Consider the following 214062-nt stretch of genomic DNA (forward strand, 5'->3'; position numbering starts at 1 on the left):
CTGCGGTCAGCGTCGTTTTACCATGGTCAACGTGGCCAATCGTGCCGATGTTGACGTGCGGTTTTGTACGCTCAAACTTTTCCTTTGCCATTCCTCAGGCGCCCTTTTGCGATTTGGGGGACCCTTGGTCCCGTGGTTACATCTGCGCGCGCGAGATATTTGGTTCACGGGGGAAAATCAAGCACATCCTTGGGGAAATGCGCCGATCACGCCGGATTTTGCGTAACCTCGGTGGATTCGAGCGGTTGGATCAGGTCTGGGCGCTTGTCGAACCAGCCATTGTCCTTGTGTTCTTCTGCCAGCCATTCCTCGACCCGGTCGGCCACTTTCAGGGCCAGACCGCTCATTTGTTCTTCTTTGGTCCGCTCATTGCCGGACCCTTTCAGCGCGCTGCCTCCGGTCGTGTCTTCCAGAACCTGGAACTGCTTGGCCTTGGCCAGAAATTCTTTCTTGTTCACATCGTAGACATTGACCAGCACAATCGCCGTGCTTTTGGGGTTGTAGATGACCGGAATGCCCGGAGGGGCCAGCATGTAGCCTTCGAGGCTGATACCGATGTCGTAATCCTGCGCGCCCTCATAGCGACCCAGCCGGATATCCACGGCGTTCTGAATCGCAGCTTCCCATTCCTGCGGCGTCGCATCGCGCGAGACTGGGCCTTGTTTGGCTTTCTCGGCAAACGCGTAATTCACCCGCAGCTTGAACTCGCCCAGCGACTCGGGTTCTTCATAGACCTGCGTCTGGGTGCACGCGCCCATCAGGGCCAGTCCGGTGATCAGGGTCAGAATGCGCAACATGATTGTGTCTCGATAGGCCTGTTTTCTTTGATCTAGCGCACCGATGCGGGTTGTGCCAAGCCGTATCGGCAGAAATCCACCCGAGACCTGTTCAGATCACGAGAACTTATAGTCGCGCGGGAACCCGTAAGGCGGCTTTTTCCCGACGCTGGCGCGTTTTGCCAGCCATTGGGACATATCGGCCTCGTGCCGTGTCTTGTCGCCGCCCATGGACCATTTCAGGCCCTCTTCCCAGTTGAAGGTGGTGATGTCCGACAGGCCGCCATCTAGTTCCAGCGTTCCCTGCCGGCCACGCGCCATATTGTATCTCTGCAGGCGCACGCCCTTGCCGCGGGTCATCTCAGGCAGTTCCTCTGCCGGGAAGACCAGGAACTTGCCGTTCTGAGATACCACGGCCACGTGGTCGCCCGCGACCGGCTTGCAGATCATCGCTGTTTCGTCACCTTTGACGTTCAGCACCTGTTTGCCGTTCCGTGTCTGCGCCAGCACCTCATCCTCGGACACCATAAAGCCGTTGCCCGCATCCGAGGCCACCAGCAGCTTGCGCCCCGGCTTGTGGATCAGAATGTCGATGATCTGCGCCTCGTTCGGCAGATCAACCATCAGGCGCAGCGGTTCGCCCATGCCCCGCCCGCCGGGCAGGTTGGCCGCGCTGACCGTATAGAACCGTCCGTTTGAGGCAAAGACCAGCAGGCGGTCGGTTGTTTCCGCATGGAAGATGAAACGCGGGCCGTCGCCGTCTTTGAACTTCAACTCGCGCTTCAGGTCGATATGGCCGGTCATGGCGCGAATCCAGCCCATCTGAGAGCAGACGACCGTGATCGGTTCGCGGTCGATCATCGCCTCAAGCGGCACTTCCTCGACCTGTCCGGCCTCAGCAAACTGAGTGCGCCGCGCGCCGCCTTCGTAGTCTTTACCGAAGGTCTTTTTGGTCTCTTTCAACTGCTCGGCGATTTTGGCCCATTGCAGGGCGGGATCGGCCAGCAGGTCTTCGAGGTTGGCGCGCTCCAGCATCAATTCGTCACGCTCACGCACCAGCTCCATCTCTTCCAGACGGCGCAAACTGCGCAGACGCATGTTGAGGATCGCGTCGACCTGAACCTCGGACAGTTCCCCCTCGCCCGGTTTGGGCGTGACGTAATCAGACTCGTCGGTGGCGCGAACATGATCAATGCCCCAATCCTCGCGCATCAGCGCGGCCTTGGGGTCATCGTCATAGCGGATGATGTCGATCACACGATCAAGGTTCAGGAAGGCGACGATAAAGCCCTCCAACACCTCTAACCGATGGTCGATCTTGCCCAGACGGTGACGCGAGCGGCGGATCAGCACCTCTTGCCGGTGATCGAGGAAGGCCCGCAGCACTTCCTTCATCGAGCAGACCTTGGGCGTTACCCCGTCGATCAGCACGTTCATGTTCAGGCTGAACCGCACCTCGAGGTCCGAGTTGCGGTAGAGCATCCCCATCAGCACCTCGGGGTCCACGTTTTTCGAACGCGGCTCAAGGATCAGGCGGATGTCGTCGGCGGATTCGTCGCGCACATCGGCGAGGATCGGGATTTTCTTGGTCTGGATCAGTTCCGCGATCTTTTCGATCAGCTTGGATTTCTGAACTTGATAGGGAATCTCGGTGACAACGATCTGCCATTGACCGCGGCCGAGGTCTTCGACCTCGAACTTACAACGCAGGCGGAAAGATCCACGCCCGGTGCGATAGGCCTGCGCGATATTCTCGGGCGGTTCGACAATAACGCCGCCGGTCGGGAAATCCGGGCCGGGCACGTAGTTCAACAGCGTGTCGTCACGGGCATCCGGCGTCTTGATCAGATGCAGACAGGCATCGCAGAGTTCCGAGATATTATGCGGCGGAATATTCGTTGCCATACCCACCGCGATACCGCTGGCCCCGTTGGCCAGCAGGTTCGGGAACTGCGCAGGCAACACAACCGGCTCGGTCAGCGTCCCATCATAGTTGTCGCGGAAATCAACAGCGTCCTCGTTCAGACCCTCAAGCAGCGCCTCGGCCACGATGGTCATCCGTGCCTCGGTGTAGCGCGAGGCCGCCGGGTTGTCGCCGTCGATATTGCCGAAGTTCCCCTGCCCGTCGACCAGCGGGTAACGCACGTTGAAATCCTGCGCCAGACGCGCCATCGCATCATAGATCGCAGCGTCCCCATGCGGGTGGTAGTTACCCATCACATCGCCGGAAATCTTGGCCGACTTCCTGAAACCTCCGGTTGCACTGAGTCGCAGCTCTCTCATCGCATAGAGGATTCGCCGGTGGACCGGCTTCAACCCGTCCCGCGCATCCGGCAAGGCGCGGTGCATGATGGTGGACAGCGCATAGGTCAGATAGCGCTCACCAATCGCGCGGCGCAGGGGTTCGGCTACCTCACCCCCGTTATCGGGGGCCTCCATATTGGGGTCGTCGATCGTGTCATTCATACATGATGTGATACGACGCTAGGCCGTCTGGGTAAAGCAAGCTGAGTGCATTTTGCTGGGGACAAGTCGCGCTTTTTGCAACAGGGGGAGACAAGCTGGTGTTTTCCCCGAATTTTCGACTCGGCCACTCAATTATGGTACCATCCCAACAATTGAATGATTGCTGCCAAATTTTTGTTCTGTTGTTGTAACGATTGACCTTGGGGGATGCGCCATGACGCGCCTGATACTGATTACTTTTGCCGCACTCGGCTGGGCCTTTTACGTGATGAGCGACGGTCCTGATTTCGAACCGCGTGGATTGCGGGCCGATAATCCGCAACGCATGGCGGCGGCCTTCCAGCCAACCCCCGAACCCGAGGCCCCGGCCCCGGTTGAAGATCTGGTAACGCAGGTCAGCTTTGCCGCTGAACCGGCAGTGGAACCCGCGCCTGCGCTTGATGCGCTGGCTCAGCCTGAACCGGCCCTGACCGAGGATGAGACCAAAGCCCTGTTGGCGCAGGTTGCTGCGGGGCTGCAGGCCAATCCGTCGCTGTTTGAAGACCAGACCGTGACGCTGGCACTGGCGTCTTTGGAAGACGGCATAACCTCGTTGCAACAAGTCGCAACTGACGCCGACCCCGAGGTCGTAGAGGTGCCGGCGCTGCCTGAACCCGAGAAGGACATCCGGGAAATCTCGGGTACGCGCGTCAACATGCGAGACGGGCCCGGAACGATCTATCCGATCATTGGCAAGGCCCGGATCGGCCAAAAGGTCGAAGTGATGAGCGAGTCCGGAACCGGCTGGTTGCGTCTGCGCGTGTTGCCCGGGCAACAGATCGGATGGATTTCCGCATCTCTTGTCCAAAAATCCCAAGACTAAGGTTGCCCGTCATTGTCCTGCCCCAATGCCCGCCATAGCTATTGGTGACATTCTGGGGCGGGATTCTCATGCAGAAATCGATTCTCATTACCGGGTGCTCATCCGGCATCGGCCTTGACGCGGCACACGGTATGCGTGCACGCGGATGGCGGGTTTTTGCCTCGTGCCGTCAGCAACGCGATTGCGACCGGCTGCGCGCCCAGGGATTCGAAAGCCCCAGAATTGACTATCAGGACGCCGACAGCATCAAGGCCGGTCTGGCCGAGGTTCTTGCGGCCACCGGCGGCACGCTGGATGCGCTGTTCAACAACGGCGCGCACGGGCTGCCCGGCGCCGTCGAAGACGTCCCGACAGATGGTTTGCGCCATATCTTTGAAGCGAATGTATTTGGTTGGCACGAGCTGACACGCCAGGTGATTCCCGTCATGCGGGAACAGGGGCATGGCCGGATAGTGCAGTGTTCGTCGGTTCTGGGACTGGTCGCGTTTCCGTGGCGCGGGGCTTATGTCGCGACCAAATACGCGATTGAAGGCCTCAGCGATACGCTGCGCCTTGAATTGCGGGGCACCGGTATTCGGGTGATCCTGATTGAACCAGGCCCGATCACCTCGAAGCTGCGGGAAAAAGCTATCCCTGTCTTTGAACGGTTCATCGACTGGGAAACCTCGGCGCTGCGCGAGAAATATGAAGAAACGCTGCTCAAACGGCTGTACGAAAACTCGGGTCCAGATAGGTTCGAACTTCCGGCATCAGCCGTAACGGCCAAACTCGCGCACGCGGTTGAAGCGCGCAGACCAAAGCCCCGATACTATGTGACCACACCCACCTATATCGCCGGATACTTGCGTCGGATTCTGCCGACCGCGGCGATTGACCGGATTCTGTCCCGCATCTGAGACGAAATTACTGGTTCGCTTTTTGATCTTGTGGGGCTAGATCAGGTCCAACGAAACTAAAACGCAGACGGTGATACCTGATGGACCTATTGATGGTCGTTTTGCTTCTGGCCATGGCGGCGGTGGTCGTCGTGCTGACCCTTGGCATCGCGAATTTCGGCAAAGGCGGCATGGCGGCTGCAAAGAAAAGCAACAAGATGATGCGGCTGCGTATCCTGTTTCAGTTCATTGCCGTCGTTTTGATCCTTCTCTACGTCTATCTCAGCGGACAGGGAGCGCAGTAAATGGTCGTACTCAACAAAATCTACACCCGCACAGGCGATGACGGTAAGACTGCGCTGGGGAACGGAGAACGTGTCGCCAAATACTCTGGGCGTGTGGCGGCCTATGGCACCGTGGACGAGTTGAATTCCTTTGTCGGCGTGGCGCGGACCGAGGCTGATGGTCCAACCGATGCCGCACTGGCCCGAATCCAGAACGATCTGTTCGATCTGGGCGCGGATTTCTGTCGCCCCGATATGGAAAAGGATGCCGAGGCCGATTACCCGCCCTTGCGCATCGCCCCGGCCCAGATCGACCGGCTGGAGGCCGAGATCGACGCGATGAATGCCGATCTGGAACCCTTGCGCAGCTTCATTCTGCCGGGCGGATCGCGTCTGGCGGCCCAATTGCATGTGTGCCGCACCGTGTCACGCCGGGCCGAGCGGCTTGCCGTTGAACTGACAAACATGGAGCCGGTGAACGCGGTGGCCGTCAAATACCTCAATCGCCTGAGCGACTGGTTCTTTGTCGCCGCACGGTGCGCCAACAACAACGGCAAAGACGACGTCTTGTGGGTTCCGGGCGCGAACCGCTGAAAGCGGCGAAACGTCCAGTGGACGTTCTGGCGGCCGGAAGGGCAAAGCCTAGGGCTCAATCCCCGCAGGCACGAACGAGCGTTGCCCCGTAACAGGCTGAGACCCAGTTGTTTGACGCCACGACATGCCTGATCCCGCATGCTCAAAAATCGGCCCCACCCCGCACTGTTATTTTCCGCCGTGGCGTCAAAAATTACGAAACGCGACGTCCCGAGCCCCTGACGTGACGATTTTGCCCTGTTGCACCGTGAATTGAGACGCTATTCAGTCGTCCGAGAGCATTGGTGGAGTCGCGTTGCGACTTACCGTTTTTGTGAGGAGAAAGCGCAAAATGAAGGTACTCGTGCCTGTCAAGCGCGTGATTGACTATAATGTGAAGGTCCGCGTGAAAGCGGACGGTAGCGGTGTTGATCTCGCCAATGTCAAAATGTCGATGAACCCGTTCGACGAGATCGCGGTGGAAGAAGCGATCCGCCTGAAAGAAGCGGGCAAAGCTGACGAAGTGGTTGCCGTTTCGATCGGCGTCAAGCAGGCGCAGGAAACCCTGCGGACCGCGCTGGCCATGGGTGCAGACCGCGCCATTCTGGTTGTTGCCGCCGATGACGTCCATCAGGACATCGAGCCGCTGGCCGTCGCAAAGATCCTGGCCAAAGTGGTCGAGGAAGAGCAGCCCGGCATCGTTCTGGCGGGCAAGCAGGCGATCGACAACGACATGAACGCCACCGGCCAGATGCTGTCGGCCCTGCTGGGCTGGTCGCAAGGCACCTTCGCGTCCGAACTGGATATCGAAGGCGACACCGCCAAGATCACCCGCGAGGTTGACGGCGGTCTGCAGACCATCAGCGTCAAGATGCCGACCATCGTGACCGTTGACCTGCGTCTGAACGAGCCGCGCTATGCGTCGCTGCCCAACATCATGAAGGCGAAGAAAAAGCCGCTGGACGAGAAAACCGCCGCCGATTACGGCGTCGACGTCACGCCGCGTCTGGAAATCGTCAAGACCGAAGAGCCGCCGGCACGTGCCGCAGGCATCATCGTAGGCTCGGTTGACGAGCTGGTCGGGAAACTCAAAGAAGCGGGGGCTGTGTAATGGCTGTTCTTCTTCTGGCTGAAGTCAACAATGGCGAGTTGTCGCTGGACGCCACCGCCAAGGCCGTAGCCGCCGTCAAGTCGCTGGGCGACATCACCGTTCTGGCCGCTGGCGGTTCCGCTGCCGCAGCTGGTGAGGCTGCTGCAAAGATCGACGGTGTCTCGAAGGTTCTGGTTGCCGAAGACGCATCGCTGGGCCACCGCCTGGCGGAATCGACCGCAGCCCTGATCGTGTCGCTGGCCGACGGTTACGAGCACATCGTTGCCCCTGCGACCACCGACGCCAAAAACGTGATGCCGCGCGTTGCTGCGCTGCTGGACGTGATGGTGATCTCGGATGCGTCCGGCGTGGTTGACAGCTCGACCTTCGAGCGTCCGATCTATGCGGGCAACGCGATCCAGACCGTCAAATCGAACGACGCCAAGAAAGTCGTCACCATCCGCACCGCGTCCTTCGACGCAGCGGGCGAAGGCGGCGCGGCATCGGTCGAAACCGTCGCGGTTCCCGGCTCCGAAGGACTGTCGTCCTGGGTTGAGGACAAGGTCGCCGAGAGCGACCGTCCGGAACTGACCTCGGCTGGCGTTGTTGTTTCGGGCGGCCGTGGTGTCGGCTCGGAAGAGGACTTCAAACTGATCGAAACGCTGGCCGACAAGCTGGGCGCGGCGGTTGGTGCCTCGCGCGCGGCGGTGGACTCGGGCTATGCGCCGAACGACTGGCAGGTGGGTCAGACCGGTAAGGTTGTTGCTCCCGATCTGTATGTTGCCGTCGGCATCTCGGGCGCGATCCAGCACCTTGCTGGTATGAAAGACTCGAAGGTCATCGTTGCGATCAACAAGGACGAAGAAGCGCCGATCTTCCAGGTCGCCGACTTCGGACTAGTCGCTGACCTGTTCCAGGCCGTGCCGGAACTGACCGAGAAGCTCGGCTGAGCAAAGACCCCAGGTCTTTGAAAGTGACGTTAGCAAAGGCCCGCCATTGGCGGGCCTTATGCGTTCAGGTCCCTCAGGACCGGCACAACCGCCTCGGCAATCTGCCTGTGCGCGGCCGGGCCAAGCATATGTTCTGCCATCGGCTGTTGTAGCGTCCCGAACAACATATCCTCAAGCGTGTCCGACGCGCCGGACACGGCGACAGAGCACGTGACTACCCGCGCGGCCTGCGGCCTCAACGCCTCGACCATGCCGGCGTTCACCGGGATGGGGTCGTCCTCGATCGTATGAACCCGCTGAATCTGCAGATGCAGCAGCACCGTCTGCGGGTCCAGCTGCTCCAGAAACGTGCCAAGGGACCGCAACCAACCCTGACGCAGTTCATGTGCGATCACTTCGAACCGCGCATCATGTCTTGCCTGCAGACGCTTTAGTAAGTGGCGCACAAAATGCACCTCGGTAAAGTCGATATCGGGATACAAATCCAGCAGGTCCTGCGTTGGTTCTAGAAACCGGTCATTGCGGCGGGGATGCACGCGGTAAAACCGGTTCGACTGGCCATGAACCTGAGGCAGTTGGATCACGCATCTCTGCGCCCGGTTTGCCAACCTCAGCAGACCTTGATCGCGCGTCAGCGCCTCGACACCCGCGAACAGGCTGCCAAAATTGGCGCAGGTTTTGCCCAGTTGCTTCTGTACTGCATCCGGAAACGGAGAATCGACAAAGCGCCCGAAGGTTTCATCCCCGCCGATGCAGGCGATAAACGGAAGGTCCAGCGTGCAGGGCGGCCCCCTAAACCACAATCTGGTTCCGTCATACTGGCATACGTCATCCTCGGCCATGCCCGAGCCTGTCTGATGATAGCTCATCTCACTCACCCAATTTTCACCCGGTTGCCATCTTGCCGCCCCGGATGTTGAGATTCCCCTAATGTGCGCATTTGAAGCGAATTCGAGCGACCTCAGCCCCTTGCCGCAAGCCCCGAACTGCCGATACTGTCGCCGTAACGCGCAAGGCAAAGGCAGCTGAATATGGATGTGAAATCGGTCGGAGTGATTGGCGCAGGTCAGATGGGCAACGGGATCGCCCATGTGCTGGCATTGGCGGACTATGACGTTTTGCTGAATGATGTCAGTCAGGAGGCCCTGGATCGCGCCTTGACGACGATTGAGGGCAACATGGCCCGGCAGGCGTCACGCGGGAAGATCAGCGATGACGCGATGCAGGCCGCCTTGAAACGGATCACAACGACGCTGGAGCTGCCGCAACTGGGGCAAACCGATCTGGTGATCGAAGCCGCGACCGAACGCGAGACCATCAAACAGGCGATTTTCGAGGATTTGCAGCCGCATCTTCAGCCGCATACGATTCTGACTTCGAACACCTCGTCCATATCCATCACCCGGCTGGCCAGCCGCACGGACAGGCCCGAACGGTTCATGGGGTTCCACTTCATGAACCCGGTGCCGGTCATGCAGCTTGTCGAGTTGATCCGGGGGATTGCCACGGATGAACCAACGTTCAAAGCCTGCAAGGCAGTGGTGGACCGTCTGGGCAAGACAGCCGCAAGCGCCGAGGATTTCCCGGCCTTCATCGTCAACCGCATTCTGATGCCGATGATCAATGAGGCGGTCTATACCCTGTATGAAGGCGTTGGGAATGTGCAATCCATCGACCAGTCCATGAAGCTGGGCGCGAACCATCCGATGGGGCCCCTGGAACTGGCCGATTTCATCGGGCTGGACACCTGCCTGGCGATCATGAACGTGCTGCATGATGGCTTGGCGGACACCAAATATCGCCCCTGCCCGCTGCTGACGAAATATGTCGAGGCCGGTTGGCTGGGCCGCAAGACCGAACGCGGGTTTTACGATTATCGGGGCGAAGTACCTGTTCCGACGCGGTAAGAGGGGGCCAGCCCCTCGCCCGGATTTCATCCGGGCTCACCCCCGGGATATTTCTGGCCAGATGAAGGGCGGATCAGGGTTTGTCTGATGTTCCCAGAGACATGGTACGGTTTCTGAGCCATGCCATGAAGCCGCGCGGATCGCGTTCGAGCAACTGCATGTCGTCGTCATTGATCGGTTCGCCGATAACCGGAGATTGCGGTTTTTTGCAGGACCGGACGATTTCGTGCAGCAGCAGACCCTGCCGCAGGATCGGCGACAGTTTGTTGGCGATCTGATACCAACGCGAGTTGCTGCCGGGGAAGAAGATCGGCAGCACTTGCGCACCCGAGCGTCGGATCATCTTGGCGGTGAAGACGTTCCATTCCCGCTCGATCGCCGGGCCGAACCAGTCGTCCGAGGACATAACAACGCCCGAGGGGAACAGGGCCACAACGCCGCCGTTTTTCAGATGCTCCATGGCCTTGCCGCGCATTTCAAGCATCTTGGCCTGTGCTTCGGGGTCGTGCGGAAAGGGAACCGGAATCATGAATGAGGTCGCAGCCTCGTCCAGCCCGGTCAGCACGGACCGGGTCAGGATGCGATAATCGCTGCGCACGCGCCCGATCAGTTCGGCCAGGATCATGCCGTCCACCATGCCGTGCGGATGGTTGGCCACGACAACAACCGGGCCTGTCTTGGGGATGCGGGCGATCTGTTCCTCGGGTGTGGTCAGGTCGATGCCCATGGTTGCCAGAGCACCGCCCCAAAACCTTTGACCTCGATAGTATTCGTTCTTTTTCTCGAACTTGTTGACCATCCGCAAAATGGTCAGTTTGCCGGTACACCATTCGATGGCGCGAATGGCGGTCGAGGTCCAGGCATCGTCGAACGAGTTCGCGTAGGTCAGGGTTCTACGGTCGTAGATTTCGCCCTGGTCTTCGGTCCCATCAACCACCGGGCCTGTCTTGGTCTCGTGCGTTGTTTCCGCCAATTCCTGGTCTTCCCGTTCTTTCTGTCCCGCGGGGCAGCCTTAGAACCCCTCTCCGAACTTGTCATTCACAAGCGTTTCCAGAGCTTCTGCCAATGCCTCAGCATCCGGCCCGGACGTCTCGACGTCAATAGTCGTTCCGCGCGAGGCTGCCAACATCAAAAGGCCCATAATGCTGTCTCCGGATGCAGAAAGGCCGTCTTTGGACACTTCGGCGCTTGCGTCAAAGCCTTCCACAACCTCGACCAGCTTGGCGGACGCGCGGGCGTGCAGGCCCTTTTCGTTAATGATTTTCAAGCTTCGGTTGGTCATTTCAATGAGTCCGGTCTTAATCCAATGTCACATTTTGCGCATTGATGTACTTGCGTCCAGCCTCCATCGCCTGCCGCACGGCATCAGGGACCGGCAGGTGGCGGCTTTTGGCCAATTTGATCAGCATGGGCAGGTTGGCCCCATAAAGGATTCGGCGATCCTGAGGGGCGCAGGCCCGCAGGCTGAGATTCGAGGGGCTGCCGCCGAACAGATCCGTAACGATCACAACGCCGTCGCCCAAGTCCACTTCATCCGCGGCACGACAGATTTCAGCCTGTTTTTTGTCGCGGTCATGATCGGCCTCGATCGCAATGGCTTTCAGGCCGGGCTGCGGCCCGACCACATGCTGCATGGCGGCCAGATATTCCTGAGCCAAACCCCCATGCGCTACGATCACAATCCCGATCAATCCGGCCTCACATTCAACGATCGACGTTCCATCTCGCGGTGCCTAATTGCCACCTGCTGCCCCCCTTCCGCAAGGGCCTTTGCAACCGCTTCCGCCATCGCCACCGATCTGTGCTGCCCGCCGGTGCAACCGAAGGCCACAGACAGATGCGCTTTGCCTTCGGCGCGGAAGGCTGGCAGCAGCAGGTTCAGCAGATCTATGACGCGGTCAAAGAACGGCGCGTAATTTGCATCTGACTGGACATAGCGCGCCACATCCGGGTTTCGACCATCCTCGGACCGCAATTCAGGTCGCCAATAGGGGTTGGCGAGAAATCGGCAGTCAAAAACCATATCCAACCCGCGTGGCAGGCCGCGTTTATACGAGAAGGATTCGATGGAAACCGCCAAATGCCGCCCGCCCTGGGGTGCAAACCAGCGCTCGACCTCTTCGCGCAATTGATGCACGTTCAGGGTGCTGGTGTCGATCAGGGTGTCGGCAATCTCGCGGATGGGGGCCAGCAGCTCTTTCTCGCGCCGCACACCGGTTTCCGGCCCTGCATCCTGGGCGACGGGGTGACGCCTGCGGGTTTCCGAAAAGCGGCGCAGCAGGACTTCGTCGCTGCAATCAAGGTACAGAACGGTCAGATCCACCTGCGTCATCCGACCCAGTTTTGCGGCCAGTTCGATAAACCCGATAGTCGAGAAATCGCGGTTGCGCGCGTCGATACCCAGCGCCATGGGCCGGTCAGGCTCGGCACCTTCAAGCAGTCGCGCCAGCAGGCCCATGGGCAGGTTGTCAATCGCTTCGAACCCCAGATCTTCCAGCACGTGAATGGCGGTCGAGCGGCCCGCGCCCGACGGTCCGGTCACCAGAACGATTCGCTTTTGCGATGTCATTTGTTCGGCCATTCCGGGTCCACGCGTCCCATTCTTAGAAGTTGCATCAGGGCTGGTGCCAAATTGGGCACGCCTGCGCCGCGAAGCAAGGGAACAGTTTGCCTCAGCAACGGGGTCGTGGCGGGTTCCGGCAGGCGTGCGGGTTCGGGTTGGTCAAGGTCGAGGACAAAGCGCAGCGGCACAGGCTCCGTAGGTTGCGCACGAAGCAGGCCAATCCCGCGCGCCTCGACCAGACCCGCGATTTCGGGGACTGCGGAGGCAATGATCTGATCGTCGCGCATCGCCAGATCAATGCGATCATCGCCGACCAGCACCGCGCCCAGAGCCATCATCTGCAGCGCCAGCGACGACTTTCCGGCCCCAGATGCGCCCACAATCAGCAGCCCGTGGTCACCGGCGGCGACGCAACTGGCGTGAACGCGGGCGCTGTCCCGGTTCACCGCATCTGTCAGGGACGGAATGGTCATGACCTCAGACAGGCAGCCCCACGACAAAACGGGCACCCAGCGGGTCCGAGGTGACGTCCGCTTCGGTCGGGCGGATGTTTTCGGCCCAAATCACACCGCCATGCGCCTCGACAATCTGTTTCGAGATCGCCAGCCCAAGGCCCGAGTTGTTGCCGAAATGCTCAGCCGGGCGTTGCGAATAGAACCGTTTGAAGATTTTGGTCAGGGCCTGTTCCGGGATGCCGGGGCCGGTATCTTCGACCACCACAAGCACGCGATTGTCGCGCTGGCGCACCCAGACCCGGATGGCGTCGCTTTCTTCGCAGAAGGAAATCGCATTGGTGATCAGGTTGACGAAAACCTGTGCCAATCGCGCCTCGAGCCCGTTGATCACAATCGGATCCGACGGCAGGTCAGTGATATAGTCGATGCCCTGCGAGCGGGCATCTTCACCCAAAAACTGCCCGATATTGCCCAGCAGCTTGAGCAGGTCAAAGGGTTGTTCTTCTTCCTTGACCAGTTCCGCATCCAGACGCGAGGCATTCGAGATGTCGCTGACCAGCCGATCCAGCCGCTTCACATCATGCTCGATCACACCAAGCAGTTTTTCGCGCTGATCATCGCGTTTGACCATGCGTAGTGTGCCGACAGCAGATTGCAGACTGGCCAGAGGGTTTTTGATCTCATGCGCAACGTCAGCGGCAAATTGTTCGTTCGCATCGATCCGGTTGTAGAGCGCAGTGACCATGCCGCGCAATGCACGGCTGAGCCGACCGATTTCATCCGGGCGCGCGCTGAGGTCCGGGATGCGGATGCGCCCCGGGTTGACGCCCGTACCCCGATCCTTGCCCATTTCCGCCGCCGAGGCGAGGTCGGCCAGCGGGTTGGCAATGGTCGAAGCCAGAACAAGGCTCAGACCGACTGAGACCAGCAGGGCAACGACAAACATCTGCAAAATGCGCTCCTGCTCGCGCCTAGCCAGCGCGTCAATCTCACCGGCAGGGCCGGATATTGCGACAGCACCGGCCGGGATGCCTTCGTAGAGAATAGGTGCCGCGGCCACGATCACAGTGTCGCCCGCGTCATCCTGTACTGCCTTTACCTGATTTTGACCCGCCAAAGCTTGTGGGACTATGGCCTGAACCTGCTGCGCCAGCGTCGGTGCTTCGGAGTCGGACGACCAGTTGAAAACCCGCGACAGACCCGTCCAGACCGCGTTGAGTGCATCGCTGATGACGGTGCCTCCGGTCTGCATATCCGCGTCCGATCGCAACAGGATGGGCATGTCAGATGCCTGTGGCGCGCCGCGGGTCCAGCCGATCAGGGTACCGCGGGAGTCGTAGACAAACACCTCTCCCCCTTCGGGCAGGCGAAGGCCGGACAGCGTGTCTTTCACATCAAGCTGGGCCGCATCGCGTGATGATTTCACCGCGCCCTGCCGCAGCTGCGTCTCAAACACGTTGCTGACAAGATGCGCGTCTCCGATCAGGTTGCGCGCGGTCTGCTGCACCTGCTCGGATCGCGAGTCATCCAAGTAAAGCAGCCCCGTGACAAGGATCACAAGGGCAATCAGATTGAACGTGATGATCTTGCGGGCCAGAGGCGAGCCGCGCAGTGAAAACAGGTTTCTGCGGGATCGTTTTGCGCTTAGCTCTGCAGACTCGGGGTCTTGCGGGATGACCCAGTCATCCCCAAGAACGACATCACCGTCGCGCAATTCATTGGCTTGTTCGGTGTCGCGCACGGGACCCCATTACCCCTTGTAGATGGCCGCGCCTATTCTTCGTTGTATCTGTACCCGATACCATAAAGGGTTTCGATAGCCGAAAACTCGGGATCAGCAGCACGCATCTTCTTGCGCAGCCGCTTGATGTGGCTGTCGATGGTGCGGTCATCCACATAGACCTGATCGTCATAGGCCACATCCATCAACTGATCCCGGCTTTTGACAAAACCCGGACGTTGCGCCAGCGCCTGCAGCAACAGGAACTCGGTCACGGTCAGGGACACATCCGTCCCCTTCCAGGTGACCGCATGGCGCAGCGGATCCATCCGCAGGTCGCCGCGTTCCATCACTTTGGTATCGCCGGTGTTGGCGGCCGAAGCGTCACCGCTGGTGGCCTCTTGGCGCCGCAGCAACGCGCGAATGCGCTCGACCAGCAAACGCTGCGAGAACGGCTTTTTCACGTAGTCGTCAGCACCCATGCGCAGGCCCAGAACCTCGTCAATCTCGTCGTCTTTCGAGGTCAGGAAGATCACCGGCATCTGCGTCTTTTGGCGCAGGCGCTGCAGCAGATCCATGCCATCCATGCGCGGCATCTTGATATCCAGAACGGCCATGTCCGGCAGCTTTTTGTTAAACGCGTCCAGCGCGGCCTGACCGTCATTGTAAGTTTCAACCTCGAACCCTTCGGCCTCGAGCGTCATGGATACGGACGTCAGAATGTTTCTATCGTCATCCACCAGTGCAATCTTTGACATCGGGCTTACCCCTATTCCTGCTCACTTACGCAATAATACGCTTTTTTGTAAGGCATTGTTGGCGTTTTTGATGCGCCGAATCAATGCGTAACTGCGAATCGTGCCATTGTTGCGGCAGCTATGAGGCAAAAATGCCTTGCTGCCCGCAAAATGCTGCCCGGTTTTCCGACAGGAAATCTTTGGTGGCGCTAAACTTTAACTTGGTTGCGCTAACTGCGCCAAACCGTCCTGTTCATGCCCCAAACGACCGTGATAAGACCCGCCCATCGGCCGGTATGTCCCGGCAAAATGCCCCAAGAGCGCACCCGGCCAACCGCCGCCGCGCCGCACAGGAGAAGATACGCATGACATCTGGACGGGTTAACCCGCAATTCCGCCTCGAAGATCAGGGCATCGAGGGTCTGGGCAATGTCTATTACAACTTCATGGAACCGGCGCTGATCGAAGAGGCCCTCAAGCGGGGCGAAGGCACCCTTGGCAATGGCGGGGCCTTTCTGGTCACTACCGGTAAATTCACCGGCCGTTCGCCCAAGGACAAACACGTCGTCAAGACCGACAGTGTGGCCGACAGCATCTGGTGGGAAAACAACGCGGCGATGAGCCCGGAAGGTTTCGACGCCCTTTATGACGACATGGTCGAGCATATGAAGGGTCGTGACTATTTCGTGCAGGATCTCGTCGGCGGGGCCGATCCGGCCTATTCGATCAATGTGCGCATGGTGACCGAACTGGCCTGGCACAACCTGTTCATCCGCCACCTGCTGCGTCGCCCGGATCGTGAGGATCTGGATGAGTTCATCGCAGATTTCACTGTCATCAACTGCCCCAGCTTCCAGGCCGACCCGGCCAAGCACGGCTGCCGCAGCGAGACCGTGATTGCAATGAACTTCGACCGCAAGCTGATCCTGATCGGCGGCACCGAATATGCTGGCGAGAACAAGAAATCCGTCTTCACCCTGCTGAACTACATGCTGCCGGAAAAAGGCGTGATGCCGATGCACTGCTCGGCCAACCACGCGGTTGGCAACCCGGTGGATACCGCCGTGTTCTTCGGCCTTTCGGGAACCGGCAAGACCACTCTGTCGGCAGACCCGTCGCGGATCCTGATCGGGGATGACGAACACGGCTGGTCGGATCGCGGCACCTTCAACTTCGAAGGCGGCTGCTACGCCAAGACCATCAACCTGAGCGCTGAAGCCGAGCCGGAAATCTACGCGACGACCAGCAAATTCGGCACCGTCATCGAGAATATGGTCTTCGATCCCGAAACCAAGGAGCTGGATTTCGACGACGATTCGCTGACCGCAAACATGCGCTGCGCCTATCCGCTGGAATATATCTCGAACGCGTCGAAAACCGCGTTGGGCGGGCATCCGAAGAACATCATCATGCTGACATGCGATGCCTTCGGCGTGCTGCCTCCGATCGCGCGGCTGACACCGGCGCAGGCGATGTATCACTTCCTGTCGGGCTTCACCTCGAAGGTGGCGGGCACCGAACGGGGCGTGACCGAGCCGCAGCCGACCTTCTCGACCTGCTTTGGCGCGCCCTTCATGCCGCGCCGCCCCGAGGCCTACGGCAACCTGCTGCGCGACAAGATCGCCCAGCATGGCGCGACCTGCTGGCTGGTGAATACCGGCTGGACCGGTGGGGCCTATGGCGTTGGCAGCCGGATGCCGATCCGCGCGACCCGCGCGCTGTTGACGGCGGCTCTGGAAGGCTCGCTGCGCGACGCTGAATTCCGCAAGGATGCCAACTTTGGCTTTGACGTCCCGGTCACAGTGCCCGGCGTCGCCGAGGTTCTGCTGGATCCGCGCCGCACCTGGGATGATCAGGAAGCGTTCGACAAACAGGCCGCAAAGCTGGTTCAGATGTTTGCCGAAAACTTCGAACAATATGTCCCCTTCATCGATGAGGACATCAAAGCCGTCGCAATCGGCTGATCCGGATAAAGGGGCGTCCGCGCCCCTTTTTTCTGCGTTTGCGAATCCACCAATGATCAACCCAAAGTTGCATCTGACGCACCTCACGAACAAATTTATTGTTCTGAATGCCTGGTTGGGATAGGGATTTGGGTCATTAAACCGAAAAGACCCGGCGCATTTGCACCGGGCCGAAACTTAAAAGACCTTTGGGTTGCCTAAGCCAGCACACTCACCTCGGCAAATTGGGCAACCTAATCAGACTGGTAGTCTACTGGCATGGGGATGAGTGTCAATATGGGACTTGCTGACATATCTCGCGATCAGCGTGTTCTGAACCGTCGTGACTGGACGGCGTTTGGCACGGACAAAGACAGGTAAGAATTATGACCGAAATCTCGAAACTGACCGAACTGCGCAAGCTGATGCAAAGCATGGAGCGAACGCTGGGGCTGGAAAAGCTATCCCCGGTTGAGCGTGACATCTACTACGCCGCCGAGGAACTTTCCAAGGCCGATCAGGAGGTTCGCACCTTTGGTCTGATCGAACACACACTGGTTCAGAGCGTCTCGCGCCCGACATTTTTCCGCGCGCTGAAATCTCTGGTCGAAAAAGGCTATCTGTCGCAAAGCGGCAATGCCAACCGGGGACGTTATATCGTACATGCGCCCAGATAAGCTGGGCCTTGGGCGCATCGGTGGCTAGTTCCGGTGCGCAAGTGGGCCTCTGAAACCTTCTTTGCCTCTTTGGCCTATGTGGTCGCATCGTTCCTCACCTTCGAGGTTCTGATGCCGCTTCAGAACATGTTCTTTCCGGAATACCCAAGCCGGGCCAGCCTGCTGTTCCTGCCCCATGGCGTGCGCGTGCTTTCAGCCTGGCTGTTAGGCTGGCGCGCGATCTTTGCGCTGCTGCCGGGCGTCTTTCTGGTCTTCGCTTTTCTGGGGGGAACGGATGTTTTCCTGCCCAGCCGCCTGATGGCGATGGCAATCGCTGTCACGACCGTTCCGGTGGTCTTCTACCTGCTGAAATGGGCCGGATGGGACCTGTTCCCACGCCCCGACAAAAAGCCCTGTTGGATTTGCGTGATGGGCGTTGGGATCATCACATCTTTTCTGGTCTCGGGCCTGACCAATTTGGCCTTTGGCAGCGCGACGGTCGAATATATCGCCTTTTTGATCGGCGACATCTCGGGTCTTTTCTTCCTGATGCTCGGGCTCTATTTCGCCTTTCGCTTTGCCGACAAACGGCGCTGAGGAGCTGTCATCGACAGACGGTTGACGCCCCCGGGCCTGCGACAAATACCCCCAATTTGACCCCGGCCCGGCCCGGTGGAAATCAACGGATTTGCCGCTAATTCTCCCAATGAACCCTTTCTGCACTGCAAAACGATCGGGAAATTTTCGAACTTTATCGCCACGTAATACGTATTTTTGTTGCGCTGCATGTGCAAAATGATATGACCAGACGACCCAGAAAAGGACACGATTCATGGCCCATGACGGACAGGATATGACCCAGATGACCACACACGCGATTTTGCCCGATCTTCTGACCTTGACCCGGCAGGCCGTCCCGGCTGTCGAAGCCGTTTTCGAGAAGGCGCGCAATTCGGTTCGCGAGATGGTGACATCCGACGGTCGCGTGTCCGGCGCCCTGATCGAAGCCAACCAAACGGCCGCACACGGGCTGGCCTGGCTGGCCACCTACTACCAGTCGTTGAAGCAGATGCAGCGCTGGGCCGAAGCGTTGGACGCAGACGGCAAATTTGGCGAAATCGAGCAATTGCTGCACCAGATCGCCTTTGGGGAATACCTGCATCAGGTCGCGGGCGGCATCCCAATGAACCAGGGCGAGCTTGTGCGCCTGCAGGATCTGGGCCTTGGCTGGGACGCGCTGTCCAACTTCCAAAGTTCGGAAATTCAAACTCTGATGGCGCAGGCCAACTCGCAGGCCGCTCGGACGCGGCTGGTCGAGCTGATGGAGGCGCAAGTCGGTTCTGCCATGTTCGGAGCTTCGGGCCTTGATGAAGAGCTTGAAATGATCCGCGACCAGTTCCGCCGCTATGCGGTCGAAAAGGTCGAGCCCAATGCGCATGACTGGCACCTCAAGGACGAATTGATCCCGATGGAAATCATCGAGGAACTGGCCGAAATGGGCGTGTTCGGTCTGACCATCCCTGAAGAGTTCGGCGGTTTCGGTCTGTCCAAAGCGTCGATGTGCGTCGTGTCCGAGGAACTGTCGCGCGGCTATATCGGCGTCGGCTCGTTGGGTACCCGGTCCGAGATCGCGGCCGAGTTGATCCTGGCGGGCGGTACGGATGAGCAAAAGGCCAACTGGCTGCCTAAACTGGCCAGCGCCGAGATTCTGCCCACCGCTGTCTTCACGGAACCAAACACCGGCTCGGATCTGGGCAGCCTGCGCACCCGCGCGGTCAAGAATGCCGACGGTGACTACGAGATCACCGGCAACAAGACCTGGATCACCCATGCGGCCCGTACCCATGTCATGACCCTGCTGGCCCGCACCGATCCGGACACCACGGATCACCGTGGCTTGTCGATGTTCCTGGCCGAGAAAACCCCCGGCACGGATGACGCCCCCTTCCCCACCCCCGGCATGACCGGCGGCGAGATCGAGGTGCTGGGCTATCGCGGCATGAAGGAATACGAGCTGGGCTTTGACGGCTTCAAGGTCAAGGGTGAAAACCTGCTGGGCGGCGAAGAGGGCAAAGGCTTCAAACAGCTGATGGAGACGTTTGAATCCGCCCGCATCCAGACCGCTGCCCGCGCCATTGGCGTCGCCCAAAGCGCGCTGGATATCGCCATGCAATACGCACAGGACCGCAAGCAGTTTGGCAAGTCGCTGATCAATTTCCCGCGCGTGTCGGGCAAGCTGGCGATGATGGCGGTCGAGATCATGATCGCGCGCCAGTTGACCTATTTCTCGGCATGGGAAAAGGATCATGGTCACCGCTGCGATCTTGAGGCGGGCATGGCCAAGCTGCTGGGCGCGCGTGTCGCCTGGGCTGCTGCCGACAATGGGTTGCAAATCCACGGCGGCAACGGCTTTGCACTGGAATACAAGATCAGCCGCGTCCTATGCGACGCACGCATTCTGAATATTTTCGAGGGAGCTGCCGAAATTCAGGCACAGGTCATCGCACGACGTCTGCTCGGCTGACCGAATTCGGCACTCCTGTTTCCCCAACTGACCCGGCCTTTGCGCCGGGTCTTTTTCTTTCGTTGACCGTTTTGCCTGGATCCAGGGTGCCGCGCCGATGGGAATTGGATGTGATCCGCCGAGGTCGGAACTTCCCCTTTGAAATTGACCCGAAACCCGGTTAGAGCGCCCCGACGACCCTCAAGACGGTTTACAGGCACCCGAAATGACCAGACGACTTTTTTTGCTTTTGGCGACCTTGGTATCCTTTGCCTTGGCGGGGTGCGCAAAGACCGTGCCAATCGCCAGCCAGACCGATGTCGATGCGCTGGCACAGGCCATTCAGTCCCTTGGACCAAATGTTGATCCGGTCGAGGCGCGTACGGCGGCGCAGATTTCCTACAGCTACTCTCGGCAACTGGCGCAAGAGTGGAACGTCACCGACCCTGCGATCATTCACAACGCAAAGATCATTAACGGCCTTCGCGAAAAGGGCCTGTGCAATGACTGGGCACAGGCCATGACCACACGGTTGCGGCAGGAGAATTTCCGGACGCTGGACTTGCACTGGGCCACATCCCCACCGACAGAGTTTCGGATCATCCACCATTCGGCCCTGATCAGCGCCAAGGGGGATTCGATGTATGACGGCCTGATCCTGGACCCCTGGCGCCAAAGCGGCGCATTGTTCTGGGCGCCCGTCCGAGAGGACACAAGATACAACTGGCGTCCACGGCTGGAGGTGCGAGAGCAATTGCTGAGCGGCGAACTGGCGTTCTAGCATCGCCCTTCTCGCCTGTCGCACAAGCGCTCGCAACGGCTTGACCAGCCGAAACGAAGCGGCCTAAACGCGTATTGCAAAGGCTCGTGACCGAAGGAGGTTGCAATGATCCGCTATGCCTTGATCCTGCCGCTGATGGGGCTGTTTCAATGCCAACAGGACGAAACGGTGGCTGCCTATGGCGCAGACGGTCAGACCTGGAAGTTGCAAGAGATCGATGGTCAGCCCTATTCCGCCAACGCTCTGCTACAGTTCCCGGAAGAGGGGCGGATCGCAGGACAGGCCCCCTGCAACAGCTATCAGGGCAGCCTGAACGCGCCATACCCGTGGTTCGAGGTTCAGGACCTGAGCGCCACACGCGCCGCCTGCCCCGAGCTTGAGCAGGAAGGCATGTACTTTGCCGCCCTGCTGACCATGACCCAATCCGAAGTGTCCGGCGATGTTCTGATCCTGCGCAACGACGACGGGCACGAGATGGTGTTCACAGCCGCCGAGTAAGCTGATCCACAAACCTTGCCCGCGCTTCGGGCAATGGTGTGTGCCCCAAGGCCGGGGCCACGCGGTGGTGCAAGAAATACCCTGTCGTTTTCAAGGCATCGACAATCTCGGTATCCGGTGCGGCCCCCTCGCCGCGCAGGCAAGGCGGCAGCGGCAACAACCGGTCCGCCCAGTCACCCGCCCCTGCCGCGCTAACCGCCCGCCCGGTCTTGGGCGAGACAAAGACCAACTCCTCGGAGGATCCGGTCACAGCACAGGTGGTCAGGTCCAGCCCAAACCCCAACTCCTCAAGCAATGCCACCTCCCACCGCAGATAAGCAAGCGGCCAGATGTCGTCCTGCCCCAGAAGGTCCATAAGCTGTTCTGTCTGCTTGTAGATAGCGGGATGCGGCTCGCGTTCAGGCAGGCAGAAGGAAAGCAGCGCGACCACCGCATTCAGACCCGCTAATGCCAGCCGCCCCGAAAACGCCGCCGCCGCGCGGGATCGCAGCGGTTCGACCTGAAATGTGCCGATATGCTCTTCCAGCCGGGCCCGCCACAGCACGTCCAACTGCGCGCCCGGCTGAAGGATCGGGGCGATCTTGCGGCTGGTGCCGCCGCGTACCACCCCTGCGTGGCGTCCGTGGGCTTCGGTAAAGACCTCAATAATTGCGGCGGTTTCACCGTGGCGGCGAGAGGTCAGAAGTATGCCGTGATCGCGCCAGTCCACGTTTGGCCTCGTTAGGTTATCAGATATGTGTGCAGGAAATCTCAACGCTGTTACAGGTTCAAGATAGAAACGGATCAGGGTGGTTTTACAGGCCTCCAAAAACACGTTGCGTGAAACCTGTTAACGCAGTAATGTTCCCTTATTATTCCCTTTATGTTCTCAACGTAAGGATTCAGCAGATGTCCCTTAACTACGTCATGATCGGCTCAAACGATGTCGAAAAAGCCCGTAGCTATTACGACGCGGTTGTGCCCAAAATCGGCGGCAAGGTCATCGCTGAATATATGCCGCACGCGGTCTGCTATGAACTGCGGGGCGGTGGGTCCATGTGGGTCGCGACGCCATTTGACAAAGAGGCGGCGACAGTCGGAAACGGAAACATGGTTGGTCTGCTGTGCGAAAGCAAAGCGGAAGTGGGCGAGGCGCATGCGGCGGCGCTTGCCAATGGGGGATCGAACGAAGGTGATCCGGGCGACCGGCCTCAGTATGGCCCTAACTTCTATGCCGGTTACGCGCGCGACCCGGACGGGAACAAAATGAGCTTTGTCTATTTTGGCGATGCAGGCTGAACGCCCGCCTCAGAAGGTCATACCCGCGTGGATCAGAATGCCGATCACCATCAGAAGGTTCAGCACCATCGAAATCCCGTTGCCCACATAGATGGGCAGTTTGCCGACGACCAACCCATAGGCAAACCACAGAAACGACAGCGCAGCATAAAGGGACCAGGACAACAGGGACTGGCCGGTCGCGTGCTGCGAGTGGGTGAAATAGAGTTTGATTAACTGGGGAAGCGTGGCAAAAGGACCAACGACCCCGATGAAAACCATGAACCCCTCGAACCGCTGCATCCAGTGACCGAGCTCGGATTTTTCCAGTTTCTCCGCAAGCGTTTCAGCCAAGCAAACACCTCATTGTCTTGCGCTATTCCAAAATCAGGCCAGTTTTCCCAACCACATCCTGCATCAAAATAGTCGCTTTGAGCGGCGCGTAAAAGACCCAACTGCCAAGCTTATTCCAACCCCTCTTCCCCTAGCAAATGCCGACCCTGCCGATCTTCGACCTCGATCACCCAGAGGTCCGGATCAAAGCGGCGTTGGCGTTGGATGGCCTCGTCCACGTCGCTTTCGGGGCCAGAGGAGAGTTCAATCCACTTCCGCTCACCGCTCATCAGGTCAAAGCTGCGCTGGAACGCGACGGCCTGACCGTCCAGCGTGTTCAGTTTGACCAGTACTGCCCCGGCGGTGTTGTCTCCATGGGCGACGACAAAGGCCGGGATTTCCTGAAAGCGCAGCCGTGCCAAATAGGCGTGGACCCAGAACTCGGCTGTCAGGCGGGTCATGCGTTGCCGTCTTTGAAATCCAGACCCATTTCCGAATAGCGCTCGGATTCCTCAAGCCAATTGGGTCGGACTTTGACCTGCAGGAACAGGTGGATTTTGCGGTCGAGGAACTCTTCCAGTTCCGCCCGTGCGGCCTGACTGACGGCCTTGATGGTCTCGCCACGTTTGCCCAGAACAATCCCTTTGTGACCGTCGCGCATGACGTAGATGACCTGATCAATCTTGGCCGAGCCATCCTTGCGCTCTTCCCAGTTCTCGGTCTCGACGGTCAACTGATATGGCAACTCCTGATGCAGGCGCAGGGTCAGCTTCTCGCGCGTCATCTCGGCAGCGATCATGCGCAGGGGCAGATCGGCGATCTGATCTTCAGGATACAGCCACGGGCCTTCCGGCAGTTCCGAGGCCAGCCATTTGCGCAGGTCGTCGACCCCGTGACCCTTTTCGGCGGAAATCATGAAGGTTTCGGCAAACGGATAACGCCCGTTCAGATCGCTGGTTAGCGCCAGCAGCTTCTCGGATGGCACCTTGTCGATCTTGTTGATCGCCAGCGCAACAGTGCGTCCCTGCCCGATCTCCTCCAGCCCCTCAAGGATACGCTCGACCCCTTCGGTGATCCCACGATGGGCTTCGACCATCAGCACAACGACATCGGCATCCGCGGCCCCGCCCCACGCAGCGGCGACCATGGCGCGGTCCAGACGGCGGCGGGGTTTGAACAGGCCCGGCGTGTCGACAAAGACCAACTGCGCGTCGCCCTCCATCGCCACGCCGCGAATGCGCGCGCGGGTGGTCTGCACCTTATGCGTCACGATCGAAACCTTGGCCCCGACCATACGGTTCAGGAGGGTGGATTTGCCTGCGTTGGGCTCTCCGATCAGGGCGATAAATCCGGCGCGTGTGGTCATGTCTCTGGCGATCCTGTTTGCAAGTGCGCACCCCTATAGCAGAATGGCGACGCGGGCCAGAGGGATTTGTCGCATTGCGGCCATGCGTTTGCGGTGACACCTTCGGATCACGCCGCGCCAGATCCAGCCAGGCATCCCCATTTTCAAAGAGGCAAGACATGAAACGTCGTGAGTTTCTAATCGGCAGCGCAGCCGCTGCAGGGGCGGCGGGACTGGGTGGTTTCGGGCGCGCGTCAGGTACTGAGGAATTGGTTATTCAACCGGCCAGTTTTACCCTGCGCGATCAGACCACAACCGGCATGGTCAGCGTGTCACCCGATGCGCCGCCCCCGGTGCTATATGGCAAACAGGGTGAGGTGATGCGGCTGTCTGTACGCAACACGCTGCCCGATTACACCGCGATGCACTGGCACGGGTTGCGTATCCCGAACGGGATGGACGGGGTGCCTTATCTGACCCAGATGCCGATTGGGCCGAATGAGGTTTTTGAGTATGAATTCACCCCGCCGGATGCGGGCACATACTGGTACCACCCGCATTGCATGACGATGGAGCAGATGGCCCATGGTCTGACCGGCGTCATGGTGATTGCCGAGGCGGACGATCCGGGTTTTGACAGCGAACAGGTGATCAATCTGCGGGATTTTCGGCTGGATGATGACGATCAGTTTCTGCCGGCTTATCCCGCGCGCGGGGCGGCCCGCGCCGGGACGTTCGGAAATGTGCCGACGGCGAACTGGCTGACGGAACCTGTCTACGATCACGTGGCGGGCGGGCTGGTGCGGTTGCGGGTCCTAAATTCCGATACCACCCGTATCTACAAGCTGCACCTGACCGGGGCCGAAGCGCGGATCATTGCCTGGGACGGACATCCGGTTGAGGTCGACCTGCCGATGCCCAGTGCCGAGGAACCCTTGTTGGTTGGTCCGGGTCAGAGGGTCGATTTTGCCGTTTCGATGCCGGATGGTGAGGGGCAGATTGTTGATCTGATGGCAAAACTGCCGGGAAACCCGCCACGCCCCATGGCCAGACTGCGCGCCATCGGCAGATCGGTTGCGCGGGATTTGCGGGACTTGCGCCCCCTGCCCGCCAATCCGCTTGCCAAACCAGATCTGACGCGGGCTGAAGTGCATGAGTTCGTCTTTGGCTGGACGCCCGAGGGTGGGACGCCGAATAACGGGTTCTGCGGATCACTGGGTTACAATTTCTGGTCGATCAACCGAACGCCGTGGTCGGGCGACGCGGCGCAGGATGTGGGGCCTCTGGCCACTTTGGAATTGGGCAAAAGCTATGTACTGCGGCTGCGCAATGAATCGCCCAATCTGCATCCGATCCACCTGCACGGGCTGGCCTTTGTGCCCCTCACGTCGAACCAGCGCAAATTACCGCCTCTGATGACGGACACGATGTTGTTGCTGAAGGATGAGGTGGTCGAGATTGCGCTGGTTGCGGACAATCCCGGCGACTGGGCGTTTCATTGCCATGTGATCGAGCATCAGAAAACCGGGCTGACCGGGTTTATCCGGGTTGTTTGAGGGTCGAATTGGCTGCGCCAATCCGACCGGAAGGGGGCCAGCCCCCTCGCCCGGATTTCATCCGGGCTCACCCCCGAGATATTTTTGGCCAGATGAAGAGCGGATCCGGGTTAGGCCGTTATTTCGGCAGGTCGTTGAGCAGAGCTTTGGCGGCGGCTTGTTCGGCTTGACGTTTTGACCCGGCGGTGGCTTGTGCCTCGGTCCCGTCCTGCAGGCGGGCGGCGATGGTGAAGACCGGCGCGTGATCCGGGCCGCTGCGTTTGATTTCGACATAGGATGGGGGCTTTTGCCCACGTGCCTGAGCCCATTCCTGAAGCGAGGTTTTGGCGTCGCGGGCGTCGGCCTCGACCGTGTGGATACGATCCCCCCAAAGCGCGAGGATCACATCGCGTGCGGCTTCGAAACCGGCGTCGCGGTAGATGGCAGCGATCACCGCCTCCATCGCGTCGCCCAGAAGGGCCTGTTTGCGACGACCACCTGACAGCATTTCGGATCGACCCAGTTTCAGGACCGCGCCCAAATCGATCTGACGGGCGACATCGGCACAGGCCTCTTTGCGGACCAGCGCGTTGAAGCGGGGGGCTAGTTGGCCTTCGGTGGCCTTCTTGTCGGCCTCAAGCAGCGCCGTTGCCATCACAAGACCCAAAACCCGGTCACCGAGGAATTCGAGCCGTTGGTTATCCGGTCGCGTGGCCGAGGAGACCGAGCCATGGGTCAGCGCGCGCAACAGCAGTTCGGGGTTGGTGAATTCGTACCCCAAACGCTGCTGGAACGCCTTTATCTCGGCCGATAGCTTCAATTGACCGCCTTGAAGAAGCGATCGCCGCGCCATGTCCAGAAGAACAGCATGGACCGCCCTGCGGACGAGAACATGATCCGGTCGGCGCGACCGATCAGGTTTTCGTAAGGCACATAACCGACACCACCAGCGGATTGCGGAAGGCGGCTGTCGCTGGAATTGTCGCGGTTGTCACCCATGAAGAAATAGTGACCCTCGGGCACCGTATAGATGCCGGTGTTGTCAGACCCCTGATTGCCGATATTCAGAACGTCGTAGGATACGCCGTTGGGCAGGGTTTCAATCAACCGGGTTTTTTCACAGATGCCGCCGATCCCAACAGGGCCGTTTTCGCAGCGCGGGCGCAGGCGTTGCGGGCCCTGCGGTTCGGCGATTTCGGTGAACACGCCATCGGGCTGCTGCGGAACCGGGGTACCGTTCAGGATGATCTGCCCCTGACGCATCTGGATACGGTCGCCGGGCAGGCCGATCAGACGTTTTATATAGTCACGACCCGTGACCGGGTGGCGGAAGACGATGACATCGCCACGGTCTGGCTCGCCCGCCCAGATGCGGCTGTTGTCGTCGCCTTGCATCCAGCCACAGAGATCCTCGGCATCGATGTTCAGGCCAACGCTTGGGATGATCAGGCTGGGGCAGGACGCATAGGAATAGCCATAGGCCATCTTGTTGACGAACAGGAAATCCCCGATCAGAAGGGTCTGCTTCATCGAGCCGGACGGAATCCAGAAGGGCTGAAAGAACAGGGTGCGGAAGACGCCCGCGATCAGCAGGGCGTAGACGATGGTTTTGATCGTTTCCCACACGGCGTTACCTGATTTGGCTTCCTCGGCCATACTGCTCTCCGGTCTTTTGGATTGTTGGGTGCTACATGCGGGTCGGTTGGGGGTGAGTCAAGGCTGCGTCCGGGTCTGTGACGACACGTGCCTCGATCACCACAAAGGCTTGGGCCCAAGGATGATCATCCGTCAGGGTGACATGGATGATGGCCTCGTGCCCTTCGGGGGTCATTTCCTTGAGGCGCTCGGCCGCCCAGCCGGTCACGTGCATCACGGGCTGGCCGGTTTTCAGATTGGTAACGGCCATATCCTTCCACGCGATCCCCATGCGCAATCCGGTGCCCAACGCTTTGGAACACGCCTCTTTCGCGGCCCAGCGTTTGGCGTAGGTTCCGGCGGTGTCATGGCGGCGCTCGGCCTTACGCTGTTCGATCTCGGTGAAGACGCGGTTGCGGAACCGGTCGCCGAAGCGGTCGAGCGTGCCCTGGATGCGGTCGATATTCGCGAGGTCTGTGCCGATGCCGAGGATCATTAGGTTGTCTTTTCCTTTTTCAGAAAGGCCGAATATCCTCGCTTAACTCCGAAAACGAAAGCATAGCGGCACAACACAAATGAAACGATCATACAAAGCGCCAACTCGGCACCTGCTATCAGGGCCTTGTTGTTCAGAACGTGGATATCTGAGGGGCCATCGAAAACGAGTGCGAAAGTTATCAGCGCCGCCACCGCCGCCAATGTTGTGAGAACCATCTGACGTGCGATAATCCAACTTTTGTAGCTATCGCCAAGAGGCTTGCCGCGAATACCTTTGTCCATTCCGTAGGACATGGCAGCCAAAAACATCGCCAGTCCCAGTGGAAGGGTTGCGAATGGCCATTCGAATTCGAACCACCACTTTATTAGATACAGTCCAATCAGATCGACGAAGACGAAGCACAAAAAGCCGAGACGGTTCAAGCCAACATCTTCGTGAGATTTGAAGAGCGTTTTCAATGGGCTTGCTGTCTCGTGTAGTTTCATCACGACAGTCTCACCGTCAATATCTTGTAACTCGCCACCCCGAAGAACCCGGCAAAGGCCAGATCGAACCAGCGGCGGGCGCGGCGGTAGGTGCGGACCATACGCTCGGACGAGAACAGGAAGGCGTAGCCGATGAAGATCAGCAGTGAGCCTGCGTAGAGCATAGCGAAATAACCCAACAGCATCGCAAGGCTGGCGTCGTTCGGGGCGACGATGGCGTAGATCGACCCCCAGCTGAGGATCGCCTTCGGGTTCGTCAGGTGAATGGCCGCGCCTTTTGCAAAGATCGTCGGCAGAGAGCCTGTGACCGGATTGCCCAGCGCCACCTCGTCGGAAGTCATCGCCCGGCGCAGGGCCTTTAGGGCTAGCCAGCCCAGATAGGCAACGCCGATATAACGGATCACTTCAAACGCCCAGACATTGGCCAGCATGATCGCCGACAGGCCCAGCGCGGCGGCAATGCCCCAGGCGGCAGAGCCCGCGCAAATGCCCAATGCAAAGACCAAACCGGCACGGCGGCCTTCGTTCATAGCGGTTCCGGCGATGCCCATGGTGGCGGGACCCGGAGAGCCTCCGGCCATCAGCCAGGCCAACCAGATGGCTATGAAGCCAGGCGTGATCACGCCCGCGCCTCGTCCATCAGGCGGCGCATTTCGGTAATGGCAGGGGACAGGCCCAGAAAGATCGACTCGCCGATCAGGAAATGGCCGATATTCAACTCGCGCACCTCGGGGAAGGCCGCGACCGGTTGTACTGTGTCGTAGGTCAGGCCATGACCCGCGTGAACCTCAAGGCCCAGCGAATAGGCGAAGGTGGACATCTGGCGCAGGGCCTCCAGCTCGCGGGCGGCGTCTTCCATGCGACCTTCGGCATGGGCGTCGCAATAGGCACCGGTGTGCAGTTCGATCACCTCGGCCCCGATGCGGTGGGCAGCCTCGATCTGGCGCTGGTCGGCGGCGATGAAGATCGACACACGGCAGCCGACATCGCGCAGAGGGGCGATGAAATGGGCCAGCTTGTTTTCCTCGCGCGCGACTTCAAGCCCGCCTTCGGTGGTGCGTTCCTCGCGCTTTTCGGGAACGATGCAAACGGCATGAGGTTTGTGACGCAGGGCGATTTTCTGCATTTCGTCCGTCGCGGCCATTTCGAAATTCAAAGGCACCGACAGAACTTCCATCAGCCCGTCGATATCAGCATCCGAGATATGACGGCGGTCTTCGCGCAAATGGGCGGTGATACCATCGGCCCCGGCCTCTTCGGCCAGTTTGGCGGCGCGCAGCGGGTCGGGATAGGCCCCGCCACGCGCGTTGCGTACGGTGGCCACGTGGTCGATATTTACGCCCAGACGCAAGTGGTTGTCAGACATCACGCGATTCCTTTTTCACGGTTTGACCCGAACCTAGAGCCTTTTGCACGGAAACGTCAGGCTTTGCTTCGGCCAGACGTTTGATTTCTTCAAACTTCGCCTTGATTTTGGCGCGTCGGCGATTCTGATAGCTGCGGATCAGGGGCAGGCTCAGATAGCCACAGATCAGCCCAGCCAGAATGCCGGGCAGGACACCACCGATCATGTAGGGATAGAAAACCTCGCGGTAGAAAACGCTCAGACCGTGCCAGTCGGCAATGCGGTCGGTGAACATCGCGAGGAAATTGTTCTTGAGGTCCCCCATCGCGTCGGCAAATTTGCCCATCAGGCCGCGGGTTTCGCTTTTTTCGAATTCGGTGCCCAGCAGGAAATGCCCCGTCTGCAGGCAGATCACACCGATTGGAACATAGGTTAGCGGGTTGCCGAAGAAGGTGCCGCTTAGGGCGGCCAGTATGTTGCCGTTGATCAGCCGGGCACCGATGGCGGCTACGACGAAATGCAGGCCGTAAAACGGGGTGAAGGCCGCAAAAACGCCTGCTGCGATGCCTCGTGCAATACGTTCAGGCGAGTCCGGCAGGCGACGGACGCGGTGTTTGACATAGTGAAACGCGCGTGTCCAGCCGCCACGCGGATAGACAAATTCCGATGCGATCTGGACAGGCGAGCGTCGATCTCGGCGCTTGAAAACCACTCCTGATCACCCCTTCTCAGCCGGCCGAAACGGGTGTTTTGGCCCGGTCCCGGTATCGCTCGACAGCGGCAACGTCGCTTTCAGCCTCAAGCGTCAGCATCAGGGAATGCAACTGTTCCAGATCGCGCAGTTCCACATTGATCAGCAGGCGGTAAAAATCCGGTTTCCGGTCAACGAATTCCAGGTTCGAGATATTGGCCTTTTTCTCGCCGATCAATGTGCAAATGCGCCCCAACACACCGGCGTCATTGCCAATGGTCAGATCCAGCGTCGCGCCATAAACGGCGGGGTGTGTGCCGGAATGCCAGTGCAGATCGACCCAGCGTTCGGGTTCATTTTCAAACTCGCCCAGACGGTCGCAATCAATGGCATGCACGACCACGCCCTTGCCGCGATAGGTAATGCCGACGATGCGTTCACCGGGCAAGGGCTGGCAGCAGGGCGCGCGGTCGAACTTCTGCCCCGGTTCCAGGCCGATCACCGCGCGGCGCAGCGGGATGGCGTCACCTTCGTCCTTGGTCAGTTCGGGGTAAACCGCCTCGACCACGTCATGGGCGGTCAGTTCGGCGCTGCCCAGACGGGCCAGCAATTCGTGGCGATCCTTCAGGCGCAGGTGTTTGGCGGCGGTGTCCAACGCTTTGTCGGTTGCCTTGCGCCCCACATGCTCAAAGCCCGAACGCGCCAGTTCCTTGCCCAGCTTGATAAATCGCTCGCGGTCGACTTCGCGCAGGGCACGCCGGATGGCCGTGCGGGCCTTGCCGGTGACCGCGATCTCAAGCCATGTGACCTGCGGCGTCTGACCGTCAGCCGTGATGATGTCCACCGACTGACCGTTCTTGAGACGGGTCCACAACGGCACGCGGATGCCATCGACCTTGGCCCCCACGCAGGCATGGCCGATGCGGGTGTGGATCGCATAGGCAAAATCGATCGGCGTCGCCCCACGCGGCAGCTTCACCACGTCGCCCTTGGGCGTAAAGCAGAACACCTGATCGGAATACATCTCAAGCTTCACAGCCTCGAGGAAATCTTCGTGATCTTCCTCGTTGTCGAACTGCTCGGTCAGGTTGGAAATCCACTTGGCCGGGTCAACGGCAAAGGGGTTTTCCGTGCGCACACCATCGCGATAGGACCAATGCGCCGCAACACCCGTTTCGGCGACGTCATGCATCTGGCGGGTGCGGATCTGCACCTCGACCCGTTTGCCATCACGGCCCGACACCGTGGTGTGGATCGAGCGGTAGCCGTTCGATTTCGGCTGACTGATGTAATCCTTGAACCGCCCCGGCACCGCGCGCCAGCGCTGGTGAATTGCGCCGAGGGTGCGATAGCAATCCTCTTCGCTGGGCGTGATGATGCGGAACCCGTAGATGTCGGACAGGCGGGAAAAGCCTTGATCCTTTTCCTGCATCTTGCGCCAGATCGAATAGGGTTTCTTGGCGCGGCCAAACACCTCGGCCTCGATCCCGGCCTTGTCCAGCTCGTGCCGCATGTCGCCGGTGATGCGGTGGATCACATCTCCGGTTTCCCGTTGCAGCGTGATGAAGCGGCGGATGATCGATTGACGGCCTTCAGGGTTCAGGACACGAAAGGCGAGGTCTTCCAACTCCTCACGCATCCATTGCATCCCCATCCGGCCCGCAAGGGGTGCGTAGATATCCATTGTCTCGCGCGCCTTGATCACCTGCTTTTCCGGGCGCATCGCCTTGATCGTGCGCATGTTGTGCAGACGGTCGGCCAGCTTGACCAGAATGACCCGCAGGTCCTTGGACATGGCCATAAACAGTTTGCGGAAGTTTTCCGCCTGCTTGGTTTCCCGGCTGGACAGTTGCAGGTTGGTCAGCTTGGTGACACCATCGACAAGCTCGGCAACCTCATTCCCGAACAGATCGGCCACCTTGCCATAGCTGGCCTTTGTGTCCTCGATCGTGTCGTGCAGCAGGGCCGTGATGATGGTCGCATCATCCAAACGCTGTTCGGTCAGAATAGCGGCAACGGCAACGGGATGGGTGAAATAGGGCTCGCCCGAGTGGCGGAACTGCCCCTCGTGCATCTGCATACCGAACTCATAGGCCCGGGCGATGCGATCAGCATTAGTCTTGGGGTTGTAGTTGCGGACCAGCGCAATCAGGTCGTCAGCAGAGATCATCCGGTCCGCACCTTCGTGTAGCTTGGGGCTTAGCCCTGGCCTTGAGCCTCCATCAGAGCGCGCAGAAGCTTCTCTTCGGACATATCGTCATCCGCAGGCTTGTCGGATTCCGCACCCATCAGCAGCGCCATCTGATCTTCTTCCGGCTCGTCCACCTCGATCTGGGTTTGGTTGGCCTCGATCAGACGCTCGCGCAGTTCGTCCGCGCTTTGGGTTTCATCGGCGATCTCGCGCAGGGAAACGACGGGGTTTTTGTCGTTGTCACGGTCCACAGTGATCGGACCGCCGGCAGAAATCTCGCGCGCCCGGTGGGCCGCCAGCATCACCAGTTCGAACCGGTTTGGAACCTTGTCAACGCAATCTTCAACCGTCACGCGGGCCATGGGGCGCTCTCCATTACTGAATCCATGTCAGGAAGAGGCTTATCTAAGACCGATTGCCCGCCTTGACAAGCACGAAATGCCGCAAAAGCAGGGATCACAGGGGCGTGACGGCCTGAACATCCCCGGCAGGCAAAGCTGCAACCATCTGTGTGACTGTCTGCTGCAACACCGGGTGGCACCAATCCGGCGCAATATCCGCCATTGGAACCAGCACAAATGCCCTGTCCTGTAGGCGGGGATGGGGCAGAATCAACTGATCCGGCGCCGCCTTCCGTTGTTCATCCGGGGCCAGATCCAGCCAGTGCGCATAGGTGGCCTTGTCAGGCAGAACCGTATCCGCATAGCACACCAGATCCAGATCAAGCGTCCGCATTCCCCAACGCTGTATCCGCTCGCGCCCAAACTCATGCTCGACCGCATGCAGCACGTCCAACAGCTCTGGCGGCGAAAGGTCACTGTCGATCGCCGCCGCCGCATTCACGTAATCCGGCCCCGCCCCCGCGGGGAAACAGGGGGTCGCAAAAAACCGGCTGACAGCGCGAATCACCACCCCATGACGTGAAAGCGCGTCAAGGGCGCGTCGAAGTGTCACTTCAGGTCCAAATCCTCTCAAATTGAGATTTGCCCCTAGGGCAACTATGGCATTTCGCGCGGAATCGCTCATGTATCTTCCTATATTCGGCGCACTGCATACTTGCGATGGCCAACAAAAGCCCTAATTATAGGGTCACTACAGCGCGACATTTTTACACTCACACACCCATCACTCAACGCGCTGCATTGTACCGGAAGGAAATATTTATGTTTTATAAAGACGAACGGCTAGCGCTGTTCATCGACGGCTCAAATCTTTATGCCGCCGCCAAAGCACTCGGGTTCGACATCGACTACAAACTTCTGCGGCAGGAATTCATGCGCCGTGGCAAGTTGCTTCGGGCCTTCTACTACACAGCGCTGCTTGAAAATGACGAGTATTCACCGATCCGCCCATTGGTGGACTGGCTGCATTACAATGGCTTCACCATGGTCACGAAACCGGCCAAGGAATACACCGACAGCATGGGGCGTCGGAAAGTCAAAGGGAACATGGATATCGAACTGACCGTCGATGCCATGGAGCTTGCACCACGGGTCGATCATATCGTGCTGTTTTCGGGCGATGGGGATTTCCGCCCGCTGATCGCCAGCCTGCAGCGTCAGGGCGTGCGCGTTTCGGTTGTCTCGACCATCCGCAGCCAGCCGCCGATGATCTCGGACGAGCTGCGCCGCCAGGCGGACAACTTCATCGAACTGGAAGATCTGCGGGACGTCATCGGCCGCCCTCCGCGCGAGATGCCCGCTGAACCGCGCAGCGTCGCGGTTGCCTCGGGCGGCTGATCTTTCGGCCCGACATCGTTGGAAAAATTTGCGCGGTCAGGATTCACCACCCTGGCCGCGCTTCCTTAACTATGGATTGGTTCTGAAACATCGTCTGGCTAGCACCGATTCATGTCAGATCAATGACGCTGTCCTGTCTGGACCAAGGCCGGGAAAAGACTTACCTGTGCAGTAAGGAGACAGCGACATGACCAAGCCGCCACTGACACTGTATCTGGCCGCCCCGCGCGGCTTTTGCGCAGGCGTAGACCGTGCCATCAAAATCGTCGAGATGGCGCTGCAGAAATGGGGCCCACCCGTCTATGTGCGCCATGAGATCGTGCACAACAAATTCGTTGTCGACGGGCTGCGCGAAAAAGGCGCTGTTTTTGTCAGCGAACTGGATGAATGCCCCGATGACCGCCCGGTGATCTTTTCCGCGCATGGCGTGCCGAAATCGGTACCAGCCGAGGCGTCTCAGCGCGAAATGATCTATGTCGACGCGACCTGCCCGCTGGTATCGAAAGTGCATATCGAGGCGCAGCGCCATTATGAGGCCGGGTTGCAGATGATCATGATCGGGCACAAGGGGCACCCCGAAACTGTCGGCACCATGGGGCAACTGCCTGAAGGCGAGGTGCTGCTTGTCGAAACGGTCGAGGACGTGGCCGAGGTTCAGGTACGCACACCGGACAAGCTGGCCTTTGTCACCCAAACCACCCTGTCGGTTGACGACACCAAGGACATCATCGCCGCGCTTCAGGCAAGGTTCCCTTCTATCGTCGGCCCCCACAAGGAAGACATCTGTTACGCCACCACCAATCGGCAAGAGGCCGTCAAGGCCGTCGCCCCAAAAGCAGACGCTTTGCTGGTGGTCGGCGCGCCGAACTCGTCAAACTCACGCCGATTGGTCGAGGTCGCATCGCGCGCCGGATGCACCTATGCGCAGCTGGTGCAACGCGCGCCAGACATTGATTGGCGCGCGCTAGAGGGGATCAAAAGCGTCGCGATCACAGCCGGGGCCTCGGCCCCCGAAGTGCTGGTGAACGAGGTTATCGATGCGTTTCGCGAGCACTACGATGTGACAGTTGAACTGGCCGAAACCGCCAAGGAAAACGTCGAGTTCAAAGTCCCCCGTGTTCTGAGGCAACCCGCGTGAACGGCGTACCCAAGTCGGCATTATATCTGGGTCTGGCGGGTCTAATCCCGTTTGTCTGGGGCGCATTGACCTATCTGAACGCGGACCTGCAAGCCTGGGGTACGCGCGAAATCGGGCCACGTTTTGTCGGCCCCTACGTTCAGTTGTTCTATGGCTCAGTGATCCTCAGCTTTATGTCGGGCGTGTTGTGGGGCTTTGCCACCAAGACCTCGGGCAGCAAGGCAACTGTGGGCTATACCCTGTCCGTCCTACCGGCGCTCTGGGCGTTTTTCATGACTGGAGGAGGCCCGGTAACCGCCGGCACCAACCTGATGACCGGCTTTGCCGGACTTTTGGTGCTGGACGCGCTGTTCTGGTACTGGGGTCTGGCCCCGAACTGGTGGATGCGGCTGCGTATCCTGCTGACCGCCATCGTGCTTTTGTGCCTTGCCGTTGGAGTATACCTATGAGCGATCGCGACACCATTTCCGTCTATGACGCGCAGGCCGCGCGTTATGCCGAACTGACAGATGGCGACAATACGGACGATCCGCAACTGGCGCGATTTATTCAGGCCATGCCTAAAGGCGGCAGAGTTCTGGATTTGGGCTGCGGGCCCGGAACATCAGCCGCGATCATGGCGCAAGCCGGGTTGCAGGTCGACGCGACGGATGCGTCAGCAGAGATGGTCAAGCTGGCCACGGCCCATCCCGGTGTCTCGGCCCGTCAGGCCAGCTTTGACGCGCTGGAAGCCGAAGGGGTCTACGATGGCATCTGGGCCAACTTCAGTCTGTTGCATGCTACGCGCGCCGCCTTCCCCACACATCTCAACGCCATTCACCGCGCCTTGAAATCCGGCGGTGCGTTCTTCATCGCCGTGAAACTGGGCGAAGGCGAAGGCACCGACCGGTTGGGACGCTATTACAGTTACTACTCCGAGGACGAATTGAAGACTTATCTGGAAGACGCAGGGTTCACCGTCACCGATCAAAGGCTTGGCAGCGGCACCGGGCTGGACGGCTCGGTCTCTGACTTTATCGCTCTGGCCGCTCATGCCTGATCTGTTTGCCTATACGGACGGCGCCTGTTCCGGCAATCCCGGACCGGGCGGCTGGGGCGTGCTGCTGCGCGCGATGGACGGGGAAACCGTTCTGAAAGAACGCGAATTGAAAGGTGGCGAGGCCGAGACCACCAACAACCGGATGGAATTGCTGGCCGCAATCAGCGCGCTTGAAACGCTCGAGCGGCCCTCGACCATCACCATCGTCACCGACAGCGCCTATGTGAAAAACGGCGTGACCGGGTGGATTTTCGGGTGGAAGCGGAACGGGTGGAAAACCTCGAACAAAAAGCCCGTCAAGAATGTGGACCTGTGGCAACGTCTGGATACCGCGCAGGACCGCCATGACGTGACCTGGGAATGGGTCAAAGGTCATGCGGGCCACCCGGAAAACGAAAAAGCCGATGAGCTTGCCCGCGCAGGCATGGCCCCGTTCAAACCCAAAAAGGCACAGGCGTGAGCGGTCTTGCGCTGCTCGACTATGCCTCGGTTCTGATCTTTGCCCTGACCGGGGCGTTGGTGGCCAGTCGCGCCCAGCTTGATCTGGTGGGTTTTGCCTTCATCGCCTGTCTGACTGCCGTGGGCGGCGGCACCGTGCGCGACTTGCTGCTGGACCGGCATCCGGTCTTTTGGGTCGGCCAGCCAGATTACATCCTGATCGCGGTTGCAGCGGCGGTGCTGGTGTTTTTCACGGCGCATCTGGTTGAAAGCAGATATAACTGGCTGGTCTGGCTGGACAGTTTCGCCCTGTCCATTGCCGTTGCGGCGGGCACCGGAGCGGCCCTGTCGCTGGGCCAGTCCGGTACCATTGTTGTATTGATGGGCGTTACCACGGGATGTCTGGGCGGATTGATGCGGGATGTGGTCTGCAATGAGGTGCCGTTGGTCCTGAAACAGGGGCAACTCTATGTGTCCTGCGCCTTTGCGGGGGCTTTGATTGCCGTATTGGCGACAAAGCTGGGATTGGACGGCCTTCTGACATTGGGCCTGTGCGCATTGGTCTGCTGGGCGCTACGGGCCGGTTCGCTGCTGTTTGGCTGGCAATTGCCCGTCTATAAGGCCCGCCCACCCCGCCAATAGCGCCAAGATAGACGGCTCGCCCCTGCGCTGCTACCAAGTGCAAAACCATTCGGAGCGCGGATTCAGATGAAAGCATTGTCGGTTCTGGCGGGATTGTCCCTGTTGGCGGCCTGCGGCGAGTCCTACACGCCAGTAAGCTTCGTCGCCCAAGGCGATCAGATCATCGCCACGGGCACGATTGATCACACCACATTGGATGCGTTCGAAGATGCAATCGAACAAAACCCGCAGGCCTCGACCCTTGTTCTGCAGTACATCGAAGGTTCGGTGGACGATGACGCCAATGTCGTCTTCAGCCGCGTTGTCCATGACGAAGGATTCGACACGGTTGTCCCCTCGGGTGGTCTGGTCGCATCAGGCGGCACCGATCTGTTTCTGGCTGGCCATAACCGCACCTTGCACCCCGGCGCCTGCGTCGGCGTTCACAGTTGGAGCGGGTCGGGGATCGTCGCAACCGAGTTGCCCGAGGATGACCCGGAACACGACCGCTATCTGGACTATTTTCAGGACATTGGCGTGGATGACGAGTTTTACTGGTTCACGCTCGAAGCCGCCCCTGCGGCCCAGATGCACTGGATGACTGCCGCCGAGGCGGACCGGTTCGACATGACCACCCGCGCCGCACCTCAACTGGGCTCATCCGCCGTCTGCGACGAGCGTTAGGTTCAGCGCGTCAACAGCCGCGCGCCGATTTCCTTGACGAATTTGGCAGCCACCATCGCGGTCATGCCATAGGGATCGCGATGCGGGTTCAGCTCGACAATATCCGCGCCGATCAATTGGCCTTCAAAGCGATGGATCAGGTCGATCACCTCGCGTGTGCTCAGCCCGCCGGGTTCGTGGTGGGACACACCGGGCGCAAAGGCCGGGTCCAGCGCGTCCAGATCCAGCGACAGGTAAACCGGCCCATTGAATGACAATTGCAAGTCCGCGCGCCAGTTGCGCATGTCGATCACTTCAACCCCGAACTTGTCGGCCTGCGCGCGTTGATGTGCGTTCATGGTGCGAATGCCGACCTGTACCAGACGGTTGATCTGACAGTTTTCCATCACCCGCGCAAACGGGCAGCCGTGACTCAGCGGGCCGATATCCTGCGTGTCGTAAAGGTCGGGATGCGCGTCGATATGCAGGATGTTCAACCCCTCGTACCGGTCAGCATGGGCCTTGATCAGCGGGAACGCGACCGAGTGATCACCCCCCAGCGACAACAGCCGCGCCCCGGTTGAAATGCGCTGCGCGGCCCCCGCTTCGATCCGGTCGATGGGTTCCTGCCCGCGCATCTCGAACACGTCCAGATCGCCGGCATCCCTGAAACGTTCGGACGCGCCAAGATCGGTGCCATCCTCGGCCGTCAGATTGGCGGCACCCGAATGCAGCGCCTCGCGAATGCGTCCGGGGGCGAAGGCCGGACCTTGCAGAAAGGAAGAGTGCAGGTCCAGCGGAACGCCCATCAAAGCGACGTCACCGGGGTTCAGATCATAGGACATGGGCCACCTGTCAGCAGATTTTCCGTGATCTGGCGGGTGATGCCAAGAAAGGTCAAGACTTAACAGCGGCGGATGACCTGCCAAAGCCAGATCACCAGCAAAGCCCCCAGCACCGCGCCGACAAAACCTGACAACCACCCCATCACCGTCGCCAAAGCGCGCAGCAGAAAACCCCCAACCAGCGCACCGACAATGCCGATCAGCATTGTCGTGGGAATATCAGCCTCGATCCGCATCAGGCGGGTGGCCAGAAAACCCGCAGCCGCGCCGATGACGATCAGAGCGATAACGGGCATGTCATTTCCTCCAATGGGTCGGCACGATGATCAGCGCGCCGATTGAGGACAAAACCGCATTCAGCCCCGGTGGGCCAAAGCTGATGCCGAACATGATGCGCACGAAATAGAACAGGAACGCCCCACCGACGCAGATGATGATCGATTGCAGATAGCCGTTATGGGTAAAGCCGGTTTTCTCGGACAGGTATCCGACGATCCCGGCGATCACGACTGTACCCATTAGGACCATGAACATTCAGTGTTACTCCGATGTCAGCCGTGTGCCGATCGGGATCGGCCAGCCGCGCAGAAAGGTTTCCCGATCCTGCGCACCTTTACCAGCCCTTTGCAAGCGCAGCAGCTCGACCGCACCCTGCCCGCAGGCCACATGCAGATCACCGTTCAGCACCTGCCCCGGCTGGCCCTGCCCGTCTGCCCGGCGCGAGGCCAGCAGTTTGATGCGCTCGCCGTCCATTTCGGTCCAGGCCCCCGGAAATGGCGACAGGCCACGAATCTGACGGTCGATCTCTTCGGCCGAGCGCGACCAGTCGATCCGCGCCTCGGCCTTGTCGATCTTCGAGGCATAGGTCACACCATCCTCTGGCTGCGGCTCGGGCGTCAGTTCGGACAGGCGGTTCAACGCCTCGACAATCAGTTCAGCCCCCATAACTGACAGGCGGTCGTGCAGCTGGGCCGTCGTTTCCTCAGGCTGAATCGGGGTCGCTTGCCGCAGCAGGACCGGGCCGGTGTCCAGCCCGGCCTCCATCTGCATGATACAGGCACCGGTTTCCGCATCCCCCGCCATGATCGCCCGGTGGATCGGGGCCGCGCCGCGCCAACGCGGCAACAGGCTCGCGTGGATATTCAGGCAGCCCTGCACGGGCGCATCCAGAATGGCTTGCGGCAGGATCAGCCCATAAGCGACGACAACCGCCACATCGGCGTTCAATGCAGCAAAGGCGGTCTGTTCCTCGGATGATTTCAGCGACACCGGATGGCGGACCGTCAGGCCCAGCGCCTCGGCCCGGGCGTGAACCGGTGTCGGGCGATCCTTCTTACCGCGACCCGCCGGGCGCGGCGGCTGGCAGTAGACAGCGGCGATCTCATGCCCGGCATCGACCAGCGCATCCAGAACCGGGACCGAGAAATCGGGCGTACCCATGAAAATGACGCGCATGATCGGCTCCAGACTATGCAGGTGCCGGGCTGAAGCCCGGCCTAGGTTGATTTTCGCGCCTTGCGCAGCAGCATGTCGCGTTTAACCTTGCTCAGCCGGTCGAAATACATCCGCCCGTTCAGATGGTCGATCTGATGCTGAACGCTGGTGGCTTCGATGCCCACAAAATCGCGGCGATCGATCATTCCTTTTTCGTTCAGAAACTTGACCGTCACAGCGCGCGGGCGCTTCACCTTGGCCGACACGCCGGGCAGGTTCGGGCTGGCCTCTTCATGTTCGCGCAATTCAATCGAACTGTGCAGGATTTCCGGGTTCGCAAGCCGCACGGCCCGGCCCCGCTCGGTTGAGCCATCTACCACGGCCAACCGCAGCATCACCCCGATCTGGGTGGCGGCAAGGCCAACGCCCGGCATCGCCTCCATCGTGTCGATCATATCGTCCCAGATCGCGCGGATTTCGTCGGTGATTTCGGCGACATCCTCAGCTTTGGTGCGCAGGCGTTTGTCAGGCCACGGCAGGCAGGTGCGAACCGTCATGTGCGCGCCTTTTCGCGTTTCAGCTTCTGCATCTTGCGCGTGATCATCTGCCGTTTCAGCGGCTTGAGGTAATCGATGAACAACTTGCCGTTCAGATGGTCGATCTCATGCTGTACGCAGGTGGCCCAAAGACCGTCGAACGTCTCGTGCTGGACATTTCCGTTCTGATCCATCCAGGCCACATCCACGACCTTGGGGCGCGTCACCTCGGCATATTGTTCGGGGATCGACAGGCAGCCTTCCTCATACACATTGGTCTCGTCCGAAGAAGCAATGATCTCGGGGTTGAACATGACCAGCGGGCGCGGGGCCTCGCCCTCTTCCTTGACGCAATCCAGCACGATCAGCCGGTCCAGCACGCCGATCTGCGGTGCGGCCAGACCGATACCGGGCGCGTCATACATCGTCTCCAGCATGTCATCGGCCAGCTTGCGCAGCTCGTCCGTCAGGTCAGCCACGGGCGCGCAGACCTTTTTCAGGCGGGGGTCGGGATGGATCAGGATATTGCGTTTCATGGGGCTGATTTAGGCCATCGCGCCCGCCGCCGCAACGCCCCCCTTGCACATGCCCGATTTGCCGTTAGCTTTCGGCCAGAGAAACGGAGCTGACATGACCTTCAACACCCTGATCGACCGCCGCGGCACACACAGTTCAAAATGGGACAAGATGGAGCAACTCTATGGCGTTTCGCCCGAGGGCGGGTTGGCCATGTGGACCGCCGACTCCGATTACCAGACAGCCCCCTGCGTGATCGATGCGGTCCGGCGCGCTGCGGATCATGGGGTGTTTGGCTATTCGTGGAAGCACCCCGAGTATCTGGGTGCGGTCCAGTGGTGGATGCAGAACCGGCATGACTGGCAGATCGACACCGATTGGATTCTGACCACGCAAGGGCTGGGCAATGCAATCGCCCTGTGCCTGGACGTCTGGAGCGAACCGGGCGACGGCGTGGTGATCTTCACCCCCGTCTACCATGAATTCGCGCACAAGGTGAACAAATCCGGCCGCCGCGTGGTCGAATGTCCGCTGGTCCGAGATGGCAACAGCTATGGGATCGATTTTGAGGACGCGCAGTCGCGGCTGGACGGGTCGGAAAAACTGTTGCTGTGGTGCTCACCCCAGAACCCGTCGGGACGTGTCTGGACGCCCGAGGAATTGCAGGCCGTCGCGGCGTTCGCGGATCGCAACGGGCTGATTCTGGTCTCGGATGAGATTCATCACGATCTTGTCTATCCCGGAGCAAAGTTTGTCCCGATGGATGTTGCAGCACCCGAGGCGCGCCCCTGGACCGTGACCCTGACGGCAGCGTCAAAGACCTTCAACATCGCCGGACAGCGCACCGGCAATATGATCATCCCCGACCCAAAGCTGCGCGCGGCGATGAATCACCGGTTGGTTACGCTGGACTATGACCCTGGCGCACTGGGCGTCGCCATGATTACCGCCGCCTATTCGCCGGAAGGGGCCGAATGGGTCGATGCCCAGGTCGCGCATCTGGACGGCAACCGCCGCCTGTTTGACGCCGCCATCGCGGATATCCCCGGCCTATGGTCGATGCCCCTGCAGGCGACCTATCTGGCGTGGGTAGATTTCTCGGGCACCGGTATGGATCATGCCGAGTTTGTCCGACGCCTGCGCGAGGATGCCCGTATCGCCACCTCATCCGGCCCCGGATTCGGATCGGGCGGAGAAACCTTCGAACGGTTCAATCTGGCCACCCAACGCGCGCGGGTCGAAGAGGCCTGCGCCCGGTTGAAACAGGCGTTTGGGGACCTGCAATAAGCCTGCTCTCGCCGGGCCGGATTGCCGTAGCGGGACCGACCGACAAAACCCGGCCCGAGAGGTTTCGCCCTACTCCTCGTGCCCCAGCAACGCGATTGGGGCATCCGGGGCGCGGTAGAAATCCAGCGGTGCTTTGTCATGGGCGGCAGTGCTGCGCTTGAACTCGTATCGCATTTCGCCACCCTCTTCCTCATCCGCGATGATCAGGCACTGATACAGGTGGTTGGCCCCGTCGTAGATATCGACCAGCCCGCGCAGGCGCGGCGTGGTCTCGGCCTCGACCGTAAAACCGTCTTTCCACAGTTTGAGGATTTTGTAGCGATTGTCGCCAATCTCTACCCGCAAACGGCTGGATTTCTTCAGGGATGCGATTCGCGCAGCGTCCAATTCGGCGCGAATCTCCTTGGAAACATAGGTACTCATCAAAAATATCCCCCTTGAATGCATAATATTGTGAACACCGATACGTAAAAATCCAGTGAACTGCGTCACATAGGCTGAACCGAGCGGCAAAATGTTGCGCGGACATCTCAGGCCTGTCTGTGCGCAAACGCAGGTTGGTTGCGCAAAAGCTGGGATAGGAAGGGCAGCCTCTGCGCCCTATCTTTGCCCTGACACTTGGGATGCGGAGGACGCGCGATGGGCCTGCTGGTCGACGGGAAATGGCACGACACATGGTATGACACCAAATCCACTGGCGGAGCATTCAAACGCAGCGCCGCGCAGTTTCGCAACTGGCTGACCGCCGATGGCAGCGCGGGCCCGTCGGGCAAGGCGGGCTTCAAGGCGGAGCCGGGACGCTATCACCTCTATGTCTCGCACGCCTGCCCCTGGGCGCATCGCACGCTGATCTTCCGCGAGCTAAAAGGCTTAAGCGATCTGATCCCGGTCTCGGTCGTGCATCCTGACATGATGGACAAGGGCTGGACGTTTGAGACGGACGATCACGGCGCAACAGGCGACGCCCTCTACGGTCTGGATTTCGCCCATCAGATCTATACCAAGGCCGATCCCGGCTATTCCGGTCGCGTTACGGTCCCGATCCTGTGGGACAAGCAGCAACAGACCATCGTGTCGAACGAAAGCTCGGAAATCATCCGCATGTTCAATTCCGCCTTCGACGGGATCACAGGAAACACCGATGATTACTGGCCCGAGGCGATGCGCGACGACATTGAAAAGGTCAACGCCCGCATTTATTCCGACGTCAATAACGGCGTCTACAAATCCGGCTTTGCCACCACGCAAGAAGCTTATGATACCGCCGTTCATCCGCTGTTCGACACGCTGGACTGGCTGGAGGACCGGCTGGGCCACAACCGCTATCTGATGGGGGATCGCGTGACCGAGGCGGACTGGCGCCTGTTCACCACCCTGATCCGCTTTGATCCGGTCTATCACCTGCATTTCAAATGCAACAAAAGGCGGCTGGTCGATTATCCGAACCTCTGGGCTTATACCCGCGAGCTATACCAATGGCCGGGCGTTGCGCAGACGGTGAACATGAACCATATCGTGCGGCACTATCACTACAGCCATGACAGCATCAATCCGCACCGGATCATCCCGGTGAACCCGGCGCTGGACTACATGGAACCGCATGGTCGTGGTCAGCGACCCGCCGCGTAATGTTCAACCATCGCCGCCAGATCCTCTGGCGGCGTTGCACTTTGCACATAGGCACAGGCATTGGGGCTGTGGGCAAAGATGGACCCGTCCGAAAAAAACGTGGTGTTGGTGACAAAGATCACCCGCGCCTCGGGGCGGCGATAACTGGCGAAATCGGCCACGGCCAGCGCACTGCCGCTTTCCAGCACCAGATCCAGCACGATGATGTCAAAGGCCGTGCCATACAGCGCGAGGATCGCAGCCTCTTGCCCGGCGACCAGTTCAACCTCGGCACCTTGTCGTTCCAGATGCCTTTTCCAGACCCGACCAAGGTCGGGGTTACTCTCAACAATCAGAACTTTCATTTGCAACAACCTCGGCACTTGGTATGGTGAGTGGTGCCGACCCCCGTGGTCTGTGATCCCGTGATTTCCTTAACAAAGTGTTAACGATGGTGCCGACACGCGCTGTTCACGCGGATTTGCTTGTCAAAACGGCAAAAATCCGCTTGAAGCAGGTCGAATCCGGCGTTTGGGACTTATGGCGCGATGACTGACACCAATTTGAACCCGCGCACCAAACGCGACCACGGCGGCGGGCTGGACGATGCGATCAAGCGGTATGGCGGCACGCGGGACGGATGGATTGATCTGTCCACCGGAATCAACCCGCACCCCTATCAGGTCTCAGACCTGATCGCGTCAGACTGGACGCAACTACCCGATCATGGCGCGTTCGAACGGCTCAGCGAGGCCGCGCGCCGCTTTTGGTCCGTCCCGGACGCCGCCGCGATTCTGCCCGCGCCCGGAGCGTCAGCCGTAATCGCGCGCCTGCCCGCACTTGCCGCGCCCGGTCGGGTTCAGATCACGACGCCAACCTATAACGAACACGCCGCCGCCTTTTCCGCACAAGGCTGGCAGGTGCATGCGGATGCCCCGGCTGAGGCCCGCGTCATCGTGCACCCCAACAACCCGGACGGGCGGCTTTGGCAGGAGGCCGACGCCAACGCCCCCCTGACAGTGATCGACGAAAGCTTTTGCGACGTAATCCCCGAAGCTTCCTTGATCCATTTGGCATCTCGTCCCGGTATCATTGTTCTGAAGAGCTTTGGCAAATTCTGGGGGCTGGCCGGGCTGCGCCTGGGTTTTGCCATTGGTCAACCTGACACAATTGCCAGGTTGAACGATCTGACCGGGCCATGGGCGGTATCCGGCCCCGCCCTGCGCATCGGCACACGCGCCTTGCAGGACGAGGCTTGGGCCGCGCAAACCCGAACCAGACTGGCGCAGGAGGCAGCCCGTCTGGACACAATGCTGACAAGCAAAGGGGCCAAGCTGGTGAGCGGAACGTCCCTGTTCCGTCTCTATAATGTTGATGATGCGCACGTCTGGCAGGACCGTCTGGCTCAGGCTCATATCTGGAGCCGCATCTTCCCCTATTCCAAAACCTATCTGCGCCTCGGCCTGCCCCCCTCGGACGGCTGGTCCCGGCTGGACGCCGCGTTATGAGCGCAGCGCTGCTGCTGGCCTGCGCCCTGTGTCTGGACGCAGCGTTGGGTGAGCCTGATTGGCTGTGGTCGCGCCTGCGTCATCCTGCGGTGCTTATGGGCAATGGGGTCGGCCAACTCGACAAACGCCTGAACCAGGGCGGAAACAAACGCCTCAAGGGCGTGATCGCGCTGGTTCTGCTGGTCGGTATCGCCGGGGCGTTGGGCTGGCTTCTGGCCTTGCTGGGACCGGTGGTCGAGGTCGTGATTTGTGCGATCCTTCTGGCCCAGAACTCGCTGGTTGCCCATGTCCGCGCCGTGGGCGACGGGTTGCTTGACTCGATCACCGAAGGGCGCGCCACAGTCGCCATGATCGTCTCGCGCGATATCTCCGACATGACCGAGGCTCAGGTCGCGCGGTCAGCCATCGAAAGCGCCGCCGAGAACCTGAGCGACGGCGTCATTGCGCCTGCTTTCTGGTTCCTGATCGGGGGGCTGCCGGGGCTGCTGATCTACAAGGCCGTCAACACCGCAGACAGCATGATCGGGTACCGAAACGAAACCTATCGCGACTTCGGCTGGGCCTCGGCCCGGTTTGACGATCTGCTGAATCTGATCCCGGCGCGACTGACCTGCCTGATGATCGTCGCACTTTCGGGCCAATGGTCCCGCTGGACCGAGATCATCGCGGACGCGCGCCGCCATATCTCACCCAATGCCGGATGGCCCGAAGCGGCAATGGCACGCGCGCTGGACATCGCCTTGGCCGGACCCCGCAGCTATCACGGGCAATTGCGCGATCTGGCCTGGGTGAACGGGAATGCAAGGCGCGAGATCGGCGCGGCAGAGGTTTTCCGCGCATGCCGTATGCTGTGGTCCGTCTGGGGGCTTGCACTCGGCCTCGTGTCAGTGTGGGTTGGGGTCACGCTGATTTTCTAAAGGACACCTTATGCGCTTGTTGCCTTCCCTGTTCGCCGCCGCCTTTTTTTCGGCACCCGCTTTTGCCCAATGCGGTGGCGGGTTCAGCCAGTTCGTGGGCGGCCTGAAAACCGAAGCGGTGCAGAAGGGTTTTGATCAGGGCACCGTCGATGCGTTCTTTCAGGGCGTTCAGCAGGACGGCGCTGTGCTGCGGGCTGACCGGGCGCAGGGCGTGTTCCAGATGCCTTTCATTGATTTCTCGCGCCGCCTGATCTCGCAAAACCGGATTGACCGCGGCCAGTCCATGTCGCGCAAATACGAGGCCGTGTTTGACCGGATCGAGCGGGAATACGGTGTCTCGCGCGGCGTGTTGCTGGCCTTCTGGGCGTTCGAAACCGATTACGGCGCGGTGCAGGGCGATTTCAACACCCGTAACGCGCTGGTGACCCTGGCCCATGACTGCCGCCGCCCCGATCTGTTCCGCCCACAGATCTTCGCGGCGATCGAGCTGTTCCGCCAGGGCAATTTCGACCCGCAGCGCACCACCGGAGCCTGGGCCGGCGAGATCGGTATGGTTCAGATGCTGCCGCAGGACATTCTGGACAATGGTGTAGACGGGGATGGGGACGGTCAGGTTTCGCTCAAGACCTCGGCCCCCGATGCGCTGATGTCCGGGGGCAAGATGCTGTCCCATCTGGGCTGGCAACCCGGCCAGCCCTGGTTGCAGGAAGTCACCGTGCCCGCGCAGATGGACTGGTCCCTGTCAGGCCCCGGCAAACCGCGTTCGGTGGCCGAGTGGCAGGCGATGGGCATCGAGGCACGCGGCGGATCTTTGGCCGACCTGCCCGCCTCACTGATCCTGCCGCAGGGCCACAAGGGGCCTGCCTTTCTGGCCTATCCGAATTTCGACGTCTATTTCGAATGGAACCAAAGCTTCGTCTACGTCCTGACCGCCGCCTATTTCGGCACCCGTCTGGAAGGCGGCCAGATATACAACGCGGGCAACCCGACACCGGGCCTGTCGGATGCTCAGATGAAACAGCTACAGACCAAGCTACAGGCGCGCGGGCATGACGTCGGCAAGATCGACGGCATTCTGGGCGCAGGAACGCGGTCAGCCGTTCAGGCGGAACAGGTGCGGCTGGGATTGCCCGCGGATGCTTGGCCGACGGCGGAGTTGTTGGGGAAGTTGTAGCCCATTAATCGCCGTGATCGCTTTCAAAGACAGGTCGCGGTGCACCTGTATCGTCCAAAGCAACAAATACGAAATCCGCGTCGGTTACCTTTTGACCATTGTGGGATTGTCTCGGGCGTGCCCAGACATCCACATGCACACGCATGGATGTGCGACCAATTTTAACCAGCGTTGCGTAAAGCGTCACTTCATCCCCAACCTTGACCGGTTGCAGGAACTGCATTGCTTCGACCGATACCGTCGCTGTTCGTCCCTGTGCCACGCGCGCCGCCATATTGCCCGCAGCCAGATCCATTTGCGACATCAACCACCCACCGAAAATGTCACCCGCCGGGTTGGTGTCAGCGGGCATCGCAATGGTGCGAATGACAAGAACGCCGTCATCCTGCTGGCGACCATGCGATCCTCGTTTTTTTCCAAGTGCGAGCCGTGTGTCGGTGTCTTCAGTCACAGATCAAGTCCTTCGATGGGCAGATGTCAGGCAAGTATCTCGTCAGTCTGACAAGTTTAGCGTTCAAACTAAAGAGACGACCTATTTGCATGGTGGTTAAAGGCTGACCACATTGCCGACTATCACTCCGGCCGCACCGGATACCGATCCCCCTTCTCATCTATCAGAATTAATCGATCTCCACTGCGCACGTACAAATCACACCGGCTGAATCCATTACGATAGGCAATGCAGACGCTGCCATCCTCGGCGATGCTGTAGGTGCCGAAGGCCGATTCTCCGCTGGCATAGGTGTAGGAATACGCCCCGCCCGCCGAAAACTTGGATTGACCGTCGTCGTAAAAGGTCAGCGTGCGGCCCGCCAATGCGTCCAGTTCCTCGGGGCTGAGGGGGACGTCGCCGGGTTTGGTTGGCCATTCAGCCGCCGCAAGCGGGCTGGCCAATAGCAGGGCAAGGATCAGAATACGTCTCATGCGCCCAAGTTAGCCCGATACCTTCGCAACGTTCATAACGTTGCGGTGAGCGGTCAGGCGACCATCTGCTCGGCCTTCTTCAGATCGACCGAGACCAGTTGGCTGACGCCCTGTTCCTGCATGGTCACACCGAACAGCCGGTCCATCCGCGCCATCGTTACCGCGTGGTGGGTGATGATCAGGAACCGCGTGTCGGTCTGGCGGCACATCTCGTCCAGCAGGTCGCAGAAGCGGGTGACGTTGGCGTCGTCAAGCGGCGCGTCGACCTCGTCCAGAACGCAGATCGGGGCGGGGTTGGCCAGAAAGACGCCAAAGATCAGCGCCGTCGCGGTCAGGGTCTGTTCGCCACCCGACAGCAGGCTGAGGGTCGAGAGCTTTTTACCCGGCGGCTGGCACATGATCTCAAGCCCCGCATCCAGCGGATCGTCGCTTTCGACCATGACCAGATTGGCCTCGCCACCGCCAAACAGGTGCTTGAACAGCATGGCGAAGTTCGAGTTCACCTGCTCAAACGCGGTCAGCAGCCGTTCGCGGCCTTCGCGGTTGAGGCTGGCGATGCCGCTGCGCAGGGCCTTGATGGCCTCTTCCAGATCGGCCTTTTCGCCGTTCAGGGTGTCGAATTCTTCCTGAACTTCCTTGGCATCCTCTTCGGCGCGCAGGTTCACCGCGCCCATCGCGTCGCGCTGGCGCTTGTGGCGGTTTACCTCGGCCTCAAGTGCGTCGGCGGCGGGCATCTGGTCCGGGTTCACGTCCAACTGGTTCAACAGTTGGTTTGGCGTCAGTTGCTGATCCTCGGCAATCCGCTCTGCTGCGGCGACAACGCTTTCCTTGGCCGCATCGCAACGCGCCTCGGCTGCAGCGCGAGTTTCCCGCGCCTCTGAGGCCAGTCGCTCGGCCTCACGCTCGGCCAGCACAACTTCGCGCTGCTGGGTCTCGGCCTCGGCCAGCTTGTCGGCGGCCTCGGCGCGGCGGGCCTCGGCGGTTTCGATCAGCTCGTTCAGTTCCTCACGCGCCTCGGCGATCTCGCCGGGGGCGGCCATGGCCTCGGTCAGTTCCTCTTCCGAACTTTCCTTGCGTTCGGCCAATTCCGAGATACGCTTTTCGGCGGTCTCCAACCGGTGCTTCCACCCGCTGAGGTCTTTCGTCACCTCCTGACTGCGACGCGTTCGCGCCTCACCCTCACGGCGCAACTCGTCATGGGAGGACCGGTGGGTCAGCATGGTGATCCGCGCCGCTTCGACCGTCTGCTTGATATCTTCAACCTGCGCACGGGCGCTATCGAGGTCACCCAGACCAGTCAGCGCGCCCTCAGCTTCGCGCAGCTGTGCGCGGGCCGACATGGCGTCTTCTTTGTGGCGGTCCACGGCCAGCGTCAGTGTTTCCAGCTTGCCCTGTGCCAGATTGCGGTCGGCCTCGGCCCGGCTGAGCAAGCGGGCGGTTTCGGCCATGCGCTGGTCGGCGGCACGACGGGCTTCGCGTGCGCGGCGGTCGGCCTCTGTCACATCAGCCAGTTGCTGCGACAGCGCCTCATGCGCAGCGCGGGCACCATCGGCCTGCGCCTCGGTCCGGGCCAGTTCCTGTTTCAGCGCCTCCAGCTTGTTGAGCTGTTCCAGCCGCAGGGCCGCCGCACTTGGCGCATCCTCGGCCCAGGCACGGAATCCGTCCCAGCGCCACAGATCGCCCGAGCGCGATACCAGCCGTTGACCCGGCTGCAATGATGCCTGCAACCGCGCACCCTGATCCGCATCAACCAGCCCGATCTGAGCAATCCGGCGGCTGAGACGATCGGGGCCGGATACATGCAGCGCCAGCGGCTCAGCACCTTCCGGCAGTGGTTGGTCTGCGTCATATCCCGCAACCTGCACCCAGCCCGACGGGCCATCTCCATCCACCAACGGAGCACGCAAATCATCGGCCAATGCCGCGCCCAGAGCTTTTTCATAGCCCGGCTCAACACGCAGCAGGTCCAGCACTTGCCCGCCCTCGGCTGTATCTCGTTCGACCAGTTTGGCCAGCGCCGACGTCTCGGCGCGAATTGCGCCCAGCTCGCCCTCAGCCTCGGACCGTTGCGCACGGGCCTCGGCCTCACGCGCCTGGGTGTCGTTGCGCAACTCATCTGCGGCGGCCAAGGCCTCTTCGGCGGCTTCAGCCGCTTCGCGGGCCTCTTCTTCGCCCTCTTGCGCAGACTCGAACGCCTCGCTGGCCCGAGTCAGGGCCGATTTGGCGTCAGCAACTGCCGAGCGGGCCTTGTCCTCTTCGGCTTCCGACCGGGCCAATGTCTTGCGGCTGTCCTCGACCAGACGCTGCGCGGACTGGTGACGCGCGACAAGGCGGGCCATATCCTCGGTCTGCTGTGACAGGTGATCCTCGCGGTCCTGCAGCACCGATGCGGCCTCGCGCGCAATCTCAGCGGCCTCAGAGACCTTGTCGTCATGCCCCTCGGCGGCCTTGGCCAGTTCGCGGGCTTCCCATTCCAAACGCTCGATCATCTCACCCGCGTCGCGGTTCAGACCGGCCTCGCGCTCGATATCGTTGCCCAGTTGCCTGATCCGGTTGGTCAGCGTCTCGATGGTCTGGCGCGCGCGGGTCTCCTGATCCGAAAGCTGATCGCGCTGCACCTGCTGGCGTTGCAGGACGGCGGCGGCGATGGCTTCTTCCTCGCGCAGGGGTGGCAAGGTCTCTTCGATCTCGGCGCGTTTGGCGGCTGCGGCGCGGGCTTCGGCCTCGGCCCGGGACGCTTCGGTCAGGCGCTCGCGTAGCTTTTCCTCGGCCTGCTGGCGGGCCATGTCGGCCTCTTTCCAGCGGCGATACAGCAACATCCCCTCGGCCTGCCGCAATTGCTCGCCAATTTCACGATACCGCGCGGCCTGACGGGCCTGACGCGCCAGCTGCGCCAGTTGCGCGCCCAACTGTTCCAGCACGTCATCGACACGGGTCAGGTTGGTCTCGGTCCCTTTCAGCTTCAACTCGGCCTCGTGCCGGCGCTGATAAAGGCCGGAGATTCCCGCAGCCTCCTCAAGAATGCGGCGGCGGGCGCGGGGCTTGGCGTTGATCAGTTCGGCAATGCGGTTCTGCCCCACCAGCGCCGGGGAATGCGCCCCGGTCGAGGCGTCGGCGAACAGCATCTGCACGTCACGCGCCCGCACGTCCTTGCCGTTTGTCTTGTAGGCACTGCCCACATCGCGGGTGATGCGGCGCACGATCTCAAGCTGATCGCTGTCGTTGAACCCCGAGGGCGCGAGGCGTTCTGAGTTGTCCATGGTCAGGACCACTTCGGCGAAATTGCGCGCCGGACGCGTGGCGGCACCGGCAAAGATCACATCCTCCATCGCGCCGCCGCGCATGGATTTGGGGCGGTTTTCGCCCATGACCCAGCGCAGAGCCTCAAGCAGGTTGGACTTGCCGCAGCCGTTCGGCCCCACCACACCGGTCAGCCCGTCCGCGATGATCAGATCGGTCGGATCAACAAAGCTTTTGAAGCCGGTCAGTTTGAGTTTGCTAAAGCGCAAAAGCGACGAGTCCCTTGATTCCTGTTGTCAGGAAGTCTGCGCAACGGAGGGGCGAGGTGTCAACGTGATTGCGCAGGATATGGGATATTGGCCCGACTTATCCACAATATCTTGCCGAAATACGCAAATAAGCGCAGTTCTCAATATGGCGTACACTCGAACACTTCGTAGGCATAGCCGCTGGACGCGCCATAGTTGATACATTCGTAATTGGGTCGCGAGATGGCGGTCAGCAGCAACCGCTCCCCCGCCTCGCGGTCGCAACCCAAAACGCCGACCGTCACCGCCGCATCGCCCAGCACATCCAGGATCGGGCAACCCGACACCTGCGCCATGGCCAGCGCTGCACGATCCCGGATTGGGCCAAGGCGTGGGGCGTATTGCGCGTTGACGCGGACCGCCTCGGCCAGTTCGCCGCGCACGCGCACGTCAAACACACTGCCGTTTACGGCAACGCGCGTGGCAGGGACGTTGCGAAAATGGGGCGTGCCAGCCGAACAGGCCGCAAGCAGAAAGAGGGCGAGATACCGGATCATGCCGCAGGGTTGCAGTAAATTGGTTAACAGACCCTTTCCGCGTCAGGCCCGCAGCACGTTGCCCAACCTGCGAATACCTTCGCGGATCGTTGCCTCATCCGAATTGGAAAAGCTCAGCCGGATGGTATTGGCCCCGCTGCCGTCCGGAAAGAACGCCTGACCGGGCACAAACGCCACTTTCTCGGTCGCCAATGCACGCGCCAGCAGGTCGGACCCGTCTGTGCCCACCGGAAGCGTGACCCAGATGAACATGCCGCCCTCGGGCCGGGTCCAGACCACGCCATCTGGCATGTGCTGCTGCAAGGCGGCCAGCATCGCATCGCGCCGCGCCTGATAGGTTGCGCGGACCTTGGGGATATGGGTGTCGAAACACGCCTCGGCCACCTGATGCACGGCCATCTGGTTGATGGTGGCCGAGTGCAGATCAGCGGCCTGTTTCATCAGCACCATCTGCGAGATGACCGGCTTGGCAGCGACCACCCAGCCCATCCGCAATCCCGGCGACAGTGTTTTCGAAAAGCTGCCGCAATAGATCGTGCGGCAGTTTTCAATCGTTCCTTTCTGCGCAAGTTCCAGCGCCAGAACCGGTGGAATAGCCTCGCCATCATAACGCAGGGCCTGATAAGCCCCATCCTCGATCACCGCGCATTCCAGTTCTTCGGCCAGGTCCAGCAGCGCCTCGCGCCCGTGCAAATCAACCGTCTCTCCGGTCGGGTTCGAGAAATCCGGTGACAGATAGGCGAACTTGACCGCCCCGTCCCCGGCCGCCTCACGATATTCCCCAGCACCGCGATTGCCGTTGATGCTGAGCCGGTCAAACCGCGGCTCATAGGCGTTGAAAGCTGCCAAAGCCCCAAGATAGGTCGGCCATCCGACCAGGGCCGTATCGCCCGGCGACAGGAACAGCTTACCAAGATAGTCCAGCGCCTGTTGCGAGCCCGAGGTGATCAGGATGTTGTCGACCTCGCACTCGACCCCGATCTCCCGCATATGGCGGACCAGCCACTCGCGCAGCGGCGCATAGCCTTCGCTGACCGAGTATTGCAGCGCCTGCGCCTGAGTGTCCGGCCCAAGCGCTGCCTGGAACGCCTGCGAAAACGCATCTGCCGGGAACAGGGCCGGATCGGGGATTCCACCAGCGAATGAGATGATGCCGGGCTGGTCCAGCAGTTTCAGCAATTCCCGTATCTCGGACGCTTTCATTCTGGATGTACGGGTGGCGAACAGGGTCTGCGCGGTCATGAGGCTCCTCCGATCTCAATTCGGGCAGCCTATGCAGAACAGTATTAAAGTCAACAATACTGACCTAATGTTTCAATCAAAGTGAAACCGCCCTTCTTGAACCCGAACCCCCACTGTGGTCATATGTTTTGACCAATTTTGGACGTGTATATGCCCTTTCAAAAAGTTCGGACCGAAAAGCTGTCGAGTGCAGTTGTCCGGCAGATCGAATTGCTCATCCTACGCGGCATCCTGCGCCCCGGCGAGCGTCTGCCGTCGGAGCGGGAATTGGCCGAGCGCATGGGCGTGTCACGCCCATCTTTGCGGGATGCCATTTCCGATCTGCAGGACCAAGGGTTGCTGACCGCAAAGGCCGGATCCGGTATCTATGTGGCCGAAGTTCTGGGCTCGGCCTTTTCCCCTGCCCTGATCCGGTTGTTCAGCAGCCATGACGAGGCAGTGTTCGACTATCTGTCCTTCCGCCGGGATATGGAGGGGCTGGCCGCCGAGCGCGCTGCGCGGCTTGGGTCCACCAGCGATCTTAAGGTGGTTCAGGCCATTTTCGACCGGATGGAGACGGCACATGAGCGCAACGCCGCCGAAGAAGAAGCCGGGTTGGACGCCGAGTTTCACATGGCCATTATTGAGGCCAGCCATAACGTTGTCATGCTGCACATGATGCGGTCGATGTACGATCTGCTCCGGCAGGGTGTGTTTTACAACCGCCAGATGATGTTTCAGCAACGCGCCACGCGTGAGGCCATTCTGGACCAGCACCGCGCGATCAACACAGCCCTGCAAGCTCGGGATCCCGAGGCCACCCGTTTGGCGGTCGAACAGCATCTGGATTTCGTCGAGCGCTGCATGAAGGATCAGCAAAAGGCCGAACGCAACGAGGCGATTGCACAGCAACGCCTGGCGCATGAGACGGGGCAAGCCTAGGCGCCGAAACCGCTTTGGGCACCTGAAACAAAAAAACCCGGCGACTGCGCCGGGTTTTCTTAATTCGGGATAGGCAATTGTCAGTGCAGCTTTTCGCCCACGTCAGCAATGGCCGCATCGATCAGCTTGTTCGCCTGAGCAGCGGTCATCTGCTTGGCCAGCACAGCGTTAGCTGCCGAGACAGCAACGGTGATGGCCTGATCGCGCACTTCCTTCACAGCCGAAGCCTCAGCCGACGCGATCTGGTCCTGTGCGGCCGCCAGACGGCGCGCGATGGATTTCTCCAGATCGACCTTGGCTTGCTCTGCTGCCAGCGCCGCGTCATCCTTGGCCGCAGCCACGATGGCATCCGCCTGCGTCTGCACTTCGCGCTGCTTACGCTCGTACGAGGCCAGCAGGCTGCGCGCTTCTTCATGCAGGGCGCGGGCTTCGTCCAGTTCGGACTTGATGCCCTCGGCCCGGTTGTCCAACGCGCCACCGATCATGCCGGGGACCTTGAAGTAGAACAGGACCGCGATGAAGACGATGAAGCCCAGAGTGACGACAAAGTCCGTATTGCCAAGCGAGAAGAACGGGCCGCTTGCGGCCAGCGCCGGGCTTGCGGCACCGAAGGTCAGGATAAGGGCAAGAGTGTTCCGCATGTCACTTATCCTTTCATCTGCGCATCTACGGCACCGTCGATGGCTTTGGCATCCGCCTCGCCGCCCAGTGCTGTGACCAGTTCAGCCGCCGTATCCTTGGCAACCACTTGAATGCTTTCCAGCGCACCGGCACGGATGTCGGCAATTGCCTTTTCCGATTCAGCCGCCTTTGCAGCGATTTCCGCGTCCGCCTTGGCAATCGCGTCATCCAGACCAGCCTGGATTTCGGCGCGGGCTTCCGCTGCGATACGCTGTGCCTCAGAACGGGCATCGGCCAGCGCCTTGTTATAGGCCTCTTCAGCCTCGACCGCCTTGGCCTTCAGATCTTCGGCCGCAGCCAGGTCATTTGTAATGGTCCCCTGACGTTCAGCCAGGATTGCCGCGATGCGCGGCAAGGCCACGCGGGACAGGACCAGAAAGATGACGACCAGCGTAATGACCAGCCAGAAAATCTGGTTGGGGAACCAATCGAAGCAGAGCTGTGGCATCCCGATGGCAGAGCCATAGGAGTCGACGCACGAGCCGGCTACCTCTTTAGTAATGGGTTCAGTCGCCATGATATCCTCCGTCGGAAACTTGTCTTTACAACAGGTGGGCCGCTATGGCTTGGGCCCACCTGCGCGTAAGGATCAGGTTCCGCAGATTATACGGCGAACATCAGCAGCAGCGAGACCAGGAATGCGAAGATCCCCAGGGCTTCTGCGAACGCGATACCGATGAACAGGGTTGCGGTCTGCGAAGCAGCCGCCGAAGGGTTGCGCAGGGCGCCGGCCAGGAAGTTGCCTGCAACGTTGCCCACCCCGATTGCGGCTGCGCCGGAACCGATTGCTGCCAGGCCTGCGCCGATGTGTGCGAGATCGCCTTCCATGATGTATCTCCTTACGAATTGGAAGTTTCGATGTTGGGTTATCGTTCCTGCGTAGGATGGGTGATTTCACCCATCTTTAGTGATGCGGATGCAGAGCGTCCTTCAGGTAAACACAGGTCAGAATGGTGAAAACGTAGGCCTGAATGAAGGACACGAGGACCTCAAGGCCATACATTGCGGTGATCGCCAGAACGGACACGGGCGAAATCGCGGCAATCGCGGCAAAGCCTGCGAACACCTTGATAACAGCGTGGCCTGCCATGACGTTACCAGCAAGACGAATGGAGTGGCTGACCGGGCGCACGAAGTACGAGATCAGCTCGATGATCGCCAGAATGGGACGCAGCGCCAGCGGGGCGCTGGACACCCAGAACAGGCTCAGGAAGCCTGCGCCGTTCTTGACAAAGCCCAGCACGGTCACGGTCAGGAAGACCGACAGCGCCAGCGGGATGGTCACGGCGAAATGCGACGTTGTGGTGAAGGACATGGGGATCATGCCCAGGAAGTTCGCGCAGACGATGAACATGAACAGAGTCATCACATAGGGGAAGTACTTGACGCCTTCCTTGCCGCAGATGTCTTCCAGCATCTTGTAGATGAAGCCATAGGCCAGTTCTGCGACCGACTGCATCCGGGTCGGAACAATCGCGCGCTTCGAGGTCGGCACGATCAGCAGCAGAATGATGGCCACGATCGCAAGGAACAGCCACAGCGTCACGTTGGTGATCGTGAACATGCCCACCGCACCGTCACCGAACAACGGCTTAACGATGAACTGATCCATCGGGTGGAAAACCAGGCTGCTGCCTTCTGCTGCGGTGGTCTCAGTTGCCACGTTCAGTCCCTCTCGTCCTTCTCGGCCGCCTCAGCCGCCGCTTGTTTCTCTTGAACCTCTTTCGCGCTGCGGAGCATAACCTTCACGCCCGCGACAAGGCCCAGCAATGTGAACAGCACCAGAAAGATCGGGATCGTCCCGAACAGGCTGTCCAGCCCGTATCCGATGCCAAATCCGATCCCCAGACCGGATACCATTTCGATGACCATCCTCCAGGCAAGCTCGCCCCCGGACACGTCAGCATCCGCACGAGGTTTTGGCGCTTTCGCCTTTTTCGCCGCGTCGATCTTGGCCTCCAGCTGCGCCATACGCTGCTTTTGGTCGTCATCGGTCACGGGCGTTTTCCTCGCACAGTCTTGGGGCTAGGTGCTAAGGGGCGCAGGGCACAGAGTCAACGGTGTTGAGCGCCCGAATTGCCGCAGGATAAACGCCTGTTTTCAATCGGTATTTTCGCTGCGAAGGTGCAGGTAAATCGCAGGTCGAAGGGTGGGCAATCCGAAATCACCCTGAATCCACATATTCAACCAAATGGTTGACCAAACTCCGGCGCTGTGGTTCAGCGGGATCATGTCCGACGACCTTGACACCGTATTCGCCGCCCTGGCCGACCCGACCCGGCGCACCATCCTTGCGATGTTGCTTGAGGATGATATGGCCGTCACAGACGTGGCCGAACCGTTCGAGATGTCGTTGGCCGCGATTTCGAAACACCTGGTCATTCTGACCAAGGCCGGGCTGATCTCTCAGGAAAAACGCGGGCGGGTGAAGTGGTGCAAGCTGGAGCCCGACGCCCTGCGGACGGCCTCGGTCTGGATGCAGGGCTTCGGACAGTTCGAGCCGGTGAACCTGGACGCGTTCGAGCGGTTTCTTGAGGTCGAACTGCCCGCGACGGATGGCGCGGATGACTCGCCTACCTGACGACAAACACGGACACTTTGGCGTGTTTCGCCAGATACCCGGCATGGCTTGAGAAGATATAGTCCGTGATCCGAGGCGCGTGTGTTCCCACGACGATCAGATCGGCGCCAATCTCTTCGGCTGCACGCGTCAAATCCCCATCAACTTCGACCGCAACATCGACTGAATGGATGTTCTTAGTGCCGACCTCTGCACCGCTTTTGGCCGAAAGGTCATCGGCCAAAGCCGCAAGGTCCTTGGCGATAGAGGCGTCCGATGCGGTGACATCACCGGGTTGGGTACCAGTCACGCTGACCAGGGTCACACGTGCGTTTTGCCATTTGGCCATCTCACCCGCCACAGCAACGGCTTTTTGCACTTCGGGCGGCAAGTGAAGATCGACGGGGATCATGATGTGACTGAACATTTCGTCCTCCTCTTCCTTGTGGAAAGTATAGAAGACATGCCCGGTTTCAGCCTTGATCTGCCTCAACGGAGGGGCTGTTCGCCCCCTTGGCGAACAACACAGCCGAACCGCAATCAGCCGGGTATGACGCTGTAAATGACGCCTGTTGGGTCCGCCGAACACGTCCATGGGCGGCTTTGCCCGGCAACAGTAACCGCTGTGACGGAGCCCCGTGGGTCGGGCTGCGTTTCCAGCGCCTTGACGTCTTCAATACGCGTGCCGCTTTCGGCAGAGACCAGCGCCTCGCAACTGGCTTGCAGCGATGTCTCGTCGCCGGAGCCCTGCAAGTTGCCTTGCGTACAAGCGCCCAGTGCGATCAAAACTGCGCCCGTTAGAAATGGCTTCATTCCCCTGCCCTCGTTTTCGTTTTGGCCGATAGGATGCTGCCAGAAGCTGATGGGAACACAAGCGTCAATCTGCACTGCGGCGAAGGGATGCCGGCTCGGGGACTTCCTCTTTCAGCAGCAAGAGAAGGGCCAGAACTGTCAAGGCAATGCCCACCACGATCAGCCCGGTCGGCACACCGTTGCCCAACGCAATCTCCCACAGGATGACCCAACTGGGCACCAAATAGGTATACGCCATGACTTTGGCCGAGGGCAGCCTCAGCGCCGCAAACTGGACCAGAACAAAGCTGGCTGCCGTTGCAAAGAAGGACAGGTACAGCAGCCCGATCCAGACGATGCTCGGCAGGTTGGACCAATTGGTGCTGATTATATCCGACCAGCCGAAGGCCGTCAGCAGGACGCACCCGGCCAGCAGAGTGCCGAAGGTGAACACAACCGCCGGTTCGCCCCGGTTCAGCTTGCGGACCATGGGTGTATAGATTGCGTGGGCGACGCAGCCCACGAAATAGATGACCTCACCCACCCCGATCTGGAAAGCCCGGAACAACTGCCAGTCGGCGCGAAAAATCACCCACAATGCGCCGACCGCCCCGACGGACAGGGCCAAAGCCATCCGCGGGGTTGTGACCTGCCGCAGCAACACCCACCCAGCAATGGCCGAGACGACCGGCGTCAGCGTGAACACGGCGGCAGCACTAACCGGCGGAGCGGTCTGCAGACCGTAGAACATCAGGACAAAATAGGTGGCGAACAGACCGCCCAGAACCAAATAGCGCCACGGGGCCTGCGTGGCGGAACGTGGCACACCGGTCGTGGCATAGGCAGCAATCCCAATTACTACCGCCGCAATCGCAAAGCGCACCGCGTTCAACGCAGCTGGGGCGATCTCATTCGCGATCATCGACCCCAGCGAGAAGCTGCCTGCTACCAGCGCCGAAAAGCACAACATGGCCAGATGGCCACGGGCTTGCGGCGTCATGGCAGCCAGGTCCGCGACTGTTCCTTCAGGAAGGACAGGAACGCCTGCACCTTGGTCGTGCGGTGCAGATCGACATGGGTGACCAGCCACAGTTTGCCCGACCATTCGGGCAGGCTGTCCATCACTTCCTCAAGATCCGGGTATCTGGCAGCCTCCCATCGGGCCATGAACCCGATCCCGGCCCCGGCCCGAACGGCCTCGGCCACGGTGAAGTTGTTCGAGCACCTGAATGTCAGCGCCTCGGCCGGGGCGTTGGCCCGCAGCCATTGCGAAAACGGCGCGCGGCTGTTTTCGTCATCATTTCCAACAAAGGCGTGTTTGGGGAAATCCTCGACACTTTGCGGCTTGCCCCGGCGGGCGACGTAATCCTTGCTGGCAAACAAGCCCACGTCCTGTGTCACGAAGGGCTGCACAACATTGTCCGGCTGATCCGGCGCTGACCCGGCGCGAATGGCAACATGCGCCTCGCCATATTCAAGGCGAAACAGGCGGTCCCCGGTCAGATAGCGCACGATCAACCCCGGGTGGGCCTTTTGGAACTCGCTGAGAGTGGGCACAACCAACGGCACCAGCGACGCCAGCGAGGTCACCACCAACTCGCCCGAGACATCGTCGCCCCGGCCCTTCATTCGACCCACAAGCTGGTTGAACTGATCCTCGGTCGCCTGCGCCACGCGCAACAGGTCTTCACCCGCCTCGGTTGGCGTATATCCCCGCGCGTGACGCTGGAACAGTTTCACACCCAACCGCGCCTCGATCGCGTCGATATGGCGGATCACTGTTGCATGGTGCACGCCCAAAACCTCGGCCGCGCCGCTGACTGTCCCCATCCGCGCGACCTGATATGCGGTTCTCACTTCATCCCAATTATCCATGGCAAAGCTATCTTTGTGCAATTTCTAACAGACGCTGTTGATGTATCCGACTTTTGTTCGCCAGCGCAACAATCATATTGAGCCCAGACCACATCACCCCTGATCGAAGGACTGCAGAAATGACCAAAACCATTCTCCACATCGACGCCTCGGCCCGCCGCACCGGATCGGCAACACGTGATCTGTCAGACCGTGTCGTCAAACATCTGGGCGCCGGGCGCATCATTCGCCGTGATCTGGCCTCGCCCCTGCCGCTGCTGACCGAAGACTGGATTGCCGCGAACTTTACCCCGGCAGATCAGCGCGACGCGGTTCAACGGGATCAACTGGCCCTTTCGGACGAGCTTGTGAACGAGCTTCAGCAGGCCGACACAATCGTCATTGGTCTGCCGATCTACAACTTTTCGGTACCCGCCGCGTTCAAGGCGTGGATCGACCTGGTTGCCCGCGTGGGTCTGACCTTTTCCTATACCGAAAACGGCCCCAAGGGGCTGCTGGAAGGCAAACGCGCCGTTCTGGCCATCGCCTCGGGCGGCACCGCCGTGGGGTCCGAGATCGACTACGCGTCTGGCTACGCAAAGCATGTTCTGGGCTTTATCGGAATTCACGATGTGGACGTCGTCGCCGCGGACCAATTGGCCATCGACCCTGACGCATCAGTGCAGAATGCGCATAAGGCCGTATCCGAACTGGCCGCCTAAACCGGCACTGGCCTTCGCGACCAGAAATGTCCAATCTGCAAAACAGGTATTTTGCGGGTTGGACATTCAATCATGAAAAAGATCGGAATTCTGGGCGGAGTCGGCTGGGCCTCGACCGTCGACTACTACAGAGCCATCGCCGAAGGGGCGGGCCGATATTTTGCCGCGCGCGGCCATGGCTCGCCCCTGCCCGTACCGCCGATGACGATCGAGTCGGTGACGCAAGCCAGAACACGGGCGCTGCGCGGTGTGGCCGGAAACGAAGAAAGCTGGGCAGAGTTCGACGCGGTCTTCCGCGACGCGCTGCTGACCCTTGAAAACGCAGGGTGTGATTTCGGCATCATTGCGTCGAACACGCCCCATGCCCGCCTGCACGCGATCCGTCAGGGTGTTTCGATGCCCATCCTCAGCATCTTCGATGCCACTGCCGAAGCCACCGCAAAAACCGGCGCATCACATGCGCTGGTGCTGGGAACAACCGTGACCATGCAAGCGACCAACTATGCCGAAAGGCTGGCGGTCGAAGGCGTCACCGCAAACGTCCGACTGCCGGATCCGGACGTCGACGAGATGCAGGCCATGATCGACAGCGATTTTTATGGCGGCGCGTCCGGGACCGCGCACGCCCGTTTGCTGGCCTTCTGCAACCGCCACGCAACACCCGGCACCGCTATTCTGCTGGCCTGCACCGAACTGCCGCTGGCCTTCCCCAACCATCTGGACGACCCGGTATTCGAGGCAGACGGGCATCTGTTCATCAACCCCTCAGCCGCCCATGTGGCCGCCGCCCTGAAACAGGCGCTGCCCGCGGACTAAAGCGCCCGCCCCTTCTTCTGTTCAAAAATACCTCCGCCGGAGGCACGTGCGCCTGAAAGGCGCACGTCCAGTCAGGGCAGCCACGTCACCTGACAGCCGATCTTTTCGAAAAACGCCATCAGATCACCCCGCGACATCGCAACCGTCCGGTCATTGACCAGCGGATGCATATAGATCACATCGGCCTGCTGTGCGGCTGCATCCATGAAAAAGCGCAGATCATTCTGCACCCCGTTGATCATGGCCAGCGGGCTGACCGCGCCGGGCCGGATACCAAGGTTCTGCAACAACCGATCCGCCGAGCCGAACGACAGGTTGCCCACACCCAGCTCTGCCCCCAGTGCTTTCAGATCGATCTCGCGGCTTTGTTCCAGCGTCACCAGATAGTTCCGCTTTTTCTTGTCGCGCAGGTACAGGTTCTTAAGGCGCAGCGCGTTCTCTCCGGGCACCATGAACTGATCCTCGACGGCCTTCGACTCTTCGACCGTGCGCAGCGGAGGATGAGTGTGCAGCCGGTAAACCAGCCCCCAATCGTCCAGTTGCGCCAACAAGGCGTCAGAACTGAGGGGCAATGTGTCCTGAAAAGCGGATGATGCGTCCATCGTGACCTCCTGTCTGATGCGCTCATCGCGCAACAAAGGTGGAAATTCAAGCCACGACAGTGCCGGAATTCAGTGTTAGCGTGCCGCCATGAAAGTGTCGCGCAATACCCCGGACCAATTGATCCTGACATACACGCCCTGGTTCATCGGCATCACGCTGGTCTTCTTCATCCTCGCGTTTGTCGGCGCAGGTCTGTTCATGGTCAGCGAAGGCGGCGAAGGCATTCTGTTCGGTCTTTTCTTTGCACTCTTTGGAGGAGGATTGGGGTTCGGCGCGTTCTGCACCTTCGTCCGGCGCGTTCAGGTCATACTGGACCGCAATAAGGGCAGCCTCGTGATCCGCAGGCAGTCGGTCTTTGGCTATGACGCGGTCGAACATGCGCTGTCAGACCTGTCCCATGCCGAGATCGAAAGCTCGGTGTCGCGCAGCACCAAAGGATCGTCGACCCTCTACCGCCCGGTCCTGATACTCGACAAGGGTATGAGCGCGGGCCGACATCCCATCGTCGAGGCATTCTCAAGCGGACGCGGGGCGCACGGATTGGTGGATGCGATCAACTATTGGCTGCCCGCTGGCGATCAGAAACCAGATCGGGAACAGGCCTGAGGGTTACACGGCCCGACCATGTTCCAGCCACATCCGCTCAGCCGGGGTGACCATGCCGGCCATCCGGGCGTCATATCGCGCCATCTCGGCCTCGGTCAGCTTACCTTCCCACTTGTTGCTGGTGCCTGACGAGAAAAACTGCGCGAAATCGCGAAAAACGCTGGTAAACCCCGGCGTCTGCGACAGGCGTCTGGCATTGTCTTTCATCGACCCGAAGCTTCCCGCTTGCGAAATCCCGGCCACCATGCGGTCGTCGATGTTCATTCCCATGATCCCGGCCAATCGCCTGACCTGTCCCGGCAAGTCGCGGCTTAGCTCGGCATAGTGCAGGAAATGAATATTGGGCAGGTCGCGATAATCCCAGAAAGACCGGAAGTGATGCACGAACGAGGCCAGCGTCAGATCATCGGTCCCTTTGGTCGAGGCCGGGCGGTCCAGAAACATCGCAAACGCTTCGGACAGGTCGTCGGGAAACAGATAGTCCAGCCAGTCTTCGGTCATGTTCTCGACATGGCTACGCAGCGAAAAATGCACATCGACCGGATGACGATGAACCACCAGATACTGGGCATCCGGCGAATAGGTGATGCCATCCAGCGGTGTATGCGTTTTGATGCAGCGCCTGTGGTCCTGAACTTCCAGTGAATTGGCCTGCGCGACCCGGTCGCGAAAAGCGCAATCCAGCCAGGGCGAGACCTTGTTGTCATAGATCGACGGATCGGCCTGTTCGGTAATCAGCATTCGCACCAGTGTCTGCGTCCAGGTGGTTCCGCATTTGGGCGGCGTGCAGACAAACAGATCGTCAGGGCGTATCCGGAAATCGGGCCAGATATCCGTATTTGTCACCGGGCCCACGTAGTCGGTGGTCCGCTGTGGAAATGTACCGCTCACCTTCACCCTCCGACCCTTGCATCCTGCTTGCCGACGCTACACCACAGGGGGTTCCATACAAAGCGCCTGTCTTGACTCGGTGCCTTCAGGCGCGTAGACGACGCGCAAACATCCGGAAGAAACCATCCTTCCGGTCCCTTGAGTCGTTCAGGGATCGCCCCCCACCAGCGAGTTTCGCCCGTGGGGGCAATGCCATTTGGCATTACCCCCACGTATAATTCTGTGGGAGGGGGCGTTTGTGCATTTAACCGGCGCATCCTATTTAGGACACGCCAAGAGACAACCGGCGAAGGAGGCCGAAGGCATGTTTGAAAATCTATCCGAACGCCTCTCTGGCGTCTTTGACCGGCTGACCAAACAGGGCGCCCTGTCCGAGGAAGACGTCAAGACCGCCCTGCGCGAGGTGCGCGTTGCGCTGCTTGAGGCTGACGTCTCGCTGCCGGTGGCCCGCGCCTTCGTCAAGAAGGTGCAGGAACAGGCGACCGGTCAGGCGGTGACTAAGTCGATCACCCCCGGCCAGCAGGTCGTCAAGATCGTGCATGACGCGCTGGTCGATACCCTGCGCGGCGAGGAAGACCCCGGCAAGCTCAAGATCGACAACCCGCCCGCCCCGATCCTGATGGTTGGTCTGCAGGGCTCGGGCAAGACCACCACCACCGGCAAGCTGGCAAAGCGCCTGAAAGAGAAAGAGGGCAAGAAGGTCCTGATGGCCTCGCTCGACGTCTATCGCCCGGCGGCGATGGATCAGCTGGCGGTGCTGGGCACGCAGGTTGGTGTGGATACGCTGCCGATCGTTCCCGGCCAGAAACCCGTCGATATCGCCAAACGGGCAAAGCAGCAGGCGACGCTTGGTGGGTATGACGTCTACATGCTCGACACCGCGGGCCGTCTGCATATCGACGAAGTCCTGATGGACGAGGTCGAGCAGGTGCGCAATGTGGTCGACCCGCGTGAGACTCTGCTGGTGGTCGACGGCCTGACCGGTCAGGTCGCCGTCGAGGTTGCCGAGGAGTTCGACGCCAAGGTCGGTATCTCGGGCGTGGTCCTGACCCGGATGGACGGTGACGGGCGCGGTGGTGCGGCGCTGTCGATGCGCGCGGTCACTGGCAAGCCGATCCGCTTTGTCGGTCTGGGCGAGAAGATGGACGCGCTGGAGACCTTCGAGCCGGACCGGATCGCCGGACGTATTCTGGGCATGGGCGACATCGTGGCCCTGGTCGAAAAGGCCCAGGAAACGATGGAGATGGAACAGACCGAGCGCATGATGAAGCGCATGGTCAAGGGTCAGTTCAACATGAACGACCTGAAGATGCAGCTGGAACAGATGATCCAGATGGGCGGCATGCAGGGCATGATGGGCATGATGCCGGGCATGGGCAAAATGGCGAAACAGATGGATCAGGCCGGTCTGGACGACAAGATCCTGCGCCAGCAGATCGCGATGATCCAGTCGATGACCAAACGCGAACGCGCCAACCCTCAGCTGCTGCAAGCCAGCCGTAAGAAACGGATTGCAGCGGGTTCGGGGATGGAGGTCAGCGACCTCAACAAACTGCTCAAGATGCACCGGCAGATGTCGGACATGATGAAGAAAATGGGCAAGATGGGCAAAGGCAAGATGCTGAAACAGGCCATGAAGGGCATGTTCGGCAAAGGCGGCCCCTCGCCCGAGGATATGGCCGCAGGTATGGACCCCAAGGCGCTGGAACAAGCGGCCAAGGCGATGGGCGGCAAGATGCCCGGGGGCCTGCCCGGCATGGGCGGCGGCATGGGCCTGCCTTCGGGTCTGAGTGGGTTCGGGAAGAAAAAGTAAGTGACCCTCGCGCCCACCATATCCACTGCGCGCCTGACATTGCGCCACCACCGGCTTGAGGATTTCGAGCCGATGGCCGCGCTGTTTGCGACGGATTGGGCGAAGTACATGGATGGCCCGTACTCGGCCCAGAACCTGTGGTCGATGCTGGGCTCGGACGTGGCCAGTTGGCAGTTTCTCGGGTTTGGCGCGTGGGCGGTCGATCTGACGGAAACCGGTGAATTCATTGGGCAGGTCGGGATCAACAAACCTCCGAAATTCCCGGAAACCGAAATCGGCTGGTGTATCTTCCCCGAATTTGAAGGCAAGGGCTATGCATTCGAAGCAGCCTGTGCCGCGCGTGACTGGGCGTTTCAGAATACCGGACTGACGTCTTTGGTCAGCTATATCGATGCGCCGAACACCCGTTCAATTGCGCTGGCCAAACGGCTTGGGGCACGTGAAGACCCAAGCGCAGCGCGCCCGGACCCCGAGGATGTCGTCTATCGTCACCCTCACCCGGATGAGCGGCAAATCGGATCGGAGGCCTACGCATGACCTTCCGGTTCGAAGTTGCGCCAAATGTTCAAGGGGCTGAACTGGCGGCTCGCGTGGCGGGCGCGATTCCGACGCTCGAAACCGAGCGTCTGGTTCTGCGCGCGCCACAATTGTCGGATTTCGACACCTATGCCCGGATCGTGGCCAGCCCGCGCGCGCGGTACCTGACAGTCATGTCGCGCGAGGATGCGTGGTATGATTTCGCTCAGATGGTCGCCATCTGGTCGCTGCGTGGCCATGGCCTTTGGTCGGTTGAAGCGAAGGCAGGCGGTCAACTGCTGGGCTTTGTCGTTCTCGGCTTCGAGCCGGAAGACCCAGAGCCAGAGCTTGGTTTCATCTTCACCGAGGAAGGCGAGGGCCACGGCTATGCGTTTGAGGCTGCAAGCGCCGCGCGTGGCTTTGCGTTTGAGCAACTCGGCTGGGACACTTTGGCAAGCTTTATCGTCAAAGGGAATGAACGCTCTCAACGTCTGGCAGACCGGCTTGGCGCTTTTGTGGAACGCGAGATCGTTGAAGCGGACGGTGTGACCTTGGTGTATCGCCACCTCGCCACCGATGGCGACGGCGGGATGGAGGCCTACGCATGACCTCATTCACCATCCCGACCGTTGAAACAGACCGCCTGATCCTGCGCGCGCCGCACATGGACGATCTGCCGGCGATGACCGCGTTCTTCGCGACCCAGCGCAGCCATATGGTCGGCGGGCCAATGGACGAGTTTGGCTGTTGGGGGTCGCTGGCCAAGCGGCTGGGGCATTGGGCACTGAACGGGTTCGGTTTTTGGCATCTGACCGAGAAATCCGGCGGACGCTTTGTCGGGTGGGCCGGTATGATCTTTGCCCCCGGCTGGGCCGAGCCTGAACTTGGCTGGACCCTGATGGCCGAGGCCGAAGGCAAAGGGCTGGGCTTCGAGGCAGCACAAGCAGCACGCGACTATGCCGCCCGTCATCAGGGCCTCAACGGCGTGATCAGCTATATCGCCCATGCCAATGACCGCTCGCGCGCGCTGGCCGAACGGCTTGGTGCGACGCTGGAGATTGAAAACGCCGAGCTATTGGGCAAACGCGCCCAGATCTGGCGCCACCCGCAGATTGACTTGACCACCGAAAGGACCGGCCAATGACCAACCCCGTGACACAGGCTGCCACGCTGTTGAAAGAGCATCGCGAAAGCATCGACCGGCTGGACGCGATCCTTGTCTACACGCTGGGCGAGCGGTTCAAGCACACGCAGGCCGTTGGCAAGCTCAAGGCCGAACACGACCTTCCCCCGTCCGATCCCTCGCGCGAGGCAGCGCAGATCGCACGGCTCGAAGACCTGGCGAAAGAGGCCGATCTGGACCCCGACTTCGCCAAAGCTTTTCTGAATTTCATCATTCAGGAAGTCATCCGACACCATAAGAAACATCAAAACTAACCGGCATCTGCGCCGGCTCAACAAAAGACACGCCTTTGGCGTGATGCCATTCAAAGGAGATACCACCATGGCAATGAAAATTCGTCTCGCCCGCGGCGGCTCGAAAAAGCGTCCCTTCTACCGCATCGTGGCTGCCGACAGCCGCATGCCCCGCGATGGCCGTTACATCGAGAAACTGGGCACCTACAACCCGCTGCTGCCGAAAGACAGCGAAGAGCGCGTGAAAATGAACATGGAGCGCATCCAGTACTGGCTGGATCAGGGCGCACAGCCCACCGACCGTATCGCACGTATGCTGGAAGCAGCCGGCACCCGCGACAAGGCCGAGCGCAACAACCCCAACAAGGGTACCCCTGGCAAGAAAGCTCAGGAACGCGCGGAAGAAAAAGCGGCCAAGGCTGCTGAAGCTGCCGAAGCGGCTGCTGCACCGGCTGAAGAAGCGGTAGCAGAAGAATAAGCAGGCGGGCTCGTGCGGGATCAGACTTTCACCGATGATTTTCGCACGCAGTTCGATCTGTTGATGCGGCTCCGGCGCGATGTGCGCCGGTTCCGCACCGACGCGGTTGACGAGGCAGTGCTGACGCGCTGCCTCGACGCGTTTCGTCTGGCCCCCTCGGTGGGGCTGAGCGAACCCTGGCGCGTGATCCGCGTCGAAAGCCAGGCCGCGCGCAATGCGGCGCTTGAGAATTTCCAAACCGCCAACGCGCAGGCGCTGGGTGGATATTCGGGCGAAAAAGCCCAACTTTATAGCCAGTTGAAACTGTCGGGGATGCAAGAGGCCCCAGTTCAGCTGGCCGTTTTCTGCGACGATTCAACGGACAAAGGGCTTGGGCTGGGTGCCGGTTCGATGCCCGAGATGCGGCGTTATTCCGTCGTGTCCGCCGTCACTTTGTTCTGGCTGGCCTTGCGGGCCGAGGGGCTGGGGCTGGGCTGGGTTTCGATCCTCGACCCCGACCGGATGGCGCGCGATCTGGACGTGCCCGAAGATTGGCGCCTGATCGGCTATTTCTGTGTCGGCTGGCCGAAAGAATTGTCCGACACGCCAGAGCTGGAACGTGTGGGTTGGGAAAGTCGCAACGACGCGCTTCCCATCGAGGTGCGATAAGCGATGTTCGGTCTGTTACGCCTTCCCATCCTGCTGCTGATCGCCTTTATTGTCGGCGTGTTCTTTGAACGCAGCAATCAACGCGAGGCCTGCGACGGGCTTGGGCAGTGGAAAAACGGGCTATGTGTAACGACGGGTGTGACCAATGAGTGACCTGATCTGCGTCGGCAGCATTGCAGGATCATACGGCGTGCGCGGCGAAGTGCGGCTGAAAAGCTATTGCGCCGAGCCTTCGGATATCGAGGCTTACGCGCCCCTGACCGACGAATCCGGCAAGGAACGTTATCCGCTGGTCCTGACCCGCACGATCAAGAACGGCTTTGCTGCCCGTTTGGGTGGCGTCGAGACCAAGGAACAGGCTGACGAGTTGAAGGGCCTGCGCCTGTTTGCGCGGCGCGATCAGTTGCCCTCGCTTCCGGATGACGAGTTTTACCACGCCGACCTGATCGGGCTTGAGGTTTATGACACTGGCGGCACATTGTTGGGGCGGGTGAAATCCGTTCAGAACCATGGTGCTGCGGATTTGCTGGAACTGCATGGTCCGGGGCTGAAATCCACCGTCCTGCTGCCGTTCACGCTTGAAGCCGTGCCCACGGTTGATCTGGACAAAGGCCGCATCGTCGCGGACCCGCCCGAAGGTCTGATCTGATGCGGCGCGTCCTGCTGCATCTTGGCTTGCACAAGACCGGCACCACCGCCGCGCAATCCTTCCTTTATGAAAACCGCTCGCTGATCTGGCCGCACTATTCGCTGCTGCTGCCCTACAAGACGCGCAAATCGGGTTTGGCGGCGGCGGCCACGCGCCATTCAGTCTATCGGCTGGACGATACGCTGGCCACGTTCGGCAACCAGTTGAACGCATTTCTGGGCGACATCGATTTCGGGACGCGACGCGGCCTTGTGCTGAGCGACGAGAACTTTGCCGGTCTGCGTCCCAGCAGAAACAGCGCCGAAGGATATGCGGCCACGCCCGAACTTGCGGCCACGCTGGTCAGCGCAATTCGCCGCCGGTTGGTGGGGGACAAGGTGGACATCACCGTTTACCTGTCGCTTCGTGAAAAAACCGGATGGCTGCGCAGTCTTTGGGCGCATGACCTGCAACGCAGGCGGCTTGTTCAGGATTTCGATGAGTTTTGCAGGTCCCTCGATCACCTTCCCGGGTTGCCAACCGTCGCAGACAGAATTCACGAGCGACTGCCAGAGGTGACCGTTCAGACGCGGTGGCTGGAAGACCTGCAGGACACCCGGTTCGGTCCCGGCACGCCCTTTGCAGACTTTCTGAACCTGCCTCATGACAAGACGTCAAAGCTGGTGCCGCCCACAAAATCCAACGCGGGCCTGCCCCATGACGTGTTGTCCGAATTGCTGACGCTAAACCGATCCCCGCTGGACGACACCGCGCTGATCGCGCAGAAGAAGGCCCTTATTCGCAGCGCACGGACCGCATTGGCTGGCCAGACATGACCGACACACCCAAGAAATCCCACGGCCGCAAGGCCATCCGCCCGACATTGAAACCGCGAGAGCTGATGACGCCCACGCCGGATCTGCACGGCGTATGGAAAGCCAAGATCATCACGCTGTTTCCCTCGGTCTTTCCCGGCGTTCTTGGCGAAAGCCTGACCGGCAAAGCCCTGCAAGAAGGGTTGTGGCAGCTGGAAACCGTGGATTTGCGCCAGTTCGGCATTGGCAAGCATCGCAACGTTGATGACACACCTGCGGGCGGTGGCGCGGGCATGGTCCTGCGCGCCGACGTGCTGGGCCCGGCAATCGAGCACACGATGTCAGGCATTCGCGGCAACTGGCCGCTGATCTATCTCAGCCCACGCGGGCGTCGAATGGATCAGCGCATGATGCAGACCTTTGCGCGCTGCGACGGAATGACCCTGCTGTGTGGTCGGTTCGAAGGTGTGGATGAGCGTGTGCTAGAGCATTACGGCGTTCAGGAAGTGTCTCTGGGCGATTTCGTGATGACCGGTGGTGAGATTGCCGCGCAGGCCCTGATCGACGCCACCGTGCGCCTGATCCCCGGCGTTCTGGGCAATCAGGCCTCGACGGAAGAGGAAAGCTTTTCCTCCGGCCTGTTGGAGCATCCGCAATACACCCGTCCGTCGGACTGGAATGGCCGTCCGATTCCGGATGTCCTGATGTCCGGCCACCATGGTCGCATCGCGGACTGGCGGCATCAGATGGCGGAACAGATCACCCGCGAAAGACGCCCGGATATCTGGCAGGAATATCTGGACTCGCAGGACAAAGATCGCAGCTAATTTATTAAGGCGTCGCGGCTTTCCACAGCGCCCAGGTCTCGGGCGTTCCGTGAAAGACGTTGATGTCGACCCGGCCCTGAACGCCGGGCACCAGACCCGTGCCCGTATACTGCCAGAAACGCCAGACCGAGCGCGGATAGACCTTGCTGGGATGACCGGCGACGGATCTTAACCAGAACTCGGTCTTTGGCAGGCGGCCGATATTGGTGTCGTCGTAGAAATCCACCGTCGTATAAAGGATGGGTCTGCGGCCATAGTGTCGTTCGAGGATATCCAGAAAGCGCTGCGCCTCGGCCCGAACGGTCGCGCCATCGGGGCGCAGGGTGCAGGTTCTGGAATGTGGCGTCCATTCCATGTCCAGCACATGTGGCAGGTCCGCGCCTTTGGGTACGTTCTTGATGAACCACCGCGCCTGTTCCCGCGCAGAACGGCAGAAGTAGTAATAATGATACGCCCCCCAAGGCACACCCGCCGCCTGCGCGCCACGCCGGTGGTCGTCGAACATTGGGTCGAAGACATCGCCACCCTCGGTTGCCTTCATGAAAACAAAGCTGACACCCGACGCCTTGGCCTGCCTCCAGTCGATAGGGCCTTGCCAGCGCGAGACGTCAAGCCCGTGCACCGGGTACAGCCCGGGATGCCGACCTTCCCAGTCATGGGGATCGGCGTCTCCGAAATCCGGGTAGATCACCGATGGGGCCGTTCGATCCACGCCCGGCGTTGGCTCGACCACCTGCGGGGGCGGCCCTTGCCGCCCGCATGACATCAACGCAACGCCCAATAGTGCCAATAAGACGGAAACCCGCATTACCCTGTCCTGATTTTGTTAAATCTGCTCTTTCAATTGACCTCAGAATGCCCGAACCGTGGGCCAAGGCAACGGCGCAGTTGCAAAGTGGCGAATTCTCACCGGTGACGCCTGCAATTTAGGCTTGATCCCTGCCCCCAAACCCCCTAAAGCAGCGCAATCCGGTGCCGCGAACAGCGACTCCGGTGTTTTGGTTTGCATCCTGACGTGACGCCCGGCTTTCTTCAGCCACGGCGCGACAGGGCGGACCGGACCAAAGGAACATTCGATCTGACCTCTGGCGGGCTGCACAGCAGGACCCGGTGAAGACCAAGAGCTCTCAGGCCGTGCCCAAACTTCGTGGACCAACCACGAGCAGATAGGAGTAACTGCGATGGACCTGATCGCACAGCTTGAGGCGGAACAGATTGCCGCCCTGGGGAAAGACATCCCCGATTTCAAAGCCGGAGACACCATCCGTGTCGGCTTTAAAGTGACCGAAGGGTCGCGTACCCGTGTGCAGAACTACGAAGGCGTCTGCATCGCGCGCAAAGGTGGCAGCGGCATCGCCGGTTCGTTCACCGTTCGCAAAATCTCGTTTGGCGAAGGCGTGGAGCGTGTGTTCCCGCTGCACTCGACCAACATCGACAGCATCACCGTTGTCCGCCGTGGCCGCGTCCGTCGCGCCAAACTGTACTACCTGCGCTCGCGCCGTGGTAAATCCGCGCGTATCGCAGAGGTTACCAACTACAAGCCCAAGGCTGGCGCCGAGGCGTAAGGAGCGGAAAGATGAAAAAAGACATCCATCCCGATTATCACGTCATCAACGTCAAAATGACCGATGGCACCGTGGTTCAGATGAAATCCACCTGGGGCGCCGAAGGCGACCAGCTGGCTCTGGAAATCGACCCTTCTTCGCACCCCGCATGGACCGGCGGTTCGTCGCGCCTGATGGACACCGGTGGCCGCGTGTCGAAGTTCAAGAAGAAATACGAAGGCCTGGGCTTCTAAGCTATACCTTTACCGAATGCGAAAGGCCGCCCGTTTGGGGCGGCCTTTTTTTGTTTGCGGTGCTTCAAGTCTTTACCCAAAGACATAGAAACATAGTTTGTTGCCATCAGGATCACGCACATAGGCCCCATAGAAGCGATCCGGCACGCGCTGGCCCGGTTCACCCTCATCCGTTGCACCCAGGCTGACTGCCTTTTCATACATGGTTGAGACTGCCTCTTTGTTGTCCGCCGGAAAGGATACCATGTTGCCATTACCCGAGGCGCACTCATTACCATCATAAGGCTCGCACACGGCAAGCATCGGTGCAGTGGGATCGTTGCCGATAAAAGCGATGCGGCCCGCATCGATCAGGACTTGCGCGTCTTTGTCTGCAAACAGCGACGTGTAGAACTGCTTGGCGTTGTCCAGGTTGGAAACACCGATGGTGACGTATCCGATCATATGCGGAACCCTTTTGTGTTTGATGGGGAATCTCCGGGCCATCGTCTGCCAGGTGACCGGGGTATACAAGTCACGAAACCGACAACAGCCGGAGCTTACAGCCAATAGGACAAGGCAAGCGGCAGAACAAAAATAGTCGCCAAGGTCGACACCAGAATGAATCCCGCCACATCCGGTCCGTATTCAGGCACATGCTGGTCAATGAACAGATAGGTCGCCACGGATGACGGCATCAGGCAGCACAGGATCAACGCTCCGCGTTCGGCTCCGGTGAAGCCGAACAGCCAGACCAACGCGCTGGCGATGCCCACGGCCATCACAAGATGCAGACCGGTCAGCAGAACCGCGCGCCCAAGGCTGGTGATCCGCAGGGTTGCCAGCGTGTGACCCAATGTCAGCAGCATCAGCGGGATCGACAGGCCGCCCAGAATATCAAAGGACTTTGCAACCGGCTGCGGCAGGCTGATCCCTGTTGCCATCAGTATCAGCGATGCCGCAACGGCGTAGATAATCGGCAACGTCGCGAGTTTCCTGGGCGAGAATTCTCCGGCAGGGATCCACATGCCGAAGGTGAAGATGCTGATCAGCACCACAACGACGAAAGCCATCGTGTAGGCCATGCCTGCATCCCCCAGCGCCAGCAGAGTGATCGGCAGACCGATATTGCCCACATTCCCGTGCATCAACGGCGTCAGGAATGCCCGCACCGGCAGGCGCAACGCCCTGAGCGCGACAAACCCCAGAACACCAAACCCCGCTACGGCCAGCGCGGCGGCGCTCATCATGTCCAGAAACGTCCCCACATCCAGCTTGGTGCCCGTCACGTGCGAGATGATCAGCGTCGGGTACCCAACCTTCGAGACGATCCCGCCGATCACCTTGTTGTCAAACGGGGCCTTCGTCAGTGCCAGCCCATAGCCGATCCCGGCGCAAATCAGCACAGGCAAAACCACGTTGAAAACGTTCAGAAACAGGTGCTCCAACCCGCGCTCCTCTTGCCCGGCCTCTAAACAGACAGTGAATCGGGCCGGCGTGTTTGGCAAGCAATCCGATCTAACCCGCGAACAGATCAGAGTTTTCCAAATTAGAGCCTGATAAAGGCCCAAACCACGGCCTGAGGTTCTTTTCTTCCCAGCAGACACAACATATAGTGGCTCTAAACAACGTGTGGACAAACACGGCAAGACTTGGGACGACAAGCATGGCACATATAATCGTTGTCGGAAACGAAAAGGGCGGCGCAGGCAAATCGACCGTGTCGATGCATGTTGCAACGGCGCTGGCACGGCTGGGGCACAAGGTCAGCACATTGGACCTGGACCTTCGCCAGCGCAGCCTTGGCCGCTATTTCGAGAACCGCGGAAACTTTTTGAACGGTGCCGAATTCGCGCTGCCCAGCCCGCGCCATCACGACCTGCCCGAGATTGACGCCAGCACGCTGAAGCCCGGTGAGAATATCTATGACCACCGCCTGTCTGCCGCCGTTGCTGAACTGGAAAGCGACAGCGATTTCATCCTGATCGACTGCCCCGGCTCTCACACCCGCCTCAGCCAGGTGGCGCATTCGCTGGCCGATACGCTGATCACACCGCTGAACGACAGTTTCATCGACTTCGACCTGCTGGCGCGGATCGATTCAAAGGGTGAGAAAATCCTTGGCCCATCGGTCTATTCCGAGATGGTCTGGAACGCGCGACAGTTGCGGGCGCAGGCCGGGTTGAAGCCCATCGACTGGGTGGTCGTGCGCAACCGGGTCGGCACCCAGCGCATGGTCAACAAGGAAAAGATGCAGCGCGCGATCGAGATGCTATCGCAGCGCATCGGCTTTCGCGTCGCCTCGGGCTTTTCCGAACGGGTTATCTTTCGCGAGTTGTTTCCGCGCGGCCTGACGCTGCTGGACCTCAAGGATATCGGGGTGAAACAGCTGAACATCTCGAACATCGCGGCCCGGCAGGAATTGCGCGACATGATGCGCGAATTGAACCTGCCCGGCGTTGAGATCGATTTCTAGGATCGGCGCTTTTTTGGCTGCTTGTGTCCTTCTAGAAGCTGCTGCACTTCGTGTTTCCGGTCAATGGATGATCGACCATTCCTTAGTCCAAAGGTTGTATTGGAAGATTCAATATCTACTCTGCTGTCATGGAAAAACTTCGTTTCTTTTGACCGCGGCCTTAATGCTCCAATGAGACCCCCACTTCGATTGAGTGCGCTGTCTCAGCTTCAGCAAGCTCGGTCAGCACTTTCCAACTGAGGCTGAATCCAAAAGCCCCGCAGTATCGCTTTAACCCATCCATTTCGGCAGCCTTTATAGCGTAGTATCCAATAGACGGACCGAAGAACTCTTTTCCGACCTCATGTTCATCAAGAAATATGGAGGCTTCGGCTATCTTTTCACAGAATTCATCGAAGCAGTCTCGCACGAAATAGTCTATCCTTGTCAGGTTGACGTTCTGGCCATCCGTTCCTTTCAAAAGCGCGTCTTCAATTTCCTTCCGCGTTATCAACGCATCGTGACCACCATCCATCAAGCCATACTTAGCCTTAGAGTAATCAATCATTTTGAGGGCGGCCTGTACCTTCTCTGATCGGCGAAATTCATCGACATACTTCTTGGCTTCTAACAAGTGTTTCCAACGTCTTTCCGCCTGCAGGTTTTTACTTTCTTTCTCGTGAAGTTTATTTTTCTCTCTTTGATCCGCAAAGTATTTGACGACCGCTCCAATGCTTGCGCAGACGGCTAGAAGAAATGTCAGGGCTTGAACGTAGTCGATAAAGTTACATGCGTATTCACCGCACTCAGTATAAAATTCAGCCGAAACCAAAATGTCTTTAAATGAATTGCTCAAGAACACCTCCACGTTGAATTACAAGTTAGATCAGGGTAAATGTCATAAGAAGCTGAAGCTTGCAGCTATGGAGTACAATTGAAGTAACTCTCATACCAAATTCACATAGCTTTTAATTCACCCAACGCTCACTCGACCGGACCGTACACCGTGAACAGCTCTTTCGGTTCGTTCACGCCCCGCAGCATGTAGCGCCCGACCGAGATCAGTTCCTGCTGGCAGGACCCGGCCGCGCGGGCGACATCGTCCGAGATCAGGATCCGCTGCCCCAGCGACCTGTGCATTCCGGCGATACGCGCCGCCTGATTGACGGCCGGGCCGATCACCGTAAAATCCAAACGGGATTCCGAGCCGATATTGCCATAGAGAATCTCTCCGGAATGCAACGCCAGTGTGTAATTCGCCACGGGCAACCCTTCCTCGGCACGGCGCGCCTTCAAATCATCCATCCGCTTTTGCAACAAAGGCACGGCTGACAGCGCCGCACGGGCGTCTTCGTCAATCTCGCCGACATCGAACATCGCCATCAGCCCGTCGCCCATGAACTTCAGAATATTGCCGCCGCAGTCATGCACAACACTGACCGCCACGGCCAGATAGTCGTTCAGCATGTCGATAATCTCGGTTCCCGGCAGGTCCTCGGACAAGGTGGTGAAGCCTTCAAGGTCAAAGTTCCAGATTACCGCATCGATCTGCTGCAGGGACCCGCGCCGGATTTCGCCCGACAAGACCCGCTGACCCGCGTCGCGTCCCAGATAAACACGCAGCAGGTCCCGCGACATCATTTGATTTCTGGCGGATTTCAGCGCCAGCCCTAGATGCGGCAATATCGCGTGAAGATGTTCGATATCCCTGTCTTCGAACCCGGTTGGCGCGTCACTGGTCCAGGACATCAACACGCCATCACTGACCTTCTGCGCCCCGGTGTTCCGCATCTCGGTCTTTTCAAAGGGAATGCCGGTTGCGTAGTAGTCCGTCGCCCCCTCTTCCCGCAGGTCATTCAGCAACGGGAAGCGGCTGGGTTCGTTTTGATCGACCAGCCGAACGCGAATGTCCTCGATATCCTCTTCCAGCAGGGCGTATAAGGGGCTGCGCAGCCATTCTTCGCTGGGGGTGTCCGAGTTCTCGAACTTCTCGGATGTGCCGCCCTTGGCGCGATACCAGCTATACCCCATCCCGCCATAGACGGGGTGCAGTGTCGACTGGGCCGCATGAAAGCGCATAAGGGGCAGGCCCTGATCGATCAACCCATTGCAAAACCCTTCAAGCAGTTCTTCCTGTCCGGCCCCTTCAAGGCCCTTTGTGACAAGCCAGTCGATCAATTCGTATGTCGCTGGCGACAGGCGTTCAGAAATGGTCATATGAAAATCCGTGTTAGCTCTGTGCCACAGATGGGGTCGGTCATGCGATAGTACCAGAGGTCAATCCATTCCGGCCAGACGCCTGAGCATTTTACGCAACAGGGCGGTCTCGGCCGCATCGAAGGGGCCGGCCAGCCTGACATCGTATTCCCGGGCAACACCGCTGAGTTCGCGATATACCGTTTCGCCCATCGGCGTCAGCGTCAGCCATTCCACACGCCTGTCCTGTTCATCCCGCGTCCGTTTCAGATAACGCCGTGCTTCCAGTTTCCCAACGGCGCGGCTGATCTTGGTTTTATGCAGCTTGGCGCGATCCCCGATGTCCTTGGCGGTCAAAGTGCCAAACATTCCCAAGTGAAACAGAACCCGCCATTCGGTGCGCAGCATCCCATACCGACCCTTGTAGATCTTCTGAAAATCCAACGAGGCCTCCTCAGCCGCCTGATTCAACAGGAAGGGCAGGAAATTCTGCAGATCAAAGGCATCTTTTTTGCTGAAATCATCGTTTGTCATTCTTGTTAGTTACAAAATCAACTATTATCCGACAAGCAGCAAACGGAGGAACACGCGATGAATCGTCCGACTGATCCACACCGCCTGACCCAGGCCAGCACGCCGGTTGGCACCCATTCGGGCTATATGCCCGGCTTTGGAAACGACTTTGAGACCGAGGCACTGCCCGACGCGCTGCCCCAGGGCATGAACAGCCCGCAGCGCTGCAATTATGGCCTTTATGGCGAGCAGCTCAGCGGCACCGCCTTCACCGCCAACCCGCCCGAGCGGACGTGGTGCTACCGCATTCGGCCATCGGTCAAACACTCGCACCGGTACGAGAAGATTGACCTGCCGTACTGGAAATCGGCCCCCTGCATCGATCCTGATGTGATCAGCCTGGGCCAGTACCGCTGGGACCCGGTTCCGCATTCTGAACAGGGCCTGACCTGGTTGACCGGGATGCACACGATGACCACCGCCGGGGACGTGAACACTCAGGTCGGCATGGCCAGCCATATCTATCTGGTGACCGAGTCGATGGTGGATGAATATTTCTTCTCGGCTGATTCCGAGCTTTTGGTGGTGCCGCAGGAAGGCCGCCTGCGCTTTGCGACCGAATTGGGGATCATCGATCTGGAGCCCAAGGAAATCGCCATCCTGCCGCGCGGCCTGCTGTACCGGGTCGAGGTTCTGGAGGGCCCGGCACGCGGCTTTGTGTGCGAAAACTATGGGCAAAAGTTCGAACTACCGGGGCGCGGGCCAATCGGGGCCAACTGCATGGCCAATCCGCGCGACTTCAAAGCTCCGGTCGCTGCGTTTGAGGATCGTGAAACACCCTCGACCGTGACCATCAAATGGTGCGGGCAGTTCCATACAACTAAGATCGGCCACAGCCCGCTGGACGTGGTCGCGTGGCATGGCAATTACGCGCCCTACAAATACGATCTGCGTACCTACTGCCCGGTTGGTGCCATCCTGTTTGACCACCCGGACCCTTCGATCTTTACCATCCTGACTGCGCCATCAGGCCAGCCCGGTACGGCCAATATCGACTTTGTCCTGTTCCGCGAACGCTGGATGGTGGCCGAAGATACGTTTCGCCCGCCCTGGTACCACAAGAACATCATGTCAGAGCTTATGGGCAACATCTACGGCCAGTACGACGCCAAACCACAGGGCTTCGTCCCCGGCGGGATGAGCCTGCACAACATGATGATCCCGCACGGACCGGATCGCGAGGCATTCGACAAAGCCTCGAACGCCAATCTGGGGCCGGACAAGCTGGATCACACCATGTCCTTCATGTTCGAAACACGCTTCCCGCAGCATCTGACCGAGTTTGCAGCCAAAGAGGCCCCATTGCAGGATGATTACATCGACTGCTGGACCTCGCTGGAAAAGAAATTCGACGGAACGCCGGGCAAGAAGTAACCCGGTTTCGGGTCAGATATTTGGAGACAACATGCCATTGATGAAATCCTGGGTGACTTCGGCCAACGATCCGTCCCACCCGTTTCCGCTGAACAACCTGCCCTATGGGGTGTTTTCCGCCAGCGATGAGGAGCCCCGCTGCGGTGTTGCTATCGGCGATATGATCTTCGACATCACAACGGCCGAACACGAAGGGCTGATCGCGTTGAGCGATGAACCTCTGTTCGACCTGCCCTTTTGGAACCCTTTGATGGAACAAGGCCCCGCTGTCTGGACCGCGCTGCGCAACCGTCTGGTGGATTTGTTGTCCGAGGGTTCACAGGAACAGGGCGCCGTCGAACCGCTGCTGGTCGCGCAGGCCGACGCCGTACTGCATATGCCCTTCGCAGTCAGCGAATACACCGATTTCTACGCGGGCCGCCACCACGCCTTCAACGTCGGCACCATGTTCCGGGGGCCGGAAAACGCGCTGCCGCCCAACTGGCTGCACCTGCCCATCGGGTATAACGGCCGTGCTTCATCCGTGGTGGTCTCGGGCACAGACATACGTCGCCCGTGGGGCCAGTTGAAATCCCCCGATCAGGAGTTGCCCGCTTTTCTGCCCAGCCGCCGCTTTGATATCGAGCTCGAGATGGGCGCCATCGTCGGCACCCCGTCCGACGGCCCGATCTCGGTCCAGCAGGCGGATGACCATATCTTCGGCTACGTCCTGCTGAATGACTGGTCAGCCCGCGATATTCAGGCGTGGGAGTATCAGCCCCTCGGTCCCTTTCAGGCCAAGGCCACGGCCACCTCGATCAGCCCATGGATTGTCACCAAAGCCGCGCTGGAACCATTTCGATGCGACACGCCGGAGCGCGAGTTTGACCTGCTGGACCACCTGAAGGACTGCGGCCCGATGCTGTACGATCTGGATCTTGAGGTCACGCTTGCGCCCGAAGGTCAGACCGCAACCACCATCGCGCGGACCAATTACAAGGAAATGTACTATTCCGCCGCGCAACAACTGGCGCATCACACGACCTCGGGCTGCCCAATGAACACGGGCGATCTGCTGGGATCCGGCACGATCTCGGGCCCCGAAAAGGAAAATCGCGGCTCGCTGCTGGAGCTAAGCTGGGGCGGAAAAGAACCCATGACGCTGGACACCGGAGAAACCCGAACCTTTATCGAGGACGGTGACACGCTGACCCTGAAAGGCAGCGCCAAAGGGGACGGGTTCACAATCGGCTTCGGGGATTGCACCGGCACCGTCCTGCCCGCCCTGGAAACCCCGTATAAAACATGACGCTGCAGGCTTCATCTTTTCAAAAATACTCCCGCCGGAGGCGTCCGACATGCGCCACCGGCACCTCGGCGCGGGCCTTTGCGACACGACCCGGGGCATTCCGCCGCATTTGATCCAGATCGTTTTGCGCCACCAGAATCGATGAGACGATGCCCCCAATACCCGCCAGCAACAGTCACGGCGCGGGTCATCGACAGATCAGGATTGGGGGTTGCCCATGAACAAGATATTCGACTTTCCGCTTTATGCCTATGAGCGCAGTTCGGACCAGGATTTCGCTGTTCCGACCCGTCACAAGGTTATCGTGATCGGGGCGGGTCCGGTCGGGTTGGCCGCCGCCATCGATCTGGCGCAACATGGCGTCGAAGTTGTGGTTCTGGACGAAAACGACAAGGTCAGTTTCGGCAGCCGCGCCATCTGTTTCTCGCAGCGCACCCTGGATATCGCCAACCGGCTGGGATGTGCGCGCCCGATTTTGGACAAGGGCGTGCAATGGGATCAGGGCAAGGTCTTCTTTGACACGCGCGAGGTTTATACCTTCGACGTCCAACCCGAAAAAGGCGCGGCCAACCCCGCCTTTATCAACCTGCAGCAATATTATCTGGAAGAGTTCCTTGTGGCGCGCGTGCGCGACCTGCAGGCCAGCGGCGCGCCGATCGACCTGCGGGGCGGCAACAAGGTCGAGGCCATTGGCACCCATGACGATCACGTCCGGCTGGAAGTCGCAACGCCCGAAGGCCCCTATGTTGTCGAGGCCGACTGGCTGATTGCCTGCGACGGGGCCAAATCTCCGACCCGGCAGATGCTGGGCATCGATTTCGACGGGCGCGTGTTCGAGGATAACTTCCTGATCGCCGATGTGATCATGGAGGCTGATTTCCCGTCCGAGCGTTGGTTCTGGTTTGACCCACCGTTCAACCGGGGCCAATCCGCACTGTTGCACAAGCAGCCAGACAATGTCTGGCGGATCGATCTGCAATTGGGCAACGACATTGATCCCGAAACAGAAAAACGCCCCGAAAACGTGATCCCACGCCTGAAGGCGATGTTGGGGGATGACGTTGAATTTCAGCTTGAATGGGTCTCGATCTACACGTTCCAGTGCCGCCGGATGGAGAGTTTCCGCAAAGATCGGGTTCTGTTTGCCGGTGACAGCGCGCATCAAGTCAGCCCGTTTGGCGCGATGGGCGCCAATTCCGGCATTCAGGATATCGACAACCTGTGCTGGAAACTGAAACTTGTGATGGACGGCAAGGCCCCCGAAACCCTGCTGGACAGCTATGTTGGTGAACGGGCGCAGGGCGCTGATGAAAACCTGCGCAAATCCAGCCAGTCCACGGAATTCATCACGCCCAAGTCCGACATGTCCCGCCTGTTGCGCGATGCCGTGCTGGACCTGAGCGAGGTCTATGACTTCGCACGCCCGCTGGTGAATTCAGGCCGATTGAGCCAGCCGTGCACTTATGACGGGTCCGCGTTGAACTCGGCCGATGCGTTGGATGGGCCAGCGCTTACCCGTCCGGGCTCGGCCTGCCCGGATGTGCCGTTGGGCGATGAGTTCTTGCTGCCAAAACTAACCGACGGATTCACCCTGCTGACGATTGATGCCGAAGCGCCCGAGACACTCGAAGTAGACGGGATCGAGGTCACGCGTCTGGCACTGTCGGTCAAAGACGATCCGTCGCTGGCGCTGAAACGCGCCTTTCTGGGCAATGCGACCGGCGCGGTTTATCTGATCCGCCCCGATCAGCACATCGCTGCGCGCCGCGACAGTTTCGAAGAAAACGCATTCCGGCAGGCCATTCGCCGCGCCTGTGGTAAGGAGTAAGCAAGATGACGGATGTAACCCTGACCCCAAACCTTGACGACCCGGATGCCTTCTATGCGGACCTTCTGGCCGCCCATGAGGGTCTGGACAAGGCAGATAGCGACGCGCTGAATGCGCGGCTGGTGTTGGTCTTGGCCAATCATATCGGTGATGGCACAGTGTTGTCGCAGGCAATCCGGGCGGCAACGCTCAAAGGGTCCTGACAAGCCGCTTATTGGGGGATCCGCGTGACTGGCACTGTTCTTTATGACTACTGGCGGTCCTCGGCCAGCTACCGCGTGCGGATCGCCCTGAACCTCGCCGGGATAGCCTACCGCGCCGTTTCGGTTGATCTGACCAGCGCCGAGCAGCGCTCGGACACCCATCTGGCCCGCAACCCGCAAGGGCTTGTACCTGTGCTCGAGATTGATGGCGCACGTCTGACCCAGTCACTGGCCATTATCGAGTATCTGGATCAGACCCGTGGGCTGCGCCTCTTGCCTGACGACCCGGCCGAGCGTGCCAAGGCGCAAGCATTGGCGCACAGCATTGCCATCGATATTCATCCGGTCTGCAACCTGTCCGTGGCACAGTATGCCACGCAACTCAGCGGCGGCATCGAGGGTATGCCGGGCGATTGGATGAAACGATTTATCCGGCCTGGTCTGCTGGCGTTTGAGGCTCTGCTGGGCGGGTTCCAGCAAGCCCCTTATTGCACCGGATCCCGGCCCGGGCTGGCCGATCTGTGCCTGATCCCACAGCTATACAACGCGCGCCGCTGGCAGGTGGATCTGTCGGATATGCCACGCCTACTGGATGTCGAGGCCGCCTGCGCAACCCTTCCGGCTTTTCAGGCCGCGCACCCGGACCATCACCAGCCCGAAACCTAGCGCACATATTCTGTGTGCGCGTAAGGGTATCAATCCTCTCGGCGCGCTCATACCTTGACGCAATCCGTCAAGAACGAGGTCCCAATGTCCGAGATCACCGGCTATCACGCGCATGTCTATTTCGACGCGCAGACGCAAGACACCGCCCAGCGTATCTGCGAAGAGGCCGCGCGCCTGTTCCCCGTGCAGATGGGCCGAATGCACGCCCGCAATGTCGGCCCGCACCCCCGCTGGAGTTGCCAGTTGGGCTTTGCCGCCGACGCGTTCGATAAGGTCATCCCGTGGCTGATGCTCAACCGGCAGGGCCTGACCGTATTCACCCATCCCGAAACCGGAGATCACCTGGCCGATCACCGCGACCATGCGTTGTGGATGGGAGAGCTATTGGAACTGGATCTGTCGATTTTCGACAAAGCCTAGCCCAACGCGCGCGCCTGATCCCGCAATACGAATTTCTGGATCTTGCCGGTGGATGTCTTGGGCAATGCGCCGAACACGACCGTTTTGGGCGCTTTGAAATGGGCCATGTTGTCCCGGCAGAACGCAATCAACTCGGCCTCGGTCGCGGATGTGTCGGGTTTGAGTTCCACAAAGGCACACGGCGTTTCGCCCCATTTGTCATCGGGGCGGGCCACCACGGCGGCCTCCATCACCGCCGGATGCTTGTACAGGATGCCTTCCACTTCGACGGACGAGATATTTTCGCCCCCCGAAATGATGATATCCTTGGACCGGTCCTTGATCGCGATATAGCCATCCGGATGCATCACACCCAAATCGCCTGAGGCAAACCATCCGCCGTTGAAGGCCGCGTCGGTGGCGTCGGGATTTTTCAGATATCCCTTCATCACCACATTGCCCTGCATGAATATCTCACCCATCGTCTCGCCATCAGAAGGCACCGGCTGCAAGGTATCGGGGTCAGCAACCATCAGCCCGGACAGCGCGGTATAGCGCACCCCCTGCCGCACTTTCAGGACCGCGCGACCCTCGGGGCTTTTGTCATTCCATTCCTCTTTCCACGCACAGACGACCGAGGGGCCGTAGGTTTCAGTCAGACCGTAGACATGAGTCACCTCGACGCCCATCGCCTCCATCGCTTCGATCACGGCGGCGGGCGGCGGGGCACCTGCGGTCATCACCTTGATCTGGTGGTCGAAGTCTTTCAGATGATCCGGCGCGTGGGCCAGCATGTTCAGCACAATCGGCGCGCCGCAGAAATGGGTTACTTTCTCGTCGCGGAATGCGGCATAAATCGGCTCGGCCCGGACCGCGCGCAAGCAGACCGAAACACCTGCATTGGCGGCCATCGCCCAGGGGAAGCACCAGCCGTTGCAGTGAAACATTGGCAAGGTCCAAAGATAGACCGAATGCTTGGGCATATCCCAGTCCAGCAGGTCCGACTGCGCGTTCAGCGCCGCCCCCCGGTGATGGTAGACGACGCCTTTCGGGTTGCCCGTCGTGCCCGAGGTGTAGTTCAGCGTTATCGCGTCCCATTCATCGGCTGGCAGAGACCAGTCGAATTCCGGGTCACCCTCGGATAGCAGAGTGTCATAGGTCAGATCGCCCAGACGCTCACCGCCCTCGAAACTCGGGTCTTCGATGTCCACGACCAGTAGATCGTGATCGACCCGCTGCAACGCCTCTTTGACCACGGCCGAGAATTCAGGATCGACCAGCAGCACCTTCGCCTCGGCATGGTTTAGGATGAAGGCGATGATGGCCGCATCCAGCCGCGTATTGATCGCGTTCAGAACCGCGCCAGCCATGGGGATTGCAAAATGCGCCTCGTAAAGCTCGGGGATATTGGCCGCGATGATCGACACGGTATCCCCGCGTCCGATCCCCCGCGCGGACAGCGCACCCGCCAGCCGGCGGCAGCGTGAATAGGTTTCGGCCCATGTATAGCGACGTTCGCCATACACGACCGAGGGGTAATCGGGGTAAACCTGAGCGGTGCGTTCGATAAAGCTCAGCGGTGACAAGGGTGTGTAATTCGCTCGGCACTTGTCCAGATGATCGTCATATATGCTGGCTGACATCGGCTATCTCCCCATAAACCGTTTGGGCGACTTGATCACAAAGTCGCCATCCTGACAAATCCGTAAAACTACGACACCGATCCCGTCTGGCAATAAGGTATGATATGATCTGGCCCTATCTCAAACTGGCCATTCGCGGTGTTCTGGATTATCTCAAACACCCGACCGGGCGTGGCAGGTCCATGACCCGCGCGAAGCACTTCATTGAAAGGACTTGTCATGGACGGCACGTTCAACGAAAACGATCTTTCCCACGTGGTCGAAGCCGACCGCGCCCACGTCTGGCACCACCTGATCCAGCACAAACCCTTTGAAACCAACGATCCGCGTATCATTGTCGAAGGCAAAGGCATGCGCGTCTGGGACCAGAAGGGCAAAGAGCATCTGGACGCCGTGTCCGGCGGTGTCTGGACCGTCAATGTTGGCTATGGCCGCGAATCGATCTGCAAGGCCGTGTACGAGCAGATGATGAAGCTGTGCTATTTCGCCAATACCGCAGGTTCGATCCCCGGCGCGACCTTCGCCGAGATGCTGATTGACAAGATGCCAGGCATGAGCCGCGTCTACTACACCAACTCGGGCGCGGAAGCGAACGAGAAGGCGTTCAAGATCATCCGTCAGATCGCGCACAAGCGTTATGGCGGCAAGAAAACCAAGATCCTGTACCGCGAGCGTGACTATCACGGCTCGACCCTGGCGACCATGTCGGCGGGCGGTCAGATCGAGCGTAACGCACAATACGGCCCCTTCGCGCCCGATTTCGTGCAGGTTCCGCATTGCATGGAATACCGCAAGCACGAGCTGGACGGCGCGCCGGTTGAGAACTTCGGCGAATGGGCCGCAAACCAGATCGAAGAGGTCATCCTGCGCGAAGGCCCCGACACCGTGGGCGCCCTGTGCCTTGAGCCTGTGACAGCAGGCGGCGGCGTGATCGAAGCGCCCGAGGGCTACTGGCCGCGCGTGCAGGAAATCTGCGAGAAGTACAACGTGCTGCTGCACATCGACGAAGTTGTCTGCGGCCTGGGCCGGACCGGCACCTGGTTCGGGTATCAGCAATACGGCATCAAGCCGGATCTGGTAACCATGGCCAAAGGTGTGGCTTCGGGCTATGCGGCAATTGCCTGCATGGTGACCACCGAAGAGATCTTCAACATGTTCAAAGAAGATCCGTCCGATCACATGGGCTACTTCCGCGACATCTCGACCTTTGGTGGCTGCACCGCCGGTCCGACCGCCGCGATCGAGAACATGCGGATCATTCAGGATGAAAACCTGCTGCAGAACTGCGCCGATATGGGCGACCGTATGCTGGGCAACCTGCAGGCGCTGATGGAAAAGCACAAAGTCATCGGCGACGTGCGCGGCAAGGGCCTGTTCCTGGGTGCCGAACTGGTGTCCGACCGGGCAAGCAAAGACCCCGTGGACGAGAAACTGGTTCAGGCCGTCGTGGCCGACTGTATGAACCAGGGCGTGATCATCGGCGCAACCAACCGCTCGCTGCCGGGCAAGAACAACACCCTGTGCTTCTCGCCCGCACTGATCGCGACGCCGGACGACATCGACCAGATCACCGACGCGGTTGATGGTGCACTGGGACGTGTGTTCGGGTAAGATACCGCTGCAAAGCAACTATGAAAACCGGCGCCTACTGCGCCGGTTTTTTTGTTTTGATGGCCGATATGCGGACAAAGTGAGCTTTCGCTGTGGCTACGCCAATGTTTACTATACGCTTTTTAAGCGCTTAAGCCTCAGCTCGGATGGATCAACCGCGCACCGTCAACATAGACCTGTTTCCATTTTATGATCGAATACGATTTCCTGAGACCAGTCGGCCAGAACGGGTCATCATGCACCAGTTGATCGACTTCGTCCTCTGTGCCTGCTTCCACAATCCATAAACCGTCGCGCCCTTGACCTTCGGCGTCGGACAAAGGGCCAGCAGCCTCGATCTTGTCTGCGTTCTGCTCAAGGAAATCGAGGTGCTTAACCATGTGCGTTTTGCGGATATCAGGATCAGCGTCTGGTGCGTCTTCAAACAGGATGATGAACTTCAATTGTTTTCTCCTACAGATTTGTGAAATCATAGTTGCCACATCGAAATCGAAGATTGAGTCAGTAATACTGGAGATTTACTCTGCAAAAATGCAGAGTCATGATTGGAATGATCTAAAGTATCTTTTGGCGCTTCATCGCGAAGGAAAACTGACCGAAGCAGGGCGGACGGTTGGCGTCAGCGATACAACGGTAGCACGCCGAATAAAAACGCTTGAAGAGGCTTTGGCTACGACCCTTTTCTTGCGTAGCGCAAATGGGCGGTTCGAACCGACGGACGCTGCGTTGCGCATTCTGTCACACGCCGAGAAAATCGAGACGAGTCACGCTGCGATAAGCGCAATTTCAGGCGAAAGCACAAACAAGGTTACCGGTTCCGTACGTCTGAGCGCGGTGCCTGTTATCGTGAACCGTTTTCTGGTACCTCATCTTCCTCTTTTGACCCGCCTCCATCCAGACCTCAGCGTCGAGCTTGTTCCGCGTGCGGACAATCTGAACTTGTCCAAGCGTGAGGCCGATCTATCAGTTCGCTTTGCACGTCCATCTGATGGGGGTCTACGCACCAAAGCGCAAAAGCTGGGCGAGATTTCATTCGTTGCCTGTGCTGCAAGTTTTGTCTCACCGGAGCAATGTGCGAAATTGGGTTGGATCACCTACGACGAGGCACATTCTCGCCTGCCGCAGGCGCGTTGGCTTGAAAGGACCGCGAGGTCAGAACACCTGCGTGCGGGTTTGCGAGTAATGGACGTTGAGACGGCGATTCAGGCCGTAGCGGCGGGAATTGGAAAAACGCTACTTCCAAGAGCAATCGTATTGTCCGATTCAAGATTTCGAGTAATCGAGCCAAAAAACTGCGCCAAGCTTCCGAGAAGGGAAGTTTGGATGTTGTCGCATGCGGATCAGACATCAAGAGCGTCGTTTACAGCAGCCAAAGAGTGGTTGATTGGTCTGAACTGGCAATGACGCACGGTTCAAAAGCGGCCATTCATGCAAGGCGAAGCATGTGTCACGTTGGGCTCGAAACCGACATCCCTCCTACCTAAAACAAAAAAGCCGCCCCAAATGGGACGGCCCTTTTTTCACTGTCTCTTTTCAGAGGATCAGGCAGCCAGAGCGGCCTGTGCTTTGGCAACGATCGCGCCGAACGCTTCCGGTTCGTGCACGGCCAGGTCGGCCAGAACTTTGCGGTCCACTTCGATACCGGCCAGGTTCAGGCCGTTGATGAAGCGGGAATAGGTCAGAGCCTCGTCATGCGAACGCACAGCAGCGTTGATACGCTGGATCCACAGCGCGCGGAAGTTGCGCTTGCGGTTCTTGCGGTCGCGGGTTGCGTACTGGTTGGCCTTGTCGACGGCCTGACGGGCAACCTTGAAGGTGCTCTTGCGGCGGCCATAGTAACCTTTGGCGGCCTTGATGACCTTCTTGTGACGGGCGTGGGTTACGGTTCCACCTTTAACGCGGGACATCTCTTAATCTCCTCTTAGCGGTCGTAGGGCATGTAGCCCTTGACGATCTTGGCGTCGGGGGCGGACAGGGTGGTGTTGCCACGGGCGTCGCGGATGAATTTCTTGGTCCGCTTGATCATGCCGTGCCGTTTGCCGGCCTGGCCAGCAAGGACCTTACCGGTCGCAGTCACCTTGAAGCGCTTCTTGGCGCTCGATTTGGTCTTCATCTTAGGCATTTCCGTCTCCTTTTTCGGGTTCGGTTTCAGACGCGACTCGGCATGCCATCTCGGCCGGTCACGCGATCAGAAGCGCCGTTTACGCAAGTTCGGTCATACTGGCAAGGGGGTTCGGCCCAGAATCTGCGATTTTCGCAGGCTGGCGACGTACCGGGGCGACAAAGGCCGCCCCGGTCTTTGGGTCAGTGTTCGAATTTGCGGATCTCGCCGCTTTTCAAACGTTCCGCGTAGGACGCCAGTTCCTGACGCACCACTTTCATCAGGAAGTACAGCGCAAAGACGTTCACAACCGCCATGGCAAAGATCGCCGCATCCGAGAAGTCGATGACCGGGCCAAGATTGGCCGCCGCACCGATCACCACGAAGATGCAGAAGATGATCTTGAACACCAGTTCCTTGGTGTGGCCTTCGCCGAACAGATAGGTCCAGGCCTTGAGGCCGTAATAGGACCAGCTGATCATGGTCGAGAAGGCAAACAGCACCACAGCAATCGCCAGGATGAACGGGAACCAGCTGAACGCGCTGCCGAAGGCCGCCGAAGTCAGGCTGACGCCCGAGTTGCCGTCGACGGTTGCGATGGCATTGCCTGCCTCGTTCAGCATGTAGTTTCCGGTTGCCGGATCAACGATCAGCTGCTGGGTGATGATGATCACCAGCGCCGTCATGGTACAGATCACAACGGTATCGATGAAAGGCTCAAGCAGCGACACGAAGCCTTCGGTGATCGGTTCCTTGGTCCGCACAGCCGAGTGTGCAATCGCAGCCGAACCAACGCCCGCTTCGTTCGAGAACGCCGCACGGCGGAAGCCCTGAATCAGCGCGCCAACCATGCCGCCGGCAACACCGAGGCCGGTAAAGGCGCCAGCAAAGATCTGGCCAAAGGCCCAGCCGATCTGATCCGCGTGCATGATGATGATGACCAGTGCGGCCAGCACATACATGACACCCATGAAGGGAACGACCTTTTCGGTCACGCGCGCGATGGATTTCAGGCCGCCCACGATCACCGCAAAAACGATGGCCGCAAAGACCAAACCGGTGATCCAGCCCGGATAGTCCCCGACGATGCCTGCAATCTGCTGATGCGCCTGATTGGCCTGGAACATGTTGCCCCCGCCCAGCGCGCCAAGGATACAGAAGATCGAGAACAAAACCGCCAGAATCTTACCACCCGGCAGGCCCAGTTCGGCAAAGCCCTTGGACATATAGTACATCGGGCCACCCGAAACGGTGCCGTCTTCGTATTCGTTGCGGTATTTTACACCCAGCGTACATTCGGTGAATTTCGACGCCATGCCCAAAAGGCCCGCGACGATCATCCAGAAGGTCGCGCCCGGTCCGCCGATCCCAATGGCAACGGCCACACCGGCAATGTTGCCCAGACCGACCGTGCCCGACAGGGCTGTGGCCAGAGCCTGAAAGTGGCTGACCTCACCCGCATCGTTTGGGTCGGAATAGTCGCCTTTGACCAGGCTGATTGAGTGTCCGAAGAACCGAAACTGAACAAAGGCAAAATAAAGCGTGAACACGGTCGCCGCGACCACCAGCCAGCCGACGATCCACGGGAACCCGGTTCCCGGGAACGGCGCGAAGATAAAGCTGACAAACGGCCCGGTCGCATCGGCGAAGGCCTGATTGATCTTGTCGTCCAGGCCCGGAGCCTCTTGGGCCGTTGCCGCACCTGCCACCAGCATCGATACGACAAGAAGACTGAGATATTTGAAGGTTTTCATTTTCTACCCCCTTAGTTCACAACGGTGACTGGCACGTCGGCATGCATCACCAGATTCTGCGTGGCGCTGCCAAACAGCCGCTTCTTGATGCCGTCAGCCGAAGCGCGGCCAACCACAATCTGCGATCCGCCGTTTTCGACAGTGATCTTGTTCAGCGTCTCGGCCACGTCTCCGTGCCGCACGACGCCATGCGCCTGGAATCCGGCCGCATTCAACGCGTCCACAGCAGGGGTCACGATGCGGGTTGTTGCCAGCTCGACCTCTTCCTCGCGCCGTTTGTGGCGTTGTGCGTTTTCTTCAGGGGTTTGGAATGTGTACGGGGACCATTCGATCACATAAGCGACCAAAAGCTCGCACGTATTCAGCCGTTCCGCCAGGTCTTTGGCGAAGGCCAATGCGCGCTCTCCGGTTTCTGTCCCGTCCAGTCCTATGACAATTTTCGCTGTCATCTCGTTCCTCCGTTTTCGTTGTTATCCGGGGCCCGTGCCCCCGGCAGAGCAGCCGGAACTTGGAACTTGTGAATTTGACTGCCCTCAGGGTCTTTATCCGAAATTTCCATCAGAAAATGAATTCTATTCTGCAAAATTCGCCCCAAGCGGTCAAATTTCGCTTAAAAATCAGCGATATTCGCGTGGTGAAACAAGCCCGCCCGGCATGATGCGGGGCGGGTTGAGGGGCTGATTTGTATCGGGCTTATTCGGGATCGGTGCTGTAGATCAGCCGTTCGTCACATGGTGCAACCCGCAGAATGTTTGTCGTTCCGGGGACGTTAAAGGGCACACCGGCGGTTACGACGATCTGGTCGCTTTCCGTTGCAAACCCGCCGGCCCGTGCGGCGCGTGCGGCGTTGACCACGGCCCCCTTGAACCGTTGCAACTCGGGCGTCATCACGCAGTTGCAGCCCCAGCTCAGGCACAGCCTGCGCGCCGTGCCCATTTGGGATGTCATGGCAATGATCGGCACACCGGGTCGCTCGCGCGCGGTCAATGAGGCTGTGGTGCCACTTTGGGTAAAGCAGCAGATCGCCTTGATGTCCGTTTTCTCGGCGATTTCGCGGGCAGCTGCGACAATGCCATCCGCAACGGTCGTGCCCTTGGCCGTGCGCGAGGCGGCAATGATCTGCACATAGGTCGGGTCGGCCTCGACCTCGATGGCGACCTTGTTCATGGTCTGAACCGCTTCGATCGGATACGAGCCTGCGGCGGATTCCGCGCTCAGCATGATTGCGTCCGTCCCCTCATAGATCGCGGTCGCCACATCCGAAACCTCGGCGCGGGTGGGCATCGGGCTTTCGATCATGCTTTCCAGCATCTGAGTGGCGACGATGACCGGCTTGGCAGCGCCGCGGCACTTGCGCACCAGACGTTTCTGGATCGGAGGCACCGCCGAGACCGGCAGTTCCACGCCCAGATCGCCACGCGCGACCATGATCCCGTCCGAGGCATCCAGAATATCGTCAAAGGCCTGCACGGCGGCGGGCTTTTCGATCTTCGACAGGATCGCGGCGCGGCCATCCGCCAGCGCGCGCGCCTCGAACACATCCTTGGCGCGCTGAACAAAGCTCAGCGCCAGCCAATCGACGCCCAGCTGGCAGACAAATTCCAGATCGTCGCGATCCTTGGCCGACAAAGCGGCCAGCGGCAACACAACGTCAGGCACGTTCACACCTTTGCGGTTCGAGATGTTGCCACCAATCTCAACCGTGCAATTGGCATAGTCCTGCCCACAATCATTGACGATCAGGCGAATCTTTCCGTCATTGACCAGCAGCCGCGCACCGGGTTCGAGGGCGGCAAAAATTTCGGGGTGCGGCAGGCAGACACGGGCCGCATCCCCGGCCTGTGGGTCAAGGTCCAGTCGGAACGCGGCACCCTCTTCCAGTTCCTCAGCGTCGTTGGCAAATACGCCGACGCGCAGTTTGGGGCCCTGCAAGTCGGCCAGAATCGCAATCGGGCTGTCCAGATCCTTTTCCACCTGACGGATAATGCGATGCCGTTCGCGGATCTCGTCATGGCTGCCGTGGCTCATGTTCAGGCGAAACACATCCGCCCCGGCCTCGTGCAGGGCACGAATGGTATCATAGTCGTTGGACGCCGGTCCCAGCGTCGCCACAATTTTCACATTTCTAAGGCGTCGCATTGGTCTTGCTCTCCTCAATCCCACGGTGTTAGGGCAATGTTACCGCAAACATTGCCTTGGCTGCTTATTGCGCAATTCCCTTTCCGAAGCAACTGCCATACACCTGCGGCAAACTTGATGACAGGCTTATGACGTACACTCCGTTCTTTATCCACGGCGAGGATCGCCCGTCCCGCTGGCTGATCACCTGCGACCACGCAACCAATACCGTTCCGCCCGATGTGGGTGACGGCGACCTCGGCCTGCCGCGTGAAGATATGGAGCGTCACATCGCCTATGATGTCGGTGCCTATGAGGTATCGAAACATCTGGGCGAAATCCTGAATGCGCCGGTGATCGCCGCCAATTTCTCGCGCCTGGTGATCGATCCGAACCGGGGTGAGGATGACCCGACCCTGCTGATGAAGCTGTACGACGGCACGATCATTCCCGGCAACCGCCACGCCGATGCGGCCGAGCGCGAGCGTCGCCTGAACATGTGTTACCGCCCATATCACGAGGCACTTGGGAGGTTGGCCGCCCTGCCCCATGCGGTTGTCGTGTCGATGCATTCCTTCACCCGCCAACTGCGTGGCCGCGACCCACGGCCCTGGCATATTGGCGTGCTGCACACCCCGGACGAGCGATTCGCGGGTCCTTTGATTGACCGGTTAAGGGCCGAGGACGACCTGTGCGTCGGCGTGAACGAGCCCTATACCGGGGTCCTGCCCGGTGACGCGATAGACAAGCATTGCACAACCCATGGCCGCCCCAACGCCCTGATCGAGCTGCGCAATGATCTGATCGCAGATCACGCCGGGCAACGGGAATGGGCCGAGCGGCTGGCAGTTGTCCTGACGGACGCGCTGGAGGAAAGCGACCTTTAGCCTCAGATCCTCAACGGGTATTCCACTCCTGATCCTGCCTCCCCATATAATGAAGGAAAGGAGGCAGGCATGACTCAAGAGTTCCTGACAAGCTTCTTTGGCTGGATGGCGGTGCTGAATATCGCCATTCTGTTGTTCACCACCATGATGATCGTCCTGATGCAGGACTGGATCGCCTGTATTCACGGTCGGATGTTCCAGATGGACCGCGCGGATGTGAAACAGGCGTATTTCCGGTATCTCGCCAATTACAAGATCCTCACCCTGATCTTCTGCATCATCCCGTGGCTGGCCCTGAAACTGGTCTGACATCCTGTTTATTGAAACATCCCCACCGGACCGCTAGGTCAGGTGTGACACGCACCAGAACCACCCGGAGCCAGACTTATGGACAAGCAAACCGAAATCGAACTTCAGGCCGCCGCCTTCCGCCGGTTGCAGCAGCACCTGATGGAAGACCGCACGGACGTACAAAACATCGACATGATGAACCTGGCCGGGTTCTGCCGAAATTGCCTGTCGCGCTGGTATCAGGAAGCGGCCAATGAAAAGGGCATCGAGATGAGCAAGGACGAAGCGCGCCAGATTTTCTATGGCATGACCATGGATGAGTGGAAGGCCAACTACCAGACCGAGGCCAGCCCCGAAAAACAGGCCGCCTTCAAGGTCGCCTTTGAGGAAAACGTCACCAAGAAAGGCTGACGCCCCCGAAACGAATAAGGCCCGCCGGATTGGCGGGCCTTTTCTTTAGATCGCCGCTTTACGGCTTTCGTCCAGATAAATCTCGCGCAGACGCTTGGCGACCGGGCCGGGCGTCCCGTCGCCCAGAGTGACGCCGTCAATCTCGATCACCGGCATGACAAAGGCGCTGGCCGAGGTGGTGAAGGCTTCGTCCGCCTCTTTGGCCTCGTCGATGGTGAACAGACGCTCTTCGATTTCCATCTGCGCCTCAGCCGCCATACGCAGCACGGCCTTGCGGGTGATGCCGTGCAGGATGTCGTTCGACAGCGGGCGGGTGACAATCTTGCCGTTCTTGACGAAAAAGGCGTTGTTGCTGGTGCCTTCGGTCACATAGCCATCCTCGATCAGCCATGCATCGTCGCAGCCCGCTTTCTTGGCCATCATCTTGCCCATCGACGGGTAGAGCAGCTGCACGGTCTTGATGTCACGACGACCCCAGCGCAGGTCATCAATCGAGATGATCTTGGCACCTTTCTTGGCCGCCGGGCTATCCGCCAGACCCGGCTTGTTCTGCGTGAACAGAACGAGGCTGGGTTTGGTATCCGCCGACGGGAACACAAAATCACGGTCGCCATCCGAACCCCGGCTGACCTGCAGGTAAACCAGACCTTCCTCGATGCCGTTCAATTCAACCAGCTTGCGGTGAATTTCCAGCAGCTCTTCCTTGGAGCACGGCTCGGCCATCTCCAGCTCATCCAAGGACCGCTTGAGGCGCACGGCGTGGCCCTCGAAATCGATCAGCTTGCCGTCCAGAATGCTGGTCACTTCGTAAACGGCGTCCGCAAACAGATAACCACGGTCAAAGATCGAAACCTTGGCTTCGGTCTCGGGCAGGTATTCGCCATTCACGTAAACGGTGCGAGTCATGTATCTCTCCTTAGCCCCAAAGTGCCGCCATGGGCGGGTGCACTCCGGCATCATCAAATGTCAGCGGTGTCGCGCGGTCTTCGGCCAACAACAGCGGGCCGTCAAGGTCCGTTACCATCGCGCCCTGCGCCAACAAGGTCGCAGGGGCCATCGCCAGTGAACTGCCAACCATGCAGCCAACCATCGCGCGATAACCCTCGGCCAGCGCCGCTTCCCGCAGGGCCAGCGCCTCGGTCAGACCGCCGGTCTTGTCGAGCTTGATGTTGACCACATCATACTTGCCCTTCAGCTTGGGCAGGCTGGTCCGGTCATGGCAGGATTCATCGGCACAGACAGGCACCGGGCGCTCCATGCCGATCAGCGCGTCGTCGTCACCGGCGGGCAGAGGCTGCTCGACCAGCGCCACACCCAGACGCACCAGATGCGGTGCCAGATCGGCGTAAACCTCGGCAGACCAGCCTTCATTCGCATCCACGATGATCTTGGCATCCGGCGCGCCCGCGCGCACGGCTTCCAGCCGGGGCATGTCGTCCGGGGTGCCCAGCTTGATCTTCAACAACGGGCGATGCGCATTCTCGGCCGCCTGCTTCTGCATCGCCTCGGGCGTGTCCAGCGACAGGGTATAAGCGGTGATTTCAGCCCCCGGCACCGGCAATCCGGCCAGATCCCAGGCGCGTTTGCCCGCTCGCTTGGCCTCAAGATCCCACAGCGCGCAATCCACCGCGTTCCGGGCCGCACCCGCAGGCAGCAGATCCATCAGCGCCTGACGCGTGAACTCCGCAGGCAACCCGGCGATCTCGGCCTCAACGGACTCGAGCGTCTCGTCATAGCGCGCATAGGGCACACATTCGCCCCAGCCTTCATGCGCCCCATCCGACAGCCGTACCGTCAGCACCTTTGCCTCGGTCCGCGACCCGCGCGAGATGGTGAACACCTGCGCCAGCCGGAAAACATCACGAGAGACGTCAATCTGCACGCGCACGCTCCTTCTTCTCGTTCAAAATACGGCCGCCGGAGGCGGATCAACACCCGCCTCCGGCGCGCCGTTCAGATCACAGCGCGGCCAGCGCGTCCACCAGTTTACCGGCACCAAAACGGTACGGGTCGGTCGCGGGCAGGCCCATCTCGGCCTCAACCTTGGCGATATAGGCCTTCGCTTCATCCTCGCTCAGGTGCTGGGTGTTGATCGACACGCCGACCACCTGACAGTCCGGGTTTGCAACCCGTGCCAGCGGCAATGCGGTATCGCGCAGCTGCGGCAGCGTCGGCAAGGAATACTCGGGCAGACCACGCATATGCGTCCGGGTGGGTTCATGGCACAGGATCAGGGCATCCGGCTGACCACCGTGGATCAGCGCCATGGTGACGCCGGAATACGAGACATGGAACAAGGACCCCTGCCCTTCGATGTGATCCCAGTGATCCTCATCATTCTCGGGCGTCAGATATTCCACCGAGCCTGCCATGAAGTCTGCAACGACGGCGTCCAGAGGCACGCCCTGACCAGTGATCAGAATACCGGTCTGACCAGTGGCGCGGAATGTCGACTTCATGCCACGGTTGCGCATTTCGGCGTCCATGGACATGGCGGTGTACATCTTACCGGCGGAACAGTCGGTTCCGACGGCAAGGCAACGCTTGCCGCTGCGCTTTTTGCCATTTGCGATCGGGTATCCAACGGTCGGTACACGAACGTCGTGCAATGTGCCGCCGTGGGTCTGCGCCGCCGCGACCAGATCGCCCTCGTCCCGCAGCAGGTTGTGCAGACCCGACGCCAGATCGTAACCCATTTCCAGCGCAGCGATCAGAACCTCTTTCCAGGCCTGGCTGATCACGCCGCCACGGTTCGCAACACCAATAACCAGGGTCTTGGCACCGGCGGCCTTGCCTTCTTCCAGCGTCATGTCGGTCATGCCCAGGTCGGCCTTGCAGCCGTCCATCCGCAATTGGCCAACGGCGTTCTCGGGACGCCAGTCCCGGATTCCGATTGCAACTTTGGCGGCCAGTTGGTCGGGCGCATCGCCCAAAAACAGCAGGTACGGTGTCTCGATCATTGCGGTCACTCCTTTGATTCCGACGCAAAGTAGACAAGCGCCAATACGAGCGCTTCGCGTTTTCACCGACTAACCCCGCACAGCACGCGAGGTTTATGCGCAATGTTTGCTAGGCACGCAAAAATATTCGAAGTTTTCAAACTGATTAAACTTTAATCACCCTTACTTCGCAGTCGAAACTGCGATTTCTGCACGCGCATTGCCGCAGGCGCACAATCCCGCTTGCGCTGATCTACGTAATTTAATACCTCAATCGAGAGAAAAATCGCAATTTCCTTACCCACAAGAGGCCCCGATGAGTTTCCGCATTCAACCCGCCGCCCCGGCCCGCCCCAATCGCTGCCAATTGTTCGGCCCCGGATCGAACACCAAGCTGTTCCCCAAGATGGCAGCATCGGCCGCAGACGTGATCAATCTGGACCTCGAGGACTCGGTTGCCCCATCTGACAAGGACGCCGCCCGCGCAAATGTCATCGAAGCGTTGAACACCATCGACTGGGGTGGTAAGTATATGTCGGTGCGGATCAACGGGCTGGACACACCCTATTGGTACCGCGATGTCGTTGACGTTCTGGAACAGGCGGGCGACCGGCTGGACCAGATCATGATCCCCAAGGTCGGTTGCGCGGCAGATGTCTACGCCGTGGACGCGCTGGTTACTGCTATCGAGCGCGCCAAGGGCCGGACCAAGCCGATCTCGTTCGAAGTGATTATCGAATCCGCTGCAGGTATCGCCCATGTCGAAGAAATCGCCGCGTCCTCGCCCCGTATGCAAGCCATGAGCCTTGGTGCTGCGGATTTTGCAGCCTCGATGGGGATGCAGACCACTGGCATCGGCGGAACGCAGGAAAACTATTACATGCTGCGCGAGGGTGAAAAGCACTGGTCCGATCCGTGGCACTGGGCGCAGGCCGCCATCGTCGCCGCCTGCCGCACGCACGGCGTTCTGCCGGTAGACGGGCCGTTCGGCGATTTCTCGGATGACGAAGGCTATATCGCGCAGGCCAAACGCTCGGCCACGCTGGGTATGGTTGGCAAATGGGCGATCCACCCCAAACAGATCGCTTTGGCCAATCAGGTCTTCACCCCGTCGGATGAAGCCGTCTCGGAAGCGCGCGAGATTCTGGCCGCGATGGAACAGGCCAAGGCCAATGGCGAAGGGGCCACAGTTTACAAAGGCCGTCTTGTCGACATCGCTTCAATCAAACAGGCCGAAGTCATCGTGGCACAGGCCGAGCTGATCGCGGCCAACGGCTGACCAGACTGAAAAAGGCGCCAGATCTGGCGCCTTTTTTTACCGGCCAAACACGTTGTTTGGCGTCCAGGTGAACCGATCACCCTGCTTGCCCCACTTCATCATCAGGCAGGATGTGCCGTATTTCTGGAAATACTTGATCTTCAGCGGATACCACCCGGCTTGTGGGACCTCGACCGCTGTTCTTTGGTTGGCCTCACAGCCCTGACGCCCGTTGACGTAACCGATCTGTTGCCCGCCAACCCAGGCGTCGATGCCGTCATTCGACCAGGTTTCCAGTTCATACACACCCGGTGAGTCGAACCGGATGTAGCCCGATACTTCAGCCGCCACGTTATAGGCTTCGTTGAACGTCAGAACCGGATCGCCTTCGGAGGTATCGCGATAGTCCAATCCCCGCAAAGGTTGACCGGGCTTTGCCTTCTTCAGCAAAAAGTCCACTTTGGACAGGTTCTGGATTTTGCGCGGCGGGTTCCCCTCCCACGCGTATTTGACGTCCAGCCCTGCCTTTGGACTGGGCTGAGGGCTTGCAGGCTGCAGTTTCAGCGGCGCCGCCAGAGCAGCCCCGGCGATCAAAACGGCGGCTGCCGCAATCGCACCTGTACGAAAGAGTTTCATCATCATCTCCCTGTGTGCGCCGCGTTTGTTTGGTATTTTGGTCTACGGCATCATTAACGTCACACTAGGATGTGAATTTTTACCCTGCAAGAGCGTGAATCTTCACAATGTGGCCGCTCAGGCCCGCAAATCCTTGGGCGACCCCATAACCACATAGGACGTGATCGAGGTGACATGGGGCAGCGTTCCCAGCACATCGGTATGGAAGGTCTTATAGGATGGAAGGTCGGCGCATTCGACGCGCAGCAGGTATTCGATCGTGCCGGTGATGTTGTGGCATTCGACCACTTCGGGCGCGCGCTGCAAGGCCCGTTCAAACCCTTCCTGCGCGGCCTTGGTATGTTCGCCCAGCCCAACGCCGATATAGGCCACAAACCCCTTGCCCAGCGCGACGGGGTCCAAAACGGCGCGGTAACCGGTGATCACTCCTGCCCTTTCCAATTCCTGCACCCGGCGCAGACAGGCAGAGGGGGACAGGCCCACGCGATCCGCCAGTTCCAGATTGCTGATCCGCCCATCTGCGGTCAGCTCACGCAATATATCGCGGTTTATCTGATCCATCTTCGTCATTAATTGTGAAAATAAACAAGAAGCGCACCAAAACGCAATTTCATTTGCCACTTTTGGCGCAAATATTCGGGCCATGACTTACGACATCCTTCTGGCCCTGATTGTGTTTGCCTTCGTGTCCTCGATCACTCCGGGGCCGAATAACCTGATGCTGATGGCGTCAGGGGCCAATTTCGGCTTTCGCCGCTCGATCCCGCATATGTTGGGAATCGGGCTTGGCTTTACCTTCATGGTCCTGCTTGTCGGCGCGGGGCTGGTGCAGTTGTTCAACCAATACCCGGCCAGCTACACGGTGCTGAAAGTCGCCTCGGTGGCGTATCTGCTGTATCTGGCCTGGAAAATCGCACACGCCGCGCCCGCCGGTGGAAAGGCCGAAGTGGGCACTCCAATGACGTTCCTGCAGGCCGCCGCGTTTCAGTGGGTCAACCCGAAAGCCTGGGCCATGGCACTGACCGCGACCACAGCCTATGCGCCGGATCAGACACTGAACGTGATCGTTGTCGTCGCGCTGGTGTTCGGCGCGGTCAATTTACCGTCGGTCAGCACCTGGACCCTGCTGGGCCAGCAAATGGCGCGGTTCCTGACGAATCCGCGCCGGTTGCTGGTTTTCAATTGGACCATGGCAGCACTGCTGGTCGCCTCGCTGTATCCGGTCCTGTGGCCAAGCTGATCACTTTAAGGGAAGACAGATCTCGGTCAGCAACTCTTCGGGCGGGGTTTCGCGCGGATCGTTGAGGTAGATTTCATAGCATGGCTGATCCGCAGGCTCTTCGCCGGATTCGGGCAACCAGTTGCCGAACAGGCTGTGATAGGCGGCCTCGATACCTGAATAGGGGCCTTTGTAGGTTAGCACCGCAGTCTTCCCGCCAGCGATTTGCATGTCCTCCATGCCTTGGGGCGTCTCATCGCCCCGGAATTCAGCCCCGGCATAGCTGCGCAACTGATCCTCGGGCACGTCCTCGGGGCTGTCGAGATACAGCGCCAGAACCGGGCCGATCTGCGGCCAGAGCTGGCGGGATTCGCACAAGGCACCAAAGGCCTCGAAACTCTTGCCGATTTCGGAATAGGCCCCCTTGTGGGGCAGCGCGATCACACGGCGGGCGGGTTCGGTACGGGTTGTCACGGGATGCATCGGGTATCCTCCGGTTCTAAAGTTGGGATGAGCCGGCAGAAACTGCCCCGCCTTGCGAAAGGCACCGGGGCTGCTGCCATAGGCCTCGGAAAAGGCCCGCGCAAATGAGCTTGGGTTGGGATAGCCAACGGTTGCCGCGACCTGGGCCACCGGTGTGTCGGTTCGCACCAACAGCGTCGCCGCGCGGTGCAGCCGCAGGCGGCGTACAGCCTGCGCGCAGGTCTCGCCGGTCAGGGCGCGAAACACGCGGTGCCAGTGAAACCGGGACATGGCGGCGACATCGGCCAGCGCGTCCAGTGACAGATCTCCGGCAGGGTTGTCGTGGATATAGCTCAGCACGCGCAGAACCCGGTCTTCGTAGCTGGTTGCCATCGGCATCTTTCTTCTCATTGCTTTCCTCAGCTTGCATATTCACGGCCCACAAATCTTGCTGAGTTGCATCCGGGGCGACGTCAGGTCATATAGCAGGGAACTTCCGCGTTGAGAGGCGTCATGACCCAGTATCTGGATTTCGAAAAACCACTGGCCGAGATCGAAGGCAAAGCTGAAGAGCTGCGCGCATTGGCCCGTGCCAATGAAGAAATGGACGTGAGCGAAGAAGCCGCCGCGCTGGACGCCAAGGCCGCCAAGCTGCTGGATGAACTGTATGCCGATCTGACCCCGTGGCGGAAATGTCAGGTGGCGCGCCACCCCGAACGGCCCCATTGCCAGGACTATGTCAAAGAGCTGTTCACCGAATTCACGCCGCTGGCGGGCGACCGGAACTTTGCCGACGATCTGGCGGTGATCGGCGGGCTGGCCCGGTTCAACGACCAGCCGGTGATGGTGATCGGCCATGAAAAGGGCAGCGACACCAAATCGCGGATCGAACGGAATTTCGGCATGGCCCGGCCCGAAGGCTATCGCAAGGCCGTGCGCCTGATGGAGATGGCCGGACGGTTTGGTCTGCCAGTGATCACCCTGATCGACACGGCGGGCGCCTATCCCGGCAAAGGCGCCGAGGAACGCGGCCAGTCCGAGGCCATCGCGCGTTCGACCGAAATGTGTCTGAAAATCGGTGTGCCGCTAGTATCGGTCATTATCGGCGAAGGTGGGTCCGGCGGGGCTGTGGCCTTTGCGACCGCCAACCGTGTCGCGATGCTGGAACATTCGGTCTATTCGGTGATCTCACCCGAAGGCTGCGCCTCGATCCTGTGGAAAGACGCCGAGAAGATGCGCGAAGCCGCCGAGGCGCTGCGCCTGACAGCGCAGGACCTGCACAAGCTGGGTGTCTGCGACCGGATCATCCCCGAGCCCAAAGGCGGGGCCCATCGCGGTCGCCCCGAGGCGGTTGAATCGGTGCGCGAAGCCATCGCCGCCATGCTGAAAGAGCTGGACGGCAAAGATGCAGCGGCCCTGATCAAGGACCGCCGTCAGAAATTCCTGGATATCGGGTCGAAAGGGCTGGCGGCGTAAACCGTCAACCGCCCAAACGACGCAGTAGGTCAACCGATGCCTCGCCGGTCACAGGCAGGCCGTTGGCGCGTTGATAGCCGCTGATGGCGGATTTGGTGTTGTTCCCGATCACCCCGTCCGCGCCCTGCGTGTCATACCCGGCCGAGGTCAGGCGGCGCTGCAGGTCTTTGCGGTCCTCCAGCGTCAGACCCGTGGCATCTGGCCCGAATGAGGCCTGAAACGGAGCGCCTCCGGCAATCCGGTCCGACAGGTGCCCCACGCCAATCGCATAGCTGTCCGAGTTGTTGTACCGCTTGATGACATTGAAATTGCGGAACACGGCGATGCGCGGCCCCGGCACCTGCGGTTGCAGCACAGCAACCGGTGTACCCGACACGGTGCCGACCTCGCCGCCCCAAGGTTGGCCGCGCACCCAACCGGCACGGGATAAATAGGCCGCCGTCGAGGCCAAAGAATCCGTTGGATCCTCGGACCAGATATCGCGCCGACCGTCGCCGGTGAAATCCACCGCATAGGCCAGATACGAGGTTGGGATGAACTGCGTATGCCCCATCGCCCCGGCCCAGCTGCCGGTCATGTTGGCGGGCGAGGTGTCGCCCTCCTGAATGATCTTCAGGGCTGCGACCAGTTGCTTTTCGAAAAATTCTCCGCGCCGCCCCTCATACGCCAAGGTGGACGTGGCCGAAATCACCGGCACGTCGCCGCGCCGCGCGCCGTATCGGCTTTCCAAACCCCAGACGGCCACGACAACCTCTTTGTCGACACCGTATTGCGCCTCGATCTGCGACAGCGTCCCATTGTACCGCTGCAACATCTGCCGCCCGGTGCTGATGCGTTCGTCCGAGGCGGCGATGGCCAAGTAGTCCTCAAGCGAGCGTTTGAATTCCACTTGATTGCGGTCGCGCTCGATCACGCCGGGCAAATAGCCCGCACCCTGAAAGGCCCGATTTATGGTCGTCTGGGAAATCCCCTGCGACGCGGCTCGGGATTTGAAATTGGCCACCCAGGCATCATAGCCCGCATTCGGCACCGACTGCATACGCGACGCACGCGCACGGGATGGCGCGCCCTCGTCGCTGCACCCGGCCAATATTGCCGCGCCAAGGCCAATGGAAAAGCTCCGTCGATTGATCATGACTGAAATCTGCTCTTGTTTGTGATTTGCCTCAGCCTAGCGCAGACCGGACGCGCAAACCAGAACGACCGAGAGTGGCTGCCGCCAAATCGACGCTTCGGCGGTTCGCCGCTTAAGCAACCAGCAACCGCAGCCCCTGCGTCACGTCCGACCGCACGGCAAGGCGCAACCCCGGCTCGTCCCCGGCCTTCAGCGCGGCGATGATCAGCTTGTGATAATGCGGCGGCTCGGTGCGCCGAAGCCGCCCGTACAAGGACCGCATGGTGGGGCCAAGTTGCAGCCAGACCGTCTCGGCCATGGCCAACATCGCGGGGGCCTGCGCGCGCAGATACAGCGTCCGGTGAAACTCCAGGTTCGACCGGATATAGCCCACGGCGTCGCGCTTGGTCACCATTTCGGCGACGGTCATGTTGATGCTCTGCAACCGGTCGATCAGCGCGATATGGGCACGCGGCAGGGCGCGGCTGGCCAGTTCCACCTCAAGCAAGGCGCGCAATGCAGCCAGTTCCTCGATCCGGTCATTCGTCAGTTCCGGCGTCGAAACCCGCCCCGATGAGGACAGAAACAACGCCCCTTCCGCCGCCAGACGGCGCACCGCCTCGCGCGCAGGCGTCATCGAGACATCGAACTCCTTGCCGATCCCACGCAAGGTCAGCGCCTCGCCGGGGGCGATCTCTCCGTGCAGGATACGGGACCGCAGAGTGCGATACACCCGGTCATGGGTTGCGATATGCGAGTCGGTCGGGCGTGTAGCTAACATGGTCTCATGTGATCACAAAAACCTGTGGGGTCAACTCGGCTACGCGTCAAAGCGGTATCTGTGCAGCATCGCTCCGTTTTCACGCAACCACCGGCGCGGGGCATCATAGGGGCCAAAAATACGTTCGACCTGCGCCCAGAAGGCGGGCGAATGGTTCATCTCGGCCAAATGCGCCACCTCATGCGCGGCGACATAGTGCAGAACTTCGGACGGCGCGAGGATCAGGCGCCAGGAAAACATCAACCCGCCATGCGAACTGCACGACCCCCAGCGGGATCGCGTATCCCGCAGCGTCAGACTGGTGTACGAGCGCCCCAGAATGGCGGCGTAATCGTCGCAGGCCCCACTCAGCCGATCCCGCGCAAGCTCTTTCAGAAACCGGGCCAGTCGCCGCCCCTCGGCCCCGTCAGGCACGGCCACTGCATCTGCGCTCAGCACCACCCGCCGCCCCGGCGCGGGCACGATTCGACGCTCGGTGCCTTCGATCCAGATCACACTGCCCAGACGCACCTGTTCCAGATCGGGTTGGCCTGACAGATGTTGCCGGATCCATTCCTCTTTGCTGCGCGCGAAACTCAACGCTTCGGCCTCGGGCACGCCTTGCGGATAAGTCAGGGTAACCCGCCCGTCCAATTGGGAAATCCGCAGGCTGATCCGCCGCGCCCGCGTCGATCTGCGCAGCGTCAGCGGCACCGGCGGCGTTCCCGGCAAAGCGTGCTCTCCCATATCCCGTCCTCTTCTGCGCAAAGGCTTTGACAGTGCCCGCCGCCTGTGGCAGGTGAACTGAATCTTTTAGACGACTCACCTGATATCAAGGGGATTTGACATGCCCAAGGAAGAATGGGGCGTAAAGCGCGTTTGCCCAACCACCGGTAAGCGATTTTACGACCTGAACAAGGACCCGATCGTCAGCCCCTACACGGGCGAGATCGTGGAGCTTGAAACCGGCAAAAGCCGGATGATTGCCGCCGATGCCGAGGACGCAGCGACCGCGAAAGCACGCGAAAACGCATCCGAGGACGATATGGTTCTGGATGACGACGACAATGTCGACGTGGATCTGGACGACGATCTGCTGGACGATGATGACGACAGCAACGATGACGTCTCGCTGGACGACATCAAGGACATGTCATCAGAAGACGAAAACTGATCTTAAGGCGGCCCTGGGCCGCCTTGGTTCTTTGTGCGGATGGCGACGGAAAGTTTTTGCACAATTCCATTTTTGGACTTGCACTCCCCGCCGTCGTCTCATAAACGTCCGCCCACTGCTTCGGCAGTACCCGGATGGGGCCTTAGCTCAGTTGGGAGAGCGCTTGCATGGCATGCAAGAGGTCAGGGGTTCGACTCCCCTAGGCTCCACCAAAACCTAACAATACAACTAGATAGCAAGCATTAGAGCGGTGTGACACACAGGTGTGACACAAAATGAAGCTGCATGCGTATCTCTCACTGTCCAGACATGGCATCTACTACTTTCGTTGGCCACTGCCCGACACAAGACCGAAACCCCACACTAGACCAAGCACCACACGTAGGACCATTCGGGTGTCTTTGCGTACGAGATGCCCTAAAGAGGCTGGCACTCTGGCACGGCGTCTTGCAGTGTGCGGCGACACAATAACAAAGCACATAGAAGTATCGGGCATGAACCACGGCGAACTGCGCACAAAAGTGCATGAGCACTTCACGGAAGTACTAAAGAAGGCAAAGGCGCGTAGAAATGAACTTGGCCCCTACACCGAACTAGAGAGAGAGCGTATCGTCGACACCATCCGTCTACATGAGGCGGACAACGAAGACTTCTGGGGCATGATGCAGAAGGGCTACGCAACCCAGCAATACCAATCTTTTTGCGACGCATCTGGTGTTCCCCAAAAGCAACCTGCCAAAACCCAATGGGCAATTCTTGACGAAATTCGGAAGGCTTGGATCGGGTTTCATGAAGCAATGCTGGAGCAGGACAAGACCTTCGAGACATACGATTTCAGTGTGCCGCCCAGCGCGGCTGTGAGTGCCGCAGTGAGCCCGGAACCCACTTCCGGCAGTATCGCCACCAAAGTTGAAAAGAAGCCTCCAGAGGCGCTCTCCAGCCCGCTCCTGTCAGTCCTGTTCGCTGATAGAAAAGCTGAGGCGGAACAGACAGGCCAATGGTCAGCCAAGTTGCTGAACGATTATCAGGCTTGGACAGACCTCTTCATAGAATTGCAAGGCGACCGTCCGGTTCTAGACTACAAAAAACCGGACGCACGCGACTTCAAGAATGTCCTAATTGAGCTTCCAAGCAACAGGAATAAACTACCGCAAACGATAGGCCTAACGCCTAGAGAAGCCATACAAGCAGCTAAAGAACACGGTCTACCAACGCTATCCGTAAGTACCGTCAACAAGGCCTTGGGAAGGCTGCAAGGGATATGGAAGTGGGCTGACAAACAGTTGGACGAGGAGGTCGCAGACATCTTTGGGCCGATGAAGATAGCTGACAACAACAACGCCAGAAACCAACACGACCCGTTCACCAAAGAGCAACTGCAAAACATCTTCAACAGTCCCCTTTACACAGGGTGCAAATCGAGGCGGTTCCGCACCATCCCCGGAGATACCGATCTAAGCGACACGCGCTGGTATTGGCTTCCGCTACTGGGCCTATGGACAGGCGCACGGCTGAACGAATTGTGCCAGTTGAGTGTTGACGATATCGACCAGCAAGACGGCATACCTTTTATCCGGGTCCAAGAGGGGGACGAGGACCAACGCGTTAAATTCGGCAAGAGCAGGATAGTTCCCATACATCCCGAGCTGGTGCGCCTTGGCTTTTTGCGCTTTGTTCAGGCACAGCGGGATGCAGACCAAAGAAGAGTATTCCCAGACCTAAAAGTTGGGGCTGTGGGTTATCACTCAGAACAGGCCAGTAAAGACTTTAGCCGCTACATCGATGCGATAGGAGCGAAGACGAAAAAGACTTCCTTCCACTCATTCCGTCACAACTTCAAAGACGCCTGCCGCCATGCAGGGGTTAACCCCGATATCAATGACATTCTTTTAGGACATGCATTGCCCGGTATGGCAGGACGCTACGGCGATGGTAAATTGCCTGTATCAGTTCTGCATGAAGCCATCGCCAAAGTTGAATTTACCGGCTTGTCGCTGGACCACATAGGTAAGCACAGGCAAATGTGCCCTTCAACGTCTTAGTTGGACGCAACCTTGGCAATTAACTGAAAGTTCTGCACCCACTCATCAATCAGCTTAACACCGCCTGTGACGTACTCATCTGGCAATGTGTGAAGTTGTGTAGGGCGAAGCCCTTGGTTGCGGATGCTGGTACGAAGACGTGATGCAGTATCTTGATTGCGATGTACTATGTAGTTTCTATAGGTACGCACATTTTGCTCGGGAGAGTTGGTGCTCCCCAGTGCTGCGCTAATGCTGTGTAAGTTGCTAATACCAAGCTGCTTGGCGAGCCGAAGCGACACATGGCTAACATGCCAATCCGGTTCGCGACTTCCACGTTTGTGCCCGTTTAGCCAGCTTTCCACCATTCCAAAACTAGTGAGAGACTGCGTGTTGGAAATTCCAGAGCCACCGAGCGTCGTGGCTTTTCCGGAGGCAGATAACACGATTAGAGAACGAACAAACTGGCTCCAATAGTCTTGCAGCCGAACGACAATCATTTGCCGGCTTGCCTGCTGTAAGACCGGATTTGACGTATACGGCGGTTGTCCCGCTTCATGATACGCCCTCCTGAGCTTTTCGGTGTGCTTTTGAAACCGCTGAAGGTTCTGCGAGAGCATCTTAGATCGGCTGGTCCCCTAGAGCATCGTAAAAGGACCTAAAGCGCACTTGTCTTGAAGCAATCCGTTGTGTCGAAGAAGTTGATCGTGTGACAAACGACGCGAACTTCGCTGGCGGTTGTTCAGCTTCCAAAGCGGCTGCGAGGTTCGTTAGGTTTGCCTCAATTGTCTGAGTATCTCCTAAGCCCATTCTCGGCAGGGGCATTTCCCCATCAATGTCACCCTGTGGAATGCCGACAAGGCGGTGCGCGAGCGCCGCGTAAAGAACCAAGAATTGGGGCGTCGTCGCCAGCCTAGTGCTCTTGATAACCTCCCCAATCTGGTTGGTGAAAACGGTCAACACTTCGTTTGCTATTTCGCATGCCCGATCTGCGTCAGGGTAGTCGTCGTCGTTGGCCTTATAGTATTTATCAATTTTGTCAGACCCACCGTCTTGCAAGCCATCCACAGCGATCATCAGCAACTGTGCCATGGTTACGTCGTCTTCCATACGAACTCTTTGGCGGGTGCTCATTAGCCCGTAATTCGTCCAAAGTCCGGACCATTCCTTTGAAAGCTGTCTGACTTTCCACTTGAACTTTCCTTGGTACTTGGCATGACGTCGTTCTGCCGGGTTGAGTGTCACGTTGTAGGAATTGAGACGCGAGAAAACCTCAAGCACAAAGTCATCATCCGCATTCAATAGTTGTTCCACAGCAAGCGGATACTCAAGAAAAGTGCTCTTCTGCTCTTCAGGCAAAGTGGAGTATGTATAGCCTTCGAACTCACCGGCTCGGCTAGTAAGGCGAATTTTGTCCGATGCAAAGTCAAGGATCGCCTTAAGACGCTGCTGCCCGTCAACAACTTCTCTCACCGACACTTGTCGATCCACATCAATCTTTGTGCGGAGATAAATCTTTGGAACGGGCAACTCGCGCAGGACAGTATCAATGAGAAACACCCGCGCCGCAGGAACCCAAACACTGCCTCTCTGAAACTCCGGATTTAGGAGCAACTTCTTCTCATTGTGCCATTCAATGAAGTCGGAAATTCTAAACTGTTCAAGCATGCTAAATTCCTAGCTGACCTATTCGTGCCTTACCAGAGGCGAATTACGCACGGTTGGTTTTATCCGAGTTGCGCGCAGCGGGGCCTTGGGTCAGGCTTGCCATACCTCTAAAATTTTTAGTTGTCTCAGGTCGTTAATCCCGCGTTCCTGTCTAAACATGCGCACCATGAACTGTGACCATATCTGAAAAACTGACAAACTTTTTCGAGCCCGCATCTATAGCACCTAGTGCCTTAGTTTCCCCCATAGGGGTGGGCGGCAGAGATGGTTGGTCGTGGGCCATTGGCAATCCTGTTCCATTGAACCCTGCCCCAGCGACACAACTGGCACATACGCAAATTGTGTCTCACATATATTGACTTTAACTTTTGAGACAGTATGTATCTCAATATCTAAGATTTTGAGAGACGGAACAGATCATGCTTGTTGGCTATGCTAGGACTTCCACTTTAGATCAGACGGCTGGGCTTGATGCTCAACTACGGGAGCTGGAAAAGGCCAGGTGCGAGAAGGTATTCACCGAACAGGTATCCTCAGTGGATGTGAGGGCGCGTGAGAAGCTCACAGAGGCGCTCAACTTCATCAGGGAGGGTGATCACCTAGTAGTCACCAAACTGGACCGTCTGGCACGCTCTATGGCTCACCTGATGGATATTCGCAGCCAGCTTGACGCCGTTGGCGCACACCTAACGATATTGGGGTTAAATCTCGACACTTCTACGGCCCAAGGCAAGCTGATGTTGAACCTGCTTGGAAGCGTGGCCGAGTTTGAACGTGAGATTATGCTGGAACGACAGCGCGAAGGAATTGCCAAGGCCAAAGCTGCCGGAAAGTACAAAGGGCGCAAACCAACCGCATTAGCAAAGTCGGGCCGGGTGCTTGCACTGGCAGGCGAAGGCATCGGCGCTACCAAGATCGCTCAAGACCTCGGTATAAGCCGCGCGTCGGTGTACCGGATACTAAATGCAGACCAAAGCTAACCGCTGCTACGCCAGATGATGGCGGGCTGGACAGGTGCCAATCTGAAACTGAACAGATGTGCGCTCGTGCCGGGTCATCTATCTTCTTTGCAGCTCGGCAATTTGACCGGGTACGGCCCGATGACTACTAAGCCCTCCCTCTAATGAAGGAAGAAGCAAACAGATACATTTTTTCGAATATGTCATCTGTCTGCCTCTGCAAGGTTACAGATTAGATATGATCCGATGATAGCAACAATGCCTGTATAGTATATTTATTGTATATACATCAGTAGATAGCATCTATAGTATTTACACTGTATTATACCTAACTAGCCGAGTTAGTGTGTGTATACATATAGTATATCAATGGCTCTACATAGATTACACACTGTATGTATGTACTCTAGATACTCATCATTTGTAGATACCTAGTATTGTATAGGATATGTATATACACAAAACATCATACCAATAACAATATTATACACCCATATGCATAGTGCGCTGGATGGTTACCCAGTATCAGCATGAAGACTAGTATACTTGGTATATACATCCAACTAGAACAGTATATCTATTTGTTTGCAAAACTATTTATCATTGTGTCCAGTCGAATTTTGCGATTAAAGACACAACAGAATAAGTAGTCTAGCAACCAAATTGAAGAGACTACACCGGGTACAGAACAGCAATGCTAACACCAACTCGTTCGATACACCGGGTATCACAATTGAGGGACCTTCTATCGGAAATTGTGCTGGGCGGCGTTGAACGCATTTATCGACTGCAAAGTGCATCTCGGGCTGTCAACATAAACGAGCTATACCGGATACTGGCGAACGGCTTCTTGACTGATAAGCGAACGTAGCTAACCCTGAAAGCAGCGTATCGCACAGGCGATACCAATGCGCCTACAGGGTGCATTGCCTACATTTTCCTCCTTCGGTCAAAGTACGTTCAACTTCGAGGACGAAGAATGAGAATAGACTGGGAGCATTCACGGTGCATCGTTTGCCTAGCATCGAAAAAACTGACCCTCGAACACGTGATACCGGATAGCCTAGGTGGTATCCTGACATCCCGTATTATTTGTCGCGGCTGTAACAGCCGATTTGGTTCCACGTTTGAAGCAGCGGCTCGACTTGCACCAGAACTCCGCAAAGCAGCATCGGGACTTGGCACAGACCTAGCTCAATTGGAAGAAAAGCTCGAACGCGGTGCGGAATACCAAAGTCAGTTTGGCGGCCTGACTGCACAGGCGAGGCTGCGAAAAGATGGCAAGACAGGGACATTTAGTCTGGAAGACGGTTCTCTCGTGGTCCCAGAAGCAGACACTCCAAACCAGATAAAGTCACGCGTTCAAAAGAAAGGTGGCACAGCGTCGGAAATTGATGAAGCGATAAAACGTTGGGAACACGCCCCTACAGGACAGGAAGTCGAAATTGCCCAAGGCTTACGTATCAAAAAATGGGAAGGCCATCCCTCAACACCAACATATACCGAGCCCTCGCTAAGCCCCCTCGTTCCGTTGAATACCGCATATGAATTTGCAGCGCTTCTCATAGGCGGCGCGATTTATGACCCAGCCTTCAATTCGCTTAGACAGGTCCTGCAGGATCAGGATCTGGAATTGGCGAAAGAGATGCTGGATTGCAGGTGGGCTGACAAACCCGATGCTTTTCATGGGATTGCTTTTGAGGGCAACTATGACGTCGCACAGTTTCAGGTTCGTCTTTTTGGCCTTTTAGCTTATCGGGTCAAGTTTCCGAAGATTGGCCTAAAACTATCGCCAGTTGTTTACACTCATCGACTTGACATCGGAGAGGATTGGTTCAGCCCTCAAGTTGAAACCGGGTAAATTGCACAAAGTAGACAATGTAACGGCAGCAAGGGACAGAAGTTGCGTTTGGGATTTCTGACCGACAAATGATCTTTGCTGTGCCGTCTAGCCTCCCAGCTAACAGTTTGACGAAGTGTTGTTATTCGCTCGCCACAATTGGTGGCAGCAAGTCAGCGCCGCTTCTTAGGGGGTCTTCTGGAAGCCCCTGTTCCTTCGACAACGGTGCAACTGCAGGAGCTTCTAAAACGACTACTGGGAACTCACTGGCCCAATACCCGCCCCATTTCACATCGCATTCACCTAACGCGAAAATAACCTCGGCTGGCACAAGACCTGTTCCAAAAGTTGAATGCTTCGCTCCTTCGTCCCTAACTTCATAAGCAACCCAATCACTTCGTGAGATATCAAGAAGGGCTACCCAAGTACCGTGAAACCCAAGCGATCTACCACCAACAAGAAAAAACCCGTCTGCTAACCGTTTGCTCTCATGTTCATATGGCAGTTCGAGGACCGCTTGTGTCAGTTCCCATGGCGTTCCAACAACGGGTTCGACATGGCCATTCACAGTGTTTATGCAAGACACAACATTAAGGGCGATCTCGGCCCCATTCGGAAACAGTCGTTTTGGTAAGACAAGGTTCTCGGCAACCACCGGAGACGAAGAAAGAACCAGTGCAGTCGCAAATGCAGAGACTAGCGATTTGATCATGCGACAGACGTAATTGTGCAAACCTGCAGTTTCCAGTGGTTCTACCGTGTTGATAGTGGCTAGCCGCTACTCATTCTGGTTGCGCTGAGCTTGCTTGGCTTCATATTGCTCCCAAACCTTCATTCGCCCCTTTTGCCGTGCGTCAGCCAACCATAGCTTCTTACGCACATCCGGCACCTCAAGGCTCCTATACTTACCATCTGAGTATTTAGGCCAGTCTATCGCCATCCCGAGCTTGACCATTTCTACAGAAAGGTCGCGCCCATCTTCAAGATAGCACTTTGCCACTGTACGACCGTGGGCATCCTCGGCAGTAACCTCTGCTCTAACTCTCTGCCCCTTGCACAGGGATACCAAAGCCCACTTGGCTTTCTTGCCATAGGGGTGGTTAATCTCGGGCGCATCAACGCCGAACAAGCGCACTTGCTTCTTCCGTATTTTTATCGTGTCGCCGTCCACAACATAGGCAGGACCTTCCAATACGGTTGTGGTGGGTTTCGGTACTGCACTGCCAGCATCGAAACGCGGGGGCCGCTGAACGCCTTGCGGGCCGGATGCATCCAATCTCGGCTTAAAGTCCGAAGTTGGTTGATAGGTCGGCTTAGTGGTTCTGTCTGGCTGGCGTTTGCTACACACAACAAACCACACAATTACCCCAACAACGACAAGCAGTATCAGTACTTCCACAGGATCGGACCTTGCAAATGGTTTGGTTCAAAATTCACGCAGCGCAAACCTCAGACACAATACACATTATGACTAATTTTGCAGTGGCTGTAAGCCTTTACCAAATAAAGAGTTAATATCTGACCTGTTGGTATTGGAGCACTAGGGCGCGTAAGCGTGCAGACTTATTTCGCAAATTATCGTCAGTATTAACAAAAACCCAAAATTGTGGTACTAAACAGCCACTTTTTTAATTTTTTTTACTTATTTTTGGGAGCCGGTGTTTTGGAACTCTTTAGCCTACTTACCATTCTTTTGGTGATTGCTAGCTGCGGCGCTTACGTTGTCCGCAAAGCCAATGGAGATAGTGAAGGGCAAGGGTTACAACTTCCCGGAGACCTAGCTTCGATCAAATCGGCGCTGGATTTGGTGGCGGAGCTAGCCAAGTCTTTTCGCGCCCAGGAATTGCAGAACATAGTTGTTCCAATTGGCGAGAGTGGCGTTGGTAAGACCACACTAGCTAGATACTTAACGGATGACCCGAACGCAAACAACGAACTCTCGACTGGCGAATACAAAGTCTATGGCAAGGCGTATTCCGTCGAGCGGCGAAACCCCAAAAAGGGAACTCAGGTACACTCGCTGTTTATGGGTTACTGTGATTACCGTGGCCAAAACTTGGGTACGCTTGTCAGTGGGCTATCCGGTGGGAATGATATCAATGCGTCAGATGTAAACTCGGTCGTTCTAATCGTAGATCTATTCCCGCCACCGCGAAACATGAGTGGAGCCTTTCAAGAAGACACTGAGCGCCGCCCCATGCCTGACGAAGAGCGGATTGCACACAATTTAGCGAAGTGGAACGAAGAGATTTTGCAGGTATTGCTGAGCCCGCTTAACCGGAATGCCCTAAAGTGTGTTGTGCTGTTTATCAATAAGGTGGATTTGATCTCCAGTGAAGAAGGGCGAGAGCGTGCGGTTGAGGCATACCAACCACTGGTCGAAAGACTAGAGATGTTCACGGTGGGGTTGAACTTGAAAGTTCATGTAATGTTGGGATCGATAAGAACCGGAGAAAACTGTCTAATTCTCAGGGACTTATTGTTACGCAAAGCGGTTTTCGTATGATGGGACAAAAGAGGAGCGATGACTGGGGAGCCAAGGACGAGCGGGATTATCAGATCCAAGCGAAAGGAAAGCGACGCAAGCAAGCCTTTGACGAAGATGATCAGATAGTCGTCGCCGGAGAGAGCGCCAGCCCAAAGAGTAGCGACACAATGCCTACGCCGAGTGGCGCTAAGCAAGCAGCCAGCGTTCAAGAAAGCGGGACTTCCAAGAACTCTAAAAGGCAATTCAGTAGCATGAGACCGATGGTAATCGGTGGAGCATTATTATTTGTGGTGTTTTTCTTGGTATGGTGGCTGCGACCATCTGCTAAAGTTCTAGAATTTAACAAATATATCGCAGAAGTTTGCATCGAACAGAAGAACTTCGGTACGCCGGAGGTCATCGAAACAGCAAAATGGGCAGCTCTCAAATCCTTTTGCGACGAACACGGCGGTTTAGCTGCGGAAGACAGTGAAAACGAGGCGGCAAATCAGGACGAGCCGACCACGGAACCAGCAGAAGATCAGTGAATGCTGAGAGCAAGTTGGATGTAATTGGCATTCGAACGAAAAACTAGTTCGTTTGCTTGAGCTCTGGAATTTAACTCTCATCTCCTGAGTTTAAAATACGACTGTGCATGCTTTCCAATCAAACCTGATCGTTGGCGGTCGCCTGATCAAAGAGTTCGAATAGCTACCCGCAGCCTACGCGATCCATGCAGGCAGGTACCGACGTCCCGCGACTTATGCTGATACAAGCAAACAGTATGAGTTGTGCATAGCTAAGTGTGACACTAAGGTGAGACACACTACAAACCAACACACTACAATAGTGTTTACTATCAGAACATTAGGCGTTCAGCGGCGTTTCCCCTAGGCTCCACCAAATCTACCTGGATTTGCAGTCTAACAAGACCACCAATCAATTCGGCAAGGTTTGCCACTCGTCGACTACAGCGTCGCTGCATACCGCAAGGACTGTACCGAACTGGTTCAGAACAGCCTCGCTTTGGCTGGGGCGTAGCAAGGCGATGTCGCCGGGTCGGGCTGCGCTTGTGGCAGGTCCTGTCCAAACCTCCTGATTGCTGGAGCGACCGAATATTGAGGAATAGGCGAACCCCTTTGGATGCACCGGATGTGCGAGGTAGTGACCGCCAAACACGGCGATATCGGTTTTGCGACGGGGCAGAAAATCCAGCCCGGGCAACCCGTTGCCGGGCATGGCCTTGAGAATTGGCGTCCCTATAAACGCCGCTGGCTGAAAGGCACGGGTCGCGCTGTGGTCAAAATCCGAGGGTTTGACCAGAACCGAGCCAAAGGCGACCTCGGTCGCTGAATTGTCCGAGGCATGGGTCTGGAACGTCAGGCTGCCCCCGGTATTCAGGCACAGGCCTGCGCCTTGATCCGGCAGTGCGGCGACCGCGCAGCGAAAGGTCTGGGCCGAGGCGCGGGCCGCTCTGTTTCTCAGAAAGCCTGGCAGTTTCGCCAGATGGGCCTCATAGCCCATCACACCGCTCAGCCGTGCCAAGGGATGCGCTTGGATGCCCTTGGCGACCTCGGCGACCTGCTCGGGCGTCAGACCGCCGCGATGCAGACCGATGTCGAGTTCCAGCGACAGGCGGAGCCGGGACTGGGTCTGATCGGCAAGGGCCAGATACTCACGCAACCGGTCGGGCGTATCGATCAGCCATTGCACCCGCTCCGCCGCGTCAGGACAGGACGCCAGGACACGGGCGGCGGATCGAACCGGCAGAGGCTTTCCGATCAGGTGATCCGTTCCGCTTTCTGCTTTCAGCAAAGCCGTCAGCATCGGCGCAGAGAACGTCATCAGGCCCGAGGTTGGGATCAGGCCTCTGATATGATCCAAAAGCGGCAGGCAGGGCAGAGATTTGGCCACCAGTCGCCGATCCAGCGCAGCATCCGCGCCAGCATCGGCGGCTGCGCAATTCGCCTCTAACCGGTCCAGATCGACGGCCACAACGGGCTGATCTACGCCATGTTTGTGCAGCGTTTCGGACAATCGGTTTAGATACGGATCGCTCATGGCCGGAACAGCCGCGCCAATGCGGGTGTCAGGAATTTATCCTGCGGGTCCAGCTGCGCGCGCAAGGCGCAGAAGCGGTCGAAATCCGGATAAAGCCCGGACAGGTCCTTGTAGGTGAGGCTGTGCATCTTGCCCCAATGCGGCCTTCCCCCCGCCTCAAGGAACAGCGGCTCAAGCGCATTGAAATATCGGCTGTGATCTTCATCCGCATCTGTGTGGATCGCGACCGAGATCCGGGGGCCGCCCTGAAATGGCGAGAGACACGCGGTGTCTCCGGCGGTTTGCCGGACCTCGATCGGGAAATAGATGTCCTTGTGATCCCGTTCCAGCCTGCGAAATACTTCATTCAGCACGTCACCGGCTGTATCGGGCGGCAGATGATATTCCATTTCCTTGAAACGAATATGTCTGTCGCTGCACAGAACCTTCCAGCTTTCACCAACATAGTCCTCATCGGACTGCGCCAGCGTCAGCAGCTTCAACAGCACAGATCGTAAGCCCGCGCTGAAGCGGCCCGCATTTCGGGCAAGTTTCAGCACCTTGACCGCGATCATATCCAGATCGCGCGGCGCCTTGCTTTCCGGGCTTTCGACGATGGCATGCCTCAGTTCGACTGCTTTGCCGGTGAAGGGGATGTAGAAGAACTCGAAATTCCGGTTCTCGGCCCAGTTCTGATGCATATTGGCCAGACACTCTGACAAATCGGTCAGGGTCACGCGTCGGCGCAGGTTGTATTTGGGCACGACATTGATGCGCGCCTCGGTCAGCACCCCAAACACGCCAAGCGATACCTGCATCATCTCCAGCGGCACGTCACCCGTGGTCAAGATCTCTCCGCCTGCGCTGATCAAACGGGCATCGGTGATCTCGGCCGACAAACAGGGCAAGCCGCGCCCGGTGCCGTGGGTCGCAGTTGCGGTTGCACCGGCCAGAGACTGCGCGTTGATGTCTCCGAGATTGCGAAAGGCCAGACCCTGTTGACCCAATGCGGGCGACAGGTCGCGCAGGCGGGCGTTGGCGTTCACCCAGACCTGACCATCCCTAACGTCGCCGACTGTGGGCAGGTTCAGGTTTGACAGGTCCAGAATTCTGTCGGCCCCTGCCACAATGGGCGTAAACGAATGCCCGGCCCCGACCACACGCAGGCTTTCGGGCGCGGATACCGTCTGCTGCAAGTCTGCAAGCGTTTCGGGGCGCGCGACGTTGATCTTGGCGCTTTCATTCCCTGCCCAGTTTGACCACATGCTCCTGCTCCTCCGTTGCAAGAGGATTGCAGCCAGCAGACTGTAAAACAAGTCAGGGAATCAGCGCGTTACGCTACGTGACCCGCACCTAGGCCGCGTTGGCCCGCAGGGCTGAGACGCGCTTGAACCACTCGGACACGGCGGTCAGGTCCGGGGCCAGCTGCTCGGCCTCGCCATCCGTGAACTCTTGAAACTTTTCGCTGTTCATCCCGTTCACACCGACCAGAACCGGGATGTCCTGCGCCAATGCCTCGGCAATCACAGGGCGGAACCCACGGCCATCAGCCTCGTGCTTGCCGAACTTGTTGATGATCAATAGTTGTGGCGCATCCGACAGCGAGGCGGTGACATAGCCAACCGCCTGTTCCAGCGCTGCCGGGTCCAGACGACACCCACGGGATTCGGTCCCCAAGGATTGGGATATCCGGATTGTCTCACCTTCCGGCAACACACGCACATCCATGTCGCATTTGCTGCTGTCAGCGCATTCCGTGTTGGTCTGGACAACGCCTGCCAGCTTCGCGCCCGATGCCAGCAGGTGCTCTGCCACTGCGCTCAGCAAGCGGTCGGTTGCGCCGCGGTCGGTGGTTGTGACATAGGCCAGATTCATCTTTGGACCCCCGTGGGATGAGTTTCAGAGTTTCAAATAGCACGCCGACTGCGGCTCGACTACTCCCGGCGTCAGGGAAGCGGCGACAGGCCGATCACGAGAGGGTGTAGCCCAAGCAGCACTGCATAGGCCGCAACTGCGGTCACCCACACCCATGGCCCGGGCCAAGGGCGGGGCGCGCGCAGCGACAGGCGCGCGGTATTGCGTGACAGGCGCACCCACTCCGGCCCCATTTCTCGGGCCTTGCGGCGATCGATCAGGGCCATTCCCATCAGTGCGAACCCGGCAAACAGCCCAAAAAGGATCACATGGGACAGGCTGCCATTGGCGACCAGATGCGCGGCGGCCCACAGCATCAAGGCGGCTAGGATCGGATGGCGCGTGGTGCGCAGAATACCCGGGCATTCGGGGTCAAACCTGCGCGTATCCATGCCACCAAACGAGAACGGGTTTTCGATGCTCAAGCCGGCGATTGTCAGCCAGCACACAAGCGGCATGACCAACAGCGGAATCCATCGCAGGGCCTGCGCCGGTGGGATGATCTCGACATAAGGCGCGTTTGCGGCGGCTATGATCAGCCAGATCAGCACTGCGACGGACAACAACGAATAAGCGGCGAAATAGGCCCGCCGCCCCATCGCATCGATCAGCCATCCACGAACGGGTGGGCGCACGGGAATGGCGTGGCTCAGCAGGAATACTGTCAACGCTGCTATGAAGATGCCCCATCCGGCCATTTCGATCTCCGAACCTGTTTTCTGAAATTGGTAGGTTTACCGGACCGGTGGGTCTTTGTCCGAAATCAAGTCGCCGGGCCATGGATTGGCAAAACCTCCTGCAATCTGGCATCAAAGGACAAGCGTCACAGGCGGAGGTCGCAACAATGCGTTCATTTGATGAGATTTTCGACATCGCAGCAGGTCGCCACGGTGGGGTCGACGCCCTGAATGCAAACCTGAGCAAGCCCAAAACCCCCGCAGAACTGGCTGCGATGCCCGAGGATCGCTGGCTTGCGACCCTGACCAAATGCATCTTTCAGGCCGGGTTCAACTGGAAGGTCATCGAGGCCAAGTGGGACGGGTTTGAAGAGGCGTTTGACGGCTTCGACGTGGGCCGCTGCGCCTTTATGGATGACGAGAAATTCGACGCGCTTTTGCAGGACACCCGTATCGTGCGCAACGGCACCAAGATCGCAACCGTCCGCGACAACGCGGCGTTTCTGTTGGAGTTGCGGGACGAAGGCGGGGCCGGTCAGGTTCTGGGCGGTTGGCCCTCGACCGATTACATCGGCCTTCTGGCGATGCTGGCAAAACGGGGATCACGGCTGGGCGGGGCCTCGGCCCAATATGCGATGCGGTTTGCCGGGCGCGACAGTTTCATCCTGTCACAAGACGTGACAGCCCGGTTGATTGCCGAGGGCGTGATCGACAAGGCCCCGACCTCCAAAAAGGCGCTGGCTGCCGTGCAAGAGGCTTTCAATGCATGGATGGATCAGTCCGGACGCTCACTGACGGAAATCAGCCGTGTTCTGGCGATGAGCATATGAAAACGGCTTGCGGAACCGATGGGGCAAGCTAAATTTTTCTTCATGGGTTTGCGTTTTTTGGTTCTGGCGTTTCTGTTTCTGGCGGCTTGCGGACGCCCGTTGACTCAGCAGGAACGCGACTTTGCTGATGCCGTGCAAGGCGAGACGCTGAATCTGGATCGCGTTCGTCTTGTAGAAGGTGCCCCGGTCGCGCCGATCACCTATTACCGCGAAGCCCGCCCGCGTCTGGCCTGCCGCGAGCGCATTCTGCCCCCGGTCGAGCCGGGACCGGTTACCGGGAAACCTGCGGCCATCGCCTTGTTCAACAAGGTTTATTTCGCCCGCGACTGGTATCTTGAGGACTATATGTCTGACTATCCCGAGCAGATGAACCTGATCGCGGCCATGTTGCTGGCGCATGAATTGACCCATGTCTGGCAATGGCAAAATCGCAAGACCACTGGCTATCACCCCCTGCGCGCAGCGGCAGAGCATGGCGGGCGCAAGGATCCGTATCTGTTCGATCTGGATACCTCGCCCGATTTCCTGTCCTACGGCTATGAACAGCAGGGCGCGATTGTCGAAGAGTATGTGTGCTGCCGCGCGCTGGACCCACAGGCGCAGCGGACCAAACGGCTGCACCGTATGCTGGGCGCGCATTTTGACCTTTCTCCGCTGCCGCAGGAAGGGCGCGAGCGTGCGGTTGCCATCCCATGGAGCGATGCGAAGGTCGAAGGGATCTGCAGCTAAGCGTCAATTACGCTGCAGGGTTTTCAGATACGCCACCAGATCGACGATTGGCTGACTTGTCAGGATAGGCTGGCCATCTTCGGTTTTCATCGACGTGTCCTGCCCGTCGAAATACGGCCCGTAAACCGGCATCGGGCTTCCGTGGCTGACCAACGGATCACGCCCGTCAATCCGGGCAACAACGCGCGCGGTTGGAAAGCCACCCCCTTTCGCCAAGCCCGTCAGGTCGGTCGGCTGAATGACCAGAACCCCGGCCATCGGACCTTGGCCGGTGGCATCTATGCCATGGCACGTCGCGCAATAGTGCTGATACAGTTCCGCGCCCGTTTGCGCATCCTGCGCCGCCGCACTGTGTCCGGCGAACAAAAGCAAGACAGATACAGTTCCGAGCTTTGACCACTTCATCGCATCCTCCTGTCAGCATTGGCATTTACAGGCTTGCCCGAGCGGCGGCTTGGCGCAATGATCCAGATCAACGAGGCAGGAGGGTTCGGGCCATGACACAATACGCAGCCATCATGCTGGCCGCCGGGATCGGCGTTCCCATTCTTGCGGCATTGAATGCGGCCCTCGGCAAGCTGATCGGCTCACCCACAACAGCCGCCGTGATCCTGTTTGCCATTGCGTTTGCCGCGTCGGCCCTGGTGATGCTGGTGTTTCCCGGTTTCGAGGCGCTGTCCAAGGTTGCACAGGCCCCAAAACACCTTTTGCTGGCAGGCGTTCTGATCGCCTTCTACGTGCTGTCGATCACCCATGTCGCCCCGCATTTCGGGGTTGGAAACGCCGTCTTCTTTGTTTTGCTGGGTCAGTTGGTCAGCACCGCCGCGATTGACCATTTCGGGCTGTTTGGCGCACAGATCACGCCGCTGACCTGGATACGCGCAGGTGGGATCGCCGTGATGGCCGTTGGTGTGGCGATCACTCAACTGGCTTGAGAATACCGCCCTCAAGCCGCACCATCCGATCCATACGCGCCGCAAGCTCCATATTATGCGTGGCGATCAGGGCCGACAGACCCTCGTCCCGCACCAGCGTCATCAGCGCATCGAACACCTGATCTGACGTCTCGGGATCAAGGTTCCCGGTCGGCTCATCGGCCAGCAGCACCCTGGGCTTGTTGGCCAGCGCCCGGCAGAACGCCACGCGCTGTTGTTCGCCACCCGACAACGCCGCCGGGCGGTGGCTGGCGCGCGGGGCCACGCCGACGCGGCCCAGCAGGCCCATGGCCCGTTCCTGCGCTGCTTTCTCAGAGACACCATTGGCCAGTTGCGGCAAGGTGATGTTCTCCAATGCCGTAAACTCGGGCAGCAGATGGTGGAACTGATAGACAAAGCCCACATCCTGCCGGCGCAAAGCCGTGCGCGTCCGGTCACCCTTGCCGCTGACATCCTGCCCGCCGATCTCGACCTGACCGTCATCCGGCATGTCCAGAAGGCCCGCGATATGCAGCAAAGTGGACTTCCCAGCCCCCGAGGGCGCAACCATCGCCACAGCCTCACCCGCGCGCAGGTCCAGATCGACGCCGCGCAGCACCTGCACCTCGCCGGGGGTGCCTTTCAGATACGTCTTTGTCAGGCCCTTCAGTCGCAATGTCACATCATTCATAGCGCAGCGCCTCAACCGGGTTCAGCCGCGCCGCGCGGCGGGCGGGAAAATAAGTGACGATAAAGGACAGGCCCAGCGACAAAGCTACGGCCTTGAGCACGTCGCTCAGGTGCAGTTCAGCCGGAAGGGCATAGATGCCGCGAATGGACGGATCCCAGACGCCACCGCCCATCACATAGTTCACGAAAGAGAAGATCGGATCGATATAGATCGCAAACAGGCAACCCAGGATCACGCCCATCACGGTTCCGATGATGCCGGTGAAGGCACCGCAGATAAAAAACACCCGCAGGACCGAGCCCTCGCTCAGACCAATCGTTCGCAAGATGCCGATGTCGCGCCCCTTGTTTTTGACCAGCATGATCAGGCCCGAGACGATGTTCATTGCCGCAATCAGTACGAGGATCGACAGGATGATGAACATCACGTTGTCCTCAACCTCAAGCGCGCGCAGGAACCCGCCCGAGGCGTCCTGCCATGTCCAGATCTGGCTGCGCTGGCCCGACGCTTCGAGGATGGGGATCAGGATCGGGCCCAGCGTTTCAGGTTTGTTGACCATCACCTCGATCTCATCCGCCACGCCCTCGCGGTTGAAAAACCCCTGAGCTTGGGAAAACGGCATGTAGACGCGGGTGCGGTCAATGTCATAGCGCCCGGCGGAAAACACGTAGACCACGCGATAGGCATTGACGCGCGGTGAGGTTCCAAAGGCGGTTTTCACCCCGTTGGGTGACGTCAGCTTGACCGTATCCCCCACAGTGGCCCCGATGCTGCGCGCCACGCCCGAGCCGATGGCGATCACATCCTCGCCCGTCTGAAACAGGGACAGATCCCCTGCCGCCTGTTCGGCTTGCGCAATGCCTGGCAGGTCCATCAGGTCATCGGGACGGATGCCAAATACCTCGACCCCGCTGCTGCGGTCGCGGTTGGTGATCAGCACCTGACCTTTGACCAACGGCGCAGCCCGTTCGACGCCCGGCACCTCAGCGATCCGCGCGGCCCGTTCCTCATAATCTGCCATGGTGCGCACCGGGCGGCCCTGCGCGTCAATCTCGCCCGAGGAATACACGGCGACATGCGCGTTGGCCCCAAGGATCGTGCCCACGAACTCGGCCCGGAACCCGGACCGCACCGCCAGGGTCGCGATCAGGGCAAATACCGCCAGAGTGATCCCGATCAGCGAGATCCACGTCATCACGCTGACGCCCCCCTCGGCCCGGCGGGCCCGAAGGTATCGCCACGCGATTTTCCATTCGAAAGGGGCAAAAGGCGGGGGTGTCTTGGCCATGCCTGCTCCGGTCTTGTTGTTTGGCGGCGACCCTTTCGGCATTTCGCGCGATGGTCAAGCCGCTTATGGGCGTGTCGGTCCCGGCAGGCGAATTCGGCGTGGAAAACCCCAATATCGAACCGAATCAGTTCCGGCTGCCGGACACAGCGCTCAGATAAAAAGTGATATTAGAATCAAAGACTACACTATTGGTTGTGACGACCTTCACAGACCGCGCGTCATTGTTTCAGCTATGAAGTCAATATCGGCATTGCGTGATCGACTGAACTCAAAATGCCACATATAGTAAGCAATATTATTTCGCTTTTTGCTTATTTTCAGAAACTTTGTCACCCTGCTTGCGGGGGAACACATTTCAGAGCGGGGGTCGCTCAATGAATATTCACAATACACCGGAAGGGTTGGACCCGATTTTGGTCCGCGCATCATCAACGGAATTGGATTGCGAAACGGCCGCGTTGCTGCGGGCCGCGATCCGGCCAATCTTCGCAAAAGCAGCAAGCTGGGGCAGCTTAGCGGATCGGCTAAGGGAAAAGGGCTATCGCCTTGCCTTTCTCAAAGGCCGCCTTTGCATCACCGATCGTACAACCGGTCAGCGCATCTGCGGGATACGGTTTCTGGGCTTTGAGCTGAAAGAACTGGTCAACCGGCTGGGCCGCCCCATCGTGGTTGCACGCGGCAATCAGGCGGATGGCGAGCTGCTGATCGCCCGCCCTGCGTCGGCGCGGTTGTAACACCGCGCCAGCATTGATCGAGGCCTATCGCCGTGGTCAGGCGATGCCCTGATAAATTTCCGCGATCTTGGTAACAGCCGCCTCGGGGCTTAGTTCTTCGCTTTCGCCGGTCCGGCGGCTGGTCAATTCAACCACACCGTTTTTCAAACCACGCGGTCCGACAGTGATCCGCCAGGGCAGACCGATCAGATCCATCGTGGCAAACTTGCCCCCTGCCCGTTCGTTGCGATCATCATAGAGCGGCTCAAGGCCTAGTGCCGTCAGCGCGACGTAGAGTTTCTCACAGGCCGCATCCGCCTCTTCATCGCCCTGCTTCAGGTTGACGATCCCGCAATGGAACGGGGTCACGCCTTCGGGCCAGATGATGCCCTTGTCGTCATGGCTGGCCTCGATGATCGCACCGATCAGGCGGCTGACGCCGATACCGTGGCTGCCCATATGTACCGGAACCGGCTTGCCATCGGGGCCCTGAACGGTCGCGCCCATGGCCTCGGAGTATTTGGTGCCGAAATAGAATATCTGGCCGACCTCGATCCCGCGCGCAACGCGGCGGCGATCTTCGGGGACCTCGTTGAACAGCGCCTCGTCATGGGTTTCATCGGTGCGCGCGTATTTCGAGGTGAACTCTTCCAGGATCGCCTGACATTGGTCGCGGTTGTCATAGTCGATCTCCCGATCCCCAAAGGTCAGATCGGTCACTGCGCTGTCATAGAAAACCTCGGACTCGCCAGTGTCGGCCAGTACCAGAAATTCATGCGTGTCGTCGCCGCCAATGGGACCAGAGTCCGCGCGCATCGGGATTGCTTGCAGACCCATGCGTTCATAGGTGCGCAGATAGCTGACCAGATGGCGGTTATAGGCGTGCAGCGCATCCTCTTTCGTCAGGTCGAAATTGTAGCCGTCCTTCATGTAGAACTCGCGCCCCCGCATCACGCCGAAACGCGGGCGGATTTCGTCGCGGAACTTCCATTGGATTTGGTACAGCGTCAGCGGCAGGTCTTTGTAGCTGCTGACATGGCCGCGGAAAATGTCTGTCACAAGTTCCTCGGCTGTGGGTGTATAGAGCATGTCGCGGCCATGGCGGTCCTGCATCCGCAACATCTCCTGACCGTAATCGTCATACCGCCCGGACTCGCGCCACAGGTCCGCCGATTGCAGGATCGGCATCTGGATCGCGATATGACCCGCGCGCGCCTGTTCTTCGTGCACGATGTTTTCCAGCTTGCGCAGCACTTTGAAGCCCAGCGGCAGCCAGGAATAAATCCCGGCGGCGGCCTGCTTGATCATTCCGGCGCGCAGCATCAGCCGGTGGCTGACGATCTGAGCCTCGGAGGGGTTTTCCTTGAGAACGGGCAGAAAGTAACGGCTGAGGCGCATGGGTGGACCTTCAAAGGTGAATTTGGACTTCAAAGGTCATTATTCCAAAGCCCCGCCGGGGGCAATCGGGCATTGGCGAATTTGCGACGCCGGACCTGTCGGTTTTTGATTGACCCGCCAGTCAGGGTTTTCAATTGTGACAGGAATGTAAAACCCATGAGGTGCCGATGCAGACGATTCAGGAACCCGCCCGCCAAATCCCAGTGGTGCACCAAACCGATATTCTGGTCGTCGGCTCAGGCCCCGCCGGGCTGGCGGCTGCGTTGGCGGCGGCGCGGGCGGGGGCCGAGGTGTCTCTGGTCGACCGGTTCGGCTGCATGGGCGGCAATATCACCGCCGTGGGGGTCGAGGGGTTCGCCTGGTATCGCCACGAACAGACCGTCGAAGCCGGCGGCATCGGCATGGAGTTCGAAACCCGCGCCAAAGAGATGGGCGCGGCAGTGCCCGAAAGCCAGTCGCTGAGTTATGAGCTGGATAGCGAAGGCTTCAAACTGGTGGCCGACAAGCTGGTCGAAGAAGCGGGCGTGCATCCGATGCTGCACCGTCAGTTCGTCGCCCCGATCATGGACGGCGACCGGATCACCGGCATCATTACCGAATCCAAAGCCGGGCGTGAGGCGATCCTGGCCAAGGTGGTGATCGACGCCACAGGCGACGCGGATGTGGCCCTTCGTGCCGGAGCGCCCACGCATAAGACGCCGCGCGAAGACATGATGGCCGCCTCGGTCATGTTCCATCTGGCAGGCGTCGATAAGCGCGCGTTCATGGAGGGCGTAAAGGCCGACCCCCAGACCTACAAGGACTGGGGCGGCGGTGGTGAATGGAATATCGAGACCAGCGGAAAAGAGGACGACATGTTCTCACCCTTCGTGCACAAGCCGTTCCAGCAAGCCATCGATCAGGGGCTGATTCCGCCGCATCTGAACACCATCGCGGGCACATGGGGTGCGATGCATGACACGGGTGAGCTGACCTATATGAACCTCATCCATCTGGCCGAGGTGGACGGCACCGACCCCGACAGCCTGACAAAGGGTGAGATCGAAGGCCGACGCCAGTCGATGCTGGCCATCGAAGCCTTGCGCCGGTTTATGCCGGGATGCGAAAACGCGCGGCTTCGGAACTTTGGCATGACCATCGGCATCCGCGACACCCGCAAGATCGACGCGGTTTACAATATGACCGAGGATGACGCCCGCCATCAGGGCCGGTTCGAGGACACGATCGGCATCTACCCCGAATTCATCGACGGCTACGGCATCCTGATCCTGCCGACCACGGGGCGATACATGCAAATCCCCTATCGCTCGATGCTGCCCAAAGGGGTCAAGGGCCTGCTGGTCGCCGGGCGCTCGCACGGTGCGGACCGGGTGGCCCATGCCGCCACACGCAACATGGCCTGTTGCGCCGTCATGGGTCAGGGCGCAGGCATTGCGGCCGCGCTGTCGCTGAAAAGCAATCAGGAGCTGGATCGGTTGAATCTGACCCCCGTGCATACTGAATTGGAACGTCAGGGCGTAAGGATCAACTGATGGATACAATCCCGACCATAGATATCTCGGCACTGGCACACCCGGACAGCCCCGAATACAAGGCAACGGCGCAACAGATACTCGACGCCTGTGTTGGCATCGGCTTCTTGTCGATTACCGGGACGGGCGTGTCGCAGGGCAGCGTCGATCAGGTCCGGCAGACGGTGCGCAAGATCTTCGACCTGGAAGAGAGCCGCAAATGGGATCAGGCCATCACGCGCGAAAACTATCGCGGCTACATTCCGATGGGGTTTTTCACCCCGAATGACGGGTCGGGCAAAGCTGACAAATACGAAGGCTACAAGCTGCATCATGAAGTCCAGGAAGACGCGGAAATCCGGCAGGTCTGTGCGCTGTATGGCCCGAATATCTGGCCTGACCACGCGCCCGAGGCGCGCGGGGTCATTCTGAACTATTGGTCCCAGTTGGACCACGTGACCGACCTGTTGCTTGGCGCGCTTGAAACTGGCCTGAACCTGACACCGGGGCAGTTGCAAGACGCATTTCGCGATCCGTTGACCAACATGACCCTGCTGCACTATCCGCCGCAAGCCGCAGAAGAGGACGGGTATGGTATCCATCCGCACAAAGACACCGACGCGCTGACAATCATCGCCCCCGACCCGGTTGGCGGGCTGGAGGTGCAAACCCGCGATGGTGGCTGGATCACACCTGACTGTCCCGAAGGTGGCTTTGTCGTAAACATTGGCGACATGTTAGAGCTATGGTCAGGCGGGCGGTTGAAATCGACACCGCACCGCGTCGTCAATCGATCCGGCAAGGAACGGTATTCATTCCCTTATTTCGCCGTCCCGCGCCATGACGTGGTGGTCCAGCCGCTGCTGCCCACCCTGCCCGGTTTTGATCGCCCGGCCGTGCATTGCGGTCATTGGTCCGCGGAAATCTGGCGCACAAACTGGCCGGACGAGGCGGCGACAAGCGACACTCCGGAATTGGGGACGCTGGCGGATTGAGCGCCTAAATCTGCGTGTCATGAACCGCTTGCATCATGTGCCGGTATAAGCGAAGAACATCCCCGACGGTCAAAGCACGAGGACGACCATGGCGCTTCCGGTAAAGGATCAACTGAGATACTGGGGCTTCGCCGCAGCGATTTTCATTCTGATCCTGTGGGCCTTGGGCGACGTCCTTCTGCCTTTTGTGATTGGCGGTGCGATTGCCTATTTCCTTGATCCGGTTGCGGACCGGCTGGAAAAGCTGGGCCTGTCTCGGGTTGCGGCGACCGGCATCATAACCGTTGTCGGCGTTCTGGGATTCGTCTTGATGATCCTGATGGTCGTCCCGGCCCTGATCACGCAGCTGCTCGAGCTGGTCGATATCCTGCCCAGCCTGTTCAAACAATTGCGCGGGTTCATCGAACAACAATTCCCATCGCTGCTCGATCGCGAATCCAGCACCCACCAGATGCTGGTCTCATTCGGGGAAACCCTGAAATCGAAAACCGGCGACGTGCTGGAAACGGTGCTGGCCTCGCTGGGTTCGGCCATCAACATCGTTGTTCTGCTGGTCATCGTCCCGGTTGTCGCGGTCTACCTGCTGCTGGACTGGGACCGTATGATCGCCCGTATCGGAGAGCTTCTGCCCCGCGATCACGCCCCCACAATCAAGCGGCTGGCCGGTGAGATCGATGCGGTTCTGGCCTCATTCGTACGCGGTATGGGCACGGTCTGTTTGATCCTGGGTACCTACTACGCAGTTGCCCTGATGATTGTCGGCCTGCAGTTCGGGCTGATCGTCGGCTTTATCGCCGGGCTGGTCACTTTTATCCCCTATCTGGGCGCGCTGATCGGGGGTACTCTGGCCATCGGGCTGGCCCTGTTCCAGTTCTGGGGCGATTGGGCCCATATCGGTCTGGTTGCCGGGATTTTCGCGCTGGGTCAGGTGACCGAAGGCAATTTCCTGACGCCCAAACTGGTCGGCAGTTCGGTTGGATTGCACCCGGTCTGGCTGCTGCTGGCCCTGTCGGTCTTTGGCGCGCTGTTCGGATTTGTCGGGATGCTGATCGCTGTGCCTGTCGCCGCAGCCTTGGGGGTCGTAGCGCGGTTCGGCACATCGCTTTATCTTGACAGTCGCCTTTACACCGGCCTTGAAAGCCCGGATCAGGAAGACAAATAAATGGCTCGACAACTGAGCTTTGATCTACCAGCCAAAACCGCGCTGGGGCGCGAGGATTTCTTTGTCTCGCCCTCTAATGCGCTGGCCGTGGCGATGATTTCGGCCTCATCCTGGCCCGGCAACAAACTGGTGCTGAGCGGCCTGGCAGGCGCGGGCAAGACCCATCTGGCACATGTCTGGGCCGCCGAAACCGGGGGACGTATCGTGCGCGCGGCGGACCTGCAACATGACGAGGTGCCGGAACTGGCACGCTCGGCCATCGCGGTCGAAGACGTGCCGGATATTGCTGCCGATATCGAACAGCAAAAGGTTCTGTTTCACCTGCACAATCTGGTCCTTGCCGAAGGTCACGCCCTGCTGATGACCGGCCGCCTTGCGCCTCGGTTCTGGCAATTGCCGCTGGCCGATCTGCAAAGCCGGGTCGAGGGTGCGCATCACGTAGCACTGGATCCCCCCGATGACGCGCTGTTGGGTGCAGTGCTGGCCAAGCTGTTCGTCGACCGCCAGCTGAACCCCGGACCCGAGGTCATTGCCTATCTGGTCAAACACATGGACCGCCGCTTTGAAACCGCAGCGGACGTTGTACAACAACTGGACCAACTGGCGCTGGCCGAAAAGCGCGAAATCACGCGGTCGCTGGCCATCCGGGTTCTGAACACGGACCAATACGAAATGGATACTGGCGATTGACCGGGCACCGGGGATTTCGCATCTTACGTCTGGAATATCTGGAAGACACATGGATCAGACCGTCGAAACCGACATCCCGGATTGGGGCCCCTTCGGTAAACCTCTGTTCGATGACCCTGGCAGCCGCGCGCTGTCGCGGGTGGGGGTCGTCGATGTAGGGTCGAACTCGGTCCGAATGGTGATCTTTGACGGCGCGGCGCGCTCGCCCGCCTATTTCTACAACGAAAAGGTCATGTGCGAGCTTGGCGCCGGCCTGTCCGAGACCGGCAAGCTGAACCCGCGCGGGCGCGACCGGGCGCTGGCAGCGTTGCGCCGGTTCCAGCATCTGGCCCGCGATCTGGACCTGCCCGGCCTGCATGTCGTTGCCACCGCCGCCGTGCGCGAGGCAAAGGACGGCCCGGATTTCTGCGCCCAGGTCAAAGCCGAAACCGGCCTGCATGTGGCCGTGATCGACGGCGGGGAAGAGGCCCGGCTGTCCGCTCAGGGCGTGCTGCTGGGCTGGCCCGGAGCCTATGGTTTGATCTGCGACATCGGCGGATCCTCGATGGAACTGGCCGAGATTGGCGACGGGCAAGTGGGTCGCCGTGTAACCTCGGACCTTGGCCCCCTGAAACTGCGCGACATCAAGGGCGGGCGTCGGGCGCGCAAAGCACACATCAAGGGCACAATGGAAGACCTGCGCGCGCAGCTTGGCCAGCAGCGCGACCGCCTGTTTCTGGTCGGCGGCAGCTGGCGCGCCTTTGCGCGGCTGGACATGTTGCGGCGCGGCTACCCACTGAATGTCATGCACGAATACCGCATGACCACCAAACAGGTGCGCGAGACGATCAAGTTCATCGAAGCCAATGATCACGACAAGCTGCGCAGTCAGGCTGGCGTGTCCAGTTCCCGGATGGCTTTGATCCCCTATGCGATGGATGTTCTGGCCCGACTGATCCGCACCTTCAAACCCAAGGATATCGCGATCTCAAGCTATGGCATCCGCGAGGGGTTGCTGTACGAACAAATGTCGCAGGAAATCCGCGACCGCGACCCGCTGATCGAGGCCAGCCGATTTTCCGAATCCAAAGACGCGCGCCTGCCGGGCTTTGGGCGGCACCTGTATGACTTCGTCATGCCCCTGTTCAAATCCGCCCCGCCCGCGCGGGTTCGGCTGATCAAGGCGGCGTGCCTTTTGCACGACGTCAGTTGGCGCGCGCATCCCGACTACCGGGCCGAGGTGTGTTTTGACTATGTCACCCGCGCCAATCTGGGGGGCCTGAAACACTCGGAACGGGTCTTTATCGGCCTCGCCTTGCAGCATCGCTATCGCAACAAACGCGAAGGCAACCGGTTCGCACCGTTTTACGAGCTGCTGGACGAGCAAGGGCAAAAACAGGCTGAGATTCTGGGCAAGGCGATGCGGTTCGGCGCGATGCTGTGGATGCATAACGATGCCAATATGGGACGGTTGCGGTTCTATCCCAAAAAGCGGCAGCTTGACCTGTTCCTGCCCAAAGCCGCGGGTCCTCTGTTCAACGAAGTGGCCGAGGCGCGCCTGAACTCGCTCTCAAGCGCGCTGAAATCCGAGGCGCGGGTGATCATCAAAGGTTAAGCACGAAACGCTTCAGATATCCGTGCCTTCGTCAGGGGTTTCTTCCTCGGCTTTCGGATCCTCTGGCGCGTCCTGAGTTGGCTTCTTACGGATGATAATATCGCCATTTGGCAGTATTTCGGGCGCTTCATAGGCGCTCCAGTCCTTGACCTCTGCGGCCAGTTCCGCCAGCGCGGGGCCCATTTCTTCCAGAAAGGACTGCATCGCCGGGCCGAAGGTTTCTGCCATGCCCAACAACTCGTCCAATGCAGGCTCCATTTCCTTGCGCAAGCCTTCCAGGAACAGTTCGGCCCCTTGCTCCATCAGGGATTTGCTGTCCTCTTCCTGCGCGAACGCAGTTGTACCGATGCCGGACGACAAGGCGGCGATGATCAGAATGTGTTTCATGTCAGGAATATAGGCACCGGGGTGGCGTGAGGAAAGATCACAGATCGATATCCAGCGTGACCGGGAAATGGTCCGAGGCCGTCAGCAACGCCTCGCGCAGTTCCGGGTTCGACCAGCAGGTCGTGTCTCGAAACGGATGCCAGATGCGCCAGGCCGGGCGGCAGGCCCGCAGGTCCTGGCTGATCATGATGTAATCCAGCAGCGCTTCAAGGAACTTCCCCTCTTTGGGCCGCGCAAACCGCGCAGTCGAGGGGACCGAGCCCGGTCGCGGGCCATGTGCCGTCACCGCATGCGGATCAAACAGACCCGCCTGCAGCAAGATTTCGACCGAGGATCGCCCGAACAGATGTTCGAACTCATCCAGTCCCGGCCCGTCGTTGAGGTCCCCCAGCAGGATCACCGGTTCCTGCGCCTCGACATGCGCCTCGACCCGCCGGGCCAACCAGATCGCTTGTGCCAACTGCTTGCGCCGATTGGCAATCGAAATCCGGATCGCTTCGTCCCGCGTTTCCGCCCCATGCGGTGCCTTGGATTTCAGATGCGCCCCGATCAGACGAAATTCAAATCCGGCCTGTGTCTGGATCGACAGTTCCATCGGCGGTTTCGAAAAGCGCACCACATCTTCGGTCGCGTCCACATCCAGATCGATGCGGAAATCGCCATCAAAACGGGGCGTATGAGCATCGCCCCGAGGATCGTGTCGCGCAGTCAGGGCTCCGGGATCATACAGCAACGCCAGTTCCTGATGGGTATCGTTGGCAAACCCCATGATCGCATGACTTGTTCGCAGATCGAACGCTTCGGCAAACTGTTGTAACGCCCGCACGGTGTTCTGTTTGCGTCCGGTGTTCGGAGCCTCGACAATCAGGATCGCATCCGCATCCAGCGCAGTCAGAACCTTGGCAATCGCTTCGACCTGCTGCGCCTTGGTCACGTCGTGCCGCCCGGACCAACTGTCATCCACGATCAGCGCGTCGTTCTTGTCGAACAGATTGGCGAACCATTCGATATTGTAGGTCGCCAGCCGCATCCGCTCAGGCTCGCGCGCCGTTGATGTCGTCCCAGGCGCGGTTGATGTCGATCATCTTTTTCTCGGCCAGCCGGATCGCCTCTTCCGGCACGCCCCTTGCCATCATAGCGTCGGGATGGGTCTCGCGCACCAACTGACGCCAGACTTTGCGTATCTCGGACACCGGCATATCGCGCGAGACACCCAGCACCACGTAAGGATCGTTTGGCGCATCCGGCACAAAACGCGCGCGCAGGGCCAGAAACTGCGCGTCGGTCTGGCCGAAAATGCGACTGACATCCTCAAGAAACTCGTTCTCGTTAGGATGATAGAACCCGTCCGCCATTGCGATGTGAAACAGCCCCTCCATCAAATCGCACAGCGTGGTGCTGTCTTCGGCGAACATCCGGGCGATCTTGCGGGCATAGTCCTGATAGCCTGCCACATCTGTCCGCGCCATGTTGAAGACGCGTGCAGCGCCTTCCTCATCCTCGCGCGCGATCTGGAACACATCGCGGAAGGCCGTGACCTCATCCCGTGTCACCTGCCCATCGGCCTTGGCCATTTTGGCGCCCAGGGCAATCACCGCGATGGTAAATGCCACGGATCGCTCGGGCGGCGAGCGCAGCTTCTCGAAAACAGCGGTCAGGCTTTCGCCTTGGGCCAGCGCGCTCAGCGCATCGGATATGCGGGTCCAGATCGACATGGGCGTACCCTAGCGTCCCATTTCGGGACTGTCAGGTGGAACAGGTCACTCAGTGGCAAGAATTTTCTGCATCAGCACAAGATCCAACCACCGGTTCCATTTAAACCCCACTTCCGGCATCAGGCCGACCTGCTGAAACCCTAACGCCTTGTGAAACGCAATGGCCGCAGGATTGGCCGAGGACACCCCGGCGACCAGAACATGGATTCCGTCAGCACATGCGGCGGCTTCCAATTCCGTCATCAAAGCCCGCCCCGCGCCTTTGCCCCGCGCATCTGGGGCCAAATAGATCGCATGCTCGCAGCTACGGGCATAGCCGGGCCCGTGCCGAAATGGACCGTAGGTGGCAGAGCCTAGTACCGCACCGTGATCCTCGACCACCAGATAGGATGGGCCACGTTGGCGGATGTCGGCTGCAATCGCCTCGGCACTGCGTTCGTCGGTTGTGAAGGTCACCAGCGTGTCGCGAATGATCGCGTTGTTGATCGCGGCAATGTCGGCGGCGTCCGAAGGTTGGGCCTGACGCACCCTCATTCCAGCACGCGCAGCCCGTGCGGCGTATCAAACTCGGCCCGCATGGACACCGGACCGGTGTCAAAGACAACCAGATCGAGTGCGCCCAGATGCTGCGCCAAACGCATCGCGTCCGGGTGGTACACCACCAGTCGCCGCAAGCTGCACCCGCTGTCCTGCAACATCTGCGCCGGATGCAGATCGCCTTGCCACTGGATCAGCGCGGGAAACAGATTGTCAAAAGGCAGGCGGCCATTGGGCGGCACAGCCATGCGCCAGCGCAATGCCCCACGGGTCAGATCAATCGGCGTGCCGACGCCATCGGGAAACAAAGCAAGCGACGCTTCGATATCGGGCACACGGCATATCCAGTTGGTCAGGCGCGGCTTGCCTGCGAACCGATCCAGATCGAACCAGCGGGTACGCTCGGGCACCGGAGCATCCGGATCGATGGCAATTGCTTCCAGATACAGACCATCCCGCAAGCCCAGCAGGCGATTATAGGTGCCGAATTTCTCGTGCTTTCCGCCGGGCTGAAGCGGTACACCCAGCGCCTGTTCGATATGCGCGGACGCCTCTTCCAGCGTCTCGCCCGCAACGGCCAAATGATCGAGTATCATGCGCGCCCTCCCAACAAAACGACCAGACCCAAGCAGGTCTGGTCGCATGTTTTCGCCAAAGGCGGCGGACCACAAGATTTTTCGTCGAAAAACCGCGGTCGCTGTTAGCCGCGCGCTTCGCTGATCAGGCGCAGAATGTCCTGCGCCGCTTCGGGAATGTTTGTTCCAGGTCCAAAGATCGCCTTGACGCCGTGGTCATACAGGAACTGGTAATCCTGCTGCGGGATCACACCGCCGCAAATGACGATAATATCCTCGGCGCCGGCTTTCTTGAGTTCCTCGACCAGTTGCGGTGCCAGCGTCTTGTGCCCCGCCGCCTGAGACGAAATGCCGATCACGTGCACGTCGTTGTCCACCGCGTCCTGAGCGGCCTCGGCAGGCGTCTGGAACAGCGGGCCGACATCCACGTCAAAGCCAATATCGGCGAACGCGGTGGCAATCACCTTGGCACCGCGGTCGTGACCGTCCTGGCCCATCTTGACCACCAGCAGACGCGGGCGACGGCCTTCGGTCTCGGCGAATTCCTCGATGGATTTCTGGATCGCGGCAAAACCTTCGTCGCCTTCATAGGCCGCGCCATAGACGCCAGCCAGCGTTTTCACTTCGGCGCGGTGACGGCCGAACTCTTTTTCCATTGCCATGCTGATCTCTCCTACGGATGCGCGGGCACGGGCGGCCTCGACGGCGGCGGCCAGAAGGTTGCCGCCCTCGCGGGCGGTGGTGGTCAGGGCCTCAAGCGCGGCCTGACAGGCCGCTTCGTCCCGCGTTGCACGGATACGTTCCAGACGCGCGACCTGAGCCTCGCGCACGGCGACGTTGTCGACGTCCAGAATGTCGATCGGGTCTTCCTGTTCCTTGCGGTACTTGTTGACGCCGACGATCACCTCTTCGCCCCGGTCGATCATCGCCTGACGACGTGCAGCGCTTTCCTCGATCCGCAGCTTGGGCATACCCGAGGCCACGGCCTTGGTCATGCCACCCATCTCCTCAACCTCTTCCATCAAAGCCCAGGCTTTTTCGATCAACTCGTTGGTCAGGCTTTCGACGTAGTAAGAGCCCGCCAGCGGATCGACCACATCGGTCACGCCGGTTTCTTCCTGCAGCACCAGCTGGGTGTTCCGCGCGATACGGGCCGAAAAGTCAGTCGGCAGCGCAATCGCCTCGTCCAGCGCGTTGGTGTGCAGCGACTGGGTGCCGCCCAGAACCGCACTCATCGCCTCATAGGCGGTGCGGATCACGTTGTTATAGGGGTCTTGTTCCTGCAAGCTGACGCCCGAGGTCTGGCAGTGGGTGCGCAGCATTTTCGAACGCTCGGATTTGGCTCCAAACTCGGTCATAACGCGATGCCACAGGGTCCGGGCCGCGCGCAGTTTGGCGATTTCCATGAAGAAGTTCATGCCAATGGCAAAGAAGAACGACAAACGGCCCGCGAACTTGTCCACATCCATCCCGGCCTCGGTCGCGGCGCGTACGTATTCGCGGCCATCGGCCAGCGTGTAGGCAAGCTCCTGCACCAGGTTCGCCCCGGCCTCTTGCATGTGGTAGCCCGAGATCGAGATCGAGTTGAATTTCGGCATCTCGTTCGACGTGTATTCGATGATGTTCGAGATGATCCGCATCGACGGCTCGGGCGGGTAGATATAGGTGTTGCGCACCATGAACTCTTTCAGAATGTCGTTCTGAATGGTTCCCGCCAGCAGCGACTTGTCATGGCCCTGCTCTTCGCCTGCGACGATGAAGTTCGCCAGAATCGGGATCACCGCGCCGTTCATGGTCATCGAGACCGAGACCTTGTCCAGCGGAATGCCGTCGAACAGGATTTTCATGTCCTCAACGCTATCGATGGCCACACCGGCCTTGCCCACGTCGCCAACCACGCGCGGGTGGTCGCTGTCATAACCGCGGTGCGTCGCCAGATCGAACGCGACCGAGACGCCCTGCTGACCGGCGGCCAGGTTGCGGCGGTAAAACGCGTTCGATTCCTCGGCGGTCGAGAAACCGGCATACTGACGGATCGTCCACGGGCGCCCCGCATACATAGTGGCCTTCACGCCGCGCGTGAACGGGCCGAAACCGGGCAGCGAGCCCATATGCGGCAGATCGGCGGTGTCTTCCTGCGTATACAGCGGTTTGACGTCGATGCCTTCCAGCGTTTCCTTGGTCAGATCGTCCAATGGCCGTCCGCGCAGCTCTTTCTCGGCCAGCGCGCGCCAATCCTTTGTGTCGGTCATTGAGGGGTCCTCTTGTCAATTCGGATCGCAGATGGCTGCAATCCGTGCGTATGGTTGATCAGCATCCAATCGGTCGGGGCAACGCGCAACAAATTGAGCATCATGTGCATTTCGTCAGTCGCATTCGCGCGCGCAGAGGCTATATTCAACGGGACAGGAGGCCCCATGAACAGAACGCTTGCCCTTGTTTTCTCGGCACTAATCCCGCTGGCCGCGATGGCCGCTGACGGGTCTGCACCTGCTGATGATGAATTTGTCCGCCCGGTCGGCGACAGTGAATTGTCTGAATTTCTGTGGACCCACCGGCCCATAATCGTCTTCGCAGACACGCCAGCCGACCCCCGGTTCCAGCAACAGGTCGACATGCTGCTTGAGGGGGAAGAGGCCATGCGGGACCGAGATGTGGTGGTCCTGACCGACACCGATCCGTCGGCCCGATCCCCGATCCGGTCGCAACTGCGCCCGCGTGGGTTCCAGATGGTGTTTGTCGACAAGGACGGCGTGGTCAAACTGCGCAAGCCCTCGCCGTGGAGTGTGCGTGAGATTGGCCGGTCCATCGACAAAACCCCCCTGCGCGAACGCGAAATCCGCGAGCGGCGCGAGGGCGGCTGAGCGTTTTTGCCACGCCCGAAGGCCCCAGCGCAAAACGCCGGATACCTTTGGAGATATGACAAAAACGCGGTCATGATCACTCGAATTCGATGATCACATCGTCCACGGCAAGGCTGTCGCCGGGGCCTGCGTTGATCTTGGCAACCACGCCTTTCTTCTCGGCGCGCAGGATGTTTTCCATCTTCATCGCCTCGACGGTGCACAGCGCCTGACCTTCCTGCACTTCCTGACCCACCTCGACATCGACCTTTACGATCAGGCCGGGCATCGGACACAGCAGCATTTTCGAGGTATCCGGCGGCAGTTTTTCCGGCATCAGCTTGGCCAGTTCAGCCTGACGCGGACGGCGCACCTGCACCTTCAGGTCAGCACCCCGGTTGCGCACGCGGAACCCGCCCGAGATCTTGCCAACCTTCAGAACCAGCGGGCTGCCATCGACGTCCAGAACGGCCAGTTGGTCGCCCGGTGTCCAGTCAGAGGCCACGCGCAGGGTCGAGCCGTCCTCGAACTTGACCGTCGCGCCTTCTTTGTCGGCGTTGACCTGAACGGCGAACTCGTGACCTTCCAGCGAGACGACCCAGCGCTTGCCAACCTTGCGTTCATGGTTGTCCATCCGGCCCGATACGCGGGTGCGGCGAATTTCGGCCACGCGGTGCATCGCGGCGCACGATGCTGCGATCTGGCGCAGATCGCCCTCGGGTAGGGTGACACCTTCGAACCCTTCGGGATATTCCTCGGCGATGAAGGCGGTGGTCATGTCGCCGCTGATGAATTTCGGGTGATCCATCACCGCAGACAGGAACGGCAGGTTGTGGCCGATACCTTCGACCTCAAAGCTGTCCAGCGCCACGCGCATTGCCTCGATCGCGGCCTCACGGGTCGGGGCCCAGGTGCACAGCTTGGCGATCATCGGGTCGTAATACATGCTGATCTCGCCGCCTTCATAGACGCCGGTATCGTTACGCACGGCGGCCTCACCTTCGGGCGCCTCGCCCTGCCATTTGCCGTTCACCAACATCGGGCCAGCCGCGACCTCTTGCGGCGGGCGATAGCGGGTCAGACGCCCAATAGAGGGCAGGAAGTTGCGATAGGGGTCTTCCGCATACAGGCGGTTTTCGATGGCCCAACCGGTCAGGGTCACGTCATCCTGCGTGATCGACAGGGGCTCACCGGCTGCAACACGGATCATCTGTTCGACCAGATCGACGCCGGTGATCAGCTCGGTCACAGGGTGTTCCACCTGCAGGCGGGTGTTCATTTCAAGGAAGTAGAAGTTCTTTTCACCATCAACGATGAATTCAACCGTACCGGCGCTGGCATAACCCACGGCCTTGGCCAGGGCCACGGCCTGCTCACCCATCGCCTTGCGGGTCGCTTCATCCAGGAATGGCGATGGCGCTTCTTCCACCACTTTCTGGTTCCGGCGCTGGATCGAACATTCACGCTCGCCCAAGTAGATGCCGTTGCCGTGGCTGTCGCACAGAACCTGAATCTCGATGTGACGCGGCTGGGTCACAAACTTCTCGATGAAAATCCGGTCATCGCCGAACGAGTTCGCGGCTTCGTTCTTGGACGACTGGAAACCTTCGCGTGCTTCTTCGTCGTTCCACGCGATCCGCATGCCTTTACCTCCGCCCCCGGCGCTGGCCTTGATCATCACCGGATAGCCGATCTCGTTCGAGATCTTGACCGCTTCTTCCGCGTCTTCGATCAGACCCATGTAGCCGGGAACCGTGGAAACACCGGCGTCCTGAGCGATCTTTTTCGAGGTGATCTTGTCACCCATCGCCTCAATCGCGCCTTTCGGGGGGCCGACAAAGGCAACGCCTTCGGCCTCAAGCGCTTCGGCGAATTTGGCGTTTTCCGACAAGAAGCCATAGCCAGGGTGCACCGCCTGCGCGCCGCTTTGGCGGATGGCGTCCATGACCTTGTCGATCACGATATAGGACTGGTTCGCAGGGGGCGGGCCGATATGCACGGATTCGTCGGCCATCGACACATGCAACGCGTTTTTGTCTGCGTCCGAAAAGATGGCGACAGTGCCGATACCCATCTTACGGGCGGTCTTGATAACCCGGCAGGCGATCTCGCCCCGGTTGGCGATCAGGATCTTATTGAACATGGAACGTCCTTTGGCTTGGTGTTCTGGAAACGCACAACGCCGCCGCAGGGAATGACCCCCACGACGGCGTGATGCGCGATGACGGACGGGGCGACGAAACGCGCCCCGGGAATTTCAGGTTAGCGGCAGGTGTTCTGCGTTTTGCAGTAGAGCACGTTGCCCGCGGCGCCCACTGCGGCCCCGAACAGCGGATCGGCGCTGAGCACGGCAGCGCCAACTGCCCCTGCACCGCCGCCCAGGATGGCCTGTTCGCCGGTTGTGTCGCCGCACGCGGCAAGGCCCGCACAGGTTGCCGCAACAAGGAAGAAACGTGAGAGTCGCATGATGTCTGCCCTTTTTGTCGTCTCGATAGCTTTGAGGGCAGATGCCGGTTTTGGGCCTTGTTATTCAATATCAGACGCGGCATTTCCGCGTTTTGCGCAGATTTATGCCGCTTTACGCCTACAGGCTGCGCAAAGAAAAACGCGGACAGGACTATGTGGGGAACACAAGCCTGCCCGCGGAAGGAAGGGGTACGGAATAGTAGGTGCATGTGCGGCGCAGGCAAAGTAGAGCCGCACGGCTTGAACAGGTTGCACGCCACAATCATGGCCGCAAACAAAGTATTGTTTCCAAGCGAGATTCCGGCTGGAAATTGCCCATCCGGCGAAAATCCGCGCAAAATCGTGCCGATCCGGGGGTCTGACATTTCCGCCAAACGGCGGTGATCAGCAGTCACATTGCTGTTACATTTTTCTCTCTGGCTGAGACTATTCGCACACGCAGCATCACAATCCAATGACTCGCCGCCGTGCAGAAACACGTTCGGATTCATAGAGTTGACCGATCTGTTCACCTTGGCGTGAGAATTTTCCGCAACCAATGCACAATTGCTTGAGAAGTTTGGCTTTTTCGATCCCATTCTCGTGATTTCCTTCACTAACAACTGCGTGAAACGGTGCGAGCGCACACTCGCACACAAGGAAACACCTACATGAAGACCATACGAACCAAGGCAATCCTGCTTGCTGCCTCTGCGCTTTGTGTGACCGGCACGGTTGCTTTTGCCCAGGACGCCTCGCAGGCCGAACTCGACGCGCTGCGCGCCCGGGTCGAAGCGCTCGAGGCCAACAAGTCCGGCCCCGCCAATGGCGACTTCAGAATCGGAAACACCACTCTGGACGTCTACGGATACGTCAAAGCCGACTTCTTCTACGATTTCGATTTCGATCAGGGAGACACGGCTTTTGTGAACGTCATCGGTGAGCCTTCTGCGGCTACTGACGGAACGTTTGGCGCCACGATTCGCCAATCGCGTATCGGTTTGCGGACAAGCACCCCCACCAGCATCGGCGAAATCGGAGGTCAGTTGGAACTGGACTTGTTTGCCAGTGGCGGCGCTGCTGAGCTTCGCCTGCGTCACGCGAACATCACCATTGGTGATCATTGGCTCATCGGTCAGTACTGGACAAACTTCCAGCCGCTGGACACCTATCCTACCTCGGTCGAATTCAACGGTCCGGTTGGTATTCCGTTCGCTCGCGTACCCCAAGTGCGCTACACGAACACCATTGGCGCGAACACTACTTTCGCAGTGTCTGTTGAAGAGAACGTAGGCGGCTCGAACTCGGACGATCCGGTTCTGACCGGTGCGGTGGAGTACAATGATGGCAAGTACATCGCGCGTGCGTCGGCGCTCTACGGCAAGGCTGAGTCCGGTAGCGTCGAGGTGGATCAGACCGGCTTTACACTGTCCGGTTCGATCCGTCCGTGGCAGGGCGGCTTGTTCCAAGTCAACTACGTGACCGGCGAAGCGCTTGGCCCCTACCTGATCGGCCTTGGTGATCCAATCGTCGGCGGGCAGGCCAACGATGTCGACGGCTACACGATAGAGTTCCGGCAGGATCTGAGCCCGAAGTGGAATGTCGGCATCGCCTACGGTCGCGAGGATTACGACCTCCCCACCTCGACCGGCGATCTGGCCTTCACCGAACTTGAGACGATCCACGTCAACGCCTTCTACAAGGCCACCGACAACCTGACGCTCAGCGCCGAGTACATCTACGGTGAGCGGAATGACGTGAATTCCGGCGACACCTTCGATGGCAGCCGGGTACAAGTCGCCGCCCAGCTGAACTTCTGATACCGCAAATCGGCCTCGCCCATTTCTGGGCGGGGTCTTGCCACACCGGACGAGATTATGCGGCATCGGCCTCTGCATGATCAGGCCGCTCCAAACAGATCAGGGAACGACGCACGCGCCGCATCCGGGTCGATCACCAGCAGCGCATCATAGCTTGCCGGATCAAACGGATCTTCCGCCGGAACAACCTCGCGCCCGAACAGCCAGCTTAACCGGCCTGCATCCAGGTTGCCGCGTTCAAACGGCTGATCTCCGAAATGGTGCCACAGCGCTTCCATGAACGCCGCATCGGCCCGCCGGTCCGCCGGTTTGCGATCCCGAAACCGCTCGCGCCGTGTGATCGGGGTCACGCCCTTGGGGTTGGCGCGGCGGATGGTGAATTGAAAATCTGTCCCGGCAAGACGTCCGGGGAATCCACGATGTTTCAGCATGTCGTTACCTCCGTGCCCCGGGTAGCACCAAGACGGGAAATAACACAGCCTTTAGGGGGTGCTTTCATGCGGCGCACCCCGAATAAGGCAGCTTTGGCCTGCGGCGCGCTGACGTCGTGAAACCCGAAGGACATGATCAAAGCCCCTCCCAGATGCAATCTGATGATTCCAGCCGGTAGGCTTCGAAGAATTGGGTGGCATCCGGTGCCGTGTTGCCGAACTCGATCGGGCGATCGGCCAGCGAAATGATCACCAGCGCCGGGTCCAATTCATGCTGCGCAACATAGGCCACCGCCAGCGTCTGGCACAGATGCGCCATGTCCTGCGATGCCACATCATATCCGATCCGTCCCACCGTCGCGCCGATCTTCGGAGCGATGAACCGGAACCGCACCCACAACTCTCCGGGGTTATTGTCCAGCAAGACGTCGTTCAAGTGCACCGGCTGCCCTGACGGAACCGGCAAGGTTACGTCGGATTGCGCAAAGGCGGCGGTGCCAAGAACGGATAGTACCAGACCAATGGCGCGACCCCGGACCCGCCGACGGCAGGCTCCTCCTTCCGGAGTCGCGCGCGCAGTGCTGTTGGCCTGCGCGGTTCTATGTCTGGTGGGACGGATCATTTAACTATTTATCGGCTATTGTCAAACCTGCCTCATTTGGCGGTGAGTTCTGACCTGTTTTTCGCGTTACCCGGCCAAGGGCCGGATGGGGTGGGTTGCCCCACCCCGTAGGCTTACAACGGAATATTGTCGTGCTTTTTCCACGGGTTCTTCAGCTGCTTGCCGCGCAGACTGGCGAATGCGCGCGATACACGGCGGCGGGTCGATTGCGGCATGATCACTTCATCGACAAAGCCACGCTCGGCCGCCACGAACGGATTCGCAAAGCGGTCTTCGTAATCCGCCACATGCTGCGCCGTTTTCTCGGCATCGTCCAGATCGGCGCGATGGATGATCTCGGTCGCGCCCTTGGCGCCCATCACGGCGATTTCAGCAGTGGGCCATGCATAGTTGAAATCGCCACGCAGGTGCTTGGACGCCATAACAACATAAGCACCGCCATAGGCCTTGCGGGTGATCACTGTGACCTTCGGCACGGTTGCTTCGCCATACGCGTACAGCAGCTTGGCCCCGTGCTTGATGACGCCGCTATATTCCTGCTGCGTCCCGGGAAGGAAGCCCGGCACGTCTACCAGAGTCAGGATCGGGATCTCGAAACAGTCGCAGAAGCGCACGAACCGCGCCGCCTTGCGCGAGCTATCAATGTCCAAACACCCGGCCAGAACCATCGGCTGGTTGGCCACAACGCCGACCGTCTGCCCTTCGAGACGGATGAAACCGGTGATGATGTTCTTGGCGAAATCTTCCTGAATTTCGTAGAAATCGCCCTCATCCGCGATCTTGGTGATCAGCTCTTTCATGTCATAGGGCGTGTTCGGATTGTCCGGGACCAACGTGTCCAGCGATTTCTCGACGCGGTCCGGTTCATCAAAGAACGGGCGAACCGGCGGCTTCTCGCGGTTGTTGAGCGGCAGGAAATCGACCAGACGACGCACCTCGGCAAGCGCCTCGACATCGTTTTCGAATGCGCCGTCCGCGACGGACGATTTCTTGGTGTGGGTCGATGCGCCACCCAGTTCCTCGGCGGTCACGACCTCGTTGGTGACGGTTTTCACCACGTCGGGGCCGGTGACGAACATGTAGGACGAATCCTTTACCATGAAGATAAAGTCCGTCATCGCCGGGCTGTACACCGCGCCACCGGCACAGGGGCCCATGATCACGCTGATCTGCGGCACAACGCCCGAGGCCGTGATGTTGCGCTGGAACACTTCGGCGTAACCGGCAAGCGAGGCAACACCTTCCTGGATTCGCGCACCGCCCGAATCGTTGATGCCGATGATCGGCGCGCCGTTCTGCACCGCCATATCCATGATCTTGCAGATCTTCTGAGCGTGCGTTTCAGACAGAGAGCCGCCGAACACGGTGAAATCCTGGCTGAACACATAGACCATACGGCCATTGATCGTGCCCCAGCCGGTCACCACACCGTCACCGGCAGGCTTTTGTTTATCCATCCCAAAATCTGTGCAGCGATGGCTGACAAACATGTCGAACTCTTCAAAGCTGCCTTCATCCAGCAACAGTTCGATCCGCTCGCGCGCGGTCAGTTTGCCACGCCCGTGCTGTGCATCAATTCGCTTTTGCCCACCACCCAAACGGGCGGCTTCGCGACGGTCTTCAAGCTCGGAAAGGATGTCTTTCATGGCGCGTATCCCCTATTAAATTTGGACGGACAGTATATGCAGTTGTGATCCGACCAAAGCCCTTTTCGGCAAATTTGCAAAGTTTTGGCAACTGCATTTTGGAAAACTGTAAAAGTGCAAATTGCTGACGTGGCGGCAGCACCCGTCTGGCATTCCTCGGAACCGCAGCTATACATGTGAACTATGCAGTTCAGAACGTCACCGGCCCGCCGCACACCCCCAAAGATCGGCACACTTGTCTTGCTGTCTGGCCTCGCCGCGCTCAGCATGAACCTGTTTCTGCCCAGCCTGCCGAACATGGCGCTGCATTTCGAGACCGACTACAAGGTCATGCAACTGTCCATCGCGCTGTACCTGCTGGTGAACGCTGTCCTGCAAATCCTCCTTGGCCCGCTGGCTGACAAGGCGGGGCGCAGACCGGTTCTCCTGTGGGGGCTGTCGCTGTTCCTGCTGGCCACGCTGGGCTGTATTTTCGCTCCAACTGCCGAGATATTTCTGGCCTTCCGCATGTGTCAGGCGGTGGTTGTCGTCGGCATGGTCCTCAGCCGGGCAGCCGTGCGGGATCTATACGATCAGGACCAAGCCGCATCAATGATCGGCTATGTCACAATGGGCATGGCGGTGGTTCCGATGATCGGTCCCGCCATTGGCGGATTGCTCGAAGAGACCTTCGGCTGGAAGGCCAATTTCTGGCTGCCATTTGCCTTGGGCGCACTGACGCTTCTTTTGACATATGTGGACTTCGGCGAGACCTCGGCCAAAAGCGGCAAAACCCTGATCCAGCAATTCCGCGAATACCCCGAGCTTCTGAAATCCCCCCGCTTCTGGGGCTATTCGCTGTCTTCAGCGTTTTCGTCAGGCGCATTCTTTGCCTATCTCGGTGGCGCACCCTTCATCGGAACCGAGGTTTTTGGCCTGAGCGCGGCCGAGGTCGGCATTTACTTTGGCGCGCCTGCCGTCGGGTATTTCCTCGGCAACTTCCTCAGCGGTCGGTTTTCTGTCCGCTTTGGCGTCAACCGTATGGTTCTGTGGGGCAGCATTCTGAACGCAACCGGCGTCGCCATTTCTGCGGTCATTTTCCTGACCGGGATGGGGACTGCGCTTAGCTTCTTCAGTTTCATGACCTTTGTCGGCGTCGGCAACGGCATGACCATCCCAAACGCCACATCCGGCGCGCTGTCCGTGCGCCCGCATCTGGCGGCCACGGCCTCGGGCCTCAGCGGGGCGATCATGCTGGGCGGCGGGGCGGGCCTGAGCGCGCTAGCCGGCGCATTGCTGACCGTGGAATCGGGCGCCATGCCGCTGCTTTGGCTGATGCTGACCACCGCCATCCTGGCCATCTGCGCGATCTGCACCGTGATCTGGCGCGAGCGGCAATTGGGTCTTTAACATCGCTTGCCATTGTGGGTTTGCAAAGTTAGCCTGCAACAAAAGTAAAGTTGCAAAGGCATTCCATGGCCACCCAGAAACTCTACGCCGGTGCAAAACTGCGCGAGATGCGCACACGAATGTCCCTGACACAACGGGAATTCGCCGCAAAGCTTGGCGTCTCACTGCCCTACCTCAATCAAATGGAGAATAATAACCGTCCGATCTCGACCACAGTGGTTCTGGCCTTGGCGCAGGAATTTGGCATGGACGTCACCGAGCTTAGCACCGGTGACAGCGAACGCCTCGTGTCGGACATGCGCGAGGCGCTGGCCGATCCGGTCTTTGCCGACGCGGTCCCGCCGCTGGCCGATCTTCGCCTGACGGCCTCGAACGCCCCGGCCCTGGCCCGCGCCTTTATCGAACTGCACCGCACTTACCGCCAGACCCACGAACGTCTGGCATCGCTGGACGAAGCATTGGGGCGCGAGGATGCCAGCACACAGGCCAGCCCCTGGGAAGAGGTGCGGGATTTCTTCCATTATTGCGACAACTATATCGACGCCGTCGACCGCGCAGCCGAACTGTTTGCCAACCGCGCAGAAGAGCCGGGCGGCATACGAGAAGCAGCCCTCAGCAGCCTGTCCGAGCGCGGGATTCAGGTCGTCTTTTCCGATATCGAGGACCTGCGCGTCTACGACGCCGAAAGCAAAACGTTGCGCCTGTCCTCACGGACCGCACCACAGACGCAGGTTTTTCAACTGCTGCTGCAAGTGGCTCTGATCAGCCAGGACAAGCTCCTCGAAGCCACACTGGATTTCGCCAAATTCCAAAGCGAGGAGGCGCGCTCGATCGCCAAAATCGGACTAGCCAATTACTTTGCAGGCGCGTCCCTGATGCCCTATGCCAAATTTCTGGCCGCCGCACAGGATTACCGGCACGATCTGGAATTGCTCAGCACCCGGTTCGGGGCATCAATCGAACAAATCGCCCACCGCCTGTCCACACTTCAAAGACCCGGCGCAAAGGGCATCCCGTTCTTCTTCGTACGCGTCGATCAGGCCGGAACAATCACCAAACGCCACTCGGCCACGCGGCTGCAATTTGCGCGTTTCGGCGGTGCCTGCCCCCTGTGGAACGTTCACCGCGCGTTTGAGACACCCGGTCACTTCCTGTTGCAACTTGCAGAAACGCCGGATGGCGTCCGCTATATCTCGTTGGCCACAGATGTTTCGAAATCGGGCGGATCTTATGGCGCGCCCGTCCGCCGCTATGCCATTGCATTGGGGTGCGAGGTGCGCCACGCCCAAGCCCTGGTCTATGCCGACAACCTCGACATCAACAACGCCAGCGCTTATGAGCCCATCGGCATTTCCTGCCGCATCTGCGAGCGGCAAACCTGCCACCAGCGCTCGGTTCCGCCGTTGGAACGTCGCCTCACCATCGACACCCATACCCGCGGCACCCTGCCCTATCAGGTCACCTGAACTTCACCTGGCTGAAAATATCCCGGGGGAGTCGCGGCCTGCCGCGACGGGGGCAGAGCCCCCGCCACATGGCTCAGGCTTTTGACAGAATCGCCCAGATCTCGTCTTTCAGGGCTGCGCGTTTCTTGCGCATCTCACCCTCAGCCAGATCTTCCATCGGCTCGATATTGGTTTCGGCCCGATGCACGACGCGATTGATCTCGTGATATTCCTCGGCCAACCGGGCGAAATGCGCGTCCGATTGCTTGAGCTGGCTCATCAATTCGACCTTGTCCGGAAACTCTTCGGCCAGTTCATGCGGGGTGTGGGACATTCCTGTTCGCTCCTGAATTATGTTATTGCAAGTCACATCTACAGGTCGCTGCCTCACCCCGCTTTGACGCGGATCAAATCACCGTTGCGCAATGGCCCATTGCGGGTGAATCCACGGGCGATCATTGGCCTTTGGCAACGCGTCTTTACCCAGCAGGTGGTCCGAGACTTTCTCGCCAACCATGATCGACGGCGCATTCAGGTTGCCGTTTGTGATCTGCGGGAAAACCGAGCTGTCGGCGACGCGCAAACCGTCCACACCGATGACACGACCTTCGGGATCGACAACGGACATCTTGTCGTCCGCCCGCCCCATCCGACAGGTGCCGCAGGGGTGATAGGCGCTTTCGGCATGTTCCGCGATGAAGCCGTTCAATTCCTCATCACTTTGAACATCTGCGCCCGGCTGAATTTCTTTCCCCGCATAGGGCTTAAAGGCATCCTGACCAAAGATTTCGCGGGTCAAGCGGATGCAGGTTCGGAAATCCTCCCAATCCTCTTCGTGGCTCATGTAATTGAACCGGATAACAGGCGCATCCTCGGGCCTGCTCGACCGCAAGGTAACTGCCCCGCGCGAGGGTGAGCGCATCGGACCGACATGCGCCTGGAACCCATGCCCCTCGGCCGCTGCCTGCCCGTCGTACCGAACAGCCATAGGCAGGAAGTGGTACTGAATATCGGGATACTCCACACCCGGTTTCGACCGGACAAAGGCCGCGCTTTCGAACTGGTTCGAGGCACCAAGCCCGGTTTTGGTGAACAGCCATTGCGCCCCGATCAGCCCTTTGCTGATCAGATTCCAATGCTTGTACAGCGTGATCGGCTGCAGCGAGGCCTGCTGGATATAAAGCTCCAGATGATCCTGAAGGTTCGCACCCACGCCGGGGCGATCTGCGACCACATCGATCCCATGCTCGGCCAGATGGGCCGCAGGGCCGATCCCCGACAGCATCAGCAGTTTGGGAGAGTTGATCGACGATGCGGCCAGAACCACTTCGCGCCGGGCGCGGATAATTTCGGTCTTTCCCCCACGCACCAGCTCGACACCGGTGGCGCGTCCGTTTTCCATCACCACACGCGCCGCCAGACCGCGGATGATTTCGCAATTGTCCCGTTTGAGCGCAGGCCGCAGATAAGCATTCGCCGCCGACCAGCGCCGCCCTTTCCAGACGGTCTGCTCCATCGGGCCAAAGCCTTCCTGCTGTTCGCCATTATAATCGCCCGTGACTTGGTATCCCGCTTGCCGACCTGCATCGACGAAAGCCTGGAACAGCGGATTTTCGCGAGGGCCGCGCGAGACATGCAGCGGACCATCCGTACCGCGCCATTCGGGATCGCCCCCATGGCCGCCATCGTGCCAGGTCTCCATCCGTTTGTAATAGGGCAGCACATCGGCATAGGACCAACCATCGGCCCCCATTTCCGCCCAGGTGTCAAAGTCGCGCGCATGGCCGCGCACATAGACCATGCCGTTGATCGAGGACGACCCGCCAATCACCTTGCCACGCGGGCAAGCCAGACGGCGGTTGTTCAGATGTGGCTCGGGTTCCGAGCTAAAGCCCCAGTCATAACGCGACATATTCATCGGGTAGCTCAGCGCGGCGGGCATCTGGATGAACGGTCCGGCATCCGTGCCACCATGCTCGATCACCAGAACCGAGGCCCCGGCCTCGCTCAGGCGATAGGCCATCGCGCAACCGGCGGAACCGGCACCCACAATGACGAAATCAGCTTCCATTTTCGGGTCTCCTTTGCCCCCCAGCCCAGATTATCCGTCGCATAATCAATTCGCCTCCGGCGGGAGTATTTTCAAAAAGATGAAGAGGTTATTCGCCGCGCGGGAAGCGCTGGCTTTCCTCGACGATGTTCAGATCCATGTGGTTGCGCATGTAGCGTTCCGAGGCCTTTTGCAGCGGCTGGTAATCCCAGGGGTAATAACCGCCCTGCCGCAACGCCTCGTAAACCACCCAGCGGCGGGCCTGACTGGCGCGGACATCAGCATCGAACCGGTCGAGATCCCAGCGTGCCTCGGATTTGGCGCGCAGGGTTTGCAACGTGCCTGCGTGTTCCGGATTGCCCGCCAGATTGGTCAATTCCTGCGGGTCGTTTTCCAGATCAAACAGTTGGTCCGGGTCCAGCGCGCAGCGGTTGTATTTCCATTTGCCATAGCGCAGCGACACCAGCGGCGCATAAGACGCCTCGGCCGCGTATTCCATTGCCACCGGTGTGGTGCGTTCCTCGCCCTGCGCCAGCGGCACAAGGTTTTCGCCATCGGTCCAGGGCGCGATCTCGGCCATATCCACGCCTGCTAATGCGCCTAAGGTCGGCGTGACGTCGATGGTCGAAACCGGCGTATCGATCCGTCCGGCAGGCAGGTCCGGCGCGGAAATCATAAGCGGTACACGTGCCGAACCTTCGTAGAAGGTCATTTTGAACCAAAGACCACGCTCGCCCAGCATATCACCGTGATCCGAGACAAACATGATGATCGCCTCTTGCCGGGTGCTTTCCAGTACCTCAAGGATTTCGCCGATCTTGTCGTCAAGATACGAGATGTTGGCGAAATAGGCCCGGCGGGACTTGCGGATGTTCTCTTCGGTAATGTCAAAGCTGCGCCAGTCATTGGCATCGAAAATGCGCTGCGAATGCGGATCCTGATTGTCATAGCCAAGGTCTGCGACCTCGGGCAGCAGGTGCTCGCAATCCTCATAGAGATCCCAGTATTTCCGGCGCGCCACATACGGATCGTGCGGATGGGTAAAGCTGACGGTCACGCACCACGGGCGCTCATCCTTGCCCCGGGCCAGATCGTAAAGCTTGGCCTTGGCGTTGTAGGCGACCTCATCATCATATTCCATCTGGTTCGAGATTTCGGCCACGCCCGCGCCTGTGACCGAGCCCATGTTGTGGTACCACCAGTCGATGCGTTCGCCCGGTTTGCGATAATCAGGGGTCCAGCCGAAATCGGCGGGGTAGATGTCGGTGGTCAGGCGATCCTCGAACCCGTGCAACTGGTCGGGGCCGACGAAATGCATCTTGCCCGACAGGCAGGTGTAATAGCCCGCCCGGCGCAGGTGGTGCGCATAGGTGGGGATATCGCTACGAAACTCAGCGGCGTTGTCATATACCCCCGTGCGCGAGGGCAACTGACCGGACATGAAGCTCGCTCGCCCCGGCGCGCAAAGCGGGGACGCCGTATACGCATTGGCAAACCGGGTCGAACGTTCGGCCAGCTTTTTCAGGTTCGGTGCATGAAGCCATTCCGCGGGACCATCAGGGAAGAGGGTTCCGTTCAGCTGATCCACCATCAGGATCAGAATGTTCGGGTTTGTCATTTTTCAGCCTCGAGCAGAGTGTTGAGGACACGCATCGCATGGTTCACGGCCAGTTGCGGGTCTTCGGGCGCGCTGAGCGCCGCGCGGATATATAGCCCGTCGATCAGCGCGGTCATGTCTTCCGCAGCAGCCACCGGATCGTCGAGCAAGGGCCGCAGCCCGACGATCAGGTTCGACCGGATCCGCGCCTGATAGATCTTCCACAACCGCAGCGCATCATCATTGGTCTGCGCGAGAACATAGAATGTCATCCAGGCGGCGATCACATCCGGCGAGAAACACGAAGGGGCAAAACAGGCGCGGATAATGGCCTGCGCGCGCTCGGTCGGGGCGGCAGCTTTGAGCTCGGCCCGTGCCTCGGCCCCGAAATCCGACAGAATCTGTCGCATGGCCGCCAGAAAGATCTGGTCCTTGCCACCGAAATAGTGATGGGCCAACGCGCTGGACATGCCCGCCCGCTTGGCGATCTGGCTGACCGTGACGTCCAGGGATTTCTTCACGCCAAGCTCGGCGATCGTGGCACGGACAATCGCATCGCGACGGATTGGTTCCATTCCGACTTTCGGCATCCCTACCCCCTGAACTGGCGCTACACGCCAAAGCTAGGGCGTTTTTATTGACTCGTCAATCAATAACGAAGCCGCGCCGGGTTACAGCTTGGTCGCGATGCTGGGTGGGGTCACGTCGCGGCGGTTCAGCACAAATTCGCGCCAGGAAATGAAACTGACCGCCGCAAGGATCAACGTACCACCAGCCACCACCCACACGTCAACGCCTTCGTGAAACACAGCGGCGCCCAGCAAGGTCGCCCAGATCAGTTGCAGGAACGTTACCGGCTGCGTCACCGCAACCGGGGCCGCCTGCAAGGCAAGCGTCATGAAATAATGCCCGGCAGTGGCGAAAGTGGCGATCAGGAACAGAACACCGATGTCGCGCAGGCTGGGCGCGCTCCAGACCGCAATGGCGAAAGGGATCAAAGCCAGCGTCGTCCAGATCGACAAATGCGCCACCACGACCGAGGGCGGGATGTCGCGCACCAGCAGCTTGGCCAACAGGTAAGACCCGCCCAGCGTCAGAGCGGTACCGATCATCGCTATGTGCCCGGTCGAGACCTCTCGGAATCCGGGGCGCAGGATGATAAGCACGCCCACCACCGCGACCAGAATGGCAGCGATCCGGCGAAAGGCGAGTTTTTCGCCCAAAAACAGCGCAGCCCCAAGAGTGACGTAAACCGGCGTCATGTAGTTCATTGCGGTAACTTCGGCCAATGGGATCTGGGTCATCGCATAGAACCACAGCATCACTGCGCCCGCATGGATCACGCCGCGTAGCCCGAACAGCGTCAGATCACGTTTGCTGAGACGGGTGGCCAAGATGGATCGCAAGGCGGGCAGCAGAAACACAAGCCCCAGCGCATAGCGCAGAAACGCCGCCTGAATGGGGTCCATCGTCGAACCGAGCGATTTCACCAGCGCGGTCATGACAACAAAGCACAGCCCGGCGGAAAACATCCAGAACATGCCTGCGATCGGGCGGGATGAAACGGCAAGGGTGGTCATGGCTTTGGTTGAACACTGAAACCCGGTCGGGAACAACCCTTCACATGATAACAAGTTTCAAAGCGATACTCAGCATGACCAGACCGATAAGGACATCCAGCACCTGCCAGGCCCGAGGACGTGCAAAAAGCGGGGACAGAATTCGGGCCCCGTAGCCAAGGGAAAAGAAGAACACAAAGCTGGACAGAATGGCCCCGACCGCAAAGCTCAGCCGGTCGTCATATTGCGCCGAAATCGAACCGATCAGGACAACCGTATCCAGATAAACATGCGGATTCAGCCAGGTGAAGGCCAACACTGTCAGCAACGCGCTGCGCAGGCTGGTGCGTTGACCATTGCCTGCCTCCAATGCCGCGCCACCTCGCCAGGCCGACAGAAAGCTGCGCAGCCCGTACCAGGTCAGAAACGCGGCCCCGCCGTACCGCATGACGGGTTCGAACCAGGGCATTGCCTTTGCCAACGAACCAAACCCCGCCACACCCGCTGCAATCAGGATCGCGTCAGAGACCCCGCAAGTCAGGCACAGGACAAACACATGCTCGCGCCGCACACCCTGCCGCAGGATGAAGGCGTTTTGCGCCCCGATGGCAAGAATCAGGCTGAAGCTGAGTACAAATCCGGCGATGAGGGTTGTCGACATGGGGCCTCCTGCTGTTGCGAGGCGTTGACTAGCGGTCGCGGGGCGTTCTATCAAATTAAAGATGCTGAAGCGAATTAAATCTGGCTAATGCTGCTTGATCCCAACCATCTGTCGGCTTTGTCCGCCATTCTGCGCCATGGCAGCTTTGATGCCGCTGCAAACGTGCTGGCGGTGACGCCTTCGGCGATCTCGCAACGGATCAAAGCGCTGGAGGATCGCATCGGCGCGGCGCTGATCAACCGGGGGACACCCTGCACCGGCACACCGGCTGGCCTGCGCATCGCACAATATGCCGAGGATATCGGACTGCTAGAGGCGCAGCTGGCCCGCGAGCTCACGCTGGATCAAGGCACCGATCCGGCACGTGTTCGGGTGGCGATTCCGGCAGATGTTCTGGCCACGTGGTTCGTGGGTGCGATGGCCAGCGCACCGGGCTTGCTGTTCGATCTGGTCATCGACGATCAGGACCATTCTGCCGAGTGGCTGCGCCGGGGCGAAGTCAGCGCGGCGATCACCGTGGGCGGCCAGCCGGTCACGGGCTGCGACGCGGTCGAGCTTGGGGCCATGCGATACCTGCCAACTGCCAGCCCGGACTTCATCCGACGCTGGTTTCGCGACGGTGTCGATGCCGAATCCCTCAGCGCGGCGCCCAACCTTGTGTTCAATCGCAAGGACGGGCTGCAAAAGGCGTGGATTGCCGGGCGGACCAGTCGCCGCATTTCTCCTCCGTCACATTTTTTGCCGTCATCCCATGGGTTCGTCGATGCGGCGATTGCGGGGATCGGCTGGGGCATGAACCCCGAACCCCTTGTGCGCGGCCCCATATCAGATGGGCGCTTGCAGCCGATTGTCCCGGACGCGCCGCTGGACATTGCGCTGACCTGGCAGGTCAGGCGCGTTCTGGCCCCGGCGCTGGCCCCGTTGACCCGGGCAGTCAAACACGCTGCTGCCAAAGTCTTGATCTCTGTCGCTGACCGCCGGATAAAAGGGAAACCTTCGGAGTAACTTTATGTTTTCACGCGACGCTCTCAGCTATGATCCCATTCCCCTGCCCGACCGCTGCGATATCACAGACGCACAGATGCAGGAGGCGGCGCAGGCCTTCTATGACAAGATGCGGCAGCGCCACTCGGTCCGCGACTTCACAGATCGAGCGGTTGAAAAACAGGTGATCGAGACCTGCCTGCGTACGGCGGGTTCCGCGCCCTCTGGTGCGAACCATCAACCCTGGCATTTCGCGGCCATTTCCGACCCTGCCCTGAAACAGCGCATCCGCGAAGAGGCAGAAGAAGAAGAGCGCCGGTTCTACGATGGCGGTGCAAGCGATGAGTGGATCAAGGCGCTGGAACCCATCGGCACCGACGCCGTCAAAGAGCACCTGACCATCGCCCCCTGGCTGATCGTGGTGTTCGCCCAGCGCTGGGGTGAGTTCGAGGACGGGACGCGCTACAAGAACTACTACGTTCCCGAAAGCGTCAACATCGCCACCGGCTTTTTGCTGGCCGCCTTGCACCACGCGGGGTTATCCACCCTGACGCACACGCCCAATCCCATGAAATTCCTCAACGACGCTTTGGGGCGTCCGGCCTCGGAAAAGCCCACGATGATCATTGCGGTCGGACACCCGTCGGACAGCGCGACGGTTCCGGCTGTGGCCAAGTTGAAAAAGCCGCTGGAGGAGATTTCCTCCTTCTTCTAAGCAACGCGATCTTGGATCAGGTGCCGGTTGCGCTGCCTGGCGCAACCTGTGCCTCTTTCGGCAAAACCACACGGTAACAGGCCACCGCGGCGATCAAACTGCACAACACGATGAAGGCGACCGCCAGCGACACCTCATGCAGATGCGCAACGCCTGCAAGGGCGGCGGATACGGCAACGGCGGTCAGGCGCACGATGCTTTTGATCGCGGCTGACCCCTGAACGCGCTGCTCTTTGGGCGCGACGTCCAGAAAGTACAGCTTGCGCGCGCTGCTGATCCCGGTCACCGCGACCGTGACGATGAACAACGCAATCGCGTGCAGATGAACCTCGTGATCGATACCAAGATAGTGAAACCCCAGCAGGATGATCCCCGTCGCCGCCACCATCAGCGTTCCGGCCACCATGACCGCGCGATGGGATTTCATGTTCACGATCTGCCACAATGGGGCCGAGACCAGGTATCCCGAGGCCGACGACACAATCATCGCCGTCAGCCCTTTGGCCGAACTGTGATGCGCCTCGGCCGCGATCAGCGCGAAGAAGGGCACAGATAGCGAGACAACCACCAGCGGCATCCGCATGACCAGATAGCGCCGGAACCACTGATGTTGAAACATGCTGAGAACGGATTGGATATTGGCCCTCAGCGACAGTTTCAATGTCGATTTTTCAGTGCCTTTGCCCTGTGTAGCCTGACCAATCTCGGCCATGGCAAGGATCGACAGGCCGGACAGCAGGAAGAACGTGACCGAAACGGCAATAACGGCAGAATGGCGGGAAAATGGCGGGTTGTCCTTGGTGATTTCGTGGACCAGCAGCGCCAGCCCAATTGCGCCCAGACCGCCTGCGCCCAGTTGCAGGTAATGCATCAGCATTCGGGATTTGGACTGAACATGATCCCCGATCAGATCTGTATACATCAGGTTCTGAATTTCATCGAACAAACCGATCAGGAAAAAGATCGAAATGAATGCAACCGCGATCAGGGGTACCAATCCCGTCGCAGCCACAGCTATCGCGATCAAAAGGCAGGCGCCAATCGCAACTTCGGTCAGCGCGATCCCGCGCTTTTTCTGCGTCTGGGCGGCAATGGTTCGGGCCAGGAAAAAATCGGCAATCATGCTGCCAACCATCCGGACCGAGACCAACGCCCCGGCGACGAACATCGGCAATTCAAAAGACACCGCCAGAAACGGCAGAACAACGGATGGGCTTCCCAACGTCCACGCGACCTGGGACAGAATGCTCTGCCCCGCCAAAACCGGAACGTTCCGCCTTGCCAGATCTGATGGGTCTTGTGCCATGCTTGTCAAAATCCCAAGCCACGCAGCCAGCCTGCGCGCCCGTCCCGGTTGCTTTGTCAGGCCCCCAGACTATTGCGTTCCCGTGCCTTGACCAAGCATCCCGTGAAATGCCCGAAACAAAAAAGCCCGGCCAAACTGGCCGGGCCCAACACCAATCGGGTTGAAAGGGTCAGAGCTGCGCCATGACCTCATCAGTCGCTTCGAAATTGGTTGTGACGCGCTGCACGTCATCATCGTCTTCCAGCGCATCGACCAGTTTCATCAGCTTTTGCATGTCTTCCAGACCAAGTTCGGTTGTGGTCGTGGGTTTCCAGACCAGCTTGGTGGATTCGGATTCACCCAGCGCCTCTTCCAGCGCGTTGGACACATCGTTCAAATCGGTATCCGCGCACCAGATGATGTGACCATCTTCCGAGCTTTCGACATCTTCGGCCCCGGCCTCGATCGCGGCTTCGAAAATAGTATCCGCATCGCCGGCGTCCGCCTGATAAACCACCTCACCCTTGCGGTCGAACATGAACCCGACCGAGCCGGTCTCACCCAGATTGCCGCCATTCTTCGAAAACGTCGAGCGCACGGTCGAGGCCGTCCGGTTGCGGTTATCCGTCATCGTCTCGACGATCACAGCAACGCCATTGGGGCCGTAGCCTTCGTACCGGATTTCTTCATAATCGTCGCCTTCACCCGCAACCGATTTCTTGATCGCGCGGTCGATCACGTCCTTGGGGACCGAGTTCGACTTGGCCTCTTTCACCGCCAGACGCAGGCGCGGGTTCTTGTCGGGATCGGGGTCGCCCATCTTGGCGGCCACGGTGATCTCTTTCGACAGTTTGGAAAACAGTTTGGACCGCGCGGCGTCCTGACGTCCCTTGCGGTGCTGGATATTGGCCCATTTGGAGTGGCCTGCCATAATGCGTCCTCGTCATCGTGTTTGCGTATTCGGCGCTCATATAGACGTTTGCGGGGGGCAGGATCAAGAGACCGGCTTGCGAGACGCCCCCTTGCGGGTATGGTGAGCCCATGACGACAGATCAAATCATTCTTTTTGCGCTTTTCATTACTGTTTTTGGGCTGCTGCTATGGGGGCGTTTCCGCTATGACCTTGTGGCCTTTGCCGCCTTGATGGTGGGCGTCGTGCTGGGCGTGGTGCCGGTCGACAACGCTTTTGCGGGGTTCGGGCACCCGGCCACGATCATCGTCGCGCTCGTGTTGGTCGTCTCGGCCGGGTTGGTTCGATCCGGGGCCGTGTTCCTGATCACGCGCACTCTGGTCGATGCCTCGCGCGGTCTGGGGGCGCATATCGCGCTGATGGGCGGGATCGGTGCGGTGCTGTCGGCCTTCATGAACAACGTCGCCGCACTGGCTCTGTTGATGCCAGTGGACATTCAGACCGCACGCAAGGCGGGGCGATCCGTGGGCCTGTCGCTGATGCCGCTGAGTTTCGCGACCATTCTGGGCGGGATGGCAACCCTGATCGGCACGCCGCCCAATATCATCATCGCCTCAATTCGGGCCGAGACGCTGGGTGAGCCCTTCAGGATGTTCGATTTCGCCCCGGTCGGCGGCATTGCCGCCATTGCCGGGCTGGCCTTTGTATCTCTGATCGGCTGGCGACTGATCCCCAACCGGGGCAAGCAGGAAGAGGCGTCCGAGACCCTTGCAGAATATATCGCCGAACTGACCCTGCCGCCTGAATCACCCCATATCGGCAAGCGTGTCAGCGAGCTGTACGAGGCCGCCGAAAAATCCGACGTGGCCATTATCGGCCTGATCCGGGACGGCAAGCGGCGCTATGGCCGCTCTGCCCATGCGACTCTGGCCGAAGGCGACGCGCTGGTTCTGGAAGCCCGCCCCGAGGCGCTGGACGAGTTCCGCGCCGCCCTGAACCTCGATTTCTCGGATACCCGGCGGCAAGAAGTGCTGACCGCCGAAGGCGAAGGGCTTGAGGTTATCGAGGTCGTCGCCACCGAAAGCGCCCAGATCACGGGCCGTACCGCGCAAGGGTTGGGGCTGGCCTGGCGGCAGAGTACGGTTCTGATGGGTATTTCCCGTCAGGGCCGCCGGATCACCGAACAGGTCCGCAAGACGGAAGTCGAGGCCGGTGACATCCTTCTGTTGCTCTGCCCCCGCGACCGCGGAGCCGACGTCACCGAATGGCTAGGCTGTCTGCCTCTGGCACAACGGGGCCTGAACGTGACGGCGAACGAAAAGGCGTGGCTCGCCATTGGTCTGTTCGCAGCTGCCGTTCTGGCCGCCAGTGTCGGCCTGATCTATCTGCCTATCGCTTTGGGATTGGTGGTCATTGCCTATGTCCTGACCAAGATCATGCCCATCAGCGACATCTACAATCATATCGAATGGCCGGTTGTCGTTCTGTTGGGTTCGATGATCCCGCTGGGCAGCGCTTTGGAGACCTCGGGCGGCACCGAGTTGATCGCCAACGCCCTGATCCAACTGACTGGCGGATTGCCCGCTTGGGCCATTCTGACCGTGCTGATGGTTGTGACGATGACACTGTCGGACGTTCTGAACAACACGGCCACCGCCATTGTCGCCGCCCCGGTCGGCATCCAGATGGCCCGCACGCTTGACGTTTCGCCGGATCCGTTCCTGATGACGGTGGCCGTGGCAGCCTCGGCCGCGTTTCTGACGCCGATTGGGCACAAGAACAATACGCTGGTTCTGGGTCCCGGAGGGTATCGGTTTGGCGACTATTGGCGCATGGGATTGCCGCTTGAGATCCTGATCATCACCGTATCGATCCCCGCTATCCTTGTGTTCTGGCCGCTTTGACAGGTAAAGCCAGCCCATGAAACGTTTTCTGATCCTCCAGCTGCGTCCCGAAACCGATGCCTCGGACGCGGAATATGCCTCGATCCTGGACAAGACCGGTCTGTCGCCCGAGCAGACCCACCGCATTCGGCTGGATTGCGAAGATCTGCCCGCGGGGCTGGATGTCACCGACTATGCGGGCATCATCGTCGGCGGCGGCCCGGGCTGCGTCAGTGACGAGCCCGAGACAAAATCCGCGTTGGACGCAAAGATCGAAGGCGCGGTAATGGGGCTGATGCCTCAGATCACGGCGCAAGATCATCCCTTCATGGGCTGCTGCTATGGGCTGGGTGTTCTGGCCGCGCATCTGGGCGGAGATGTCAGCAAAGCCCGGTTCGGCGAGCCGGTTGGTCCATCATCCTGCCGACTGACCGACGACGGCGCATCAGACCCTTTGACAGCCGGGCTGACCCCGGAATTCGACGCCTTTGTCGGCCACAAGGAAGCCGTGCAAGCCCTGCCTGACGGCTGCGTACACCTTGTTGCGTCTGACCCCTGCCCGTTTCAGATGATCCGCTGGGGCCAGAACGTCTATGCCACGCAGTTTCACCCCGAGGCGGACGCAAAGGATTTCGAGCAGCGCATCAATATCTACAAGCACCACGGCTATTTCCCGCCCGAAGACGCGCAACGTCTGATCGATATCTGCAACGCTGCAGACGTCACCCAACCCGGAGAAATCCTGCGTCGCTTCGTCGACCGCTACAAGTGACCCAACGGCGGTATTGCCTGCGGCTTTCAGGCTCGCATAGGCTGATCCGAAACGACTTGGGGAGGAGTTGTTCTTGGATCTGCTTATTAATGTCGGCCTGCCGATCTCGCTGGCCATTATCATGCTGTCGCTGGGCGTCGGGCTTGAAATCGCGGATTTCCGGCGTGTGCTGAGCCGCAAATACCCTTTTGCAATCGGTGCGGCATGTCAGGTCGTCCTTCTGCCAATCGCGGCGTTCACGACCGTCAAGCTGTTCGGCCTGCCACCTGAAATCGCGGTCGGTTTCATGCTGCTCAGCTTTTGTCCCGGCGGTGTGACCAGCAACATCCTGACCAAACTGGCCAAGGGGGACGTGGCCCTGTCGGTCAGCCTGACGGCGGTGATCAGCATCCTGTCGATCCTGACGGTACCCGTTCTTGCGGCATGGTCCATCACGCATTTCATGGGCGAAAACGCGCCCGAGGTTTCGATCAGCGGTCTGGCCATTGCCATGTTCCTGATCACAACACTTCCCGTGGCCATCGGCGTGGGACTTCGCAGGTTTGCAACCGGGTTTGCAAACCGGATCGAAAACGGTTTGTCCAAGCTGGCAACCGTATTGTTCGTTTTGATCGTCGTCGCCGCGCTGGCCGGAAACTGGCAGCTTTTCGTCGATAACCTCGGGATCATGGGTGCGGGCTTGATTTCCCTGAACGTTGCGCTTTTGCTGATCGGGCTGGGGATCGCGCGTGCCGCAAATCTGTCATGGCCCGAGAGTAAAACTGTCTCGGTCGAAACCGGTATCCAGAACTCGACGCTGGGGATCACTCTGGCGGCCCTGATCACCGGTACGGATAGCGGGTTCAGCCCCCTGGCCCTGCCATCTGCTGTCTATGGGATTACGATGTATGCGGTCGTGTTCCCCTTCCTTGTCTGGTTTCGCCAACGCTGAAAGGACTGTTCATGACCAATAACACGGCAGATGCGGTTGTCGTCGGTGGCGGACTGGCGGGATTGGTTGCGGCAGCGGAACTGGGTGATCGGGGTAAAAAGGTGATCCTGCTGGATCAGGAGCCCGAGCGTTTTCTGGGCGGTCAGGCATTCTGGAGCCTTGGTGGGCTGTTCATGGTCGATACCCCCGAACAACGTCGGATGGGGATCAAGGACAGCCACGACCTGGCCTTGCGCGACTGGATGGGCAGCGCGCAGTTCGACCGGGACGAGGACGCGTGGCCGCGCAAATGGGCCGAGTCTTATGTGGAATTTGCCGCCGGTGAAATGCGCCCATGGCTGCACGAGATGGGTCTGCGCTGGTTCCCAATCGTGGGATGGGCCGAGCGTGGCGGGTCATATGCGGACGGTCACGGTAACTCGGTTCCCCGGTTTCACATCACGTGGGGCACCGGCCCGGGCGTTCTGAAACACTTCATTCGCCGCGTCCGCGATCATGTCAGCGCCGGACGGATCGAGTTGAAATTCCGCCATCAGGTCAGCCATATCATCATGCAGAACGGCAGCGCCAAGGGCGTCTCGGGCGAGGTGCTGGCGGATGATACCGCTCCGCACGGTGCCAAAACCAACCGGGATGAGGTGGGTGAGTTCGAGGTCTATGCGCCCTCGGTCATCGTCACCTCGGGCGGGATCGGCGGCAATTTCGAGATGGTGCGCAAGAACTGGCCCCGTGACAGGCTGGGCGAGCCCCCGAAGGACATGGTGGCGGGTGTTCCGTTTCATGTGGATGGCCGCATGATCGCGATCAGCGAAAAGGCCGGAGGGCACGTGATCAATGGCGACCGGATGTGGCACTACACCGAAGGGCTGCGCAACTGGAACCCGATCTGGCCCTCGCACGGTATTCGCATCCTGCCCGGCCCCAGTTCCATGTGGTTCGACGCGCGCGGCAACCGGATGAAACCGCCATGTCTGCCGGGGTTTGACACGCTGGGCACGCTGAAAGAAATCCTGAAAACCGGGTATGACTATAGCTGGTTTGTGTTGACCCAGAAGGTGATCAAGAAGGAATTCGCCCTGTCGGGGTCTGAACAAAACCCCGACATGACCGAAGGTGGCTGGCGCGAGGTGCTGTTCCAGCGCGTCCTGACCGGGTCAAAAGCCACTACCCCGGTCGAAGCGTTCAAGGAACATGGCGAGGATTTCATTGTTGCCAACACGCTAACCGAACTGGTCAGCGGCATGAACCAACTGGGCGGCGGCCTGATCGACGAGGCGCATCTGCGCGCCCAGATCGAGGCGCGGGACAGCCAGGTCGACAACCCCTTTACCAAGGACGCGCAGATTGCGGCGATTCTGGCGGCGCGCAACTATCGCGGCGACAAACTGATCCGCACAGCCAAGCCGCACAAATTCCTCGACCCGTCCAATGGCCCGCTGATCGCGGTCAAGCTGCATATCCTGACCCGCAAGACTTTGGGCGGATTGCAGACCAATCTGGACAGCCAGATGATCGGCGCAGATGGTCAGGTCGTCCCCGGCCTGTTCGCCGCCGGAGAGGTCGCCGGGTTCGGCGGCGGTGGCTATCACGGATATAACGCGCTTGAGGGCTCGTTCCTGGGTGGCTGCATCTTCTCGGGCCGCAACGCAGGCCGGTCCCGGGCCGTGGCGTAAACGCTTAGGGCAGGCGGATGAATTTCAACACCGGCTCGCCATTCTGATCCAGCATGACCAGACTGTCGCCCGCAACGGCATAGGTCGCGACCTGTTGCAGCGCGTCAAAGAACTGGCGTTCCGTCTGCTCGGCCTCGGGCGGGCAGGCCATCAAGGTCGCGGCGATATTCTCGGGGAATTCGATCCGATCCCCAGACATCTGGGCCCGTCCGGTAAACCGGTTGCACCCGCCGCTGCCGCCAAATGCACCATCGGCTTCAAAGGCAAGTTCGGGGCTTTTTTCGGCGTTTAACACGGCCCCGTCGATACCGATGGCGGACCATTTTGTGTTCTCCAACACCGCGGCATCCGGTGTTTGCGCCGGATCGCTGTCACTCTGCGCCATGCTGTGGGTGCCCAACAGGGTCAATACGATTGCACCGGCAACAATGGCCTGACCGATCTTTGGAAAAGGCATCATTCTGTCCTTTTACTTCAAACATTTGAAGAAAAGATTGGGACAGAAACGGGATTTACAAGGTTGCGACGTTGCGTTCGGCAAAACAGCGCCGGTATCACAGCGGCCAGATCAGCGGGATCAGCAGCGAGGCCAGCAGGCCGACCGTCAGGTTCAGCGGGATGCCAACCTTCATGAAATCGGTGAACCGGTAGCCGCCAGGGCCGTAAACCATCATGTTGGTCTGATAGCCGATAGGTGTCGCGAACGAGGCCGAGGCGGCGACCATAACGGCAACAACCAGCGGGCGCGGATCAATGCCCACCGCCTGCGCCAAACCGATGGCAATGGGGGTCACAACCACCGCCACCGCGTTGTTGGACACCAGCTCGGTCAGGACCGAGGTCAGAAGGTAAACCGCCCAGATGATCAGGAAGGGCGGCAGCAGCCCCAGCGACGGCGCGATGGCTTCCACAATCAGCGATACTGCGCCCGAGGCATCCAGCGCCGCCCCGATAGCCAGCATGGCAAAGATCAGCGCCAACAGGCGGCCTTCGACAAAGGAAAACGCCTCATCCGCGTCGATACAGCGGGTCAAAAGGACAATCGCAACCGCAAGGATCGACAGCAACAAAATAGGCGCCACGCCCAGCGCGGCCAGAGCGACGATCCCGATCAATGCGCCAATCGCAATCGGGGCATGGCTGCGGCGGAACGCTCGGGCCGAAGGTTGGCTGACATCGACCATATCCATTTCCGCCGCCAGACGCTGAATATCCGCCGGGGCCCCTTCCAACAGCAGCGTGTCACCAACACGCACCACCAGATCATCCAGCTGTCGCCCGATATTCTGATTCCGGCGATGTACGGCCAGAGTATAGACACCATACCGGCGACGCAGACGCATTGCGCCCAACGTGCGACCGACCATGCGGCATCCGGGGGTGATCAGAACCTCGACAGTTTTTGTCTCAACCGCCGAGACCTGATCAACGCGCTTCAGCTCTTTGTTGCTTTGCAGGCTGAGAAGCTCGGTCATTTCAGTGCGCAGAACCACCCGGTCACCGACGCGCAGCTCGATCCCTTTAAGGTTGCGCCGCAGGGACTCGTCGCCCCGAACCACGTCGATCAGACGTACGCCGGGGCGTTTGAACAGCTGGACCCCAGTGACCTCGCGCCCGATCAGGTTGCTGTCGGGGGGAATGACGGCCTCGGTAAAGAATTTCATCTTTGACCGGTCGCTGAGCAAGGTTGCCATGCTGTCGCGATCCGGTAGCAGGCGCGGGGCGACAAAACGCAGATAGACCATGCCATAAATGACCAGAGCGATGCCCAATGGCGTAACCTCGAAGATCGTGAACGCCGCCATGCCCTGCGCGCGGGCTACGCCATCCACCAGCAGATTGGTCGAGGTTCCGATCAGGGTCAGCGTTCCGCCCAGAATGGCCGCATAACTCAGCGGGATCAGCAGTTTTGAGGCCGGTACGTTCAGCGTGCGCGCGATCTGGACGAAAACCGGGATCATCACGACGACAACCGGCGTATTCGACACAACCGCCGAGGCCAGCACCACAAAAGCCATCAGCAGCCCAATGGCAATGCGCGGGTTCACCTGCGCCTGTTTCTGCGCGGTCGAGGTGAAGGCGTCCAGTGCTCCGGTGCGGACCAGCGCCCCCATGATGATGAACATCGCGGCAATGGTCCATGGGGCCGGGTTCGACAGGACGGCCAGCGCGCTTTGATAGGGCAAGATCCCAGTGACCAGCATCAGGGCAACGCCGCCAATGGCCACAACCTCGGTCGGGTAGACCTCGCGCAGGAACATGACGAACATGCCCGCAACAATCAAAAGCGCCAGAATTGCGCTGCCCGTATCTGTCAGTGTGAGGAATTGCATTCGTGGTATTCTGTCCGAACCCTGGCCCAAGCGCCTGACGGGTAGTTTCCCGCATTGCGCTGGGCAGAGCAAGCCTTTACGGCCCCGCCTGTTCCAACCGCCCACCGACGCGCACCATTCGCACGGATTTTGCGCTGCCGTCCTGATCGTTGGTCTCGACGAACACACCGCTTAGCGTTGCCTCGCCATTCGCCGGGGTAAAGCGGGCCTTGGGCATGCCGGTGATGAAACGGCGCATCGGCTCGATCTTGTCCATGCCAATGACCGAGTCATAGTCGCCGCACATCCCCGCATCCGTCAGATAGGCGGTGCCACCGGGCAGGATCTGTGAATCCGCCGTCGGCACATGCGTATGCGTCCCCACCACAAGGCTGGCGCGCTTGTCGCAGTAATGGCCCATCGCCATCTTCTCGGACGTGGCCTCGCAATGCATATCAACGATGATGGCGTTGGCCTGCCCGCCGCGCGGGTGGGATTTCAGGATCGGTTCAATGGCCGAAAACGGATCGTCAAAGGGCCGTTTCATGAAGACCTGCCCAAGCACCTGAGCCACCAGCACCTTGCGGCCGCCGGGCGCATTGAACAGGCGATGCCCCCGCCCCGGTGCGCCTTTGGCAAAGTTCACCGGGCGCACGATGCGCGGCTCTTTCTCGATGAATTGCAGCATGTCCTTCTGATCGAAGGCATGATCACCCAGCGTCAGACAATCCGCGCCCGCATCCAGCAACAGCTTGGCGTGATCGCCCGTCAGGCCCATCCCGTTCGAGGCATTCTCACCATTCACCACAACGAAATCCAGCCGCCAGTCTTCGCGCAGACGCGGCAGATGCTGCTGGATGGCCGTGCGTCCCGCGCGGCCCATGACGTCACCCAGAAAAAGTATCCTCATGCCAACCGTCCTAAGTGTGGTCAATGCCAAGCACAAGCGGTTAAACTATGGCCATAGAGCGCAAAACTGCATTGGACAGGAGAGATTTATGACCCGCTACCTCATTTCGGTTGCCATGCTTATCCCTCTGGCGGCCTGCGATCAGCCGTCGGAACAATCGACCGAACTTGCCAATCCGGCGGCGACCTACTGCGTCGAAAAAGGCGGGCAGTACGAGATACAGGACAGCGCGGACGGTCAAACAGGGACCTGCACCTTGCCCGATGGCTCAACACAAGATGCGTGGGAGTATTTCCGGGCAGAGAATATGGGTTAGGGTCCGAAACTCAGCACCCGGCTTTCGGTGATGACCATATCCAGCGGCTGATCGGTCGGTTCCAGCGGCAGCCCTTCGGCCTCTTGCGCATCGAAGGCGAAACCTATGGCCAGCGTCGGACGCTTGGCGCGCAGTCCTTCCAGTGTGCGGTCATAAAATCCGCCGCCATAGCCCAACCGGCCACCCTGAGAATCGAAGGCCACCAGCGGGACGATCAGGATCTCGGGGTCGAAATAGTCGTCAACCTCGGGCACTTTTGCCCCAAACGGGCCGTCTTTCAACGCGCCTTCGGGCGTCCAGCGCGAGAACTTGAGCGCCTGACCGGCGGCTTGAATCACCGGAACGCCAACCGGACCATAGGCCGAAGCCTCGGCCATGGCGGGCAGCGGATCAATCTCGGTTCGGATCGGCATGTAGCCCGACAGCGGCACACCGCGGTAGCCAGCCAGAACTTCGGACAGACGCCCGGCGGCGGCGGGCAGGCGCGCGTCAAACGCAGCTTTGCGGCGGGCGAACGCTGCTTTGCGCGCCGTAGCCTTGATTTCAGTCAGATCGGTCACAAAAGCACCACGCTGGCCAGCCCCAAGAAGATAAAGAACCCCATGACATCCGTTGTGGTTGTCACAAAGGTCCCCGATGCCAGAGCTGGGTCAACGCCCATTCGGTCCAGCAAGACCGGTACTACCGTACCCGCAAAGCCCGCGATGATCATGTTCACGACCAAGGCTGATCCAATCACGACGCCCAGCAGCGGCGAGTCGAACCACAGCATCCCAACCGTCCCCAGAACGATGGCAAAACACAGCCCGTTGAGCATGCCGACCAACAGCTCTCGCCGGATCACACGCCCCACGTTTGAACCGGTCAGGTCGCGCGTGGCCAACGCCCGCACCGCAACGGTCAGCGACTGCGTACCCGCATTGCCGCCCATCGAGGCCACAATCGGCATCAGGATCGCCAGTGCCACCAGATGATCAATCGCCGCCTCGAACTGCGAAATCACCAGCGAGGCACAAATGGCCGTACACAGATTCACCGCCAGCCACGGCAGACGCCGACGACTGGTCGCGGCCACACTATCCGACAGAGAGCTTTCGTCGCTGACACCGGCCAGACGCAGGATGTCTTCCTCGTGTTCCTCATCCAGAACCACCATGGCGTCGTCGATGGTGATCACCCCGACCAAACGGCCATCGGCGTCAACCACGGGGGCCGAGATCAGGTGGTACTGGTTGAACGCATAGGCCACATCCTCTTCGTCCTGATCGACGGGAATGATGTGGAATTCCTCCTCGGCCAGATCCAGCAACGGAACCTCGCGCCGCGTCGCCATCAGCTTGCCCAGCGTGACCTGCGCAATGGGTTTCAGGCGCGGATCGACCAAAACGACGTGATAGAACTGCTCGGGCAGGTCATCATTGGCGCGCATGAAATCGATGGCCTGCCCTACGGTCCAATGCTCGGGCGCCATGACGACCTCGCGCTGCATAAGGCGACCGGCCGAGCTTTCGGGGTAGGACAGCGCCTGCTCTGCCGCCAAACGCTCGGAATCTTCCAGCGCGTCCAGAATGGTCTCCTGCTGGGGTTCCTCAAGGTCTTCCAGCAGGTCAACGACATCGTCGCTTTCCATGTCCCGCACCGCTTCGGCCAGAACATCCGGCTTCAGAACACCGATGACCTCTTCCCGGACGGCTTCATCAAGTTCCGACAGAATGTCGCCGTCGAATTCCTTGTCATACAGACGGATCAGGCGGGCGCGGTCATAGGGGTTGATCTGTTCCAGAAGGTCGGCGATGTCGGCGGCGTGCAGCGGCTCCATCAACTCGATCAGCTGGGACCGATCTTCCACATCCACCGCATAGAGAATCGCCGCCACGGTTCGGCGGTCCAGCGCATAGACGTCTTCGTCGGTGGCAGAGTCGGCTACGGGATCATCAAAGCCTGTCGTCATGTGCTGCTCCCGCTTATTTTGCCATTGGCCCTTAATTAGAAGAAGCAGCTACCGGAAAACAATGACAATGCGCCGATTTACCCACATCTTTCGCACGCCTATGCTGATCAACGGTCTCAAACAGCTAGGGAACAGGGCGAATGGCGCAAAAGACGCTTTTGAAAGGGCGCGTTCTGAGTTTCGACGGATCGCCGTTTGAAGGGGAGCCAACCGACGCGACCCGGCTGGACGAAGCCGTTCTGATCGAAGACGGGCGCGTTCAGGCCGTCGGCGCGCTGGACGCGCTGAGCAGCGCGCATCCGGATGCCGAAACGCGGGACTATGGCAACCATCTGATCATGGCGGGCTTTGTTGATCCCCACGTTCATTATCCGCAAACCGCAATGATCGCCAGCTGGGGCAAACGGCTGATCGATTGGCTGAACACCTATACGTTCCCCGAAGAGATGAAGTTCGGCGACACGGGCTATGCGACTGAGATTGCCAACCGCTATCTCGACCTGACAACGGCACATGGCACGACGACCATGTGCAGTTTCTGCACGATCCATCCCGAAAGCGTCGATGCGTTCTTCTCGGTCGCTCAACAGCGCGGCCAGCGGGTCGTCGCGGGCAAGACCTGTATGAACCGCAACACCCCCGAAGGGCTGCAGGACACCGCGCAGACAGCCTATGACCAGTCCGAGGCCCTGCTGGAGAAATGGCACCGCGTGGATCGGTTGTCCTACGCGATCACGCCGCGCTTTTCGCCCACCTCGACGCCCGAACAGCTTGAGGCATTGGGGGCGCTATGGGCCGAGCATCCGCATTGCCTGATGCAAACTCATCTGAGCGAGCAGACTGACGAGATCGAGTGGGTCCGGTCCCTGTTCCCCGACGCGCGGGATTATCTGGACACCTATGAGAAATTCGGCCTGCTGGGTCAGAACGGCTTGTATGGCCACGTCATCCATTTGGAAGACCGCGAGCGCGACCGACTGCGCGAGGTGGACGCGGCGCTGGTGCATTGCCCGACTTCAAACACTTTCATTGGCTCGGGTCTTTTTGACATGAACGGGCTGATCCATGACGGCCACCGGGTCGGGCTGGCCACCGATACGGGCGGCGGGTCCAGCTTTTCGATGCTGCGCACGATGGCCGCCGCTTACGAGATCGGCCAGTTGCGCGGCCGACCCCTGCACCCGGCGCAGTTGCTGTGGCTGGGTACAGTCGGCTCGGCGCGAACACTGCGGATGGAGGATTGCATCGGCAATATTGCTCCGGGGATGGAGGCGGATCTGATTGTGATCGACCTTGCCTCGACCCCGGCGATTGCCCAGCGTGAGGCCCACGCAGATGATCTGTGGGAGGCCGTGTTCCCGACCATCATGATGGGCGACGACCGCGCCATTGCCGAGGTCTGGATCGGAGGCACGCAAGCCGCTTGCTGAATGCGCCTGCGGCGCATGCCTCCGGCGGGGATATTTTTAGCCAGATGAAGGGCGGATCCCGCTATTGTGCAAGCGCGCGCGCCAGACGGTTTTGGGTTTCGATGGCGCGTGGCAGGTCGATTGTCGTGATTTGGCCGCCCCTCACGATCTGACGTCCTTCGACAAACAGATGTTTGACCTGCATCGGTCCGGCCAGCAGCAGGGCCGCCGGATCCCAACTGCCCGCGCTTTCGATGCAGCGTGTATCCCACACCGCGATGTCGGCCCGTTTGCCCGGCATAAGCCGCCCGCAATCGGGCCGTCCCAGCACATCCGCGCCGCCTCGGGTCGCGATCTCAAGCGCTTCGCGGGCGGACATGGCGTCGGCCCCATTGGCGACACGTTGCAACAACATGGCCTGCCGCGCCTCGAGCATCAGGTTGCCGTTGTCGTTGCTGGCCGACCCGTCCGCGCCCAGACCAACTTTCAAGCCCTGATCGCGCATGGTTCGCACCGGCGCGATGCCCGAGCCGAGACGGCAATTGGAGCACGGGCAATGGGCGACGCCTGTTCCGGTTTTCGAGAACAGGTTGATTTCGGCCCCGTCCAGCTTGACGCAATGGGCGTGCCAGACATCGGGACCGGTCCAGCCCAGATCCTCGGCATATTGTCCGGGGCGACAGCCGAATTGCGCCTGGGAATAGGCGATATCCTCGTCATTCTCGGCCAGATGGGTGTGCAGCATGACGCCCTTGTCCCGCGCCAGCAAGGCCGCATCGCGCATCAGATCGCGGCTGACCGAGAAGGGCGAACAAGGTGCGAGGCCGACGCGGCACATCGAACCTTCGCTGGGGTCGTGAAACGCATCGACTACGCGGATCATGTCGTTCAGGATGTCACTTTCAGCCTCGACCAGACTATCCGGCGGCAGGCCGCCATCGCTTTCGCCGATGCTCATCGCGCCGCGGGTGGGGTGAAAGCGCAGGCCGAGTTCCGAGGCGGCGGCAATCGTATCCTCAAGCCGCGCGCCATTGGGATAGAGGTACAGGTGATCGGAACTGAGCGTGCAGCCGGACAGCGCCAGCTCTGCCAGCCCGATCTGGGCCGAGGTAAACATCTCATCCGGCCCGAAGCGGGCCCAGATCGGGTAGAGCGTTTGCAGCCAGCCGAACAGCAATGCGTCCTGTCCGCCCGGAACCGCGCGGGTCAGGGTTTGATAGAGGTGGTGATGCGTGTTCACCAGCCCCGGCGTCACCACGCAGCCCTTGGCATTGTGCACTTCGCCTGTTGTCGTCAGCCCATGGCCAAGCTGCGCGATCTGGCCGTCGCGGATCAGAAGATCCGCACTGGTCAATTCGCGGCGGTCGTCATCCATGGTGAGGATGGTATCGGCGTTTTTGATGAGAATTTCGGTCATATCAGCACTCCTGCATCTGCCCGTCTCATGCAAGGAGTGTGCGGCCGGTGGAAAACGGGCGTAAGAACCGGCTGCTGCTTACTGTAATTGCAGGCCCGGCAAGCGGCAACCAATTTCAGTGGTTGCGCAGAATCTGCAAGGCTGCGGCGTGGATCTCGGCGTTGGCGGCGGCCAAAGCGCGGCCGCCACTATGGGCCGGCCCGCCCTGCCAATCGGTGACAATGCCGCCAGCGGCTTCGATCACAGCAATCGGTGCCTGGATGTCATAGGAATTCAAACCGGCTTCGATCACCAGATCCGCCTGCCCTGCCGCCAACAGAGCGTAGGCGTAGCAGTCCATCCCATAGCGCGTCAGCTTGACCTGTTTGGATACAGCTTCGAACCCCGCGCGATCCTGCGCCGTGCCGACCTCGGGGAAAGTTGTGAACAGGATTGCCTCGTTCAGCGTTTTTGTTTTGCGTGTCGCCAGATCAGATGTGCCCAACGGGCCCTTCAGTTGCGCTATGTCCGAGGATCCCATGAACCGTTCGCCGATATAGGGCTGATCGACCACACCCAGGAATGGCCCATCCGCTGTGCCCAGCGCGATCAGAACGCCCCAGGTCGGTGTGCCGCTGACGAACCCACGTGTGCCGTCAATCGGGTCCAGAACCCAGACGCGTCCGCTGCTGCCTTCGGTCTGGCCGTATTCTTCCCCCAGAATCCCATCATCCGGGCGGTGACGGCTGAGAACCTCGCGCATTGCCTGTTCCGCAGCGCGGTCCGCAACGGTGACCGGGTCGAACCCGTCTTCCAGCTTGTTCGAGGTTTCAAGATCGTGTTGGCGAAAATGCGGAAGAATAGCCGCGCGCGCCGCGTCGGCCATTGCTTCGGCTACATCCATGTCGGTCAAAGGCGTCTGGTGCATGGGCCACTGGTGCGGCCAACGCCCGGCAGAGTCAAGCGATCAGGCGACGTCGCTGAGAACCCGTGCCAGTTCAAACAGACGGCGGCGCTGGTTTTCCGGGATTGCGTAGTAAGAGCGCACCAGATCCAAGGCTTCCTTGTCCCCCATCAGGTCAGCAGGCACCGATTTCTTGTCCGACGGGCTTTTTTCTGCTTCTTCGAGACCTTCAAAGAAAAAGCTGACCGGAACGTCCAATGCCTCGGCGATGTCCCACAGGCGGGATGCGCTGATTCGGTTGGCTCCGGTTTCGTATTTCTGGATTTGTTGAAACTTGATACCAACCTGCTGCGCCAATTGCTGCTGGGTCATCCCAATCAGCCAGCGGCGATGCCGAACGCGCTTGCCCACATGGACATCGACGTGATGAGTCATTGGTATTCTCCTTTACTACACAAACATCTGTACGGGATTGCGCGACGTCCGTGATCGCAACCTTAGCGAGCGGGCCTTAACCACTCCCTAACCTGGATCGTGCCACCCCCCGATTACAGCACTAGGTGCCTATATTGCTGCTTTTGGAATTTTTTTCAAGCTGGTTGAGTCATGCACCCGACATGGTGGTTTGTGGTTGTGTCCCTTTGGACCCTACACCATTGGTTGTATTCGACGGGCCGATTATTCCCGACGTGGCGTGCATATTGACAAGCGACGCGCGACGCGCGCCTATTTCCGCAAATCAAGGGGCGGTCAATCTATGCTGGCATATCGTGTTCAATCCGACGGCGCAGTCGCGCAATTGTGTGAGGTCGAGGTTCCGGCCCCGTCTGCGGGTCAGGTGCGCGTTGCCATCAAGGCCTGCGGGCTGAATTTTGCAGACCTGCTGATGCAGAAAGGCACCTATCAGGACACCCCCAAGACTCCGTTCACGCTGGGTCTGGAAATTGCCGGGGTGATCGAGTCGGCTGGCCCGGACATCACGCATCTCAAACAGGGCGACCGGGTCGCGGTTTACTCGGGTCAGGGTGGTTTGGCCGAGTTCGGGGTATTTGACGCAGATCGTGTGATCCCCCTGCCCGACACGACCAGTTTCGAGGATGCCGCTGCGATCCAGATCGCCTATGGCACCAGCCATCTTGCGCTGGATCACCGGGCCCGGCTGCAACCGGGCGAGACCTTGCTGGTCACCGGTGCCGCGGGCGGGGTTGGTCTGACGGCTGTCGAGGTTGGCAAGCTGATGGGCGCGACCGTGATCGCTCAGGCGCGGGGGGCCGAAAAGCTGGCCGTTGCAAAAGATGCGGGTGCGGATCACCTGATCGATGCATCCGAGGATCTGCGTGAAACCGTCAAAGCACTGGGCGGTGCGGACGTTGTTTACGACGCCATTGGCGGCGACGTATTCAAGGCGGCCTTTCGCGCCACCAACCCTGAAGGTCGCTTGCTGCCCATTGGATTTGCCGGTGGCGAGGCTCCGCAAATCCCGGCCAATCATCTGTTGGTCAAGAACCTGACCGTGATCGGGTTTTACATCGGCGGCTATCTCAGCTTTCGCCCCAAGATCGTTCAGGACAGTTTCAAAACGCTGTTTCGCTGGCACAGCGAGGGCAAGATCAAACCGCATATCAGCCACACCCTTCCTCTGGCGGCTGTGGCAGAGGGGATGCAATTGCTGAAAGAGCGTAAATCCACCGGCAAGATCGTTATCACGATCTGAGCGCGCCTACCCGACGACCGCCCGCAACTGACTGCCCCCCAACATGCGGAAGTTCTGACGCACCAGTTGGGCCAATGCCTCGACAACCGGGTCACGCCCCGAATCGCCGCCGTAGAGGTTGATCATATGCGCGGGCAAGTCCGGAAGCGCACCGCCCGAGTCGATCTGTTCCAGATGCGCGGCCTCGGTCCCGTCCAGCATCGCGTGAACGGCCAGATCGGCGCTGACTGTGGCCTCGATGGTCCGGTCGTTTTCGGTTTCCACGGACAATTCCCATGGGATACCCGCCGCGTCCAGCGCCGCGATCACCTGCGGGCGGAACAGACACCGCCGCCCCAGCGCCAAAGGCAATGGGTTTTTACGCCAGGCAGACCCGCCCGGCGCGCCGATCCAGCGTAGCGGCAGTTCGGCAATCGTCTCAGCCCCGTCCGTCGATGACGGTTCGGTGGTCAGGATCACATCACACTCACCGCGCTTGAACATATCCTTCAACTGGAGTGAGTAGGACGAGACCAATTGCACCCGCACGCGTGGGAAGTCGGCATTGAACCGTTGCAGGACACGGGGAATCGCCGGGTAGACGATGTCATGGGGCACGCCCAGCACCACTTCGCCCTCAAACGCCTGATCAGTGAGTTTCGAAATCACCTCATCATTCAACGCAATCATCCGTCGGGCATAGGCCAGCAATTGCTCGCCCGAGGCTGTCAGCGCAATGGTCCGTCCGCTGCGGTCCAGCAGTTCAAGGCCCAGAAGCTCCTCCAACCGTTTCAACTGCATTGAAACTGCGGATTGGGTCAGGTGAAGGAATCCGGCTGCGCGGGTTACACCACCCTGATCTGCCACGGCCACGAAAGAGCGCAGGGTTGTAATGTCCAGATTTCGCATCTTCACGATTCCTTATGGGTTACATCATAAATATTCGTTTTCAAAATATGACATGCTTTGCCATATCAATCAAGGAAGTTGATCGATGGCGACAAATCCATCGAAAATCGCAGAAAGGACAATTGCTATGACCCAAATTGCAATCCATCACAGCTGCAAACCCGCCAAACGCTCGTTCGTTTCCTTGGTGCTTCAGGCGCTTTCGGTGAAGCGTCAGCGTCGCAAACTGGCACAACTGGACGATGCCGCGCTGAAAGACATTGGCATTACCCGCGCCGAAGCCTCGGCAGAAGCGGATCGGTTTTTCTGGGACGCGCCGCAAATCTGGAAAAGATGACCTGGATAGTCATGTTTTCCCGAGCGATTGGTGACGCAGTGTCGCCTGTCGCTCGTTTTGTTGGGTGTTTTCGTCGGTTTTCCGCCGGAAAGTCTTGAAACACAGCCATTAGTTGCCGATATTTGAGGGGAAAACCGCCCCGCCCTGTCGGGGCGTTCTAACAGGACGATAAGGGAGACCCTTTGATGGCACAATTCGACACGATCCGGACGGTATCCGGCGCGCGCGCCGCCGAGATTGATCAGGGCCTGCGCGCCCATATGAACAAAGTCTACGGCACAATGTCCGTCGGCATGCTGATCACGGCGCTGGCCGCGTGGGCAATTGCCGGTCTTGCCGTAACCAGCGATCCGACCAATGCGGTCGCCCAGATCGGCGCTGATCGCTATCTGACCAGCCTTGGTGGCACCCTGTTCCTGACGCCGCTGAAATGGGTTGTCATGTTTGCCCCGCTGGGCTTCCTGCTGTTTGGCTGGGGCGCTTTGATGCGGCGCGGTTCGGCTGCGGCTGTGCAACTGGGCTTTTTCATCTTCGCGGCCGTTATGGGCGTTTCGATGAGCTCGATCTTCATGGTCTTTACGCCCTACTCGATCACGCAGACCTTCCTGGTGACAGCAATCGCATTCGCCGGCCTCAGCCTGTACGGTTACACCACCAAGCGTAACCTCAGCGGCATGGGCACCTTCCTGATGATGGGCGTGATCGGTCTGCTGGTTGCCATGATCATCAACCTGTTCCTGCAGTCGGGCGTGATGATGCTGGCCATCTCGGCCATCGGCATCCTGATCTTCGCCGGTCTGACCGCGTTCTATACGCAGGACATCAAGAACACCTATGTGGCACACGCCGCACATGGCGATCAGGAATGGCTGGACAAAGCTGCCTTTGATGGAGCGCTGAGCCTGTATATCTCGTTCCTGAACATGTTCCAGTTCCTGCTGATGTTCATGGGGCAACAGGAATAACGACTGCAAGGCAAGACAAATACGATGGGCCGGTCAGTGACCGGCCCTTTTCTTTTGCCCTCTGTCCAACAAACAAAAACCCCCGCTGCGGAAGCGGGGGCTGTAATTCCAAATCGTCTAAGTCGTCAGCTGCAGTTCAATGGCACCGCAAACCCGCTGCTCCGCTCGGACGAGCCTTTGCGGAACACGTCCCCCGCAGGAAGGCATCCGGTAAAGCGCTCAGTCTCGCTGCCGAAGGTTGCACCGATCGAGTTATCGACGCGGGTGCTGTTGTTGGATGTGCGCAGCACTCCGAAAAGCGTGCCATTCACGTTGACCGTGCTCAGGTACAGGTTGGTATCGCTGCCCGACAATTGTACGGCGGTGTCCGGGTTCCGGCCACCATTGTCGATGGCAACACGGGCCACCTTGTTCGGATCGACCTGATCCGAGAGAACTGTAACGGTTGGCAATTCGGCCAGTTCAGCCGGGATATTCGTTGCGGGCGGGACAAAGGCCACCGCGCCCGGAACGTCGGAAATGGTGCGGGGTTCGCCATCAATTCCAGTAAACCCAACACCTTGGCGGTTGAACGGGTCTTCACAAGCCGTAAGGGTCAGAACGGCAATTGTGGATAACAAGATTTTTTTCATGGCGGTCAACATTTTGTGGCGGTTTGCTCAACCGTAAGTGCAGCGGGTTGCAAAAAGCAAGCCGCCGCCCAGACGATTGCCCCTTGCCCTGATGCGCGGCTGCAACGGACTGTGCGATTTAGCAGCCGTTGAATGACGCCAATGCCAGCACGAAAAAAGGCCCCGCCGCAGCAGAGCCTTTCCCGAAAGTCAGTTCAGAACGGCAGATTACTTGATCTTGCCTTCCTTGTACTCGACATGCTTCCGAACGACCGGATCGTATTTACGAATGGTCATTTTCTCGGTCATGGTGCGTGCGTTCTTCTTGGTCACGTAGAAGTGGCCCGTGCCCGCGGTCGAGTTCAGACGGATCTTGATTGTCGTCGGCTTCGCCATGGTTGATCTCCTGCGTCCGAAAAGGCAGGGGCCTTTCGGTTGAATTCCTATGAGCGTGCGCTTTTACGCGCTGCACCGCCCATGTCAAGGCCAATCGGCCTCGTGTCGTTCAGGATTCGACCCCGCTCCTCAGGCGGATAAGGTCGGGGCGCCCATATAGGCGTGAATCTGGTCCCGTTCGGCGTCGGACAAGCCCAGCGCAGTGGCCAGTTGCAGCAGATACGCCGCCTCACGCTCGTTATCCAGCCGAATCGCCGCCAGGGATGTGGCATAGATCTGCGTTTTGAGCGGCCCACCCGAAGCCGCCGCCAGCCCCATGACATCGACCGGGGATTCGAGCTGTTCCAGAACAAAGGCGCGTTCTTCGTCGCTAATGTCGTCGCCCAACTCTCCGATGATGGTCTGTTTCTCTTGCTCGTCCAGCTCTCCGTCGGATTTCGCGGCCTGGATCATGGCGCGTAGCATCAGTTTGGCTTGCTCTTCCATCGCGGCCCCGGCGGGCGTGCCGCTGAACACCGTCTCCATCATGTCGGCCGTTTGCTGGCTGCCGGTCTTAGCAGCACCCTGCATGGCGTTCAGAAGGCCACCCAGACCAGCAGCACCGGCGGCCCCACCGCCCAGCCCCATCTTGCCGATCATGTCCTGCAAACCCGACGCACCGCCCGGCATCCCGAACTGCTCGGCCATTTTGCCAAGCTGGTCCATGCCTAAGCCACCGCCGGACCCTTGCATCATTTTCTGCAACCCGGCCATGCCGCCCATTTCCTTGTATTTTTCCATTCCCTTGGCCGCCGCAAAACCCACGGCGACCGATGCCAATGCCTTCATGAAACTCATAACAATCCTCCTGGGTTCACTAATCCCTGTTTACAAGCGTAGCAGCGGAACAGGGTTGAGAACACCATTTGCGAGGTTCTGGGCGGATCGCCACTTATAGGTTAGCCGGATTTTGGATACGCGCGGAGGGCCTGTAAGCCGGATCTTGTTCCGGGGTTGCCCCCTTCGATGACCATTCCTCTAGGCCGTGCATTGCTGCGCGGCTCAAGCTGCCAACCCGGTCCCTCTCGGCCAAGACGCGCTTAGCGGCGGTATCGGCTGACGCCGACCGGCCCGCGCGGGGACCCTATTTGGCATTGCTCCCGGTGGGGCTTGCCGTGCCGCCCCTGTTGCCAGGGGCGCGGTGGGCTCTTACCCCACCGTTTCACCCTTACCTTCGACCGAAGTCGCAGGCGGTCTGATTTCTGTGGCGCTTTCCGTCGGGTTGCCCCGCCCGGGCGTTACCCGGCACCGTTGTCTTGTGGAGTCCGGACTTTCCTCTCGGGTCTTGCGACCCCAGCGGCCATCCGGCCCTCCGCGCGTGGGTTGGGTATGCGCAGTGATTGACGGCGTCAAGAGTGGATAGGGTGCTGAAGGGGCCAGCCCCTTCTTGGCCTACGGACAATTCATCCCCGGGATATTTTTAGCCAGATGAAGGGCGGATCAAGTCTGTGGGCCAGACCTGATGAGCGGAGTCAGATCAGCGGGTTCCAGCGGACCTTTGGCCCAAGGTCGGTATCGCAGGCGGACAGCGGCGAGAAGGGTGTCGTCATCGACATCTGCCGTAAAACCTGCGTATTGGGCCAGGGTGCGGAATGCCTGTGGGGGTGGGCCTGGTAAGTTTGGACCCTTACCGCGCTTACCGGCCAGACATTGTTTTTCGAGGCGCTGCCAATCGAATCGGGGGCCGGGGTCGATCTTCCGGCCCGGAGCCATATCGGAATGGCCGATGACATTCTCAGGTCGAAGGGACCAACGTGCCATGATGCCCTCTATCAGCCTTTCCAACGTGGTTATCTGGGGGTCGGAAAACGGGTGCGCGCCCGTGTTGTCCAGCTCGACCCCGATGGAGCGCGAGTTGATGTCGTCCTGACCGCGCCATTCACCCGCTCCGGCGTGCCAGGCGCGATCCTGTTCGCGCACCATCTGCCAGAGGGTTCCGTCATTGCCGATAAGGTAATGCGCCGAGACCTCGGCCTGTGGATCGCAGAGCCGGTCCAGCGCAGCCCTTGCGCTGTCCATTGCGGTATAGTGCAGGACGATAATGGCTGGCGTCAGCCCATCCCGGCGCGGGCCGAAATTGGGTGAAGGATGCCAGATGGCAGATGGGTGATCAGTTGCTGACGGCACTGCGGAACGGGCTGGGATCCCAGCCGCAGGCATAGCCATCGCCATCGGGGTCCAGCCCCTTGCGGTCGCGCTGCGGGCCGCCATTGGACAGGAACTCGATCTGAGCCTGATCTGCCGACGGGAAACGCGCACAGTTGCGTTGGGCCTTGGCCTGCAGGTTGAACCCCGCGCGGCTGTAAAGCTGGGTGCCGACAGGGTTCGACGTGCTGAGCGCATATTGCACGATGTTGGGCTGACCGTCCGCGCCACGCTCGGGCACGGCGGTCGGGGCGACCAGTTCGTAGGTCTGGCGGTTCTGCTCAATCCGAGCGGCGTCGGATTCGATGCTGCGACGCTCGGACACCGCGGCAAAGTCCTGTTCATCGGAGATCGCGGGGTTGCCGGGCGCAGGTACCGTTGCTTGCCCCGAAGTGCTGGCCAGCGCCGCCGCAGCCTGGTTCGCGATATCTGCGTTTTCGCCCGTCGCCACGGCGGTGCCGGGCGCGCCCAATGGCTGCTGCGATACGTCGACCGGGGCCAGCAACGGGTTGCCTGCAATGCCCTGTCCGGCCAGTTGCGCCTCACGCTGGGCCTGGTATTCCGGCGTGTTGAACCCTGTGCCCTGAACCGGTGCAACCGTGTTACAGGCCGCCACCAGGGCAACAAAAGGGATCACTGGCAAAAGACGCATATAACCGCTCCGATACTGGTGAACTGGCAGCCCGAGGCTTACCACCATTTCGCTGGTTTTGCCACAAACCCGGCGGCGTTTTCCAGCGCGTAGGCGGTGTTGAGCAGATCGCCTTCGTCCCACGGGCGTCCGATCAGTTGCAGACCCAGCGGCAGCCCTTGTTTATCGAGCCCCGCGGGCACCGAGATACCCGGCAAACCGGCAAGGTTCACAGTCACTGTAAAGACGTCGTTCAAGTACATTTGAACAGGATCGGCCTCGGTCATCTCGCCCAGACCAAAGGATGCCGAGGGCGTGGCCGGGGTCAGGATCGCGTCGACGCCTGCGGCGAAGACATCCTCGAAGTCTTTCTTGATCAGGGTGCGGACGCGGCGGGCGCGGTTGTAGTAGGCGTCGTAGAAACCTGCGGACAGAACGTAGGTGCCGACCATCACGCGGCGCTGCACCTCGTGGCCGAACCCTTCGGCGCGGGTCTTTTCGTACATCTCGGTGATGCCGTCGCCCTGTGCCAGCGTCGCGCGGCGGCCATAGCGGACACCGTCATAACGCGCGAGGTTCGAGGATGCCTCGGCAGGCGCAATCACATAATACGCAGGCAGCGCGTATTTGGTGTGCGGCAGCGAGATGTCGACGATTTCGGCCCCTGCGTCTTTCAGCATCGCCGCACCGTCGGCCCACAGCTTTTCGATCTCGGCGGGCATCCCGTCCATGCGGTATTCCTTGGGGATGCCGATCTTTTTGCCCTTGATGTCGCCGGTCAGCATCGCCTCGAAATTCGGGACGGCCAGTTCGGTGCTGGTCGAATCCTTGGGGTCGTGGCCGCACATCGCCTCGAGCATGATGGCCGCGTCGCGGACGTTCTTGGTCATCGGACCGGCTTGATCCAGCGAAGAGGCAAAGGCCACGATGCCCCAGCGCGAGCAGCGGCCATAGGTCGGCTTGATGCCCGTGATGCCGGTGAAGGCGGCGGGCTGGCGGATCGAGCCGCCGGTATCGGTGCCGGTCGCAGCCAGACACAGGTCGGCGGACACAGCCGAGGCCGAGCCACCGGATGACCCGCCCGGTGTCAGTTGCGCGTCGTCATTGCCGCGCCGCCACGGGCTGACCGCGTTGCCGTAAACGGATGTTTCGTTGGACGACCCCATCGCGAACTCGTCCATGTTCAGCTTGCCCAGCATCACCGCACCGGCATCGGCCAGTTGCTGCGATACGGTGGATTCGTATTCCGGCTTAAAGCCTTCCAGAATCTTCGAGGCCGCCTGCGAGGGAACGCCCTTGGTACAGAACAGGTCCTTGATGCCGATCGGCAGGCCACACATCGACGGCGCGTCGCCGCCCTTGATCCGCTCATCAGCCGCCTTGGCACGGTCCAGCGCGATTTCGGGGGTCTTGTGGACAAAAGCGTTCAGCGCGTCGGCCTCGTCGATGGCCTTCAGGCAGGATTCGGTCAGTTCAACCGAGGTCACGTCACCCTTACGCAGCGCGTCGCGGGCCTCGGCCAGGCCCAGTTTATTCAGATCGCTCATGTCTTACTCCACCACTTTGGGGACTGCGAAGAACCCTTCGCGCGCGTCGGGGGCGTTGGCCAGAACCTTGTCCTGCTGGCTTCCGTCCGTGACCACATCCTCACGACGCTTCAGGCGCATCGGCTCGACCGAAACCATCGGCTCGACGCCCTCGACATCAACCTCGTTCAACTGCTCGATGAACCCGAGGATGGTGTTGAACTCGGATGCCAGCGCCGGCAGGGCGTCATCCTCGACCTTGATCCGGGCCAGTTTGGCCACCTTGGCGGCGGTGCTTTGGTCAATCGACATCGGAAAACCTCATATACGCTCAGGGGGGCATTTACCCGTCTGTTGCAGCAGTCGCAAGACCGGCAGGCCCCTGCACAACATATGATTCACACCCCCGCAAATCGCTTGCCATTCAATCTTGCATACCCGCTATGCAAAAAAGTAAACCGTTTAGTTCATTTTATGACTTGAAAAACTGAACTGTACTGTTCATTTTACATCTCACAAGACAACACAAACCGGAGACTGAAAATGAAAAGCCTCATCGCAGCCGTCACTTTGTCCGCCACACTTCTGGCCGCGCCGGCCATGGCTTTGGGCATCGACTCCACCAACCTGACCCGCAACCTGAGCTTCCCCTCCCCTGTCTCGGAACCGGTCACGCAGGATCAGGTCAAGCCGGGCAAGTAACCAGCCCGCCTCGGCCGGGTCAGAGGCCCCCCGTCTGACTCGGCCCTGATGCAATTGGGTGCTGCACCTTCTGCGGCATCACGCTACGGTGGCTTTGAAAATCAATCGGATGATCAACGCAAAACGCGCATCCGCAAAGCCAACGGAGCAAGACATGAGCGCGCGCAAGCAAGCGGTTCTGGACGCAATTGATGCGGCCAATGAAAAAGATCCCAATCTCGACGATGGCCAACCCGAAGCGCTGCTGTATGGCACCCGCATGAGCGCCGAGTTGGAGCGGCTGTTCCCCGATGCCTCGGACGCGCTGCAAATCGCGGCGCGCGGTCAACATGTCGAACGTTGGAAACTGGCGCGCACGGAATACCCCGAAGGACGGGCCGGGTATCTGGCCTGGCGCAAAGCGCAGGGCGAACATCATGCAGATGTGGTGATGTCCCTGATGACCGAGGGTGGGTATAGCGAAGAAGAGGCCGAAGCCGCCGGACGGATGCTGCGCAAGCAGGGTATAAAACGTGACTCCGAGGTTCAGGCGCTGGAGGACGTGATCTGCTTTGTGTTCCTCAAGTGGTATTTCCAACCCTTCGCCGGCAAGCATTCAGCTGAGAAAATCCAGAGCATTGTCGAGAAAACGGCCCGCAAGATGTCCGCAGGCGGGCGCGCGCGGGTGTTGGCAGAGTTCGACCTGCCCGAGCATTTGGCCGCCGCTTTCCGGGCCTGACGCAAACCTGTTCGTGTTTTTGATGCGGTTAATCGGGCATTAACCATTTAACGCTCACTCTGAGACCCGTAGAATCTCCGGAGTCTCAGCCGTGTTCAAGAAACTGTATCTCGCCGCCGGGTTGCTGTGCCTGTTGCTGGGCTGTCAGGAACTGCCGTCCAGCAAGCCGGATGCAAAGGTCATTGCGGTTGGCGATTCGCTGATGGCCTGGAATTCGCCCTCCGGGTCGTCGATTCCCGATGTGATCGAAGAAAACATCGGCGCTCCGGTGGTGGATCGCACGGTATCTGCGGCGTGGTTGCAAACGCAGTTTGACGACAAGGGCGCGCCCCAAAGTGGGGTGCAGGCCCAGTTCGTCAAAGGCGACTGGTCCTGGGCGGTGGTCAATGGCGGCGGCAATGATCTGATGCTGGGCTGTGGCTGTTCGCGCTGCGATGCGGTGCTGGACAACATGATCTCGGAAGATGGGCAAAGCGGCCAGATACCCCGCTTTGTGCGCCAGATTCGCGAAACCGGTACGCGGGTTATCTATGTGGGCTACCTGCGCAGCCCCGACCTGTTCACGCCTATCGAACACTGCAAGGCCGAAGGCGATGAATTCGAGGCGCGGATCGCAAGGCTCGCGCAATTGGATGAGGGGATCACCTTTGTCTCAAGCCAGGATGTGGCGCGGCCTGGCGATGCATCGTATTTCTCATTCGATCTGATCCATCCGTCGCGCAAATCCAGCCGGATCATCGGCGAACGGATCGCCAGCGTGATCAAGGATCAGGGGTTGTAGCGGCGCGCGTCCGGATGATCACCCGGCGGTAGGCCTCGATCATCCAACCCAGCATAGTGGCGTTCAGGATGTGCCACAGGAAATGCGTGCCGGTAGGAAACTGCTGGCAGATCGGCGCGTCCAGTGCGCGGAAGGTAATCGACAAGATCAAAAGAGCTGCGCCAATCGCCATGTTCTTTGCGAACGCTGGCTCTCGATGCCGCAACAGGAATGCGTAAATCAAGATCAGCAAAGGCACCGGGGCATAGGCGGCAGAGCCACCCAATCCCGGCACAAGCTGAAACACGGGCGTCGTCACCGCGGCATAGGGGATGAACAAGATCGTCGCGCTCAGCGCATAGCCCGTGGAGATGCCCCAGACATTTTTGTTCACCGCGAAAATATAGATCAGGATAAACAGCAGGATCGGCGTCACGTCGGCAATCGCGGCCCAGACCTGTGCATGGGTGTGAAACAGATAGCTGCCAACGCCAATCGCCGCCAACACCATGACCAACGCCATCGCAAGCGGCATATCCTGCCCCCGCACCCGCCGCCACATGATGAAGGCCGAGATCAGAAAGGCCGCGTTGGTGACCGCATTGATGGGCTCGGCCCAATAGGCGGCGGACAATCGCTCACAATAGCCGTCGATTTGCTGCATCCAGTCCATGGAATTTTACATAGCGAATGCTAGGCTGGAGCCAATAGGCATCGCAGGAGGAATTTCGGCATGAACATCATTTGGTTGGGCCACGGCAGTTTTCGCATCGAAACCGAGGGGCAGGTGCTGTTGGTCGATCCATGGCTGACGGGCAACCCGGTTCTGCCGGAAGACCAGCACGATACAGCCGTGGACGGCGCGACGCATATCCTGCTGACCCACACCCATTTCGATCATGTGGTGGATGTTCTGCCTTTGGCAAAACACCTGAACGTGCCGGTCGTCGGGCAGTACGACCTGATGGGCTATTGGGCCGAGGCCGAGGGGATCGAGACCATCGGTTTCAACAAAGGCGGCACGGTCAATCTGAACGGGGTCAAGGTGACGATGGTGCCTGCCTCGCACAGTTCCACCTTCTCGACCCCGGATGGGCTACGGACCGGGGGCAGCGAGGTGGGTTTCATGATCGCAGCCGAAGGGCGGATGCTGTATGTCTCGGGCGACACCGACATCATGGCGGATATGGAGTGGATGGGGGATTACTACAAACCCGATATCGGCATCCTGTCTGCGGGCGGGCATTTCACCATGGATATGAAAGCGACCGCCTATGCGGCCAAGCGCTATTTCAACTTCAAGACGGTGATTCCCTGCCATTACAAGACCTTCCCCATCCTCGAACAATCGGCGCAGACGCTGATCGACGGATTGCCCGGAGTGGACGTGATCGAACCCGAAGTGATGCAGCCGATCAATCTGTAGGCCGGGCTTCAGCCCGGCATATCCTTGCGGCGTGCCTCGAAGAAATCCTTCAAAAGTGCCGCCGCCTCGTCAGCGGCGATACCATCATAAACCTCGGGCGCATGATGCGCCTGAGGGTGAGAAAACACCCGCGCACCATGGGCAACACCGCCTGATTTCGGGTCGGATGCGCCATAATACACCCGACGGATACGCGCAGCGGCCAACGCGGCGGCGCACATCGCGCAAGGCTCCAACGTCACATAAAGATCGTGATCCGGCAGACGTTCGGACCCGGCCTCGGCGCAGGCGGCGCGCAAGGCCAAGATCTCGGCATGAGCGGTCGGATCGTTCAATTCGCGCGTTCGGTTGCCAGCCGCCGCGACGACCCGGCCATCGGGCGAGACGATAACGGCCCCCACCGGAACCTCACCCCGATTAGCCGCCGCGCGGGCCTCGGCCAGCGCCTTGTCCATATGCGATTTGAACACCATGCCCCTGACTGCATCAGAAACCTGCCTTTCGCAAGCGGGCGGGATGGGTTAAGGCCGGGGGCATGAGCAATACCCCTCCTCCCGGCGACCGGATCGCCAAAGTGCTGGCCCGTGCAGGTGTCGCCTCGCGGCGCGAGGCTGAACGCATGATCGAAGCAGGCCGTGTCAGCGTGAACGGTAAGGTGATCGACAGCCCCGCGCTGAACGTGACCGCCAAAGACAGGATCGCTGTGGACGGCAAACCGGTCTCGGAACCCGAACCCTCGCGCCTGTGGCTCTATCACAAGCCGACCGGGCTGGTGACCACGACCAAGGACGAAAAGGGCCGCGCGACGATTTTCGACGAATTGCCCGAGGATATGCCGCGCGTGATGTCCGTTGGGCGGCTGGACCTGAATTCCGAAGGCTTGCTGCTGCTGACCAATGACGGCGGCATCAAGCGCAAGCTGGAACTGCCCTCGACCGGCTGGCTGCGCAAATACCGCGTGCGGGTCAACGGACGACCCAAGGAAGAGGATTTCGCCCCCCTGCGCAAAGGGCTTGTGATTGATGGTGAGCGGTTCCAGCCGATGACCGTCTCGCTGGATCGCCAGCAAGGTGCGAATGCTTGGCTGACCATCGGACTGCGCGAAGGCAAGAACCGCGAGATCAGGCGGGCGATGGAAGATATCGGCTTCACCGTGAACCGGTTGCTGCGTGTCTCTTACGGCCCGTTCCAGCTGGGCGATTTGAAACCCGGTCAGGTGGAAGAGGTGCGCCGCCGCGTGATGCGCGATCAGTTGGGCCTGGATGGTGACACAAAACCCGAAAGTACCGCCAAACGCGCCACCCGCCCGCAAAGAAAACGACCACCGATCGGCAAGAAACCCCGCAAGTGACGCGGGTTTGGCAACCTTCCCCCTAGCGCCAAGCCTGCGCATCCCTTAAATTTTCTGGGAATGCTGCTATTTGGGGGGCGCAATGTCCGGGAGCGGAGTGCAAAAACTGGCCTATGTGGTCCTGCTGGTCCTGATGCTGGGCGTGTGCACCGGCTTGCTGGGGGGGCTTTGAGCATGGCCAAGCGGTTTGGCGGCAAATACAGCCCTCAAGGTGAGTCTTCTTCCGACGCGCCGCTGCCGCGCGGCCAGTTTGATGGCGCGCGGGTCGAACCTGCGGGCGCGCGGGCGAATATTCTGTTTCTGCCTGCGATCCCGTTGGTTTTCCTGTCTCTGAACGACGGCGCGATTGGCATGACCATCGGCCTGGTCGCGGCGGGCCTGCTGACCGCTGCCGCTTTTCTTCTGCGCGAAGGGTTGCGGGCCGAGGCCGCGTATCATTCACGCAAAACCGCCCGCCGCCCAGCCTTTCCCCGGAAGATATTTGCCAGTGTTCTGACCGGGCTTGGCACCGCGCTGGCTGCGTACCGGACCGAGTATCTGGATGCAGAAACCGCCGGACAGGTCAGCCTGCTGGCGCCCGTGCTGTTTGGAGTTGCCGCAACCGTTTTGCATTCCGTGTCATTCGGGTTGGACCCGATGAAGGACAAAGGCATGGAAGGCGTCGATACATTCCAGCAGGATCGCGTGGCCCGTGTGGTCGATGATGCCGAACAACACCTGTCCGAGATGACGGATGCGATCAAACGCGCCGGTGATCGCCGGGTCGAGGCGCGGGTTGAACGGTTTCAGGATACCGCCCGCGATCTGTTCCGCACGGTCGAAGAAGATCCCCGCGATCTGGCCGGGGCGCGCAAGTATCTGACCGTATACCTGCAGGGCGCACGCGATGCGACGGTCAAGTTCGCAGACGTGTATGCCCGTACCCGCGACGGGCAGGCGCTGGCCGATTATTCCGCCTTGCTGGACGATCTGGAACAGAATTTCGCCGCGCGCACGCGGAAGATGCTATTGGATGACCGCAGTGATCTGACGGTCGAGATTGACGTGTTGCGCGACAGGCTGCAACGCGAAGGCGTCCGGTTGGACTGACCGGCTAAAAATTGAGCGAGGAACATCCCCATGTCCGATGAGATCAAGAACAAGGCGGTCGAGGCCGAAACTCTGGTGCAGGAAGTCACCGCCGTGGCGCTGCCCGAACCGATGGCCGAGGTTGTCTCGCTTGAGGAAGCCGACGAACCGGTCAGTGCCGAGATTCGCAAGCGCATGGATGAGATCGATATGGGCAACACCAATTCGATCGTCTCATTCGGCTCGTCCGCGCAGGCAGAGTTGCAAGAGATCAGCCAGGCCATGCTGGCCGATGTGCGCAACAAGGATGTGGGCCCCGCTGGCGATAGCCTGCGCAACATCGTGACCACGATCCGGGGCTTCTCGGTCAGTGAACTGGACGTGCGGCGCGAGCGTAGCTGGTGGGAAAAACTGCTGGGCAAGGCCGCGCCTTTTGCCAAGTTCACCGCCCAATACGAAGAGGTTCAGGGCCAGATCGACCGCATCACAGACGATCTGCTGAGCCATGAGCATACGCTGCTGAAAGACATCAAATCGCTCGACCTGCTCTATGAAAAAACGCTGGGGTTCTATGATGAACTGGCGCTTTATATCGCGGCGGGTGAGGAAAAGCTGACCGAGTTGGACAGCCACGATATTCCGGAAAAAGAGGCCGAAGTTCAGGCCGCGCCCGAAGATCAACAGGTTATGAAAGCGCAGGAATTGCGCGACATGCGCGCGGCGCGCGACGATCTGGAACGCCGGGTGCATGATCTGAAACTGACCCGTCAGGTGACGATGCAGTCGCTGCCCTCGATCCGTTTGGTGCAGGAGAATGACAAGTCGCTGGTGACCAAGATCAACTCGACCCTCGTCAACACGGTGCCGCTGTGGGAAACCCAACTGGCGCAGGCCGTCACCATTCAGCGCAGCGCCGAGGCGGCAGCCGCCGTGCGCGACGCCAATGATCTGACCAACGAATTGCTGACCTCGAACGCAGCCAATCTGCGCGACTCCAACAAGATGATCCGTGAGGAAATGGAACGCGGCGTCTTCGACATCGAGGCCGTCAAACAGGCCAACGCCGACCTGATCGGCACGATCAACGAAAGCCTCGCCATTGCCGACGAAGGCAAGGCCAAGCGCGCCGCCGCCGAGCAGGAGTTGCAGAAGATGGAAACCGAACTCCGCGACACGCTTGCCGCCGCCAAGGCGCGGCGCGACGGGACCGGCGACAATGCAGGAACGGCTGTTCCGGGATAAGGTGGACTGGGCGTGCGGCCTTTGAACTCTGTCAAACTGGCCCTTGGGGGTATCGCGCTGCTGGCGCTGGTCGGCTGTGAGGAAGCCCTGACATCCGCCGTCGTGCCTCCGCCACGCCCCGCAGCCCCACCGCCTGCGGCCAACGCTTATGTACCGCCCTCAGCCGCCAGTCAGGACCTGGCCCGGTTCTATCAGCGCGTCGAACGCGATCTGCTGACGCGCGGCCTGTTGCGGACAGATGGCGGCGGGCCTGACGCGCCGTATGACGCCGACGATCTGACCCGGAATTTCGAGACGATTGCGTTTTACAGCGAATACCCAAACCACAGCGTCTCACTGGGATCGCGCCAGACCGATGGCCAGCTAAGCCGCTGGGATGGGCCTGTGCGCATCCAGACCGAGTTTGGCCCTTCGGTCCTGCCCGCCACGCGGGAAAAGGATGCGGCGGATGTGCAGTCATATGCCGCCCGTCTGGCGCGCCTGACCGGGCACCCGGTTTCGACTGTCAGCCGGAAGGCCAACTTTCACGTGTTCTTCGCCGGCAAGGATGATAGCGCCTATGTGGTGTCCCGCCTCAGGCAGTTGATCCCGAATATCAGTCAGGCCTCGCTGGAACTGGTCGCCAATCCGCGCGCGAATTTCGACTGTTTTGTCTTTGCCTCGGCCACCACATCCTCGCCCAACAAATACGTGCGCGCGGTCACTCTGATCCGCGCGGAACTGCCAGATCTGGTGCGGCTAAGCTGTATCCACGAAGAAATTGCGCAAGGCCTTGGCCTGTCCAATGACAGCCCCGCCGCGCGGCCTTCGATCTTCAACGATGATGACGAGTTTGCCCTGCTGACCAGTCATGATGAGAAACTGCTGCAAATGCTCTACGATCCGCGGCTTCAGCCCGGTGTATCGGTCGATCAGGCCCGCCCTGTTGTCAGGATCATTGCACGCGAATTGATGGGTCAGCCGCTCTGACCCCAAGGACAGGAGAACCCAGATGGGAATTTTCGATTTTCTGACAGGCGAGTTCATTGATGTCATCCATTGGGTGGACGACACCCGTGACACGATGGTCTGGCGGTTCGAACGCGAAGGGCACGAGATCAAATACGGCGCCAAGCTGACCGTGCGCGAGGGTCAGTCGGCGGTGTTTGTGCATGAAGGGCAGTTGGCGGATGTGTTCACGCCCGGTCTTTATATTCTTGAGACCAACAACATGCCGATCCTGACGACCCTTCAGCATTGGGATCACGGTTTTCAGTCGCCATTCAAATCCGAGGTGTATTTCGTCAACACCACCCGGTTCAACGACCTGAAATGGGGCACGAAGAACCCGATCATGCTGCGCGACCCGGAATTCGGCCCAACGCGCATCCGCGCCTATGGCACCTATACAGTGCGGGTGAAGGACCCGGCCAAGTTTCTGGTCGAGATCGTCGGCACCGATGGTGAATTCACCATGGACGAGATCAGCTTTCAGATCCGCAACATCATCGTGCAGGAATTCAGCCGCGTGATCGCGGGATCCGGCATCCCGGTTCTGGACATGGCCGCCAACACCGCCGATCTGGGCAAGCTGATCGCAGCTGAGGTGTCTCCGGTACTGGACAGCTATGGGCTGGACATGCCTGAGTTCTACATCGAGAACATCTCGCTGCCGCCAGCGGTTGAAGCCGCTTTGGACAAGCGCACCTCGATGGGGCTGGCGGGGGATCTGGGCAAGTTCACCCAGTATTCGGCAGCCGAGGCGATGACAGCGGCGGCGAACAACCCCGGTCAGGGTGGCGGCATGGGTGCCGGTCTGGGCATGGGAATGGGAATGGCCATGGCGCAGCAGATGGCGAACATGGCAGCGGGTCAGCCGCGCGGCCCGTGGGGATCGCCCGCCCCCGCTGCCCCGCAACCGGCAGCACATGCGGCGCCGCCGCCCCCACCTCCCGTTGAACATGTCTGGCACATCGCCGTGGACGGGCAGACCAGCGGTCCGTTTTCAAAGGCCAAAATGGGACGCATGGCCAGCGAAGGGCAGTTGACCCGTGAGACACACGTCTGGACCGCCGGTCAGGACGGCTGGAAGAAAGCGGGTGAGGTGCAGGAACTGGCGCAGCTGTTTACCATTCTGCCGCCCCCACCGCCGGGTGCGTGACCAGAACGGGCGGACGAGTCAAATGTGCAAGGCTCTGACATGAACGAAGAACATCGCTTTCCCTGCGAACAATGCGGCGCGGATTATCGGTTCAATCCCGGTGATGGCACGCTGACCTGTGACCATTGCGGGCATGCCCAACCCATCGGCGCGGGCCCTTGGGGCGGTGCGAAGCTGCGCGAGCTGGATTTTGACGCCGCCATTGCCGATCGTCTGCCCGATAGCGAGATCGAAGAAACGCGGGTTCTCTCCTGCCCCAACTGCGCCGCTCAGGTCGAGTTCGACCCGAACACCCACGCCGCCGAATGCCCGTTCTGCGCCACCCCCGTGGTGACGGATACCGGCGTGAACCGACATATCAAGCCCAAGGGTGTTCTGCCGTTTGCGCTGGACGAACGGACCGCCCACACCGCCATGAACGATTGGCTGGGCCGGTTGTGGTTCGCCCCCAACGGGTTGCAGGACTATGCGCGCAAGGGCCGTAAGATGCAGGGGATTTATGTTCCCTACTGGACCTTCGACGCGGACACCAAATCCAGCTACCGCGGCGAGCGTGGGGTGGTCTACTACGAAACCCGAACCGTGATGCGTGACGGGAAGCGCGTGCAGCAGCAGGTTCCAAAGGTGCGCTGGACCCCCAAATCCGGTCGTGTCGCGCGGTTTTTTGACGATGTGCTGGTGCTGGCCTCACGGTCCCTGCCCAAGGCGTATACGGACGCGCTGGAGCCGTGGGATCTGCCTGCGCTGGAACCTTATCAGCCGCAATATCTGGCCGGGTTCCGGGCCGAGGCCTACACGGTGGACCTGCAAGACGGGTACGCCGAAGCACGTCAGCACATGGCACGTGTAATCGAACGGGATGTGCGGTTTGATATCGGCGGCGACCGTCAGCGCATTCATTCGGTCGAAACCGACGTGGGCGATGTCACGTTCAAGCACATTCTGCTGCCCGTCTGGATGGCGGCCTATAAATACCGGGGCGAGACCTATCGCTTTGTCGTCAACGGGCGCACCGGGCGCGTTCAGGGCGAACGTCCCTGGTCGGCGATCAAGATCACGATTGCCGTGGTTCTGGGCCTACTGGTGGCAGCAGGTGCTGGCTACCTCATGACAACCGGTCAGCAGTAGCGGCGCAAAACCAGCCCCTTGCACATCCTGATGGCGGCGGTCATCTTCGGCGCGATTGCCGGGAAGGAGATTATCGCCGTGACATTATCCGCGTTGAACACATTGTTGACGGATCGATATTCGTGCCGGGCATTTCGCCCGGACCCGGTGCCGCAAAAGGATATCGAGCAGATCGTTGCCAGTGCCTCACAAGTGCCCAGCTGGTGCAATGCGCAGCCCTGGCAGTTGGTGATCACAAGCGGAGAGGAAACGGATCGGTTCCGCCGCGCCCTGCGCGATGAAGTCGAAACCGGAACGCCTGCTCCGGACCTTGCTTTCCCCAGTTCTTATTCCGGCGTCTATCAGGATCGACGGCGCGCCTGCGGCTGGGCGTTGTACGCAGCCGTTGGCGTCGAACATGGCGACCGGGCGGGATCGGCGCGCCAGATGATGGAAAACTATGCCCTGTTCGGTGCCCCCCATTGCGCGATCCTGTCCAGCCCGGCCGAACTTGGGCCTTATGGCGCAATGGACAGCGGCGGGTTCGTCACCGCGTTCACGCTGGCCGCGCAGGCGCTTGGGGTTGCAAGCATCCCGCAAGCCGCTGTCGCAGCCTACGGCCCCTTCCTGCACAAGTATTTCGATATTCCTGATGATCGGTTGATCCTGTGCGCAATCTCGTTCGGCTATGCCGATGCCGATCACCCGGCGAACAGTTTTCGCACCGACCGGGCCGCATTGGGTGACATTATCGACTGGCGCGGCTAAACCGGCAGGTAAAAATACCGAAGGGGGGAGCTTTGCGCGCAGTCATACAACGTATCTCACATGCCAGGGTCTCGGTGGATGGGTCTGTTATCGGGCAGGCCGGCCCCGGCCTGATGATCCTTGTCTGCGCCATGCAGGGAGATGACGAAGGTCAGGCCGCGAAACTGGCCGCAAAGATAGCCCGGCTGCGTATCTTCAAGGATGAAGCGGGCAAGATGAACCGCTCGGTGGTTGATAGTGGCGGATCGGCCCTGGTGGTCAGCCAATTCACGCTGGCGGCTGATACCTCAAGCGGCAACCGCCCCGGCTTTTCCACGGCGGCCCCGCCGGATGTCGGGGAACGCTTGTATGAAGCCTTTGCCAAAGACCTCGCCGCGCATGGTATCCCGGTGGAAACGGGGCAATTCGGGGCGGATATGGCTGTTGAACTGGTCAATGACGGACCGGTGACGATCTGGATGGAAAACTGATGACGCGTACCGAACAAGCAATCGAGTTTTGGCGGGCTGGCGTGGCGGCGGTTGATGGGTATACGGCGACAAAAGCGGCCCTGCCCGGTGTTCCCCGACCCGACCGCATTCTGGCTGTGGGCAAACCTGCCGCCGCCATGGCGCGGGCAGCCTTGGATCAGTTCGGGGATGTTCCGACCCTTGTGGTGACCAAGGACGATCACGGGCGCGATCTGCCGGATGGGGTTGAGGTGATCGAGGCCTCTCATCCCGTGCCGGACCAGCGCAGCCTGAACGGGGGCCGCGCCCTGCGTGAAGCGGTGGAACAGATGGCGGCAGGATCGCACCTGTTGCTTCTGGTATCAGGCGGCGCCTCCTCGCTGGCCGAGGATCTTGTGCCCGGTAAATCTTTGCAGGACCTTGCAGCCCTGAACCGTCAGCTGCTGGCCGAAGGGCTGGACATTGCGGCGATGAATGCCGAACGGCGCAAACTGTCGCGAGTCAAATGCGGTGGGCTGTTGTCGCATTTCAAGGGCGGCAAGGCCACGGTATTGGCGATCTCGGACGTGCCGGGGGACGATCTGAACGTCATCGGATCCGGTATCGGCTCGCTGCCCCGGACATATGACTTTGATGCCAGCACCCGGATCATCGCGTCCAATGCACATGCCCGCGACGCCGCAGCCAAGGGCGCGCAGGCAGCCGGTCTGCAAGTTCATGCCAATGAAGAAGCGCTTCACGCTGACTATTTGGCGGTTGCGACCTATGTCGGGCAGAGCCTGCGGGATATGGGACCCGGCGCAATGGTCTTTGGTGGCGAGCCGACGGTTGTTCTGCCGGACTCTCCGGGTCGTGGCGGGCGCAATCAGGCCCTTGCGCTTGCGCTGGCAAAAGAGATCTCGGGCCTCGAAGATCTGGTGGTTGTCGTGGGCGGAACGGACGGAACCGATGGCCCGACCAACGCCGCCGGGGGTGTCATCACAGGCGCAACCTGGGCAGAGGGGGGCGAGCAGGCGCTGAATGCCGCAGACAGCGGCACATTCCTTGAACAGGCGGACGCTTTGCTGGTGACCGGGCCGACAGGTACCAATGTGATGGACCTGATTGTCGCAATCCGAGGCTGATCTGACGCTTTGGACCCCACCTTTCGGGCTCAGCCCGTCACTTTTGTTTCATGAACTGCGGATAGCACCGCCGAAACGAAACTCTGCCAGCCCGCGGTCAGGAAATATGATTGCGTCTGACATCAATGCACGCGGAACAATAAAACTTGCCCGGTCGCCGGAAATACGCCAACGTTGACTCATGCGTCAATAATAAGCCCCTCAGGGGCAAACATCACTCAACAGGGAGATACACTAAATGAACGAACAACTCACGCACATGGCCAGCCAGGTCACTGCGGGCAAACTCACGCGCCGCGAATTCATGGGGAAAGCTGCGGCCTTGGGTGTGTCGGCGGCAATGGCCAGCACAATGTTCGCGGATGCTGCACGGGCGGCAGGCCCGAAAAAAGGCGGCGATCTGAAACTGGGTCTTCAGGGCGGCGAGTCCACCAACTCGCTGGACCCGGCAACCTATGCAAGCTCGGTTCCGTACATGAACGGGCGTCACTTTGGGGACACGCTGGTCGAAGTTGCACCCGACGGCACGATCGAGTCACGTCTGGCCGAAAGCGTCGAAGGCAGCGCGGATGCCAAGGTCTGGACATTCAAGCTGCGTCAGGGGGTCGAGTTTCATAACGGCAAGACCATGACCAGCGAAGATGTTCTGAAGACCATGGAACGCCATTCGAACGAAGATTCGAAATCCGGTGCCCTCGGCATCATGAAGGGCATCGAATCTATGAAGGCCGATGGCGACAACTTTCAGGTTACTCTGACCGAAGCAAACGCCGACCTTCCCTATCTGTTGTCGGACTATCACCTTGTGATTCAGCCCGATGGAGGCATGGACAACCCAGCCGCCGGTATCGGCACAGGTCCTTACCAGGTTGAAGTCGACGAACCCGGCGTGCGCCACCTGTTCACCAAGTTTGCCAACTACTGGAATGACGACGCCCATTTTGACAGCGTTGAAAACGTTGTGATCAATGATGCGACTGCACGGACTGCTGCGCTTCAGGGTGGACAGGTTCAGCTTGCAAACCGGATCGAGCCGAAGGTTGCCGACTTGCTGGGCCGCGCGCCAAACATCACGGTCCAGTCGACACCGGGCCGCGGTCATTATGTGTTCATCATGCACTGCGACACGGCCCCGTTTGACAGCAACGAGTTGCGCACCGCGCTGAAATACGCGATCAACCGTGAAGAACTGGTCGACAAGGTTCTGCGTGGCTATGGCTCTGTCGGGAACGACATGCCGGTCAATGCGGCGTATCCTTTGTTCGATGAAACAATCGCCCAGCGCGAGTTCAGCGTCGAGAAAGCGGCAGAGCACTATAAGAAGTCCGGCCATGACGGCTCACCCATTGTTCTGCGCGTTGCGGATGGGGCCTTCCCCGGTGCCGTGGACGCCGCATCGCTGTTCCAGCAAACCGCTGCACAGGCCGGTATCCCGCTTGAGATCAAGCGTGAACCCAATGACGGCTACTGGTCCGAGGTCTGGAACGTGCAGCCCTTCTGCGCCTCGTACTGGGGTGGTCGTCCGGTTCAGGACCAGATGTATGCCACCGCCTATCTGTCGACCGCAGACTGGAACGACACGCGATTCAAGGTACAGGCGTTCGACGATCTGCTGTTTGCCGCACGGGCCGAGCTGGACGCTGACAAGCGCAAGGGCCTGTACAGCCAGATGGGTATGATGGTGCGTGACGAAGGCGGATTGATCTGCCCGATGTTCAACAACTTTGTCGATGCCTCCAGCAATACGCTGGATGGATGGGAAACCGACCCGAACGGCGAGCTGATGAACGGTCAGGTTTCGCGCAAATTGTGGTTCGCATAAAACGGACCCCGGATAATGCATCCCATCATCAAACTGGTGTTCCAGCGCTTGGCGCTGGGACTCCTGCTTCTCTTCGGTGCATCGGCTCTGATCTTCGGCCTCACTGAAGCCCTTCCCGGGGACGCTGCGCAAGCGGTTCTCGGCCAATCCGCAACCCCCGAGGCGCTGGCGAACCTGCGCGAGGAAATGGGCCTAAACCGTCCGGCCCTGACCCGTTATTTCGAATGGCTGGGTGGCATCGTACAAGGTGACCTGGGCCAATCCCTGACAAACAAGCTTGATATTGCCGAATCCGTCGGCAGCCGGTTGAGCAACACTCTGTTCCTGGCGTTCTGGGCCGCGATTATCTCGGTGCCGCTTGCCATTTTCCTGGGCCTTCTGGCTGTTCGTTACCGGAACCGCTGGCCCGACAAGATGATTTCGGCCGTCACCCTGACGACGATTTCGATCCCCGAGTTCCTGATCGGCTATGTGCTGGTCTATTTCGTGGCCGTGAAACTGGGTATGTTCTCGCCTCTGGCGATGATCAACGACAGCATGTCCCTTGGGCAAAAGCTGAACTCGATCGCGTTGCCAGTCATCGTTCTGACCCTCGTGGTGCTGGCGCATATGATGCGCATGACCCGCGCCGCCATCCTGAACGTGATGCAGTCTGCCTATGTGGAAACCGCCGAACTGAAAGGCCTGAGCAACTTTCAGGTCATCTACCGTCACGCCTTCCCCAACGCCGTTGCGCCGATTGTGAACGTGGTGATGCTGAATCTGGCCTATCTGGTCGTTGGCGTCGTCGTGGTCGAGGTGGTGTTCGTCTATCCCGGCATGGGCCAGTATCTGGTGGACCATGTGACAAAGCGTGACGTGCCGGTCGTTCTGGCCTGTGGGGTGATCTTTGCGGCCATCTATATCGGACTGAACATGATTGCAGACATCGTTGCCATTCTGGCCAACCCAAGGCTGAGGCATCCGAAATGAAGAACATCCCTATCTCTGCAATGATCGGGCTGGGTTTCACAGTCCTGTATTTCATCATCGCCCTGTTCGCGCCCCTGCTGGCCCCCTACGGCATGGCCGAAGTGGTCGGCGACGTGTGGGAGCCCTCCAGCAAAGAGTTCTGGCTGGGCACCGACAACATTGGCCGCGATCTTCTCAGCCGTATGATCTATGGCGGGCGCACGACGATCTTTATCGCCACGGCGGCAACGATCCTAAGCTTTGTGACCGGCTCGGTTCTGGGCTTTCTGGCCGCTGTGCTGGGGGGCTGGGCCGATCAGGTCATGTCGCGTACCGTTGACCTGATCATGTCGATCCCGTCGCTGATCTTCGCGCTGGTGGTTCTGGCCATGGTGCCGGTCACCATTCCGGTTCTGATCATCGTCATGGGCCTGCTGGACGCGACCCGCGTCTATCGTTTGGCCCGCGCTGTCGCGGTGGATATCGCCGTGATGGACTATGTCGAGGCCGCGCGTCTGCGAGGTGAAGGCCAGGTCTGGGTCATCTTCCGGGAGATCCTGCCCAACGCATTGTCTCCGCTGGTGGCTGAACTGGGCCTGCGTTTCATCTTCATGGTTCTGTTTGTATCGACCCTGTCCTTCCTGGGGCTGGGCGTCCAACCGCCGCTGGCGGATTGGGGCGGCATCGTGAAGGAAAACAAGGACGGCATCGTCTATGGCATCGGCGCGGCGCTTTATCCCGCTGTCGCTATTGCGACGCTGGCAATCTCGGTCAACCTTGTGGCTGACTGGGTCCTGAACCGCACCACATCGCTGAAAGGAGGCCGGGGATGAGTGAACCGCTTCTCAAAGTCCGCGGGCTGAAGATTGGCGCGACGGTGTATCCGCCGGGCGAAAAGCCTCATGACATCGAAATCGTGCACGGGGTCGATTTCGACCTCGAACGCGGCAAGGTGCTAGGGTTGATCGGCGAATCCGGGGCCGGCAAATCCACCATCGGTCTTGCGTCCATGGCCTATGGCCGGGGTGGCGTGAAGATCACCGGCGGTGAGGTCTGGGTCAACGGGCGTGACATTCTGAAAACGTCTCATGGCGACATTCGCAAACTGCGCGGGGGTGAGGTCACTTATGTGTCCCAATCCGCCGCTGCGTCCTTTAACCCCGCCAAAAAGATCATGGATCAGGTGGTCGAAGCCGCGGTCGAGCAAAAGAAGTTCAGCCGCAAAGTGGCCGAAGCCCGGGCGCGTGAACTGTTCGCCAAGCTGGGCCTGCCCGATCCGGACAATATCGGGGATCGGTATCCGCACCAGGTCTCGGGCGGTCAGCTACAGCGTTGCATGACCGCGCTGGCGCTGTGCCCCGAGCCTGATCTGGTGGTGTTCGACGAGCCCACAACCGCGCTGGACGTGACCACCCAGATCGACGTTCTGATGGCCATCAAGGAAGCCATTGCCGATACCGGCGTTGCCGCGCTGTATATCACGCACGATCTGGCGGTCGTGGCGCAGGTCAGCGATGACATCATGGTTTTGCGGATGGGTAATACGGTCGAATACGGCGACACCGACCAGATCATCAACAACCCTAAGGAAGAGTACACGCAGGCTCTGGTCTCGGTCCGTTCGATTGAGCATGAAGAGAAACAGCCCACGCCGGATCCGGTGCTGACCGTCGACGGCATCACCGCGCGCTACAAGGGGCTGAATTTCGACGTGCTGCACAACGTCAACGTCGAGCTTCATCCGGGGCAGACGCTGGCGGTTGTGGGCGAATCCGGTTCGGGCAAGTCCACACTGGCGCGGGTGATCACCGGCCTGCTGCCGCCACGCGATGGCGAGATCACCTTTGCCGGTCGCAAGCTGTCGTCCGACCTCAAGGGCCGCACCCGCGAGGACCTGCGCGAGTTGCAGATGATCTACCAGATGGCAGACGTGGCGATGAACCCGCGTCAGACCGTTGGCACGATCATCGGCCGCCCGCTGGAGTTCTACTTTGGCATGCGTGGCGCGGAAAAGCGCAAACGGATCATCGAGTTGCTGGACGAGATCGAACTGGGCGAAAAGTTCATCGACCGCTATCCGGCAGAACTGTCCGGTGGTCAGAAACAGCGTGTCTGTATTGCGCGGTCGCTGGCGGCCAAACCCAAGATGATCATCTGTGATGAGGTCACCTCGGCGCTGGACCCGCTGGTGGCGGATGGCATTCTGAAACTGCTGCTCGACCTGCAGAAGATCGAGAACGTGGCCTATCTGTTCATCACCCACGATCTGGCAACGGTCCGGGCGATCAGCGACAGCATTGCGGTGATGTATCAGGGGCGCGTGGTCCGCTATGGCCCGAAATCACAGGTGCTGAGCCCGCCGTTCGACGACTATACCGACCTGCTGCTCAGCTCGGTGCCCGAGATGCATCTGGGCTGGCTGGAAGAGGTTGTCGCCCATCGCAAGATGGAAAGCGCCGGGAACTGATCCGGGGCCTTAGAAAGAAACCGGCGGGTCGATGGCCCGCCGGTTTTCATTTGGCTCAGGCCTTTTGACCGTAGCGTTGATGGTGTCGGGTCAGAACCTGCCTCAGTTCATCCCGGTAACGCATCCCCTGCAAGGTTTGGCGCAGCCCGCCTTCGGCATCGAACAGCAACAAGGTCACATGGGGCACGCCGTATTGATTTGCGAATCTGGCCCCGTCCTGCTGGCTGACATCGGCGACCAGATAGATCAGATCGCATTCCCCGAACTGCTTCATCGCCTTGCGGGTTTCGCGCTGTAGCGCGGTACAGGTCGAACATTGCGGGTCGTGCACCTGCACCACGACCGGTTTGCCCTGCCCGACCCGCGTCAGGTCATGCTCGGCCTGCATTGCCCGGACGGATCGTATCGTGAAAAACCCACCGCCGCCCACAACTGCCGCAGCGATTGCACCATTGCGCGCCAGCCTCAGAACATCGCGACGCGACGCGCCCTGTGCCGAAGTGGCTTTCGCCTTCTCGATCTGCGCCTTTTTTCGTTTTGAGACTTTAGCCATGGTTCGTCCCGAGTGTTTTCGCCTGGTCAGAAGCATATGCGTTCGCGCGGTCAGGCGACCTCACAATCGCGGCATCGGCTTCAACGCGCCTTCGACCGGCAACATGTCGTTTTTCGCATTGCCCGGCGCGGCCCGGCGCGTCAAACAGGCATCAGCAGAAGCAAAGGACGCCTGACATGGACCGCAAACTCCTTCTCATCATTCTGGACGGTGTTCCCTGGCGCAACTTCCGTCGCCTGTTCGGCAATCTGGAAGGCTGGGTCGACAGTGGCGAGGCAAAGGTCTGGAAACTGCGCGCCGTGCTGCCTTCGACCTCGGCCAGTTGCTATGCCTCAATCCACACCGGTGTGACGCCGCAGGAACATGGCTGTACCGGCAACGGCAACGTCTTTCGCCTGAGCCATAAGGACGTGTTCAGTCAGGTCCGCGAAGCCGGTGGCGTGACCGGAGCCGTGACCCACAGCTATTGGTCGCAATTCTTCAACCGCCACCCGTTCGATTATGTCCGCGATGTTGAATATGACGAGCCGGACAGCATGACCATCAACCACGGTCGGTTCCACACCATGACCGGCTATGGCAGCGCCAATCAGATGACCCCGTCGGATGTCGATCTGTATGCGACCCTGACCAACCTGTGCCTGCGCTTTGGGTTGGACTACGGCATTCTGCACACCTGCACGCTGGACAGTATGGGCCACCGCTTCTTCCATGATTGCGAGGAAATGGACCACGCCTGCTTTGTCGCGGATGAAATGCTTGCCCCCTTCATCCCGCGTTGGCGGCAATTGGGCTATGACGTCATCGTAACCGCCGATCATGGTCAGGATGAACGCGGCCACCACGGCGGGCGTGGGCCATTGCAGCAGGAAACTGCGCTGTATTATTTCGGGGATGCAACCGGACCCGACGCGGACGCGGTAATCGAGCAGGTGCAACTGGCGCCCACGATCCTGAACCGTATGGGCGCCCCGATTGCGGACACCATGAAGGGGAAACCGTTCCTGACGTGATCTTGGGCTTTAGTCGTAGGACCAGATGCGCTGACCCAAAGCCTCGATCGCGACAGAGATGCGCTCAAAACTGTCCGCCGCGCGTTTGACCGAGGTTCGGGCGCGCAGGTATCCGTGGACCAGGCCCGCCTCGTTGATCCAGTGCGCCTGCCCGCCGGCGGCAGAGATACGTTCGCAATAGGTCGAGCCATCATCACGCAGCGGGTCGCAATCCGCGGTGACAACAACGGTCGGTGGCAGGCCCGAGAAATCGCTGTCGTGAAGCGGCGCGTAGGTCGGATCGTCGTGCGGGGCGGGGCCGCCACAGCGGACATTCTCGTAAAACAGAATCTCGTCGCGGGTCAAAAGCGGCGCGTGGGCGTGTTCGACATACGAACCCTTCGAGTTGTCGCCGCCCAGACCCGGATAGATCAGGACCTGGCCGAGTATTTCCGCCCCCTGCCCCCGAAGCTGATGGGCGACCGCAGCGGCCAGATTGCCGCCTGCACTGTCACCGGCCAGAACCATAGGGTCACCGAATTCCGACACGACCCAGTTCACCGCAGTCAGGCAATCCTGAAACTGCGCCGGGTGCACATGTTCGGGGCAAAGGCGATAATCCACCGCCACGATTCGATACCCTGTCTGTGCGCAGATCTCGGCGCAGACGTCATCATGACTGTCCAGCCCGCCAACAACAAATCCGCCGCCGTGGAAATAGACCACAGTCCGGGTGGGATCTCCGGCCGTATAAATGCGAACAGGCACGCCATCGGCGCGCCTGTCCTGTGTTTCAACACCATTTGGACGGGGCTGGCGAAAGTCCTGACACATCGTGTCGTAAACCCGGCGCTGATCCTCAATCGACAGATCCACCGCGTCGTCAGGATAGCTTTCCGCCGTGCGTCTTATGAACGCCCAAGTTTCCTCATCAATCAGACGTTCATAATCCATGTTCCCTCCCGGTCAGGCAGCCCACTCCCATGGCCGGGTGAACGACCCCAGCACTTTGCTGACATCGTCCTCTGACGCGCCGTTCGCGTCAAGCTGCGCGACTAGGCCGCGTTTCTTATCGTCAATGACCGAGACCACGCGCGCATCGACGCCTGCCGTTTCCAACGCACCGTTGTAGATCCGGGTAATGGCATGTTTGCGCAGATCAGGCTTGAACACCTTGCCGACGGCGGTTTTGGGCAGTTCCGAAAGGATGGTCATATGCTTGGGCTGTGCAGCGCGTTCGTGGACATGCACCTTGCAGAACTCCATCAAGGCCTCTTCGGTGACCGAGGCCCCCTCGACCAGTTCGACAAAGGCGCAAGGCACTTCGCCCGCATGCGCATCGGGTTGGCCGATGGCACCGGCAAAGGCAACGGCTTCGTGACCCAACAGCGCCTCTTCGATCTCGGCCGGGTCGATATTGTGACCGCCGCGGATGATCAGATCCTTGGCACGACCGGTAATCCACAGATAACCGTCCTCGTCAAAACGACCCAGATCGCCTGTACGCAGGTATTTGTCATAGTGGTACAGGTTCACGTTCTTATCGGCTTCGGTATAGGTGTTGCCCGCAAAGACGCCCGGGTTTGAAATACAGATTTCTCCTATCTCATCCGGTGCACATTCCTTGGGTCCATCGGGGCCGTCCTGCAGGATTTTGACATCCGTGTAAGGGAACGGGATACCGATCGAGCCAATCTTCTTCTCGCCATCCACGGGGTTACAGGACACCAGACAGGTGGCTTCGGTCAGGCCATAGCCTTCCACAATGGTAACGCCGGTGGCTTCCTCGAACCGGCGAAACAGCTCAACCGGCAGCGGCGCCGAACCCGAGAAAGCGGTTTTGACTGTGGAAATATCCGCATCTACCGGGCGCTGCATCTTGGCCGAGATTGCCGTCGGCACCGTGATGATGAAGCTGACCTTCCAGCGTTCGATCAGTTTCCAGAAATTGTCGAATACGCCATCGCCACGATACCCTTGCGGTGTCGGGAAGATCACATGAGCGCCAGATGACACCGCCGCCATCATGATGACGTGGACGGCAAAGACGTGGAACATGGGCAGCGGGCACATGATGACGTCAGTTTCATCGAACAACAGCGTATGACCCAACCAGCCATTGTAGACGAGGCCGGAATACTTGTGCTGTGCCACCTTGGGCATACCTGTCGTACCGCCGGTGTGGAAATAACAAGCGACGCGGTCTTCCTTGCTATCCTCGAAGGTCAGCGTCTTGGGTTGTTTGGCCAGCTCTTTGTTGAAGTTCTTGTAATCCGCATGGGCCAGCTTTTCCTTGTCGCCCATCTTCGGACGCAACAGAGGAACAATCCACGATTTGGGCGGAGTCAGATAGCGGTTCAGGTCGATTTCCAGGATGGTATTGACCTTGGGCGCGTGTCGAACGGCCTCTTCCACCTTTTGCGCCACATCCGTTTTCGGGAATGACTTCAGCGTCACGACGACCTTGGCACCCGTCTCACGCAGAATCGCTGCGATTTGCTCGGGCTCCAGCAGTGGGTTGATCGGGTTCACGATCCCCGCTACGGCACCGCCCATCATGGTCACAAGGGTCTCGTTACAGTTGGGCAGCACATAAGCCACCACATCCTTTTCCCCAACTCCAAGCGAGCGGAACAGGTTCGCCGCCTGATTGACCTGTCCCAGAAGGTCCGACCACGTCAGCGTTTCGGCCTTGTCATTGGGGCCTGAAAATATTTGGAAACTGACTGCGTTGTGATTTGGAAATTTCCCGGCTGTCCGTGACAGCAATTGATGAAACGTAACCGGCAGGTCACGATCCTCCCACGGCATTTCCTGTTCAACACGCGTTTTGTCTTCCAGCCCAACAAAGGCCATGTGGCTCCTCCCGTCTTATAATCTCCCGCGCGCCACACGCGGTTATGATCCGTCCTAAGATGGGATCACAACCTTGCCGACGCAAGCAAGCGCTTAGCGACGAAAATGCTCAAAATGTAGAATGACGCTGCGGCGGAACCGGGAATTTCCGTACGTCACTTCATTCCGCAGCCACTCCGTCTGTGAATTGCAGCCGCGCCAGACGGGCATACAGGCCATCCTGTGCCACCAGATCGTCATGGGTGCCCTGCGCAACGATACGCCCGGCCTCCAACACAACAATCCGATCTGCCTTTTTCACGGTTGCCAGACGGTGCGCCACGATCAGCGTCGTGCGCCCCGCCCGCATCTGGTCCACAGCACCTTGCACCGCGCGTTCGCTTTCCGCATCCAGGGCCGAGGTCGCCTCGTCCAGCAGCAGAACCGGCGCGTCGCGCAGGATGGCGCGGGCGATGGCGATGCGCTGTTTCTGACCGCCCGACAGCATCACGCCGCGCTCGCCTACAAAACTGTCATAGCCTTCGGGCAAAGCCGCAATGAACTCATGCGCGGCAGCGGCCCGCGCGGCAGCCTCGACCTCGGCATCCGAGGCGTCCAGACGGCCGAACCGAATGTTTTCGCGCGCCGAGGCGGCAAAGATCACCGGATCCTGCGGCACCAGCGCCATATGCGTCCGAAACTCTGCCCGATCCAGATCCTGCAGGTCTGCGCCATCGATCAGAACACGCCCTGCATTTGGATCGTAGAACCGTTGGATCAACTGGATCACGGTGGTCTTGCCCGCGCCCGAGGGGCCCACAAATGCAACTGTCTCCCCCGGTTTCACCTGCAAGGACAGATTGTCCAGCGCAACCACATCCGGCCTTGCGGGATATCGGAAGCTTACGTCCTCAAACCGGATCTCACCGCGAACCGGCAAAGGCAGCGATTTGGGTTGTCCCGGGTCGGTCACTGTGTCTTCGGCATGCAGCAACTCGACCAGACGCTCGGTCGCGCCAGCGGCGCGCTGCAGTTCGCTCCAGATTTCGGACAGGGCGGCGACCGAGCCTGCCATGATGATCGAGTAGATCACGAACTGGATCAGAACGCCTTCGGTCATGACCCCGTTTCGCACGTCATTGGCCCCCATCCACAGCACCCCGACGATGCCAGAGAAGACCAGAAAGATGACGATGACAGTCAGAACCGCGCGGGTCTGAATGCGCCGCAGTGAGACGACATAGGATGTCTCGGTCATCTGATCGAACTGCGCGCGGCTGGCCTGTTCGTGGGTGAAGGCCTGAACTGTCTGGACCGCGCCCAAGGCCTCACCCGCATTGCCCGAGGACGCGGCGATCCAGTCCTGATTCTCGCGGCTGATTGCCCGTAAGCGGCGGCCCAGAACCAGGATTGGAACAATGACCACCGGGATCAGCAACAGAACCAGCCCGGTCAGCTTGGCCGAGGTCAAAAGCATCAGCACCAGACCACCGACAAACATCAGCAAATTGCGCAGGGCAATCGAGACGGACGAGCCCAGCACCGACTGAATCAGAGTCGTGTCGGTGGTGATCCGGCTGAGCACTTCGCCAGTCATGATGCGTTCGTAAAACTCGGGGCTCATGCCGATGACGCGGTCAAAGACGGCCATGCGAATGTCGGCCACCACCCTTTCACCCAGGCGTGTGACCAGCGCGTAGCGGATACCTGTTCCAACTGCCAGAATGCCCGCAATAACCAGTGCCGCCAGAAAATACCAATCCAGCAGTTCGCCATCCTGAATGCGGAAATTGTCCACCACGCGGCGCACCGCCAAAGGCAGGGTCAGCGTCATGCTCGCCGTCAGAATCAAGGCCAGAGTCGCACCGAGCATCAACAGCTTGTAAGGCCGCATAAACGGCCAGAGCGCCCGCAGCACGCCGATTTTCTTGGAGGTCGCGCGTTCCTCGCTGGCCCCGGGTGCCGGTGCGGTCGGTTGACTGGTTTCAGTCCGTCTTGCCATGTGGGGCCCTTGTTTCCTGAACTTTGCTGGGTCCATGCTTCTTGGCGGCAGCGGCATCCGGGGTCAAGCAGGACCCAGTTGATTGCTGGTCCGACAGGGCCATTTGACGCAGAAATTTAAGGGGAAACAACTGGAGCGGGTAGACGGAATCGAACCGACATAGCCTGCTTGGAAGGCAGGGGCTTTACCATTAAGCTATACCCGCTCACGGTTTGGCTTTCCTATGTGAAGGTCAAGTGGGCGTCAAGAGCGATCTCGCCCCAGTATGCGTTGGTCTGATTTTGGGGTTTTGCCAGATGCTGTGACATCAGCTTTTGTCGGCCAGACGCCAGACCTCCTGCTCATCAAATCCACGGATTGCCTTGGACCCCATTGGCTCGAGGTCGAATTGATCTTTGAGAATATCCGCGACCTCATCCTGAACCGTGATCTGCATCGGATCCGAGAATTCCTGAAGCCGTGAAGCCAGATTAACGGCGGGGCCGAAGATGTCGTAGACATATTTCTGAATACCCACCACGGACCCAACGACAGACCCTGACGCCAACCCGATGCGGCACCGCCACTGATGCGGATGGCTGAGGTTGCGGCGGTTCAGGTAGCGCACAAACCGAATGGCCGTGTTGGCAATCGCCTTGGCATGATCCGGCGTCGGATCAGGCAGGCCCGCCACGGTAATATAAGCATCCCCGATTGTCTTGATGCGCTCACAACCAAATTGCTCACCAATGCGATCAAAGGCGCTGTAGATATCGTTCAGTTCCGTAACGGTAACGCTGGGTTCTTGCGCGGCGACCATTTCAGTGAACCCGACGAAATCCAGCATCAGGACGGATACCGGATCGTATAGCTGCGGCGTGACGACGCCGAAGGTTTTGTATTCTTCGTAAACCGACCGTGGCATCAGGTTGAGCAGCAGCTTTTCGACCTGCTCTTTTTCGCGCTTCAACTCGCGCGTGTTGCGCTCGACCATCATCGAATAGGAATCGATCATGGATTCCAGCTCTTTAATGCGGGTGATGTTCTGGCAGACCAGAACTAGCACGTCATCATGCGCCACCGTGAAGTCGAGCGCGATGACCAGCGTTCGGCGCTTTTTCTTGAAACTGATCTCGGACGTATGCCGCCCAGTCTCATGCAGGCTTTGCTGCACCGCGCTGGTATCAAGATCTGGAAAAAGCTGTTGCAACTGGTCCGACGGGGTGTCGCCGCTGAACCATTCGTCAAACGTGTCGTTTCGAAAACCGAACTGCAGTGTCTGGCGGTCGAGCAGGGCAACGCCCACGCCAATGGCGCGAAGCAGTTGTTCGTTTATGGCTGCAATAGTCATGGCTTACCTACAATCAGAGGGCGCCGTTTCGCGAATTCGGCGACAACGGCCGCAATATCTTCTGTAGCCACGTTGTGTTTTTGCAAAGCGTCTTGCAACACCGTTTCCAGTTCATCGAAATGCGCATTCGTGATTTCAAGGTGAGAATGCAGCTGGCGCAACTGGTTGTCTGTGTAAGAAGCCGGACCGCCTAGCAGCGAGGCAATGAACTTGGTCTGGTGATCGACCATCTTGGTCATGTCCACATGATCGAAGAAGGGGCCAACCTCATCATTGTCCAAAAGCGTGTCGTAGAATGAGATCACGATCTTGCTGATCTTCGAGAACCCGCCGTATTTCTCGTAAAGTGTGCGTTCAGCCATTTCGAAACCCCTTTTGACAAACTGATAAAGAAACGCGACCCAGATGCCTTGGTCGCCAAGTCTCAACGCCCTCGGGTGCAAAACCGCAAGAGCGTTGAGTTTCCATGTCACACCGTCAGCGATGCTGGGCGATGACTTCGGCATATTCGGACGAGATGCACAGGGAACCGTTGGTCGAGATGTCGAACTTTTCGATCAGCGCCATAAGGTCGGCCTGCAATGCCGCCTGCCCCGTTTCGTCCAGCGCATCAAAGGCCTTTTGCATGGGGCCATAGAACGTCCGGAAGTATTCCAGGAAATGCTCGGCCGAGCGGTAGCGGAACATAAAGTTCTTGCGCCGGAAGGAAATAACCTCGCACTTGTCTCCAAAGGTGTCCTCGACCCAGTCCTGTTTGCCCCACATCGCGGGGGAGTTCACGCCAGCGGGCGGCGGCACATGCTTGCCGATGGTCTTGAACAGTTGGCCGATAAAGCTTTCGGGTGTCCAGTTCGCCATGCCGATCTTGCCGCCGGGTTTGACCACGCGCTGAAGTTCGGCCGCGGATTGCTGTTGATTGGGCGTGAACATCACCCCGAAGGTGGACACAACCGCGTCGAACGACTGATCCGCAAAGGGCAGGTTTTCCGCATCCGCCACCTTGTAGGTCACGAACAGGCCCTCTGCCTTTGCGCGTTGGCTGCTGGCCTCCAACAGCGCCTCGACATAGTCGGTCGAGGTCACGTCGCAAAAGCGCCGCGCAAAGGCCAGAGTGGCATTACCATTCCCGGCCGCGACATCCAGCACCTTGGCGCTTGGGGTCATGTCCATGGCCTCGGCAAGCTCTTCGCCGGTGATTTGAAGGGTGACGCCAACCTTGCTGTAATCCCCGGATCCCCAGGCAACGTTCTGCTTGGCCTTGATTGCCGTAAAGTCTGTTGTAGAGGCGATAGCTGTTTGAATACCCATGATTTTGTTCCTTTTGATGGTATGCCGGCCTGACACCAGCGGGTTTTGTAAAATTCGCATCGTCACATGCGGGTTAAGCAGCTTTCCGATCCGGCCAGCTGATATTCATGACGGGCCGTTCCGCACTGGCCACGTGCTCAAGAATTCTTGGGTTGACCCAATCGGGCTGTAAGACCGGTGCCATATGGCCCAGCTCTGGCAGCAGCGCGATCCGTGCGTTGGGCAGGGCCTTGGCGATCGCAACCGACGTGTGCTGAGCGATTTCCGGGGATTCCAGACCGGTCATGACCAGCGTCGGAACTTCGATCCCGGCCAAATCCTTCAGTGTCCAGGTCTCGGCAAACCCATTGGCAAAGTCGGTCATGATGGACGCGATCATCCCGCTGAACCGATCTTGCGCAGGCGCTGGAAGCGCATCCCAGAACCCCTTATGGTTCCAGAAATCCAGGAAATGACGCATACCCGCAGCGGGATTGCCGTCTGCCGCCGACGCCGTCACCATGGCCGCAACCAGTTGAATTTGCCGAAACAGGTCCTTGCTGTCTTCAGTCCCATGCTTGAGGAAATGAAAGGCGGCGGGTTCGTAAACCGTAAGGCTTTTCACCAGATCCGGGCGCATCAGCGCGATCTTGATCGCGATACCGCCACCGTTGGAATGCCCAACCAGATGGACAGGGCGACCCATCGCCTCGATTTCGCGGATGACCGGCATGGCGGAAACGGCCGCACCGGTCCGGGACGCGTCACCTGTAAGGGGCGCTTGGCCATAGCCGGGCAGATCAAAGGCGTGAACCGAAAAGCGGCCGTCCAGATCCGCTGCCAGCGGCCCCCATTGCCCGCCGTTAGAAGCAGAAGAATGCAACGCGACAATAGGAGCGTTGGTGAGTTCAGAAGTGTTAAATGAAATAGTCATCGTACTTACCCAATTGCGTTTGTGATGGGCAATAACTGACCTTTCATTGTTTCAATGTGATTTCTGAATGCGGCGCAAAGTGTTTCAGTTGTTGCTTGGTGAAGTGGTTCACACAACTGGCTATCCGGTTCGAAAACAACCAGCTTTCGGGCTGAAGCTGGCGCGGCGGAGCGCGCTGTGAAACAATTGAAACACAAGAGGCCGATTTTGAAATGGCACTGAAACAATGGTATCTTAGAAAATCAGGATGACGATGGGCATGGCGAACAATCTTGAAGAGATTGAGAAGGCACGAGACCTTCTTCGCGACGCCATTGAATCGCTCAAGGAAGGGTTCGCCCTTTATGATGACGACCGTCGCCTTGTGATGTTCAACCAGCGCTATGCCGAAATGAACAAGGGGGTTGCCGATCTGCTGGAGCCCGGTCTGGATTGGGAAATCCTTATGCGCGAGACCGCGCGCCGGGGGATCTACGCTGACGCCATAGGCAACGAACAGCAATGGGTTTCAGACAGGCTGGTCAACGGGATCGAGTTCATTCAGGATTTTGAACTGACCGAAACGGACGGGCGCACCTATCTGGTCTCGGTCCATCCCACCAAGCTGGGCGGCTTTGTCGTCACCCGCGAGGACATTACCGACCGCAAACAGGCCGAGGTGGAAGAACGCGACGGCGATCTTCTGATCCGACAGGTTCTGGACGCCAGTTCGGCAGTGGTGACAATGGCCCGGATTGGCGACGGACAGATCCTGTATCGCACGCCGGCGGCCCTGCAGATGTTCGGGCCGTCCAGATCTGCGCGAGAGCACTATCTGAACCCCGAAGAGCGCGCGGATTTTATTACTCTGCTGTTGGCTGACGGTCAGGTCGAAGATTACAAGCTCGATCTGGTGAATGCGCAGGGAAGGACATTTCCGGCGTCCATTTCTTCGCAATTGATCGACTACAAGGGCGAAGAGGTCATCGTCACCAGCATCATCGATCTGACTGTTCAGAAAGAAGCCGACGCCCTGATCCGCCAGGTGATGGAGGCCTACCCGGCCGCCATCAACATGACGCATGCCGACACTGGCGAGGTTCTATTTGCCACGCCGGAAATCAAGGCGCTGTTCGGTGACAACAAAAGTTCCAAATCCTACTACGCAGACCCCGAAGAACGGGATCGCTATTTAAAGGACCTTCGACAAGCAGGTGCGCTGAAAGACCGGCGCATGGAATTTGTGGATGCAAAGGGGCGCAGGTTCTGGGGCGCGGATTCTTCGCGCCTTATTGAATTTAACGGCGAAGAAGTCATCGTTTCCAATACCCGCGATCTGACGGACGAACTGGCAATCGAAGCAGAACTTGAAAAACAGCGAGAGCTGCTGTTCCAGAACGAAAAGATGTCCGCTTTGGGTGAGCTGCTGGCAGGCGTCGCGCATGAACTGAACAACCCGCTGTCAGTTGTTGTGGGCCACTCGCTGATGCTGAAAGAAGAGATTACGGACCCCGACCTGACCGCCCGGATCGAAAAAATCGGCAGTGCCGCGGAACGCTGCGCCAAGATCGTGAAGACTTTTCTAGCGATGGCACGCCAGCAGCCCAGCAAGATCGAACAGGTCGATGTACCCGGTATGATCGAAACCGCCGCAGATGTTGCGGGCTATGGCAGCACCTCGGGCGAGATCAGCATCACACGCAACCTGCCCGCCGATTTGCCGCCGATTGCCGGGGACGCCGATCAACTGACGCAGGTCATCCTGAACCTGATATTCAATGCAGAACAGGCCATGACTTCCAGCGGTGTTGGCGACCGGATCACCCTGTCGGCGGCGGCCAATCCCGGCGCAGGAATGGTCGAGGTGACGGTCGAAGACAACGGCCCCGGAATTCCCAAATCCATCCGCCCCCGCATTTTTGAGCCCTTCTTCACAACAAAAGAGGTTGGCGACGGAACCGGGATCGGGTTGGCCTTTTGCCACCGGATCGTGCTGTCTCATGGCGGGCAGATCAGGCTTGATCAAACTGTCCTGTCGGGCACCTGTTTTCGGATCACGCTGCCTGTTGCGGTGTCCAACACAGATGAGGTTGATGAACCGCACGACCCAGCCCCGACCGTGGCTCAACACCGCGTATTGGTGGTGGATGATGAGGTCGAGGTGGGCGAGTTGAATGCCGAAATTCTCAGGAGAGAAGGCTTTCACGTCGATTTCGTCTCATCCGGCGAAGAGGCGCTGCACCGCCTGCAATCCGCCGTATATGACGTTTTCCTGAGTGATCTGAACATGCCCGGCGTAGATGGCCGCAAGATATACGAGGCGCTGGTGTCCCGCTTTCCCGACATGCTGCCCAGAACCGCATACATCACCGGCGACACGATGGGCGAAAGCTCCTTGGGGTTGTTGCAGGACTCCGGCCTGCCCTATCTGGAAAAACCGGTCTCGCCGACAGAGCTCAGAACACTTGTCGGGAAGCTGATTGCCGACCGGAAGGACGAAACAGATGGATAATCAAAAAACCCATATCCTGGTTTGCGATGATGAAGTCGACGTGCGCGAAATGCTGCAGGAATACCTCAGCAAACGCGGCTACCAGGTGTCGGCGGCATCCGGAGGCGAAGAACTTCGGGCAATTGCTGCCGCTGAACCCGTGGACGTCATGATCATGGACATCAATATGCCGAAAGAAGACGGCCTTTCGATCCTGAGGTCCCTTCGCCCCGAGAATACAACTCCGGTGATCATGCTAACCGCAGCAGGCGACGTGGTGGATCGCATCATCGGCCTTGAAATGGGTGCCGACGACTATCTGGGCAAACCCGTTGACCTGCGTGAACTGGAAGCCCGGATCAAGGCCATCCTGCGGCGCGGTTCGATGAATGACAGCGCGCCTTCTGCAAAACCCGGTGAAGACTACGCGCTGTTTGGAGATTACACTTTGGATAAAGAGGCGGCAAAGCTTCTTTCCTCGGACGGGACCGAGGTTCAGCTCACGGCGATGGAGTACAGTCTGCTCAAGGTCTTTGCGGAAAACAAAGGGCGTGTCTTGAACCGGGATCAGCTGCTGGAACAGGCACACGACCGCACCTGGGACCCTTTCGACCGAAGCATCGACATCAGAATCTCAAGGTTACGCCGCAAGCTGGAGGCCAATCCCGAAAAGCCCGAAATCATCAGAACCGTTAGGGGAATTGGCTATTTATATGATCCCAAGTGATTGGCGGTTCTTGGGGGCTGTGCGCAAGTTGCATTACATGGCACCATTTATGTCGATCGCGCAAGCGCTTTAAACCCCGAATTCTAGTGTAACTTACCCGTCGACTGGTTCGGCGCGGCTTCAAAGTATTGCCAGAGGTGAACGGCGTACGGAAAGACTATTCCGGGAGGAACAGGTTCAACCTGTGCGCTCTGAAGCGGCTCGTCTGACACTGCGTTCGACTGTAATGGTTTCGGGCGTAGGAATTGCACCTTTGACTATCAGGTCATGGTTTGAAGGGACCGTGGCTGCAGTGGGGCCGCGAAAGCCCTGATAACGACGAGGTGAAGACGTTAAGCAATTGATCCAGTGGATCAATTGTAGTCTGAACGGGCTGGGTTGGGGTTTTCTGACACTGGTTGCGGGAGCAGGATTTGAACCTGCGACCTTCAGGTTATGAGCCTGACGAGCTACCGGGCTGCTCCATCCCGCGTCAGAGTCAGATTTGTTTCATCGTAAGAGAGATATGGGCTTTTACTAGGTTTGGCGGTGACCTACTCTCCCGGGGCTTAAGCCCAAGTACCATTGGCGCGGCAGTGCTTA

At 59.5% G+C, this 214062-nt stretch carries 238 protein-coding genes, 3 tRNA genes and 1 other RNA gene; 111 read left to right on the top strand and 131 right to left on the bottom strand.

Annotation, left to right across the window (positions count from 1 at the left end; translation table 11 throughout):
* The 3 genes from ACR0KJ_RS13095 to parC form a co-directional block, all read right to left on the bottom strand.
* A partial coding sequence (locus ACR0KJ_RS13095) for a GTP-binding protein (RefSeq protein WP_215675807.1) occupies positions 1-91 on the bottom strand: 91 nt, incomplete at its 3' end.
* A gap of 115 nt (positions 92-206) precedes the next feature.
* Positions 207-797: a hypothetical protein gene (locus tag ACR0KJ_RS13100; protein WP_170454599.1), complete on the bottom strand. Its 591-nt coding sequence runs from the start codon at positions 795-797 to the stop codon at positions 207-209.
* Positions 798-893: 96 nt separating this feature from the next.
* Entirely contained in the window at positions 894-3242 is a 2349-nt protein-coding gene (parC, locus tag ACR0KJ_RS13105) for a DNA topoisomerase IV subunit A (RefSeq protein ID WP_480626876.1), read from the bottom strand.
* Positions 3243-3456: 214 nt separating this feature from the next.
* On the opposite strand from parC, the gene ACR0KJ_RS13110 reads away from it, so the two are divergent.
* The 6 genes from ACR0KJ_RS13110 (at position 3457) to ACR0KJ_RS13135 (ending at position 7876) form a co-directional block, all read left to right on the top strand.
* Positions 3457-4104 carry an SH3 domain-containing protein gene (locus ACR0KJ_RS13110; RefSeq protein ID WP_480626877.1) on the top strand — a complete coding sequence of 216 codons (648 nt, stop codon included), beginning with the start codon at positions 3457-3459 and terminating at the stop codon, positions 4102-4104.
* A 68-nt stretch (positions 4105-4172) separates the two neighbouring features.
* Positions 4173-5000: an SDR family NAD(P)-dependent oxidoreductase gene (locus ACR0KJ_RS13115; protein WP_480626878.1), complete on the top strand. Its 828-nt coding sequence runs from the start codon at positions 4173-4175 to the stop codon at positions 4998-5000.
* Positions 5001-5080: 80 nt separating this feature from the next.
* Entirely contained in the window at positions 5081-5284 is a 204-nt protein-coding gene (locus ACR0KJ_RS13120) for a twin transmembrane helix small protein (protein WP_170454604.1), read from the top strand.
* Positions 5285-5857: a cob(I)yrinic acid a,c-diamide adenosyltransferase gene (locus ACR0KJ_RS13125; RefSeq protein WP_170454606.1), complete on the top strand. Its 573-nt coding sequence runs from the start codon at positions 5285-5287 to the stop codon at positions 5855-5857.
* A 331-nt stretch (positions 5858-6188) separates the two neighbouring features.
* Positions 6189-6947: an electron transfer flavoprotein subunit beta/FixA family protein gene (locus tag ACR0KJ_RS13130; RefSeq protein WP_170454609.1), complete on the top strand. Its 759-nt coding sequence runs from the start codon at positions 6189-6191 to the stop codon at positions 6945-6947.
* Positions 6947-7876, top strand: a complete 930-nt coding sequence (locus tag ACR0KJ_RS13135; protein WP_170737693.1) for an FAD-binding protein — start codon at positions 6947-6949, stop codon at positions 7874-7876. The genes ACR0KJ_RS13130 and ACR0KJ_RS13135 overlap by 1 nt, the downstream gene beginning before the upstream one ends.
* Before the next feature lie 56 nt (positions 7877-7932).
* On the opposite strand, the gene ACR0KJ_RS13140 is transcribed toward ACR0KJ_RS13135, so the two are convergent.
* Positions 7933-8745 (bottom strand): DUF6473 family protein, encoded by an 813-nt coding sequence (locus ACR0KJ_RS13140; protein WP_480626879.1) that lies wholly within the window; start codon positions 8743-8745, stop codon positions 7933-7935.
* Between the two features lie 162 nt (positions 8746-8907).
* On the opposite strand from ACR0KJ_RS13140, the gene ACR0KJ_RS13145 reads away from it, so the two are divergent.
* A complete protein-coding gene (locus tag ACR0KJ_RS13145) occupies positions 8908-9783 on the top strand; it encodes a 3-hydroxybutyryl-CoA dehydrogenase (RefSeq protein WP_170454613.1) in 876 nt (291 codons plus the stop codon).
* A 73-nt stretch (positions 9784-9856) separates the two neighbouring features.
* Here the strand turns inward: ACR0KJ_RS13145 and ACR0KJ_RS13150 are convergent, their stop codons facing one another.
* The 7 genes from ACR0KJ_RS13150 to ACR0KJ_RS13180 are packed head-to-tail and all read right to left on the bottom strand — an operon-like array spanning position 9857 to position 15279.
* On the bottom strand, positions 9857-10756 hold the full coding sequence (locus ACR0KJ_RS13150; protein ID WP_170454615.1) for a lysophospholipid acyltransferase family protein: 900 nt from the start codon (positions 10754-10756) through the stop codon (positions 9857-9859).
* Positions 10757-10795: 39 nt separating this feature from the next.
* Positions 10796-11065 carry an HPr family phosphocarrier protein gene (locus ACR0KJ_RS13155; RefSeq protein WP_170380425.1) on the bottom strand — a complete coding sequence of 90 codons (270 nt, stop codon included), beginning with the start codon at positions 11063-11065 and terminating at the stop codon, positions 10796-10798.
* Between the two features lie 16 nt (positions 11066-11081).
* Positions 11082-11474: a PTS sugar transporter subunit IIA gene (locus ACR0KJ_RS13160; RefSeq protein WP_480626880.1), complete on the bottom strand. Its 393-nt coding sequence runs from the start codon at positions 11472-11474 to the stop codon at positions 11082-11084.
* A complete protein-coding gene (gene rapZ / locus ACR0KJ_RS13165; RefSeq protein WP_480626881.1) occupies positions 11471-12364 on the bottom strand; it encodes an RNase adapter RapZ in 894 nt (297 codons plus the stop codon). The genes ACR0KJ_RS13160 and rapZ overlap by 4 nt, the downstream gene beginning before the upstream one ends.
* Positions 12349-12855: an HPr kinase/phosphorylase gene (locus tag ACR0KJ_RS13170; RefSeq protein ID WP_480626882.1), complete on the bottom strand. Its 507-nt coding sequence runs from the start codon at positions 12853-12855 to the stop codon at positions 12349-12351. Before ACR0KJ_RS13170 ends, rapZ begins: the two co-directional genes overlap by 16 nt.
* The gene (locus tag ACR0KJ_RS13175; RefSeq protein WP_480626883.1) at positions 12824-14542 is read right to left on the bottom strand and encodes an ATP-binding protein; all 1719 of its coding nucleotides are present in this window, start codon (positions 14540-14542) and stop codon (positions 12824-12826) included. The genes ACR0KJ_RS13170 and ACR0KJ_RS13175 overlap by 32 nt, the downstream gene beginning before the upstream one ends.
* Before the next feature lie 32 nt (positions 14543-14574).
* Positions 14575-15279, bottom strand: a complete 705-nt coding sequence (locus ACR0KJ_RS13180) for a response regulator transcription factor (RefSeq protein ID WP_170454625.1) — start codon at positions 15277-15279, stop codon at positions 14575-14577.
* A 344-nt stretch (positions 15280-15623) separates the two neighbouring features.
* Between ACR0KJ_RS13180 and ACR0KJ_RS13185 the strand changes: the two genes are divergently transcribed.
* The 6 genes from ACR0KJ_RS13185 to ACR0KJ_RS13210 all read left to right on the top strand — a co-directional run bounded on the left by ACR0KJ_RS13185 (position 15624) and on the right by ACR0KJ_RS13210 (position 21639).
* Positions 15624-17222 carry a phosphoenolpyruvate carboxykinase gene (locus ACR0KJ_RS13185; protein WP_170520328.1) on the top strand — a complete coding sequence of 533 codons (1599 nt, stop codon included), beginning with the start codon at positions 15624-15626 and terminating at the stop codon, positions 17220-17222.
* Between the two features lie 365 nt (positions 17223-17587).
* On the top strand, positions 17588-17878 hold the full coding sequence (locus ACR0KJ_RS13190; RefSeq protein WP_170454629.1) for a hypothetical protein: 291 nt from the start codon (positions 17588-17590) through the stop codon (positions 17876-17878).
* Positions 17879-17911: 33 nt separating this feature from the next.
* Positions 17912-18454, top strand: a complete 543-nt coding sequence (locus ACR0KJ_RS13195; RefSeq protein ID WP_480626884.1) for a hypothetical protein — start codon at positions 17912-17914, stop codon at positions 18452-18454.
* Positions 18455-18689: 235 nt separating this feature from the next.
* Entirely contained in the window at positions 18690-20381 is a 1692-nt protein-coding gene (locus ACR0KJ_RS13200; RefSeq protein WP_480626885.1) for an acyl-CoA dehydrogenase family protein, read from the top strand.
* Positions 20382-20586: 205 nt separating this feature from the next.
* The gene (locus tag ACR0KJ_RS13205) at positions 20587-21141 is read left to right on the top strand and encodes a hypothetical protein (protein ID WP_170454633.1); all 555 of its coding nucleotides are present in this window, start codon (positions 20587-20589) and stop codon (positions 21139-21141) included.
* A 105-nt stretch (positions 21142-21246) separates the two neighbouring features.
* Complete coding sequence (locus ACR0KJ_RS13210; protein WP_170454635.1) at positions 21247-21639, top strand: META domain-containing protein; 393 nt, start codon at positions 21247-21249, stop codon at positions 21637-21639.
* Here the strand turns inward: ACR0KJ_RS13210 and recO are convergent.
* Positions 21623-22348, bottom strand: coding sequence for a DNA repair protein RecO (gene recO, locus ACR0KJ_RS13215; protein WP_480626886.1), 726 nt, complete (start codon positions 22346-22348; stop codon positions 21623-21625). The two genes, ACR0KJ_RS13210 and recO, sit on opposite strands and share 17 nt — an antisense overlap.
* Before the next feature lie 179 nt (positions 22349-22527).
* On the opposite strand from recO, the gene ACR0KJ_RS13220 reads away from it, so the two are divergent.
* Entirely contained in the window at positions 22528-22917 is a 390-nt protein-coding gene (locus ACR0KJ_RS13220) for a VOC family protein (RefSeq protein WP_170454639.1), read from the top strand.
* 9 nt (positions 22918-22926) lie between these two features.
* Here ACR0KJ_RS13220 and ACR0KJ_RS13225 read toward each other — a convergent pair whose 3' ends face one another.
* The 3 genes from ACR0KJ_RS13225 to era form a co-directional block, all read right to left on the bottom strand.
* A complete protein-coding gene (locus ACR0KJ_RS13225) occupies positions 22927-23250 on the bottom strand; it encodes a SemiSWEET transporter (RefSeq protein ID WP_170454640.1) in 324 nt (107 codons plus the stop codon).
* Between the two features lie 110 nt (positions 23251-23360).
* Positions 23361-23690: a DUF1491 family protein gene (locus ACR0KJ_RS13230; RefSeq protein WP_480626887.1), complete on the bottom strand. Its 330-nt coding sequence runs from the start codon at positions 23688-23690 to the stop codon at positions 23361-23363.
* The gene (era, locus tag ACR0KJ_RS13235) at positions 23687-24595 is read right to left on the bottom strand and encodes a GTPase Era (protein WP_170737666.1); all 909 of its coding nucleotides are present in this window, start codon (positions 24593-24595) and stop codon (positions 23687-23689) included. Before era ends, ACR0KJ_RS13230 begins: the two co-directional genes overlap by 4 nt.
* 158 nt (positions 24596-24753) lie before the next feature.
* Here era and ACR0KJ_RS13240 point away from each other — a divergent pair, with 158 nt between their 5' ends.
* The gene (locus ACR0KJ_RS13240) at positions 24754-26130 is read left to right on the top strand and encodes a multicopper oxidase family protein (protein WP_480626888.1); all 1377 of its coding nucleotides are present in this window, start codon (positions 24754-24756) and stop codon (positions 26128-26130) included.
* Positions 26131-26248: 118 nt separating this feature from the next.
* On the opposite strand, the gene rnc is transcribed toward ACR0KJ_RS13240, so the two are convergent.
* The 10 genes from rnc to folK all read right to left on the bottom strand — a co-directional run bounded on the left by rnc (position 26249) and on the right by folK (position 33981).
* Positions 26249-26929 (bottom strand): ribonuclease III, encoded by a 681-nt coding sequence (rnc, locus tag ACR0KJ_RS13245; protein WP_170455037.1) that lies wholly within the window; start codon positions 26927-26929, stop codon positions 26249-26251.
* The gene (gene lepB / locus ACR0KJ_RS13250) at positions 26926-27765 is read right to left on the bottom strand and encodes a signal peptidase I (RefSeq protein ID WP_170624236.1); all 840 of its coding nucleotides are present in this window, start codon (positions 27763-27765) and stop codon (positions 26926-26928) included. The genes rnc and lepB overlap by 4 nt, the downstream gene beginning before the upstream one ends.
* Before the next feature lie 31 nt (positions 27766-27796).
* A complete protein-coding gene (acpS, locus tag ACR0KJ_RS13255; RefSeq protein ID WP_170454649.1) occupies positions 27797-28240 on the bottom strand; it encodes a holo-ACP synthase in 444 nt (147 codons plus the stop codon).
* Complete coding sequence (locus ACR0KJ_RS13260; protein WP_480626889.1) at positions 28240-28728, bottom strand: hypothetical protein; 489 nt, start codon at positions 28726-28728, stop codon at positions 28240-28242. Before ACR0KJ_RS13260 ends, acpS begins: the two co-directional genes overlap by 1 nt.
* Positions 28728-29351 carry a LysE family translocator gene (locus ACR0KJ_RS13265; RefSeq protein WP_480626890.1) on the bottom strand — a complete coding sequence of 208 codons (624 nt, stop codon included), beginning with the start codon at positions 29349-29351 and terminating at the stop codon, positions 28728-28730. The genes ACR0KJ_RS13260 and ACR0KJ_RS13265 overlap by 1 nt, the downstream gene beginning before the upstream one ends.
* Entirely contained in the window at positions 29348-30094 is a 747-nt protein-coding gene (locus ACR0KJ_RS13270; RefSeq protein ID WP_480626891.1) for a pyridoxine 5'-phosphate synthase, read from the bottom strand. The genes ACR0KJ_RS13265 and ACR0KJ_RS13270 overlap by 4 nt, the downstream gene beginning before the upstream one ends.
* Positions 30087-30785, bottom strand: coding sequence for a DUF2062 domain-containing protein (locus ACR0KJ_RS13275; protein ID WP_170454657.1), 699 nt, complete (start codon positions 30783-30785; stop codon positions 30087-30089). The genes ACR0KJ_RS13270 and ACR0KJ_RS13275 overlap by 8 nt, the downstream gene beginning before the upstream one ends.
* 16 nt (positions 30786-30801) lie before the next feature.
* On the bottom strand, positions 30802-32934 hold the full coding sequence (locus tag ACR0KJ_RS13280) for a RelA/SpoT family protein (RefSeq protein WP_170454659.1): 2133 nt from the start codon (positions 32932-32934) through the stop codon (positions 30802-30804).
* Between the two features lie 29 nt (positions 32935-32963).
* Positions 32964-33317, bottom strand: coding sequence for a DNA-directed RNA polymerase subunit omega (rpoZ, locus tag ACR0KJ_RS13285; protein WP_010437681.1), 354 nt, complete (start codon positions 33315-33317; stop codon positions 32964-32966).
* Between the two features lie 94 nt (positions 33318-33411).
* On the bottom strand, positions 33412-33981 hold the full coding sequence (gene folK / locus ACR0KJ_RS13290) for a 2-amino-4-hydroxy-6-hydroxymethyldihydropteridine diphosphokinase (protein WP_480626892.1): 570 nt from the start codon (positions 33979-33981) through the stop codon (positions 33412-33414).
* 137 nt (positions 33982-34118) lie between these two features.
* Between folK and ACR0KJ_RS13295 the strand changes: the two genes are divergently transcribed.
* The 7 genes from ACR0KJ_RS13295 (at position 34119) to ACR0KJ_RS13325 (ending at position 38614) form a co-directional block, all read left to right on the top strand.
* Positions 34119-34694: a LabA-like NYN domain-containing protein gene (locus ACR0KJ_RS13295; RefSeq protein WP_170520280.1), complete on the top strand. Its 576-nt coding sequence runs from the start codon at positions 34119-34121 to the stop codon at positions 34692-34694.
* A gap of 187 nt (positions 34695-34881) precedes the next feature.
* Positions 34882-35832, top strand: a complete 951-nt coding sequence (ispH, locus tag ACR0KJ_RS13300; RefSeq protein WP_480626893.1) for a 4-hydroxy-3-methylbut-2-enyl diphosphate reductase — start codon at positions 34882-34884, stop codon at positions 35830-35832.
* Complete coding sequence (locus ACR0KJ_RS13305) at positions 35829-36281, top strand: DUF3429 domain-containing protein (RefSeq protein ID WP_480626894.1); 453 nt, start codon at positions 35829-35831, stop codon at positions 36279-36281. The genes ispH and ACR0KJ_RS13305 overlap by 4 nt, the downstream gene beginning before the upstream one ends.
* Positions 36278-36871 carry a class I SAM-dependent DNA methyltransferase gene (locus ACR0KJ_RS13310; protein ID WP_480626895.1) on the top strand — a complete coding sequence of 198 codons (594 nt, stop codon included), beginning with the start codon at positions 36278-36280 and terminating at the stop codon, positions 36869-36871. The genes ACR0KJ_RS13305 and ACR0KJ_RS13310 overlap by 4 nt, the downstream gene beginning before the upstream one ends.
* Entirely contained in the window at positions 36864-37331 is a 468-nt protein-coding gene (gene rnhA, locus ACR0KJ_RS13315; RefSeq protein WP_170454671.1) for a ribonuclease HI, read from the top strand. The genes ACR0KJ_RS13310 and rnhA overlap by 8 nt, the downstream gene beginning before the upstream one ends.
* Positions 37328-37951 carry a trimeric intracellular cation channel family protein gene (locus tag ACR0KJ_RS13320; RefSeq protein ID WP_480626896.1) on the top strand — a complete coding sequence of 208 codons (624 nt, stop codon included), beginning with the start codon at positions 37328-37330 and terminating at the stop codon, positions 37949-37951. The genes rnhA and ACR0KJ_RS13320 overlap by 4 nt, the downstream gene beginning before the upstream one ends.
* 66 nt (positions 37952-38017) lie before the next feature.
* Positions 38018-38614, top strand: a complete 597-nt coding sequence (locus ACR0KJ_RS13325) for a COG3904 family protein (RefSeq protein ID WP_480626897.1) — start codon at positions 38018-38020, stop codon at positions 38612-38614.
* 2 nt (positions 38615-38616) lie between these two features.
* Here ACR0KJ_RS13325 and speB read toward each other — a convergent pair whose 3' ends face one another.
* From speB to def (ACR0KJ_RS13355), 6 genes are read right to left on the bottom strand one after another with little or no spacing between them, the layout of a single operon-like run.
* Entirely contained in the window at positions 38617-39438 is an 822-nt protein-coding gene (gene speB, locus ACR0KJ_RS13330; protein ID WP_480626898.1) for an agmatinase, read from the bottom strand.
* A gap of 59 nt (positions 39439-39497) precedes the next feature.
* Positions 39498-39734, bottom strand: coding sequence for a GlsB/YeaQ/YmgE family stress response membrane protein (locus tag ACR0KJ_RS13335; protein WP_480626899.1), 237 nt, complete (start codon positions 39732-39734; stop codon positions 39498-39500).
* A gap of 1 nt (position 39735) precedes the next feature.
* Positions 39736-39972 (bottom strand): hypothetical protein, encoded by a 237-nt coding sequence (locus ACR0KJ_RS13340; protein WP_480626900.1) that lies wholly within the window; start codon positions 39970-39972, stop codon positions 39736-39738.
* A gap of 6 nt (positions 39973-39978) precedes the next feature.
* Positions 39979-40893: a methionyl-tRNA formyltransferase gene (fmt, locus tag ACR0KJ_RS13345; protein WP_480626901.1), complete on the bottom strand. Its 915-nt coding sequence runs from the start codon at positions 40891-40893 to the stop codon at positions 39979-39981.
* A 41-nt stretch (positions 40894-40934) separates the two neighbouring features.
* Positions 40935-41429, bottom strand: coding sequence for a peptide deformylase (gene def / locus ACR0KJ_RS13350; RefSeq protein WP_480626902.1), 495 nt, complete (start codon positions 41427-41429; stop codon positions 40935-40937).
* Positions 41426-41944 carry a peptide deformylase gene (gene def, locus ACR0KJ_RS13355; RefSeq protein ID WP_480626903.1) on the bottom strand — a complete coding sequence of 173 codons (519 nt, stop codon included), beginning with the start codon at positions 41942-41944 and terminating at the stop codon, positions 41426-41428. Before def (ACR0KJ_RS13355) ends, def (ACR0KJ_RS13350) begins: the two co-directional genes overlap by 4 nt.
* A 94-nt stretch (positions 41945-42038) precedes the next feature.
* Between def (ACR0KJ_RS13355) and ACR0KJ_RS13360 the strand changes: the two genes are divergently transcribed.
* Positions 42039-43211, top strand: a complete 1173-nt coding sequence (locus tag ACR0KJ_RS13360) for a MalY/PatB family protein (protein WP_480626904.1) — start codon at positions 42039-42041, stop codon at positions 43209-43211.
* A 69-nt stretch (positions 43212-43280) separates the two neighbouring features.
* On the opposite strand, the gene ACR0KJ_RS13365 is transcribed toward ACR0KJ_RS13360, so the two are convergent.
* On the bottom strand, positions 43281-43634 hold the full coding sequence (locus ACR0KJ_RS13365; protein ID WP_170454691.1) for a hypothetical protein: 354 nt from the start codon (positions 43632-43634) through the stop codon (positions 43281-43283).
* Between the two features lie 216 nt (positions 43635-43850).
* On the opposite strand from ACR0KJ_RS13365, the gene ACR0KJ_RS13370 reads away from it, so the two are divergent.
* Positions 43851-44840 carry a glutathione S-transferase family protein gene (locus ACR0KJ_RS13370; RefSeq protein WP_480626905.1) on the top strand — a complete coding sequence of 330 codons (990 nt, stop codon included), beginning with the start codon at positions 43851-43853 and terminating at the stop codon, positions 44838-44840.
* Here the strand turns inward: ACR0KJ_RS13370 and ACR0KJ_RS13375 are convergent.
* Complete coding sequence (locus ACR0KJ_RS13375; protein ID WP_170454695.1) at positions 44822-45184, bottom strand: response regulator; 363 nt, start codon at positions 45182-45184, stop codon at positions 44822-44824. The two genes, ACR0KJ_RS13370 and ACR0KJ_RS13375, sit on opposite strands and share 19 nt — an antisense overlap.
* 183 nt (positions 45185-45367) lie before the next feature.
* On the opposite strand from ACR0KJ_RS13375, the gene cobD reads away from it, so the two are divergent.
* The 3 genes from cobD to ACR0KJ_RS13390 are packed head-to-tail and all read left to right on the top strand — an operon-like array spanning position 45368 to position 48418.
* Positions 45368-46327, top strand: a complete 960-nt coding sequence (gene cobD, locus ACR0KJ_RS13380) for a threonine-phosphate decarboxylase CobD (protein WP_170624257.1) — start codon at positions 45368-45370, stop codon at positions 46325-46327.
* Complete coding sequence (gene cbiB, locus ACR0KJ_RS13385; protein ID WP_480585321.1) at positions 46324-47244, top strand: adenosylcobinamide-phosphate synthase CbiB; 921 nt, start codon at positions 46324-46326, stop codon at positions 47242-47244. The genes cobD and cbiB overlap by 4 nt, the downstream gene beginning before the upstream one ends.
* Before the next feature lie 10 nt (positions 47245-47254).
* A complete protein-coding gene (locus ACR0KJ_RS13390) occupies positions 47255-48418 on the top strand; it encodes a lytic murein transglycosylase (protein ID WP_480626906.1) in 1164 nt (387 codons plus the stop codon).
* A 4-nt stretch (positions 48419-48422) separates the two neighbouring features.
* Here ACR0KJ_RS13390 and ACR0KJ_RS13395 read toward each other — a convergent pair whose 3' ends face one another.
* The 5 genes from ACR0KJ_RS13395 to ACR0KJ_RS13415 form a co-directional block, all read right to left on the bottom strand.
* On the bottom strand, positions 48423-48770 hold the full coding sequence (locus ACR0KJ_RS13395) for an acyl-CoA thioesterase (RefSeq protein ID WP_480626983.1): 348 nt from the start codon (positions 48768-48770) through the stop codon (positions 48423-48425).
* Between the two features lie 221 nt (positions 48771-48991).
* Entirely contained in the window at positions 48992-49342 is a 351-nt protein-coding gene (locus ACR0KJ_RS13400) for a hypothetical protein (protein ID WP_170454704.1), read from the bottom strand.
* Positions 49343-49395: 53 nt separating this feature from the next.
* Positions 49396-52851, bottom strand: a complete 3456-nt coding sequence (locus ACR0KJ_RS13405) for a chromosome segregation SMC family protein (RefSeq protein ID WP_480626907.1) — start codon at positions 52849-52851, stop codon at positions 49396-49398.
* Between the two features lie 140 nt (positions 52852-52991).
* On the bottom strand, positions 52992-53387 hold the full coding sequence (locus ACR0KJ_RS13410; protein WP_170454709.1) for a hypothetical protein: 396 nt from the start codon (positions 53385-53387) through the stop codon (positions 52992-52994).
* 42 nt (positions 53388-53429) lie between these two features.
* Positions 53430-54629 carry an aminotransferase-like domain-containing protein gene (locus tag ACR0KJ_RS13415; protein ID WP_170624265.1) on the bottom strand — a complete coding sequence of 400 codons (1200 nt, stop codon included), beginning with the start codon at positions 54627-54629 and terminating at the stop codon, positions 53430-53432.
* 150 nt (positions 54630-54779) lie between these two features.
* On the opposite strand from ACR0KJ_RS13415, the gene ACR0KJ_RS13420 reads away from it, so the two are divergent.
* Positions 54780-55550, top strand: coding sequence for a FadR/GntR family transcriptional regulator (locus tag ACR0KJ_RS13420; RefSeq protein ID WP_480626908.1), 771 nt, complete (start codon positions 54780-54782; stop codon positions 55548-55550).
* An 80-nt stretch (positions 55551-55630) separates the two neighbouring features.
* Here the strand turns inward: ACR0KJ_RS13420 and ACR0KJ_RS13425 are convergent, their stop codons facing one another.
* The 5 genes from ACR0KJ_RS13425 to ACR0KJ_RS13445 form a co-directional block, all read right to left on the bottom strand.
* A complete protein-coding gene (locus ACR0KJ_RS13425; RefSeq protein WP_170520225.1) occupies positions 55631-56191 on the bottom strand; it encodes a F0F1 ATP synthase subunit B in 561 nt (186 codons plus the stop codon).
* A 5-nt stretch (positions 56192-56196) separates the two neighbouring features.
* Positions 56197-56748, bottom strand: coding sequence for a F0F1 ATP synthase subunit B' (locus ACR0KJ_RS13430; RefSeq protein ID WP_170454717.1), 552 nt, complete (start codon positions 56746-56748; stop codon positions 56197-56199).
* A gap of 86 nt (positions 56749-56834) precedes the next feature.
* Positions 56835-57059: a F0F1 ATP synthase subunit C gene (locus ACR0KJ_RS13435; protein ID WP_005981269.1), complete on the bottom strand. Its 225-nt coding sequence runs from the start codon at positions 57057-57059 to the stop codon at positions 56835-56837.
* Between the two features lie 76 nt (positions 57060-57135).
* Positions 57136-57894: a F0F1 ATP synthase subunit A gene (locus ACR0KJ_RS13440; protein ID WP_170454719.1), complete on the bottom strand. Its 759-nt coding sequence runs from the start codon at positions 57892-57894 to the stop codon at positions 57136-57138.
* 2 nt (positions 57895-57896) lie between these two features.
* Positions 57897-58229 (bottom strand): AtpZ/AtpI family protein, encoded by a 333-nt coding sequence (locus ACR0KJ_RS13445; RefSeq protein WP_480626909.1) that lies wholly within the window; start codon positions 58227-58229, stop codon positions 57897-57899.
* Positions 58230-58461: 232 nt separating this feature from the next.
* On the opposite strand from ACR0KJ_RS13445, the gene ACR0KJ_RS13450 reads away from it, so the two are divergent.
* On the top strand, positions 58462-58812 hold the full coding sequence (locus ACR0KJ_RS13450) for a metalloregulator ArsR/SmtB family transcription factor (protein ID WP_170520223.1): 351 nt from the start codon (positions 58462-58464) through the stop codon (positions 58810-58812).
* Here the strand turns inward: ACR0KJ_RS13450 and ACR0KJ_RS13455 are convergent.
* The 4 genes from ACR0KJ_RS13455 to ACR0KJ_RS13470 all read right to left on the bottom strand — a co-directional run bounded on the left by ACR0KJ_RS13455 (position 58805) and on the right by ACR0KJ_RS13470 (position 61458).
* Positions 58805-59218: a universal stress protein gene (locus tag ACR0KJ_RS13455; protein ID WP_170454724.1), complete on the bottom strand. Its 414-nt coding sequence runs from the start codon at positions 59216-59218 to the stop codon at positions 58805-58807. The two genes, ACR0KJ_RS13450 and ACR0KJ_RS13455, sit on opposite strands and share 8 nt — an antisense overlap.
* Positions 59219-59331: 113 nt before the next feature.
* Entirely contained in the window at positions 59332-59604 is a 273-nt protein-coding gene (locus tag ACR0KJ_RS13460; protein WP_480626910.1) for a hypothetical protein, read from the bottom strand.
* Between the two features lie 64 nt (positions 59605-59668).
* Positions 59669-60583, bottom strand: coding sequence for a DMT family transporter (locus tag ACR0KJ_RS13465; protein WP_170454729.1), 915 nt, complete (start codon positions 60581-60583; stop codon positions 59669-59671).
* Entirely contained in the window at positions 60580-61458 is an 879-nt protein-coding gene (locus ACR0KJ_RS13470; protein ID WP_170454731.1) for a LysR family transcriptional regulator, read from the bottom strand. The genes ACR0KJ_RS13465 and ACR0KJ_RS13470 overlap by 4 nt, the downstream gene beginning before the upstream one ends.
* A 119-nt stretch (positions 61459-61577) precedes the next feature.
* Between ACR0KJ_RS13470 and ACR0KJ_RS13475 the strand changes: the two genes are divergently transcribed.
* Together ACR0KJ_RS13475 and ACR0KJ_RS13480 are read left to right on the top strand one after the other, a co-directional pair.
* A complete protein-coding gene (locus tag ACR0KJ_RS13475; protein WP_170454733.1) occupies positions 61578-62159 on the top strand; it encodes an NAD(P)H-dependent oxidoreductase in 582 nt (193 codons plus the stop codon).
* Positions 62160-62231: 72 nt separating this feature from the next.
* Entirely contained in the window at positions 62232-62975 is a 744-nt protein-coding gene (locus ACR0KJ_RS13480; RefSeq protein ID WP_170454735.1) for an aspartate/glutamate racemase family protein, read from the top strand.
* Between the two features lie 71 nt (positions 62976-63046).
* Here ACR0KJ_RS13480 and ACR0KJ_RS13485 read toward each other — a convergent pair whose 3' ends face one another.
* Positions 63047-63577 carry a prolyl-tRNA synthetase associated domain-containing protein gene (locus tag ACR0KJ_RS13485; RefSeq protein ID WP_170454737.1) on the bottom strand — a complete coding sequence of 177 codons (531 nt, stop codon included), beginning with the start codon at positions 63575-63577 and terminating at the stop codon, positions 63047-63049.
* A gap of 88 nt (positions 63578-63665) precedes the next feature.
* On the opposite strand from ACR0KJ_RS13485, the gene ACR0KJ_RS13490 reads away from it, so the two are divergent.
* Positions 63666-64184, top strand: coding sequence for a hypothetical protein (locus ACR0KJ_RS13490; RefSeq protein WP_480626911.1), 519 nt, complete (start codon positions 63666-63668; stop codon positions 64182-64184).
* Positions 64185-64187: 3 nt separating this feature from the next.
* On the opposite strand, the gene ACR0KJ_RS13495 is transcribed toward ACR0KJ_RS13490, so the two are convergent.
* Positions 64188-65075: a sulfotransferase domain-containing protein gene (locus tag ACR0KJ_RS13495; RefSeq protein ID WP_170624276.1), complete on the bottom strand. Its 888-nt coding sequence runs from the start codon at positions 65073-65075 to the stop codon at positions 64188-64190.
* A 304-nt stretch (positions 65076-65379) separates the two neighbouring features.
* Between ACR0KJ_RS13495 and ffh the strand changes: the two genes are divergently transcribed.
* The 11 genes from ffh to trmD all read left to right on the top strand — a co-directional run bounded on the left by ffh (position 65380) and on the right by trmD (position 72216).
* Entirely contained in the window at positions 65380-66888 is a 1509-nt protein-coding gene (ffh, locus tag ACR0KJ_RS13500) for a signal recognition particle protein (protein ID WP_480626912.1), read from the top strand.
* Positions 66889-67425 (top strand): GNAT family N-acetyltransferase, encoded by a 537-nt coding sequence (locus tag ACR0KJ_RS13505; protein ID WP_170454744.1) that lies wholly within the window; start codon positions 66889-66891, stop codon positions 67423-67425. It abuts the gene before it with no gap.
* Positions 67422-68012, top strand: coding sequence for a GNAT family N-acetyltransferase (locus tag ACR0KJ_RS13510; RefSeq protein WP_170454746.1), 591 nt, complete (start codon positions 67422-67424; stop codon positions 68010-68012). The genes ACR0KJ_RS13505 and ACR0KJ_RS13510 overlap by 4 nt, the downstream gene beginning before the upstream one ends.
* Entirely contained in the window at positions 68009-68548 is a 540-nt protein-coding gene (locus ACR0KJ_RS13515) for a GNAT family N-acetyltransferase (RefSeq protein WP_480626913.1), read from the top strand. The genes ACR0KJ_RS13510 and ACR0KJ_RS13515 overlap by 4 nt, the downstream gene beginning before the upstream one ends.
* A complete protein-coding gene (locus ACR0KJ_RS13520; RefSeq protein WP_050605269.1) occupies positions 68545-68841 on the top strand; it encodes a chorismate mutase in 297 nt (98 codons plus the stop codon). Before ACR0KJ_RS13515 ends, ACR0KJ_RS13520 begins: the two co-directional genes overlap by 4 nt.
* Before the next feature lie 67 nt (positions 68842-68908).
* The gene (gene rpsP / locus ACR0KJ_RS13525) at positions 68909-69298 is read left to right on the top strand and encodes a 30S ribosomal protein S16 (RefSeq protein ID WP_480626914.1); all 390 of its coding nucleotides are present in this window, start codon (positions 68909-68911) and stop codon (positions 69296-69298) included.
* 12 nt (positions 69299-69310) lie between these two features.
* The gene (gene bluB / locus ACR0KJ_RS13530) at positions 69311-69946 is read left to right on the top strand and encodes a 5,6-dimethylbenzimidazole synthase (RefSeq protein ID WP_480626915.1); all 636 of its coding nucleotides are present in this window, start codon (positions 69311-69313) and stop codon (positions 69944-69946) included.
* A gap of 3 nt (positions 69947-69949) precedes the next feature.
* Positions 69950-70099 (top strand): hypothetical protein, encoded by a 150-nt coding sequence (locus tag ACR0KJ_RS13535; protein WP_170454753.1) that lies wholly within the window; start codon positions 69950-69952, stop codon positions 70097-70099.
* A complete protein-coding gene (rimM, locus tag ACR0KJ_RS13540; RefSeq protein WP_480626916.1) occupies positions 70092-70595 on the top strand; it encodes a ribosome maturation factor RimM in 504 nt (167 codons plus the stop codon). The genes ACR0KJ_RS13535 and rimM overlap by 8 nt, the downstream gene beginning before the upstream one ends.
* On the top strand, positions 70595-71410 hold the full coding sequence (locus tag ACR0KJ_RS13545) for a hypothetical protein (RefSeq protein ID WP_480626917.1): 816 nt from the start codon (positions 70595-70597) through the stop codon (positions 71408-71410). The genes rimM and ACR0KJ_RS13545 overlap by 1 nt, the downstream gene beginning before the upstream one ends.
* Positions 71407-72216: a tRNA (guanosine(37)-N1)-methyltransferase TrmD gene (trmD, locus tag ACR0KJ_RS13550; protein ID WP_170520171.1), complete on the top strand. Its 810-nt coding sequence runs from the start codon at positions 71407-71409 to the stop codon at positions 72214-72216. Before ACR0KJ_RS13545 ends, trmD begins: the two co-directional genes overlap by 4 nt.
* Before the next feature lie 4 nt (positions 72217-72220).
* Here the strand turns inward: trmD and ACR0KJ_RS13555 are convergent, their stop codons facing one another.
* A complete protein-coding gene (locus ACR0KJ_RS13555) occupies positions 72221-73024 on the bottom strand; it encodes a glycoside hydrolase family 25 protein (protein ID WP_170624290.1) in 804 nt (267 codons plus the stop codon).
* Between the two features lie 373 nt (positions 73025-73397).
* Here ACR0KJ_RS13555 and rplS point away from each other — a divergent pair, with 373 nt between their 5' ends.
* Positions 73398-73781: a 50S ribosomal protein L19 gene (rplS, locus tag ACR0KJ_RS13560; protein ID WP_170328369.1), complete on the top strand. Its 384-nt coding sequence runs from the start codon at positions 73398-73400 to the stop codon at positions 73779-73781.
* A gap of 11 nt (positions 73782-73792) precedes the next feature.
* A complete protein-coding gene (rpmE, locus tag ACR0KJ_RS13565; RefSeq protein WP_170454763.1) occupies positions 73793-74014 on the top strand; it encodes a 50S ribosomal protein L31 in 222 nt (73 codons plus the stop codon).
* Between the two features lie 72 nt (positions 74015-74086).
* Here the strand turns inward: rpmE and ACR0KJ_RS13570 are convergent, their stop codons facing one another.
* Positions 74087-74458 (bottom strand): VOC family protein, encoded by a 372-nt coding sequence (locus tag ACR0KJ_RS13570; RefSeq protein WP_480626918.1) that lies wholly within the window; start codon positions 74456-74458, stop codon positions 74087-74089.
* Between the two features lie 95 nt (positions 74459-74553).
* Positions 74554-75441, bottom strand: coding sequence for an AEC family transporter (locus ACR0KJ_RS13575; RefSeq protein ID WP_480626919.1), 888 nt, complete (start codon positions 75439-75441; stop codon positions 74554-74556).
* Between the two features lie 218 nt (positions 75442-75659).
* Here ACR0KJ_RS13575 and ACR0KJ_RS13580 point away from each other — a divergent pair, with 218 nt between their 5' ends.
* Positions 75660-76469: a division plane positioning ATPase MipZ gene (locus ACR0KJ_RS13580; protein WP_170454769.1), complete on the top strand. Its 810-nt coding sequence runs from the start codon at positions 75660-75662 to the stop codon at positions 76467-76469.
* Between the two features lie 160 nt (positions 76470-76629).
* Here the strand turns inward: ACR0KJ_RS13580 and ACR0KJ_RS13585 are convergent, their stop codons facing one another.
* The 3 genes from ACR0KJ_RS13585 to ACR0KJ_RS13595 all read right to left on the bottom strand — a co-directional run bounded on the left by ACR0KJ_RS13585 (position 76630) and on the right by ACR0KJ_RS13595 (position 79178).
* Positions 76630-77304 carry a hypothetical protein gene (locus tag ACR0KJ_RS13585; RefSeq protein ID WP_480626920.1) on the bottom strand — a complete coding sequence of 225 codons (675 nt, stop codon included), beginning with the start codon at positions 77302-77304 and terminating at the stop codon, positions 76630-76632.
* A gap of 128 nt (positions 77305-77432) precedes the next feature.
* Entirely contained in the window at positions 77433-78665 is a 1233-nt protein-coding gene (locus tag ACR0KJ_RS13590; protein ID WP_480626921.1) for an adenylate/guanylate cyclase domain-containing protein, read from the bottom strand.
* A 60-nt stretch (positions 78666-78725) separates the two neighbouring features.
* Positions 78726-79178 (bottom strand): MarR family winged helix-turn-helix transcriptional regulator, encoded by a 453-nt coding sequence (locus ACR0KJ_RS13595; protein ID WP_480626922.1) that lies wholly within the window; start codon positions 79176-79178, stop codon positions 78726-78728.
* Positions 79179-79235: 57 nt separating this feature from the next.
* Here ACR0KJ_RS13595 and hmgA point away from each other — a divergent pair, with 57 nt between their 5' ends.
* From hmgA to ACR0KJ_RS13625, 6 genes are all read left to right on the top strand, one after another.
* Entirely contained in the window at positions 79236-80591 is a 1356-nt protein-coding gene (hmgA, locus tag ACR0KJ_RS13600; RefSeq protein WP_170624302.1) for a homogentisate 1,2-dioxygenase, read from the top strand.
* 31 nt (positions 80592-80622) lie between these two features.
* Positions 80623-81879, top strand: a complete 1257-nt coding sequence (gene fahA / locus ACR0KJ_RS13605) for a fumarylacetoacetase (RefSeq protein WP_480626923.1) — start codon at positions 80623-80625, stop codon at positions 81877-81879.
* A 217-nt stretch (positions 81880-82096) separates the two neighbouring features.
* Positions 82097-83707, top strand: coding sequence for an FAD-dependent oxidoreductase (locus ACR0KJ_RS13610; protein ID WP_480626924.1), 1611 nt, complete (start codon positions 82097-82099; stop codon positions 83705-83707).
* Between the two features lie 5 nt (positions 83708-83712).
* Complete coding sequence (locus ACR0KJ_RS13615) at positions 83713-83910, top strand: DUF2783 domain-containing protein (RefSeq protein ID WP_480626925.1); 198 nt, start codon at positions 83713-83715, stop codon at positions 83908-83910.
* 24 nt (positions 83911-83934) lie between these two features.
* A complete protein-coding gene (maiA, locus tag ACR0KJ_RS13620) occupies positions 83935-84576 on the top strand; it encodes a maleylacetoacetate isomerase (RefSeq protein WP_480626926.1) in 642 nt (213 codons plus the stop codon).
* A gap of 84 nt (positions 84577-84660) precedes the next feature.
* The gene (locus ACR0KJ_RS13625; protein WP_170520132.1) at positions 84661-84996 is read left to right on the top strand and encodes a DOPA 4,5-dioxygenase family protein; all 336 of its coding nucleotides are present in this window, start codon (positions 84661-84663) and stop codon (positions 84994-84996) included.
* On the opposite strand, the gene ACR0KJ_RS13630 is transcribed toward ACR0KJ_RS13625, so the two are convergent.
* Positions 84993-86618, bottom strand: a complete 1626-nt coding sequence (locus ACR0KJ_RS13630; protein WP_480626927.1) for an acyl-CoA synthetase — start codon at positions 86616-86618, stop codon at positions 84993-84995. The genes ACR0KJ_RS13625 and ACR0KJ_RS13630 overlap by 4 nt on opposite strands.
* Positions 86619-86837: 219 nt before the next feature.
* On the opposite strand from ACR0KJ_RS13630, the gene ACR0KJ_RS13635 reads away from it, so the two are divergent.
* Positions 86838-88229, top strand: coding sequence for an aminotransferase class III-fold pyridoxal phosphate-dependent enzyme (locus tag ACR0KJ_RS13635; protein WP_170455041.1), 1392 nt, complete (start codon positions 86838-86840; stop codon positions 88227-88229).
* A 137-nt stretch (positions 88230-88366) separates the two neighbouring features.
* Here the strand turns inward: ACR0KJ_RS13635 and ACR0KJ_RS13640 are convergent, their stop codons facing one another.
* Positions 88367-88672, bottom strand: coding sequence for a YciI family protein (locus ACR0KJ_RS13640; RefSeq protein WP_170454790.1), 306 nt, complete (start codon positions 88670-88672; stop codon positions 88367-88369).
* On the opposite strand from ACR0KJ_RS13640, the gene ACR0KJ_RS13645 reads away from it, so the two are divergent.
* Positions 88662-89633 (top strand): LysR family transcriptional regulator, encoded by a 972-nt coding sequence (locus ACR0KJ_RS13645; RefSeq protein ID WP_480626928.1) that lies wholly within the window; start codon positions 88662-88664, stop codon positions 89631-89633. The two genes, ACR0KJ_RS13640 and ACR0KJ_RS13645, sit on opposite strands and share 11 nt — an antisense overlap.
* 137 nt (positions 89634-89770) lie before the next feature.
* Here ACR0KJ_RS13645 and rplT read toward each other — a convergent pair whose 3' ends face one another.
* The 5 genes from rplT to pyk all read right to left on the bottom strand — a co-directional run bounded on the left by rplT (position 89771) and on the right by pyk (position 94223).
* Positions 89771-90136, bottom strand: a complete 366-nt coding sequence (gene rplT, locus ACR0KJ_RS13650; protein WP_008756009.1) for a 50S ribosomal protein L20 — start codon at positions 90134-90136, stop codon at positions 89771-89773.
* 14 nt (positions 90137-90150) lie between these two features.
* The gene (gene rpmI, locus ACR0KJ_RS13655) at positions 90151-90351 is read right to left on the bottom strand and encodes a 50S ribosomal protein L35 (RefSeq protein ID WP_010443552.1); all 201 of its coding nucleotides are present in this window, start codon (positions 90349-90351) and stop codon (positions 90151-90153) included.
* A gap of 182 nt (positions 90352-90533) precedes the next feature.
* Complete coding sequence (locus ACR0KJ_RS13660) at positions 90534-92084, bottom strand: alanine/glycine:cation symporter family protein (RefSeq protein ID WP_170520119.1); 1551 nt, start codon at positions 92082-92084, stop codon at positions 90534-90536.
* An 11-nt stretch (positions 92085-92095) separates the two neighbouring features.
* A complete protein-coding gene (locus tag ACR0KJ_RS13665) occupies positions 92096-92533 on the bottom strand; it encodes a universal stress protein (protein ID WP_170454796.1) in 438 nt (145 codons plus the stop codon).
* 244 nt (positions 92534-92777) lie between these two features.
* Positions 92778-94223 carry a pyruvate kinase gene (gene pyk / locus ACR0KJ_RS13670; protein WP_480626929.1) on the bottom strand — a complete coding sequence of 482 codons (1446 nt, stop codon included), beginning with the start codon at positions 94221-94223 and terminating at the stop codon, positions 92778-92780.
* 128 nt (positions 94224-94351) lie between these two features.
* Between pyk and ACR0KJ_RS13675 the strand changes: the two genes are divergently transcribed.
* The 3 genes from ACR0KJ_RS13675 to ACR0KJ_RS13685 all read left to right on the top strand — a co-directional run bounded on the left by ACR0KJ_RS13675 (position 94352) and on the right by ACR0KJ_RS13685 (position 95791).
* Complete coding sequence (locus tag ACR0KJ_RS13675; RefSeq protein WP_170520113.1) at positions 94352-95089, top strand: N-formylglutamate amidohydrolase; 738 nt, start codon at positions 94352-94354, stop codon at positions 95087-95089.
* A gap of 69 nt (positions 95090-95158) precedes the next feature.
* Entirely contained in the window at positions 95159-95398 is a 240-nt protein-coding gene (locus ACR0KJ_RS13680; RefSeq protein WP_170520108.1) for a DUF6868 family protein, read from the top strand.
* A gap of 78 nt (positions 95399-95476) precedes the next feature.
* Positions 95477-95791 (top strand): DUF1244 domain-containing protein, encoded by a 315-nt coding sequence (locus ACR0KJ_RS13685; protein WP_170520105.1) that lies wholly within the window; start codon positions 95477-95479, stop codon positions 95789-95791.
* Between the two features lie 45 nt (positions 95792-95836).
* Here ACR0KJ_RS13685 and ACR0KJ_RS13690 read toward each other — a convergent pair whose 3' ends face one another.
* The 3 genes from ACR0KJ_RS13690 to dgcN form a co-directional block, all read right to left on the bottom strand.
* Entirely contained in the window at positions 95837-96697 is an 861-nt protein-coding gene (locus ACR0KJ_RS13690) for a D-amino-acid transaminase (RefSeq protein ID WP_170520102.1), read from the bottom strand.
* Between the two features lie 10 nt (positions 96698-96707).
* Positions 96708-97673: an N-acetyl-D-Glu racemase DgcA gene (gene dgcA / locus ACR0KJ_RS13695; protein ID WP_170520099.1), complete on the bottom strand. Its 966-nt coding sequence runs from the start codon at positions 97671-97673 to the stop codon at positions 96708-96710.
* 76 nt (positions 97674-97749) lie between these two features.
* A complete protein-coding gene (gene dgcN, locus ACR0KJ_RS13700; protein WP_170520096.1) occupies positions 97750-98751 on the bottom strand; it encodes an N-acetyltransferase DgcN in 1002 nt (333 codons plus the stop codon).
* Between the two features lie 295 nt (positions 98752-99046).
* Here dgcN and ACR0KJ_RS13705 point away from each other — a divergent pair, with 295 nt between their 5' ends.
* Positions 99047-100009 (top strand): L-malyl-CoA/beta-methylmalyl-CoA lyase, encoded by a 963-nt coding sequence (locus ACR0KJ_RS13705; protein WP_170454812.1) that lies wholly within the window; start codon positions 99047-99049, stop codon positions 100007-100009.
* Between the two features lie 36 nt (positions 100010-100045).
* On the opposite strand, the gene ACR0KJ_RS13710 is transcribed toward ACR0KJ_RS13705, so the two are convergent.
* Both ACR0KJ_RS13710 and ACR0KJ_RS13715 read right to left on the bottom strand, forming a co-directional pair.
* Positions 100046-100624, bottom strand: a complete 579-nt coding sequence (locus ACR0KJ_RS13710) for a PA14 domain-containing protein (protein ID WP_170454814.1) — start codon at positions 100622-100624, stop codon at positions 100046-100048.
* Between the two features lie 117 nt (positions 100625-100741).
* Positions 100742-101194, bottom strand: a complete 453-nt coding sequence (locus ACR0KJ_RS13715) for an Lrp/AsnC family transcriptional regulator (protein ID WP_170454816.1) — start codon at positions 101192-101194, stop codon at positions 100742-100744.
* A 73-nt stretch (positions 101195-101267) separates the two neighbouring features.
* Here ACR0KJ_RS13715 and ACR0KJ_RS13720 point away from each other — a divergent pair, with 73 nt between their 5' ends.
* Positions 101268-101864 (top strand): LysE family translocator, encoded by a 597-nt coding sequence (locus tag ACR0KJ_RS13720; protein ID WP_480626930.1) that lies wholly within the window; start codon positions 101268-101270, stop codon positions 101862-101864.
* Here ACR0KJ_RS13720 and ACR0KJ_RS13725 read toward each other — a convergent pair whose 3' ends face one another.
* Complete coding sequence (locus tag ACR0KJ_RS13725) at positions 101865-102698, bottom strand: AraC family transcriptional regulator (RefSeq protein WP_480626984.1); 834 nt, start codon at positions 102696-102698, stop codon at positions 101865-101867. It abuts the gene before it with no gap.
* Positions 102699-102818: 120 nt separating this feature from the next.
* Between ACR0KJ_RS13725 and ACR0KJ_RS13730 the strand changes: the two genes are divergently transcribed.
* Positions 102819-103781, top strand: coding sequence for an acetyl-CoA carboxylase carboxyltransferase subunit alpha (locus ACR0KJ_RS13730; protein WP_170454823.1), 963 nt, complete (start codon positions 102819-102821; stop codon positions 103779-103781).
* A gap of 4 nt (positions 103782-103785) precedes the next feature.
* Here the strand turns inward: ACR0KJ_RS13730 and ACR0KJ_RS13735 are convergent, their stop codons facing one another.
* The 3 genes from ACR0KJ_RS13735 to ACR0KJ_RS13745 form a co-directional block, all read right to left on the bottom strand.
* Positions 103786-104916 carry a lytic murein transglycosylase gene (locus ACR0KJ_RS13735; RefSeq protein WP_170454825.1) on the bottom strand — a complete coding sequence of 377 codons (1131 nt, stop codon included), beginning with the start codon at positions 104914-104916 and terminating at the stop codon, positions 103786-103788.
* A gap of 112 nt (positions 104917-105028) precedes the next feature.
* A complete protein-coding gene (locus ACR0KJ_RS13740; RefSeq protein WP_480626931.1) occupies positions 105029-105676 on the bottom strand; it encodes a GntR family transcriptional regulator in 648 nt (215 codons plus the stop codon).
* A gap of 39 nt (positions 105677-105715) precedes the next feature.
* Positions 105716-106402, bottom strand: a complete 687-nt coding sequence (locus ACR0KJ_RS13745) for a M48 family metallopeptidase (protein ID WP_480626932.1) — start codon at positions 106400-106402, stop codon at positions 105716-105718.
* Positions 106403-106502: 100 nt separating this feature from the next.
* On the opposite strand from ACR0KJ_RS13745, the gene ACR0KJ_RS13750 reads away from it, so the two are divergent.
* The 3 genes from ACR0KJ_RS13750 to ACR0KJ_RS13760 all read left to right on the top strand — a co-directional run bounded on the left by ACR0KJ_RS13750 (position 106503) and on the right by ACR0KJ_RS13760 (position 108871).
* Positions 106503-106829, top strand: coding sequence for a TIGR02300 family protein (locus ACR0KJ_RS13750; protein WP_480626933.1), 327 nt, complete (start codon positions 106503-106505; stop codon positions 106827-106829).
* 136 nt (positions 106830-106965) lie between these two features.
* Positions 106966-107041, top strand: a tRNA-Ala gene (locus ACR0KJ_RS13755).
* 282 nt (positions 107042-107323) lie between these two features.
* Positions 107324-108871, top strand: coding sequence for a site-specific integrase (locus ACR0KJ_RS13760; RefSeq protein ID WP_480626934.1), 1548 nt, complete (start codon positions 107324-107326; stop codon positions 108869-108871).
* On the opposite strand, the gene ACR0KJ_RS13765 is transcribed toward ACR0KJ_RS13760, so the two are convergent.
* Positions 108868-109470: a hypothetical protein gene (locus ACR0KJ_RS13765; protein ID WP_480626935.1), complete on the bottom strand. Its 603-nt coding sequence runs from the start codon at positions 109468-109470 to the stop codon at positions 108868-108870. The two genes, ACR0KJ_RS13760 and ACR0KJ_RS13765, sit on opposite strands and share 4 nt — an antisense overlap.
* A 1-nt stretch (position 109471) precedes the next feature.
* Entirely contained in the window at positions 109472-110518 is a 1047-nt protein-coding gene (locus tag ACR0KJ_RS13770) for a DUF262 domain-containing protein (RefSeq protein WP_480626936.1), read from the bottom strand.
* Positions 110519-110937: 419 nt separating this feature from the next.
* Here ACR0KJ_RS13770 and ACR0KJ_RS13775 point away from each other — a divergent pair, with 419 nt between their 5' ends.
* Together ACR0KJ_RS13775 and ACR0KJ_RS13780 are read left to right on the top strand one after the other, a co-directional pair.
* Entirely contained in the window at positions 110938-111498 is a 561-nt protein-coding gene (locus tag ACR0KJ_RS13775; RefSeq protein ID WP_480626937.1) for a recombinase family protein, read from the top strand.
* Positions 111499-112456: 958 nt separating this feature from the next.
* Positions 112457-113338, top strand: a complete 882-nt coding sequence (locus tag ACR0KJ_RS13780; protein WP_480626938.1) for an HNH endonuclease — start codon at positions 112457-112459, stop codon at positions 113336-113338.
* A 121-nt stretch (positions 113339-113459) separates the two neighbouring features.
* Here the strand turns inward: ACR0KJ_RS13780 and ACR0KJ_RS13785 are convergent, their stop codons facing one another.
* Together ACR0KJ_RS13785 and ACR0KJ_RS13790 are read right to left on the bottom strand one after the other, a co-directional pair.
* Complete coding sequence (locus ACR0KJ_RS13785) at positions 113460-114029, bottom strand: hypothetical protein (RefSeq protein WP_480626939.1); 570 nt, start codon at positions 114027-114029, stop codon at positions 113460-113462.
* A gap of 66 nt (positions 114030-114095) precedes the next feature.
* Positions 114096-114716: a thermonuclease family protein gene (locus ACR0KJ_RS13790; protein WP_480626940.1), complete on the bottom strand. Its 621-nt coding sequence runs from the start codon at positions 114714-114716 to the stop codon at positions 114096-114098.
* Between the two features lie 264 nt (positions 114717-114980).
* Here ACR0KJ_RS13790 and ACR0KJ_RS13795 point away from each other — a divergent pair, with 264 nt between their 5' ends.
* Entirely contained in the window at positions 114981-115823 is an 843-nt protein-coding gene (locus ACR0KJ_RS13795; RefSeq protein ID WP_480626941.1) for a hypothetical protein, read from the top strand.
* The gene (locus ACR0KJ_RS13800; RefSeq protein WP_480626942.1) at positions 115820-116332 is read left to right on the top strand and encodes a hypothetical protein; all 513 of its coding nucleotides are present in this window, start codon (positions 115820-115822) and stop codon (positions 116330-116332) included. Before ACR0KJ_RS13795 ends, ACR0KJ_RS13800 begins: the two co-directional genes overlap by 4 nt.
* A gap of 391 nt (positions 116333-116723) precedes the next feature.
* Here ACR0KJ_RS13800 and ACR0KJ_RS13805 read toward each other — a convergent pair whose 3' ends face one another.
* The 4 genes from ACR0KJ_RS13805 to ACR0KJ_RS13820 all read right to left on the bottom strand — a co-directional run bounded on the left by ACR0KJ_RS13805 (position 116724) and on the right by ACR0KJ_RS13820 (position 120436).
* A complete protein-coding gene (locus tag ACR0KJ_RS13805; protein WP_480626943.1) occupies positions 116724-117845 on the bottom strand; it encodes an alanine racemase in 1122 nt (373 codons plus the stop codon).
* Entirely contained in the window at positions 117842-119089 is a 1248-nt protein-coding gene (locus tag ACR0KJ_RS13810) for a D-arabinono-1,4-lactone oxidase (RefSeq protein WP_480626944.1), read from the bottom strand. Before ACR0KJ_RS13810 ends, ACR0KJ_RS13805 begins: the two co-directional genes overlap by 4 nt.
* An 88-nt stretch (positions 119090-119177) precedes the next feature.
* Entirely contained in the window at positions 119178-119699 is a 522-nt protein-coding gene (locus tag ACR0KJ_RS13815; protein ID WP_480626945.1) for a DUF2478 domain-containing protein, read from the bottom strand.
* A gap of 71 nt (positions 119700-119770) precedes the next feature.
* A complete protein-coding gene (locus ACR0KJ_RS13820) occupies positions 119771-120436 on the bottom strand; it encodes an NnrU family protein (RefSeq protein ID WP_480626946.1) in 666 nt (221 codons plus the stop codon).
* Between the two features lie 146 nt (positions 120437-120582).
* On the opposite strand from ACR0KJ_RS13820, the gene ACR0KJ_RS13825 reads away from it, so the two are divergent.
* Together ACR0KJ_RS13825 and ACR0KJ_RS13830 are read left to right on the top strand one after the other, a co-directional pair.
* Positions 120583-121245 carry a DNA-3-methyladenine glycosylase I gene (locus ACR0KJ_RS13825; protein WP_170520068.1) on the top strand — a complete coding sequence of 221 codons (663 nt, stop codon included), beginning with the start codon at positions 120583-120585 and terminating at the stop codon, positions 121243-121245.
* Positions 121246-121287: 42 nt separating this feature from the next.
* Positions 121288-121974, top strand: a complete 687-nt coding sequence (locus ACR0KJ_RS13830) for a hypothetical protein (RefSeq protein ID WP_170624333.1) — start codon at positions 121288-121290, stop codon at positions 121972-121974.
* Positions 121975-121977: 3 nt separating this feature from the next.
* Here the strand turns inward: ACR0KJ_RS13830 and ACR0KJ_RS13835 are convergent, their stop codons facing one another.
* Positions 121978-122379 carry a c-type cytochrome gene (locus ACR0KJ_RS13835; RefSeq protein ID WP_480626947.1) on the bottom strand — a complete coding sequence of 134 codons (402 nt, stop codon included), beginning with the start codon at positions 122377-122379 and terminating at the stop codon, positions 121978-121980.
* A 92-nt stretch (positions 122380-122471) separates the two neighbouring features.
* Here ACR0KJ_RS13835 and ACR0KJ_RS13840 point away from each other — a divergent pair, with 92 nt between their 5' ends.
* Entirely contained in the window at positions 122472-122909 is a 438-nt protein-coding gene (locus ACR0KJ_RS13840) for a DMT family transporter (RefSeq protein WP_480626948.1), read from the top strand.
* Here ACR0KJ_RS13840 and ACR0KJ_RS13845 read toward each other — a convergent pair.
* Positions 122893-123579: an ABC transporter ATP-binding protein gene (locus ACR0KJ_RS13845; RefSeq protein WP_480626949.1), complete on the bottom strand. Its 687-nt coding sequence runs from the start codon at positions 123577-123579 to the stop codon at positions 122893-122895. The two genes, ACR0KJ_RS13840 and ACR0KJ_RS13845, sit on opposite strands and share 17 nt — an antisense overlap.
* Entirely contained in the window at positions 123572-124867 is a 1296-nt protein-coding gene (locus ACR0KJ_RS13850; protein ID WP_480626950.1) for a lipoprotein-releasing ABC transporter permease subunit, read from the bottom strand. The genes ACR0KJ_RS13845 and ACR0KJ_RS13850 overlap by 8 nt, the downstream gene beginning before the upstream one ends.
* Before the next feature lie 374 nt (positions 124868-125241).
* Between ACR0KJ_RS13850 and ACR0KJ_RS13855 the strand changes: the two genes are divergently transcribed.
* Positions 125242-125601, top strand: coding sequence for a hypothetical protein (locus ACR0KJ_RS13855; protein WP_170454857.1), 360 nt, complete (start codon positions 125242-125244; stop codon positions 125599-125601).
* A 36-nt stretch (positions 125602-125637) separates the two neighbouring features.
* Here the strand turns inward: ACR0KJ_RS13855 and proS are convergent, their stop codons facing one another.
* Entirely contained in the window at positions 125638-126978 is a 1341-nt protein-coding gene (gene proS / locus ACR0KJ_RS13860; RefSeq protein ID WP_170454859.1) for a proline--tRNA ligase, read from the bottom strand.
* A gap of 167 nt (positions 126979-127145) precedes the next feature.
* On the opposite strand from proS, the gene ACR0KJ_RS13865 reads away from it, so the two are divergent.
* The 5 genes from ACR0KJ_RS13865 to ACR0KJ_RS13885 all read left to right on the top strand — a co-directional run bounded on the left by ACR0KJ_RS13865 (position 127146) and on the right by ACR0KJ_RS13885 (position 132930).
* Positions 127146-128510, top strand: a complete 1365-nt coding sequence (locus ACR0KJ_RS13865; protein WP_480626951.1) for an FAD-dependent oxidoreductase — start codon at positions 127146-127148, stop codon at positions 128508-128510.
* Positions 128510-129484, top strand: a complete 975-nt coding sequence (locus ACR0KJ_RS13870; RefSeq protein ID WP_170737528.1) for an isopenicillin N synthase family oxygenase — start codon at positions 128510-128512, stop codon at positions 129482-129484. The genes ACR0KJ_RS13865 and ACR0KJ_RS13870 overlap by 1 nt, the downstream gene beginning before the upstream one ends.
* An 88-nt stretch (positions 129485-129572) precedes the next feature.
* Positions 129573-130646 (top strand): AI-2E family transporter, encoded by a 1074-nt coding sequence (locus ACR0KJ_RS13875; RefSeq protein WP_170633992.1) that lies wholly within the window; start codon positions 129573-129575, stop codon positions 130644-130646.
* Complete coding sequence (locus ACR0KJ_RS13880) at positions 130647-131336, top strand: HdaA/DnaA family protein (RefSeq protein ID WP_480626952.1); 690 nt, start codon at positions 130647-130649, stop codon at positions 131334-131336.
* Positions 131337-131385: 49 nt separating this feature from the next.
* Positions 131386-132930, top strand: a complete 1545-nt coding sequence (locus tag ACR0KJ_RS13885) for a Ppx/GppA family phosphatase (RefSeq protein WP_170454869.1) — start codon at positions 131386-131388, stop codon at positions 132928-132930.
* 12 nt (positions 132931-132942) lie between these two features.
* Here ACR0KJ_RS13885 and ACR0KJ_RS13890 read toward each other — a convergent pair whose 3' ends face one another.
* From ACR0KJ_RS13890 to scpA, 6 genes are all read right to left on the bottom strand, one after another.
* Positions 132943-133317, bottom strand: a complete 375-nt coding sequence (locus ACR0KJ_RS13890) for a hypothetical protein (RefSeq protein WP_480626953.1) — start codon at positions 133315-133317, stop codon at positions 132943-132945.
* 37 nt (positions 133318-133354) lie between these two features.
* Positions 133355-134347, bottom strand: coding sequence for an endonuclease/exonuclease/phosphatase family protein (locus ACR0KJ_RS13895; RefSeq protein ID WP_480626954.1), 993 nt, complete (start codon positions 134345-134347; stop codon positions 133355-133357).
* Positions 134348-134351: 4 nt separating this feature from the next.
* Positions 134352-135032, bottom strand: a complete 681-nt coding sequence (locus tag ACR0KJ_RS13900; protein WP_170454875.1) for a molecular chaperone DjiA — start codon at positions 135030-135032, stop codon at positions 134352-134354.
* 45 nt (positions 135033-135077) lie between these two features.
* Entirely contained in the window at positions 135078-135566 is a 489-nt protein-coding gene (locus tag ACR0KJ_RS13905) for an N-acetyltransferase family protein (protein ID WP_480585151.1), read from the bottom strand.
* On the bottom strand, positions 135563-136165 hold the full coding sequence (locus ACR0KJ_RS13910) for a VOC family protein (RefSeq protein ID WP_480585149.1): 603 nt from the start codon (positions 136163-136165) through the stop codon (positions 135563-135565). Before ACR0KJ_RS13910 ends, ACR0KJ_RS13905 begins: the two co-directional genes overlap by 4 nt.
* A gap of 104 nt (positions 136166-136269) precedes the next feature.
* Positions 136270-138396: a methylmalonyl-CoA mutase gene (scpA, locus tag ACR0KJ_RS13915; protein WP_170624357.1), complete on the bottom strand. Its 2127-nt coding sequence runs from the start codon at positions 138394-138396 to the stop codon at positions 136270-136272.
* A gap of 165 nt (positions 138397-138561) precedes the next feature.
* On the opposite strand from scpA, the gene ACR0KJ_RS13920 reads away from it, so the two are divergent.
* On the top strand, positions 138562-139008 hold the full coding sequence (locus ACR0KJ_RS13920; RefSeq protein ID WP_170454883.1) for a DUF4174 domain-containing protein: 447 nt from the start codon (positions 138562-138564) through the stop codon (positions 139006-139008).
* Between the two features lie 76 nt (positions 139009-139084).
* Here the strand turns inward: ACR0KJ_RS13920 and ACR0KJ_RS13925 are convergent, their stop codons facing one another.
* Positions 139085-141130: an acetyl-CoA carboxylase biotin carboxylase subunit gene (locus ACR0KJ_RS13925; RefSeq protein ID WP_480626955.1), complete on the bottom strand. Its 2046-nt coding sequence runs from the start codon at positions 141128-141130 to the stop codon at positions 139085-139087.
* A gap of 119 nt (positions 141131-141249) precedes the next feature.
* Positions 141250-141453, bottom strand: a complete 204-nt coding sequence (locus ACR0KJ_RS13930; RefSeq protein ID WP_170454887.1) for a hypothetical protein — start codon at positions 141451-141453, stop codon at positions 141250-141252.
* A 650-nt stretch (positions 141454-142103) separates the two neighbouring features.
* Here ACR0KJ_RS13930 and ACR0KJ_RS13935 point away from each other — a divergent pair.
* Positions 142104-143252 carry a DcaP family trimeric outer membrane transporter gene (locus ACR0KJ_RS13935; RefSeq protein ID WP_480585144.1) on the top strand — a complete coding sequence of 383 codons (1149 nt, stop codon included), beginning with the start codon at positions 142104-142106 and terminating at the stop codon, positions 143250-143252.
* An 80-nt stretch (positions 143253-143332) separates the two neighbouring features.
* On the opposite strand, the gene ACR0KJ_RS13940 is transcribed toward ACR0KJ_RS13935, so the two are convergent.
* The 3 genes from ACR0KJ_RS13940 to ACR0KJ_RS13950 all read right to left on the bottom strand — a co-directional run bounded on the left by ACR0KJ_RS13940 (position 143333) and on the right by ACR0KJ_RS13950 (position 145951).
* The gene (locus ACR0KJ_RS13940) at positions 143333-143683 is read right to left on the bottom strand and encodes a hypothetical protein (protein WP_170624363.1); all 351 of its coding nucleotides are present in this window, start codon (positions 143681-143683) and stop codon (positions 143333-143335) included.
* Positions 143684-143819: 136 nt separating this feature from the next.
* A complete protein-coding gene (locus ACR0KJ_RS13945) occupies positions 143820-144305 on the bottom strand; it encodes a DUF6497 family protein (RefSeq protein ID WP_480626956.1) in 486 nt (161 codons plus the stop codon).
* Between the two features lie 113 nt (positions 144306-144418).
* Complete coding sequence (locus ACR0KJ_RS13950; RefSeq protein WP_170519996.1) at positions 144419-145951, bottom strand: acyl-CoA carboxylase subunit beta; 1533 nt, start codon at positions 145949-145951, stop codon at positions 144419-144421.
* A gap of 183 nt (positions 145952-146134) precedes the next feature.
* On the opposite strand from ACR0KJ_RS13950, the gene ACR0KJ_RS13955 reads away from it, so the two are divergent.
* Positions 146135-147340 carry a multidrug effflux MFS transporter gene (locus tag ACR0KJ_RS13955; protein WP_170454897.1) on the top strand — a complete coding sequence of 402 codons (1206 nt, stop codon included), beginning with the start codon at positions 146135-146137 and terminating at the stop codon, positions 147338-147340.
* A gap of 65 nt (positions 147341-147405) precedes the next feature.
* Positions 147406-148806, top strand: coding sequence for a helix-turn-helix transcriptional regulator (locus tag ACR0KJ_RS13960; protein ID WP_170454899.1), 1401 nt, complete (start codon positions 147406-147408; stop codon positions 148804-148806).
* A 73-nt stretch (positions 148807-148879) separates the two neighbouring features.
* On the opposite strand, the gene ACR0KJ_RS13965 is transcribed toward ACR0KJ_RS13960, so the two are convergent.
* From ACR0KJ_RS13965 to ACR0KJ_RS13990, 6 genes are all read right to left on the bottom strand, one after another.
* The gene (locus tag ACR0KJ_RS13965) at positions 148880-149119 is read right to left on the bottom strand and encodes an HP1242/YdcH family protein (protein ID WP_170454901.1); all 240 of its coding nucleotides are present in this window, start codon (positions 149117-149119) and stop codon (positions 148880-148882) included.
* 78 nt (positions 149120-149197) lie between these two features.
* The gene (gene betA / locus ACR0KJ_RS13970) at positions 149198-150856 is read right to left on the bottom strand and encodes a choline dehydrogenase (RefSeq protein WP_170454903.1); all 1659 of its coding nucleotides are present in this window, start codon (positions 150854-150856) and stop codon (positions 149198-149200) included.
* A gap of 88 nt (positions 150857-150944) precedes the next feature.
* Positions 150945-152453 (bottom strand): choline-sulfatase, encoded by a 1509-nt coding sequence (gene betC / locus ACR0KJ_RS13975; protein WP_170519983.1) that lies wholly within the window; start codon positions 152451-152453, stop codon positions 150945-150947.
* Positions 152450-153022, bottom strand: a complete 573-nt coding sequence (gene betI / locus ACR0KJ_RS13980; RefSeq protein WP_170454908.1) for a choline-binding transcriptional repressor BetI — start codon at positions 153020-153022, stop codon at positions 152450-152452. The genes betC and betI overlap by 4 nt, the downstream gene beginning before the upstream one ends.
* Before the next feature lie 81 nt (positions 153023-153103).
* Entirely contained in the window at positions 153104-154012 is a 909-nt protein-coding gene (locus ACR0KJ_RS13985) for a DMT family transporter (protein WP_170519978.1), read from the bottom strand.
* Between the two features lie 40 nt (positions 154013-154052).
* Entirely contained in the window at positions 154053-154652 is a 600-nt protein-coding gene (locus ACR0KJ_RS13990; RefSeq protein WP_480626957.1) for a LysE/ArgO family amino acid transporter, read from the bottom strand.
* 87 nt (positions 154653-154739) lie between these two features.
* Here ACR0KJ_RS13990 and ACR0KJ_RS13995 point away from each other — a divergent pair, with 87 nt between their 5' ends.
* The gene (locus tag ACR0KJ_RS13995) at positions 154740-155657 is read left to right on the top strand and encodes a LysR family transcriptional regulator ArgP (protein WP_480626958.1); all 918 of its coding nucleotides are present in this window, start codon (positions 154740-154742) and stop codon (positions 155655-155657) included.
* 4 nt (positions 155658-155661) lie between these two features.
* Positions 155662-156351 (top strand): nitroreductase family protein, encoded by a 690-nt coding sequence (locus tag ACR0KJ_RS14000; protein ID WP_170624376.1) that lies wholly within the window; start codon positions 155662-155664, stop codon positions 156349-156351.
* A gap of 16 nt (positions 156352-156367) precedes the next feature.
* Here ACR0KJ_RS14000 and ACR0KJ_RS14005 read toward each other — a convergent pair whose 3' ends face one another.
* Positions 156368-157657 carry a permease gene (locus tag ACR0KJ_RS14005; protein WP_480626959.1) on the bottom strand — a complete coding sequence of 430 codons (1290 nt, stop codon included), beginning with the start codon at positions 157655-157657 and terminating at the stop codon, positions 156368-156370.
* 169 nt (positions 157658-157826) lie between these two features.
* On the bottom strand, positions 157827-158567 hold the full coding sequence (locus ACR0KJ_RS14010) for a YebC/PmpR family DNA-binding transcriptional regulator (RefSeq protein ID WP_170519960.1): 741 nt from the start codon (positions 158565-158567) through the stop codon (positions 157827-157829).
* A 110-nt stretch (positions 158568-158677) separates the two neighbouring features.
* Here ACR0KJ_RS14010 and ACR0KJ_RS14015 point away from each other — a divergent pair, with 110 nt between their 5' ends.
* From ACR0KJ_RS14015 to ACR0KJ_RS14030, 4 genes are all read left to right on the top strand, one after another.
* Positions 158678-160450 carry an SLC13 family permease gene (locus ACR0KJ_RS14015; RefSeq protein WP_480626960.1) on the top strand — a complete coding sequence of 591 codons (1773 nt, stop codon included), beginning with the start codon at positions 158678-158680 and terminating at the stop codon, positions 160448-160450.
* Between the two features lie 16 nt (positions 160451-160466).
* Positions 160467-161201, top strand: coding sequence for a glutamine amidotransferase (locus ACR0KJ_RS14020; protein ID WP_480626961.1), 735 nt, complete (start codon positions 160467-160469; stop codon positions 161199-161201).
* 73 nt (positions 161202-161274) lie between these two features.
* Entirely contained in the window at positions 161275-162132 is an 858-nt protein-coding gene (locus ACR0KJ_RS14025; protein ID WP_170519950.1) for a bile acid:sodium symporter family protein, read from the top strand.
* A gap of 11 nt (positions 162133-162143) precedes the next feature.
* Positions 162144-163805 carry an FAD-binding dehydrogenase gene (locus ACR0KJ_RS14030; protein WP_480626962.1) on the top strand — a complete coding sequence of 554 codons (1662 nt, stop codon included), beginning with the start codon at positions 162144-162146 and terminating at the stop codon, positions 163803-163805.
* Positions 163806-163809: 4 nt separating this feature from the next.
* Here the strand turns inward: ACR0KJ_RS14030 and ACR0KJ_RS14035 are convergent, their stop codons facing one another.
* The 3 genes from ACR0KJ_RS14035 to ACR0KJ_RS14045 form a co-directional block, all read right to left on the bottom strand.
* On the bottom strand, positions 163810-164265 hold the full coding sequence (locus ACR0KJ_RS14035) for an META domain-containing protein (protein ID WP_480626963.1): 456 nt from the start codon (positions 164263-164265) through the stop codon (positions 163810-163812).
* A 94-nt stretch (positions 164266-164359) separates the two neighbouring features.
* Positions 164360-166138, bottom strand: coding sequence for an SLC13 family permease (locus tag ACR0KJ_RS14040; RefSeq protein ID WP_480626964.1), 1779 nt, complete (start codon positions 166136-166138; stop codon positions 164360-164362).
* A gap of 76 nt (positions 166139-166214) precedes the next feature.
* Entirely contained in the window at positions 166215-167027 is an 813-nt protein-coding gene (locus ACR0KJ_RS14045; protein ID WP_480626965.1) for a TIGR00282 family metallophosphoesterase, read from the bottom strand.
* An 88-nt stretch (positions 167028-167115) separates the two neighbouring features.
* Here ACR0KJ_RS14045 and ACR0KJ_RS14050 point away from each other — a divergent pair, with 88 nt between their 5' ends.
* Complete coding sequence (locus ACR0KJ_RS14050) at positions 167116-167343, top strand: DUF333 domain-containing protein (RefSeq protein WP_170519934.1); 228 nt, start codon at positions 167116-167118, stop codon at positions 167341-167343.
* On the opposite strand, the gene ACR0KJ_RS14055 is transcribed toward ACR0KJ_RS14050, so the two are convergent.
* A complete protein-coding gene (locus ACR0KJ_RS14055; RefSeq protein WP_480626966.1) occupies positions 167340-167903 on the bottom strand; it encodes a 5-formyltetrahydrofolate cyclo-ligase in 564 nt (187 codons plus the stop codon). The genes ACR0KJ_RS14050 and ACR0KJ_RS14055 overlap by 4 nt on opposite strands.
* Positions 167900-169294, bottom strand: a complete 1395-nt coding sequence (mgtE, locus tag ACR0KJ_RS14060; RefSeq protein ID WP_480626967.1) for a magnesium transporter — start codon at positions 169292-169294, stop codon at positions 167900-167902. Before mgtE ends, ACR0KJ_RS14055 begins: the two co-directional genes overlap by 4 nt.
* A gap of 140 nt (positions 169295-169434) precedes the next feature.
* Here mgtE and guaD point away from each other — a divergent pair, with 140 nt between their 5' ends.
* Positions 169435-170724, top strand: coding sequence for a guanine deaminase (gene guaD, locus ACR0KJ_RS14065; RefSeq protein ID WP_480626968.1), 1290 nt, complete (start codon positions 169435-169437; stop codon positions 170722-170724).
* A 61-nt stretch (positions 170725-170785) separates the two neighbouring features.
* Here the strand turns inward: guaD and ACR0KJ_RS14070 are convergent, their stop codons facing one another.
* The 3 genes from ACR0KJ_RS14070 to ACR0KJ_RS14080 all read right to left on the bottom strand — a co-directional run bounded on the left by ACR0KJ_RS14070 (position 170786) and on the right by ACR0KJ_RS14080 (position 173438).
* Positions 170786-172120 carry an 8-oxoguanine deaminase gene (locus tag ACR0KJ_RS14070; protein ID WP_480626969.1) on the bottom strand — a complete coding sequence of 445 codons (1335 nt, stop codon included), beginning with the start codon at positions 172118-172120 and terminating at the stop codon, positions 170786-170788.
* Positions 172121-172235: 115 nt separating this feature from the next.
* On the bottom strand, positions 172236-173027 hold the full coding sequence (hisN, locus tag ACR0KJ_RS14075) for a histidinol-phosphatase (protein ID WP_480626970.1): 792 nt from the start codon (positions 173025-173027) through the stop codon (positions 172236-172238).
* A gap of 39 nt (positions 173028-173066) precedes the next feature.
* Positions 173067-173438 (bottom strand): helix-turn-helix domain-containing protein, encoded by a 372-nt coding sequence (locus ACR0KJ_RS14080; protein ID WP_170454946.1) that lies wholly within the window; start codon positions 173436-173438, stop codon positions 173067-173069.
* A gap of 322 nt (positions 173439-173760) precedes the next feature.
* On the opposite strand from ACR0KJ_RS14080, the gene ACR0KJ_RS14085 reads away from it, so the two are divergent.
* A complete protein-coding gene (locus ACR0KJ_RS14085; RefSeq protein WP_480626971.1) occupies positions 173761-174717 on the top strand; it encodes an NADPH:quinone oxidoreductase family protein in 957 nt (318 codons plus the stop codon).
* 6 nt (positions 174718-174723) lie between these two features.
* On the opposite strand, the gene ACR0KJ_RS14090 is transcribed toward ACR0KJ_RS14085, so the two are convergent.
* Positions 174724-175605: a LysR family transcriptional regulator gene (locus tag ACR0KJ_RS14090; RefSeq protein WP_480626972.1), complete on the bottom strand. Its 882-nt coding sequence runs from the start codon at positions 175603-175605 to the stop codon at positions 174724-174726.
* 127 nt (positions 175606-175732) lie between these two features.
* Here ACR0KJ_RS14090 and ACR0KJ_RS14095 point away from each other — a divergent pair, with 127 nt between their 5' ends.
* The gene (locus tag ACR0KJ_RS14095; RefSeq protein ID WP_170454952.1) at positions 175733-175942 is read left to right on the top strand and encodes a YjiS-like domain-containing protein; all 210 of its coding nucleotides are present in this window, start codon (positions 175733-175735) and stop codon (positions 175940-175942) included.
* Positions 175943-176127: 185 nt separating this feature from the next.
* Entirely contained in the window at positions 176128-176907 is a 780-nt protein-coding gene (locus tag ACR0KJ_RS14100; protein WP_170454955.1) for a Bax inhibitor-1/YccA family protein, read from the top strand.
* A gap of 125 nt (positions 176908-177032) precedes the next feature.
* On the opposite strand, the gene ACR0KJ_RS14105 is transcribed toward ACR0KJ_RS14100, so the two are convergent.
* From ACR0KJ_RS14105 to gatC, 8 genes are all read right to left on the bottom strand, one after another.
* A complete protein-coding gene (locus ACR0KJ_RS14105; RefSeq protein ID WP_170519917.1) occupies positions 177033-177539 on the bottom strand; it encodes a hypothetical protein in 507 nt (168 codons plus the stop codon).
* 207 nt (positions 177540-177746) lie between these two features.
* Positions 177747-177914: a 50S ribosomal protein L33 gene (rpmG, locus tag ACR0KJ_RS14110; RefSeq protein ID WP_037309480.1), complete on the bottom strand. Its 168-nt coding sequence runs from the start codon at positions 177912-177914 to the stop codon at positions 177747-177749.
* A gap of 129 nt (positions 177915-178043) precedes the next feature.
* Complete coding sequence (locus ACR0KJ_RS14115) at positions 178044-178751, bottom strand: DUF533 domain-containing protein (RefSeq protein WP_480626973.1); 708 nt, start codon at positions 178749-178751, stop codon at positions 178044-178046.
* A gap of 118 nt (positions 178752-178869) precedes the next feature.
* Positions 178870-179269: RNase P RNA component class A (gene rnpB / locus ACR0KJ_RS14120), an RNA gene on the bottom strand.
* A 124-nt stretch (positions 179270-179393) separates the two neighbouring features.
* On the bottom strand, positions 179394-180113 hold the full coding sequence (locus tag ACR0KJ_RS14125) for an N-acetylmuramoyl-L-alanine amidase (RefSeq protein ID WP_480626974.1): 720 nt from the start codon (positions 180111-180113) through the stop codon (positions 179394-179396).
* Positions 180064-180750, bottom strand: a complete 687-nt coding sequence (locus tag ACR0KJ_RS14130) for a hypothetical protein (RefSeq protein ID WP_170454963.1) — start codon at positions 180748-180750, stop codon at positions 180064-180066. The genes ACR0KJ_RS14125 and ACR0KJ_RS14130 overlap by 50 nt, the downstream gene beginning before the upstream one ends.
* Positions 180751-180788: 38 nt before the next feature.
* The gene (gene gatA / locus ACR0KJ_RS14135) at positions 180789-182276 is read right to left on the bottom strand and encodes an Asp-tRNA(Asn)/Glu-tRNA(Gln) amidotransferase subunit GatA (protein WP_480585077.1); all 1488 of its coding nucleotides are present in this window, start codon (positions 182274-182276) and stop codon (positions 180789-180791) included.
* Between the two features lie 3 nt (positions 182277-182279).
* Positions 182280-182567: an Asp-tRNA(Asn)/Glu-tRNA(Gln) amidotransferase subunit GatC gene (gatC, locus tag ACR0KJ_RS14140; RefSeq protein WP_037308265.1), complete on the bottom strand. Its 288-nt coding sequence runs from the start codon at positions 182565-182567 to the stop codon at positions 182280-182282.
* A 231-nt stretch (positions 182568-182798) separates the two neighbouring features.
* Here gatC and ACR0KJ_RS14145 point away from each other — a divergent pair, with 231 nt between their 5' ends.
* The 3 genes from ACR0KJ_RS14145 (at position 182799) to ACR0KJ_RS14155 (ending at position 184456) form a co-directional block, all read left to right on the top strand.
* Positions 182799-182957: a hypothetical protein gene (locus ACR0KJ_RS14145; RefSeq protein ID WP_170454969.1), complete on the top strand. Its 159-nt coding sequence runs from the start codon at positions 182799-182801 to the stop codon at positions 182955-182957.
* 154 nt (positions 182958-183111) lie between these two features.
* Positions 183112-183675 (top strand): DUF4202 domain-containing protein, encoded by a 564-nt coding sequence (locus ACR0KJ_RS14150; RefSeq protein WP_480626975.1) that lies wholly within the window; start codon positions 183112-183114, stop codon positions 183673-183675.
* 91 nt (positions 183676-183766) lie between these two features.
* Complete coding sequence (locus ACR0KJ_RS14155) at positions 183767-184456, top strand: SGNH/GDSL hydrolase family protein (protein WP_170454973.1); 690 nt, start codon at positions 183767-183769, stop codon at positions 184454-184456.
* Here ACR0KJ_RS14155 and ACR0KJ_RS14160 read toward each other — a convergent pair.
* A complete protein-coding gene (locus ACR0KJ_RS14160) occupies positions 184437-185108 on the bottom strand; it encodes a ceramidase domain-containing protein (protein WP_170624404.1) in 672 nt (223 codons plus the stop codon). The two genes, ACR0KJ_RS14155 and ACR0KJ_RS14160, sit on opposite strands and share 20 nt — an antisense overlap.
* Positions 185109-185168: 60 nt before the next feature.
* Here ACR0KJ_RS14160 and ACR0KJ_RS14165 point away from each other — a divergent pair, with 60 nt between their 5' ends.
* Entirely contained in the window at positions 185169-185861 is a 693-nt protein-coding gene (locus ACR0KJ_RS14165; protein WP_170624406.1) for a metal-dependent hydrolase, read from the top strand.
* Positions 185862-185869: 8 nt separating this feature from the next.
* On the opposite strand, the gene ACR0KJ_RS14170 is transcribed toward ACR0KJ_RS14165, so the two are convergent.
* On the bottom strand, positions 185870-186334 hold the full coding sequence (locus ACR0KJ_RS14170) for a nucleoside deaminase (RefSeq protein ID WP_170519901.1): 465 nt from the start codon (positions 186332-186334) through the stop codon (positions 185870-185872).
* A 62-nt stretch (positions 186335-186396) separates the two neighbouring features.
* Between ACR0KJ_RS14170 and ACR0KJ_RS14175 the strand changes: the two genes are divergently transcribed.
* The 13 genes from ACR0KJ_RS14175 (at position 186397) to ACR0KJ_RS14235 (ending at position 200350) form a co-directional block, all read left to right on the top strand.
* Complete coding sequence (locus tag ACR0KJ_RS14175) at positions 186397-187212, top strand: pseudouridine synthase (protein WP_480626976.1); 816 nt, start codon at positions 186397-186399, stop codon at positions 187210-187212.
* 174 nt (positions 187213-187386) lie between these two features.
* A complete protein-coding gene (locus tag ACR0KJ_RS14180; RefSeq protein WP_170624410.1) occupies positions 187387-188301 on the top strand; it encodes a 5-bromo-4-chloroindolyl phosphate hydrolysis family protein in 915 nt (304 codons plus the stop codon).
* 30 nt (positions 188302-188331) lie between these two features.
* On the top strand, positions 188332-189522 hold the full coding sequence (locus ACR0KJ_RS14185) for a toxic anion resistance protein (protein ID WP_170454986.1): 1191 nt from the start codon (positions 188332-188334) through the stop codon (positions 189520-189522).
* 12 nt (positions 189523-189534) lie between these two features.
* A complete protein-coding gene (locus ACR0KJ_RS14190) occupies positions 189535-190491 on the top strand; it encodes a DUF2927 domain-containing protein (protein WP_170454988.1) in 957 nt (318 codons plus the stop codon).
* A 22-nt stretch (positions 190492-190513) separates the two neighbouring features.
* Positions 190514-191662: an SPFH domain-containing protein gene (locus ACR0KJ_RS14195; protein ID WP_170454990.1), complete on the top strand. Its 1149-nt coding sequence runs from the start codon at positions 190514-190516 to the stop codon at positions 191660-191662.
* Between the two features lie 39 nt (positions 191663-191701).
* The gene (locus ACR0KJ_RS14200; protein ID WP_170454991.1) at positions 191702-192790 is read left to right on the top strand and encodes a TFIIB-type zinc finger domain-containing protein; all 1089 of its coding nucleotides are present in this window, start codon (positions 191702-191704) and stop codon (positions 192788-192790) included.
* A 30-nt stretch (positions 192791-192820) separates the two neighbouring features.
* Entirely contained in the window at positions 192821-193537 is a 717-nt protein-coding gene (locus ACR0KJ_RS14205; protein WP_170454994.1) for a nitroreductase, read from the top strand.
* Between the two features lie 32 nt (positions 193538-193569).
* On the top strand, positions 193570-194007 hold the full coding sequence (dtd, locus tag ACR0KJ_RS14210) for a D-aminoacyl-tRNA deacylase (protein ID WP_170454996.1): 438 nt from the start codon (positions 193570-193572) through the stop codon (positions 194005-194007).
* Positions 194007-195110, top strand: coding sequence for a glycerate kinase type-2 family protein (locus ACR0KJ_RS14215; RefSeq protein WP_480626977.1), 1104 nt, complete (start codon positions 194007-194009; stop codon positions 195108-195110). The genes dtd and ACR0KJ_RS14215 overlap by 1 nt, the downstream gene beginning before the upstream one ends.
* Positions 195111-195348: 238 nt before the next feature.
* Positions 195349-196932, top strand: coding sequence for an ABC transporter substrate-binding protein (locus ACR0KJ_RS14220; protein WP_170455000.1), 1584 nt, complete (start codon positions 195349-195351; stop codon positions 196930-196932).
* 15 nt (positions 196933-196947) lie between these two features.
* Entirely contained in the window at positions 196948-197904 is a 957-nt protein-coding gene (locus ACR0KJ_RS14225) for an ABC transporter permease (protein ID WP_170737457.1), read from the top strand.
* Positions 197901-198716 (top strand): ABC transporter permease, encoded by an 816-nt coding sequence (locus tag ACR0KJ_RS14230; protein ID WP_170455004.1) that lies wholly within the window; start codon positions 197901-197903, stop codon positions 198714-198716. The genes ACR0KJ_RS14225 and ACR0KJ_RS14230 overlap by 4 nt, the downstream gene beginning before the upstream one ends.
* Positions 198713-200350: an ABC transporter ATP-binding protein gene (locus ACR0KJ_RS14235; RefSeq protein WP_170519880.1), complete on the top strand. Its 1638-nt coding sequence runs from the start codon at positions 198713-198715 to the stop codon at positions 200348-200350. The genes ACR0KJ_RS14230 and ACR0KJ_RS14235 overlap by 4 nt, the downstream gene beginning before the upstream one ends.
* Positions 200351-200405: 55 nt before the next feature.
* On the opposite strand, the gene ACR0KJ_RS14240 is transcribed toward ACR0KJ_RS14235, so the two are convergent.
* Positions 200406-200903 carry a thioredoxin domain-containing protein gene (locus ACR0KJ_RS14240; RefSeq protein ID WP_170455007.1) on the bottom strand — a complete coding sequence of 166 codons (498 nt, stop codon included), beginning with the start codon at positions 200901-200903 and terminating at the stop codon, positions 200406-200408.
* A gap of 176 nt (positions 200904-201079) precedes the next feature.
* Here ACR0KJ_RS14240 and ACR0KJ_RS14245 point away from each other — a divergent pair, with 176 nt between their 5' ends.
* Positions 201080-201916, top strand: coding sequence for an alkaline phosphatase family protein (locus tag ACR0KJ_RS14245; protein ID WP_170455009.1), 837 nt, complete (start codon positions 201080-201082; stop codon positions 201914-201916).
* Between the two features lie 9 nt (positions 201917-201925).
* On the opposite strand, the gene ACR0KJ_RS14250 is transcribed toward ACR0KJ_RS14245, so the two are convergent.
* The 8 genes from ACR0KJ_RS14250 to ACR0KJ_RS14285 all read right to left on the bottom strand — a co-directional run bounded on the left by ACR0KJ_RS14250 (position 201926) and on the right by ACR0KJ_RS14285 (position 210283).
* Positions 201926-202849 carry an alpha/beta hydrolase gene (locus tag ACR0KJ_RS14250; RefSeq protein WP_480626978.1) on the bottom strand — a complete coding sequence of 308 codons (924 nt, stop codon included), beginning with the start codon at positions 202847-202849 and terminating at the stop codon, positions 201926-201928.
* A 12-nt stretch (positions 202850-202861) separates the two neighbouring features.
* A complete protein-coding gene (locus ACR0KJ_RS14255; protein ID WP_480626979.1) occupies positions 202862-204751 on the bottom strand; it encodes an acyl-CoA synthetase in 1890 nt (629 codons plus the stop codon).
* Positions 204752-204911: 160 nt separating this feature from the next.
* Positions 204912-206732, bottom strand: a complete 1821-nt coding sequence (locus tag ACR0KJ_RS14260) for an ABC transporter transmembrane domain-containing protein (protein WP_480626980.1) — start codon at positions 206730-206732, stop codon at positions 204912-204914.
* 131 nt (positions 206733-206863) lie between these two features.
* Positions 206864-206937: transfer RNA gene (locus ACR0KJ_RS14265), tRNA-Gly, on the bottom strand.
* 102 nt (positions 206938-207039) lie between these two features.
* Positions 207040-208062: an adenylate/guanylate cyclase domain-containing protein gene (locus ACR0KJ_RS14270; protein ID WP_170455018.1), complete on the bottom strand. Its 1023-nt coding sequence runs from the start codon at positions 208060-208062 to the stop codon at positions 207040-207042.
* Complete coding sequence (locus tag ACR0KJ_RS14275; RefSeq protein WP_170455020.1) at positions 208059-208424, bottom strand: group I truncated hemoglobin; 366 nt, start codon at positions 208422-208424, stop codon at positions 208059-208061. The genes ACR0KJ_RS14270 and ACR0KJ_RS14275 overlap by 4 nt, the downstream gene beginning before the upstream one ends.
* A gap of 115 nt (positions 208425-208539) precedes the next feature.
* Complete coding sequence (locus ACR0KJ_RS14280) at positions 208540-209370, bottom strand: class I SAM-dependent methyltransferase (protein WP_170455022.1); 831 nt, start codon at positions 209368-209370, stop codon at positions 208540-208542.
* Between the two features lie 73 nt (positions 209371-209443).
* Positions 209444-210283 (bottom strand): alpha/beta fold hydrolase, encoded by an 840-nt coding sequence (locus tag ACR0KJ_RS14285; RefSeq protein WP_480626981.1) that lies wholly within the window; start codon positions 210281-210283, stop codon positions 209444-209446.
* A gap of 259 nt (positions 210284-210542) precedes the next feature.
* Between ACR0KJ_RS14285 and ACR0KJ_RS14290 the strand changes: the two genes are divergently transcribed.
* Positions 210543-212774 carry an ATP-binding protein gene (locus ACR0KJ_RS14290; protein WP_480626982.1) on the top strand — a complete coding sequence of 744 codons (2232 nt, stop codon included), beginning with the start codon at positions 210543-210545 and terminating at the stop codon, positions 212772-212774.
* A complete protein-coding gene (locus ACR0KJ_RS14295) occupies positions 212767-213480 on the top strand; it encodes a response regulator (protein WP_170519847.1) in 714 nt (237 codons plus the stop codon). Before ACR0KJ_RS14290 ends, ACR0KJ_RS14295 begins: the two co-directional genes overlap by 8 nt.
* 395 nt (positions 213481-213875) lie before the next feature.
* Here ACR0KJ_RS14295 and ACR0KJ_RS14300 read toward each other — a convergent pair.
* Positions 213876-213952 (bottom strand) — tRNA-Met (locus ACR0KJ_RS14300).
* Positions 213953-214062: the final 110 nt, after the last annotated feature.

Source organism: Ruegeria sp. AD6 (assembly GCF_056542325.1).

Bases quoted from the DNA above. Each gene is read 5' to 3' on its own strand.
- ACR0KJ_RS13100 (WP_170454599.1), bottom strand. From the start codon at position 797: ATGTTGCGCATTCTGACCCTGATCACCGGACTGGCCCTGATGGGCGCG.
- parC (WP_480626876.1), bottom strand. From the start codon at position 3,242: ATGAATGACACGATCGACGACCCCAATATGGAGGCCCCCGATAACGGG.
- ACR0KJ_RS13110 (WP_480626877.1), top strand. From the start codon at position 3,457: ATGACGCGCCTGATACTGATTACTTTTGCCGCACTCGGCTGGGCCTTT.
- ACR0KJ_RS13115 (WP_480626878.1), top strand. From the start codon at position 4,173: ATGCAGAAATCGATTCTCATTACCGGGTGCTCATCCGGCATCGGCCTT.
- ACR0KJ_RS13120 (WP_170454604.1), top strand. From the start codon at position 5,081: ATGGACCTATTGATGGTCGTTTTGCTTCTGGCCATGGCGGCGGTGGTC.
- ACR0KJ_RS13125 (WP_170454606.1), top strand. From the start codon at position 5,285: ATGGTCGTACTCAACAAAATCTACACCCGCACAGGCGATGACGGTAAG.
- ACR0KJ_RS13130 (WP_170454609.1), top strand. From the start codon at position 6,189: ATGAAGGTACTCGTGCCTGTCAAGCGCGTGATTGACTATAATGTGAAG.
- ACR0KJ_RS13135 (WP_170737693.1), top strand. From the start codon at position 6,947: ATGGCTGTTCTTCTTCTGGCTGAAGTCAACAATGGCGAGTTGTCGCTG.
- ACR0KJ_RS13140 (WP_480626879.1), bottom strand. From the start codon at position 8,745: ATGAGCTATCATCAGACAGGCTCGGGCATGGCCGAGGATGACGTATGC.
- ACR0KJ_RS13145 (WP_170454613.1), top strand. From the start codon at position 8,908: ATGGATGTGAAATCGGTCGGAGTGATTGGCGCAGGTCAGATGGGCAAC.
- ACR0KJ_RS13155 (WP_170380425.1), bottom strand. From the start codon at position 11,065: ATGACCAACCGAAGCTTGAAAATCATTAACGAAAAGGGCCTGCACGCC.
- rapZ (WP_480626881.1), bottom strand. From the start codon at position 12,364: ATGGCCGAACAAATGACATCGCAAAAGCGAATCGTTCTGGTGACCGGA.
- ACR0KJ_RS13180 (WP_170454625.1), bottom strand. From the start codon at position 15,279: ATGTCAAAGATTGCACTGGTGGATGACGATAGAAACATTCTGACGTCC.
- ACR0KJ_RS13185 (WP_170520328.1), top strand. From the start codon at position 15,624: ATGACATCTGGACGGGTTAACCCGCAATTCCGCCTCGAAGATCAGGGC.
- ACR0KJ_RS13190 (WP_170454629.1), top strand. From the start codon at position 17,588: ATGACCGAAATCTCGAAACTGACCGAACTGCGCAAGCTGATGCAAAGC.
- ACR0KJ_RS13200 (WP_480626885.1), top strand. From the start codon at position 18,690: ATGGCCCATGACGGACAGGATATGACCCAGATGACCACACACGCGATT.
- ACR0KJ_RS13205 (WP_170454633.1), top strand. From the start codon at position 20,587: ATGACCAGACGACTTTTTTTGCTTTTGGCGACCTTGGTATCCTTTGCC.
- ACR0KJ_RS13210 (WP_170454635.1), top strand. From the start codon at position 21,247: ATGATCCGCTATGCCTTGATCCTGCCGCTGATGGGGCTGTTTCAATGC.
- ACR0KJ_RS13220 (WP_170454639.1), top strand. From the start codon at position 22,528: ATGTCCCTTAACTACGTCATGATCGGCTCAAACGATGTCGAAAAAGCC.
- ACR0KJ_RS13230 (WP_480626887.1), bottom strand. From the start codon at position 23,690: ATGACCCGCCTGACAGCCGAGTTCTGGGTCCACGCCTATTTGGCACGG.
- era (WP_170737666.1), bottom strand. From the start codon at position 24,595: ATGACCACACGCGCCGGATTTATCGCCCTGATCGGAGAGCCCAACGCA.
- ACR0KJ_RS13240 (WP_480626888.1), top strand. From the start codon at position 24,754: ATGAAACGTCGTGAGTTTCTAATCGGCAGCGCAGCCGCTGCAGGGGCG.
- lepB (WP_170624236.1), bottom strand. From the start codon at position 27,765: ATGGCCGAGGAAGCCAAATCAGGTAACGCCGTGTGGGAAACGATCAAA.
- acpS (WP_170454649.1), bottom strand. From the start codon at position 28,240: ATGATCCTCGGCATCGGCACAGACCTCGCGAATATCGACCGCATCCAG.
- ACR0KJ_RS13260 (WP_480626889.1), bottom strand. From the start codon at position 28,728: ATGAAACTACACGAGACAGCAAGCCCATTGAAAACGCTCTTCAAATCT.
- ACR0KJ_RS13270 (WP_480626891.1), bottom strand. From the start codon at position 30,094: ATGTCTGACAACCACTTGCGTCTGGGCGTAAATATCGACCACGTGGCC.
- ACR0KJ_RS13280 (WP_170454659.1), bottom strand. From the start codon at position 32,934: ATGATCTCTGCTGACGACCTGATTGCGCTGGTCCGCAACTACAACCCC.
- rpoZ (WP_010437681.1), bottom strand. From the start codon at position 33,317: ATGGCCCGCGTGACGGTTGAAGATTGCGTTGACAAGGTTCCAAACCGG.
- folK (WP_480626892.1), bottom strand. From the start codon at position 33,981: ATGAGCGATTCCGCGCGAAATGCCATAGTTGCCCTAGGGGCAAATCTC.
- ACR0KJ_RS13295 (WP_170520280.1), top strand. From the start codon at position 34,119: ATGTTTTATAAAGACGAACGGCTAGCGCTGTTCATCGACGGCTCAAAT.
- ispH (WP_480626893.1), top strand. From the start codon at position 34,882: ATGACCAAGCCGCCACTGACACTGTATCTGGCCGCCCCGCGCGGCTTT.
- ACR0KJ_RS13310 (WP_480626895.1), top strand. From the start codon at position 36,278: ATGAGCGATCGCGACACCATTTCCGTCTATGACGCGCAGGCCGCGCGT.
- rnhA (WP_170454671.1), top strand. From the start codon at position 36,864: ATGCCTGATCTGTTTGCCTATACGGACGGCGCCTGTTCCGGCAATCCC.
- ACR0KJ_RS13325 (WP_480626897.1), top strand. From the start codon at position 38,018: ATGAAAGCATTGTCGGTTCTGGCGGGATTGTCCCTGTTGGCGGCCTGC.
- speB (WP_480626898.1), bottom strand. From the start codon at position 39,438: ATGTCCTATGATCTGAACCCCGGTGACGTCGCTTTGATGGGCGTTCCG.
- ACR0KJ_RS13335 (WP_480626899.1), bottom strand. From the start codon at position 39,734: ATGCCCGTTATCGCTCTGATCGTCATCGGCGCGGCTGCGGGTTTTCTG.
- ACR0KJ_RS13340 (WP_480626900.1), bottom strand. From the start codon at position 39,972: ATGTTCATGGTCCTAATGGGTACAGTCGTGATCGCCGGGATCGTCGGA.
- fmt (WP_480626901.1), bottom strand. From the start codon at position 40,893: ATGCGCGTCATTTTCATGGGTACGCCCGATTTCTCGGTCCCGGTTCTG.
- def (WP_480626902.1), bottom strand. From the start codon at position 41,429: ATGACGGTTCGCACCTGCCTGCCGTGGCCTGACAAACGCCTGCGCACC.
- def (WP_480626903.1), bottom strand. From the start codon at position 41,944: ATGAAACGCAATATCCTGATCCATCCCGACCCCCGCCTGAAAAAGGTC.
- ACR0KJ_RS13360 (WP_480626904.1), top strand. From the start codon at position 42,039: ATGACCTTCAACACCCTGATCGACCGCCGCGGCACACACAGTTCAAAA.
- ACR0KJ_RS13365 (WP_170454691.1), bottom strand. From the start codon at position 43,634: ATGAGTACCTATGTTTCCAAGGAGATTCGCGCCGAATTGGACGCTGCG.
- ACR0KJ_RS13370 (WP_480626905.1), top strand. From the start codon at position 43,851: ATGGGCCTGCTGGTCGACGGGAAATGGCACGACACATGGTATGACACC.
- ACR0KJ_RS13375 (WP_170454695.1), bottom strand. From the start codon at position 45,184: ATGAAAGTTCTGATTGTTGAGAGTAACCCCGACCTTGGTCGGGTCTGG.
- cobD (WP_170624257.1), top strand. From the start codon at position 45,368: ATGACTGACACCAATTTGAACCCGCGCACCAAACGCGACCACGGCGGC.
- cbiB (WP_480585321.1), top strand. From the start codon at position 46,324: ATGAGCGCAGCGCTGCTGCTGGCCTGCGCCCTGTGTCTGGACGCAGCG.
- ACR0KJ_RS13390 (WP_480626906.1), top strand. From the start codon at position 47,255: ATGCGCTTGTTGCCTTCCCTGTTCGCCGCCGCCTTTTTTTCGGCACCC.
- ACR0KJ_RS13395 (WP_480626983.1), bottom strand. From the start codon at position 48,770: ATGCCCGCTGACACCAACCCGGCGGGTGACATTTTCGGTGGGTGGTTG.
- ACR0KJ_RS13400 (WP_170454704.1), bottom strand. From the start codon at position 49,342: ATGAGACGTATTCTGATCCTTGCCCTGCTATTGGCCAGCCCGCTTGCG.
- ACR0KJ_RS13410 (WP_170454709.1), bottom strand. From the start codon at position 53,387: ATGATCCGGTATCTCGCCCTCTTTCTGCTTGCGGCCTGTTCGGCTGGC.
- ACR0KJ_RS13415 (WP_170624265.1), bottom strand. From the start codon at position 54,629: ATGACCGCGCAGACCCTGTTCGCCACCCGTACATCCAGAATGAAAGCG.
- ACR0KJ_RS13420 (WP_480626908.1), top strand. From the start codon at position 54,780: ATGCCCTTTCAAAAAGTTCGGACCGAAAAGCTGTCGAGTGCAGTTGTC.
- ACR0KJ_RS13425 (WP_170520225.1), bottom strand. From the start codon at position 56,191: ATGCGGAACACTCTTGCCCTTATCCTGACCTTCGGTGCCGCAAGCCCG.
- ACR0KJ_RS13430 (WP_170454717.1), bottom strand. From the start codon at position 56,748: ATGGCGACTGAACCCATTACTAAAGAGGTAGCCGGCTCGTGCGTCGAC.
- ACR0KJ_RS13435 (WP_005981269.1), bottom strand. From the start codon at position 57,059: ATGGAAGGCGATCTCGCACACATCGGCGCAGGCCTGGCAGCAATCGGT.
- ACR0KJ_RS13450 (WP_170520223.1), top strand. From the start codon at position 58,462: ATGTCCGACGACCTTGACACCGTATTCGCCGCCCTGGCCGACCCGACC.
- ACR0KJ_RS13455 (WP_170454724.1), bottom strand. From the start codon at position 59,218: ATGTTCAGTCACATCATGATCCCCGTCGATCTTCACTTGCCGCCCGAA.
- ACR0KJ_RS13460 (WP_480626910.1), bottom strand. From the start codon at position 59,604: ATGAAGCCATTTCTAACGGGCGCAGTTTTGATCGCACTGGGCGCTTGT.
- ACR0KJ_RS13465 (WP_170454729.1), bottom strand. From the start codon at position 60,583: ATGACGCCGCAAGCCCGTGGCCATCTGGCCATGTTGTGCTTTTCGGCG.
- ACR0KJ_RS13470 (WP_170454731.1), bottom strand. From the start codon at position 61,458: ATGGATAATTGGGATGAAGTGAGAACCGCATATCAGGTCGCGCGGATG.
- ACR0KJ_RS13475 (WP_170454733.1), top strand. From the start codon at position 61,578: ATGACCAAAACCATTCTCCACATCGACGCCTCGGCCCGCCGCACCGGA.
- ACR0KJ_RS13480 (WP_170454735.1), top strand. From the start codon at position 62,232: ATGAAAAAGATCGGAATTCTGGGCGGAGTCGGCTGGGCCTCGACCGTC.
- ACR0KJ_RS13485 (WP_170454737.1), bottom strand. From the start codon at position 63,577: ATGGACGCATCATCCGCTTTTCAGGACACATTGCCCCTCAGTTCTGAC.
- ACR0KJ_RS13490 (WP_480626911.1), top strand. From the start codon at position 63,666: ATGAAAGTGTCGCGCAATACCCCGGACCAATTGATCCTGACATACACG.
- ffh (WP_480626912.1), top strand. From the start codon at position 65,380: ATGTTTGAAAATCTATCCGAACGCCTCTCTGGCGTCTTTGACCGGCTG.
- ACR0KJ_RS13510 (WP_170454746.1), top strand. From the start codon at position 67,422: ATGACCTTCCGGTTCGAAGTTGCGCCAAATGTTCAAGGGGCTGAACTG.
- ACR0KJ_RS13515 (WP_480626913.1), top strand. From the start codon at position 68,009: ATGACCTCATTCACCATCCCGACCGTTGAAACAGACCGCCTGATCCTG.
- ACR0KJ_RS13520 (WP_050605269.1), top strand. From the start codon at position 68,545: ATGACCAACCCCGTGACACAGGCTGCCACGCTGTTGAAAGAGCATCGC.
- rpsP (WP_480626914.1), top strand. From the start codon at position 68,909: ATGGCAATGAAAATTCGTCTCGCCCGCGGCGGCTCGAAAAAGCGTCCC.
- ACR0KJ_RS13535 (WP_170454753.1), top strand. From the start codon at position 69,950: ATGTTCGGTCTGTTACGCCTTCCCATCCTGCTGCTGATCGCCTTTATT.
- rimM (WP_480626916.1), top strand. From the start codon at position 70,092: ATGAGTGACCTGATCTGCGTCGGCAGCATTGCAGGATCATACGGCGTG.
- ACR0KJ_RS13545 (WP_480626917.1), top strand. From the start codon at position 70,595: ATGCGGCGCGTCCTGCTGCATCTTGGCTTGCACAAGACCGGCACCACC.
- trmD (WP_170520171.1), top strand. From the start codon at position 71,407: ATGACCGACACACCCAAGAAATCCCACGGCCGCAAGGCCATCCGCCCG.
- ACR0KJ_RS13555 (WP_170624290.1), bottom strand. From the start codon at position 73,024: ATGCGGGTTTCCGTCTTATTGGCACTATTGGGCGTTGCGTTGATGTCA.
- rplS (WP_170328369.1), top strand. From the start codon at position 73,398: ATGGACCTGATCGCACAGCTTGAGGCGGAACAGATTGCCGCCCTGGGG.
- rpmE (WP_170454763.1), top strand. From the start codon at position 73,793: ATGAAAAAAGACATCCATCCCGATTATCACGTCATCAACGTCAAAATG.
- ACR0KJ_RS13570 (WP_480626918.1), bottom strand. From the start codon at position 74,458: ATGATCGGATACGTCACCATCGGTGTTTCCAACCTGGACAACGCCAAG.
- ACR0KJ_RS13580 (WP_170454769.1), top strand. From the start codon at position 75,660: ATGGCACATATAATCGTTGTCGGAAACGAAAAGGGCGGCGCAGGCAAA.
- ACR0KJ_RS13590 (WP_480626921.1), bottom strand. From the start codon at position 78,665: ATGACCATTTCTGAACGCCTGTCGCCAGCGACATACGAATTGATCGAC.
- ACR0KJ_RS13595 (WP_480626922.1), bottom strand. From the start codon at position 79,178: ATGACAAACGATGATTTCAGCAAAAAAGATGCCTTTGATCTGCAGAAT.
- hmgA (WP_170624302.1), top strand. From the start codon at position 79,236: ATGAATCGTCCGACTGATCCACACCGCCTGACCCAGGCCAGCACGCCG.
- fahA (WP_480626923.1), top strand. From the start codon at position 80,623: ATGCCATTGATGAAATCCTGGGTGACTTCGGCCAACGATCCGTCCCAC.
- ACR0KJ_RS13610 (WP_480626924.1), top strand. From the start codon at position 82,097: ATGAACAAGATATTCGACTTTCCGCTTTATGCCTATGAGCGCAGTTCG.
- ACR0KJ_RS13615 (WP_480626925.1), top strand. From the start codon at position 83,713: ATGACGGATGTAACCCTGACCCCAAACCTTGACGACCCGGATGCCTTC.
- ACR0KJ_RS13625 (WP_170520132.1), top strand. From the start codon at position 84,661: ATGTCCGAGATCACCGGCTATCACGCGCATGTCTATTTCGACGCGCAG.
- ACR0KJ_RS13630 (WP_480626927.1), bottom strand. From the start codon at position 86,618: ATGTCAGCCAGCATATATGACGATCATCTGGACAAGTGCCGAGCGAAT.
- ACR0KJ_RS13635 (WP_170455041.1), top strand. From the start codon at position 86,838: ATGGACGGCACGTTCAACGAAAACGATCTTTCCCACGTGGTCGAAGCC.
- ACR0KJ_RS13645 (WP_480626928.1), top strand. From the start codon at position 88,662: ATGAACTTCAATTGTTTTCTCCTACAGATTTGTGAAATCATAGTTGCC.
- rplT (WP_008756009.1), bottom strand. From the start codon at position 90,136: ATGTCCCGCGTTAAAGGTGGAACCGTAACCCACGCCCGTCACAAGAAG.
- rpmI (WP_010443552.1), bottom strand. From the start codon at position 90,351: ATGCCTAAGATGAAGACCAAATCGAGCGCCAAGAAGCGCTTCAAGGTG.
- ACR0KJ_RS13660 (WP_170520119.1), bottom strand. From the start codon at position 92,084: ATGAAAACCTTCAAATATCTCAGTCTTCTTGTCGTATCGATGCTGGTG.
- ACR0KJ_RS13665 (WP_170454796.1), bottom strand. From the start codon at position 92,533: ATGACAGCGAAAATTGTCATAGGACTGGACGGGACAGAAACCGGAGAG.
- pyk (WP_480626929.1), bottom strand. From the start codon at position 94,223: ATGCGACGCCTTAGAAATGTGAAAATTGTGGCGACGCTGGGACCGGCG.
- ACR0KJ_RS13675 (WP_170520113.1), top strand. From the start codon at position 94,352: ATGACGTACACTCCGTTCTTTATCCACGGCGAGGATCGCCCGTCCCGC.
- ACR0KJ_RS13680 (WP_170520108.1), top strand. From the start codon at position 95,159: ATGACTCAAGAGTTCCTGACAAGCTTCTTTGGCTGGATGGCGGTGCTG.
- ACR0KJ_RS13685 (WP_170520105.1), top strand. From the start codon at position 95,477: ATGGACAAGCAAACCGAAATCGAACTTCAGGCCGCCGCCTTCCGCCGG.
- ACR0KJ_RS13690 (WP_170520102.1), bottom strand. From the start codon at position 96,697: ATGACTCGCACCGTTTACGTGAATGGCGAATACCTGCCCGAGACCGAA.
- dgcN (WP_170520096.1), bottom strand. From the start codon at position 98,751: ATGATCGAGACACCGTACCTGCTGTTTTTGGGCGATGCGCCCGACCAA.
- ACR0KJ_RS13705 (WP_170454812.1), top strand. From the start codon at position 99,047: ATGAGTTTCCGCATTCAACCCGCCGCCCCGGCCCGCCCCAATCGCTGC.
- ACR0KJ_RS13710 (WP_170454814.1), bottom strand. From the start codon at position 100,624: ATGAAACTCTTTCGTACAGGTGCGATTGCGGCAGCCGCCGTTTTGATC.
- ACR0KJ_RS13715 (WP_170454816.1), bottom strand. From the start codon at position 101,194: ATGACGAAGATGGATCAGATAAACCGCGATATATTGCGTGAGCTGACC.
- ACR0KJ_RS13720 (WP_480626930.1), top strand. From the start codon at position 101,268: ATGACTTACGACATCCTTCTGGCCCTGATTGTGTTTGCCTTCGTGTCC.
- ACR0KJ_RS13725 (WP_480626984.1), bottom strand. From the start codon at position 102,698: ATGGCAACCAGCTACGAAGACCGGGTTCTGCGCGTGCTGAGCTATATC.
- ACR0KJ_RS13730 (WP_170454823.1), top strand. From the start codon at position 102,819: ATGACCCAGTATCTGGATTTCGAAAAACCACTGGCCGAGATCGAAGGC.
- ACR0KJ_RS13735 (WP_170454825.1), bottom strand. From the start codon at position 104,916: ATGATCAATCGACGGAGCTTTTCCATTGGCCTTGGCGCGGCAATATTG.
- ACR0KJ_RS13740 (WP_480626931.1), bottom strand. From the start codon at position 105,676: ATGTTAGCTACACGCCCGACCGACTCGCATATCGCAACCCATGACCGG.
- ACR0KJ_RS13745 (WP_480626932.1), bottom strand. From the start codon at position 106,402: ATGGGAGAGCACGCTTTGCCGGGAACGCCGCCGGTGCCGCTGACGCTG.
- ACR0KJ_RS13750 (WP_480626933.1), top strand. From the start codon at position 106,503: ATGCCCAAGGAAGAATGGGGCGTAAAGCGCGTTTGCCCAACCACCGGT.
- ACR0KJ_RS13760 (WP_480626934.1), top strand. From the start codon at position 107,324: ATGAACCACGGCGAACTGCGCACAAAAGTGCATGAGCACTTCACGGAA.
- ACR0KJ_RS13765 (WP_480626935.1), bottom strand. From the start codon at position 109,470: ATGCTCTCGCAGAACCTTCAGCGGTTTCAAAAGCACACCGAAAAGCTC.
- ACR0KJ_RS13770 (WP_480626936.1), bottom strand. From the start codon at position 110,518: ATGCTTGAACAGTTTAGAATTTCCGACTTCATTGAATGGCACAATGAG.
- ACR0KJ_RS13775 (WP_480626937.1), top strand. From the start codon at position 110,938: ATGCTTGTTGGCTATGCTAGGACTTCCACTTTAGATCAGACGGCTGGG.
- ACR0KJ_RS13780 (WP_480626938.1), top strand. From the start codon at position 112,457: ATGAGAATAGACTGGGAGCATTCACGGTGCATCGTTTGCCTAGCATCG.
- ACR0KJ_RS13785 (WP_480626939.1), bottom strand. From the start codon at position 114,029: ATGATCAAATCGCTAGTCTCTGCATTTGCGACTGCACTGGTTCTTTCT.
- ACR0KJ_RS13800 (WP_480626942.1), top strand. From the start codon at position 115,820: ATGATGGGACAAAAGAGGAGCGATGACTGGGGAGCCAAGGACGAGCGG.
- ACR0KJ_RS13805 (WP_480626943.1), bottom strand. From the start codon at position 117,845: ATGAGCGATCCGTATCTAAACCGATTGTCCGAAACGCTGCACAAACAT.
- ACR0KJ_RS13810 (WP_480626944.1), bottom strand. From the start codon at position 119,089: ATGTGGTCAAACTGGGCAGGGAATGAAAGCGCCAAGATCAACGTCGCG.
- ACR0KJ_RS13815 (WP_480626945.1), bottom strand. From the start codon at position 119,699: ATGAATCTGGCCTATGTCACAACCACCGACCGCGGCGCAACCGACCGC.
- ACR0KJ_RS13820 (WP_480626946.1), bottom strand. From the start codon at position 120,436: ATGGCCGGATGGGGCATCTTCATAGCAGCGTTGACAGTATTCCTGCTG.
- ACR0KJ_RS13825 (WP_170520068.1), top strand. From the start codon at position 120,583: ATGCGTTCATTTGATGAGATTTTCGACATCGCAGCAGGTCGCCACGGT.
- ACR0KJ_RS13830 (WP_170624333.1), top strand. From the start codon at position 121,288: ATGGGTTTGCGTTTTTTGGTTCTGGCGTTTCTGTTTCTGGCGGCTTGC.
- ACR0KJ_RS13835 (WP_480626947.1), bottom strand. From the start codon at position 122,379: ATGAAGTGGTCAAAGCTCGGAACTGTATCTGTCTTGCTTTTGTTCGCC.
- ACR0KJ_RS13840 (WP_480626948.1), top strand. From the start codon at position 122,472: ATGACACAATACGCAGCCATCATGCTGGCCGCCGGGATCGGCGTTCCC.
- ACR0KJ_RS13845 (WP_480626949.1), bottom strand. From the start codon at position 123,579: ATGAATGATGTGACATTGCGACTGAAGGGCCTGACAAAGACGTATCTG.
- ACR0KJ_RS13850 (WP_480626950.1), bottom strand. From the start codon at position 124,867: ATGGCCAAGACACCCCCGCCTTTTGCCCCTTTCGAATGGAAAATCGCG.
- ACR0KJ_RS13855 (WP_170454857.1), top strand. From the start codon at position 125,242: ATGAATATTCACAATACACCGGAAGGGTTGGACCCGATTTTGGTCCGC.
- proS (WP_170454859.1), bottom strand. From the start codon at position 126,978: ATGCGCCTCAGCCGTTACTTTCTGCCCGTTCTCAAGGAAAACCCCTCC.
- ACR0KJ_RS13865 (WP_480626951.1), top strand. From the start codon at position 127,146: ATGCAGACGATTCAGGAACCCGCCCGCCAAATCCCAGTGGTGCACCAA.
- ACR0KJ_RS13870 (WP_170737528.1), top strand. From the start codon at position 128,510: ATGGATACAATCCCGACCATAGATATCTCGGCACTGGCACACCCGGAC.
- ACR0KJ_RS13875 (WP_170633992.1), top strand. From the start codon at position 129,573: ATGGCGCTTCCGGTAAAGGATCAACTGAGATACTGGGGCTTCGCCGCA.
- ACR0KJ_RS13880 (WP_480626952.1), top strand. From the start codon at position 130,647: ATGGCTCGACAACTGAGCTTTGATCTACCAGCCAAAACCGCGCTGGGG.
- ACR0KJ_RS13885 (WP_170454869.1), top strand. From the start codon at position 131,386: ATGGATCAGACCGTCGAAACCGACATCCCGGATTGGGGCCCCTTCGGT.
- ACR0KJ_RS13890 (WP_480626953.1), bottom strand. From the start codon at position 133,317: ATGAAACACATTCTGATCATCGCCGCCTTGTCGTCCGGCATCGGTACA.
- ACR0KJ_RS13895 (WP_480626954.1), bottom strand. From the start codon at position 134,347: ATGCGGCTGGCGACCTACAATATCGAATGGTTCGCCAATCTGTTCGAC.
- ACR0KJ_RS13900 (WP_170454875.1), bottom strand. From the start codon at position 135,032: ATGTCGATCTGGACCCGCATATCCGATGCGCTGAGCGCGCTGGCCCAA.
- ACR0KJ_RS13905 (WP_480585151.1), bottom strand. From the start codon at position 135,566: ATGAGGGTGCGTCAGGCCCAACCTTCGGACGCCGCCGACATTGCCGCG.
- ACR0KJ_RS13910 (WP_480585149.1), bottom strand. From the start codon at position 136,165: ATGATACTCGATCATTTGGCCGTTGCGGGCGAGACGCTGGAAGAGGCG.
- scpA (WP_170624357.1), bottom strand. From the start codon at position 138,396: ATGACCGACACAAAGGATTGGCGCGCGCTGGCCGAGAAAGAGCTGCGC.
- ACR0KJ_RS13920 (WP_170454883.1), top strand. From the start codon at position 138,562: ATGAACAGAACGCTTGCCCTTGTTTTCTCGGCACTAATCCCGCTGGCC.
- ACR0KJ_RS13925 (WP_480626955.1), bottom strand. From the start codon at position 141,130: ATGTTCAATAAGATCCTGATCGCCAACCGGGGCGAGATCGCCTGCCGG.
- ACR0KJ_RS13930 (WP_170454887.1), bottom strand. From the start codon at position 141,453: ATGCGACTCTCACGTTTCTTCCTTGTTGCGGCAACCTGTGCGGGCCTT.
- ACR0KJ_RS13935 (WP_480585144.1), top strand. From the start codon at position 142,104: ATGAAGACCATACGAACCAAGGCAATCCTGCTTGCTGCCTCTGCGCTT.
- ACR0KJ_RS13940 (WP_170624363.1), bottom strand. From the start codon at position 143,683: ATGCTGAAACATCGTGGATTCCCCGGACGTCTTGCCGGGACAGATTTT.
- ACR0KJ_RS13945 (WP_480626956.1), bottom strand. From the start codon at position 144,305: ATGATCCGTCCCACCAGACATAGAACCGCGCAGGCCAACAGCACTGCG.
- ACR0KJ_RS13950 (WP_170519996.1), bottom strand. From the start codon at position 145,951: ATGAAAGACATCCTTTCCGAGCTTGAAGACCGTCGCGAAGCCGCCCGT.
- ACR0KJ_RS13955 (WP_170454897.1), top strand. From the start codon at position 146,135: ATGCAGTTCAGAACGTCACCGGCCCGCCGCACACCCCCAAAGATCGGC.
- ACR0KJ_RS13960 (WP_170454899.1), top strand. From the start codon at position 147,406: ATGGCCACCCAGAAACTCTACGCCGGTGCAAAACTGCGCGAGATGCGC.
- ACR0KJ_RS13965 (WP_170454901.1), bottom strand. From the start codon at position 149,119: ATGTCCCACACCCCGCATGAACTGGCCGAAGAGTTTCCGGACAAGGTC.
- betA (WP_170454903.1), bottom strand. From the start codon at position 150,856: ATGGAAGCTGATTTCGTCATTGTGGGTGCCGGTTCCGCCGGTTGCGCG.
- betC (WP_170519983.1), bottom strand. From the start codon at position 152,453: ATGACAAACCCGAACATTCTGATCCTGATGGTGGATCAGCTGAACGGA.
- betI (WP_170454908.1), bottom strand. From the start codon at position 153,022: ATGCCGAAAGTCGGAATGGAACCAATCCGTCGCGATGCGATTGTCCGT.
- ACR0KJ_RS13985 (WP_170519978.1), bottom strand. From the start codon at position 154,012: ATGACCACCCTTGCCGTTTCATCCCGCCCGATCGCAGGCATGTTCTGG.
- ACR0KJ_RS13990 (WP_480626957.1), bottom strand. From the start codon at position 154,652: ATGTCGACAACCCTCATCGCCGGATTTGTACTCAGCTTCAGCCTGATT.
- ACR0KJ_RS13995 (WP_480626958.1), top strand. From the start codon at position 154,740: ATGCTGCTTGATCCCAACCATCTGTCGGCTTTGTCCGCCATTCTGCGC.
- ACR0KJ_RS14000 (WP_170624376.1), top strand. From the start codon at position 155,662: ATGTTTTCACGCGACGCTCTCAGCTATGATCCCATTCCCCTGCCCGAC.
- ACR0KJ_RS14005 (WP_480626959.1), bottom strand. From the start codon at position 157,657: ATGGCACAAGACCCATCAGATCTGGCAAGGCGGAACGTTCCGGTTTTG.
- ACR0KJ_RS14010 (WP_170519960.1), bottom strand. From the start codon at position 158,567: ATGGCAGGCCACTCCAAATGGGCCAATATCCAGCACCGCAAGGGACGT.
- ACR0KJ_RS14015 (WP_480626960.1), top strand. From the start codon at position 158,678: ATGACGACAGATCAAATCATTCTTTTTGCGCTTTTCATTACTGTTTTT.
- ACR0KJ_RS14020 (WP_480626961.1), top strand. From the start codon at position 160,467: ATGAAACGTTTTCTGATCCTCCAGCTGCGTCCCGAAACCGATGCCTCG.
- ACR0KJ_RS14030 (WP_480626962.1), top strand. From the start codon at position 162,144: ATGACCAATAACACGGCAGATGCGGTTGTCGTCGGTGGCGGACTGGCG.
- ACR0KJ_RS14035 (WP_480626963.1), bottom strand. From the start codon at position 164,265: ATGATGCCTTTTCCAAAGATCGGTCAGGCCATTGTTGCCGGTGCAATC.
- ACR0KJ_RS14040 (WP_480626964.1), bottom strand. From the start codon at position 166,138: ATGCAATTCCTCACACTGACAGATACGGGCAGCGCAATTCTGGCGCTT.
- ACR0KJ_RS14045 (WP_480626965.1), bottom strand. From the start codon at position 167,027: ATGAGGATACTTTTTCTGGGTGACGTCATGGGCCGCGCGGGACGCACG.
- ACR0KJ_RS14050 (WP_170519934.1), top strand. From the start codon at position 167,116: ATGACCCGCTACCTCATTTCGGTTGCCATGCTTATCCCTCTGGCGGCC.
- mgtE (WP_480626967.1), bottom strand. From the start codon at position 169,294: ATGACGACAGGCTTTGATGATCCCGTAGCCGACTCTGCCACCGACGAA.
- guaD (WP_480626968.1), top strand. From the start codon at position 169,435: ATGGCGCAAAAGACGCTTTTGAAAGGGCGCGTTCTGAGTTTCGACGGA.
- ACR0KJ_RS14070 (WP_480626969.1), bottom strand. From the start codon at position 172,120: ATGACCGAAATTCTCATCAAAAACGCCGATACCATCCTCACCATGGAT.
- hisN (WP_480626970.1), bottom strand. From the start codon at position 173,027: ATGCACCAGACGCCTTTGACCGACATGGATGTAGCCGAAGCAATGGCC.
- ACR0KJ_RS14080 (WP_170454946.1), bottom strand. From the start codon at position 173,438: ATGACTCATCACGTCGATGTCCATGTGGGCAAGCGCGTTCGGCATCGC.
- ACR0KJ_RS14085 (WP_480626971.1), top strand. From the start codon at position 173,761: ATGCTGGCATATCGTGTTCAATCCGACGGCGCAGTCGCGCAATTGTGT.
- ACR0KJ_RS14090 (WP_480626972.1), bottom strand. From the start codon at position 175,605: ATGCGAAATCTGGACATTACAACCCTGCGCTCTTTCGTGGCCGTGGCA.
- ACR0KJ_RS14095 (WP_170454952.1), top strand. From the start codon at position 175,733: ATGACCCAAATTGCAATCCATCACAGCTGCAAACCCGCCAAACGCTCG.
- ACR0KJ_RS14100 (WP_170454955.1), top strand. From the start codon at position 176,128: ATGGCACAATTCGACACGATCCGGACGGTATCCGGCGCGCGCGCCGCC.
- ACR0KJ_RS14105 (WP_170519917.1), bottom strand. From the start codon at position 177,539: ATGAAAAAAATCTTGTTATCCACAATTGCCGTTCTGACCCTTACGGCT.
- rpmG (WP_037309480.1), bottom strand. From the start codon at position 177,914: ATGGCGAAGCCGACGACAATCAAGATCCGTCTGAACTCGACCGCGGGC.
- ACR0KJ_RS14115 (WP_480626973.1), bottom strand. From the start codon at position 178,751: ATGAGTTTCATGAAGGCATTGGCATCGGTCGCCGTGGGTTTTGCGGCG.
- ACR0KJ_RS14125 (WP_480626974.1), bottom strand. From the start codon at position 180,113: ATGCCTGCGGCTGGGATCCCAGCCCGTTCCGCAGTGCCGTCAGCAACT.
- ACR0KJ_RS14130 (WP_170454963.1), bottom strand. From the start codon at position 180,750: ATGCGTCTTTTGCCAGTGATCCCTTTTGTTGCCCTGGTGGCGGCCTGT.
- gatA (WP_480585077.1), bottom strand. From the start codon at position 182,276: ATGAGCGATCTGAATAAACTGGGCCTGGCCGAGGCCCGCGACGCGCTG.
- gatC (WP_037308265.1), bottom strand. From the start codon at position 182,567: ATGTCGATTGACCAAAGCACCGCCGCCAAGGTGGCCAAACTGGCCCGG.
- ACR0KJ_RS14145 (WP_170454969.1), top strand. From the start codon at position 182,799: ATGAAAAGCCTCATCGCAGCCGTCACTTTGTCCGCCACACTTCTGGCC.
- ACR0KJ_RS14150 (WP_480626975.1), top strand. From the start codon at position 183,112: ATGAGCGCGCGCAAGCAAGCGGTTCTGGACGCAATTGATGCGGCCAAT.
- ACR0KJ_RS14160 (WP_170624404.1), bottom strand. From the start codon at position 185,108: ATGGACTGGATGCAGCAAATCGACGGCTATTGTGAGCGATTGTCCGCC.
- ACR0KJ_RS14165 (WP_170624406.1), top strand. From the start codon at position 185,169: ATGAACATCATTTGGTTGGGCCACGGCAGTTTTCGCATCGAAACCGAG.
- ACR0KJ_RS14170 (WP_170519901.1), bottom strand. From the start codon at position 186,334: ATGGTGTTCAAATCGCATATGGACAAGGCGCTGGCCGAGGCCCGCGCG.
- ACR0KJ_RS14175 (WP_480626976.1), top strand. From the start codon at position 186,397: ATGAGCAATACCCCTCCTCCCGGCGACCGGATCGCCAAAGTGCTGGCC.
- ACR0KJ_RS14180 (WP_170624410.1), top strand. From the start codon at position 187,387: ATGGCCAAGCGGTTTGGCGGCAAATACAGCCCTCAAGGTGAGTCTTCT.
- ACR0KJ_RS14185 (WP_170454986.1), top strand. From the start codon at position 188,332: ATGTCCGATGAGATCAAGAACAAGGCGGTCGAGGCCGAAACTCTGGTG.
- ACR0KJ_RS14195 (WP_170454990.1), top strand. From the start codon at position 190,514: ATGGGAATTTTCGATTTTCTGACAGGCGAGTTCATTGATGTCATCCAT.
- ACR0KJ_RS14200 (WP_170454991.1), top strand. From the start codon at position 191,702: ATGAACGAAGAACATCGCTTTCCCTGCGAACAATGCGGCGCGGATTAT.
- ACR0KJ_RS14205 (WP_170454994.1), top strand. From the start codon at position 192,821: ATGGCGGCGGTCATCTTCGGCGCGATTGCCGGGAAGGAGATTATCGCC.
- ACR0KJ_RS14215 (WP_480626977.1), top strand. From the start codon at position 194,007: ATGACGCGTACCGAACAAGCAATCGAGTTTTGGCGGGCTGGCGTGGCG.
- ACR0KJ_RS14220 (WP_170455000.1), top strand. From the start codon at position 195,349: ATGAACGAACAACTCACGCACATGGCCAGCCAGGTCACTGCGGGCAAA.
- ACR0KJ_RS14225 (WP_170737457.1), top strand. From the start codon at position 196,948: ATGCATCCCATCATCAAACTGGTGTTCCAGCGCTTGGCGCTGGGACTC.
- ACR0KJ_RS14230 (WP_170455004.1), top strand. From the start codon at position 197,901: ATGAAGAACATCCCTATCTCTGCAATGATCGGGCTGGGTTTCACAGTC.
- ACR0KJ_RS14235 (WP_170519880.1), top strand. From the start codon at position 198,713: ATGAGTGAACCGCTTCTCAAAGTCCGCGGGCTGAAGATTGGCGCGACG.
- ACR0KJ_RS14240 (WP_170455007.1), bottom strand. From the start codon at position 200,903: ATGGCTAAAGTCTCAAAACGAAAAAAGGCGCAGATCGAGAAGGCGAAA.
- ACR0KJ_RS14245 (WP_170455009.1), top strand. From the start codon at position 201,080: ATGGACCGCAAACTCCTTCTCATCATTCTGGACGGTGTTCCCTGGCGC.
- ACR0KJ_RS14250 (WP_480626978.1), bottom strand. From the start codon at position 202,849: ATGGATTATGAACGTCTGATTGATGAGGAAACTTGGGCGTTCATAAGA.
- ACR0KJ_RS14255 (WP_480626979.1), bottom strand. From the start codon at position 204,751: ATGGCCTTTGTTGGGCTGGAAGACAAAACGCGTGTTGAACAGGAAATG.
- ACR0KJ_RS14260 (WP_480626980.1), bottom strand. From the start codon at position 206,732: ATGGCAAGACGGACTGAAACCAGTCAACCGACCGCACCGGCACCCGGG.
- ACR0KJ_RS14270 (WP_170455018.1), bottom strand. From the start codon at position 208,062: ATGACTATTGCAGCCATAAACGAACAACTGCTTCGCGCCATTGGCGTG.
- ACR0KJ_RS14275 (WP_170455020.1), bottom strand. From the start codon at position 208,424: ATGGCTGAACGCACACTTTACGAGAAATACGGCGGGTTCTCGAAGATC.
- ACR0KJ_RS14280 (WP_170455022.1), bottom strand. From the start codon at position 209,370: ATGGGTATTCAAACAGCTATCGCCTCTACAACAGACTTTACGGCAATC.
- ACR0KJ_RS14285 (WP_480626981.1), bottom strand. From the start codon at position 210,283: ATGACTATTTCATTTAACACTTCTGAACTCACCAACGCTCCTATTGTC.
- ACR0KJ_RS14290 (WP_480626982.1), top strand. From the start codon at position 210,543: ATGGCGAACAATCTTGAAGAGATTGAGAAGGCACGAGACCTTCTTCGC.
- ACR0KJ_RS14295 (WP_170519847.1), top strand. From the start codon at position 212,767: ATGGATAATCAAAAAACCCATATCCTGGTTTGCGATGATGAAGTCGAC.